Consider the following 230686-nt stretch of genomic DNA (forward strand, 5'->3'; position numbering starts at 1 on the left):
CTACCGTACGGAAACCGTTGCTGCCATCCAAATAGGCAGTGATTGCTGTGAGCTTGAACTGCTCAGTGTACTTGGCCATGAATCCCCCAAGGGTTGGATTGGTGTCCAACTTCTTGGGGGCAGTCCAGGGCGGGTGTCTATCTCAAGGCCTGCGCTCGAAGTTTTTCGCAGCGGCTGCCGCCAGGTCCGGTGGCAGGAAGTCCTTGTCCGGGTTGTAGTCCGGTTTCAGGTACTGCTTGAGGTCCTGCAGGTCCTGCGGGCTCAAGGTCCCAGCCGCCTGTTTCAGGCTCAGGTTGTCGAGGATGTAGTCATAGCGGCTGTTGTTGTAGTCGCGTACCGAGGTGTACAGCTGGCGCTGGGCGTCGAGCACGTCGACGATGTTGCGGGTGCCGACCTGGTAGCCGATTTCGGTGGCTTCCAGGGCGCTCTGGTTGGAGATGATCGACTGCTTGCGCGCCTGCACCTGCTCCACATCGGTGTTCACCGCGCGGTGCAGGTTACGGGTGTTCTCCACTACCTGGCGGCGTAGGCTTTCCCGTTGCTGTTCGCTCTGGCTGAGGCGCTGGTAGGCCTCGCGTACCTGCGAACTGGTAAGGCCACCGCTGTAGATCGGGATGTTCAACTGCAGGCCGACGCTGGTCTGCTCCACATCACCACTGTAGCGCTGGCCGAACGGCGACGGGTTGGTGAAGCCCAGGCTATCGTTGTCGCCTTTTTCGTACTTGGCCACCGCATCGAGGGTCGGCGCATGGCCGGCTTTGCGCTGGCGCAGGGTTTCTTCGGCGGCGGCAACCGCGTAGTTGGTGGCCAGCAGGTTGAGGTTCTGGCGCCCGGCGGTTTCCACCCAGGCCTTGGCGTCGTTGGGGGTCGGCACCTTCACCGGTAGCGTGTGGACCACACCCTGGATGGAGGTGTATTCGCGGTTGGTCAGGGTGACCAGGGCCTCGAAAGCATCCTGCACCTGGCGTTCGGCAATGATCCGGTTGGCCCGGGCGGTATCGTAGCTGGCCTGGGATTGCAGCACGTCGGTCTTGTCGGACAGGCCGACGTCGAACCGTTCGTTGGACTGGTCCAACTGGCGCTTGAAGGCGGCTTCTTCAGCTTTGGTCGCCGCCAGGTTGTCCTGGGCGCGCAGCACGGAGAAGTAGTCCTGCGCAGTTTGCAGGATCAGGTTCTGCTCGGTAGCCGACAGTTGCAGCGCCGCCTGCTCGTTGACCGCTTCGGCAGCCTGCAGCTGGAACCAGCGATCCGCGCGGAAGATCGGTTGCGCGAGGGTCGCGCTCCAGGTGTTGCCACTGCGGTTGGTGGTGGCTGATGGGTGGTCGATCTTGGTGCGGGCATTCATCATCTCGGCGCCGGCCGAGAGGTTTGGCAGCAGGCCGGCACGCGCCTGCGGTACCACTTCTTTCTGAGCGCCATAATCGGCACGGGCGGCAGCAAGATCGGCGTTGTTATCTACCGCTTCCTGGTAAACGCTGACCAGATCGGTCCTTACCGTCATGGGCATGTCTGCTGCCCAGACCACTCCGTTGGACGCACAAGACACGGCTATCGCCAGTGAAAGTTTGCGCAGCATAGAGGCAATCCTTGTACGAAATTTAATTACTGAACTGTTGAGTATCGAGCGACGGGCCAGTGTAGTGCCATGCGCATCCGCCAACAATCACAGGTTGCGCCTTTCATCTGCCCTGCGTTTTACCCGCTTGGCTTTGCCGACCACTCCAGTCTAGACTGCGCATGTTCTTGTCGGGGTGCCTTGAAGCAAAGGCTGAGATCGCAGAGGTGCGGATCCCGTTGAACCTGATCAGGTTAGCGCCTGCGTAGGGAACAAGATTGCTCGCCTTCCCGGGGAGCCTCTTGTGCCAGGTCCGGGAATGTCGCAGCTGCACGCAGCTTCAGGCACCCCCATCCGGCACTGCACCCGTCCAAGGGTGCGTCCACGTCTTTCAGGTTCACCCCGACATTCCCCTGCTAGGAAGCCGTCTGGAGAGCCTGTGATGACCAAACAAGAAAAAACGATCAACCTCAGCGAATCGGCACAAGTCGATCAGCAGTCCGTGCAACCGTTCCCGCGTTCGCGCAAGGTCTACGTCGAAGGCTCGCGCCCGGACATCCGCGTGCCCATGCGCGAAATCAGCCTGGACGACACGCCCACTGACTTCGGCGGCGAAAGCAATGCGCCAGTTCTGGTCTACGACACCTCCGGCCCGTACACCGACCCCAACGTCATCATCGACGTGCGCAAGGGCCTGGCCGATGTGCGTTCGGCCTGGATCGATGCACGCGGTGACACCGAGCGCCTCGAAGGCCTGAGCTCCGACTTCGGCCAGCAGCGCCTGAACGATGCGGAACTTGCCAAGCTGCGCTTCGCCCATGTGCGCAACCCGCGCCGGGCCAAGGCTGGCGCCAACGTTTCGCAGATGCATTACGCGCGCAAGGGCATCATCACCGCCGAGATGGAATACGTGGCCATCCGCGAGAACATGAAGCTGCAAGAGGCCCGCGCTGCCGGCCTGCTCAACGAGCAGCATGCCGGCCACAGCTTCGGTGCCAACATCCCGAAAGAAATCACCCCGGAATTCGTACGCCAGGAAATCGCTCGTGGCCGCGCGATCATTCCGGCCAACATCAACCACCCGGAGCTGGAGCCAATGATCATTGGCCGCAACTTCCTGGTGAAGATCAACGGCAACATCGGCAACAGTGCCCTGGGCTCCTCGATCGAGGAAGAAGTGGCCAAGCTGACCTGGGGTATCCGTTGGGGTTCGGACACTGTGATGGACCTGTCCACCGGCAGGCACATTCACGAAACCCGCGAGTGGATCATCCGCAACTCGCCGGTGCCGATCGGTACCGTGCCGATCTACCAGGCCCTGGAAAAGGTCAACGGCGTCGCCGAGGACCTGACCTGGGAGCTGTTCCGCGACACCCTGATCGAACAGGCCGAGCAGGGCGTGGACTACTTCACCATCCACGCCGGGGTGCTGCTGCGCTATGTGCCGCTGACTGCCAAGCGGGTCACCGGGATCGTAAGCCGCGGCGGCTCGATCATGGCCAAGTGGTGCCTGGCGCACCATAAAGAGAACTTCCTGTACACGCACTTCGATGAGATTTGCGAAATCATGAAGGCCTACGACGTCAGCTTCTCGCTAGGCGACGGCCTGCGCCCTGGCTCGATCGCCGACGCCAACGACGCCGCCCAGTTCGGTGAGCTGGAAACCCTCGGCGAGCTGACCAAGATCGCCTGGAAGCACGATGTGCAGTGCATGATCGAAGGCCCTGGCCACGTGCCGATGCAACTGATCAAGGAGAACATGGACAAGCAGCTGGAGTGCTGCGACGAGGCGCCGTTCTACACCCTCGGCCCGCTGACTACCGACATCGCCCCGGGTTACGACCACATCACCTCCGGCATTGGTGCGGCAATGATCGGCTGGTTCGGTTGCGCCATGCTCTGCTACGTCACGCCGAAAGAGCACCTGGGCCTGCCGAACAAGGATGACGTCAAGACCGGCATCATCACCTACAAGATCGCCGCCCATGCTGCCGACCTTGCCAAGGGTCATCCAGGCGCGCAGATTCGTGACAATGCCTTGTCCAAGGCGCGTTTCGAATTCCGCTGGGAAGACCAGTTCAACCTAGGCCTGGACCCGGACACCGCGCGAGCCTTCCACGACGAAACCCTGCCGAAGGAATCGGCCAAGGTCGCGCACTTCTGCTCGATGTGCGGGCCGAAGTTCTGCTCGATGAAGATCACCCAGGAAGTGCGTGAATACGCCGCCAAGATCGAGACCGTGGACGTGACGGTCGAGCAAGGCATGCGCGAGCAGGCCGAACGGTTCCGCCAGGAAGGCAGCCAGCTGTACCACAAAGTCTAAGACGCGGCACCTCACCCTGCGGGAGTGGGCTTGCCCGCGAAGCAAGCACCGCGGTGCATGGCACCGGCTTTGCCGGTGTTCGCGGGCGAGCCCGCTCCCACAGGGTGCTGCATGCAACTCAACATTCTTCCTGCGAACACAACAATGACATCACCCAGCCAGTTTTCCCCCGACCACCCGGTCCCCACCCACCAGCGCATCTTCGGCGCCCGCGACCTGTTCTCGCTGTGGTTCTCCCTTGGCATCGGCCTGATGGTCCTGCAGGTAGGCGCCATGCTCGCCCCTGGCCTTGGCCTGGCCGGCGCGGTCCTGGCCATTGCCCTTGGCACCGGTGTCGGTGTGCTGCTGCTCGGCGCTGCCGGGGTCATCGGCAGTGACACCGGCCTTTCAGCCATGGGCACCCTGAAGCTCAGCCTGGGTAGCCATGGCGCGCGCCTGCCAGCACTGCTCAACCTGTTGCAACTGGTGGGCTGGGGCGCATTCGAACTCATCGTCATGCGCGATGCTGCCAGCTTGCTGGGCGCGCGGGCGTTCGGCGAGGCCAGCGCCTGGAACAGCCCAATGCTGTGGACGCTGTGCTTCGGTGGCCTGGCCACCCTGCTGGCGGTCAGCGGCCCGTTGGCGTTCGTGCGCAAGGTGCTGCGTGCCTGGGGTATCTGGCTGCTGCTGGGCGCGTGCCTGTGGCTGACCTGGAACCTGTTCGCCAAGGCCGATCTGGCGGCGCTGTGGAACCGCGCTGGTGATGGTTCGATGTCGCTGGCGGTGGGCTTCGACATCGCCATCGCCATGCCGTTGTCATGGTTGCCGCTGATCGCCGACTACTCGCGTTTCGCCCGTAACGGCAAGCCTGTGTTCGGCGGTACCGTTGCCGGCTACTTCATCGGCAACACCTGGCTGATGAGCCTGGGCGTGGCCTATACCCTGGCCTTTGCCGCCAGCGGCGAGGTCAATGCGCTGCTGCTGGCCCTTGCAGGTGCCGGTATGGGCATACCGCTGCTGCTGATCCTGCTGGACGAGTCGGAAAAGGCCTTTGCCGATATTCACTCGGCTGCCGTTTCCACTGGCGTGCTGTTGCCCCTGAAGGTCGAGCACCTTGCCTTGGCCATCGGCGTGCTCTGCACCCTGATCGCCTTGCTGGCGCCACTGGCCCAGTACGAAAACTTCCTGCTGTTGATCGGGTCGGTGTTTGCACCGCTGTTCGGCGTGGTACTGATGGACCACTACGTGATCCGTCGTCGTCGCTTGCCGACACAAATCGGTGGCTTGCACTGGCAGGCGCTGCTGGCCTGGGTGGTGGGTGTGGCGGCCTATCACCTGATCGCCGCCAAGGCGCCGGAGCTGGGGGCTACCCTGCCAGCACTGCTGCTGGCAGGTGGGCTGCATGGCCTGCTGAGCTTCAGCCGCGGCCGGGAAACAGCTCAGGCTTGAGCACGCCGTTGAGGCGTGGGTAGGGGATCTTCAGTTCCACGTGGCCCATGGAGTAGGGCGCAATGGCGTAGACCTCGTACTTCACCACCAGCGCGCCGTACGTCAGGGCGATGTGCGGCGACCGCTTGAAGGGCCAGGTCTTGACGAACTCGGCGTCCTTGTCCATGCCCACGCTGATCAACCAGGCCCGGTGCGACTCCTCCACGGTCTTCCAGAAGGCTTCCTCCTGGCCTGGCACCAGCATGTCCTGCAGGGTCAGCACCTTGTCCAGTTTGCGTGAGTAGTTGATGAAGCCGCGCCCCGGCATGCCGTGGGCACCGCCGCTGTCGAGGTAGCTGGACAACTCGATGATCACCAGTCCGTCATGCTGCTCGCGTACCTTGGCTTGCAGGTAGCTGCTGTTGCGTTTGTCGGCACTGGCCAGGTACTGCTGCTCGTAAGCCTGCAGAGTGCTTGGCGCGGTGCCATGCTGATTGTCTTCAGTCAGCTGCAGCAGGCGTTTTTCGACGATGGCATCGAGCTTGGGCTGGGCCGGAAAGTGGACGGTGTCGATGTTCACCAGCGGGCAGTCGCTTGCGCTGCAGCCTGGCTTGACGTGCTCCCAGGCATCACGCTTGACCTCGAGCGGGGTCCGGTAATTGGGTGCGAACAGGCTCTGGCAGGCACCCAGAGCGAGTGCCAGCACGGCCACGGAAGTCAGTTTGACAAGTGTCATGGTGATCCTTGCAGAACAGGGAAAAGTCGGCCTTTGACCGTCTGCGCGGCCTTCAGTTCGCCACTAAGCTAACAGAGTGAAGGCGGCCTGTCCCGAGTGTGCGAACGGTTGCCGGAAAGGGGTGAAACGGGCAACCGTGCAGAGTAGGATGGCGCGATGCGGTAAATGAGGTGATGAGGATTTCCATGTCAGACACGTTGAATTCGGTGCCCAGGGCGGTCGAGATCGTCGAGCGGGCCAACTGCTTCAAGGGCTTCTACAAGCTCGACAAGGTGCACCTGCGCCATGAATTGTTCGCAGGCGGCATGAGCCGAGAGATCAGCCGTGAGCTGTTCGTGCGCCACGATGCGGTCTGTGTGCTGCCTTACGACCCATTGCGCGATGAGGTGGTGCTCATCGAGCAGTTCCGTGTCGGTGCCCTGGGCAAGGTCGACAACCCATGGCTGATCGAGATGGTTGCCGGGCTGATCGACCGCGAGGAAGAACTGGAAGACGTCGCGCATCGCGAAGCCCAGGAAGAAGCCGGGTTGGCGATAGGCGCCTTGTGGCCGATTACCCGTTACTTCCCTTCGCCCGGTGGCAGTGATGAGTATGTGCACCTTTACCTCGGCCGCTGCACCAGTGAAGGCGCGGGTGGCCTGCATGGCCTGGAAGAAGAGGCCGAGGACATCCGCGTGCGCGTGTGGTCGTTCGACGATGCAATGCAGGCAGTGCGCGATGGTCAAATCTGCAACGCGGCGACCATCATCAGCCTGCAGTGGCTGGCGCTGAACAAAGATGAAGTTCGAGGTATGTGGAAGTGAACCTGTTGCGTGAGCGTTATCGGGTCGATCTGGCCGGGCTGCAAGCAGCCTGCGAGGCCAACTATGCCCGGCTCATGCGCCTGCTGCCCGATATGCGCACTACCCAGAGTTCGCGGCGCATCGGCATGACCCAGGGCGACCAGATGCTCGGCGTGCTGGTGCTCGATGTGCTGCTGGCCTGCCCCTATACCACCACCTTGCGTGTGCGCCAGGAGCACAGCCTGCCCTGGCTGCCGGTGCCGCACCTTGAAGTGCAGGTGTATCACGATGCGCGTATGGCCGAAGTGATCAGCGCCGAGCACACCCGCCGCCTGCGCAGCATTTATCCGTACCCCAACGAGGCCATGCACCAGCCGGACGAGAAGGCGCAGCTCAATCTGTTCCTCGGCGAATGGCTCAGCCATTGCCTGGCCTGTGGCCACGAACTGGCAAGTGTGCGCTGAAATGTGACCTGGGTCGGTTTCGAGTGTTTGCTCGCAACCGTTCCAGCGCCATAATTCGTGCAGAATCCGTTCGAGGAGACGGCCCTTGCCGCACCCAGACCCTAGCCCTGCGCCCGTGCATGTGGTGCAACTGACCGACGCTCACCTGTTCGCCAGCCCGGCGGGCACCTTGCTGGGCCTCAATACCCGCGACAGCCTTCAGCACGTGGTGGCCCAGGTGGGTCGCGAGCAGCCGCGTATCGACTTGCTGCTATGTACCGGCGACCTTTCACAGGATGGCAGTGTCGCGTCGTACCAAGCTTTCCGCGCGCTGACCGGCGGCTTTGCCGCACCGACCCGCTGGTTGCCGGGCAACCATGATGAAGCCGAGGTCATGGCACAGGTTGCGCCAGAGCTGGTGCAATCGGTGACGGATATAGGAAGCTGGCGCGTGGTCACGCTGAACACGGCGGTGCAGGGCGCTACCCATGGGCTGCTCGAGCAGGACCAGTTGTCGATCCTTGATGACGCCTTGGCCTCGGCCGGCGAGCGCCATTGCCTGGTGTGCTGTCACCATCAGCCGGTGGATATCGGCTGTGCCTGGATCGCCCCGATCGGTCTGCGCAATGCCGATCAGCTGCTGCGGCGCCTGCAGGGTTATCCACAGGTGAAAGTGTTGCTTTGGGGGCACATTCACCAGGAGTGGGATGAGCAGCGCGATGGCTTGCGCCTGCTGGCCACGCCTTCGACCTGCATCCAGTTTGCGGTGGGTAGCGAGGACTTCAAGGTCAGCGAAGAACAGCCTGGCTATCGCTGGTTGCGCCTGCATGCCGATGGGCGGGTGGAGACGGGGGTAGAGCGGGCCGCTGATTTTGAAGTGAAGCTCGACTTCAACAGCGCGGGTTATTGAAGACCTGGCGCCACGCCGCGGCCCCGGCTCTTTGAAGAATGTGTTGCTAAATCCCTGCCGCGGCGCCAAAGCCCGGCGAACGCGCTACACTGCGCGTCCCTGCGCCCGCTCGATCGGGTGCGAAGCCACAGATTCCGGGGTCAGCATGTCGGGTTCCATCCTCTATATCCATGGCTTCAACAGCTCGGCGCTGTCCACCAAGGCACGCCAGCTGGCGGCCGTCATGCAGCAACTGGGCCTGTCGCAGCAGCTGCGCATCCCGGAGTTGCACCACCATCCACGGCAGGCGATTGCCCAGCTCGAAGCCGCCATCGCCGAGCTCGGTGCGCCGCTGCTGGTCGGCAGTTCGCTCGGCGGCTACTATGCCACCCATCTGGCCGAGCGCCATGGGCTGAAGGCCCTGCTGGTCAACCCCGCCGTCACCCCGCACAAGCGTTTCGATGGTTATCTGGGGACCCAGCGCAACCACTACACGGGCGAGACCTGGGAGCTGACGCTGGATCATGTGCAGGCGCTGGCCGAGCTGGAAGTGCCGGCGCCGACCGACCCTGGCCGCTACCAGGTGTGGCTGCAGACCGCCGACGAAACCCTGGACTACCGCCATGCCGAACATTATTACCGGGCGTGCGCCCTGCGCATCCAGGCCGGAGGCGATCACAGCTTCCAGGGCTTTGCCGAGCAGCTGCCAGGCCTGCTGGCGTTTGCCGGTATTGCCCGGCAGCAGTATGCGGCGCTCGATTTTTCTGTATTTTGATCTTTTGCATTCACCAGACTGACGACGAGAATCCATGGCCAATCCCAGCGCTAGCGCCTATAACGCAGACGCCATCGAAGTCCTCTCCGGCCTCGACCCGGTGCGTAAACGCCCGGGCATGTACACCGACACCAGCCGGCCCAACCACCTGGCCCAGGAAGTCATCGACAACAGTGTCGACGAAGCCCTGGCCGGCCATGCCCGCTCGGTGCAGGTCATCCTCCACGCCGATCATTCGCTGGAAGTCAGCGACGATGGCCGTGGCATGCCGGTGGACATCCACCCTGAAGAAGGGGTGTCGGGCGTCGAGCTGATCCTCACCAAGCTGCACGCCGGCGGCAAGTTCTCCAACAAGAACTACCAGTTCTCCGGCGGCCTGCATGGCGTGGGGATTTCGGTGGTCAACGCCTTGTCGACCCAGGTGCGCGTGCGCGTCAAGCGCGACGGCAACGAGTACCAGATGACCTTTGCCGATGGCTTCAAGGCCAGCGAGCTGGAGGTGGTTGGCACGGTCGGCAAGCGCAACACCGGCACCAGCGTGTATTTCAGCCCGGACCCGAAGTACTTCGATTCGGCGAAGTTCTCCATCAGCCGCCTCAAGCACGTGCTCAAGGCCAAGGCCGTACTGTGCCCGGGCCTGCTGGTCAGCTTCGAGGACAAAGCCAGCGGCGAGAAGGTCGAGTGGCACTATGAAGATGGCCTGCGTTCCTACCTGGTCGATTCGGTCAGCGAGTTCCAGCGCCTGCCCGACGAGCCGTTCTGCGGCAGCCTGGCGGGTAACAAGGAGGCCGTCGACTGGGCGCTGTTGTGGCTGCCCGAAGGCGGAGACAGCGTTCAGGAAAGCTACGTCAACCTGATCCCCACCGCCCAGGGTGGTACCCACGTCAATGGCCTGCGCCAGGGCCTGCTCGATGCCATGCGCGAGTTCTGCGAGTTCCGCAACCTGTTGCCGCGTGGCGTCAAGCTGGCGCCGGAAGACGTCTGGGAACGCATCACCTTCGTCCTCTCGATGAAGATGCAGGAACCGCAGTTCTCCGGCCAGACCAAGGAGCGCCTGTCGTCCCGAGAGGCCGCAGCGTTCGTTTCGGGCGTGGTCAAGGACGCCTTCAGCCTGTGGCTCAACGCCCACCCGGAGCTGGGCATGCAGCTGGCGGAACTGGCCATCAGCAACGCCGGCCGTCGCCTCAAGGCCAGCAAGAAGGTCGAGCGCAAGCGCATCACCCAGGGCCCGGCCTTGCCAGGCAAGCTGGCCGATTGCGCCGGGCAGGACCCGATGCGTGCCGAACTGTTCCTGGTCGAGGGTGACTCCGCCGGTGGTTCGGCCAAGCAGGCGCGTGACAAGGAATACCAGGCCATCCTGCCGCTGCGTGGCAAGATCCTCAACACCTGGGAAGTGGATGGCGGCGAAGTCCTGGCCAGCCAGGAAGTGCACAACATCGCCGTAGCCATCGGTGTCGACCCGGGCGCGACCGACCTGTCGCAGCTGCGCTACGGCAAGATCTGCATCCTCGCCGACGCCGACTCCGACGGCTTGCACATCGCCACCTTGCTCTGCGCACTGTTCGTCCAGCACTTCCGTCCGCTGGTCGAGGCTGGCCACGTCTACGTCGCCATGCCGCCGCTGTACCGCATCGACCTAGGCAAGGAAATCTACTACGCCCTCGACGAAGCCGAGCGTGACGGCATTCTCGACCGCCTGGTAGCCGAGAAGAAGCGCGGCAAGCCGCAGGTCACCCGATTCAAGGGGCTGGGTGAAATGAACCCGCCGCAGCTGCGGGAAACCACCATGGACCCGAACACCCGGCGCCTGGTCCAGCTGACCCTGGATGATGTGCAGGGCACTACCGAGATCATGGACATGCTGCTGGCCAAGAAGCGCGCCGGTGACCGCAAGAACTGGCTGGAGACCAAAGGCAACCTGGCTGAGGTTCTGGTTTGATTCGTCTGCTGGTCGCGGCCTGCCTGACGCTGGTTGCCCTGCCGAGCCTGGCGGGCAACTGGCCGGAACTGAAGCTGGCCTCCGAGCACCCGATCGAGGGTATGCGCGGCGGCAACCTGTCCGGCCTTGTCGAGTGTCGGGGCGGGCTGTGGGGTGTTTCCGATCGGGATGACGACCGTATTTACCGCTTTGACCAGCAGAGCGCCGTCTGGCGCGCGCAGCCGCTGATCTTCACACCACCGCCGGTACCCGAGAGCGGCCTGCCATGGGGGCTGAAGTCGCGTAACTGGGCGGCGTCCTATGTGCGCGGTGGCGAACTGGATTACGAAGGCATCACCTGTGACCAGGCGGGCAATCTCTTCCTGGTCAGCGAGGCCCACGCAGCGGTGCTGCAGTTGCCTGCCGAGGGCGAGCCGGAGTGGCTGAAGATCGACCCGGCGATGGTCCGCCAGGCCCGGGCCAGCGGCATGCTGCTCAACTTCAATGCCTTGTTCGAGGGCCTGGCGATCAACCCGCAAGGTGACCGCCTGTGGCTGGCGGCCGAGCGCGAGCGGCGCGGCCTGGTGGCCATCGAGCGCCAGCAGTCGGTATGGACGTGCGGGCGCAGCTGCGTGTTGCTGAGCGAAGCCGGGGTCGAGATGCAGCCGCCACAAATGCCCAACCCCCGGGCGCTGTCGCGCGATTTTGCCGACCTGGCCTGGTTCGAGGGCAAGTTGTTTACCCTCGAACGCAACGCTTACCGTGTGTGCCGGCGCGACGCTACGAGCGGCAAGGTCGAGCAGTGCTGGTCATTCGCCGCCGAGGCGCTGGTACCGGAGCGCCGCTATGATCAGCCGTATGGCCTGGCTGAAGCGCTGGTGATCGATGCCAAGGGTGCCTGGATCGGCCTGGACAACAACAACGGTGACCGTGCCGACGGCGAAAGCCGGCCGATCGTCTGGCGCTTCGAAGCGCCGCAGGGCGGCTGGAGCGCCAACCCATGACCGCACCACCGGGCAAGCGTGCCGGCAAGGTCCTGATGATCGTCGCCTGGGCGGCGGGGTTGTTCCTTGCCACGCGATTCTTCGGGCAATGGGAGGACCATGAGCGCAACCCGAACACCCAGGTACAGTCGTCCCATGGCGACGGTTTCATCGAGTTGCGGCTGCTGAGCAATGGCCAGGGCCACTTCGTGCTGGACGGCGCGATCAATGGCCAGGGGGTGCATTTCATGCTCGACACCGGCGCCACCGACGTGGCGATCCCGGAGTCACTGGCCAACGACCTGGACCTGCAGCGCGGCAGCCCGGTGATGCTGAGCACTGCCAACGGCCGGACCGAAGGCTACCGCACCCGGCTGTCTACCCTGCAGTTGGGTGATATCCGCCTGCAGAACGTGCGCGCCCTGGTGGTGCCGGGCCTGGACGGGCACACCGTGCTACTGGGCATGAGCGCCCTGAAACAACTTGAATTTACCCAGCGCGGCGGCACCATGCTGTTGCGCCAGAACCTGAAATGACGAGGCCCGCATGAGCGACTCACTGGAACTCAGCCTGGACGGCGTCGAACGCCGCTCGCTGGCTGACTTCACCGAACAGGCCTACCTCAACTATTCCATGTACGTGATCATGGACCGGGCCTTGCCGCACATCGGCGATGGCCTGAAGCCGGTGCAACGACGCATCGTCTATGCCATGAGCGAGTTGGGGCTCAACGCCGACGCCAAGCACAAGAAGTCTGCCCGTACCGTCGGCGACGTGCTCGGCAAGTTCCACCCCCACGGCGATTCGGCCTGCTACGAAGCCATGGTGCTGATGGCCCAGCCGTTCAGCTACCGCTACACCCTGGTCGATGGTCAAGGCAACTGGGGTGCGCCGGACGACCCGAAGTCGTTTGCCGCCATGCGTTACACCGAGGCACGCCTGTCGCGCTATTCGGAAGTGCTGCTCAGCGAAGTGGGCCAAGGCACCGTCGACTGGGTACCGAACTTCGACGGCACGCTGGAGGAGCCTGCGGTACTGCCGGCACGCCTGCCGAACATCCTGCTCAACGGTACCACCGGTATTGCCGTGGGCATGGCTACCGACGTGCCGCCACACAACCTGCGTGAAGTGGCCAGTGCCTGTGTGCGCCTGCTCGACGAGCCCAAGGCCACCATCGAGCAGCTGTGCGAACACATCCAGGGGCCGGACTACCCGACCGAAGCCGAGATCATTACGCCGCGTGCGGAAATCCAGAAGATCTATGAGAGCGGTCGTGGCTCGATCCGCATGCGCGCCGTGTACCGTGTCGAAGATGGCGACATCGTTGTCACCGCGCTGCCGCACCAGGTCTCCGGGGCCAAGGTGCTTGAGCAGATTGCCGCGCAGATGCAGGCCAAGAAGCTGCCGATGGTCGCTGACCTGCGTGACGAGTCGGACCACGAAAACCCGTGCCGTATCGTCATCATCCCGCGCTCCAACCGCGTCGATGCCGACGAACTGATGCAGCACCTGTTTGCCACCACCGACCTGGAAAGCAGCTACCGGGTCAACGTCAATATCATCGGCCTCGACGGTCGCCCGAAACTGAAGAACCTGCGGGCGCTGCTGCTGGAGTGGCTGGAATTCCGCACCAACACCGTTCGCCGCCGTCTGCAGCACCGCCTGGACAAGGTCGAGAAGCGCCTGCACCTGTTGGAAGGCTTGCTCACCGCGTTCCTCAACCTGGATGAAGTGATCCACATCATCCGCACTGAAGAGCACCCCAGGCAGGCCCTGATCGAGCGCTTCCAGCTGACCGAGATCCAGGCCGACTACATCCTCGAAACCCGCCTGCGTCAGCTGGCGCGCCTGGAAGAGATGAAGATTCGTGGCGAGCAGGACGAACTGCTCAAGGAGCAGGCCAAGCTGCTGGCCCTGCTGGGTAGCGACGCCAAGCTGCGCAAGCTGGTGCGCAGCGAACTGATCAAGGATGCCGAAACCTATGGCGACGACCGCCGCTCGCCCATCGTCGAGCGCGCTGAAGCCAAGGCCCTGTCGGAAAACGAACTGATGCCGACCGAGCCGGTCACCGTGGTGTTGTCGGAAAAGGGCTGGGTGCGCTGCGCCAAGGGCCACGACATCGACGCTACCGGCTTGTCCTACAAGGCCGGCGACGGCTTCAAGGCTGCTGCTGCGGGCCGTTCCAACCAGTTTGCCGTGCTGATCGACTCCACCGGGCGCAGTTATTCGCTGGCCGCGCATACCCTGCCATCGGCGCGAGGCCAGGGCGAACCGCTGACCGGCCGCCTGGCGCCCCCGCCCGGGGCAACGTTCGAATGCGTGCTGCTGCCAGACGATGAGGCGCTGTATGTGGTGGCCTCGGATGCCGGTTACGGCTTCGTGGTCAAGGGCGAGGACCTGCAGGCCAAGAACAAGGCTGGCAAAGGCTTGCTCAGCTTGCCCAACGGCGCCAAGGTCATGACCCCACGCCCGGTGGCCGACCGTGAACAGGACTGGCTGGCAGCGGTGACCACAGAAGGTCGCCTGTTGGTGTTCAAGGTTTCCGACCTGCCACAACTGGGCAAAGGCAAGGGGAACAAGATCATCGGTGTGCCCGGTGATCGGGTCGCCAGTCGTGAAGAATTTGTCACCGACCTGGCGGTGATTGGCGAGGGTTCGACCCTTGTATTGCAGGCCGGCAAGCGTACCCTGTCTCTTAAACCAGACGACCTGGAGCACTACAAGGGCGAACGTGGCCGACGCGGCAGCAAGCTGCCCCGGGGCTTCCAGCGGGTCGACAGCCTGCAGGTGGAAGCCCCGGCATAATCCGACGAAATGTCTGGAACGGCAATTTCAGCGCCGTTTCAGGCGGAAATGCTGGAGTCGGGCCGATATTTCGCGGATGATAGTGCCCCTGCGGTGCCGGCGTGGCCGTGTGCCCGATTGAATCTCTATCAGTATCACTGCGGTTTGCCTGGTGCGACCGCCTGGATGGGTTGAATGAAACTCCTGCGCCTTCCATTTGCGCTGTTGATGACGGGTTTGCTGGGACTGGGCGGGTGCAGCATGCATCAGCCAGTTGCCCTGTACCAACTCGACAGCGGTGATCCTGGCCAGCCTTCGCAGAGTGCGGGCATGGCCGTGGTACTCGGCCCGGTGTCGATAGCCGATTACCTGCAGCGTGAAACCTTCTTGCAGCGTCAGGCCGATGGTAGCCTGAGTTCGGCGACCGACGGTCGTTGGGCGGGTAGCCTGTCGGCGGACATCGATCAGTTGCTGGTACGTCAGCTGGCATGGCGTCTGGACAGCCAGCGCGTGGTACTGGCTCCGGCCAGCGCAGGCTTCACTCCGGACGTGCAGGTGCTGCTGTCGATCACTCGCCTGGACTCGGGCAAGAACCAGCCTGCGATTCTCGATGCGCAATGGCGCCTGCTCGATCGTCGTGGCCGTGTGCGTGACAACCGTATCGTTCACCTCGAGCAGCACCATGAGGGCAGCGAGTCGTCCCAGGTTCAAGCCCAGGGGCAGTTGCTGCAGAAGCTTGCCGAGCAGTTGAGCACGGCGGTCAAGCCGCTGGCCAATCAGCCTGCGGTTGTTGAAGAAGCACCGAAGAAGCAGGCGGCGCCGGTACAGGTCAAGAAAGAACCGGAGAAGTCGAAGATCCCGATGGCTTCGCCGATTCGCACCGATATGGAAGTCTATCGGTTCTGACCGAACCGCCAGATACAAGAAAGCCCGCATACTCGCGGGCTTTTTTGTGGGTATTCGAAATGGCTGGGGCTGCTTTGCAGCCCTTTCGCGACACAAGGCCGCTCCCGCAGGTTGCGCGCAGTTCTTGAGAATTGCGCTGACCTGTGGGAGCGGCCTTGTGTCGCGAAAGGGCCGCAAAGCGGCCCCCTGGATCTGAAGTCAGGCCCGGCGTTCGTGCATCCGCGCCAACTGGCGCTCCAGCATCGACGGGTAAGGCTCCATCAGGCGCTCCACACAGCATGCCCCTTCAGGGCTGGCAATCGGCCGGATGCGGGCGCGCTTGCGGATCAACTCGTCATCGCTGATCTGCCGCTCCACCAGCAGCAGGTTGCGGCTGTGCTGCGACAGCGCCAGCGCGTCCTGAGCCTTTTCGGCCATCAGCAGGTCGACCTGCTCCAGCCCTTGCAAGTCATCGCCCAGGGCCAGGCCCAGCTGCAATTGCAGGGTGATGCCGCTGTCGGCCACTTCGATCTGCAGGGCATGGCCCAGCGCGCGCAGCAACTCGCCACAACAGATGGCGTTGGTCAGGTAGTCCTCACCGCAATCGCGGCTGTGGAACAGGACCAGGGTACTGCCGTCGTTGAGTGTGTGGATGTCGCCTTCATACAGCGAGGCAGCCTGCTCCAGGCAGCCGCGATAGCGTTCCAGCAGCTCGGTCAGGCGTGTGCGCGGCAGGCGACGCAGTTGCTCTTGGGAACCCAGCTGAACGGCCAGTACGGCGGTGTTTTGCGGCTCATCGGATTCGACCATGGCAGGTTTGACAGCAGCTTGCTCCTCGTCGTCCAGCAGACCGGCGAAGGCCGCGTCGTCATCCTCATCCGCCTGGACCACGGCCTTGGCTCGCTGTGCGGGCTTGACCGGGGTCTCGTGGTGCAGGTCGTCGAACTCGTCTTCTTCCTCCTCCGGTTCCGGCTCGGGCGGAGGTGGTGGTGCCAGGCGTGCATGAAGCTGGCGAGCGATGTCGCCGATTTCGTCCTGGCGATCGATGGCCGGGGTGTAAGGGTGCGGGTCACGCAGCCACACCCGCAGTTGCAGCAGGGGCAGGGTGATGTGGCGGCCCTGGCGCAGGCTCAGGCTCAGCGCCAACGCCAGCAGGATGGCAGCGAGGATGCCCATGCTCTGCAGGCTGATCAGCATCGGCTGCTGGAACTGGCTCATGTCCAGGCTGATGCGCAACTGACCGGCGGTCACGTCCTGGAAGGTGATCTTGGTCTGGTACAGGCCTTCGGCTTCACCCAGCAGGCTGTTGCGCGGGCGCTGGCCAGCCTCGGCGAGGATACGGTTATCCACGCTGTAGATGGCCGCATGGGCCACCAGCGGGTTCTTCACCAGGTTGCCCAGCAACACATTGAGGCTGAGGATGTCATTGGACACCAGCAGCTCGGTTGCCGAGGTGGCGGTCTGGGTGGTCAGGCTCTGGCCGAGGGCGTCGGCCTGCTCGTGCATGGCCTGCTTGAACTGCAGGCCCATCACGCAGGCATAGATCACCAGCGCCAGCGCCACCAGGAAAATGTTGGTGGTGGCGATACGCAATGCCAGGGGCACGCGACGTTGGCGCAGGGCTCGGAAGATCATTATGAAGAAGTTGTCGGTTTTGACGGGCGTGGGCCGGTTCACAGAGCGCGGCTCTTAATGGCATAAAAGTGTTGGGCAGTATAGCGAGCAGTGTTTTGTCGGCAAAGTAGAGTTGGCGCCCGACGGTCATGGAAAATCGGTAGAATGCGCATTTTTCATCGAAGTCGGAGCCAGGTTGTGCGCGAAATCGTTCTGATCAACATCACCGGTGAGGACCGCCCGGGTCTTACCGCCGCCATCACCGGCGTCCTGCTCCAGGGCGGTGTGAACATCCTCGACATCGGCCTGGCGGTCATGCACGGCACGCTGTCGTTCGGAATTCTGGTCGATATCCCGGATAACGAAGTGGCTACCAGCCTGCTGCAGAGCGTGCAGTCCAAAGCCCACGAGCTGAACCTGCAAGCGCGTTACACGCCGATCTCCGAGGCCGACTACCAGCATTGGGCCGATGCCCAGGGCGAAGCACGTCATATCGTGACTCTGCTCAGCCGCAAGATCACCCCCGAGCAGTTGCAACGCGTCAGTGCAGTCATCAGCCAGTATGGCCTGACCATCGAGCGTATCGAGCGCCTGTCGGCGCGGGTTGCCTTGAACGCTTCGAGCGAGAAGAGCAAGGCGGCGCTGGAAATTTCCGTGCGTGGCGTGCCGAGCGACGCCCAGGCATTGCGGGCTGACTTCTTCGCGTTGTCCGAAGAAATGAACGTCGACATCGCGTTCCAGAAGGACGACCTGTTCCGCCGCAATCGCCGCCTGGCGGTATTCGACATGGACTCGACGCTGATCGAGGCGGAAGTCATCGACGAACTGGCCAAGGCCGCTGGTGTGGGCGAGCAGGTTGCTGCGATCACCGAACGGGCCATGCGCGGCGAGCTGGATTTCCGCGCCAGCTTCAAGGAGCGGATGGCGCTGCTCAAGGGCCTGGATGTCAGCGTACTCGACGAGATCGGTGCTTCCCTGCGCCTCACCGAAGGTGCCGAGAACCTGTTCGCCGAGCTCAAGCGCCTGGGCTACAAGACAGCAATCCTGTCCGGTGGCTTCTCGTACTTCGCCAAACAGGTGCAGGCGCGCCTGGGCATCGATTACGTGTTCGCCAACGAACTGGAAGTGGTCGATGGCAAGGTAACCGGCGTGGCGGTGGAGCCGATCGTCGATGCCCAGCGCAAGGCTGACCTGCTGCAACAACTGGCCAGTGAAGAAGGCCTGCAGCTGGAACAGACCATCGCGGTGGGTGATGGTGCCAACGACCTGCCGATGCTGTCGCTGGCCGGCCTGGGCGTAGCCTTCCGCGCCAAGCCACTGGTACGTCAGTCGGCCAAGCAGGCGATTTCCACCTTGGGGCTGGATGGCGTGCTGTACCTGCTGGGCCTGCGCGATCGCGACGGCCGCGGCTGATTCGCAGTAAAAAAAAGGCCCTGCATGTGCATGCAGGGCCTTTTTTTGTTTCTCAGGGTCAAGCCTGGGCAGGACTCGCCAGCAGCTCACCCATGCGCACTGCAGAGCCTGCGCCCAAGGTCTCGGCCCACTTCACCTGCTCAGGCCCGAACAGCACGATGGCGGTCGAACCCAGTTTGAAACGGCCCAGTTCGGCGCCTTTTTCCAGGTGGATCGGTGCACGGCTGCCTTCGTCGTAACGGAAGGTCTTGAGTTCGCGCTTCGGCGGGGTGACCAGGCCAGCCCACACGGTTTCGATCGAAGCGACGATCATGGCACCCACCAGCACCACCGCCATCGGGCCGCGCTCGGTATCGAACAGGCACACCACACGCTCGTTGCGGGCGAACAGCTCAGGAACGTTTTCGGCAGTGGTCTGGTTGACCGAGAACAGGCGGCCTGGCACGTAGACCATTTCGCGAAGGGTGCCGGCCAGCGGCATGTGCACGCGGTGGTAGTCCTTCGGCGACAGGTAGATGGTGGCGAACTCGCCGCCCATGAACGGCGCGGCCAGGGCCGGGTCACCGCCAAGCAACTCGAGCGCGCTGAAGCTGTGGCCCTTGGCCTGGAAGATACGCCCGTGTTCGATCGGGCCCAGTTGGCTGACCGCACCATCGGCCGGGCAGAGGATGGCGCCCGGGGTTTCGTCGAGCGGGCGTGCACCGGGTTTCAGGGCGCGAGTGAAGAAGGCGTTGAAGTGCTCGTAGGCGGTGAGGTCTTCGACCAGTGCTTCACTCATGTTCACCTGGTAACGCTTGGCGAACCAGGCGGTGAAGGCGTTCTTGAACCAGCGCGCACGGCACTCGGCGACGCAGCCAGCCAGGCGCGACAGCAGATGGTGCGGCAGCAGGTACTGGCTGAGGATGAACAGACGGGATTTCATTGGGTTGATGGTCCTTGAACTTCGACAGGCGTGTCCGGGTGGTTGCCCCATTCGCTCCACGAGCCGGCATAGGCCTTGATGCGTGGGTAGCCGAGGGACTTGGCCACCAGGTAGGTGAAACCGGAGCGGCGGTGGGTCTGGCAGTGGGTGATGACTTCCTTGTCCGGCGTGATGCCCAATTGTTGCAGGACTTCAGCGATGTCCTTGCGGATGCGCAGATGGTCGTTGAGGTCCATGCCGGCCGTCCACTCGAAATTGACGGCACCGGGAATGTGCCCGGCCTTGGCAGCCAGGACTTTTTCGCCGTTGAATTCCTGTGGGCCGCGGGCATCCCAGATCACAAGGTCTTTTTCGCCCAGGCGGCTTTGCAGGTACTCACGGGTGGCAGTCGGTTCGCTATGCAGTTGCAGATGCACGGGGGCATTGCCCGGCGTTGGCACGTCGGTGGAGAGCCTGTCCGCCGGCCAGGCCTGGATGCCGCCATTGAGATAGTGGTAGCGCGAATGGCCGATCACATCGAGCAGCCAGATGAAGCGCCCGGCCCAGCCGCCACCTTCGTCGTCGTATACCACGTAGACGGCATCGTCACGGTGGCCCAGTTCGCTGAACAGCTTTTCCAGATCGCCCAGGGCCGGCAGCAAGCCGGGCGCCGGCGGCTGGCCGAGCTGGGTGCGCTTGCCTTCGACGAAGCGGGCGCCAGGGATATGGCCGCTGACATAGCGGTTGGCGCTGCTCAGGTCGACCAGGATCAACTGGGGTGAACCCAGGCGCGGCAGCAGGTCTGCGGCTTCGATCACCAAAGGCAGGCCGGAAAAGTCAGTCATCCACGGTCTCCAGTGTGGAAAGAGGGGCGATTGTAGCGCAAGGCTCAGGCGCCGCGGTTGGCAAACACCGCCAAGGCATGCTCGATACATTGCGAAGTCTTGCCGAAGGCTTGCACGCTGACATCGGCCAGCGGCTTGCCGCCCTGGTCGGCCACGGCCAGCATCAGTACTTGGCCGCTGACTGCCAGTGATCGCAGCAGCAGGTGCTCACTGCGGAACAGTGCCTGCAACGGTGCCGGTAGCAGTGCCGATAACTTGGCGTGATTGTCGGGCGTCAGGCGCAACTGGCCGGCTTTGCTCATGAGCTTTTGCAACAGTTTGTTTTGCGCCAAGGGCAAGTCCATGGCGGCGGCCTCCTGGGGCAGGCCGGCGGTCTGCTGCACGCGCAGGTGGTCGCTGGCACGGTCCAGCGTCAGTAGCATGATGCGCTGCATGCCGCAGGCGAGCATGGCTTCGCGCGCCTGGGTAGCCAGGTGCACGGCGTTGGTGAACGGGCTGGGTTGCGCCAACAACGCCTGGCACAACTTGCGCCAGCGGCCGAGGTCGTCGCTGGAGGGTGGTGGTGGCGTGAGCATGTCCGGGTGCGGGCGACGCTGCTGCCAAGGCCAGATCAGCGCTTCGGCCGGATGGAACAGTGCATGCCTGGCGTGACGCCGGGCGCTGGCGGCGGCTTGTTGGTGCACCTGCTGCTGCACGTCTTCCAGTGAGGTTTGCAGGTAGAGCGCGGTCAGCAGTTGCCAGCGCAACAAATGAGGGTTGTCCCAGCCGACCTGGGCTGCCAGCGCCAGGTTGTTGGCCAGCAGTACGGTGTTGGCCGGTTCGTTGAACCAGCGGCGCAATCCGGGCGCCTCGTCCAGGCGATGCTGCTGGTTGAGCAGGTCGTCTTCGCGGGCGATGCTCAGTACCGAGGCCAACTGCTCGCGTTCTTCGAGCAGCAGGCGATAGCCTTGGGTCACCCATTTGGGCAGGCGCCAGTGTTCGGCCATTGCCTGGCACAGGGCGAAGATACGCACGCCGAACAGTTCCTGCTCCACGTCGGCTGCGGTTTCGCCCTTGTGGATGACCCGCAGCTCCCAGGCGTCAAGCAGCTTGGGGTAGGCCAGGGCCAGTGGCCACAGAGGGGCGAGGAACAGCAGGCTGCCCCAGTGGATTTCCTGCCACAGGCGCGCCAGGCGGCTGGCGAAAAGGCCGCTGGCCTGTTGTGCGGCATGCTGGCTGATCAACAGGAATTGGCGCAGCACCGGCGGGATGTCGTCTTCCGGTACGGCAGGCAGGCGCATCAGCAGTTCCCTGCTACGTGCCAGGCCCAGGCGGTTCAGGGCAATTTCCAGGCTTTCAGCCGGTTCGGCCTGGCTGGCGTTGGCGGGGTGGTTGGCCTCGCGCATCACCGACAGCACCAGGGCGGGACTGTCCTGCATCAGTTCGGCGATGTCGCGCAACGAGCGGCGACTGTCGTTGATCGCGGCCATTACCCGGTCGTAACTCTGCTTGGGTACCGGCACGCGAACACCATCGAGCAGCTTGACCCAGGCCTCTAGGGTACGCGGATTCTGAGTGGGCACCTTGGATTCCATTGGCATTTTGACATCAGTCCGAACTGGCTTTTCGCTTTGAGTGGCTATAGTCTGGCGCAGTTCTGCCGATAAGTAGAAGAAGAGTTTTAAAGCTCCCGTCCCTCTCCCTGACCACGACAGCAAGTGCTTTGATCCTATGGCTAAAATTATCGGCATCATCGTCGTATTCGCGAGCGTGCTCGGCGGATATGTACTCTCCCACGGCAAGATCGCGGCGCTGATCCAGCCGTTCGAAGTGCTGATCATTGGCGGTGCAGCCTTTGGCGCCTTCATGCAGGCCAACCCGGGTTACATGACCATGCATGTAATCAAGAAGTCGATGAAGATGTTCGGCTCTCGCTTCACCCATACGTTCTACCTGGAAGTGCTGGGCCTGGTGTACGAAATCCTCAACAAGAGCCGCCGCGAAGGCATGATGGCGATCGAGAGCGATATCGAAGACGCCGCCGCCAGCCCGATCTTTGCCAAGTACCCGGCAGTACTGGGCGATGAGCGCATGACCGCGTTCATCTGCGACTACCTGCGCATCATGTCCACCGGCAACATGGCGCCCCATGAGCTCGAAGGCCTGTTCGACATGGAGCTGCTGAGCATGAAGGAAGAGCTCGAGCACCCGTCTCACGCCGTCAGCGGCATCGCCGATGGCATGCCCGGCTTCGGTATCGTCGCGGCGGTATTGGGTATCGTGGTGACCATGGCATCGCTGGGTGATGGTGACCAGAAGTCGATCGGCCTGCACGTGGGTGCGGCGCTGGTCGGTACCTTCTTCGGTATTCTCGCCGCCTATGGTTTCTTCGGCCCGCTGGCCAAGTGCCTTGAGCACGATGCCAAGGAAGAGCTCAATCTCTATGAATCGATCAAGGCCTCGCTGGTGGCCTCGGCTTCCGGCATGCCGCCTTCGCTGGCCGTCGAGTTCGGGCGCAAGGTGCTGTATCCGAAGCATCGCCCAAGCTTCGCCGAGCTGGAACAAGCGGTTCGCGGTCGCTGAGTCATGGAGAACAATCAGCCGATAATCATCAAGCGCGTCAAGCGCTTCGGTGGCGGGCACCATGGCGGTGCCTGGAAGATCGCCTTTGCCGACTTTGCCACGGCGATGATGGCGTTCTTCCTGGTGCTGTGGCTGTTATCCACGGCTACGCCTGAACAAAAGATCGCCATTGCCGGCTACTTCAAGGACCCGATCGGTTTTTCCGAAAGTGGTACGCCTTACGTCATCGACCTGGGCGGCTCGCCGCAGATGGCGCCGGAAAAGACCATCAACCCGGAAATGAAGTCCGAACCTACGCCTGATACCAGCATCCAGCTGGATAAGGACCAGGTCGAGACCATGGCCGAACAGGTCGAGCGCGAGCGCCTCGAACTGCTGTTGCAGGAACTGCAGAACAAGGTTGAGGAAAACCCGCAGCTGCAGAAGTTCAAGGACCAGATCCTGTTCGAGATCACCCAGGACGGCCTGCGCATCCAGATCATGGACGCTGAGAACCGGCCGATGTTCGACATCGGCAGTGCGCGCCTGCAGCCGTATTTCGAGGACATCCTGCTGGCCATGGCCGACACCATCAAGGCGGTGCCGAACAAGATCAGTATCAGCGGGCACACCGATGCCAAGCCGTACTCCGGCACCGGCGATTTCGGTAACTGGGAGCTGTCGGCCAACCGCGCCAACGCCGCCCGTCGAGCCCTGGTTGCCGGTGGCTACCCGGACGGCCAGGTGGCGCGGGTGGTGGGGTATGCCTCGTCATCGCTGTTCGACCGCAAGAATCCGTTCAACCCGGTCAACCGCCGTATCGACATCATCGTCCTGACCAAGAAGGCGCAGCGCAGCATCGAGGGTGAGCAGGGCGCGCCCGAGGCGCCAGCGCAACCAGCTTCGCCTGCAGGTGCGGCGCCCGGGGCAGCAGCCCCGACAGCCCCGACGACAGGTGATGCTGCTGCCCAGGCGCCGATGCAACCGCGTGAGCTGCGCCAGAAGCTGAATATCTTCGAGGATGGAACCTTGAAGATGGATGAGCAAAAGGACCAGTAGCACTGGGGGCACACAGTGCCCTCAGGTTCCTCCTTGCAAATCAGAAGCTGTCTTCTGGCAGGCTGGCGATGATCGAGCGGTAGCTGTTCATCCGCTGCGGCTTGATACGGCCTTCTTCGAGTGCCTTGAGCAGTGCGCACCCGGGCTCGCGATCATGCTTGCAGTCGCGGAAGCGACAGGTACCGAACAGGTCGCGAAACTCGATGAAGCCATCTTCCACGTCGTCGCGGCTGACATGACCGAGGCCGAATTCGCGGATGCCCGGCGAGTCGATCAGGTCGCCGCCGTTAGGGAAGTGATACAGGCGTGCCGTGGTGGTGGTGTGCTGGCCCTGGCCAGACCATTCGGACAGCTCGCCCACGCGGGTGCCGGCATCCGGCAGCAGGCTATTGACCAGCGACGACTTGCCCACGCCCGACTGGCCGACGAACACACTGATATGCCCGTCGAGCATCTGCTGCAGGCGTTGCATGCCGTCGCCGTGGTGTGCGGAGACCTCAAGTAGCGGATAGCCCAGTTCGCGGTAGACCTCTAGCAGCGCATGCAGGCCAGGGCCGTTCTGGTCGTCGATCAGGTCGGCCTTGTTCAGCAGCAGCAGCGGGCGGATGCCGGCGTGCTCGGCGGCCACCAGGTAACGGTCGATCAGGTTCGGGTGTGGCTCCGGCGCCGGGGCGAAGACGATCACGATCAGGTCGACGTTGGCCGCGACCGGCTTGAGCTGGCCGTGGTTGTTCGGACGGCACAGTTCTGTGCTGCGCGGCATCTGGGCGACGATCACGCCGATGCCCTGGTTGCCGGCGCGCCAGACTACGCGGTCGCCAGTGACCAGTGCCGGCAGGTTGGCCCGCAGGTGGCAGCGAAATACCTGCCCGGCAGCTTCGCCGTCCTGGGCTTCTACCTCGACCTGCACACCGAAGTGAGCGATCACCAGGCCGAGTTGTTCCGGCCCCAGATCCCCGCCCTCCAGCTCTTGCAGCACGTGCTGCTCGCGTTTGGCGGCGCGAGCGGCGCGTTCGTTCTGGATTTTTTCGATACGCCAGTTCTGGCGACGATTGAGCTGGCGTTTGGCCATGGACCTTCCAAAGGTGGGGCAAGTTGAAAACGGCAGGCAGTTTAGCACGCCCGCTCGCAGACCATTCTGGTTACCTTTGCGCCGCGCATGCGCAGGCCGGCGTCGCTAGGCTAATATGACGGCCTATACGAGGAGCCCTTCATGCAGAACCCACAGAACCTGATCTGGATCGATCTGGAAATGACCGGCCTGGATCCGGACCACGACGTCATCATCGAGATGGCCACCATCGTCACCGACAGCGAGCTGAACACCCTGGCCGAAGGCCCGGTGATCGCCATCCACCACAGTGATGAAGTGCTGGCGCGCATGGACGAGTGGAACACCCGCACCCACGGTGCCTCGGGCCTGACCCAGCGCGTGCGTGACAGCAAGATCAGCATGGCCGAAGCCGAAGCGCAGACCATCGCCTTCCTCGAACAATGGGTGCCCAAAGGCAAGTCGCCAATCTGCGGCAACAGCATCTGCCAGGATCGCCGCTTCCTCTACCGGCACATGCGCGGCCTGGAAAACTACTTCCACTATCGCAACCTCGATGTTTCCACCCTGAAGGAGCTGGCCGCGCGCTGGGCGCCGGATGTGCGTGACAGTTTCAAGAAAGGCAGCACCCACCTGGCGCTGGACGATATCCGCGAGTCGATCGCCGAACTGCGTCACTACCGCGAGCATTTCATCAAGGTATGAGCCGAAAGGGCGCAGATATTGTGCTTGCGCCCTCTTTTGGTGCCTCGGGCAACTGGTTAGACTGCGCGCCTTTTCCGTACGGACCCGCGCCATGTTGTTGATGCTCTACCTGATCGCCATTACCGCCGAAGCCATGACCGGTGCCCTGTCCGCCGGCCGTCGCGGCATGGACTGGTTTGGCGTCGTGCTGATCGCCTGCGTGACTGCCCTGGGTGGCGGCTCGGTGCGCGACGTGCTGCTGGGGCATTACCCTCTGACCTGGGTGAAGCACCCGGAATACCTGGTGCTGACCAGCTTCGCCGCGCTGCTGACGATTTTCATCGCGCCGATGATGCGCCGTTTGCGTTCGCTGTTTCTGGTGCTGGATGCCCTGGGCCTGGTGGCCTTCACCCTGATTGGCTGCATGACCGCGCTGGAGATGGGGCAGGGCATGCTGGTGGCATCGATCAGCGGGGTGATCACCGGGGTGTTTGGCGGGATACTGCGGGACATCTTCTGCAACGACATCCCGTTGGTGTTCCGTCGCGAGCTGTACGCCAGTGTGTCGTTCGCGGCGGCATGGTTCTACCTGGGTTGCGTTTACTTCAAGCTACCGGCGGAGCAGGCGATGCTGCTGACCTTGTTCGGTGGCTTCCTGGTGCGTTTGCTGGCGATCCGTTTCCACTGGGAAATGCCCAAGTTTCACTACAACGACCAGCAATAATCCCTGTATCCAGGCGCTCCGCATTCTCTGTGGGAGCGGGCTTGCCCGCGAACACCGGCAGAGCCGGTGCCATGCACCGCGCCGTCTTCTTCGCGGGCAAGCCCGCTCCTACAGGGCGCCGTGCTGCGTCAGCGCCCATTCCACATGCTCGCGCACCAGTTCAGAATCATCCTCCCGCCGCGCCTTCAACGCCTCGATCACCGGAATCGTCGAAGGCGCATTACCCAGCCCCACCGCCAGGTTGCGCAAGAACCGCTCATACCCCGCCCGCCGCAACGGCCCGCCTTCGGTCTTGCGCAGGAAGGTGCGCTCGTCCCAGAGGAACATCTCGGCCAGCTCGGCATTCTCCAACCCATGCCTCGGCTGGAAGTCTTGCTCCTGGCTGTAATTGGCAAAGCGATTCCACGGGCAGACGATCTGGCAGTCATCGCAGCCAAACACGCGATTGCCCATCATCGAGCGCAGCTCTACCGGAATGGGCCCGCGCAACTCGATGGTCAGGTAGGAGATGCAGCGCCGCGCATCCAGCACGTAGGGCCCGACGAAAGCCTGGGTCGGGCAGACGTCCAGGCATGCCTGGCAGCGCCCGCAGTGTTCACTGGCATGCGCTTCGTCCACCGGCAGCGGCAGGTCGACGAACAGTTCGGCCAGGAAGAAGTAGCTGCCGGCCTTGCGGTTGAGCAGCAACGTGTTCTTGCCGATCCAGCCCAGCCCGGCCTGCTCGGCCAGTGCCTTCTCCAGCACCGGGGCGCTGTCGACGAAGGCGCGGTAGCCGAACGGGCCGATCGCTTCCTGGATGCGGTCTGCCAGAAACTGCACGCGCTTGCGCACCAGCTTGTGGTAGTCGCGGCCCAGGGCGTAGCGCGACACGTAGGCCTTTTCCGGCTGGGCCAGGCGTTGTGCCATTTGCGTGTCGCCCGGCAGGTAGTCCATGCGTAGCGAGACCACGCGTACCGTGCCTGGAATCAGCTGGTCAGGGTGTGCGCGCTTGCTGCCATGGGCGCCGAGGTACTCCATTTCACCCTGGTAGCCCGCGTCGAGCCAGCGTTGCAGGTGCTGTTCGTGTTCGCCAAGGTCGACCCCGGCGATACCAACGTGGGCAAAACCCAGCTCTTGGCCCCAGATCTTGATGGATTGGGCCAGTTGGGCGAGGTCAGGAGTACAGGCGGACATGGATAGGCAGGCAATACGGGCTCAGGTGCGTATAATTCTGCCAGACATTGGAGCCTTTGACCCCATGCCGCAGACCAAACACCCCAGCAACGCCCCGCAACTGCTCAGCAGCGTGACCGTCGCCCGCCTGCCGGCGCGTCATGCGCATGCCCATAAAGGCGACTTCGGCCATGTGCTGGTCGTCGGTGGCGACCTGGGCACCGGCGGTGCCGTGCTGCTCAGTGCCGAGGCCGCGCTGCGCTGTGGTGCCGGGCTGGTCAGTGTGGCGACACGCCCGGAGCACGTCGTGGCCGGGCTGGCGCGCATGCCGGAAAGCATGTGCCTGGGGGTCGAGTCGGCCAATCAGTTGATCGGTGTGCTGGAGCGTGCTTCGGTGCTGGTGGTGGGCCCCGGCCTGGGCCAGGCCGCCTGGGGCCGCAGCCTGCTGTCTGCGGTGGCCAATGCCGAGCGGCCGCAGGTGTGGGATGCCGACGCGCTGAACCTGCTGGCACGCACACCACTGGCGCTGCCCAGCGGCAGCATCCTTACCCCGCACCCGGGCGAGGCGGCGCGGCTGCTAGGCATATCCACCGAGGCAGTGCAGGCTGATCGCCCAGGTGCGGCGCGCAAGCTGGCGCGGCGCTATGCCAGTGTCTGCGTGCTCAAGGGCGCCGGCACCCTGGTGGCGGACCCGACCGGCCAGTTGGCGCTGTGCGAGCGGGGGCATCCGGCGATGGCCGGTGCCGGGCTGGGGGACGTGCTCACCGGCGTGCTGGCGGCGTTGCTGGCCCAAGGGCTGGACGCCTGGAGCGCGGCGGGCCTGGGCGTATGGCTGCACGCCTGTGCAGGGGAGCGCCTGGGCGTCAAAGGTAGAGGCCTGGCAGCCAGTGATCTGGCGCCGGTCATTCGTGAGTTGTTGGAGGAGCATTCTGCGTGTCTGGCTTAACCCTGTTGCTGGCCGATGAAGCGGCCACGGTCGCGTTCGGCGCAAAACTGGCCGAGGTGACCGGCGGTCGCGGCGTGATTTTTCTGGAAGGCGACCTGGGGGCGGGCAAGACCACCCTCTCGCGTGGCCTGATTCGTGGGCTGGGCCATACTGGTGCAGTGAAAAGTCCTACCTTCACCGTGGTAGAACCCTACGAAATCGGTGAGGTGCGCGCCTTCCATTTCGACCTGTATCGCCTGGTCGATCCGGAAGAGCTGGAGTTCATGGGGATTCGTGACTATTTCGAAGGTGACCCACTGTGCCTGTTCGAATGGCCACAAAAGGGTGCGGGCGTTTTGCCAAAGCCCGACCTGACCATTACCATAAGCCCCCAAGCGAGCGGCCGCTCGCTTGACCTTACGCCGCAGGGGGCTCGCGGCGAGGCCTGGTGCACCGCACTGGCCGAACACTATAAACAGTAAGTGGGGTAGGTATGCGCATACGCGCACTGGTCGCTGTCGTTGGATTGCTGCTGACAGCGGTGACCGTTGACGCTCTGGCCGTCACTCAAGTCAAGAGCGTGCGCCTGTGGCGCGCGCCGGACAACACGCGGTTGGTCTTCGATCTGTCCGGCCCCGTGCAGCATAGCGTCTTCACCCTCAGCGCACCCGACCGCCTGGTGATCGACATCAATGGCGCGACGTTGGCCGCGCCGCTGAACGTGTCGACCGCAAACACCCCGATCAGCAGCGTGCGCTCGGCCCAACGTACCCCTACCGACCTGCGTGTGGTGGTCGACCTGAAAAAGTCGGTCACGCCCAAGAGCTTTACCCTGGCGCCCAATGCCCAGTACGGCAACCGCCTGGTGGTCGACCTGTATGACCAGGAAGCCGACGCCATAGCCGCCACTGCACCGACCCCGCCGCCCACGCCGGTACAGACTCCGGCAACCACGCCTGCAGTACCGGTGAGCCCGGCTCAGCCGGCAATAAAGCTGCCGCCGGTGCCGAGTGGCAAGCGTGACATCGTGGTCGCCATCGATGCCGGTCACGGCGGCGAAGACCCGGGTGCATCCGGCTCGCGTGGCCAGCACGAAAAAGACATCGTGCTGCAGATCGCCAAGGAACTGCAGCGCCAGATCAACACCGAAAAGGGCTACCGCGCCGAGCTGACGCGCACCGGTGATTACTTCATCCCGCTGCGCAAACGTACCGAGATCGCCCGCAAGAAGGGTGCCGACCTGTTCATCTCGATCCACGCTGACGCCGCACCGTCGCGCGCCGCCTTTGGTGCCTCGGTGTTCGCCCTGTCCGACCGTGGTGCAACGTCCGAGACCGCACGCTGGCTGGCCGACACGGAAAACCGTTCCGACCTGATCGGGGGCGCTGGCAACGTCAGCCTCGACGACAAGGACCGTATGCTGGCGGGCGTACTGCTTGACCTGTCGATGACGGCCACGTTGAGTTCCAGCCTGAACGTCGGGCAAAAGGTGCTCGGCAACATGGGGCGTGTCACCTCGCTGCACAAGCAACGGGTGGAACAGGCAGGCTTCATGGTGTTGAAGTCGCCGGACATCCCATCGATCCTGGTTGAAACCGGGTTCATCTCGAACAACAACGAGGCGGCCAAGCTGGCCACCGCCAGCCATCAGCAGGCCTTGGCGCGCTCGATTCATACCGGCGTGCGCCAGTACTTCCAGCAGAACCCGCCGCCAGGCACCTATATCGCCTGGCTGCGTGATAGCGGCAAGATTGCCCAGGGGCCGCGTGAGCACACAGTCCGCCCCGGCGAAACCCTGGCGATGCTCGCCGTGCGCTATCAGGTCAGCGTGACCAGCCTGCGCAGCGCCAACAGCCTCAAGACCGATGAGCTGAAGGTCGGCCAGCACCTCGATATTCCCGCTACCACGCTGGCTGCGCAATGAGTGGTGGTTCGCGCATCCAGCTGCTCAGCCCGCGGCTGGCTAACCAGATTGCTGCGGGTGAGGTGGTCGAGCGGCCGGCATCGGTGGCCAAGGAACTGTTGGAAAACAGCCTGGACTCCGGTGCCCGGCGCATCGACGTGGAGGTCGAGCAGGGCGGTGTGAAACTGCTCCGGGTGCGTGACGATGGCAGTGGCATTTCCGCCGATGACCTGCCGCTGGCCCTGGCCCGTCACGCCACCAGCAAGATTCGTGAACTGGAAGACCTCGAAGGCGTATTGAGCCTGGGCTTCCGGGGTGAGGCGCTGGCATCGATCAGCTCGGTGGCGCGCCTGACCCTCACGTCGCGCACCGCCAGCGCAAGTGAGGCCTGGCAGGTCGAGACCGAAGGCCGCGACATGACCCCGCGCGTGCAACCCGCCGCACATCCGGTCGGCACTTCGGTGGAAGTACGCGACCTATTCTTCAATACCCCGGCCCGGCGCAAGTTCCTCAAGGCCGAAAAGACCGAATTCGATCACCTGCAGGAAGTCATCCGCCGCCTGGCCCTGGCCCGCTTCGATGTCGGCTTCCATCTGCGCCACAACGGCAAGAGCATCCTCAGCCTGCATGAGGCGCATGACGAAGCTGCCCGGGCAAGGCGGGTGGGCGCGATTTGCGGCCCGGGTTTCATGGAGCAGGCGCTGCCCATCGACGTCGAGCGCAATGGCCTGAGACTGTGGGGCTGGGTCGGCCTGCCGACCTTCTCGCGCAGCCAGGCCGACTTGCAGTATTTCTTCGTCAATGGCCGTGCGGTGCGCGACAAACTGGTCGCCCATGCCGTGCGCCAGGCCTATCGCGATGTACTGTTCAACGGCCGGCACCCGACGTTCGTGCTGTTCCTTGAGCTCGAGCCGAACGGCGTCGACGTCAACGTGCACCCGACCAAGCACGAGGTGCGCTTCCGTGAAGGCCGCTCGGTGCATGACTTCCTCTATGGCACGCTGCACCGTGCCCTGGCTGACGTGCGCCCTGAAGATCAGCTGGCCGCGCCTGCTGCCGTGCCTGAAGTGGTTCGCCCGACAGGGCTGCAAGTCGGCGAGTTCGGCCCGCAGGGTGAAATGCGCCTGGCCTCGCCAGTGCTCGAACAGCCGCAGCGTTCCATTTCCAATGGCGGCAGTGGCGCCGGTTACCAGTACCAGTACACCCCGCGCCCGGCGCAGCCGCTGCCGGTCGCCGAGTCCCAAGCGGTCTACCGCGAGTTCTACAAGCCACTGAACGATAATGCGCCAGCTGCTTCGACGCTGCCGGAAAGCCAAGGGGATATTCCGCCGCTGGGCTATGCCCTGGCGCAGCTCAAAGGCATCTACATCCTCGCCGAGAATGCCGTCGGCCTGGTGCTGGTGGACATGCACGCGGCCCACGAGCGCATCATGTACGAGCGCCTCAAGGTGGCGATGGCCAGCGAAGGCCTGAGCGGCCAGCCGCTGCTGGTTCCGGAAACCCTGGCATTGAGCCAGCGCGAGGCCGACTGTGCCGAGGAGCACAGCCAGTGGTTCCAGCGCCTTGGTTTCGAGCTGCAGCGCCTGGGGCCCGAGACGCTGGCGATCCGCCAGATTCCGGCACTGCTCAAGCAGGCCGAGGCCAATCGCCTGGTTCAGGATGTGCTCGCCGACCTGATGGAGTACGGCACCAGCGACCGCATCCAGGCGCACCTCAACGAACTGCTTGGCACCATGGCCTGCCACGGTGCCGTGCGCGCCAACCGGCGCCTGGCCATTCCCGAGATGAACGCCTTGCTGCGCGACATGGAAAACACCGAGCGCAGCGGCCAGTGCAACCACGGCCGTCCGACCTGGACCCAGATGGGCCTGGACGACCTGGACAAACTATTCCTGCGCGGTCGATGACATGAGCGGCAAACCCCCTGCGATATTCCTCATGGGCCCGACGGCGGCCGGCAAGACCGACCTCGCCATCGAGCTGACCAAGGTTCTGCCTTGCGAGCTGATCAGTGTCGACTCGGCGCTGGTCTACCGTGGCCTTGACATTGGTTCGGCCAAACCTTCCAAAGAGATTCTGGCGGCCTACCCGCACCGGCTCATTGATATCCGCGACCCGGCTGAAAGCTACTCGGCCGCGCAATTTCGCGCTGACGCCCTGGAGGCGATGGCCGATATCACCGCGCGCGGCAAGATTCCGCTGCTGGTCGGCGGCACCATGCTTTATTACAAGGCGCTGATCGAAGGCTTGGCGGACATGCCGGCGGCCGATGCCGCCGTGCGCGCAGAGCTCGAGGCCCAGGCCGAGGCGCTGGGCCTGGCCGAGTTGCACCGGCAATTGGCCGAGGTCGACCCCGAATCGGCGGCGCGCATTCACCCCAACGACCCACAGCGGCTGATCCGGGCGCTCGAGGTCTACCGGGTGAGTGGCGAGAGCATGACTGCCCATCGCCAGCGTCAATTCGCGGAAAGTCGCGCCGCAGACGCAGGCGCTGGCGGGCATTTGCCCTATACTGTCGCGAGTTTGGCGATTGCGCCTGCGGATCGTCACATTTTGCATAAGCGAATTGCGCTACGATTTTCGCAGATGCTGGAACAGGGCTTCGTCGATGAGGTCCGAACGTTGCGAGCCAGAAGTGACTTGCACGCCGGGCTGCCGTCTATACGGGCAGTGGGTTATAGACAGGTCTGGGACTACCTCGACGGCAAGCTGACTGAGAATGAGATGCGTGAACGCGGTATCATTGCCACTCGACAGCTGGCCAAGCGGCAGTTCACCTGGTTGCGTGGCTGGCCTGGCGTGCACTGGCTTGACAGCCTGGCCTGCGACAATCTGTCCCGCACCTTGAAATACCTTGGGGCGGTCTCCATATTGAGCTGAGTCCCTGCTGATTGCCGTCTATTCTTGCGAAGGGGCGGCCTGACTTATCAATTTTTCTGATTTTTCTATTTATCCTTACAGGAGTGCGGCATATGTCAAAAGGGCATTCGCTACAAGACCCTTACTTGAACCAACTGAGAAAAGAAAAGGTCCCGGTATCGATCTATCTGGTCAACGGGATCAAGCTGCAGGGCTCGATCGAATCCTTCGACCAGTTCGTGGTGCTGCTGAAGAACACCGTCAGCCAAATGGTCTACAAGCACGCCATCTCGACCGTGGTACCTGCCCGTCCGGTTCGCCTGCCAAGCCCGTCCGATTCCGAACACGGCGACAGCGAGCCAGGCAACGCCTGATAGGAGCCTGCATTGTTCTTTGAGCGCCACGGTGGTGGTGAGCGAGCGTTGCTCGTTCACTTGGAAGGTCAGAACCCTGAGGCGCGCGAAGACCCGCAGGAGTTTCAGGAACTGGCACTGTCGGCCGGAGCCGACATCGTCTCGTTGGCCACGGTAGCCAGGCATCAGCCTACGGCCAAATACCTGATTGGCAGCGGCAAGGTCGAGGAGTTGCGCGACCTGGTCAAAGCCGAACAGGTAGACCTGGTGATTTTCAATCACACCCTCACGCCCAGTCAGGAGCGCAACCTCGAGCGAGTCTTCGAGTGTCGCGTGCTTGACCGAACCGGGCTGATCCTCGATATCTTCGCCCAGCGGGCGCGTACCCATGAAGGCAAGCTGCAGGTCGAACTGGCCCAGCTCGACCACATGAGCACGCGGCTGGTGCGCGGCTGGACTCACCTTGAGCGGCAAAAGGGGGGGATTGGCTTGCGTGGCCCGGGTGAAACCCAGCTGGAAACCGACCGCCGTCTGTTGCGGGTACGTATCCGCCAGATCAAGGGGCGCCTGGAAAAGGTGCGCAGCCAGCGTGAGCAGGCCCGTCGTGGCCGCAAGCGCGCGGATATCCCGTCGGTGTCGCTGGTCGGCTATACCAACGCCGGCAAGTCCACGCTGTTCAATGCCCTGACTGAATCCGAGGTCTACGCGGCGGACCAGTTGTTCGCCACGCTTGACCCGACCCTGCGCCGGCTCGAATTGGCCGACCTGGGGCCGATCGTGCTGGCCGATACCGTGGGTTTCATTCGCCACCTGCCGCACAAGCTGGTCGAGGCATTTCGGGCTACGCTCGAAGAATCGAGCAACTCGGACCTGCTGCTGCATGTGATCGACGCCCATGAGCCAGAGCGCATGGAGCAGATCGAGCAAGTGCTGGCCGTGTTGGGCGAGATTGGTGCCGAAAGCTTGCCGATCCTTGAGGTCTATAACAAACTCGACCTGCTCGAAGATGTCGAGCCACAGATTCAGCGCGATGCCGATGGCAAGCCGCAGCGGGTCTGGGTGTCGGCACGAGATGGACGTGGCCTGGAGCTGGTCGGCCAGGCGATTGCCGAGTTGCTGGGGGATGATCTGTTTGTCGGTACCCTGTGTCTGGAGCAGCGTTTTGCCCGCTTGCGCGCGCAATTCTTTGCCCTGGGTGCCGTGCAGAGTGAAGAGCATGACGAAGAAGGGCGCAGCCTGCTGAGCGTTCGCCTGCCCAGGGTCGAGTTGAATCGCCTGGTCAGTCGCGAAGGCATGGAGCCGCAAGTGTTTGTCGAGCAACACACTTTGCAATAAATGCCCGGTGAGGTCACCGGGCAGCAGTGGCAGGCATTCTGTAGCATTGGACGGCGCGCCGTGGGCGCGTCTTTGCTTTATCAGATGGAGAGCGCTATGGCTTGGAACGAGCCGGGTGGCAACTCGAACAATCAGGATCCCTGGGGCGGCCGTCGCGGTGGCGGCGGTGGTGGCGACAAGAAGGGTCCGCCGGATCTGGACGAGGCCTTCCGCAAGCTGCAGGACAGCCTGAACGGCATGTTCGGCAGTGGCAAGAAACGTGGCGGCGGTGACCGCAATGTCGGCAAGGGGGGCGGCTACGGCCTGCTGGGCATCGGCCTGGCGGTGCTTGCTGCAATCTGGCTGTACAGCGCCGTGTACGTGGTCGATGAGCAGGAGCAGGCCGTGGTGCTGCGCTTCGGCAAGTACTATGAGACGGTCGGTCCCGGCCTGAACATCTACTTCCCGCCAATTGATCGCAAGTACATGGAAAACGTCACGCGCGAGCGTGCCTACACCAAGCAGGGGCAGATGCTCACCGAAGACGAGAACATCGTCGAGGTGCCGCTGACCGTCCAGTACAAGATCAGCAACCTGCAGGACTTCGTGCTCAACGTCGACCAGCCCGAGGTCAGCCTGCAGCATGCGACCGACAGCGCCCTGCGCCACGTGGTGGGTTCCACCTCGATGGACCAGGTGCTGACCGAGGGCCGTGAGCAGATGGCCGTGGATATCCGCGAGCGCCTGCAGCGTTTCCTCGACAACTACCGCACGGGTATCACCGTCACCCAGGTCAACGTACAGAGCGCGGCGGCCCCGCGTGAAGTGCAGGAAGCCTTCGACGACGTGATCCGTGCCCGCGAAGATGAGCAGCGTGCCCGTAACCAGGCCGAGTCCTACGCCAATGGCGTGGTGCCGGAAGCCCGCGGTCAGGCCCAGCGCATCATCGAGGACGCCAACGGTTACCGCGACGAAGTCATCGCCCGCGCCAAGGGTGAGGCTGACCGCTTCAGCAAACTGGTCAGCGAGTACCGCAAGGCACCTGAGGTGACCCGTCAGCGTCTGTATCTGGAGACCATGCAAGAGGTCTACAGCAATTCGAGCAAGGTCCTGGTCACGGCCAAGGATGGGCAGAACAACCTGCTCTACCTGCCGCTGGACAAGATGGTCGAAGGCAGCCGCAACACGGCCGCGCCAGGCGCCAGCGTCAGCCCGTCGGTCAACGATGCGGCCGCGCGTGCGGCGCAGGACCTGCAACAGCAACAGCCGCCACTGCGTACTAGGGAGAGCCGCTGATGAGCAACCGATCGCTGATCGCCCTGATTGCCGCCGTGGTTCTGGCCATTGTGGCCTGGAACAGCTTCTACATCGTGTCCCAGACCGAGCGTGCAGTGCTGCTGCGCTTCGGTAAGGTGGTCCAGGCGGATGTCCAGCCGGGCCTGCATGTGAAGATTCCGTACGTGAACCAGGTACGCAAGTTCGACGCACGCCTGATGACCCTCGACGCCCCGACCCAGCGGTTCCTGACCCTGGAGAAGAAAGCGGTGATGGTCGACGCCTATGCCAAGTGGCGCGTCAAGGATGCAGAGCGCTTCTACACCGCCACTTCCGGCATGAAGCAGATTGCCGACGAGCGTCTGTCGCGTCGTCTGGAAAGCGGCCTGCGTGACCAGTTCGGTAAACGTACCCTGCACGAGGTGGTTTCCGGTGAACGTGACGCGTTGATGGCTGACATCACCGCATCGCTGAACCGCATGGCCAGCAAGGAGTTGGGTATCGAGGTCATCGACGTGCGCGTCAAGGCCATCGACTTGCCGAAGGAAGTCAACCGCAGCGTGTTCGACCGCATGAGTACCGAGCGTGAGCGTGAGGCCCGCGAGCACCGCGCCAAAGGTAACGAGCTGGCCGAAGGTATTCGCGCCGATGCCGACCGTCAGCGCCGTGTACTGCTGGCCGAAGCCTACCGCGAGGCGGAAGAGACCCGCGGTGATGGCGACGCCCAGGCGGCCGCCATCTACGCCAAGGCCTACACCCAGGACGCCGATTTCTATGCGTTCTACCGTAGCCTGCAGGCGTACCGCGAGAGCTTCTCGAGCAAGAGCGACGTGCTGGTCCTGGATGCGAAGAACGAGTTCTTCCGCTTCCTGGACAAGAGCAAGCCGTGACGCTCAGGCCCTGATTTCCATGCAGCGGCACCCCGCCTGGCAGCTAAAACACCAGGCGGGGTGCATCCTGTATGAAAAGGGGTGTATGATGAGGCAGCCGGGAAATTTCCCGGCTTTTTTGCGTCTGCAAGGTTGATTGGCAAAGCGCCAGTTGACGGTTTGGTCAGGTCGCAAGGCAATTTGAGGGTATCGGGTACGGTGGCTGCGCTGGGATCAGTGCTGCCCGCTGCTGTGCGCGATACCGGCTTTACTGACGGCTCGCCAGCTGGCAAGCCGCCCGGACCAGAGGGGAAATGGCGTAATGGCAACGGTAGACCGCTGGCTGCTGCCAGATGGCATCGAGGAAGTACTGCCACCTGAGGCTGCGCGTATCGAGATCGCGCGCCGCCAGGTGTTGGACCTGTTCCAGAGTTGGGGCTACGAGCTGGTCGTCACCCCGCATATCGAGTACCTGGAGTCGCTGCTCACCGGCGCCGGCCAGGACCTGGATCAGCGCACCTTCAAGGTGGTCGACCCGCAGTCCGGTCGCCTGATGGGCTTCCGCGCCGACTTCACCCCGCAGGTCGCGCGCATCGACGCCCATACCCTGCGCCGCGAAGGCCCGAGCCGCCTGTGCTATGCCGGTAGCGTGCTGCACGCCCAGCCACGTGCCTTGTCCACCTCGCGCAGCCCGATTCAGCTGGGTGCAGAGCTGTACGGCGACGCCAGCCCGACCAGCGATGTCGAAGTGATCAGCCTGATGCTCGCCACGCTGCAGTTGACCGACGTTGCCGATGTGCACATGGACCTCGGCCACGTCGGGATCTACCGCGGCCTGGCCCGTGCCGCCGGCCTGTCGGGCGCGGTCGAACAGCAGTTGTTCGATGCCCTGCAGCGCAAATCGGTTGATGAAGTACAGGCGCTGACTGCCGATTTGCCGAAGGACTTGGGCAACATGCTGCGCGCCCTGGTCGAACTGTGCGGTGGTCGAGAAGTGCTGGCTGAAGCGCGAGTGCGCCTGGGTCGTGCCCCGGCCAGCGTATTGGCGGCGCTCGACGACCTGCTGGCGATCGCCGATCGCCTGGCGTCGCGCTTCCCGGAGCTGCCGCTGTACTTCGACCTCGGCGAGCTGCGCGGTTACCACTATCACACGGGCGTGGTGTTCGCCGTGTTCGTTCCGGGCGAAGGTCAGTCCATCGCCCAGGGCGGCCGCTATGACGACATCGGCGCCGACTTTGGCCGGGCACGCCCGGCCACCGGTTTCTCCACGGATTTGAAGACCCTGGTCACACTGGGGCGAGCGGAGGTCGTATTGTCAACTGGCGGCATCTGGATGCCGGACAGTGGCGACGCGGCCCTCTGGCAGCAGGTCTGCCAGTTGCGCAACGAGGGCCAGCGTGTGGTCCAGGCTCTGCCTGGCCAGCCGTTGAGTGCTGCTCTCGAGGCGGATTGTGATCGGCAATTGATTCAGCAAGACGGGCGCTGGCAGGTTCTGCCGCTGGCCCAGTGAGTTTCTGCGTCGGCAGTAGGCCGGCAACCAAGTTTGCGTGAATGAGGACCAATGTAATGGGTAAGAATGTCGTCGTCCTGGGCACCCAGTGGGGTGATGAGGGCAAAGGCAAGATCGTCGATCTGCTGACCGAACATGCTGCCGCCGTAGTGCGCTACCAAGGTGGCCACAACGCGGGCCACACCCTGGTGATCAACGGTGAGAAAACCGTTCTGCACCTGATTCCCTCGGGCATCCTGCGTGAAGGCGTACAGTGCCTGATCGGCAACGGCGTGGTCGTTGCTCCGGACGCCTTGATGCGTGAAATCACCAAGCTGGAAGAGAAGGGCGTACCGGTGCGCGAGCGCCTGCGCATCTCCCCGGCTGCGCCGCTCATCCTGTCGTACCACGTGGCCCTGGACCAGGCCCGTGAAAAAGCCCGTGGCGAAGCCAAGATCGGTACCACCGGCCGCGGCATCGGCCCAGCCTACGAAGACAAGGTCGCACGCCGCGGCCTGCGCGTTGGCGACCTGTTCCACCGCGAGCGTTTCGCTGCCAAGCTGGGTGAGCTGCTGGACTACCACAACTTCCAGCTGGTGAACTACTACAAAGAGCCGGCCATCGACTTCCAGCAGACCCTGGACGAGTGCATGGCCTACGCTGAACAGCTCAAGCCGATGATGCTCGACGTTACCGCCGAGCTGCATAACCTGCGTCGCGCTGGCAAGGACATCATGTTCGAAGGCGCCCAGGGTTCGCTGCTGGACATCGACCACGGTACCTACCCGTACGTCACCAGCTCCAACACCACCGCTGGCGGTATCTCCACCGGTTCTGGCGTGGGTCCGATGTACCTCGACTACATCCTGGGCATCACCAAGGCCTACACCACTCGCGTGGGTTCCGGTCCGTTCCCGACCGAACTGTTCGACGAGACCGGCGCCACCCTGGCCAAGCGCGGCCACGAGTTTGGTTCGACCACCGGCCGTGCCCGCCGTTGCGGCTGGTTCGATGCCGTCATCCTGCGTCGCGCCATCGACGTCAACAGCATCTCGGGCATCTGCCTGACCAAGCTGGACGTGCTGGACGGCCTGGAAACCATCAACATCTGCGTTGGCTACAAGAACGAGAACGGTGCCGTCATTGACGCCCCGTCCGATGCCGACAGCTACATCGGCCTGGAGCCGGTGTACGAAGAGATGCCAGGCTGGAGCGAATCGACCCTGGGCGTGAAAACCCTGGAAGAGCTGCCACAAGCTGCGCGTGACTACATCAAGCGCATTGAAGAGCTGGTAGGCGCGCCGATCGACATCATTTCGACCGGCCCGGACCGCAACGAGACCATCGTCCTGCGTCATCCGTTCGCCTGATCTGCCCTCCAGGCTGATCTGACGCCGCGGTCCTGAAAAGGATCGCGGCGTTTTTATTTGTGGGTTTACCCGCGAAGAGGCCAGTACAGGAAAACTCATTGCTAGACCTTGGCGTTTTTCCCTGCTGTATACGGCACAACCCTTGCTGTAAGAAGTTTCTGTAGATGCCATCAAAATAGTGGCGCCAGAAAACACGAGGGTTACACCGTGTCTGCCATCCTTTCACTGTTACGAAGCCGCCTCTTGCGGCCTGTGTTTGTTGCCCTTGGTATCGCCCTTTTGGTGCAAGTGCTGGTGGCCGTTGCGCTGACCCGCAGCACCGTGACGGCTTTGGAGGCCGACCTGGGGGAGCGTTTGGGCAAAGACAGCCGCCAGCTCGCCAGCGAGCTGGAGCAGGCCGGGCAAGATGTTCGCGGGGGCCTGGAGAGCCTCTCCAGCAGCACCCGTCAGCGCTTGAGCGCGGGCCTTTCCACGCGGCTGCAGGACGAACAGCAGCAGTTGCGGGCCACCCTGGAGAAAAACCTCAAGGATTCGGCCAACGACATGGCCGAGCTGCTGGCATCGGTCGCCCCGCGGGCGATCTGGGACAACGATGTGCCGATGCTCTCCGACTTCGCTCGCCGCGCCCAGCGCAACCCCAACGTGCTGTTCGTGATTTATGACGATGCCCAGGGCCAGCACCTTACCCGCTACTTGAACCGGCAGAATCCGATCAACCAGGCCTTGATCGAGAAGGGCCAGGGTGAGAGAGCGCTGGATAAGGTGCTCGATGCTGCGCGTCGCGATCCATCGGTGTATTTCGTCGAAGCGTCGATCAACCCCAATGGTGCCGAGATCGGCAAAGTGCTGATGGGGGTTTCCACGGCCGGTGTTGACCAGCAGCTCAAGGCTCTCGACCAGCGGTTCAGTGCCCTGATCGCCAGCGGTGAGCAACTGGTTGGCGATAGCCTGGGTGCGGCGGCCGCCGACAGTGGCAAGGCCCTGCGCGAGCGCCTGCAAACCGCGCAGGCCAGCGCCAGCGCGATGCAGGCCAACACCGCACAGACCGTGCGCGATGCGGCTGCCGAGCTGCGTTGGCGGATTGGCCTGGGCCTGGTGGTGGTCGGCCTGGGTGTGCTGCTGGTGGTCGCCGTGGTGCTGGGTCGCCGCGTGCTCAGCAAGCTGCGCCTGCTGATTGCAGCGCTCAACGATCTGGCTGCCGGCGAAGGCGACCTGACCAAGCGCGTGACCCTCGACAGCCGCGACGAGATCGGTGACATGGCGTCGGCGGTCAACCGCTTTGTCGACAAGCTGCAGCCTATCGTCCGCGAAGCCGGTGAGGTGGCCCAGCGTACCGGGGTCGAGATCGGCACCATGGCCCAGCGCAACGCCGGTGCCGATGCCGCAGCGGCGTTGCAGCGTGATGAAGTGGCCGCCAGCCTGCGCGACCTGTCGAGCATGGCTGACGAGGCCCAGGCCGAAAGCCACGCCATGCAGGCGGCGTTGCAGCAGGTCGTGGACATTCGCCAGGCAACCGACGAGAACAGCCGTTCCTCCACGCAACTGGCGAGCCTGATCGAGAACCTGGCCGGCCAGGTCGAAACGGGTTCGCAGGTGATCGAGCGTCTTGCCAAGCAGAGCGAGCAGATCGAAGTGGTGCTGACTGTCATCCATGGTATTGCCGAGCAGACCAACCTGCTGGCCCTTAATGCTGCAATCGAAGCTGCGCGCGCTGGTGAGACGGGTCGCGGCTTTGCCGTGGTGGCCGATGAGGTGCGAGCGCTGGCGAGCAAGACCCAAAGCTCTACCGGCGACATCCAGGCGCACATTGCTGCCCTGCAGAAAGGTGCCAAGGAGGCGGTAGCGACCATCAGCCAGGCCGGGCTCAAGGCCAGCGAAGGGCTGTTGGTGTTGCGGGACAACGAGCGTCGCCAGCAGTCGGTGCAGGCCGCCGTGGAGCAGGTGCACGCGGCGATCGGCCTGGCGACCCGCGCTGCTGAGCAGCAGGCCAGCGGCGCGCAGGCAGTGCGCGGGCGAGTGGAGAACATCCATGCCCAGGCCGAGCGCTCGGCCGAGGTGGTGATGCAGACCACGGCCAGCAGCAAGGTGCTGGATGACTTGGCGGCCCAATTGCGCGCCAGCCTGGGTCAGTTCAGGGCTTGAAACCTGCGCGGTCCCTTGTAGGAGCGGCCTTGTGTCGCGAAAGGGCTGCGCAGCAGGCCTGGGATTTCTGCTTCAACGCTGAAATTGCCGGGGCCGCTTTGCGGCCCTTTCGCGACACAAGGCCGCTCCTACAGCGAGTCATGTTGCTATGCTGTCGGCGACACATGACAAAGGGAGTTGCTCATGTCCGCTCAATTGGTCGCCGCCCAGGCCGACCTGGATTTCCTGCACAGTGACCGCGTACAGCTCACTGCCCCGATGACGGCCCTGCAAGCCTACTGCGCCATGACCTCGAATGTCCCAGGCTGGCTGGCCAGGGCCTTCCGCATTCGCGACTTCATCTCCCGTCGTTTCAATGTCGCCGATATCCACGGCTTCTCTACCCGCGATCCAGCGCATGTGCCAGCTGTCGGCGAACATCTGGACTTCTTCACCGTCGAGGCCATCAGCGACGAGCAATTGGTGCTGACTTCGCGTGATACGCACTTGGCGGTGATGGTCTGCATGGATGTCGAAGGGCAGCGCTTGAAAGTGACCACGTCGTGCGGTGTTTCAACGCCTTTGGCCGGCTGTACATGCTGCCGGTAGGCCTGGCCCATGGGTCTATCGTGAAGCGCATGCTGCGCAATATCGAAAGCCGTGGCCCAGGCCGCCAGGCGGCCTGAGCCGTGGGCTCATGCCTTGTTCAGGTACATCCGCGTAGTCAGCAGATAGACAGGCAAACCCGACACCACAATCAGCAGCGCCGCATAAGGCGCCGCCGCTGCGAACTCGACGTTGGCGGTATGCGCCCAGACCTCGGTGGCCAGGGTGGTCATGCCTGTCGGACTGAGCAGCAGGGTAGCGGTCAGCTCCTTCATGGCATCGAGGAACACCAGCGCGAAAGCCGCCGCCATCGCAGGGAAGATGATCGGCAAGGTTACCCGGCAAAACGCGGCGAAGCTGCTCGCACCCAGCGTGCGTGCGGCTTCTTCTAGCGTTGGCGATGCCTTGTTCAGTGCAGTACGCACCGGTGACTGCGCCAGGGGCAGGAACAGCAGCGCATAGGCCAGCAGCAACAGCGCGGTGGTCTGGTACAGGGCCGGCACGTAGTGCAGCGAGAACACCACCAGGGTCAGGGCGATCACCAGGCCGGGCAGGGCGTGCAGCAGGTACGGCAAGCGTTCGGCCCAGATCGCCAGGCGGCCTTTGTAGCGCACCACCAGGAAGCTGACTGGCAGGGCCAGCAGCACACAGAAGCCTGCGCCACCCAGCGAGACCGACAGCGAAGTCAGCAGCGCTTTACTGATCGCCGCCACCGGGAAGGCGGCCGACGAACCCACGCTCAGCCAGTAACCCAGCATGGCCAGCGGGATGCCGCTGCCGAGAATCGCCAAGGCCAGGCAAAACAGCTGCGCCAACGGCGTCCAGCCACGCAGGCGCACCGGTTGCCCACGGCGGGCCACGCCCTGGCCGATACGCACATGACGGGCCTTGCCGCGCACGCGCAGTTCCAGCCACAGCATCAGCAGGCACAGTGCGAGCAGCACGGCCGACAGCATGGCGGCGTTGGCGTTGCTGAATTCCAGCTCGAATTGCTGGTAGATCGCCGTGGTGAAGGTCTGCAGGCCAAGGATCGACAGCGCGCCGAACTCGACCAGCATGTGCAACGCAATCAGCAGTGCGCCGCCGAGCATCGACGGCCACAGCAGCGGCAGGGTGATCTTGCGGAACACGCCCCAGCGGCTGTAGCCCAGGGTGCGTGCCGACTCTTCAAGCGACGTATCGAGGTTGCGCAGGGTTGCCGCCACCGGCAGGAACACCAGCGGGTACTTGGACAGTGCCATGACCAGGATCGCACCGCCCAAGCCTTCGAAGTCCGAGCTCAGCGATACCCAGGTGAAGCTGCTGACGAACGACGGCACCGCGAACGGCAGGCACAGCACCACGCCCCACAGCCGGCGGCCGGGCAGGTTGCTGCGCTCCAGTAGCCAGGCCAGGGCCAGGCCAACCACCAGGCACGCCAGCGTCACCCCGGCCATCAGCATCAAGGTGTTGCGCATCAGCCCCCAGACGAAAGGGCGCCAGAGCAGGTGCAGGGCTTCGCGCCAGCCGGCCTCCCAGGCTTTCATAGCGACGTACAGCAGCGGCAGCAAGCTCATCGCCACCAGGAACAGCACAGGCAGCAGCACCCAGATCGAGGGGCGCTTGCGGCGCGGCACGTAACGTACCGGCACCGGCTCGGACAGGGCGGCAGTCATCAGAGCAGACCGACCTCGCGTTCAAGCTCGATCGCTTCTTCGGCATTGCCCAGGTCGGCTGGCGAGATTTTCGGCGGGCGCAGGTCCTCGAACGGCTTCAGGCCACGGTCGGACACCATGCCCTTGTGCAACGGGTACTCGGCGGTGGTCTGGGTGATCACGCGCTGGCCTTCTTCACTGGCCATCCAGTTGAGCAAGGCCTGGGCTTCCTTCGGATGCTTGCTGGCCTTGACCGCGGCCGCGCCGGAGATGGTCACCAGGTTGCCGGCGTCGCCGTCGGCCAGGTAGTACAGCTTGGAGTCGAGCTTGCCGCGTTCGCGCTCCAAGGCATACCAGTAGTAGTTGTTGACCAGTACGGCGGCGACTTCGCCTTTTTCCACGGCCTTGAGGGCGACCATGTTGTTGGTGTAGGTCTTGCCGAAGGCTTTCAGGCCAGTCAGCCATTCTTCGGTGGCTTCACGCCCGTGCATCTTCAGGATGGCTACAGCTTGCTCCTGAAATGCGCCACTGGTTGGCACGTAGCCGACGCGGCCTTCCCACTCAGGGCCGGCGAAGTCCATCACGGTGGTCGGCAGGTCTTTTTCGTCGACTTTCTTCGGGTTGTACACCACCACGCGGGTGCGGGCGGTCACGCCCATCCAGGTGCCGTTGGCGCCAACGTATTCCTTGGGCAGCATGTTCAGCGTGGCGTCGTCGATCTTCGCCAGCAGGCCCAGTTCGCCCAGGTTGTTCAGTGGCGGAGATTCTTCGGTATAGATGATGTCGGCCGGCGAGCGGTCGCCTTCTTCGATGATCTGGCTGGCCAGCTGGTTGCTGCTGCCCTTGCGGATATTGATATGGATACCGGTCTTGGCCTCGTAGGCCTTGGCGATGGCTTCGCCGATTTCCTTGTGCTGGCCGTTGTACATGGTCAGCGTGACCGGTTCATCTGCCAGGGCGGCCGGAGCGCCGATCACCAGGCTCAGAACTGCGGCAGCCAGTGTACGCATCAGCGGTTGCGGGCGGATCGTCATGCGGGTACTTCCTCGCTTACGGCTTCATATTCGGAAACAATGGTAAACGAAATCGTTTCTCAAGTGGCCGGGTGACAAGAAATTCATCGGCAGACGAAAGTACAACCCATGAAGGTGTGCCTGCAGTGCTGGCCTCTTCGCGGGCAAGCCCGCTCCCGCAGGGTTGTGGTGGGCATTGGGGGAGGGGATATAAAAATCGCAGGCAAGAAAAAACCCACTAGCAAGCTAGTGGGTTTTTATATGGTGCCCAGGAGAAGACTCGAACTTCCACGACCGTTAAGTCACTGATACCTGAAACCAGCGCGTCTACCAATTCCGCCACCTGGGCAAAGCTTTACATCATCTGGAGAAGGCGACTATCGTTCGCTTTCACACAGTAGTAACAGATCCTTGGTCATCTGTTACCAGAAAATTTTTGGTGCCCAGGAGAAGACTCGAACTTCCACGACCTTGCGGTCACTGATACCTGAAACCAGCGCGTCTACCAATTCCGCCACCTGGGCACACATTCGAGATTAAAAGATGCTTTACAGCGCCGTTCATCTCTACTACAACTTCGGGCTTGTCCGTCGTTGTGGTGCGCACTATACGGACGGTCCTGGGGGCTGTAAACCCCCCAAGCGAAAAAAATTTCAAAAAATTCAACTTGTTGATTCCGAAGGCCTATTGCTCCCCTCTACAGACTGCAGCGGGGGCTGTCCAAGGCTGACATTTCCGGTTTCAATACACACATGCCAGAATTCCTATCTATATACCCCAAGGTGAACCCCTTCTGATGGCCGATTGGCAATCCCTCGATCCCGAGGCCGCTCGCGAAGCGGAAAAATACGACAACCCCATTCCCAGCCGTGAGCTGATCCTGCAGCGCCTCGCCGACCGTGGCGAACCGGCCGCGCGCGAGGAGCTGGCGGCAGAGTTCGGTCTTTATGAAGAAGACCAGATCGAAGCCCTGCGCCGCCGCCTGCGTGCCATGGAACGTGACGGCCAGCTTATCTATACCCGGCGCGGCACTTATGCCCCGGTAGACAAGCTGGACCTGATCTGTGGCCGTGTCTCCGGTCACCGTGACGGCTTTGGCTTCCTTATCCCCGATGACGGCAGCGAAGACCTGTTCCTCAGCCCGTCGCAGATGCGCCTGGTGTTCGACGGCGACCGTGGCCTGGCCCGCGTCTCGGGCGTCGACCGCCGTGGTCGTCGCGAAGGCGTGCTGGTCGAGGTCATCTCCCGGGCGCATGAAAGCGTGGTCGGCCGCTACTTCGAAGAAGGCGGGATTGGCTACGTGACCCCGGACAATCCGAAGATCCAGCAGGAAGTGCTGGTGACGGCCGGGCGTAACGGTGGCGCCAAGATTGGCCAGTTCGTCGAGATCAAGATCACCCACTGGCCTACGCCGCGCTTCCAGCCACAGGGTGATGTGGTCGAGGTGATCGGCAACTACATGGCCCCGGGCATGGAAATCGACGTTGCCCTGCGCAGCTATGACATTCCCCATGTCTGGCCCAACGATGTGGTCAAGGAAGCGCGCAAGTTCCGCTCCGAAGTCGAAGAGAAAGACAAGGAAAAGCGCATCGACCTGCGCCACCTGCCGTTCGTCACCATCGACGGCGAGGATGCCCGCGACTTCGATGACGCCGTCTATTGCGAACCGTTGGGCAAGCTGCGCATGTTCTCTGGCGGCTGGCGCCTGTACGTGGCGATCGCCGACGTCTCCAGCTACGTGCGCCTGGGCTCGGCCCTGGACAACGAAGCCCAGCAGCGTGGCAACTCGGTGTATTTCCCAGAGCGCGTGGTGCCGATGCTCCCCGAGGAGCTGTCCAATGGCCTGTGCTCGCTGAACCCGCATGTCGACCGCCTGGCCATGGTCTGCGAAATGACCATGAACAAAGCCGGCCAGATGGTCGACTACCAGTTCTACGAGGGGGTGATCCATTCCCATGCCCGCCTGACCTACAACAAGGTCAGCAGCATGCTCGAGCATGCCCGTACCCGTGAGGGCAAGGCGCTGCGCGAGGAATACAAGGAAGTCGTGCCGCACCTCAAGAACCTGTACAACCTGTACAAGGTGCTGCTGGACGCCCGTCACGCCCGGGGTGCCATCGATTTCGAGACCCAGGAAACCCGCATCATCTTCGGTGACGAGCGCAAGATCGCGGAAATCCGCCCGACCGTGCGCAACGATGCCCACAAGCTGATCGAAGAGTGCATGCTGGCGGCCAACGTCGCCACCGCAGCGTTCCTGCAGAAGCATGAAGTGCCTGCCCTTTACCGTGTGCACGACGGCCCACCGCCCGAGCGTCTGGAAAAACTGCGTGCTTTCCTCGGCGAGCTGGGCCTGACCCTGCACAAGGGCAAGGACCCGTCGCCGAAGGACTACCAGGCCCTGCTGGCAAGCATCGCCGGGCGCCCGGACTTCCACCTGATCCAGACCGTGATGCTGCGCTCGCTGAGCCAGGCGGTGTACAGCACCGACAACAACGGCCACTTCGGCTTGAACTACGAGGCGTACACCCACTTCACCTCGCCGATCCGCCGTTACCCCGACCTGCTGGTGCACCGCGCCATCCGCAGCATCATCCGCTCCAAGGTCGATACCCCGCACGTCAAGCGCGCAGGCGCCATGAGTATTCCCAAGGCGCGTATCTACCCGTATGACGTGAATGCGCTCGACCAGCTCGGTGAGCAGTGCTCGATGACCGAACGCCGTGCCGATGAAGCCACCCGTGACGTGGTCAACTGGCTCAAGTGCGAGTTCATGAAGGATCGCGTGGGCGAGACCTTCCCAGGTGTGATCACGGCAGTCACCGGCTTTGGCCTGTTCGTCGAGCTGACCGACATCTATGTGGAAGGCCTGGTGCACGTCAGTGCGCTGCCGGGCGACTACTACCACTTCGACCCGGTGCACCACCGCCTGTCGGGCGAGCGCACCGGGCGTAGCTTCCGCCTGGGCGACACCATCGAGGTCAAGGTCATGCGCGTCGACCTCGACGAGCGCAAGATCGACTTCGAAGTTTCCGAGCAGCAGCTCAGTGCGCCGATCGGTCGCAAGGGGCGTGGTGCTGCTGCGCCAGTCGCCGGGAAGTCCGAGCCAGTGGCCGAGGCCAAGGCCACGCCAAAACCGCGCAGCCGCAAGAGCGAAACTGCCGAAGCGTACTTCCCCAAAGACGCCGTGCAGCGTAACGCCGAAGTGCGCAAGAGCCGTGAAATGAAGAAGGCGCTGATGAGCGAGGCGCGCAGCGGCGGCCACGCCAGCAGCAAGTCGGAAAAGGGCGGCAAGCCGTCTGGCAAGCCGACCAAGCACCGTAAAGGCCCGTCGAAGTCCGGCGCGCCACGCAAGAGCAAGAACAAGTCATGAGTCAGCTGGAAAAGATCTACGGCGTGCACGCCGTGCAGGCATTGCTGCAACACCATCCGAAGCGGGTCAAGCAGATCTGGCTGTCGGAAGGGCGTAGCGAGCCACGCATACAGGCGTTGCTGGAACTGGCCGCGCAGAACCGCGTGCCGGTCGGCCAGGCCGAGCGCCGTGAGCTGGATGCCTGGGTCGAGGGCGTGCACCAGGGCGTGGTCGCCGAGGTCAGCCCGAGCCAGGTGTGGGGTGAGTTGATGCTTGAGGAACTGCTCGAGCGCAGCGAAACGCCGCCGCTGATCCTGGTACTCGATGGCGTGACCGACCCGCACAACCTTGGCGCTTGCCTGCGCACCGCCGATGCGGCCGGTGCCACGGCGGTGATCGTGCCCAAGGACAAGTCGGCAACCCTGACCCCGGTCGTGCGCAAGGTGGCCTGCGGCGCGGCCGAAGTGATTCCACTGGTGGCCGTGACCAACCTGGCGCGCACCCTGGAGAAGCTGCAGCAGCGTGGCCTGTGGGTGGTTGGCACGGCTGGCGAAGCTGAGCAGGAGATCTACCAGCAGGACCTGACCGGCCCACTGGTAATGATCATGGGTGCGGAAGGCAAGGGCATGCGCCGTCTGACCCGCGAGCATTGCGATTTTCTGGTGAAATTGCCGATGAGCGGTAGCGTCAGCAGCCTGAACGTGTCGGTGGCGACGGGCGTGTGCCTGTTCGAGGCTGTACGCCAGCGTCAGGCCAAGCGCTGATCGTCAGCCTGTACTGGCCTCTTCGCGGCGGTTCGACGCCTCGATAAACCCGCTCCCACAGATGTTGTGCGATCCCTGTAGGAGCGGGCTTGCTCCGCGAAAGGGCCAGTGGCCTGTGAATATATTTCCGGCTGTTCAAATATTCACCAATCACCTTGCTTGTGCGCCACGCCTTCTCTACAATTGCGCCCCTTGCCGAGCTGGCAGGCGCATATGTGCCTCCCCTCCGTGCAAGACATACAGTGTCATTCACTCCTTGTCTGACCAGATTCGCTGGCAGACTACTAACCCGTAAGGAGCATTCATGCGTCATTACGAAATCATCTTCCTGGTTCACCCGGACCAGAGCGAGCAAGTCGGCGGCATGGTTGAGCGTTACACCAAGCTGATCGAAGAAGATGGCGGCAAGATCCACCGCCTGGAAGACTGGGGCCGTCGTCAACTGGCCTACGCAATCAACAATGTTCACAAGGCTCACTACGTGATGCTGAACGTTGAGTGCACCGGCAAGGCCCTGGCCGAGCTGGAAGACAACTTCCGCTACAACGATGCCGTTATCCGTAACCTCGTCATCCGTCGCGACGAAGCCGTAACCGGCCAGTCCGAGATGCTGAAGGCTGAAGAAAACCGCAGCGAGCGCCGTGAGCGTCGTGAGCGTCCTGAGCATGCTGAATCCGCCGACGGCGACGACAGCAATGACAGCGACTCCAGCGATAACGCTGACGAGTAATCCACGGACCTTTAGAGGAGCCTATTAAATGGCACGTTTCTTCCGTCGTCGTAAATTCTGCCGCTTCACTGCTGAAGACGTGAAAGAGATCGACTTCAAAGATCTCAACACCCTGAAAGCTTACGTATCCGAAACCGGCAAGATCGTTCCAAGCCGTATCACCGGTACCAAAGCTCGTTATCAGCGTCAGCTGGCTACCGCTATCAAGCGCGCCCGCTTCCTGGCCCTGCTGCCCTACACCGACAGCCACGGCCGCTGAGACCGGGTCGTCGACAAGCAGTAAGGGATTAGCATGCGAGCGTTAGCAAGTTTCATCATGCGCGGTCGTGTGCAGGCCACCCTGGTGGTGGTCATCAGCGCGGTACTGCCGCTGCTGTTCTGGTTGAGTGCCGCTGCCGGTAGCCTTGTGCTGCTGCGGCGTGGGTTCAAGGATGCTTCAACGGTCATCGCCGGCGGCCTGCTGGCCGGGCTGGCCGTGTGGTTGATGGGCGATCCGATCACCTTCCTGGTGATCGCCGGTGCCCTGGGCCTGGCCGCGCTGTTGCGCGCCGAACATCCCTGGAGCCGTGTGCTGGTCGCCAGTGCCGTGTTTGCCGTGGTTTTCAGCCTCGTGCTCGACATGGCATTGGCACAGACCTTCGATGTGCTGGCCAAGGCGTTTGCCGAAGCCATGCCGAAAATCGAAGGGGAGCCGGTGCTCTCCGGTGAGCTGATCCGCCCTGTGCTGGTCGCTTCCACAGCAGTGACGGTGCAATTGTTCAGCGTGTTGGCCCTGGTGCTGGCGCGTTATTGGCAAGCAGCGTTGTACAACCCTGGAGGCTTCGGTCGCGAATTTCGCGAACTGAGGTTGCCGAAGCAGACCATGGCGGTCTTGGTGGCAGTGATGGTGGTGGCTCCGTTTATCGGGTCGCAATTCATCATCCTGGCATCGGCGTCGAGCCTGGTACTGGTGCTGGCTGGCATCGCCTTGATGCACGGCCTCGTGGCACAGGGGCGACTGGCCGGTTTCTGGCTGGTGGGCATGTACGTGACGTTGCCGCTGATCATGCAGCTGATCTACCCGTTGCTGATGGTCCTGGCCATTGTCGACAGCCTGATTGATTTTCGCGGTCGCAAGTCCCCTCCGGGGAAAGACTCCGCGAACGGTGAAGGTTAAAAGTTAAGAGGTTTTACCAAATGGAACTGATCCTGCTGGAAAAAGTCGCTAACCTGGGCAACCTGGGCGACAAAGTTAAAGTTAAGGCTGGTTACGGCCGTAACTTCCTGCTGCCATTCGGCAAGGCCACCGTTGCCAACGCCGCCAACCTGGCTGCGTTCGAAGAGCGTCGCGCCGAGCTGGAAAAAGCAGCTGCTGAGCGTAAAGCTTCGGCTGAAAGCCGTGCTGCCCAACTGGCCGAGCTGGAAGTGACCATCACTGCCACCGCTGGCGACGAAGGCAAGCTGTTCGGTTCGATCGGCACCCACGACATCGCTGACGCCCTCACCGCCTCCGGCGTTGAAGTAGCTAAAGCTGAAGTTCGTCTGCCGAACGGCACCATCCGTCAGGTTGGCGAATACGACGTAGCCGTGCACCTGCACAGCGACGTTGAAGCCACCGTACGCGTGGTCGTCGTAGCTGCCTAAGCTGCACTGACTGGTGGTCCCTCACGGGATAGCCGGTTAACATCGGGCACGGTCCTGTTCACTCAGGCCGTGCCCTTTGTCTTTTTCATCCTCCAGAATTTTTTCGTGGCCATGAACGAGATCACCAACTCCGAACAGCTCGACCTGCAAACCGCTGCCCTGAAGGTGCCGCCGCATTCCATCGAGGCCGAACAGGCCGTGCTCGGTGGCCTCATGCTGGACAACAACGCCTGGGAGCGGGTATTGGACCAGGTCTCGGATGGCGATTTCTATCGGCATGACCACCGCCTGATCTTCCGTGCCGTGCACAAGCTGGCCGATGCCAACCAGCCATTCGACGTGGTGACCCTGCACGAGCAGCTGGACAAGGAAGGCCTTTCGTCACAGGTTGGCGGCCTGGCATACCTGGCCGAACTGGCCAAGAACACCCCATCGGTGGCCAACATCAAGGCCTACGCCGCGATCATTCGTGAGCGGGCGACCCTGCGCCAGCTGATCAGCATCAGTACCGACATCGCTGACAACGCCTTCAACCCGCAAGGGCGCAATGCCGAGGAAATCCTCGACGATGCCGAGCGGCAGATCTTCCAGATCGCCGAGGCGCGGCCTAAAACCGGTGGCCCGGTGGGTGTCAACGAACTGCTGACCATGGCCATCGACCGCATCGACACGCTGTTCAACTCCGACAGCGACATCACGGGCGTGTCCACCGGCTTCACCGACCTCGACGAGAAGACCAGCGGCCTGCAGCCGGCCGACCTGATCATCGTCGCCGGTCGACCGTCGATGGGTAAGACCACCTTCGCCATGAACCTGGTGGAAAACGCCGTACTGCGTACCGACAAGGCGGTGCTGGTGTTCTCTCTCGAGATGCCAGGTGAATCGCTGATCATGCGTATGCTCTCGTCCCTGGGCCGCATCGACCAGACCAAGGTGCGTTCAGGCCAGCTGGATGACGACGACTGGCCGCGCCTGACCTCGGCGGTCAACCTGCTCAACGATCGCAAGCTGTTCATCGACGATACCGCGGGTATCAGCCCCTCGGAAATGCGTGCGCGTACCCGCCGCCTGGCCCGTGAGCACGGCGAGATCGCCATGATCATGGTCGACTACCTGCAGCTGATGCAGATCCCTGGCTCGGCCGGTGACAACCGGACCAACGAGATTTCCGAGATATCCCGTTCCCTCAAGGCCCTGGCCAAGGAATTCAACTGCCCTGTCATTGCCCTGTCGCAGCTCAACCGCTCCCTGGAACAGCGGCCGAACAAACGCCCGGTGAACTCCGACTTGCGTGAATCTGGTGCAATCGAGCAGGACGCCGACGTCATCATGTTCGTGTACCGCGACGAGGTGTACCACCCCGAAACCGAGCACAAGGGCGTGGCGGAAATCATCATCGGTAAACAGCGTAACGGCCCCATCGGCTTCGTGCGTCTGGCGTTCATCGGCAAGTACACCCGCTTCGAAAACCTTGCGCCGGGTATGTATAACTTCGACGACGACGAATAAGCCTCAGCTTCATGAATCCGACAACCACCGTCGGATTTGGTCAAAATTTGTGCTATATTCCGCGCCCGCGATTTCCCTGCACACCAGAACCGGTCACTGACATGCAAGCAGCCAAACCACTCTACGACTATCCCAAGTACTGGGCCGAATGCTTCGGGCCAGCACCTTTCCTGCCGATGAGCAGGGAGGAGATGGATCTGCTCGGCTGGGATTCCTGCGACATCATCATCGTGACCGGTGACGCCTATGTCGACCACCCGTCGTTCGGCATGGCCATCATCGGCCGCCTGCTGGAGGCCCAGGGCTTCCGCGTGGGCATCATCGCCCAGCCGAACTGGCAGTCGAAAGACGACTTCATGAAGCTCGGCGAGCCGAACCTGTTCTTCGGCGTGGCCGCCGGCAACATGGACTCGATGATCAACCGCTACACCGCGGACAAGAAAATCCGTTCCGACGACGCCTATACCCCCGGTGGCCTGGCCGGCAGCCGTCCGGACCGCGCCAGCCTGGTGTACAGCCAGCGCTGCAAGGAAGCCTACAAGCACGTGCCGATCGTGCTCGGCGGCATCGAGGCTTCGCTGCGCCGCATCGCCCACTACGACTATTGGCAGGACAAGGTCCGCCATTCGATCCTGATCGACGCCAGCGCCGACATCCTGCTGTTCGGCAACGCCGAACGTGCGGTGGTCGAAGTGGCCCAGCGCCTGTCCAATGGCGAGAAGATCGAGACCATCACCGACGTACGCGGTACCGCCTTCGTGCGCCGTGACACGCCGCAAGGCTGGTACGAGATCGACTCGACCCGTATCGATCGCCCCGGCCGCGTCGACAAGATCATCAACCCGTACGTGAACACCCAGGACACCCAGGCCTGCGCCATCGAGCAGGCCAAGGGCGAACAGGAAGACCCGAACGAAGCCAAGGTGGTGCAGATCCTCGACAGCCCGAGCGTTACCCGGGAAAAGTCGGTGATCCGCCTGCCGTCGTTCGAGAAGGTGCGGAACGACCCGGTGCTCTATGCGCACGCCAACCGTGTGCTGCACCTGGAAACCAACCCGGGCAATGCCCGCGCCCTGGTGCAAAAGCACGGTGAGGTGGATGTGTGGTTCAACCCGCCACCCATTCCGATGAGCACCGAGGAAATGGACTACGTATTCGGCATGCCTTATGCCCGTGTGCCGCACCCGGCCTACGGCAAGGAGCGCATCCCGGCCTACGAGATGATCCGTTTCTCGGTGAACATCATGCGAGGCTGCTTCGGTGGCTGCACCTTCTGCTCGATCACCGAGCACGAAGGCCGCATCATCCAGAACCGTTCCCACGAGTCGATCCTCAACGAGATCGAGGAGATGCGTGACAAGGTCCCGGGCTTCACCGGGGTGGTCTCCGACCTTGGCGGCCCGACCGCCAACATGTACCGCATCGCTTGCAAGAGCCACGACATCGAGAAGCACTGCCGCAAGCCGTCCTGCGTGTTCCCGGGCATCTGCGAGAACCTCAACACCGACCACAGCTCGTTGATCGAGCTGTACCGCAAGGCCCGCGCCTTGCCGGGTGTGAAGAAGATCCTGATCGCCTCGGGCCTGCGCTACGACCTGGCGGTGGAATCGCCGGAGTACGTCAAGGAGCTGGTTACCCACCACGTTGGCGGCTACCTGAAGATCGCTCCGGAGCATACCGAGCGTGGCCCGCTGGACAAGATGATGAAGCCGGGCATCGGCACCTACGACCGCTTCAAGCGCATGTTCGAGAAGTTCTCCAAAGAGGCGGGCAAGGAACAGTACCTGATCCCGTACTTCATCGCCGCGCACCCAGGCACCACCGACGAAGACATGATGAACCTGGCCCTGTGGCTCAAGGGCAACGGCTTCCGCGCCGACCAGGTGCAAGCGTTCTACCCGTCGCCGATGGCGTCGGCCACGGCCATGTACCATTCGGGCAAGAACCCGCTGCGCAAGGTCACGTACAAGAGCGAAGGGGTGGAGATCGTCAAGAGCGACGAGCAGCGCCGCCTGCACAAGGCGTTCCTGCGCTATCACGATCCGAAGGGCTGGCCGATGCTGCGTGAAGCGTTGCAGCGCATGGGCCGTGCCGACCTGATCGGGCCGGGCAAGCATCAGCTGATCCCGCTGCACCAGCCGCAGACCGACACGTATCAGAGCGCGCGCCGCAAGAACTCGACCCCGGCCGGTAGCCACAAGGTGGGCAAGGATCAGAAGATCCTCACCCAGCACACCGGCCTGCCACCGCGGGGCAGCGATGGCAGCAAGCCGTGGGACAAGCGCGAGAAAGCCAAGGCCGAGGCGTTTGCCCGCAACCAGCAGGCGGCCAAAGAGCGCAAGGAAGCCGCCAAGGGTGGTGGCGGCAAGGGCAAGAAGCCGCGTCAGCCCGTCATTCCGCGCTAACAGCCCCCTATTGGGACCGCTTTGCGGTCCTTTCGCGACACAAGGCCGCTCCCACATTGATCTGCGTACGCAGTGCTTTGTGGGAGCGGCCTTGTGTCGCGAAAGGGCTGCAAAGCAGCCCCGATATCTCGGATCAGTCAGGCTTTTTGTCGACCCACTTCGGCAAAACCGGCGACTCGAACCGTTCCATCCCGTCCAGCAGCTCATCCGCCTGCTGCTCAAGCAACAACATGGCCCGGTGCTGCGGCCGCACGAAGCCTTCTTCGACAATGTGGTCGAGGAACCCGCCCAGCTTCTCGTAGAAGCCATTCACATCGAGCAGCCCCAGCGGCTTGGCGTGATAACCCAGTTGCCCCCAGGTCCACACCTCGAACAGCTCCTCCAGTGTACCCAGGCCGCCCGGCAGGGCGATGAAGGCGTCGCTCAGCTCGGCCATGCGTGCCTTGCGCGCATGCATGCCGTCGACCACTTCCAGCCGGCTCAGGCCTTTATGGCCGATCTCGGCGTTCATCAGGCTTTCGGGAATGATCCCGATCACTTCGCCACCCGCAGCCATGGCCGCGTCGGCGACGGTGCCCATCAGGCCGACCGCGCCACCACCGTAGACCAGGGTCAGGCCGCGGCGGGCAATGGCTTGGCCCAGCGCGATGGCCGCCTCACGGTAGGCGGGGTTGGCGCCGATACTGGCGCCACAGAACACACAAACGGAACGTACAGACATCGTGTTTCTCCAGTCATATCGCTGACAGGGTAAAGCGAATAGTCTGACGTCTCCAATGCTGGTTTCACTCCGGACGGGAGAACTCGCAAGTGGCACCCGTGGCCCCGTGGGCATAGGCGGCGAGTAGGCTGTTCATGAAATTTGTGAAGGTCATTGCGATTGCTCCTAAATGAGAGGTTGTTCCATCGTCCATTAAAAGGGCATGATGTGCTCTTAGATTGGTTGTATACAATCGATCGAACAATTCTACTGGCTGGCCACTTGACACCCCCTTGACCCATGTCAGCAGGGGGCTGAACGGTTTCAGGCAGTCTCGCAATTGATAAAACCCTGCCAAGGAGATTCATGATGTTTGCGAAAGCTGTAGCGGTATCCCTGCTGACCCTCGCCAGCGCTTCTGTCTTCGCAGCCGAGTGCTCGGTAACTGTCGACTCGACCGACCAGATGTCCTTCAACACCAAGGAGATCGTCGTCGACAAGAGCTGCAAGGCATTCACCGTCAACCTGACTCACTCCGGCAACCTGCCGAAGAACGTCATGGGCCACAACGTGGTCATCAGCAAGGAAGCTGACATGCAGCCGATCGCCACCGACGGCCTGGCCGCTGGGATCGAAAAGAATTACCTGAAGGACGGTGATGAGCGCGTCATCGCCCACACCAAGATCATTGGTGCAGGCGAAAAGGACTCGCTGACTTTTGATGTGGCCAAGCTGGTTGCTGGCACAGATTACGGCTTCTTCTGCTCGTTCCCAGGCCACATCTCGATGATGAAGGGCAAGGTCGTCGTCAAGTAAACAAAGCCTGACGCCAAACCCTGTGGGAGCGGGTTTATCGGGGCGCCGAACCGCCCCGAATGCTTTGGTGAATCCACCCTTGCATTCGCAGGTAAACCCGCTGCCACAGGTTCTTCTACAGCCTGATCAAGGAGCGAATGGCAGTTCGCGCTTGTGCTGGGTCTTGCGGTAGGTGGCGACGATTATGTCGAACGCTGCCTGATCCACCGGCTGCCCATGGAGGAAGGCATCGATCTGCTGGTAGGTCACGCCATGGGACGCTTCGTCCGGCTTGCCCGGCTCCAGATCTTCCAGGTCGGCAGTCGGCACCTTCTCCACCAGCGACTCCGGCGCGCCGAAGCTGCGTGCGATCGCCCGCACCTGGTTCTTCACCAACCCGCTCAGCGGCGCCAGGTCGCAAGCGCCGTCACCGAACTTGGTAAAGAAGCCCAACAAGTTCTACCCCCCTTGAAAGTGCACAACACACGTCTCAGAAAGGCTTGTATATAAGGTGAGAGGTTGTGCAAAAATCACGAGTGCACAACTCCAAAAAAAGTGTAAATTTTTTCGAGGCAGTTGTGCAACGGTTTCAAAACTGGTTGGAAGGTTAGGGCATAATGGTGAGATTTACAGCAAGATGCCGCTCCCGGCTCCGAGTAAATGGCCACCATAGAGCTTCCCTTCCGAAGCCCAGATCCCCACCTGGTCGCCACCCCTCCCGTCCGGACAAGCGCTGCATCTTGCAATCCCGCTCAAGGCGTAGGAGGAACCATGCAGAGTTTGAGAGTGGTAATGGCTCAGTTGAATATCCGGGTAGGGGATATTCAAGGTAACGTCGAAAAGGTCATCGAAGCGGCGAGGAAGGCCCGTGATGAGCTCAATGCCCAAATCATCGTTTTCCCCGAACTAACTCTCTGCGGCTATCCGCCGGAAGATTTGCTGCTGCGAACTAGCATGCAGCATCGAATTGAAAAAGCTCTAGCGAAAATTAAAAGCGCTGCTCAAGGTATTGCGATCGTGGTCGGCTTTCCGTGGGTAGAGGAAGGCTCCGGCCACGAAGAACTTCAAAGTCATCGCTACAACAGCTGCGGGATTTTCGCAGATGGGCAAGAGGTAGCGCGCTATTACAAACAGCAGCTTCCAAACTATCGTGTGTTCGACGAGAAGCGTTACTTTGTACCTGGACACGAGCCCTGCGTCGTTGATTTATTCGGGGTGAAGATAGCGCTTGGTATCTGCGAGGACATTTGGTTCCCTGAGCCACTGCGTCTAGCATGTAATGCTGGCGCACAACTTATGCTGACGCTGAACGCCTCGCCGTTCCATCGAGGTAAACAAGCTGAGCGTGAAGAGCTCTTGGCTCAGAGAGCAAATGAGTGCTTGATTCCAATGGTTTACGTCAACCAAGTCGGCGGCCAGGATGAGCTCGTCTTCGACGGTAATAGCTTTGTTGTCGACGGTAATGGCCAAGTTATCCAGCGTGCTCCGGCATTCGTAGAAGGTCTACACTCGGTTGACTTTAAGAACGACGGCAAAAAAGTTACACCGATTTCAGGTGAAAAGTCAGAGCTGCTGAGCGTCGAAGCTAGCGTTTACCAAGCGCTTGTAACTGGCGTGAGGGACTACGTACAGCGCAACGGCTTTAAGGGAGTAGTACTTGGCCTGTCAGGTGGTATTGATTCGGCATTGAGTTTGGCTGTAGCTGTTGATGCGTTGGGTGCAGAGAATGTTGAAGCGGTAATGATGCCGTATCACTATACTGCACAAATAAGTCAGGACGATGCCCAAGAAGAAGCGGATTTGCTGGGGGTTAAATACAGCGTCATGCCTATTCAGCCGATGGTTGAGGCTTTCCTCAATACTTTGGCATCTGAGTTTGCTGGATTGGCGAAAGATACCACGGAAGAGAATCTACAGGCTCGTTGTCGTGGTGTGATTCTCATGGCCATCTCCAATAAGAAACGATACTTGGTGCTGACCACTGGTAACAAGAGTGAGATGGCTGTTGGGTATGCGACGCTCTATGGTGACATGGCCGGTGGGTTCGATGTATTGAAAGATGTCCCTAAGACGCTTGTATTCAAGCTGAGTGAATACAGGAATACGCTTGGGTATGTCATCCCGCAACGTGTGATTGACCGTCCACCGTCAGCAGAGCTTGCACCTGATCAAAAGGACGAAGATTCACTTCCGCCGTATCCTGTTCTGGATGAGATCTTGCGGTTGTATGTTGAACATGACTATTCCGCAGATGCCATCATTGATGAAGGCTTCGACAGAGAGATTGTGTACAGGGTTATTAGGCTTGTTGACTTGAATGAGTATAAGCGACGCCAAGCTGCGGTTGGCCCTCGAGTAACTGAGAGGGGGTTCGGGAGAGACCGTCGTTATCCAATTACTTCTAAGTGGAGTATAGGTGAGTAATTACTGGCTGCACTGAAGCAAGAGGTCAGAAAGGGCTCGGTAAGATCGCAAGAATGTGAGTCATTAAGAAAGGTAAGCCAGCCCCATCCGCGATGGGGCCTGGCGGAGAGACATCCAGTTCCCTCAATACCTCCGAACCAGCCTCCAGAAGGCAGCGATGACCTCACAGGGTCGAAGCGACATTAAGCATTCTCATCCAGCCTACCCATCCCGCTCGCCACGAGCCCTACGCGGTTTTAGATAGCCACACCTAGGCCTCTAGCCAAACGATCGCAGCCCAGGTGGTTACCTGCCCTCGGTGCTAAGAGGGGGGGGGGAGCATTTCTACGCGGTTATGGTGCGAGGGTCGTTCTCGGCTTTGCCTGCACATCTTCCGAAAGAGGCGCGTCCGAACCCGCGAAAATGAGGGCGCCTTCGTTTCTGACCGGAACTGCAAGCTCGTTCGACTCATTCCGCCGAGGCTCTTCACGCGTTCTAGAGTAGCGCGGCCGATCCTCGACGTCTTGAGCATCGTAGACCCCCCCCTAAAAAGCACCTGTTACAAGAGATCGCTTCTGACCTTGGCAAGAAGCGCTTCGATATCGCTTTCTTCGTCAGCTAGCAAAAAAACCTCGGTTAGTAGACTGAGCGGATGGACGCCCATTCGCTCTGACAACTCAACAACCTTGTCTAGGGTAGGGCTTCTAAGGCCGCGCTCCAAGGCGCTGAGATAAGTACGACCGCTGACATCGCTAAAGGCTTCTTGCGTGAGGCCGCGACTGTTGCGGGTCTTCCGTAATGCTTGGGCGAAGGCCTGCCTGAGCTCCATTTGCGCTTAATCCACAAAAGGTATGATCAAGCCTCTTTGAATCCTATAGTGCTACACCCTATAGTGTTCATTTTCTGGGAGCGACGCGTTATGCCTAAGCTACGAGTGAGCATGGAAACCTTTGCTGAAACGCTTCTCACAAAAGGCCAGTCGACATTCCTTCTGGCTTGTGTTTTGGATCTTCGGACGCCGGATGATGTAATTGACGTTGTGATTTGTGAAACCGGTCAGGAGGCTCTTGATCTTCTCAATAGCTTGGACAGACCGAATGCTCACCAGGCCATAGTAGGAGTCCAGTTGGCCTTACCCCCGAGAATGAACAAAGCGGCCAAATGGGTGGTGCACCCCGTGCTGGACTTTACGAGAGTTACGATGGACACTGGCAAGGATCATATAGATACCTATGCATATCGCATCGCATCTGGGAAATATTTCGCAGACAACCAAGAGGTTAAAGTAGAAAAAATAATGAGTGTGCGGAGTATCTATCAAGCATCTAACGCAGGATCTCAAAGTGACGCGGAGCTCAGTGCTTTTCAAGCATGGATTGCAAAGATTTTGGATGAATTAATTAATGAGTCAAGTATTCCTTCTTGAGGGAGATGATGATGACGAGCAAAATATAGCTTTAATTTTCAAGAAAATAGTGCTGCAGCGCTATCCATGCACCAGTCGCGGGGTGTTGCGGAGGCTTCAGTAGTGGAGGTTTTGATGTCCAATTATTGCGCTGCGTCAGTCACTTATATCATCGCATTTGAAGTGTCTTCGGTCTCCGTTGCACCTAGGAACATAGGGAAGTATGCCACCGAATTCTCACCAACTGCTGATTTGGGCCCCAAATATCCTGGGAGGAAACGGGAAGGGCGTGGAAAGCCTTTAGCCTCGCTCGCATAGAGTCTAGGTATTGGGATAACCCCTCTCCCCCCAAAAGAGCATGTGTTAGAGCAGTTGGAGTCGTTGGTAGACCACAGTTTGCTTAAACAATATTTCTCAGGAGTGCTCAAGCATCTCCATTAGTTTTGGAATAAGAGCCTTTTCTACAATGCTAGGCTGAAAGAATGGTACTAGGTAGGTTAGCATTAGCTTTTGCTTGTGTCAGGACAACGCGAATCTGTCTCTATCTGTCAATGTCATCGACGAATACGATCAAAGGATTTTCGATTTCCCACAAGCGGGTTTCTAACACTTCGCGGATTTGGTCCTGTGTTTAACTCTGAAGCTTGCAAGCCAGGTCGAAATACAAGTCCATGCAACGGTCATAAAAGCTTTCGAGAAAACGTCCACCTGCTACAGTCACCATTCCTACTGCGAGTGACATTTCGCAAGCCACCAGGGCCGAGTCCCGAAGCATTCAGGGACCCGTTGTATGTATTGAAAATATTCACTTGGGCAACGGCCGAGCTACAGCGCTTGTCGAAGCTCTAGCAATCGCTTGTAGGTTTCGTACAAGGAGATCATGCCTCCATGCGCCATGACCTCAAGAGGAGAGCGCCCATCAAAAAACTCATTCCCGTTTTTAAGTCGAGGAAAGCTCTGGACGTTGGCCTGATTACTAAAGACGCTTCTCAGTGTGGCGTGTATGCCAAGCACAAAACCGATCCGCTGCTCTTGGTCTCGATCCAGTCGTCGCAAGCCATCCCCATCCTTCATAACCCGTCGATACGTAGAGAGGGAGATCCGGAGGATGCGGCATGCCTGCTGAGGTGTCGCGTCCCAAGCCCTGATAATTCTCAGCGCGACCTTCAAGCCAACCGCTGATTGCTGCTGAGAAAACCGCATGTTCATCACTGTTTTACCTGGAATGTCATAGCAGTTTATCGTCGTTCAGCCTACAGAGCTTATCCGTTGTCAGTTGATTGTATACCAATCCACTCTTCAACTACGACGCTTGCTCAGTCACTTGCAGGAGCGGACCGATTAACTCAAACGACCTTGAACTGTTCCATCAGTCCCTGCTGATGGCTGGCCAAGCGGTTCAGCGACTGACTGACCTGTGCCGATTCCGCCGCTTGGCCTGAAAGTGATTCTGTAACGTCGCGGATCGCCGCCACATTGTGGTTGATCTCCTCAGCCACCGCGCTCTGTTCCTCGGCGGCACTGGCAATCTGAAGGTTCATGTCAGTGATGATCGACACAGAGTCGCCGATCCGGCGCAAGACGGTCACCGCCTGCTCGACCTGCTCGACGCTGCCCTGGGCCTGCTGGTAACTGCTGTTTATGGACTCGACGACATCGCGGGTGCCGGCCTGCAGTCCCTCGATGACCTGACGGATTTCCTCCACCGAGTCCTGAGTCCGCTTGGCAAGGTTGCGCACCTCGTCGGCCACTACCGCGAAGCCACGCCCGGCTTCTCCGGCCCGGGCCGCCTCAATGGCGGCATTTAGTGCAAGTAGGTTAGTCTGTTCCGCAATACTACGGATCACTTCCAGCACCAGACCAATCTGGTCGCTATTGCCCGCCAGACCCTCGACTTGGCTCATGACGCTACTCATGTCGCGGGCGAGAGCTTCGATGGCAGTGGTGGTACGGCCGATCGCGCTCAGGCCTTCACGGGTAGCCTGGTCAGCGCCGCGGGCAGCATCCGCGGCCAGCGCCGCGCTGCGCGCGACATCCTGGGCAGTGGCGCTCATCTCGTTAGATGCTGTGGCTACCTGGTCCACTTCGCGGTACTGCTGCTGCATGCCAGCGCTGGTCTGGCTTGCAATGGCGGCGGACTGGTCGGCAGTGTTGCGAGCGTCATGCACCGAACGCTTAACGTCAGCGATCACCGGTTGCAGTTTGTCGAGGAAGCGATTGAACCAGCCGGCCAGCTCGCCGAGTTCATCTTTGCGCGCATAGTCTAAGCGTCGGGTCAGGTCGCCCTCGCCGCTGGCGATATCCTGGAGCATATACGCCACACCGAGGATCGGCCGGGTAACCCCCCGCGCTGTTAACCACACAAGCAACAAGCCGACGATAGCTGCGGCCAACCCGAACACCAGTTCCAGCCAAGTCCCGTGTGCGTTGCGTTGGTCTAGGTCTTTTTGCAGAGCCAACGCCGGCGCAAGCAAGGTGCCCATCGGCACGTCCAGCAGCACGGCCCACGGCCGCGCACCCGGTATCGGTTGCAGCAGCGACAGTACCTGTAAGTGGCCGCCGGTCTGTTGCTCGTGCGGTTGGCCTTGGCGTTGCAGGTCCAGTAGTCCTTTCGCTTCCTCCGGATAGGCCTTGGCCAGTGTCAGGCCGAGAAGGCTGGAATCACTGCTGTGGCCCGCCAAGAGGCCTGCTGGGCTGATGATGCTGATGGCGCCCTTGCCTTGATAAAGACCCATGCTGCCGTCGGAGGCCAGTTGCTGCAAGTTGCTTAGACTTATGTCCATGCCAACTACCGCTAACATTCTGCCGTTTTCGAGAACTGGGAATGTCAGGGTCGTTATGAGAGTCTTCTGACCCGACGTGTCATCAAAATATGGTTCTAGCAAGCAGGGTTGCAGAGACTGCCTAGAACAGTTGAACCAAGTATTGGAGGGGCTGCCGTCAAGCATGGGCGTGACATCGCGGATCATGTCCTCGGTCACTGCAAGGCTACTGAGTTGCCCGCCGCGCTGCGCCCAGTAGGTGGCGAAGCGGCCGTTTTCATTACTGCCAACACCGCTACGGCCTGCAAAAATGGCATCATCGCCCGCCAGCGCATCAGGCTCGAACACCAGGTAGAGGCTGAGCAATTGCGGATTGGCCTGAAGTACCGCCTTCACTTGTTGGTTAAGCTCGTCACGAAGCACCTTACTTTCGATTCGCAGCTTTTGCGCTTGAAGACGTTGTAGAAGTACATAACGGGAGAAGTTTAGACCGTTTTGGTAAGACGCCATCAAATAACTTTGTATCGTCAGGGCCTGGATTTTACCCTCTCCCTTCAGGCGCTCCCGTGCTGAGGCTTCAAGCATTTGCGCGTTGTTAGCTTTGACCAGCGTGGTCCCTGCGTGCATGCGGTACAGCGAGATACTTATAAGTGTGGCGACAATGGCCAGTAGACACAGTCCGGCCAGCAAGGTGATCTTCCATTGAATGGAAATTCGGTTAACACTCATGGGACTAGATCCTGTTGAACCAAACTGATGTTGAGCCGTTACGAGCGAGACCGGGTGTTAGCACAACACAAAGATCTCAAAGTCAGTGCAGTTTATGCTAATCAGTGCAAAACTATTTCGCTGCCCGAGCTGATTATTAAGGATCGTGCGAGAAGTCAATCAGTCTGAAAATATAACTAAGCGCTAGCACTCGTATCAATTAATTGTCTTAGCGGGGCGCTACAATTTTGAAGACGGCATCAGAGCGCATCTAAGCTTTTATCAAATGATTGCTAGAGTGAATGTAATGCCCAGGGTCACTAAAGACAGATCACTCTTTAAGTTGATTTTGCGAGACAATTAATTGCTAGGAAGAATCTCTGGCTAAGAGTGTTTCACTATTTAAGTGGGACTGGGCAAGGTAAGCTGTGCGCAGCATACCTTGCCCTATTAAGTTACGCGCGCTTGCGCTCGGCCGGGGATTTCACATTGAGTAGGCGAGCGTACAGGTCTTTACAATTATCTAGTTCTGGCACCAACTCGATCTCGCTACCAAAGTTCCCTTGTTTCGCGATATTCAGGATATAACGGAGTGCAGAGTAGTCTTCGAGCGCGAACCCTACAGAGTCAAACAGCGTCACTTCCTCTTCATGCTCACGGCCCGACGCCTGGCCATTCACTACTTGCCAGAACTCAATCACTGGCGAGTCGGCAGGCATCTGCTGAATTTCACCTTCAATACGACTCTGTGGTTCGTACTCGACTACTACGCGACTACGCTCGACAATGTCCCGGTGCAGTTCAGTCTTGCCTGGGCAATCTCCACCTACTGCATTCAGGTGTACACCAGGTTCGATCATTTCAGGAGTTAGGATCGTGGCGTATGCTTTATCGGCAGTGACTGTGGTGATGATATCCGCACCTCGCACAGCTTCGGCAGCAGAAGGAGAGATCACCACTTTCAGTGCTGGGTAGCTTTTCAAGTTTTTCGCCAGTTTTTTGCTAGCGTTAGCGTCTATGTCAAATAGACGCACCTCGTCAATCCCCACCATTGTATGGAATGCAATCGCCTGGAACTCGCTTTGCGAGCCATTACCGATCAATGCCATAACACGGGATCTAGGGCGGGCCATATAACGGGCGACCAAGGCAGAGGTCGCTGCGGTCCGAATCGCCGTAATAAGGGTCATTTCGCTCAGCAGGACTGGCTTACCAGTATCTACATCGCCTAATGCACCGAATGCCATTACGGTCAGCATGTTGTTGAAGGTGTTTTTTGGATGCCCGTTCACATATTTGAAGGCATACAGCGAAGCATCCGAGACAGGCATCAACTCAATAACGCCGTTCTCAGAGTGGTTAGCTAGACGGGCACACTTATCGAAGTCGCTCCAGCGGGCATAGTCTTCGCGGATGCACTCAGCCATTTCGGCAAGACACACAGCGAGGCCCTTGCTGGCCACCAGTTGGCTTAGGTCATTTACATCAAGATAACGAGTCATCGTTCATTTCTCCGGCTTTAAGTTTAGTAGGTATCTATGGATGAGAGCTATGGGCCCTCATCCATTTAAAACATCAATACCAGTGAAAAGCTGGCGGACATTAGCCACCTATAATCTTCAAATGTCTTTCGAGAGGACCAAGTTGTCACCTCGGCGATTCAAGAAATACAAGTACGCGAGACCTATCACGACCCAAGCACAGCCCAACTCTTGAGCCTCAAGTCCCATATTCATCATAATGGCTGCGGTAATCGCGAAGCCGAGAAGAGGAAATACCAAATGAGCCAGGAATTTTCCTGATTTCTGTCGGCGCCAGTGGTAGTTAATCACAGTCAAATGCAGGATTAAAAATCCGCTGAGGGCTCCGAAGTTGACAAGCGATGTAAGGGTGTCGACCGCGTCGATAAACAGATAGCAAATCAGCGCAGAGAGAACGGCTACCAAATAGATGCTCAGATGAGGTGTACTATATTTCGGATGAACCTTGGCAAGAAACTGAGGCAATTTGCGATCGCGCGCCATACCGAACAGCAGGCGTGATACGGCCGCCTGAGAAGTGATCGATACAGCTACGCCCCAAGCCAGCGCAGTGGCTATTGCGGTTAGTGAAGCGAGCCAATCTCCACTAGCAACGGCTGCGATTTCATAGAACGCTGTGTCTGCGGAGGTAAAGCCCATGCCAGCAGCGAGGTCGGTAGCCAACCATGTTTGTGCTACAAAGATCCCTCCCATAATGAGGAGACTGATCAGTGCAGCTCGACCTATGCTCTTTCCTGCATCACCTTTAGTTTCTTCAGCCAAGGTGGAAATAGCGTCAAAACCTAAAAATGACAGGACGGCAATTGATACAGCCTGCATCAGCAGCGAGAAGTTGAAATTTGTTGCATTGTAAAGAGGCGAAAGCGTCAACTGCCCATTGCCCGCCCCACTGTGCAATGCTTTCCATGCACACGCGAGAAAAATCCCCAGGACAATCAATTGCGCGACGAGGAACAAGATATTCATACGCGCTGTAAAAGTTATCCCGCGAAGGTTTACCAGTGTGGCGCTAACCATGAACATCAGGATGAAGGCAAACTTCGGAATCTCAGGATAGAGATGATTCAGCGCCATGGCTGCATAGATGTACAGCAGTGGTGGAATCAGTAAGTAATCCAGCAGAAGCAGCCAGCCAGCGAGGAATCCGACATTAGGATGCAGCCCTCTGAGTGCGTACGAATAAACCGATCCTGCTATGGGGAAAGCACGGGCCATGCTGCCGTAGCTCAAGGCGGTGAACAACATGGCCACCATTCCAATGATGTAAGCCAACGGCACCATTCCAGGAGCTTCTTGGTTGACGTACCCATACACGCCAAACGGCGCAATAGGAATCATGAAAATCATGCCGTAAATTACAAGGTCGGCTAGCGACAGGCTTCGTTTCAGCTCCTGTTTATAACCAAAATCTTCTAATGCCATGACAGCGTACTCCGTAAGCAAGGAAGGGCGATGTCCGGCCGCTGGACATGGGTCAACAGCGGCGCGAACTTCTTTAAACCGGCAGATTTAATAAAGCGCCCAAACGGTGTTTTTGTAGTTGTATTACCGAGCTACCCAGCAAAAGGCTTTATAACAGTGGCGCTAGCACCTCCGACCAAGCCCTCACGGCGTCCGGTGTCCGCAATAGGTCGTTTCTGACTTCAATTAGCACAGCGTCAATGCCGCGATTATCCCCATGAACGGGAACAGTCATGTCTTCAAGAGCGTTAATTTCATATGGCTGATTGGCCGCACTTTTCACACCCCGAGACGCCAGACCTTCCAGCATCCGCCCAGCATAGTCATGAGCGTGCGCATACAGCACGCCTACCTCAAGACTCCGCGGCTTGCCAAAATATAGAGGAGTAAAACTGTGCACGCCGATAACACGCACCGGCTGTCCCTTAGCGAGCCGCGCATTGATTAACTCACTCAATCGCTGGTGAAAAGGGGTGAATAAAGTTTCTCTCCGATACTTCAGTGTAATTTCATCGAGATCTTGATTGCCTGGGATTTCGTAAATTTCGCTACGCTCAGGAATACTGTCTGGGGCCTCAAGCGGGCGGTTCAGGTCTATTAGCAGGCGCGAATAGTTTGCCGCTATCAGTGTGGCACCGAGATTTTCTGAGAGCTCTTTAGCAAGCGCCAAAGCACCAATGTCCCAAGCAATATGTTCCCGAGCTGCTTCTTCACTCAACCCCAAGCTGCCGAGCTGTTCCGGAATGTAAGCACTAGCATGCTCGCACACCAAAATTACTGGGTGCTTTGAGTCCCCCCGCTCAACCGTGTAAGCAGGCTGCTGGTAAAAGCCCAGCTCCCGACTTTCATTAAACTCAGTAAAGGAGCGCATAGTGGTCACACAATTCATTGGGGGCGAGCTTTTCTGTTGCGGCCAGCTCTTGTGCTTTCATTGTAAAGTACGCACGTGTCAGAACTTCTGGCAGCGCTTCGACGATATCTGCATGGTCTTTCAAGCAAGCCAGCGCCTCACCCAAATTTCCTGGTAAAGCAACAATGTTGCGCGCCCGGCGCTGCTCGTCACTGAGAGTGTCTGGCTCTTCGTCCGTTGTCGCGCTCAGAGACAATTTCTGCTCGATACCAAGGCGTCCAGCAATAAGCACGGTAGCCATGCTTAGATGTGGCGACGCGGTGGCATCAAGTGGCCGGAACTCCAAGTTGTACTGTTTGGCGGGAGACTTACCACCAAGCGTGATGGTCGGACAGATACGCAGAGATGCTTCACGGTTACGCTGGCCCAGGCATGCGTAGGAAGCGCTCCAGTGATGAGGCTTCAATCGCAGGTAGGAAATCGGTGTTGGTGCACTGAAAGCACACAACGCCGGCAGGTATTTCAGCACACCTGCAGCCCATTGCTGTCCGAGCTCTGACAGCCCATTCTCTTGATTGGGATCGTACATCATTGCTTCGCCGTCTTGATCCTGAAGGCTGATGTGCAGATGTACCCCGTTACTAACGGCCTGTTCCTCGACCTTCGGCGAGAAGCTGATGTCCAAGGCCATCTGCCGAGCAATTTCTCGTGTTATTTCTCGTACGTTCACTGCTCGGTCAGCTGCGGCCACACCCTGAGTCGGCCGGCAGGTGATTTCGTACTGAGCCTTGCCGTATTCAGGCAGGAACATTTCCGGTTCCACACCTCCAGCCCTCAAAGCACTGAGCAGCCAGCCACCGAAGCTCGCTGCGGCGTGCTGTGCACCCAAAGAAAAGGCATGATGTGCCGATCCTGACTGAGGAATACCGAGATTGAATTCATGCTCGAAAGCGGCAGTGATAGTCAGTCCCAGCTCATCTTGATAACGCTGTACTTCGTTTCGCAGCAACGTGCGCGGACAGGCTGCCCATGGGCGCCCATCTGTCTCGCAAATGTCAGCGTGGACAAAGTCTAGAGCGGGTGCACCGGCATCGGGACCATTAGGAACGCGAACCCGTGATGCCATATCAGGAATCAGACGTAGGTCACCGTATGCCCCCCAAGGATTATCTTCGGCTACAGTTGACTGGGGGGTGATAGCACTGTTTGCTGGTACCCAACCAACACCCGCTACCCGATAGCTTTCGAGCTCGTCCGTAGGGAATGACCGACCTCGGGTGATTCCTACCAAATCTGTGGTGACAACAGTAGTCATCGGCGTGGCTGCGATCAGTGCGTTATTCAAGCTGGAACGGTTCATACCGACATCTCCTGCAGGCGCTTGATGACGGTTTCTGTATCCGTAATCCAGCAATATCCCTTGATAGCTTCCAAGCAGGCCTGATGGCGGGTCGAGCTATAAGTAGCACAGGCATCTTCTACCAACGTCACCAAAAACCCGCGATCAGCGGCGTCGCGCACGGCCATGTCCACACACTGGTCGGTAACGATGCCGGCAATGATCAAATGCCGGGTTTCCAGGTTGCGTAGGACATAGTCGATGTTGGTGGAGTTGAATACGCCAGAAGATGTCTTGGGCAGGACCACTTCATTTTCTGTGGCAGCCAACTCATCAATAATTCCTGATTCGTAGGACCCCTTCGGCAAATGCATGTCCGACAGTTTGTGGTCCAGCGAACGATCACGCCCATCCGCGGTAAGACTTTCGATGATGGTGTGAAGCACGTTTTGTTGGGCATCACGCATCGCCTTGAGAAGGCGTTGCTGGTTAGGTATGACTTGAGCCTGAGTTCGAGTCAGGAAATACTCAGCGTCCGCATTCTGCAAATGGGGGTCGAACTGCGGATCTAACCACGCACGCTGCATGTCGACCAACAAAAGTGCGGTGTGACCATGCACATAGGGCAAGTCGCGAGGTGATTGGTGGGGCAACGTCAACATTATTGTTTTTCCTCGAGCAGGTGAGCGGCGAAACTTGCCCGCAGCGTGTCTATGCCTTCCAGACGACCTTCAAGGTCTTTGCTGCGCAGCGTGAGAACGGCTATCAGCGCCTCCACTTGAGCTAGAGCGGGAACCAGAGTGTCAAACGCGGAGAAGGATTCAACCGGGGCGCTAATGACAAGGTCAGCTAACTCACGTAGAGGCGAAGCATAAATATCGGTGAATAGCACCAAGCGTGCTCCGCGAGATTTGGCGGCAGTGGCAGCGCGTAATGCTTGAGTTTGATATCGGCGGTAGTCGAACAACAGAACTACGTCCTGACGCTCAATGTCGTACAACCTGTCTGGTAATTGAGCATTATCTTCAAGGGTGTAGCAGCTTGGACGAAGCAGTCGTAAGTGGCTCACAAGGTATTGCGCCAAAAAGCTGCTCAGCCTCCCTCCGTAGCAATACAACGAATGACGGGGCTCAAGAATAAGCTCGACTAATACCCGGACATCCTCGGGCTGGGTGAGGGCCTGAGCCTCACTTAGGGTCCGGCAGCTCTCACTCAGATAGCTATTCCAAGTATCGTCCTGGGAAGAGTGAGATTTCGGCTGTAGCAAGGTGACAGGTGAGCGCAGACGGTGATCCATCTCGCTCAGCAGCACATCTTGGAGCTCAGCGTATCCGCTGAAACCGAGCTTCTTAACCAAGCGAACGATTGTCGGATCGCTAACGCCAGCATGCTCAGCCAGTCTGGCCATCGGCCCCAGCCCACTGCGTGGATAGTTATCCAGTAGGGCTCGAATAACCTTCCGCTCTGATGGAGTCGGACTCAGGTCGGCGGAGGTTAGGCGTTCTCGTAGATTAGTCATGTGCGCACATTTTTATGGGATGTATGTTTTGCTTCACATTCTATGCCCAAATTATATCTGTAGGTTTCACTACAGTCTACAGTTTTTGCTCATGCCTGAAATTTCTATTTCACACCTTGATGGTGACTTTTGGCGATATGCTGGTAGCCGGTCTGGAGGTTAGCCACGCTCGAAACGCCTCTAGAATGGGGCTAACAGAGAGCGTCACTGTGATTGGAGCCAAGGGCCGCCCAGCATCGAGGTTTTCGATGCGGATGGGCGGCTTCTGCTCGCCACTCGGGGCGGACTCAACAGGTATGCGATGAGTCCCCATATCGGGATTTTGGGCATTGCCCTTGGAGGGAAGGTAGTCAGACGCGCTCGCCACATCAGTGGCTTATGAGGAAATTGTAGGAAAACTCAAGGTCCTCACAGAGCGAGTGCGCGCTCCCGGATCTCGCTGTTAAGGATCCGGTCGTTTTCGCTGTAGTCGACCGGGCAGTCGATCACATGCACGCCTGGGGTCTTGATGCAGTGCTCCAGCAACGGCAGCAAACCTTCAGCGCTTTCCACACGGTGGCCATTGGCACCGTAGGCCTCGGCATACTTCACGAAGTCCGGGTTGCCGTAGTCCAGGCCGAAATCGGTGAAGCCCATGTTCGCCTGCTTCCAGCGGATCATGCCGTAGCCGTCATCGCGCAGAATCACCACGGTCACGTGCATGCCCAGGCGTACGGCAGTTTCCAGCTCCTGGCTGTTCATCATGAAGCCACCGTCGCCGCACACCGAAATCACCGGGCGGTCCGGGTACACCAGGTGCGCCGCCATGGCCGAAGGCAAGCCGGCGCCCATGGTCGCCAGGGCGTTGTCCAGCAGCACGGTGTTAGGCTTGTGGGCCTTGTAGTTGCGGGCGAACCAGATCTTGTAGATGCCGTTGTCCAAGGCCACGATGCCTTCGGACGGCAGCACGCGACGGATGTCGGCCACCAGGCGCTGCGGGTAGACCGGGAAGCGGTCGTCGTCGGCGCCTTCGGCAGTCTGCGCTTCGTTGGCCTCGCGAATGGCCATCAGGCGCGTGAAGTCCCAGTGGCTGGTATCGGTCAGGGCCTCGCCAATCTGCCACACGGCGTTGGCGATATCGCCGATCACTTCCACCTGCGGGAAGTACACCGCATCCACTTCAGCCGAACGGAAGTTGATGTGAATAACCTCGGTGCCGCCGCGCACCATGAAGAACGGCGGCTTCTCGATTACGTCGTGCCCGATGTTGACGATCAGGTCGGCGGCTTCGACGGCGCGGTGCACGAAATCACCCGACGACAACGCGGCGTTGCCCAAAAAGCGTGGGTGACGCTCGTCCACCACACCTTTGCCCATCTGCGTGGTGATGAACGGGATACCGGTCTTGTCGATCAACTGCTTCAAGACCTTGGCGGTCATCTTGCGGTTGGCGCCGGCGCCGATCACCAGGATCGGGTTGCGGGCGTTCTGCAGCTTCTGCACGGCTGCCTCGATGGCCTTGTGCTCAGCCAGCGGGCGACGGTGCAGGCTGGGGGGTATCGGCAGGCTGTCGGTCTGCTCGGCGGCGATGTCTTCCGGCAACTCCAGGTGCACGGCACCGGGCTTTTCTTCTTCTGCCAGGCGGAAGGCTTCACGCATGCGCGCCGGGATGTTGTCAGCCGAGGCGAACTGGTGGGTGTACTTGGTGATGGGGTCCATCATGCCGCACACGTCGATGATCTGGAAACGGCCCTGCTTGGACTTCTTGATCGGCTTCTGGCCGGTGATCATCATCATCGGCATGCCGCCCAGGTAGGCGTAGGCGCTGGCGGTAACCAGGTTGGTGGCGCCAGGGCCGAGGGTCGACAGGCTGACGCCGGTCTTGCCGGTCAGACGGCCATAGGTGGCGGCCATAAAGCCTGCAGACTGCTCGTGACGGGTCAGTACCAGCTTGATCTTCGACTTGCGCAGGGATTCGAGCAGGTCGAGGTTTTCCTCACCAGGAATGCCGAACACATACTCGACACCTTCGTTTTCCAGGCATTGCACAACGACATCGGCGGCCTTGGCCATGTTGCTCTACCTCAAGTGGATTTGATTGAAATTGCCATCGCGGGGCAAATCGCAGTGTCAAAAAAAGCGACGGGCTCCAGCACACTGGAGCGCCAAGTCGCTGAGGAAAAAACACAAGAAACCGCCGAGTTTTCTTTCCCCGGCGGAGACTACTCAACCGATTGTCATAAGGTTGGCGTTACCACCCGCAGCAGCGGTATTGACGCTAAGGGCATGCTCGATAAGCAGGCGTTCCAGTGGCACGTCAGTCTCACCGGCGCTCAAGCCATGCACACCAATAATCGCGCCTTTGCGCGAAGCGGCATGTCGGCTTATTTCTGCCAGTTGATCACAATCGCCGTGATGCAGAATGGCGTCGAACTGGCACCCTACGGCCGTCCAATCCGCAACGGTGGCCACTCGCCGAGTGACGGCCTTTGGCAGAGCGGCAATCAACGCAAACTGGTGCTCCTGTACGACCGCCAGACTACCCACAACCAAAGCTGCACCAATTTCCACCAGCAGGTCCTGCTTGTTCTGAGCTAAGCAGAGCACCCGTTCGCGAGGAAGCAATGTATAGGTGTTACGTTCGCCGGTCGGGCCTACTAAGGTATGGCAGCGGAAGCTCGGTGAACGGGTGACAAAATCGTCCAGCACACCAGCCAACGCCGGGTCATGTTCTTTGGCCCAGTGCATCAGAGCGGCCAACCCTTCAGCCGTTGCGGCAGGCACTGCGACTGCCTCGGAGTTTCCTTTGGCCAACTGCTCAATCACTGCGTTTTCCGGTCGACTGGACAGTAGGCGATACATGTACAGCGGGCCACCAGCTTTTGGACCGGTACCGGACAAACCTTCGCCCCCGAACGGCTGCACACCGACAACGGCTCCGACGATGTTGCGGTTGACATAGAGATTGCCAACATTCGCAGAGTCGACCACTTGAGCGATGGTCTCGTCGATACGGGTGTGCACACCTAATGTCAGTCCATAACCTGAAGCATTGATTTGCTCCAAAAGATTAGGCAGCTCGCTGCGCTTATAGCGCACGAGGTGAAGTACCGGACCGAAGATCTCCTTTACTAACTCGCCAAAGCTTTCCAGCTCGATAAGTGTCGGCACCACAAACGTGCCTTTGCGAACGTCTTCGCTCTGAAAGCGTGCGGCTTGAAAGACGCCGCGCCCTTTCTGACGCATGGCCTGAATATGCCGATCGATCACGTCCTTTGCCTCTTGGTCGATGACCGGACCGATATCGACTTCAAGATGCTCCGGGGAGCCTAACCGGTACTCTGCCATGGCACCTTTAAGCATTTGCACTACTCGGTCAGCTACATCGTCCTGCACACACAGTACGCGAAGTGCAGAGCAGCGCTGGCCGGCGCTGTCGAAGGCGGAACTGATAACGTCCACTACCACCTGCTCAACAAGTGCCGACGAGTCGACAATCATTGCGTTCATACCGCCGGTCTCTGCGATCAAGGGTACGTTACGGCCCCGAGAGTCCAGGCGACCTGCAATGTTACGCTGCAGGATGCCAGCGACCTCGGTGGAACCGGTGAACATGACACCACGTACTCGACCGTCACCAACTAAGGTTGCCCCAACGGTTTCGCCGCGGCCCGGCAATAGCTGCAACACACCTTCTGGGATGCCAGCTTTAAGAAGAATACGTACGCCTTCAGCAGCGATGAGCGGAGTCTGCTCTGCCGGCTTCGCCAACACCGTATTGCCTGCAGCCAGTGCTGCCGCAATCTGCCCCGTAAAAATCGCCAAAGGGAAGTTCCATGGGCTAATGCACACCACAGCCCCTAGTGGGCGATGGCTATCGTTTGCAAAGCTGCGCGCCTGATCTGCGTAGTAGCGCAGGAAGTCCACTGCTTCTCGAACTTCAGCGATCGAATTGTTGAATGTCTTGCCTGCTTCACGAGCCAGCAGCCCCATCAGCGGCTGCATATCGCCCTCCATTATGTCGGCTGCACGATCTAAAATCGCGGCGCGCTCCTCCGGTGGAGTCGATTGCCAAATCTGTGCACTAGACTCAGCGATGTCCAAAGCCATGTGCACATCTGACAGACTGGCCTCACTAACCTGGCCTACCACATCACGATGGTCAGCTGGATTGAGAATAGGCGTTGGTTCCAGGCACTGAGGCGCATAGTTCCCGATTACCGGTCTGGCTTCATAGGCTTGATGCGAGCTCGCCAGCAAAGTCGAAGACAGCGATGCAAGACGCTGCTCATTGGATAGATCGAGGCCGGCAGAGTTAAGCCGGGCATCGCCGTACAGGTCACGGGGCAATGGGATGCGCGGGTGCGGCTTTCCGACTTCGCCTTCTTGAGCAGCAAACTTTTCCACCTGATGTACCGGATCTTCGACCAAATCCTTCAAGGCAATGCTGTGGTCGGCAATGCGGTTCACAAAAGAAGTGTTGGCACCATTCTCCAGCAGGCGACGCACCAGGTAGGCCAAAAGAGTCTCATGGCTACCGACTGGCGCATAGATTCGGCAGGGCCGGTTGAATTTGCCGTCAGCCAGGTTACCGACGACTTGTTCATACAGAGGCTCGCCCATGCCATGCAAGCACTGGAACTCGTATTGTCCGGTGTAATAATTTTGACCGGCAAGCTGATAGATGGCTGACAACGAATGGGCGTTATGAGTAGCGAACTGTGGGTAGATGTGCTGTGGCGCCGCCAGCAACTTTCGGGCACAGGCGACGTATGACAAGTCGGTGTAAGGCTTACGGGTATAAACGGGGTAGCCTTCAAGTCCATTGACCTGCGCAACCTTGATCTCACTATCCCAGTAGGCACCTTTTACCAGACGAATCATAAGACGGTGGCGGCTACGTTTGGCCAGATCGATAACGTAGTCGATCACGTACGGACAGCGCTTCTGGTAGGCCTGAATTACGAAGCCAATGCCGTTCCAGCCAGCTAGCGACGGGTCGAAGCACAGTCGCTCGAGCAAGTCCAAGGAAATTTCCAAGCGGTCAGCTTCTTCGGCATCGATGTTGATCCCGATGTCGTACTGCTTCGCCAATCGAGTCAAGCCCAGCAGGGTAGGAAACAGCTCGCTCATTACTCGATCGTACTGGGCACGGCTGTAGCGTGGATGAAGCGCCGATAGCTTGATGGAAATCCCTGGGCCTTCGTAGATACCGCGACCTTGCGAGGCTTTGCCGATGGCATGAATGGCTTGCTCATAAGAAGCCAGATAACGACGGGCGTCTTCATCGGTCAGAGCAGCTTCACCCAGCATGTCGTAGGAATAGCGGAAACCCTGATTCTGCATTTTGGTGGCATTGGCCAACGCTTGGCCGATCGTTTCACCGGTAACAAACTGCTCGCCCATCAAGCGCATCGCCATATCTACGGCTTTGCGAATCAGCGGCTCACCGCTTCTACCGACGATCCGATTAAGGGTTGAAGTCATACCCGATTCATTGTGGGTACTTACTAGTTTGCCGGTGATCAGCAGCCCCCAGGATGCGGCATTAACGAACATTGATGGGCTATTACCCAGGTGTTGCCCCCAGTTGCCATTGCTGATTTTGTCCCGGATCAATGCATCCCGAGTGGCTTTATCCGGGATGCGCAGCAAGGCTTCGGCCAGACACATCAGCGCAACACCTTCTTGGGAGGAAAGTGAGAACTCCTGTAGTAAGCCCTGCACTAACCCCTGGCGACCGCTGGCATTCTTCTGGTTTCGCAGTTTTTGGGCGATACCCAATGCCATCTTGTTGGCCGCCTCGGCTTGGTCTTCACCCAGACGGGCCATTTCGAGCAGCATCGGTACCGCTTCATTCTCTGGCCGGCGGTAAGCCGATGTGATGGCCGCGCGCATCACCGTCTGCGGCAAGATACTCTCTGCAAACTCCAAGAAGACGTGTTCGCCCCCCTCCGGAATCGCATCAAGGATCTGTTGCTCGTTGACAGCTTCATCGAAAAGGTTAACCAGATGGCCCACAGCCGAGCCCTGCTCGGTACGCTCGACGAAACCGACCACCAGTTGCTTGATTACCCAGTGGGGCGTGCGCTCGATCGATTGTGCGGCGGTTTTCAGGCGATCACGAAGTTCGGCAGTCAGTTTGACGCCGACAGTTGTTGTTGTGCTCATGTCTTGATTTCCTGGGTTCGGCGAACAGTGAAATTGCGGTGCGATGCGCTTCGAGTTAGCGCTGGCAGTAGGCGAGTGCTGTTTACAACGGGTTCTCGTTTACCCAGTTTTGACGGCGAATTTCGCTAACGATGGCGTCCAATGTCTCGACCATGCGGCTAAAGATTTTCGACCTCAGTCGGGTCACCTTCCGGAGCAGTGCTTGCATGTAACCGATCAGCTTATTTACACCTACGATTGGCATTGCCTTCACCGAGAGTAGTGATCTTGTGGGTAGCTTGCCTGGTTCATTTCGGTTCTAAAACGGACCAGATCAAGAAGAAATTCTTCAGAATGCACATCCTGAAAAGGGAAAATTCTACTTATTGGTAATTTCGCAGACCAATATTCGGTCATTCTAGGCCCGCTTGTTCCAGGTTGCAATGACTGGTGCAACCTCTGCGGGTCATTTCGGCCCAGTCCGCAGCGCTAAAATTCAAATAAATTGTTAAAAATCAATGATTTAATCGGGTTGCACTTGCCTAATCTGGTCAGCTTCATTACCAGTTAGCTGACTAGTGGTAAAATTTTCTCCTTGAATCCACGAGCACCCGTGAAGAGAGCCACCCAATGCAAGCAGACTTTCGCCCTAAGCAGATCTATGAACAGGTCGCAGATCGGATCCGGGCAGGCATTCTCGATGGACGATACGCTCAAGGCTCGCGCCTACCCTCCGAGCGCGATTTGGCGCAACTGCTTGGCGTAAGCCGGCCAGCGGTGAGGGAAGCTATCGGCGCTCTTCAGGATGAAGGTCTTGTAGTCACTCGACAGGGCTCAGGTACCTATGTCGCCGATACTCTGGAGTGTCGCAGCAACGTTCCACCGCTCCCCCCGCGGGATCAGATGGCCGATCTAGAGCTAAGCCTTATAAGCGCTCTCGAAGTGCGTATGCTGATTGAGCCAGCGATTGCCCGGTTGGCTGCGCGCCGTGCTCAACGCGATCCGATCGCAGAGCAGTATCTCGATGAGATGAGCGACGTGAAAGACATCACCGACCCGCTGTACCAAGCGAGCTGGAACAAATCCGCCCGGCTATTCCATCGCCAGCTCGCGCAGATGACTGGTAATCCACTGATTACGAAAATTGCCGAAGAGATCAATGGCGTCATGGCTCAAGCGCAATGGACGAGGCCAAATCCAGGCAAAATTTCGGGCCTTGAGCGCACTCGGCTGTATCTGGCTGAACGCCAACTAATCTATGAAGCGATCGTGACTGGCGATGAGGACGCAGCAGCGTTCTACGTCGAGGGGCATTTGAAACGGATAGAGCGAGACATGTCTCACGTAGAGTGAGCATGTCTACTACATATCGTGCATCTAACACGATCACATTGATTACATTGATGCCCACGGGTTTCAGAGCTTTCGATTGCTGATCAAGCACACCGGCTCGTTGCACGCAGAGTGCCTCACGTAAATTTCACAAAGGGCGGGTTTGGCTATCCTACATCTCTACGGTTCATCCGGCCCGCTCCTCCATCGCGGGCTTTTTTGCCCTCCAATTATGGGTGAGTGGCAGATTTAGCACTCACTCACCCGAGATCAGGCTCACCGGCCTGGGTTAGCTGTTTCCTGTAGTCGTGGCTAGCACATCCTGAAGCGGTTCACAATTGCGCAGGCGCGCCAGGATGTCGGGTTCACTGAGTTCGGACTGCAGCGCTTTGTCGATCACTGTCGCAAGTTCTTCTGGCGGTAGGATCAGTACGCCATTGTCATCACCCAGCACGTAATCCCCTGGATGAACTTCAACACCAGTGCAGGTCACGGGCACATCTATCTGGCTAGCCTGGCCGCCGATGAGTTTGGTCGTGAGCTGGGTAGTACCGCGAGCGAACACCGGCAACTGGCAGCTTCGCAGTTCGTTGATATCGGTGACCAAGCCATCGACGATGATGCCAGCGGCACCCGAGCAACGAGCTGCAAACTGCGTGACTGCACCCACGCACGCGTGGGCATGGTCCCCCATGGTGTCAATCACCAGGGCATCGCCTGGCCGAAGGGCGATAAGGGCGCGGTTGACGGCAATGGCATCGGGTTCGGCCAGGCGAAGCGTCACGGCGCGCCCAACAATGCGACCGCCCGGCACCATTGCGCGGACTTCATGGCTGACGAACCCGCGCTCGAGGAAGTGGCCAAGCGTGGCGAAGCTCACTTCTCGTAGTTTTGCGATCAGGTCGTCGTTCATTGCCCGCGCTCCATGTCGACCAGCTCGGCCACACAGTCGATTTCCAAGCTCACGCCCCACAGCTGCACGCAGACGGTTGTACGTGCGGGTGGTGCATGGCCAAGGATTTCCTTGTACACCTCGTTGAAGGGCACCAGTTGATCTGGGGCTGTCAGGTAGGCGTTCACCTTGACGATGTTGGAAAGGCTGGAGCCCGCCGCTTCGAGGATCGCGGCAAGGTTGGCGAAGGTCTGCCTGACCTGATCTTTGAAATTGTCGGGCTGTTCTTCCAGGCTGCCTAGCGATGGGATTTGGCCAGCGGTGAACACCAAGTGGCCGCTGACCACGGCTTGGGAGTAGGGGCCCACTGGGCTGATGGTTCCAGGGGCGCTGTGGATGCGGTTCATTGAGAGCTCCTTGAAGCGAAGATGTGCCGCCGGCTCGCCGACAGCACATGGTCAGGGATCAGAAAAGCGCCAGGGTGTAGCTGACGATGAGTCGGTTCTGCTCTTGGTTGGGGTCGATTTCGGAGTGCAGCAATCCATGGCGCCAGGCCAGGCCGAGGCCTTTTAGCGCACCGTCCTGGATGACATAGTCCAGGCCCACATCCCGTTCCCACTCGGACGCGTCATTGCCGCTGGTGGTGCGGATGTCTTCACCCTTCAGGTACATCAGGAAGAATTTCAGGCCAGGTACGCCGGCAGCGGCGAAGTCATAGCTGTACTGGGCAAACGCGGTACGCTCGCCCGCTCGGTTGAAGCTCGCGAGCATCCGGTCGGTGTAGAGGTAGACACTGGCACCACCTGCGCCCTTGCCGCTGAGGGAGCCCTGGTTCGGTTGGACGAAGTTGCTTCCATCCGACACCTCCTGATAGCCGGCCATGAGCGCGTGGCCCTGGACGGAATAGGTCAGCGCTGCGCTCCAGGTGTGGTTATCGATCTTGCCGTCACCGTCCTCGGTGTAGCCGCCCACTCGGTATCCACTTGCGCGACCCGCAGCGGAGTCGTTGGCTCCATCGGAGAAGGTGCGGAAGTAGCGCAGGTCAGTGCGCAGCGATTGGCCTTCGGAGAGTGGGAGCGTGTGGGTGAGACCGACGAAGTGCTGGGTGTAATAGTCCTCGAGGTTGGCAACGTAGTATTGCGCCGTGAGTTGTTTGCCGATCCGGTAGTCGCCACCCGCGAAGAGGAACTGGTCGCTCTCACGGGTGCCGCCGGCTACGGCCAATCCAGTACGGTCACTGGAGGCACGGCCCGTAGCACGGTTGAGGCGCCCGCCGGTAAGGGTCAGGCCATCTAGGTCGGTTGAGGTGATCTGGGCCCCCTCGAACGTTTGGGGCAGCAGGCGACCATCGTTGTAGGTCAGCACCGGCAGCTTGGGCATCAGCGTGCCGTATCGCAGTTCGGTGTTGGCGACTTTCAGCTTGGGTGTCAGGCCCAGGCGGCTCCACTGTTGGGCCGCGCCACTGCCGTCGTCGGGGATCATGCTGCTGCCCCGGTGGCGACCATCGCCGCTATCAAGCGTCACGCCCATCAATCCCAGGGCATCCACGCCGACCCCAATTGGCCCTTCGGTGTAGCCGGATTTGAAGTCGAGGACGAAGGCCTGGGCCCATTCTTCGGTTTTGCTCTGGCCGAGACTGCCGGCCTGATCGCGGAAGTCGTTGTTGAAGTAAAAATTGCGCAGGCCAAGGTTCGCATGGCTGTCGCCCACCAGATCGGCTTGAGCGAAAGGGGACAAGGCGAAAACGCCTGCACTCATCAGGTATTTTTTCATCTGGAATCTCTTCAAACGGAAGTAGGAAACACTCGCCTGGTTGGCGAGAGAAACTCGGGGGTACAGCACGGAATTACTGCCGTGCTTGGTCGATATCCCGTTTGAAGGTCTCAGTGAGTAGCAGCAGCGCGATCAGAGAAACAACGGCTGAGCCGATCATGTACCAGGCAATCGATGAGCCTTTGCCAGTCCACGACAGCAATGCGGTGGTAACCAGAGGGGTTGCGGCGCTTCCGAGCAGGCCGGAAAGCATGTAGCTGATCGACAGGCCCGAGTAACGAACTCGAGTGCCGAACAACTCCGCGAGGAATGTGGCAATGGGGCCGTAGTTGGCCGCGAATGCCGTCATCATCAGCATGTAACCGGCGAACGCCAGGCCGAGAACTTTGGAATCCATCAGCCAGAACATCGGGAAGGCCACGAGTGCCTCGGCGATGATCCCGCCGATGATGATCGGCTTGCGTCCAACCTTGTCGGAGAGGGCGCCGAAGAACGGCAGCATAGCGATACAGGCAGCGCAGGAAACCAGCACTACCGTGAGCATTTCTCCACGTGTGAAGCCCAAGGTCTGGGTGCCGTAGGTCAGGCCGAAGGCCACGATGAGGTTGTAGGAGGTGCCAGTGGACATAGTTGCCACACCACCCAGGACTACCTGCTTCCAGTATTTGCGGAACACCTCGAACAGCGGCACTTTGACTTGGCTGCCTTTGTTCTCCACCGCTTTGAACGACGGTGTCTCATGGATGTTGAGGCGAATGTACAAGCCCAATCCGATCAGCAGAACGCTGAGCAGGAACGGCACACGCCAGCCCCAATCCAGCAGCTGCTCGTTGGTCAGCGTGGTGGCGAACATCAGGAACACGAGGTTGGCCAGCATCGTCCCCGCCGGTACGCCGATCTGAACCCACGAGCCGTAGAGTCCGCGTTGATGCTTTGGCGCATGTTCCACCGCCATCAGCACGGCGCCGCCCCATTCTCCGCCCAGAGCCAGGCCCTGGATGATGCGCAGTGTAAGCAACATGATCGGCGCCCAGATGCCCACCGATTCATAGCTCGGCAACAGGCCGATGGCGAAGGTGGCCGCACCCATGGTCAGCAGCGAGATGAGCAGCATCGACTTTCGGCCCAGGCGATCACCGAAGTGACCGAACAGCGCGGCGCCGATCATCCGGGCGCCGTAGGCTGAAGCAAAGGTGCCGAAAGCGAGGAGGGTGCCTACCAGGGGATCAAAGCCTGGGAAGAAGATCTTGTTGAATACCAGGGCCGAGGCCGTGGCGAAGAGGAACAGGTCATACCACTCAACGGTGGTGCCGATCACACTGGCGACCGCGACTTTTTTCATGTCGGCGGTGCGTTGTGGTTGCGCGCTGGCAACCTCGGTGTACGCAGGGCTGGTCATTGCCATTTTCTCCCGAAAGATGGGTTCTGGTTGTTATTGGCAGCTGAAGGCGGAGCGGCTACTTCTTGTTTTTGGGCAAAGCGTTCCCGTGGGCCCAGCTTTCTTGAATTGGCTGGGCGTCTGGGTGGATCTGGTTAAGTCAGCGTCTGTCGGCGCGGGTCAGCACGGCGTTGAGCAGTACGTCGCAGCCCATGGTCACGTCGTTGGGCAAGGCGTCTTCGGCTTCGTTATGGCTCAGGCCGCCGACGCAGGGGATGAACACCATGGTGGTTGGGCAGTGACGGGCCAGGTGGATGGCGTCATGGCCGGCGCCGCTGACGATTGGCTGGTACGGGTAGCCCAGGCCTTCGATGGCTTTGCGTACTGCATCGATGCAGGCCGGGTCGAAAGGCGTGGCCGGGCTCAGCCAGTGACGGTTGATCTGGACTTCCAAGCCACGCTTGGTGGCGATTTGGTCGATGAGTGCACGGGCGCTGGCTTCCATGTCAGCGATGGCGGCATCTTCGTGGTTGCGAAGATCGAGGGTAAACGCCACGTGGCCAGGGATGGTGTTGCGGGAAGAGCGAGCGATCTGCAATTGGCCAACGGTAACAAGGCCTTTGGGCGCAAAGTCGCGTGACAGTTGTTCCAGTGCGGTGATCATTTCCCCTACGCCGAATAAGGAGTCGCGGCGCAGAGGCATTGGCGTGGTGCCTGCGTGAGCGGCCTGGCCACTGATCTCGATGTCCAGCCAGCAGATCGCTTGCCCACCCGTGACCAACCCTACGGGCAGGCCGGCGTCCTCCAGGATTGGGCCTTGCTCGATGTGTGCTTCGAAGTACGCGTCGAACTCACGGCCCAGAGGTAGCTCACCTGCGTAGCCGGTTTGCTCCAACGCTTCGGCAACGCTGACGCCTTCAGCATCGCGGCTGGACAGCGCTTGCTCGAGGGGCAGCTCGCCCGTGAACACCGCCGATCCGAGCATGGCAGGAGTGAAACGAGCGCCTTCTTCGTTCGTCCAGACCGCGATTTCCAATGGGCGCTCGAGCTGCAGGCCTTTGTCCTGAAGGCTACGTATCACTTCCAGGCCGGCAAGTACGCCGTAGATGCCATCGAAGCGACCGCCCTTCGGTTGGGTGTCCAAATGGCTGCCCATGACCACAGGGGGCAGGGCGTCATTGCGGCTTGGCAGGCGGGCGAATAGGTTGCCGATGGCATCAACATGGATGCTCATTCCGGCCTCGCGGCACCAGCTTGCGAACAGCTCGCGTCCGTCTCGGTCTTCTTTCGACAGTGCCAAGCGGCAGTTGCCGCCTTTGGCGGTTGGGCCGACCTTGGCCATGTCCATGAGGCTGTCCCACAGCCGTGTGCCATTGCATGTATGCATGATGTGAATCCTCAAACAGGCGGTGGGATCAGTATCCGAGCGCGGGGTCTACTTGGTTCAGGAGTGGTTCAGCACAGGCCAGACGCCGAGCGTTCTCGGCAACTTGCTGGGCAATACAGTCGTGGGAAGCGCATGAGGCCATGTGGGGTGTGACGACGATTCCCGGCGTGTTCCAGAGGCGGCTGTCCAAAGGCAGCGGCTCTTTCTCGAACACATCGAGAAGCGCACCGCGCAGTCGGCCACTGTTGACGGCGTTGATCAGGTCATCTACCTGCAGGTGCTGCCCTCGTCCGCAGTTGATCACTGCCGCGTTTGGCGCCAAGGCTTCAAAGGTCTTCTGGCAGAGGATGCGGCGAGTGGCATCGGTCAATGGCAGCAGGTTGATCAACAGGTCGAGACCATCCAGGAACTGGTCGAACTCCGCTGGGCCCGAGAATGTGCGCACGCCGCTCAGCTGTCTGGCACTCCTCGACCAACCTCGGACAGCATACCCAGCCTCGGCCAACTCGCCGGCAATAGCCCCTCCAAGGGAGCCGAGCCCCATGACGCCGATGCGGTATTCACCAGCGAGGCGTTGAGGATGACGTTGCCATACCTGTTGCTGCTGTTGGGCAAGTGCTCGGTCGAAGTCCCGGTGGTAGTGGATGACCGCCCAGCGAACATACTCCGCCATGCCTTGGCGGTGAGCTGGGTCTACGACTCTGCACACTGGCAAGGCTGGCTGGCTCGGGTCGTTGGCCAGGTGATCAACACCTGCAGCCACCGAGTGGATCAGCTTCAGGTTGGGTAATGCGCTGAGGCTACCTACGGGAGGGAACCAGCATGCGGCTACCTGTGCCTCCTGGGCTGCGGGATCGTTGGCCAGCACTACGCGTAGCTGGGGAGCACTGCGAGCGAAGGCAGACTGCAGTTGGCCCAGAAGTGCCTGGTCGGTTGAAAGCAGTACCAGCGGTTTCATGAGCAGTACGACTCGCGTTGGTGTTCGATCAAGGTCAGGGCGGCGTTCCAGCTCAGGCTGATGATTTGCGCTGACTCGTCGCGTTGGAACTGCGCGGCGGTGTGGCGGCAGACTTCTTCGCTGGGGTAGATGAGTTTGCTGCCGCCGGCCAATGCCTGTACTTGCGCCTGGCAGGCGCGCTCTAGGAAGTGAATCTCGTGGAAGGCCTCGGCAACACTGGAGCCGCCGGCCAGCAGGCCGTGGTTTCGCAGGATCATTGCCTTGTGCGTGCCGAGGTCGGCGATGAGGCGCTCGCGTTCATCCAGAGACAGGGCAATGCCTTCGTACTGGTGGTAGGCCAGCTTGCCGTAGAATTTCAGCGCGTGCTGGCTGATCGGGAGCAACCCGTGCTCCTGAGCCGAGACGGCGATGCCGGCTGCGGTGTGGGTGTGGATCACGCAGTGCATGTCCGGTCGTGCCATGTGGATCGCCGAGTGGATCACGAAGCCAGCCGCGTTCACCCGGCGCTCGCCATTGGCCTGGTCGACCACATTGCCATGTTGGTCGATGCGTACCAGATCACTGGCGCGCATCCGGTCGAAGATCACGCCGTATTGGTTGATCAGGAAGTGATGCTCAGGCCCAGGAATACGCAGGGTGATGTGGGTGTCGATCAAATCGGTCATGCGGAAGTGCGCAACCATCCGGTACAGCGCGGCCAGTTCGCAGCGTGCCTGCCATTCGACATCGCTAATGTTGTGCGGCTTGCTCATGAAAACTCCTGATTTAACGAGCGATGGCGGGGGTGGGTTGCTGCTGCTCGCCACGCAGGCGAGAGAGGCCACAGACGCCGATCAAAGAAAGCGTGGAGAGCGCGGTGAAGAACACGGCGAGTGGCAGCCACTGGCCGGCGAAGCGGTCGGCCAGCAACGTGCCGATGATCGGCGTGCTGCCCCCGGCGATAGCGCAAATCAACTGGTAGGCCAGAGAGATCCCGGAGTAGCGCAGGTGAGCAGGGAAGGCCTGGGTCATGTAGCCGGCGATCACTGCATACAGTGCCGAGAGCGTGACCACTGCCATGGCGATGCCGGCTGTCATCAACACCAGGTTTTGGGTGCCGACCAGCATGAACATGGGGTAGGGCACAGCCATGCACAGCAGGGCTACCAGCTTGAGGAAGCGGCCTTCGCCAATGCGTTCAGCCAGCAGCGCGGCCAGTGGCTGAGTCAGGAACTGCAGGATGGTCACCAGGAACAGGCAGTCGAGGATGGTTGCTCGAGGGATACCCTGGTAGGTGGTGACGTAGGTGATCATGAAGGTGTTCGTGAAGAAGAAGCCGGCAGAGCCGATGGTCACCGCGAGAGCGGCAAACAGGATCTGCCTCCAGCAGTCACGTACCACTTCCAGCACCGGGTATTTGACGACCTCTTGCTTGGCCTTGGCGGCTTGGAATTCAGGGCTTTCCTCGACGCCGAAGCGGATAGCCAGACCCACCAGCATCAGGACGCCACTGGCCAGGAACGGCAGACGCCAACCCCAGCTCAGGAACTCTTCGGGCTCCAAGGAAGACACCAGGCGGAATGCGATCAGCGCGAGCAGCAGGCCAGCCGGGCTGCCGAGCTGAGCGAACGAGGCGTAGAACACTTTGCGTTTGGCCGGCGCATGCTCGCTGGCCATCAGGACGGCACCACCCCACTCACCACCGACAGAGATCCCCTGGACAATTCGAAGGGCAATCAGTCCGATGGGGGCCCAGATGCCAGCAAAGGCGTAGCTGGGCAGCAGGCCAATGCCTGTGGTGGCCAGGCCCATCAGCACCATGGTGACCAGCAGCATTTTCTTGCGGCCCAGACGGTCGCCCAGATGGCCGAAGACCATGCCTGCCATCGGTCGGGCAATGAAGCCTACGGCGAAGGTGCCGAATGCCGCCAAGGTGCTGAGCAAAGGGTTGCTGCTCGGGAAGAACACCTGACCCAGTACCAGTGCAGCCGCCGTGGCGTAGATGTAGAAGTCGTAGAACTCGATGGTGGTGCCGACAAATGCGGCAGCCGCCGCACGACGCGGCTGGTTTGACGTATGCATGCAAGGCCCTTCTTAGAGTTATAGGCAGGTGGGCAGGTTTGGCTGTACCGGTTGCGCTCTGTTCGGCGCTTTCGGGATTTATCGCCTTGGGGCTATGATTAGTCAATTTGCTAATTCTTATCCGTCGTATTAGCAGCTCTACTAATGGGCCCGTAAATGAATCCGCCAACTTCAAGATCTGATGCTTTGGTCAACAAATGGGAAGGGCGTCGATTTCTGAACGACCGCCTGGACTGGAACCTGCTGCGTACCTACCTTGCGATTGGCCAGGAGGGCAGCATCAGTAGGGCTGCAGCAAGGTTGCATGTGACCCAGTCAGCGGTTAGCCAGGCGCTTAGGCGTTTTGAAGAGCAGCTTGGCTGTGCCCTCATTCTTCGAGGTGGCCCGCGCTTCGACCTGACGGCTGCCGGGGAGGAAGTGCTGCGTATCGCCATCGATATCTATGGCGACGTGTCACGTATCAGTGCGGCTGTTGAGAAAGGGAGCGATGAGGTCGTGGGGAAGGTGCGGATCCTGAGCGTCAGTCGCGTGCAGTCGCGGGTCTATGACGATTTTCTGGGTGACTTCCACGAGGCTCACCCGCGAGTCGAGCTGGAGATTGATGTCATGCGCAGTGCCGACATCATCAGTTCTCTGCTGCAGAAGACCGCCACGGCAGGTGTTGGTCTGTGTCGTATACCTCAGCCCAAGCTGGAGCAGCGCCTGCTTCTCAATCAGCGCTATGCGTTCTTCTGTGGTGTGCGACATCGGCTGTTCGGGCGCACCGATGTCAGCCTCGAGTCCCTGCGTGGGGAGAACTTTGTGAGCTTCGTGAGCGACCAGTTGGGCGGCAACCTTTCGCCGCTTGCGATGTTCCGCGATCAGCATGGTTTCACCGGGCGCATCGTTGCTTCCTCGCCGAGCGTCGAGGAAGTCCAGAGGCTGGTGTGTGCCGGCTACGGAGTGGGTTGCATGCCTGAGCACCTTCTCCATGAGGATCTGGAGAAAGGCTTGCTCTGGCGGCTGCCGCCCTACGAAGGGATTGTCGATGTGGACTTGCACCTGCTCTGGAACAGGGAGCAGAGGATGACCATGGCGGAGACGGTGTTCTTGGAGAGCTTTCAGCACTGTCTCGCTCAGGCCTCGCTCGTTTGAGGGGCCCAAGTGACACGACCGCAGCACTGGCTGCGGTCGTTACCTTTCGCTAGTCGGCGTTCAGCAGTCGCTGCCGGGTCAGCACGCTGTTCAGCCGATCATCGTCCTTGAGCTCGACCTCGTTCAGCATGTCAGCAACGCTGGCACCCGCCTCAACTCGCTCCAGCCAGTACATCACGGCCTTCTTCATGAACCAGTGAGGCGTTCGGTCAAGCGAGCCTGCTGCTTCCCTGATGCGCTCTTTGGTCAGAGCGTCAAGTTTGATGCCTGTGGTCGAGCTCACGGGCATCCCCTCATAACGCCGATACGGCTACATGGCCGGATGCCTTCGCGCTGCGCTGATAGGCCAGCAGCAAGCCGATGTACCAGACAGGCATCACATACAGGGCGGTGCGGGTATCTGCTTCAAGTGCAAGCAGACACAGGACGAACATCAGGAACACCAGTGACGTCACCGCAGTGAGCTTGCCGCCGGGGAGCTTGAAGGTTGATCGCTGATGGGCTTCAGGGCTGCTGCGGCGGTAGGCGAGGTACGACAGCAAGATCAATGACCAGGTCACGATCACCATGACCGCCGAGATGGTAGAGACTAGGGTGAAGACCGCCATGACGTCTGGGATCACAAACAGCAACGTCAGCGCGATGGTCATGCACAGGCCGGAGAACATCAGTGCCCGGATGGGAGTGCCTGAATCTGACAGACGTCCGAAGGTCTGAGGAGCCTGCTTGTTGTGCGATAGGCCGTAGAGCATGCGAGAGCCAGAGTACACGCCGCTGTTGGCCGAGGAGGCCGCAGACGTCATCACCACGAAGTTGATCATCCCGGCAGCCGCTGGCAAGCCGCCCAGCAGGAACAGCTCGACGAAGGGGCTTCGGTTCGCAGGCACGTGGGCCCAGGAGATCACGCTGATGATGCAGGCGAGCGCAGCGATGTAGAACAGTAAGATCCGTAGCGGGATGGTGTTAATGGCCTTGGGGAGCGTTTTCTCGGGGTTGTGGGCCTCAGCTGCAGCGGTGCCGATGAGTTCGGTGCCTACGAACGAGAAGATGGCGATCTGGAAGCCGGCCAGGAAGCCCAACACGCCGTGCGGCATCATCACGCCCGGCTCGACCAGGTGGCTGAACGACGCAGTCACACCACCAGGGGAGGTGTAGGAGGTGGCCACCATGTAAAGGCCGGTGAGCACGAGGGCTACGATGGCGATGATCTTGATCAGACCGAACCAGAACTCCACCTCGCCGAAGGCTTTGACGGCGAGCATGTTGAGCGCTACGAGCAGGAACATCGCGCCGAATGCCGGAATCCAGGTAGGAAGATCTGGATACCAGTATTGAAGAAATCCGGCGACTACTACTACGTCACCCACTGCGGTGACCACCCAGCTAAGCCAATAAGACCAGGCGAGAATGAACCCGGCGCGTGGGCCCAGGTGATGATGGACGAGCTCTGCGAACGAGCCCATTTCAAGGTTGGCGAGGAGCATCTCGCCCATTGCTCGCATGATGCAGAAGACGAAGAATCCAATAATTGCGTAGACTAAGATGATTGATGATCCGGAAAGGGCGATCATCTTCCCGGAACCCATGAATAGACCTGTGCCAATGGCGCCGCTGATGGCAATTAGCTGGATGTGTCTGTTTTCCAATCGTCGCTTAAGTGTTCGACGGTCGCCATGTATCGCGTCTTGCGAATTGCACGATTGATGCATAATTGACCTCTTATTCTTTTTTTATAGAAACCTAATACACCATACCTTACGGAAGGTGATTATATGCGCGTGGGCACCTCATGAAGTGGAGGTGCTCGTGATTACGCTGACGAAAACAGTAATCCCGAAGGAATAACCTGACTAAATTGTCAGATAATTAGATCTCAGTAGCGGTGTAAGGTTATTGTTGTTTTGTTGCCGGCTTTCGCCCTAATGGCTGGGAAGTGCCCATTCTGCCAGCCACTGTTGTCAACAGGAACGCTACAAAACGTCAGCCCTAGAGGGCTCATTCAGCATTCTGCGTAGCTCGCTGAGCATTCTGCTCAGCTGCACAGCTTTGGTGCTAAAGCCTACTATCTCCCTACATTTTGAACGTCGACAGCAGGATGCTGGTTTCAGTGTTTTCGATGTGGGGGATGGATCGGATGGTGTTCAGCGCCTTGTCAAAGGCTTCGAGTGTTTCGGCGCGGAGCTCTGCCATGAGGTCCCAGCGGCCATTGGTTGTATGAATGGCAACCACGTTGGGATGCCCGCGCAGCGCGTGTTTGACCTCTGCAGCGTGATGTCCACTGATACCGATACTGGTGATTGCCCTTACTCCCCGCTCGATGGCGTCTGATTGTAGGCGGATCGTGTAGCCCATGATGATGCCGCTGTCTTCCAGCTTGGTGAGGCGGTTTTGAACGGTAGCCCGAGCGACCTTGAGCTTTTTGGCTAGTGTCATGATGGGGAGTCGAGCGTTGTCTCGGAGGAGGGCGATGAGTTCTCGATCAATGCTGTCCATAATTCTGCGCTGGCCATACTGCTAGGTTGGGTAAGCAAATTGTCCAGAAATCTGATAAATCTGGCAACCTGTATGCTTCAATTTGTACCAATATTTCATCATAATTTTGGGGTTGGCAAAAATATATCTGGCGCTCGCTGTGCACTGACTGGGAGCGGGCGCACTTATAAGGTGCAAAACAATGACGCATTTCATCGATGTTCCAACTATGTCTGATCTGGTTCATGACATTGGAGTAGTCCAGTTCCTGGGAGAGCTTTCTGAGGTCATCCGAGAGGACTTCAAGCGTTGGCCGGAATTCGATAAATCCGCCCGTGTCGCGAGTCATTCAGATGTTGGGGTGATTGAGTTAATGCCAGTGGCTGACAACAGTAAGTACGCGTTCAAGTATGTGAACGGCCATCCATCCAATACTTTCAAAGATCTGCATACAGTCATGGCATTCGGGGTTTTGGCCGATGTCGACACTGGCTATCCCGTCCTGCTGTCCGAGCTGACAATCGCGACGGCTCTGCGTACTGCCGCGACCTCGTTGATGGCGGCGAAAGCACTCGCCCGTCCGAACTCTCGCAAGATGGCATTGATCGGGAATGGCGCCCAGAGTGAGTTCCAGGCCCTGGCTTTCCATAAGCATCTCGGCATCCAGGAGATCGCGGCCTTCGACACCGATCCTCTTGCCACCGCGAAACTGATCCGAAACCTGCAGGAATATTCAGAGCTCAAAATCACGCGTGCCCAGAGTGTTGCCGATGCAGTAGGGGGTGCGGACATCGTCACCACCGTGACTGCCGACAAGGCCTACGCAACCATTATCACACCGGAGATGCTTGAGCCGGGCATGCACCTGAACGCTGTTGGTGGTGACTGCCCCGGTAAGACCGAGCTTCACGCTGATGTGTTGCGCAAGGCCAGGGTTTTCGTGGAATACGAGCCTCAAACCCGTATCGAAGGCGACATCCAGCAGCTTGAAGCAGACTCGCCTGTCGTTGACCTCTGGCGAGTGCTGACGGGCGAACAGGAAGGGCGCCAAAGCGCTGAGCAAGTTACGGTGTTTGACTCCGTGGGCTTTGCTCTTGAGGACTACTCGGTACTGCGCTACGTGCTGCAGCAAGCTGAGAAACGTGGTGCGGGGACGAAGATCGATCTGGTGCCATGGGTTGAGGATGATCCCAAGGATCTGTTCAGCCATACCCGTGGTCGGGCTGCCAAGAAACGCATCCGACGCGTAGCATAACTCCAAGATCAGGCACACATCGGAATTTCGAGATGGCATTTCCTACGCGATCGATTCAGGCACCTGCGGCAGTGGTGATGGTCAGGCCACATACTTTCACCCCCAACCCGGAAACGGCAGCAGATAACTCATTCCAGAGCACCAATTCTGAGATCGCTGCTCAAGCGCTCTCCGAGATTGCCCGGGGCGAGGTCACGCAGGCCGCGGGCCGGCTTGAAGCTGAGGGTGTGCGGGTTCACCTGTTTGATGACTTTGGTGAGAACAACACCCCCGACTCCGTCTTCCCCAATAATTGGTTCTCGACCCACCCAGGCGGGCATGTGGCGATTTACTCGATGTATTCTCCAAATCGTCGAAGGGAAAGACGAGTGGATGTCATTGAGATGCTCAAGCGGGAGTACCGGGTTCAAGATGTGATCGACTACTCGGGGCTTGAGCAGGATGAACTGTTCCTTGAGGGAACCGGGGCAATGGTCTTCGATCACATGTCCAGAGTCGCTTACACAGCACGTTCAAATCGGGCTAATCCGATTGCCTTGGAGCGTTTCAGTACCCACTTCAACTTCGAGCCGATGTTGTTTGATACAGCAGACGAAAAGGGGGCGCCGATCTACCACACTAACGTGCTGATGTGCGTGGCGACCGAGTTCGCTCTGGTGGGCTTCGGTACGTTCACAAACAAGGCTCGCGCTGAGGAAGTGCGCATGCGATTGATGGAGTCGGGACGTGATGTCATTGATCTGACTAACCAGCAAATCAATGAGTTTGCCGGCAATGCCATTGAGCTCTCCGGGCGGGACGGGCGCATCTTGGCTCTTTCGCGCAGGGCTTATAACAGCCTCACCGCAGAGCAACGCGGTCGTATTGAGCGCTCGGCCAGGCTCGTACCGCTCGATGTTCCCACTGTCGAGATGGCTGGAGGCTCCGTGCGTTGCATGATTGCGGGCATCCACCTCTCTCCAAGAAAGTAGGGCCCTCCGCTTAATCCTCATCCCCACCCTCTCCAGGTGGGGGTGAGGAGCCTAGGTTCTGTCTGAAAAGAGGTGTCGCAAACATCGCATGACGCAAGCCAGCGAGACCATCGCCGCGTAACTTTTCGCGAGCTTGTCGAAGCGTGTCACGATACGTCGGTTTTCTTTCAGCCAGCCAAACATCCGCGCTTGGGTTTGCGCTACATCCAACGTAGCGGTATGACCGGTTGCACCCGGTACCGATCACAGTACCGCCGCAGAGCATCAGCGTCGTAGCCCTTGTCGGCCAGGAGCCAGCGGCAGCGCTTGCGAGGCCGACCGCGCAGGCTCGTTGGAATGATGACGTCATCTAGCAGCGGCTTGGCGTAGCTGATGTCACTGGCTTGACCGCCGGACAGAAGAAACCGAACCGGCACGCCGTGGGCTTCGAAAAGCGTGTGAATTTTAGTCGTGAGGCCGCCGCGACTGCGGCCTAAAGGGTGATAGGCAGGTTCATCAGGCCCCCTTTTTTACCTGCACCTGATGAGGCGCGGGTTGCTCGAATTGCGGTTGAGTCGATCATCCAGGTCTGCAAGTCGATGAGGCCTTGATCGTTGAGCTTGAGGTGTAATCGCTTGAGCATCTGATCGAAGATTCCCCGGATCCGCCAATCCCGAAAGCGGTGGTAGACCGTTCGCCAAGGTCCGAAGCGCTCCGGCATGTCCCGCCACGCAGCACCTGAGCACAAAAGCCACAGCACGCCGTCGAGCATCAGGCGATCACTGGATCGCGGCCTGCCTCTGTTATGAGTCGGGGTAAAGAGATCAGCGATCACATCCCATGCCTCATCTGAAAGTTCGTAGCGCTTCGCCATCACAGAATTCCTTTCCGTAGATGGCTGAAAACTCCACAAAATTTCAGCTTCCGAGCGGCGAAAGTTCAGTTTCTCGGAATTTCAGATAGAAACTAAGGTTTTTCGGTTGCTTCTAAATCCAGCCGCGTATCACCGTTGCTGGGCATTGACTTCCGTTGTGCCAGATAGGCCGCAAGTAGAGAGGGCTTGTGCCTGAGCCTGTTTGGCTTATCTTAGGTAGTCCGCAGGAGTCCGTCACAGGCGAAGTGCCAGCGCGAATGTGAGCAGCAATGGGTACAAAATCAGCTCGACGGCGTTCCAATCACTTCCTTGCGCATTGGTTTTGAGCTGCTTCAAGCCAGCGCATCGTTTGGATAATTCTGCAAAGTCCGAGTCTATTTTATCGTGCTCCGATCGTGTTCCAGTAAGTGGTGTAACTCATCATGGTTCTGGCCACTGAGTTTGCCGTTTAGTTGATCACGGCCGACAGCTTGGCCTGTGGATTATCGCTGACGGATTCAAAGGCCTCCAACTGCATATATCGCCGTTGCAGGCACCAGTCGTCGTTCTGCTCCAGCAGCATCGCCCCTACCAGCCTTGTGATCGCAGGATCGTTGGGGAAGATGCCCACGACGTCGGTGCGGCGCTTGATCTCTGCGTTGAGCCGCTCCAGTGGATTGGTGCTATGCAGTTGCTGTCGATGCGCTTTGGGAAACGCCATGTGCGCCAGCACTTCGTCCTCGCAGCCGTCCATGAGTGTCGCGATCTTGGGGTACTTTTCGCGCAGTTGGTCTGCAACCAGGCGCCACTGTTGATGGCATTCAGCGCGGCTATCCTGAGCGAAAACCGTGCGCAGAAGCGCTGCCACCATGGTGCGCTGGCCTTTGCCGACATGGGCCATGGCGTTGCGCATGAAATGCACGCGACAGCGCTGCCAGGTCGCGTTGAAGACCTTGGAAACCGCAGCCTTCAGACCTTCGTGGGCATCGGAGATGACCAATTTCACGCCACGCAGGCCGCGCCGCATCAGGCTTCGCAGGAAGTCCGTCCAGAACGGCTCGGCCTCTGACGGGCCGACCCGCATGCCCAGGACTTCGCGGCCACCATCAGTGTTCACGGCCACGGCGATTATTACGGCGACCGAGACGATGCGTCCGGCCTCCCGCACCTTGACGGACGTAGCGTCGATCCACAGGTAAGGCCAGTCGCCCTCCAGAGGGCGATCAAGGAAGGCGTGGACGCGTTCATCGATCTCGCCGGCCAGCCGTGACACCTGGCTCTTCGAGATGCCGGTCATGCCCATGGCTTTGACCAGCTCGTCCACCGAACGCGTTGAAACGCCTTGGATATACGCTTCCTGGATCACCGCCGCCATGGCCTTCTCGGCAGTACGACGAGGCTCAAGAAAGCCGGGGAAATAGCTGCCCTGACGCAGTTTCGGGATCTTGAGATCGACATCGCCAGCGCGGGTTTGCCAGAGGCGATCCCGGTAGCCGTTGCGGCTGTTGATCCGGTCAGGGCTTTTAACGTCGAAGCCGGCGCCGCACAGGCTTTCGACATCGAATTCCATCATGCGCTGGGCAACGAACTGGATCATTTGCTTGAGCAGATCAGCGTCTGCCCCTTTCTCAACCAACTCGGTCAGTGCGATAGTGGGCTTGGTCATCGTGGTTTCCCTGGTGAGTGTTAGGTCTTCGCAAACTCAACGTTAGCCAAGAACCACGATGACCACTCTCTTTCGCCCACAGGGCGCCCTCGGTTGGTTCAGTTACACCACTTCTCGGGACACGATCTGGCGGGTACCTGGCCAGGTGAACTTACCTTGATGCAGTCGGCGTGCTGCCAGCCAAATACCGAGCCCGTCGTGCACCAGGACTTTCATGCGCGTGGCGCGGCGGTGGGCGAACAGATAAGCACAGTGCGGCTGCGCCGCACCGAACACCGAAATCACGCGGGCCATGGCAGTGTCGGTGCCGGCGCGCATGTCCATCGGTTCAGTGGCGAGCCAGATGGTGTCGATGCGAATCACCGCAGCAACTCTCGAAGAAAGCTGGCGCAGGCGGCTGCGCTGTCCACTGGCCAATTCATTTTGATGGGCGTGCGTGAGTGTTGGATTTCAAGGCAAATGCTGGAGGGCTGGGCATGCGATCCGGCGCTGAGCATTTGAGGGTGCAGCGGGATGAACGCTGGCTGGACAGCCGTGGTTTTCAAATTGTGCAGCCGAATCCATTTATGGACGAGGTTGGCATTAAGGCTGTAACCCAAGGCGACGTTGGCGATGGAGGCACCGGGCTCGGAACACGCCTGGATGACTTGGGCTTTGAAAGATTTGCTGTAGATGCGGTGCTGACGGTGCATGGGAAATCCACTTGAAGGGCCAGAAATGGTGTCCACTTAAATTAGGTGGACACCATGGCCTTCGGCGGTGGCGTCAGGAAGGTGTGTTGGCCGGACGGATACTTCATTGTGTGGCCTGCGAGAATTGCATCCGTTCGCCAGCTGCCCCCTAGGTTGAATATGTAAGCCCAGATATTTATCAGCTATACACCTTCTCGGCAGTACTGCACGGCGTTTGACATATCGAAAAAATCCGTTGCGGCCGAGCCGCAATTCGCATCGGCCGCAACGACATCAGCTAGACATTGATACCACGCGCTTCACACTGGGGCTTTTTGCCCCGGCGGGTTTGCCGGGTACAGCTCGAAATGAGAGCTAGCAAGGGATCCTGACTGGAGCCCGCAGAATTCTGATTCTCTATGCCATTCAGCACACTCTGCGTTGGAATTGGCCGAAGCGCTCGCGTCGCTGGCTCATACAGATACACATCTAAGCCATCGTCGATGGCACGTGAGATCTGACGGGACCAGTAAAATCTTCCACCACCAGTTATACCAGCCTCGTCCAAGAGGATGTCATAGTGCTTCACGAGGTAGCTGAAAAGCACTCCCTGCGATATATCTAGAAGCGCTTGAGTATGGCGTATGTCTGCCGATCGCCAGATCTGATGGCGCACAACCGTTCGGTCACCGATGCACGGGAAATCTACCGACGTGACTTTGGCATAATAGGCGATCGATTTTGAGCTATCGTCGACCAACGCAATCTCAAAGTCGTTGCCGGCAACAGCTTTCAGCCGATCGTCAACTCGGATCAAACGGTAACCAGGCACAGTACTACCGAACTGCTCACAGATCTCATGCGTACATCCCGCTGCCATCAGAGCCGCATACATGGCGGCATTGTCTGCCGTGCGCGTGAGTGGCTCGAGGTGGGAAGCGCACTGTTCAGTGGGAAAAATCATGATGGTATCCAGATCGTAGCCGTATTCCAGTCACGTCCAAAGCTAGCGGACGCCCCAATGCTCTACGAGCGTTTGCGACAAACAGTCGTCCGGATTGTAGACCATTGAAGCATCGCTCCTTGGAAACTGCGAACAAGTTTGCGCGAGCGAACCATGAGCAACATCTCGATCGCACCAGACACCTTTTTCCAGCCGTCAATCGGACCAAAATCAGGGCTTCGCCATGATTCAGATCCGCTAAGGAAACTCCGAGCAAGTTTCTCATCAGCCGGAAGTGGGCGGTTGAGGGATGCCGAAAAGCCCGATTTTCAGCCGCTGATTATTGGATAACCAAGTCAAAGCCTTGGTTTTCTGCCCTCACGGGCGCACCTCTCCCGCAGCAGGCAATAATTGCCGGCGCACCATCCACAAATTCGACAGGGCAAACAGCGTGGTCAGTTGCGCCGTGTTCTTGGCCAAGCCACGGAAGCGGGTTTTCACATAGCCGAACTGACGCTTGATCACACGAAATGGATGTTCGACTTTCGCTCGCGTCTGCGCTTTGACGTTCTCGATCTTGCGTCTGGCTTTGTAGAGCACGCTGCGTTTGCTCAAGTGCTTGTAGGTACTGCGGCGGGCTGCGACCTGCCAGACCACCACCGCCCTTCATGCTCCGGTCGCTTCTCTACGCCGGTATAGCCCGCATCGGCACAGATAACATTTTCGTCGCCATGCAGCAGGTGAGCGACCTCCGTTACATCAGCCACATTCGCAGCTGTGCCGTGGACGTGGTGCACCAGGCCCGATTCAGCATCGGCACCGATATGCGCCTTCATGCCAAAGAAGTACTGGTTGCCTTTCTTCGTCTGGTGCATCTCGGGATCGCGCTTGCCGTCCCTGTTCTTGGTCGAACTGGGCGCGTGAATGATGGTGGCATCGACAATGGTGCCCTGGCGCAACGACAGGCCCTTGTCTCGCAGGTAATGGTTGATGGTTTCCAGAATGCCCGCCGCCAGTTCGTGCTTCTCCAGCAGGTGTCGGAAATTCATGATGGTCGTGTCTTCGGGGATCGGAGCGCTGAGCGTCAGCCGCGCAAACTGGCGCATCGAAGTGATCTCGTACAGCGCCTCTTCCATGGCTGGGTCGCTCAACGAGAACCAGTTCTGCAGCAGGTGAATGCGCAGCATGGTTTCCAGTGGATACGGCTTGCGACCACCGCCGGCCTTTGGGTAGTGCGGCTCAATTAAAGCCACCAAACCGCTCCACGGAACCACCTGCTCCATCTCGGCCAGGAAACGCTCGCGGCGGGTTTACTTGCGCTCACCGGCGTACTCGAAATCGGAAAAGCTCATCTGACTCATGGAATGGCGGGCTTGTAGAGGGCAGTTGGACGGAAGGCTATTTCAGCACAGGTCAGACGGCCTGTGCTGACTTGATCGGAGAATCCTTAAAGGCGTACTTCACCCACATCGCTCAAAGGCTGTCGGATTATCCACAGCTTCCAAACCACTTGGTCAGTTCAGTGCAGGCCGAGTAGCCTGCGCTGGCTTGGTCGAAGCTTCTGTATGGAATAAAGCCTAAACCGCTTTAATAGTTGTAGGCCTCATTGATTCGCTTCCACGAATCACGGATGTGATACCGAACAGACTCGATGATCTTTTCCTCATCTCGCGCTCGAAACGCATCAATGATTGGCCAGTGATCAATTGCAGCCTCTACCAGGTTGTCAAACTTGTGCTCAACCAGGCTGATCGATATTTGGATTTCAGCATAAATATTAGAGAACGCCCGAATCGTTTGGGTATTTCTCGAAAGCTCACAGATGCGCTGATGAAACGCGATATCTCTCTCGACTAGTTCCATTTCATGGCCGGCGCGAGCGGCCGCTTCCATTTGGCGGACAATCAGCGTAAGGCTTTCTACATCTTCATCCGTGAGAAGAGAGAAAGCCTGACGAATTGCGAATTCCTCGAGGGCAATACGAAACGTGAATATATCTTGGATATCGGAGGCTGAGAAAGAGCGAACAAACGTGCCACGCCGGGGACTGGAAATCAACAGTCCACGCTCTTCAAGTTTTCGAATCGCCTCCCTCACTGGATTGCGGCTAATTTTCAGGGTCCGAGCCAGCTCAGCTTCATTGACCCGCTGTCCGCCCTTGAGCTCACCCGTGACCAGCAGTTTATAAAGGTATTCCGTAACCTGTTCCGACAAGGGCTTGCTCTCTAACACAGGAACGCTCAATGTCGATTTAGTGAGATCTTGTGTCGAAACGACGCTGGTTAAAACTTGGCTCATGAATATAACCCGGCTTGGAAATTCAAGCGCAACCAAGATTCAGGTAAACTCTTATATTTGATTGCGCACTGTCGGCTGTGGACAGAATTCTGCGCCCTTCCGAAATGGGTGTCAATGAGCTAAGGGTAGGCCGCTGCGGACAACGGCCTGCCGAGTCATTTACACTGATTCACCTGCATCAGCTGGCACCTCAGGCTTAACCTTGACTTTGGACGCCCACCGCATTGCGGCATACGCCACCACAGCTGTTGCTGGTGCTGAAAATGTTGCCAACAGTCCGGGGCTACTCATCAACGCGACTCCAATAAGCGAGGCAACAGTCCAGGCGCCAATTCCACCTATGTTGATGGATTTCGTTGGGGTTGGGGGCGCTGAGAATTTGGCCTCGCTGGCTTCAATAATTTTGCATAGGGCTACTCCCACCCAGGCAACAACAATAATGCCCTGATAGGCTAGCGCTTCCATAAGATACTTGAACACATCAGCTAGCATAAGCAGGTACACGAAGCAACCGACAACTGCCGCCCATACAGCCCAACTCAGTCGCAGGCCGAATATCTGACCTATATTTCGAAGATTGGTCGTAGCCACAAAGTAGTTCGCGGTATTGATCCTTGTTTGAGTGGCCCAGACAAATAGAAGCCCCCAGATGCCGAGGAGATTGAGAATGGCGAGAACAACGGAGGTCTCGGAAATTTTCTCGATGCTAGGAACCGAGCTAACCAAATAAATGCCACAGGCTCCGTTTACCACAATTGTGACAAAATAGAATGGGTAGCCAAAATTGAATTTGCTGTGGAAGCGGGTGTCGGAAGGCTTTCCGAACTTCGCATATTCATAGGCAAATAGCATCAGTACCCATACACCCATATAGTACACGAAGCAGTTCCACCATCCGTACGGCGAAGGATTTTCGGGGCCAAAGGTCATCCAGTCGGTTTTATAGCCGTATTCGTAAACCGAAATAAATACTGCTGCGGCTAGTCCGATTAAATAGATTGGCAGAAGAAATCCGTTCAGCTTATCAAGCCACACCTGGATTTTGCCAAGAACCAAGGGGACACTATAGATCACCACTAGGAGTGCAGCCACAGAGTAGCTAATGCTCGAGAAAAAATGGCTGAGAGCGAACGCGATTACAGAGCCTTCAAATACTGCGTAGTAAATTGCTGTTGCGCCCAAAATCATAGCGGCCAAAACGGAGCCTTTGGATCCGAAAAGCTCTACAGAGAACGAGGTGACCGAATGGCCAGTCATTATCGCATGCTTGGTCATGACGCAAGTAATGACGCTGTATACCACCACGGACAACAACATGCCGACAATGGCATTGAATGTTCCAAAATCTAGAGCCAGTGCCCCTCCGACAATAATGTAGAACATAGCACTGCACACCGCCCACCATGCCATGGACAGCGAAACTTTATTAACTCGTTCATCAAGTGGTATGACGGCGACAGAATGCTCCGCGCCGCCGCTTTTAGTAGGGGCCGCCATTTTTATATCTCCGAACTTAACTGAAGTGTCTGGAAACTATCTTATTCGAGGCAGTTGTCTTTAATGGTTCCGGAAAAACCAGAGCGCGCTGCTATTTTTATTATCGGTGAGAGTACGGTTTGCGCGAAAATACACGCTCAATCATTGGTGCAAAGAAATCAAGGCTCAGAGTGTCATATTCTGGATCAAAAGATAGGCAGTCCCAGTCGCGGCAGAATTTATCACACTCATCGAACCACGGATGACCTCGGAACTTCTCGCGAGCATCCTTATTCCAGCCCAGGTTCTCCCAATAGTAGAAGCCTTGGAAGACATCATGATTCAGGACGATCCAGTGAGTTTTCTCCGAAACATAGGGTTTGATCAAAGCGCCTGCCATTTCAGCATGGTTGTAGAGTGCTAAGCTATCACCAATGTCGTGTACCAACGCTGCTACGACCATCTCTTCATCTGCTCCATCCCGAAAGGCCCGCGTAGCGGACTGAAGGGAGTGCTGCAGACGATCAATCTGATAGGGCTGCTCACCATGAGCGAGCATTTTTAGGCTGTCGATTACCAGCGAGGGCATGCTCCTGTGCTCTTCAGTTTCGAAAGACTCAATGAGTTTCCACTCGCTGGGCGTCATCTGATCAATACGTTTGAAGCTAACCTTTTTCATCCTGTCTCCTAAGAGTTGCATGGGGGCATTTCTGCCCCCTAAAACAACTACTGTTTAGCGGCCCGCTTTTCACGTTCAGCAGCCCAGGTAACGCACCAGTCGGAGCAAAGCTCTTTGTGGTCAATCTTGACTTTTTTGTCGGCGTCCTGCGGATAGATCAACACCCCACAATTGGCGCACTTCACATATCGTTCAATGTAGAGGCCGTTTTCAGAGAACTTCATGATTATTTCTCCAGATATCCGTAGTTAGCCTTAGCCGACTCAAGCGAGATGTATCCATTTTGCAGGTCGCGCTCAACAGACTCTCGACTACGTTTCGCAGGGTTGCCGAAGCCGCCGCCACCAGGCGTTTTTAGCTTGATTCGGTCGCCTTCAAGAATCGAAACGTTCGAGTACCGGCTGCTTGAAACTTTGCCATAGGCCTCGCACATGGTTTCCCAGATGTCAGTGCCCTTCTTCTTAACCAAAGTGGCACCACATTGGCCATCCAGGCCACCATTGAGGCCCCAGGGCTTCGTCTCATGGCGGTCGGTCATCTGAGAGACGGTGATCAACGCGTTCAGGCACACCATCTCCTTGGAGTAGCCCAGGCCGCCGCGGAATTCCCCGGCACCACCGGAGTCGGTGTCGAAGGCCAACTTCTCGACGCGCCATGGGAAACGAGTCTCAAAGACCTCGACAGGCGTTGTGCGGCAGTTACCGTTAATCGAGTCAACGGCATCGTTACCGTCCGCGAAGGCACGTCCCCCCCAGCCCACAGTCTCAAGGTCATAGCAAGCGAAGTATTCGCCGCTGACCGCATCAACCCCACCGAAGACGAAATTACAGTGAGTGGCACCTTCTGCGGCCATTACCCGATTGGGTACCGCCGATGCCATCGCCCCCAAAATAGCGCCCGTAATGCGAGGATGGGTTTCTGTGTTGCCACCCACCGACGGCGCTGGGAAGTCCACGTTCATGATGGTGCCGGGGGGCGACAACACCTTGATCGGACGGAAGCACCCGCTGTTACGAGGAATTGAAGGATCCGTCATGTGTAACACTGCGTTGTAAGCGGCCGAGGTCGAGACGCCCAAGGTTGCGTTGATAGGGCCTCTTGCCTGTGGAGCAGAGCCGGCGTAGTCGATGATGATCTGGCTTCCACGCACATGAACTTCCACAGCGATACGGTAAGTTGTATCAGGCGTAACACCGTCACTTTCGACTACATCTTCGAAGGCATAGACACCGTCAGGGATCGCTTCGATCTCTGCCTTCATGCGCCGCTCAGCGTAATCGAGCAGATCGCCGACAATCTGCTGGACTTCTACGGTCCCGTACTTCTTCAGAACTTCGATCATCTGCCGCTCACCCAAATCAACCGCAGCGATCAAAGCTCGGAGGTCGCCGTAGTTAGTGCGAGGGGTACGAACGTTGGCGAGGATCATGCGCCAGATATCGTTGTTATCTACACCGGCTTTCTTGATCTTTACCGGAGGAATACGGACGCCTTCTTGGAAGATTTCAGTAGCTTCGCCTGCAAAGCCACCAGGCGCCATGCCGCCAACCTCTGCAATGTGGCCGATAGCAATCGCCCATCCCTGCAGCTTGCCCTCAAAGAAGATCGGCTTGAAGAAGGTATGCTCTGGAGTGTGTAAACCGCCACGGTAGGGGTCGTTGTGAAGAATGATGTCGCCTTCTTGGAGGTCTTCCACATCGATCTCCTTCAGGCACGACTGCACAAGTAGTGGGATGCCGCCGATCATTGCAGGGCAGAAATCCGCTACGGCAATCAGATTGCCTTTGATGTCTGCAAGCCCACAAGTGAAGTCCAGAGCTTCGTTGAAAATCGTAGAGTATGAAGTTTTCTGCAGGGTGATACCCATTTCCCGGCAGATGGACACCATTGTCGAGTCGAGAACACTCATTGCCACCATGTCCATCATTCACCCCCCACAACTTTTGCCGAAACAAGCATGTAGCCGTATTCATTCACCACGATCTGCTGATCGGGGCGCAGGATAGTTACAGATGCGCTTTCTTCGATCACGGCAGGTCCATAAATAGTATGACCACACAGTAGATTGGTACGATCATAAATAGGCGTGTCGATCCATCCTTGCTCGTACCGAACCTTACGGCTGGATATCCATGCAGCAGGAGTGGTAGCTGCAGGGAGCTTTGGAATATTTGGCTTTTCAGCCGAGGCAACAGCAACCACCTTCACGGTAACAAGTTCAATCGTCTCACCAGGAATGGCGAAACCGAAGCGAGCCTTGTGGATTTCGTGGAAGCTTGCCCAAAGCTGCGATGCAGACTCATCCGTGATCGTCTCCATAGCCACTTGGAGTTCCAGCCCATGGTTTTGGCCAAGATAGCGAGCCTCGATGGAGCGCTGAACTTGGATGTTCTGTTCGTAGCCTTGATCAACCAACTCTTTGACCGCAGCTTCAACCAAACCTATCATCGTTTGATCAACAGAAGCAGCGTCGAAGCGGGTCGATACTTGCTGGATAGTTCTGTGCTTATCTACGCGGGCGTTGGTCATGATGAAACCGAACGCCGAGAACTGGCCAGGATAATTCGGGACAAGTCCTTGAGGGATACCGCTGATATTCAGCAGATCACAGACATGCACGGGGCCAGCCCCACCCGAAGACAGAAGAGTGAAATCGCGAGGATCCAAGCCACGCTGAAGCAGTACGGTTCGCAGAGCACCCAACATGTTGTTGTTGGCAATTTGCAGCATGGCCATTGCCGCTTCATCCACTGCCATCTGCAGTTTGTCTGCAATTCGCGCTACAGCTTGATGCGCTGCCTTCGCATCCAGCTTCATTCGGCCACCTAAGAAATAGTCAGGGTTTATCCGACCCAAAACCACGTTGGCGTCAGTGACGGTGGCTTCCAACCCGCCGCGCCCATAGCAGGCAGGCCCAGGCACGGAAGTCGCGGATTGAGGGCCCATACGTAGCAAGCCCCCTTTATCAATCCAGGCGAGGGAGCCGCCGCCGGCACCGATGGTGTGTACGTCGATCATCGGCACTTGAATTGGGATACCCCACTCGATTTCGAAATCGGTGGTGATATTCTCTTGGCCATTCACGACGGTGGCGCAGTCAGTAGACGTGCCTCCCATGTCAAAAATGACGAGATTTTTGATGCCGGTCAATTCGGCCACTGTGCGGGTAGCAACCACGGCACCAGTGGGGCCGGAGAGAGCCATTTGTACTGGAGTTGCGGCAGCACCCCAGATGCTGGATTCACCGCCGTTCGACTTAATGACTCCAACCTTGTCGCCTACACCCAGATCATCAAGGCACGACTTGATGCGTGCGAAACTTTCCTGGACAATTGGCTTGAGGAAAGCGTCGGCAATGGTTGTAGAGGCACGATCATATTCTTTCCATTTAGGAAGAACATTGAAAGACGACGAAACCGGAATGGTTGGAAGTTCTTCTGCCAAGATTTCAGCAATTCGATCTTCGTGCTTCGGGTTCACATAAGAGAAAAGTGTGCAGACAGCAATTGCTTCGATGGTACCATCTTCACGAATCTGCTTAGCGATCTCACGAACACCGCTTTCATCAAGAGCGATAATTTCTTCGCCGAGTGCGCTTACCCGCTCTACCACTTCGAAGCAATCAGCTCGACTTACGAAAGGCTTAGTTTTGATCCAGCTGATATCGTAATGGCTACGACGATCACCGCGCTGAATGAAAGGCACATCTTTGAATCCGCAGGTAGTTACATAGGCAACCTTTGCACCTTTGCGCGTTAAAAGGGCATTGGTCGCAATTGTAGTACCCAAACGGACTTTGTTGACGGTCTCCATCGACTCAATTTTCGATAGACCTTCCAATACACCCTCAATGGGGTTCTCTGGGGTCGTCAAATTTTTCCAGTTTTCGATTTGGCCGGTCGTAGCGTCATAAGACACGAAATCAGTGAACGTGCCACCGATGTCAATGCCTACAATGTTGTCCTCACGCATAAGGCGCTCCACTTTTTTATGACAAATTGTTGGGGGCAGTTTTACATCATGCTTGGAACAGCCGTGAGTTATCGATTCGCCTTGGCATACTGTCGATACAGCTGATTCTTGTAGTTATACCTTCTTCCTAGTCCTGCTCCTGATCGCATTCCATCTTCGATCAGCGCGTTGTCTTCCGTCGAATTGGGCCTGAAAGGTCCTGAGGACTGTAGACTGTGGACAGTTTGCTATCGTTGCGTTTTGCTGTCAACTCTCCATGCAGATGATCCCGAAGCCCAGATCAGCGGTAGCCGATGCAGAGTGAAGGCCTTTACCCCCGCCCTATTCATCACCTTTGCTTTCACTGAAAGGGATTTCTCACGGAAACCGAACCGCTCGCTTGGATAGCTTGAGCCACTTGCTGATCTCCGAAGGCCTGGGGGTTGGGAAAGCAGTGGCGGCTTGGCCTGGTCTGGAATCCCTAAGAGCCAAGACATTGGCAAGACGGGATGCCAGGATTTCATTCTCTAGGAGCAGTACTCAGCTTTTTGGTCAGCGACTAATCGCAGTGCCGCGTCCCAGGCCAGGAGATGCAGATTGTCCCTAATCTCATCGGCTGACTGGATGGCGGTTAGTCGGCAGACATCTTCAGACGGAAACCGAAGCTTGACTCCACCCGCAAGCGCTTGGATTTGAGCTTGGCAAGCTCTTTCCAAGAAGTAGATTTGGTTCCAGGCTTCTGCCATCGAGCTGCCCAGAGTAAGCAGCCCATGGTTCCTCAGGATCATGGCCTTGTTCGATCCGAGATCTTTGACAAGACGCGGGCATTCCTCAGGATTTAGGGCAATGCCTTCGTAGTCGTGGTAGCTCAAGCACCCGTAGAACTTCAGTGCATGCTGCGTAAGCGGGAGGAGGCCATCCTCCTGAGCCGAGACGGCTATACCAGCAGCGGTATGGGTATGGATGACACAGGCAGCATCAGGTCGGGCGCTATGAATGGCTGAATGGATGTTGAAGCCCGCTTTATTGACTGGGTAGGTGCCATCACGCTGATCGATCACGTCGCCATGGAGGTCGACCTTGACCAGGTCGGTGGCCTTGATTTCATGGAAGAGCACACCGTACCGATTGATCAGAAAGGCTTCACCACTGTCGGGCAATCTGACAGAAATGTGGGTATCGATGAGATCCGTCATCTTGAAGTGAGCAAGCAGACGATACAACGCAGCAAGCTCGCACCTCAGAGCCCACTCTGATGGGCTAAACACAGCATTAGGAAACGATGGCATCGGATATCTCCTATAGAGGTGGTTTAGAGTTGGTATTGCCAGCGGCAGGGGGGGGCTGTCGCTTGAGATGTGTGAAAATAGCCCACTGAAGACTGTGGACAGATTGAGCTTTGCTGAGGGAACTGTCAATTAAGGGCGTCATGTCAGCCGAGAAATGTGCTTGTGGCTCAAGCCATCTGTTCACGCGACCGTTAGATGGGATACGTGCTGAAGGAGCCTTCTATACATGTGTGGTTGGCAGATCTGGCCCATCACATTCATTGCTCCACAGCGAACGTGGCCGACGTGGGTGAGTTCCTCGGATGCTTACGCTGGTAGCTCCAAAGCTCTAGAGAGATTCGAGGGTTCTTCGACTGGTTGAAGCTGGACCAGCGCTTTCATCCGGTTAGCCCGGCGAATGGCGAAGACGTAAGCACAGTGGGGGTTAGCCGCAACCGAACACCTCCATCACCCGGGCCAATGCTGTTTCCGTACCGGCGCGCATATCCGTCGGTTTGGTGGCCCGCCAGGATGCGGATCTTTGAACGAGGGAGTATTTAATTGCGTGCTGCCTTCAGCACTGAATATCAATTTTTGACGTGATGGAGCGTCTACCTTCACGTCAATCACACTGAATTTCGTTCGGATTTCCAGAGCTGCAGAAACGGAGCCGGGTGCCTTGAATGCTCGGAGCGCGCTCGATTAAGTGTCCGACGTGGCCTCTCTAGGCTAGTCATGCCTCTCCCAATACCTGCGGCCATCGACAGTCATACTGGCTCGACGCGACCAAGGCAGCCGATCGTCTTCCCTGGGTAGTGAATTCGCCAAGTGGTGAGAAATGTGCTGGACGTGTAGTGTTTGCTTCTAATAGGATTGATTCATTGGACTCTGTAGTAAAAACAACAGCGCTTTTTGAAGGCGATCCAATGACGAATTTACGTGACAAAATTAGCGAAGCATTTCTCAAGCCAAGCCCTTCAGAACGCAAGGTAATCCGTGTGTTGCTCGACCGATATCCCCATAGTGGGCTGGGCTCGATGACACGCTTGGCGGAGCAAGCCGGAGTCAGCGATCCGACAATCATTCGTTTGGTGAAGAAGCTTGGATTTGCCGGCTACCCTGATTTTCAGGAGGTCTTGCCCAGTGAAATGGATCAAAGGCTTCGATCGCCTAGGACTCTGCTTCAACCCCGGGCTCCCCACAGCCAAGACGATGCGTGGACTCTGTATCTGCAGGACAGCGAACGCACTCCCCATGAAGCTCTAGATTTGACTCAGCCTAAAGACGTACGAGTCTTTATTAACTGGATTCTCGACAGTCGCCACCAGATTTCCTGCTTTGGCAGTCGACTCAGGAGTTTCCTGGCGGGATATCTGGTCAGTCATTTGCGCCTGTTGCGCGCCTGGTGTCATACGCTCGAAGACAACGCTCAGTTTCCAGATCGGATGTGCGCCATTCAGCGCCAGGATTTGGTACTGCTTTTTGACTATCGCCGATATCAAACCTAGGCACTTGTACCCGGTGTCTACCAGAGTTGCTTAAAAAGGTTGCCGGACTACTCCTAAATCCCCAATTTTTTTTCAGCACATGTGTCCTAGATAAACAAACTAGGAAATTCAAAAAATGCAGGTATCTAGACGCTCCATTCAGGCACCTTCTTCTGTAGTAATGATTCGGCCCCGTTTATTCATGCCGAATCCAGAGACAGCTGTCGATAATAAGTTCCAAAGTAAAGCAAGCCACCTGGCGGACAGTGCGATCGCACAAGCGGCTTACAATGAAGTGACCCAAGCCGTCGTACGGCTTGAGACCGAAGGCGTACGTGTTTATCTGTTCGAAGATCTCGGCAATAATGACACGCCTGACTCTGTTTTTCCCAATAACTGGTTTTCTACCCACACCGGCGGACACATCGCGATCTATCCAATGTATTCGCCCAATCGCCGGTGGGAGCGTAGAAACGATGTCATCGAGATGCTCAAAAAGGAATATCGCGTCCAGGGCGTCATAGACTACTCAGGACTTGAGGCCGATGGTTTGTTTCTGGAGGGAACGGGGACCATGGTGTTCGACCATTTGTCGCGTATAGCCTTTACTGCGCGTTCGAATCGTGCCGACCCGATTGCATACCGCGCGTCTGGTGCCTCTGCAGGTGCCAACCGTCGAACTGGCAGGGGGATCTGTGCGCTGTATGATCGCAGGGATCCACCTTTCGCCGCGCATATAACTAACTTGCACTTACTAATCAAATGGCCGCCTGATGATACCGCCGAAAAGTAAATGGCTTAATTCTTGGTTTGTGTGAAACTGCCTGGTTAATGGCGGAGAGAATTAGCGAGATAGTTTATCCCGCGCTGGTTTTCGATCAGCTAAATTAACTTCGTGTGAGAGTGCGGCTAGTCGCAGAATTGCATAAGAATAGCTACGCTGGAGGGTGTAATGGATAATCGTTCAGATTCGCAGGGTACAAAGTCTGGGAGTTCGATTTCTGGCCTATATGAGCGAGATTTATGCTCGATTTCCAAGCTAGCCCATCTCCGGTTTTTCCCTCTCGCGGTAACCGGAGGCAAAGGCGCAACACTACGTGGAGACGATGGGCGCACTCTAATCGATTTTTCTGCCTCTTGGGGAGCTGCTTCTCTAGGTCATTCCCATGCAGCCATCTGTTCGGCAGTAAACAGCGCGCTCTCCGATCAGGCGGGTGCTAGTTATCTTTCCAGTGCTAATCTGCCCACTGTCGAGTTGGCAGAGATGTTGCTCGCCCGCACACCTGCTCGAGCAGCAGGACGGGTATGGTTCGGCCATTCGGGGTCAGATGCCAACGAGACAGCAAACCGGGTCATCAGTGCTGCCACTGGCCGGCCTGGCATTTTGGCATTCGAGGGGGCTTATCACGGTGGTACGAGCGGATCAATGGCCTTCTCGGGGCACCCTTTTCAGCGAGCCACTAGGTCAGAACACCTGACTTTAATACCGTACCCGGCCAGTCGTTCGCAAGCGTGCGAGGCCCTAGCCTGTATTGATGAGGCGATTTCTGCGAGACCGGGATATTACGGCGCATTTTTCATTGAGCCTATCCAAGCCGACGGTGGATTACTGGTTCCGCCTGCTGGATTTTTTGAGGCTGTGCAGCAGCGATGCCGTGATAACGCAGTTTTGCTTGTTTCCGATGAGGTGAAAGTTGGCGTTGGCAGAATAGGAGTATTCCACGCATTTGAGAATTTCAATATTGAACCAGACGTCGTGATCATGGGGAAGGGCTTAGGAGGTGGATTGCCAATCTCGGCCGTGATAGGGCCAGAATGGCTGATGAACTTCAGTACCGGCTTTTCTCTCCAGACACTTCATGGCAACCCTGTTTGCGCCGCAGCTGCAATTTCAGTTCTTCAGACAATTGATGGGGAAAAATTGCTGCGCAATGCCAACGACGTTGGTGCTTACATCCATGACCGCTTAAATGTCCTAGCAACACAACAACCTGCGATTCACGAGGTGCGTGGTATTGGGCTGGCGTTAGGTATTGAACTCAGAGACGATATTCTTCCGGGAGTAAGTGGAAAGGATCTTGCTGCTCGCGTTGTTTTTCGGGCGTTCCAATTAGGTCTCGTCGTATATTATGTGGGCATCCATAGTAACGTAATTGAACTAACGCCAGCACTCAATATAACAAAAAGTATAGCGGCGCAAGGGTTGGCGATCCTTGAGAAAGCATTGTCTGATGTTGTTGAGGGCGAGGTAGAGCTTAATGGTTGTCAGGATTTTTCTGGCTGGTAATTACTGCTCTGCATTGAGTTTCCAGCTTGGTTAAAGTCCCAAAACCTCCGATTAGATTTCGGAGGTCATGTCATGAGTTAGGCGTATCAGTCTGTTGTAAACCACTTTTTTGACCTGTAAACCATTGTGGTTTACAGATCAAAAAAGTGGTTTACAAGGTGGCGGGCACGACTGCTTCGCTCTGCTAGGCATCCATCATCAGTACTGCAGCAGCGTATTCACGCTAACTGCCAGAAGGTGTTCGTGCCTGGGGGATCCGCAGGACACGGACTAAGCAGATTCGCGATTAAACTGTTGCTCTCTGCCTCGCCAGTTCGCGTGCCTGTGCCTGGAGCTGCAGAGCTGCTTGGATTTCAGTATAGAGCTGAGCGTGTTCGTTATCTCGGTCAGCAACAGTTACCACCAGCGAGTAAGGCTCTTTGTCCAGTACGTCTGGATGGTTCCATTCCCTATCCTGTCGGATCACGACGACAAACCATTTTTCATTGGGATTGCGTTGTTTGAACGTCCATTTGGATGACTGGACTGTTCCACGGCTTCGCTGCTGGGCTGAGACTTCGCGATTTGTCGATGCGTCATCGTTCCGTGTATCTGCTTCGCCTTGCGTGTCTTTATTGAAAAATGACTGCACCTCATCGAGCGAGCTGCCTTTCACCAAACGATAGCTAATTTGGGTGGCTAGATAGTCCAGTCGTGTTGTTTTAACCACTGGCGAGTATGCCAGGGTCACGGTGAGCTCCCTTACCGCTCTGGTCGACCGCAGGTACGATGCTGGAAGGGGCAACTCAAAGAATTGGCAGGAGTCTTTCTCGATTGCCTCCTCACACATCAACACTACGCATTGGTCAGACGATCGGAACAGATCTGCTTCGTTGACTTGGCCATATCCACCCACGTCACGGGAGATTTCCCGATTGTATGTGGCTTTGTTGGCCTTGTATCCCGCTCGCATCTCGTCAGAAAAGGTGCTGTGCACTTGCTGGGCAAGTGACGCATGGTTGACAAGCATGGCACGTAGGAGATTGGCCGAGGCGTTCGGGTACTCGTTCAGGAGCCGGCCAGCGAGATGAGTGATATAGGGTGCCGAAAAACTGGTGCCACTGATTTCTTTGAATAGCGTACGACCTTGCCACTCATGGTTCATGGTCAGAACCCCCAGCCCGCGCATGTCAATTCGCCACTGATTGTTTGGCGTATTCATAGGGCACGCTAGATTGCCACCAGGAGCGACCAGTTCCGGCTTAAAAGCCCCTTTCACCGAAGGCCCATGGCGGGTGAATGGTGACGGCTGATTTTCACAGGCGGGTGCCAGCTGATGTATCTCAGGGTAACGCTGGCTATCGTACGTAGCGTCATGTCGAGCAATGCTGCCCACAGTCAGAACATTCATTGCTGGGGCGGGATCGATAATGACACTCCGCTCGTGAAGCAAATACTCTGGGTATTCCTCACGCCAGCTGTTGACGGGCACTGCAGGATCATCCGAGCCCGCAAAGTTTCCGGTCGACACGATGAAAAGGACATTATGTCTGCGGGCGAGCACATCGAGGATGTAAGCAAGACCTCGAACATGGGTACCATCGTATGGGGCGTTGCTATTGCCGAGTGAGAGGTTGAAAATCCTGCAGCCCAAACCGACAAAGTGATCCACAGCTTCAGTGAGCGTCGCTTCGACTGTATGCTCGTCGTACACCGCATTGTGAGTTTGCTGGCATTTGCGCATGACCTTGCCGTTGTACAGCCAGAACTGCGGCCTCCAGAAATTGCCTTCATTACAGGCCTCTACATCACCATACAATGCGATACCTGCCACAGCGGTGCCGTGCCCTGCCTCGTCGAACGGATCCTGACCGTCGACAAACGACTCGCTCTCGCCGATAGCCATTCTGAGTAGGGGATGGTTCGTGTTAATACCACTGTCGAGAATGCATATCCGCGCCGCGTCTTGAGGCGGCTGAGGGATATCCAGCGGCAGGTCGGCGATGTCTCGATTTAACTGGGGATAGGAAATACCGGTCTGAGGAATCAGATCGACAAAGCGCACGTCGCTGTGGTCCAGTAGGGCGTCGGCTTGAGCCTTGCTCACTTCCACGCGGTACATGACCAAGCTGTCGTAATTGAGCTTGTGGATGGTGGTGATGTCAGCCTCAGCAAGCCATTTCTCAAACGAGACGCGTAGACGCAGACGTGTAGGATGATTCGCTACATGGTGAGGCCAAAGTTCGACATCCAGCTTGAAGGTGTTCGTGTCGGGCAGTCCAATGTGCCTTAACGCCCAACTTTTTCGATCCTCGGCAGACCAGGCATCAATGCCCTCGATAGCCTCCAATACCTGTTTATAGGTGACGTTTTCGCCAAGCACACCCAGCTTGTTCAGGTGTTCCTGAAAGACGGCCAAGCCCGCCTCATCGGCAAACACGACGCATATCTGCTTACCTTCTTGGCTGATGAATTCCAGGCCATGCTTCTCGAGCTTGTCGAAGCTCATGGCGCCGTCGTACTGGAGCTTGAGAACAAAGGGAGAGTTTTCTGAAGACCGCTGCTGTAGACGCGCAGCTCCCGCTGCGGTAGCAAAGTAACCATTTAGCTTCTGACCATGCCCTCGAAGATCACCACGGGTAGTGAACTTGGGGGGTTGTTTTGAGCGTCTCGTGTTGTCAAGGTTCTCGCGCTCAAAGCTCAGGTGCTTATAGGTAGCCAATTCATCATCCTTGATAGCAGCGGGTTAGTGTTTTCGGAGGCCCTCTCGTACCAGTGCGCTACGCAACTCTTTCACGGTGAGGAACTCTTGATTCCTAAGTATCATACGCTTAACCGCGCGCCTTACAACACGCTCAACATCCGCACCGCTTTTGCCTTCAAACTCTGCAAGCAACTCACCATCATCAACATCGAACTGGCGTCGAATTCCCCGTAATTTGAGTTGTAACAATGCACTTAGCTGTTTGTGATCGGGTAATGGAAACTCGATGGCGTCATCAAACCGGCGCCAAATTGCTGAGTCTAGGATATTTTCATGATTCGTCGCAGCCAAGATAAGGCTTTGCCCATCATAGGCATCCATCATCTGTAGAACGGCGTTCACTACACGTCGAAGCTCGCCGTGCTCGGAGCTATCTGCACGCTCTTTACCAATCGCATCAAATTCGTCAAATAAAACGACCAGCTGGTGTTTGGCAATGAACTCAAAGACTTTACGCAGGTTAGCGGCAGTCTCTCCTAGGAAGGAGGACACAAGCGCATCAAGCCGAACAATTGCCAAAGATCGGTCGAGCTCGAACGCTATGACTTCGGCGGCCAGCGTCTTACCGCATCCAGGTGGGCCGAAGAAAATGACCTTGCCTGAGGGCTTCATGCCATAGCTTCTCAAAACGTCTGCGCGGCGATGCTCCTCAAGCATTTCGTCGATCATTGCTGTACTGCTGTCTGGCAGGATGATCTCTTCAAGGGAGCGCTTCGGCGGTCTTATGTCGAGAAGCGGTAGCCCACGCTCTTTATCGACCGGAATATCGGTCAAGACTTGGGGCTTTCGCGTGGACTGCACGTGCATATCCCCGCCGTAGAGGATCTGCTCAAGATCATTTGCTAATAAATGATGTTGTTTTTGGCGCTCTTCTTCAATTATAGCTTCAGACGCTCGTCGAAATGCTGCAGGGTCTCCGAGAGCACCTGCCTTGAAAAGCTGCCTAAGTATCTTACCATTAGCCATTTAAAAATGCCCTGCATCAAGGTCGTTTCTCAGAGCCATCAACTCACGAAACCAATTCTTGCCCTAAGCAGTGCAACTAATAGGCTGAATCACTGAGAGCTAACATGTAAAGGACTCCTTTCCAGTTTGTGTTTGTGTCGAGCTTAGTTAAAAACTCTTACACTTACATAGCCAAGAGTATCGCCTGTGGTGGCTATTTGTCCAGTATTTCCCGTAGCGCGAAGCGGCTTGTGAGGGGGCAGACGACGAGCGGCGGAGGTTTAGCGCGAAAGGTTGGAAGGCATAGCCGGTAAGCTTGGTTACTGACGAACCGCCACCTCTAGCTGCAAAAGAGTGGGCGAGTCAAATGATTGCATTACCCTTTTACTACGTCTTATGAAGTTTCTACCTGGACCTGCAATGAATTCGTTGAGCGCGGCGCTAACAGATCAGTGTCTTCGATTGTTAATTCGGTGTTTTTGCGCAGCGCTGATTTTTAAAGTCACTGCGTTATCGGCCTGCGGCATTGTTATGGACATTGGTTGATTTGTTAGGGGGGGTTAAATGCACTAGATCGCGCTATACGCTGGTGAAAGTAGACGCGCCCTCAGTATCCACTTTCGTGGACGAGGAATGAGGTGCATGTTGCCCTGACGAGCGCGTCGGCGTTACTGAAAATAGCGGACGTGAGGTCATTGGGGGGGCCGCACCTGCCTCAATGCTTGGTTGCTTGTCGCCCCTAAACGGGGTTCTCTCGTTGGCGATTTTCGCGGTGCTAACGCCGACCATTTCGTATTCGAAATCGTCGCTGACGCGCAGCACGCCACCGATCGGCCGATCCCCGGCTGTACAGCGGTTTAGCGCAGACGATGTTCTGTCCGGCGCTCCTGTTAGCCCCGTGAGGCCTGAATTGCTCCGTTAAAGTAGTATTCATTACAGAAACCGTAAAGTTGATTTGTTTGTAATTTAAATTACAGGAACTTAGCATCCAGTCTGCCTTGAGCGCGCAGGCTTGAGGCCCCCGGTCACTAAAATAAGAAACTCACCAGGAGGCTACATGAATGTCACCTCTGTAGGGCTTAGCTCAATCTCGGATCCGGGGGATGCCCCCTCAGGCCCTTCAATCGCTAAGGCTCGAAGCACTCGGCTTAAAGGGTTATGGGCGAGCAGCGTTGGGAATGCAATGGAGTGATTCGACTGGAAGTGTTACGCCATTTTCTCGTCGTTTCTCGCTCAGAACATGTTCGACAAATCCCAAGGTCTATCGGCGCTTCTAGCCACGTTGGCTATCTTCGCAGTGGGCTTTGTCGCTCGACCGATAGGTGGGGTTTTCTTCGGCAGGATCGCCGATGTCAAAGGCCGTCGATTCGCTATGATTGCTACCACTTCATTTATGGCTATAGGCAGCTTGGTGATTGGCCTGGCTCCCACATATGAACAGGTGGGAGTGATCAGCTCCGCTATCTTGGTCGTAGCTCGAATTGGGCAGGGCTTAGCGCATGGCGGAGAGAGCGCAGCCTCTTACGTCTAAATAAGCGAAATTGCTCCCGATCATTCCCGCGGCTTTTGGTCGAGCGCAGTATATGTGGCGGTTTCAATCGGCACCCTCAGTGCTACAGCACTCGGCACGTTGCTCACGAGCACCCTTACTGCCGAGCAGATGCTGGACTGGGGTTGGCGGGTTCCGTTCCTCGTAGGCTCGCTGCTAGGACTCTATGCCTGCTTTATGCGACGTGGGATGGTCGAAAGCGAGATCTTTGAAAAAGAGCAGGGGAGCGACACCGGCGCCCAGACTGAAAATTCGACATCGAATTTTTATAAAGGCTTGAGGTTGGTGATTTTGACAGGCGGTTCGACCATCACGTACTACACGTGGTGTGTATTTGCCTCGACCTATGCGATCACTGTCAAAGGCATATCTGCCAGCGACGCCTATGTGGCAAGTCTTTGTGCTCAGCTGGTGGGCCTCGTAGCATTACCTGTTTTCGGAGCGCTCTCCGATCGAGTTGGCCGCCGGCCCATGTGTCTAGCCTTCGCCAGTGGCATGTTCTTGCTCGCCTTCCCGCTTAACTGGCTGGTTTCTTCCAGCGCATGGACATTGTTCTGGGCGCAGTCTGTTGCGTTGATTTTTTGGGCGATGCTCACCTCGATCTACCCTGCATTAATGGCTGAGCAACTCCCTACCCGATCGCGGGCCATGGGCATCGGTTTAATTAGCTCACTCTCCGTGGCCTTGTTCGGAGGAACTGCTCCTTACTTAAATACACTGCTGACCAATATGGATAGGCAGTATTTATTCACCCTCTCCCTAATGGTTCTTTGCCTAGGCTCATTTATCGCGGCCTGGCAGATGCCCGAGACGCGTAATATTTCACTTGCCAAAGTTTAGTGTCCACCCGTTGCGTGTGCGGAGGCTGCATGTCTGCGTCTAATGAATTGTGTTTTAAAAGCGCTACTGAGTTGGCTTCAGAAATTCGGGCGGGGCATATTAGTTCGAGAGATGTCGCGCAGGCGCATTTGAGTCAGATCGAAGATTTCAACGGTCGTGTGAAGGCGATTGTAACGTTGGATGTGGAAGGAACTCTGAAGCGTGCACTTGATGCCGATGAAGCACAGGTCAAAGGACACAAATTAGGTATTTTGCATGGACTACCTATTGCTCATAAAGATACTTTCCTCACGGCCGGAATGCGCACTACATTTGGATCCCCGTTGTTCAAAGACTTTGTTCCAACCGAAAATAATGCTGTTGTCGAAAAGTCCCAATAGGCGGGCGCTATTTCAGTGGGGAAGACGAATGTACCTGAATTTGCGGCAGGCTCGCAGACATTTAATCAGGTATTTGGCCCAACGCGCAATCCCTACAACCTTGATCTCACCTGTGGTGGCAGTAGTGGTGGGGCTGCGGCGGCATTAGCCTGTGGTTTCGTCCCACTTGCCGATGGGAGCGACATGGGCGGATCTCTAAGAAACCCTGCAAGCTTCTGCAATATTGTTGGGCTGAGGCCATCGATTGGTGTTGTCCCGCAGTACCCAGTCGTGAATGGCTTCGATGTCCTATGTGCATCAGGGCCCATGGCCCGAAGTGTTGAGGATGTCGGTTTACTGCTCAATGCGATCTGTGGTGAGGATCCGCGCGACCCTTGTTCATTCAGACAAGACTCAGCGAGCTTCTCCGGTCGGCTAGAGCATGATTTCTCTGGTGCTCGCATAGCTTGGTCACCCAATTTGGGCTGCCTACCCGTTGCACCTGAAGTCATTCAGGTAATTCAAAAACAGTTGGATGTGTTTTCCAGTTTTGGCTGTGAAGTCGAGGAGGCAACGCCGGACTTGACCGGTGCGCATGAAGCATTTCATACCTTGCGGGGAATGATTTTCGAAACGACCTACGGCCACCTATACCCGGATCACAAAGACGCGCTCAAGGATACGGTGAGGTGGAACCTGGAGCTTGGTAGAAATCTGACTGCACTGAAAATTGCACAAGCGCAGAGATTGCAAAGTCAATGCTTTGCGAAGCTTTCCCAGTTTTTGACCCAGTATGATTTTCTGGTAACCCCAGTGAGCCAGGTTCTGCCATTCCCCGTCGAACAGGAGTACGTCACCGAAATTAATGCTGTTCCCATGGGAAGCTACATCGATTGGATGAGCGCTTCCTACTACATATCTGTCACTGGCCATCCTGCTATCTCCGTGCCGTGTGGATTCTCGCAGACAGGTCTACCTGTTGGGGTTCAGATTGTCGGGCGCTACAGGCGAGATCTGGATCTGCTACGCATTGCCTACATGTTCGAACAGTCCACACGCTTTGCCACCGTGCGCCCTGTATTTTGCGATCATTCTTATGATCATAAGGGGCGCTAAGCTGGCATAGCCTATTGGCTAGTGATGACCCTGCGCTCTGGAGCTCAGCCATTGTGATTAATATTCAGGCTTTAGCATTATCCGGTGTTGCAGGGTTAGATTTAGGCGATTATTTTTCCCTAGGTATCTTGCCGAGGAAAATGGTTTAGGGAATGAGCGGCAATCGTGTCCTGCAAGCGGACTGCAAGTCTGCCACATAGCGACATCTCTCTGGAGCAAGGTGATACAGCTCCATAAGCTCAAAGGTTAGTGAAATAAACTAACAAGCCCCGAAGCCATGCACAGGTTCGTATTCAAATAGCTGTTTTCAGGGAAAGCTGATTCCTACATTACCGATGATGCAATGCGCCAGGCTTACTCGGCTGAAATTTGTAGCGAGACGGGAGGCTAGGATCACACTATTCGGGGTTCAAGCTGAGCTTTAGCTGTGAAATCTCTTCCTCCTGCAGTGCGAGCGCATCCTGAAGCTTGATGATTTCGGATGCCTGTTCGTTGATTTTGGTTAGCCGCTCTAAAGCTATGTTCATATAAAAATTCCGACTTGATTCGGTTTCCTTGACTTTCTTAGTTAACGATGCCACTGAGCTTCGCGCATCCTGTAGTTGGGTGAACCAGTAGACGACTTCTAGCCGACTCAGCTCAAGCAGCTCCTCGGGTGACTTCTGAACAGCCTTTGAGGAAGCTTCTTCTGCTTTCTGAAGGGCTCGCTTGGCCCTGATCTCTTTAAGCTTCACCAATGGCCATTTGCGGTTGTATATGGTGTTTCGATGGACACCAGATAGCTTGGCCAATGAGGAAGCTGAGGCAGGAAGGGAGGAGTCTTTCTCTAGTCTGTGCAGGGTTTCGTTCAACTGCTGCGTAATGGCAGCAGCCAGTTCAGCGTTCTTATCGTCGTAGTGTGCCGAGCTCATACCGTTAACTCTTCTCCGAGACCCAATAGAACTGCTTCCGCTTCCGCAATGGCTGCTTTCATCTGCATGATCGATTTCGCAAAGCCAGCATGAATCATCTGCCCGTTGGCTCCAGCCTGCGACTCCAACTGGCGAAGAGCGATCGTGTTCTGTACATAGACCTCTCGCCATTTAGGTGCGTTGGCTCTGGTGACCACCGCGTTCTTGCAGCGATACGGGTTGCAACGAAGTGAGCCAATACAGGGAAGAGATGAGTCGAATTCTTCCGTGGCATCCCCATAACAGTAACCCTGACCCACGTTGATGATCGCGAAGCCAACCTCAACCATCCGATCAAAGATCTCGTCCTTGGAGTAACCGCCTTCAAGGTAGCCCTGAAAGTAATTCCTCAGCCGTTGACGGTGAGCCTCAGCATTGTCACCTACAAAGCCGCCGTCTGGGTTACACGCGTTCATGACAAACTCTTTTTCAGCGTCATGTCGTATAGCGTTAATCGCTTCTCGACCGGCATCGGACGTGAGTGCAGACCCGATGTTGCCGTAATCAATGGTAACAGCGCTCAGGCGGTTCTGCCCGATGCTACTGACCAAGTTGCCGAAATGCTTGAGCTGATATGAAATAAATGGCAATCCTACAGCGGCACGGAACATCTGGTGGGCCAGGGAATGCCGAAGCGTGTACGGAGAGACATCCAGCTCGCCGACCTTTTTGGGCTCAAGTGTTTCTGCTAAGAATGCTTGTAGCAGGTAATTGAATTTCACTATTGGTTTGGCTTTATCTTGCTGTCCTGGGCTTACAGTGTTCATGTTAGTCAGGAGCCAAGGGTTTAGTTTGAATCTGTTTAATAGCTGTAGCACTCTAACAGCATCTAGGACGACCGGGATTGCAGCCCATGTATCTCCAAAAATTTTGGTGGTGGCCTGTCTATTTTTTATAACGGTACTTAGTATTAGGTGGTGTCCAAAGTCATCGGTCGTCAGGCACCCTTCAGCCAGGATGCCTGAAAGCTCAGATGGTCTCATGCCAGTGTACTGGCCAATTATGTAATAGGCACTATTGTTGATGTGAGTAAGGTAACGATAGAAGTTTTTATCAATTTTTGCGTTCGTCAGCTTCCGTAACCCTTCCTGATCTCTGAATAATCCCTGCTGCTGCGGTGACCAAAACTCCTCATTAGGTTCGTAGAGAAGTGGAACGATATCTTTTCCAGGATAGTTTTTTGAAGAGAGTCGAATTGCTACATAGATATCATAATTTCTGCGGGTTAGTTTGACCTGTGATGCTCGGTCATAATTGCTCAGTTTGGCGCGATCCAGTCCATCTTTGTCATGGACTGGTTCTGCTAATGCTTTGAGGAAATCGACCACCGCGAAGGTCGCCTGGCGTGAGCATTTTTCGAAAATATCATTATCAAAATATTTTTGCCTTTCACGATGTTTAGGGCTTGCGACCCTATTTTTGATCCACTCCAGAGATGACATTTCAACGTGTGGTAATGGCTTCTCGAAAAGATTTTCTGCCAAAAAATGAGAGCGAAGAAACTTGAAACCCTGGTGGATTGATTTGGTGTACGCTCGATCAAATTTTTTTGCCTGGTCGACATAGTCGCTTTCGCAAAAATCAGCGAGACTATAATATGATAACTCGAAAAATTCGCCACCCAGATCACGACGCTTGTGCTCGCAAAGCTTATCTACGAAAGGGATAACCGTTTTGAAGATGTCGATAACTGTATGTGGCTTGGGAGCGGACTTGTTTTTTCTTCCTGCGCGAACGGCGCCAGGCATCTGGAGGATGCACATGAAAGCGATACGGAGCTCAAACAAAATGGTCGAGTTGAGGTTTGTATAGATTCCGAAATCAATTCTGGATTTAGCACCTTCTATGTTTCTCGCGATCAAATGTGCTTCATCATTGAAGTCCCATATCATATCCTTCATGACGCTAATTTTGCTTACGGGAAGATTCATAAGGGCGTTGAAGATTGTGAGCGCATTAGCGATTTTTCCTAAATCTCGCAAATTGGCGCACGCAAGATCTGCCTCAGGATCATGCTGCGCGCTAAGCAGGTGTGCGAACTCTTCTCTTAATGGTTTGATTTGGTAGATCAGGGTCTCAAACATTGCCATTAGAGTGTCATTCCTTCTACCAAGGTGCTCGTTAGGATATTTTCAGACAGTCGCTCAGCTAGTTCTAACTGCTCTGCATCGAAACCCTGTGGAGAAGGAGTGAGAATGCTGCCCAAAGTTAAAAGATTTTCCCGGATGATGTGACCGTACGGTGTCTGTGCGACGTTGCTAGTTTCTAGCATCGCACGATAATCGCGTTGCATAGCGAAAAGGTCAGGCAAATTGGAGGCCGTGATGATGCAGTTGCGGCACGACAGGCACTTATTCAAAAGCGAGCAAGGGTTGCCCTCTTTGTAGTCAGAGAGCTCTTTGATCTCAGGGGGCGGATCGTATGCGTCACGGCACTCTACTAACCCTGTTCTGATGAAGACCGCGGTGGAGTGAGAATCGTTATGGGTGTCGATGGTGCGATTGGATGCGTCCGCAATGCTCGGCTCCGCGAGTACATATTCTTTGTGAATTTTCTGCAAACCTTCATCAACCACCTTTCGCGCGATTTTGCTGAACTCAAGCTTGTCCAGATATCCCAAAGTAGTCGTGATGTGCTTGTGTCCGAGGATCACCTGGATTTCACGGATAGATGCACCTTGGTCGACCAGTTCAGCTACGAGGCTTGGCCTGAGCCGAGACGCGGATATCGCTAAATCATTACCTTTTTCATCCTTCAATCCGTGATCTTTAGCGAATCTATTCATGATGGCATTGATGACAGCGGAGCGCTCGAGAGATTTGATCTCTCGGAAATTTTTAGAGTCTCCGGACTCGTAAAGGAAAAGCCTATTCTTTATTGAAGGGGCCGCGTTTTTTCGAATGTTACGAGTCAAGAAAATTACATCCCTGAAAATCTTTTCAACCTCAATGCTCTGGGCAACACTTAACCAATTATAATCCGCCTTCATTAGGTCCAGATGTAACAGTTTTTCACCGTCGGAGCGTTCTTTCCAGTAACGCAAATATGGACGTTTGGTGATCGCGTGACTTTTGATGAAGTCATCAATATCGAGAGCTTTAAGCGGGTCGGCATTAAGGCCGGTAATTTGTGCTAGACGAATTACATAGGGGGCAAGCAAGCGTGAGGTGTGCGCATAAATTATGCCCCAGCTTTCGTAGATTTGAACAATGCTCTGAGGCGCGTAGCGGAAAATCTGACAAAACCCTTTTTCATAAACATTGCTCATGTCGGCGAACGCTGCGCTTATCCTCTGGCAGTTGAGCTTCTTTTCGAAAATCCAGCGAGCATTGTCAAGCGTCGCTTTTCCTCGTCGGAGATTGCCTTGCTCATCAATAGGATCACATCCGCCGTTGAAATTTATGTAATCAGTAGCCAGCTCATTTGTTATTTTTATCTCCCGCTCGCATGCTTCCTTAATTTCTTGCCGAGCTTTGGCGGGATAAGGGCAGTACTCCCCAGAGTCGCGTTTTGCATAAAAGCCCTCTGCATAGATGAAAGCTGCAAAGCCAATTCCTTTTATATTTAGGGCCCGCCTCATCATCTGTCGCGTATTCGCCATGATTGAGTTGGCTGTATGCGAACTGATTGCTCCGCTGGAACGTTCCTCCATTAGGAAATTGCGAAATCTCGGTAAATAGTTTGGCCCTATACAATCAAAGGCATGTTCGATCCCTGAATAGCCAACACTCTTCAAATGCTTGCTTACATACCTGAAGCTTTCTACAAAGTTCCGTTGGCTTTCCTCGCTTTTCCTCCTCAGAGATGTAGCTGCGAACATATGAAAGATTTGTACGAACGGCCTGGCAGGATCTGTTGGAACTAGATCATCGATATGGGAAAGAGGAACGGCTTGCAGATCCTTCAGCTGCTTCTCCCAGCTATCACCTCGAGGTGATAGCTCTCTCTTTTTTTTGATCTCCAGTTGGCGTTCTGCGGTTGTCTTGTAGTTAGAGTTGATAACCCCGCGCTTTTCCAGGTCGGTAATTATTTCATTGAACGTTTTCTCGACCAATGGAAGATTTGAACGAGCCCATTTAAGGTTTTCCATTCCAGGAATATGCTTGAGGTATCTATGTGCTGAAATAGTGTTGGCGATAATGGGGATGGATTGTTTTTCATTGTCGCTGAGGCTTTCGTACCATGCCAGTAGTTTGCGTCGCCATTCATTCGAAGAAGAGTTGTGGCCTGTGATGATGATTTTTTCTTTAATCATTGCATCGATAACCGAATTAAGGATTTCGGTTCGTGAACTGCAAACACTGTAATCACACTTAAACTTTGCTTGTAAATACTTGCAAGCTATAGCTGGCTCGCCCTTTTTTTGGAGCGGAACGCTCAGCAGATTATTCCTGCTGGACTTGACCTCAATAGCCCAAGCCTCAAACTCCTTTGTGATATCGCGCTCCAAACGCTTGCGCTTGGCTAGCCCTATCTCGTCGTGACGCACGCTTTTGGGAGTTTTGTATGTCATTTACTATCTCCCATTCGGATGCGCTTAGTAGTTCGATTTCGCAGAAGTTCCATCTCGCTGGATTTCGTTCTCATCACTGAATTAGGCTCGGCTAGCATTAGGTAAATGTCAAAAGGGATAAGCGTGTAACCTTCAGATGTTTCCGGGCTCTTATGCCCCCAAGACTTCATAAGCGTAGCCAGGCGATCCATATAGTCCTTACCCAAATCAGGGCTGTGAAGAATGGCGTATGCGCCACCATGCCTCAGCTTATGAGGCGAAATTAGACGCCTGATCTTTCCTTTCTTAATGGCGCGTTTACAGACTCGCTCAAAGAGCTTCTCGACATTTTTTTTGGTGTAGGGCTGACCCAATGCATTGAAGAACGCAGGGGTTTCTTCCGGAGACGCATAGTTCTTTGCAAACCTCCGATAAAGCGGGGTCTTGTGGTAGTCCTCAATCCGCTCCAGCGTCGTCCTGCTCACCAACGTGGTTCGAGGGTTGATCTGGTTCTTGAATCCCTTGCTCCCTAGGATATGTAGCGGGCAATACGGAGCCTTTAGAGGAGGCATGTCGCCTGTGGTGATGAACAAAAGCCGCTGGAAGTTGAGCGCATCCCGCACAGCCTGCAATGTGATTCGAGGAACCTCCGACTTTCGGACTCCCGTGTCGTAGATGGCTTGGATCAGGCAGCGCTCACGTTCACACTCTGCATGCAGAATCAGCTGCTCCAGCTCATCCATGTTGCAGGGCTGAACAATGCCTAAGGCGTTGGCCTTACCGCTCCAGATCAGACCATCCGAATACGGGTTGTCCTCCCTAAACGCTGCGCGCTCGTCGAAGCGCTTGCACAGGTACGTATTAAAGAGATGATGGTGCGCTGCATCCCTGCCTTGCACTGTCTTCGGCGCAAGTCCTGCTTTATTAAGGCCGGCTAGGTACTGCTCGAGCCTACCGACCGTAACGCTAAGCAGCGCTTCATCTCGATCACTTCCTTCAAACTCAACCTGGGTTCTTAGGTAATCCAAGAGGTAAGAGATGCGGCTTGCGTAGCAGGTGGTCGTGGCATCAGCCAGCAGGGTCTTGCGGTAATTGCGGCACAGGTAGTCAGAGGTCAGAGGCTGAACCTGCTCGTCATTCCCTATCAACACGCACCCCGTGACCACCACTTGAGTATTCCGGGCTTCGGGCTGAGCAAGGAACTGTTCCCGGTACGGTCCTCGGGCGAGGACTGAGTCACTAAGGTCTAAGGGCTTCGCTTTGACAGTGATCACCTTCATCTTCGCACCTTAGCCATCCAGACAAATTTGTTGGTGTACTAATCATGTGAATTATGGGTGGGGAAATGTGGCGGGGGAAAGGGGGGGGGGTAGGCGATACGAAGGGGGGTGTGCACTTTAGTGAAGGGGGGTAGAAATCACCGCCTCGGCGGCGTGGTCGGTGCCAATCACCAGGCCGGCGCGAGCGCCGGCGATGGTGTACTGGGCGACCATCCGGGTCCGTGCCTTGACGTTGCCGACCACGAAGTCCACCAGGGCTGGCGAGCCGTTCTTCAACTCCGCCACTTCCGCTGCCAATGCGCGCACGGCTGGGGCGATATCCACCGTGTGCACCTCATCGGCCTTGATCACCTCGAGGCAGGCCTGAGCGTCGTGCTCGTCATGCTGCACCTGATACGGCAGGCGCACGGCGATGAAGGTGTAGGCCTGGTCGCCGGTTTCGGCACGCAGCTCGTTGATGGCGCGCTGGGCGAGCAGGGCGGCAGTCAGCGAATCGACGCCGCCGCTGATGCCCAGCACCAGGGTCTTGAGCCGGGCATTGGCCAGGCAGTCCTTGATGAACGCCACGCGCCGGGCGACTTCGGCCTCGAGCGCAGCGGCGTCGGCGAACGGCGGCTGTACTTTCAGCGCCTGGGCAATTTCCTGCTGAACCGCTTGCATGGGTTACTCCTTGCTGGGGACTTTGAATACGTGACGCATGTAGGTGACAAAGTTTTCGTCACGGCACTGGGTCTTGGCGGCCTCGTCCGAAATCTTCGCCACCGGCGAGCCGTTGCAGTCGGTCATTTTAAGCACGATGTTCATGGGCGCCACACCTGGGATGTCGCACGTAAGGTTGGTGCCGATACCGAAGCTGACATTGATGCGACCGCGCAGGGCACGGAAGATTTCCAGTGAGCGGGTCAGGTTGAGCCCATCGGAGAACACCAGGGTCTTGGTCATCGGGTCGATACCCAGCTTCTGGTAATGGGCGATGGCCTTTTCCGCCCAGGCCACCGGCTCGCCCGAGTCATGGCGCAGGCCGTCGAACAGCTTGGCGAAGTACAAGTCGAAATCGTTGAGGAAGGCATCCATGGTGATGCAGTCGGTCAGGGCGATGCCGAGCAGGCCGCGGTACTCGCGGACCCAGCAGTCCAGGGCGGCGATCTGGCTGTCGATCAGCCGTGGGCCGAGCTGCTGGTGGGCCATGATCCACTCGTGGGCCATGGTGCCCAGTGGCTTGATATCCAGTTTCCAGGCCAGGTCGACATTGCTGGTGCCGACGAAGCGGCCCGGGAAGTCGTCGCGCAGCACACGCACCACGTCCTCCTGCACACGGCTGGAAAAGCGCCGGCGGGTACCGAAGTCGGCCACCTGCAGCTCGGCCAGCTCGTCGTCGCTGGCGTGGGCGCGCAGCCAGTCGAACTTGCGGTACAGCTGATCACGGGCTTCGGCCAGGCGCATGCGCGGGTGCAGGTGGCGGTTGCGCACCTCGCTGATGATGGCCAGCAGCGGCACTTCGAACAGGATCACGTGCAGCCAGGGGCCTTTCAGGCGCAGGTACAGCTGCCCGTTGTCGATGCCAAGGCGCACATAGCGCAGGTTGAAGCGGAACAGGCGCAGAAAGCGCAGGAAGTCGGGCTTGAGGAAGCTGATGCGTTCGAGGAAGGCCGGCTGGCCATCATCCAGCGTCAGGTCGCTGAGACGTTCCAGCTGGTGGCGAATCTCGCCAAGGTAGGGGCGCAGGTCCTCGCCGTTGCGGCAGCGGAATTCCCATTCGACGTCGGCGTCTGGGTAGTTGTGTAGCACGCCCTGCATCATGGTGAGCTTGTAGAAGTCGGTGTCGAGCAGGTTGTGCACGATGCGCTCGGCGAATGCGCTCTCGCTCATCAAAGGGGCTCCGGAAACGGCGAATGGTGGACATTGTGCCAGTCTTTTCGATGCGGTTGTGTCTGGGCCGGCCTCTGTGGGAGCGGGCGAGCCCGCGAAAGCGGCTTAAGGGCCAAAACAAGTGGCTTTTTCCGTGCACCAGCTAGCCTTGAAACAGTGCTGTCTGTAGCAGTCGCGCACCACCGGTGTGCACTTCGGTGACGTCCACTGTTACAGGGCGGTTGCACGTAAACACCTGCCAGGGTTGCAATGATGGCACTCGACGGTTGCTCCTTGTCTGTACGTGTGGTGGCGCCTGCCGCGTGGCAGACGGTTGCACGCTCAATAAAGAAAAGGCCGTCGGTCGCCAGGGGGCGACCGTTGCAGTGTGTTTTCCCGGAAGACAAAACCGATGGCACGGCCCTTGCTCTGAGCACAGGGCTGAGAAGTTGTAGTGCCACACTAAAAAAACTCTAGGAGCACCACCTCATGTCGCAGACGTTTTACAAGAAAGGTTTCCTGGCTCTTGCCGTAGCTACGGCACTGGGTGTTTCTTCGTATGTTCAGGCCGACGTCAAGATCGGCGTCGCGGGCCCCATGACCGGGGCCAACGCAGCGTTTGGCGAGCAGTACATGAAAGGTGCGCAGGCAGCGGCCGACAAGATCAACGCCGCTGGCGGCGTGAATGGCGAGAAGATCGTCCTGGTGAAAGGCGATGATGCCTGCGAGCCGAAGCAGGCCGTGGCCGTGGCCAACCGCCTGGTCGATCAGGACAAGGTGATCGGCGTGGTCGGTCACTTCTGTTCTTCCAACACCATCCCGGCCTCTGAGGTATATGACGAAGCCGGCGTGATCGCCATCACCCCGGGCTCCACCAACCCGCTGGTCACCGAGCGCGGCCTTTCCGCCATGTTCCGCATGTGCGGCCGTGACGACCAGCAGGGTATCGTCGCCGGTGACTACATCGTCGACGTGCTCAAGGGCAAGAAGGTCGCGGTGCTGCACGACAAGGACACCTACGGTCAGGGCCTGGCCGATGCGACCAAGGCACAGCTGGAGAAGCGCGGCGTCAAGCCGGTGCTGTATGAAGGCCTGACCCGCGGCGAAAAAGACTTCAGCGCCGTGGTCACCAAGATCCGTGCTGCCGGTGCCGACGTGGTCTACTTCGGTGGCCTGCATCCGGAAGCGGGCCCGCTGGTGCGCCAGCTGCGCGAGCAGGGCCTGAAGGACGTCAAGTTCATGTCCGATGACGGCATCGTCACCGACGAACTGGTGTCCACCGCCGGCGGCGCGCAGTACGTCGATGGCGTCTACATGACCTTCGGCGCCGACCCGCGCCTGCTGCCAGACAGCAAGGCAGTGGTGGAAGAGTTCCGCAAGGCCGGGACCGAGCCTGAAGGCTACACACTGTATGCTTACGCCTCGCTGCAGGCACTCGCTGCTGCATTTAACGGTGCAGGAAAAAACGAGGGCCAGGCTGCCGCCGCGTGGCTCAAGCAAAACCCAGTGAAGACCGTCATGGGCGAAAAGAAGTGGGACCAAAAGGGTGACCTGACCGTCTCCGACTACGTGGTCTACCAGTGGGACAAGGACGGCAAGTACCACCAGCTGGAAAAACAAAAATAATAACGGCACCTGGCCCGGACGCCCGTCCGGGCCATTGCCCCTGCGGTACCTGTCCTTATTCGGAGACGTGCACGGTTCTGCGCTGCTGGAGCCGCTTCATCCGTGGCTTGTGGTAGTCAGCGTTCGTGCAGTCTCGCTCAGGTGAGATTGCGTTATGGATGGTATTTTCCTGCAGCAACTGGTCAACGGCCTGACCCTCGGGTCGGTCTATGGCCTGATCGCCATCGGCTACACAATGGTCTATGGCATCATCGGCATGATCAACTTCGCGCACGGCGAGGTGTACATGATCTCCGCTTACCTCGCGGCGATCAGCCTGGCATTGCTGGCCTACTTCGGTATCGAGTCGTTCCCCCTGCTGATGCTGGGTACCCTGCTGTTCACCATCGTCGTCACCGGTGTGTATGGCTTCACCATCGAGCGCATCGCCTACAAACCCTTGCGCAACTCCACCCGCCTGGCACCGCTGATCAGTGCCATCGGTATCTCGCTGATCCTGCAGAACTATGCACAGATCAGCCAGGGCGCCCGCCAGCAAGGCGTGCCGACCCTGCTCGAAGGTGCCATGCGCATCGAGGTCGGCACCGGCTTCGTGCAACTGACCTACACCAAGATCTTCATCCTGGTGGCGGCGTTCGTCGGTATGGGCCTGCTGACCTATGTGATCAAGTACACCAAGCTCGGCCGCATGTGCCGCGCTACCCAGCAAGACCGCAAGATGGCCTCGATCCTCGGCATCAACACCGACCGGGTCATCTCCTACGTGTTCGTCATCGGTGCAGTGATGGCCGCCCTGGCCGGCGTGCTGATCACCCTGAACTACGGCACCTTCGACTTCTACGCCGGCTTCATCATCGGTATCAAGGCGTTCACCGCTGCGGTACTGGGCGGCATCGGTTCGCTGCCTGGCGCCATGCTCGGCGGCATCATCCTGGGTATTTCCGAGTCGCTGTTCTCCGGCCTGATCAACTCCGACTACAAGGACGTGTTCAGCTTCTCGCTGCTGGTGATGATCCTTATCTTCCGCCCACAAGGCCTGCTGGGTCGCCCGCTAGTGGCTAAGGTGTGAACATGTCGATTGCCAAGATTGCTTCTGCCTCGGAAACCAACGGTTTCGATATCAAACGCAGCTTGCTGGAGACCATCGTCGCTGGCCTGCTGGCGCTCATCGTCTTCGGTCCGATCGTCGGCGTGGTGCTCGACGGTTACACCTTCAACGCCGAACCACGCCGGGTGGCGTGGCTGGTCGGCGGGGTGATGCTCGGGCGCTTCCTGCTCAGCCTCTTCGTGCAGACCGCCGCCGGCCGGCGCATGCTCGAAGGCTTCGACAGCGGCGGCTCGGGCGTGCACGTCAACGCCCCGGACTACAAGTCCCGGTTGCGCTACATCATCCCGGCGCTGGTGGTGATCGCCATCATCTTCCCGGTATTCGCCAACAAGTACCTGCTGACCGTGGTCATCCTCGGCCTGATCTACGTGCTGCTGGGCCTGGGCCTGAACATCGTGGTCGGCCTCGCCGGCTTGCTCGACCTGGGCTATGTGGCGTTCTATGCCATCGGTGCCTACGGCCTGGCGCTGGGTTACCAGTACCTCGGCCTGGGCTTCTGGAGCGTGCTGCCGCTGGCGGCCATCGCCGCAGCGCTGGCTGGGTGCATCCTCGGCTTCCCGGTGTTGCGAATGCACGGTGACTACCTGGCGATCGTGACCCTTGGCTTTGGCGAGATCATCCGCCTGGTGCTGAACAACTGGTTGTCGTTCACCGGCGGCCCGAACGGCATGCCGGCGCCGTCGCCGACCTTCTTCGGCCTGGAGTTCGGCCGCAGGGCCAAGGACGGCGGGGTGCCGATCCACGAGTTCCTCGGCATCGACTACAACGCCAACCTCAAGTTCGTGTTCATCTACGCCGTGCTGTTCCTGGTCGTGCTGGCGGTGCTGTACATCAAGCACCGGCTGACCCGCATGCCGGTCGGGCGCGCCTGGGAAGCGCTGCGCGAAGACGAGATCGCCTGCCGCTCGATGGGCCTGAACCACGTACTGGTCAAGCTCTCGGCCTTCACCCTCGGTGCTTCCACCGCAGGCTTGGCCGGGGTGTTCTTTGCCACCTACCAGGGCTTCGTCAACCCGTCGTCGTTCACCTTCTTCGAGTCCGCACTGATCCTCGCCATCGTCGTGCTTGGCGGCATGGGCTCGACCGTCGGCGTGGTGATCGCAGCGTTCGTGCTGACCGTGGCGCCGGAGTTGCTGCGCAGCTTCTCCGAATACCGGGTACTGCTGTTCGGTGTGTTGATGGTGCTGATGATGATCTGGCGACCGCGTGGGCTGATCCGCATCAGCCGTACCGGTGTGACCCCGCGTAAAGGAGTGGCGCCATGAGCGACGAAATCATTCTCTCGGTCGACAACCTGATGATGCAGTTCGGCGGCATCAAGGCGCTCAGCGACGTCAGCCTGAAGGTCAAGCGCAACCAGATCTTCGCCCTGATCGGCCCCAACGGCGCCGGCAAGACCACCGTGTTCAACTGCCTGACCGGTTTCTACAAGGCCAGCGGCGGGCGTATCGAGCTGAACGTGCGCGGCAGCCGTACCAACGTCATCCAGCTGCTTGGCGAGCGCTTCCAGGCGGCCGACTTCGTGTCGCCGGCGCGCTTTGCCAACCGCCTGTACTACAAGATGTTCGGCGGTACTCACCTGGTCAACCGCGCAGGCCTGGCGCGCACCTTCCAGAACATCCGCCTGTTCAAGGAAATGTCGGTGGTGGAGAACCTGCTGGTAGCCCAGCACATGTGGGTCAACCGCAACCTGGTGGCCGGGGTGCTCAACACCAAGGCCTATCGCAAGGCCGAAAGCGACGCCCTCGACCACGCATTCTACTGGCTGGAAGTGGTCGACCTGGTCGACTGCGCCAACCGTCTGGCTGGCGAGTTGTCGTACGGCCAGCAGCGTCGCCTGGAAATTGCCCGGGCCATGTGCACGCGGCCGAAGATCATCTGCCTGGACGAACCGGCAGCAGGCCTGAACCCGCAGGAAACCGAAGCCCTCAGCCGCATGATCCGTGTGCTGCGGGACGAGCATGACATCACTGTGGTGTTGATCGAGCACGACATGGGCATGGTCATGAGCATTTCCGACCATATCGTCGTGCTGGACCACGGCAACGTGATTGCCGAAGGCGCGCCGCAGGATATCCGCCACAACCCGACGGTGATCGCCGCCTACCTGGGTGCAGACGAAGAGGAACTGGTATGAGTTCACCCATTCTCGAGCTGAAGGACCTGGACGTGTTCTACGGGCCGATCCAGGCGCTGAAAAAGGTCTCGATGCACATCAACGAAGGCGAGACGGTCAGCCTGATCGGTGCCAACGGCGCCGGCAAGTCGACCCTGCTGATGTCGATCTTCGGCCAGCCGCGGGCGGCGGCGGGGCATATCGTCTACCGCGGCACCGACATCACCCGCAAGTCGTCGCACTACATCGCCTCCAACGGCATTGCCCAGTCACCGGAGGGGCGCCGGGTGTTTCCCGACATGACCGTCGAGGAGAACCTGATGATGGGCACCATCCCCATCGGCGACAAACATGCCGACGAAGACATGCAGCGCATGTACGACTTGTTCCCGCGGCTGAAGGAGCGGCGTAACCAGCGGGCCATGACCATGTCCGGTGGCGAACAGCAGATGCTGGCCATTGCCCGGGCGCTGATGAGCCGGCCGAAGCTGCTGTTGCTGGACGAACCATCGCTGGGGCTGGCGCCGATCGTGGTCAAGCAGATCTTCGCGACCCTGCGCGAACTGGCCAAGAGCGGGATGACGATCTTCCTTGTGGAACAGAACGCCAACCATGCACTGAAGCTGTCGGACCGGGCTTACGTGATGGTCAACGGGCAGATCCGCATGAGCGGGACGGGGCAGGAGCTGCTGGTCAACGAGGAGGTCCGCAACGCGTATCTTGGCGGGCATTGAGTGATGGCCGGGGCTGCACTGCAGCCCCTTTGTTCAATGTGGACAACTTGTCGCATATCTTTCTCGAGCCACGCTACGATCCCCGCGCAAGCCTTTGTTTCCACAGGGCAGATGTTGTCCACGATTCATGTGGAGCCGCCTGTGGAAAACATGGTGGCATCTCGCGCTATCCCTTTATTCACAAGGCCTGCAAGGATCTGGTCATAATTTGATCAGTTACCCTCGGTGCCTGTTCCCAGCGGCATTTTCCACACCGACGCACTCCTGTAGATTGTGCTTGATTTCCTGTGGATAACTCTGTGAAGAAGCATTGGACAGACCGCTGTAGGCGGCATGCTTGAAAGCGTTGCGCCATCACCGAAAGATATCCACCGACCCCGTCAAGCTGAAAGGGTTCCGCGCAGGCGACAAGTTGCCCCCAATCCATGGGGAAAGCCTTGTGGATAACGTGCGTATAGCTGGCGTCGAGCCCTCTGCCACAAGGGTTTGCCACATATGAACAAAAAATGAACAGCGGCCTGAACGGCTTGCTGCCAGCGTCTGGCGCGGGCATGCTGCAAAGCTGCCGATGACAACCTACCGTGAGGAACAGAGCATGACGTCCACCGTATTCATCACTGGCGCCACTTCCGGCTTTGGCGAGGCCACCGCCCGCCGTTTCGCCGAGGCCGGCTGGAAGCTGGTGCTCACCGGTCGTCGCAAGGAACGCCTGGATGCCCTGTGCGCCGAGCTGTCGGCCAAGACCGAAGTGCACGGCCTGGCCGTCGATGTGCGTGATCGCAAGGCCATGGAGCAGGCCATCGCCAGCCTGCCGGCCGGTTTCGACAAGCTGCGCGGCCTGGTCAACAACGCCGGCCTGGCGCTGGGTGTGGACGCTGCGCAGAACTGCAGCCTGGACGACTGGGAAACCATGGTCGACACCAACATCAAGGGCCTGATGTACACCACCCATATGCTGCTGCCACGCCTGATCGCCCATGGTCGCGGCGCGTCGATCCTCAACGTCGGTTCCGTGGCGGGCAACTACCCCTACCCGGGCAGTAACGTGTATGGCGGCACCAAGGCCTTCGTCGGCCAGTTCTCGCTGAGCCTGCGCTGCGACCTGCGCGGCACGGGTGTGAGGGTGAGCAACATCGAGCCGGGCCTGTGCGAGAGCGAGTTCTCGCTGGTGCGCAACAATGGTGACCAGGCCAAGTACGACGCCACCTACGCGGGCGCCGAGCCAATCCAGCCGCAGGACATCGCCGAGACCATCTTCTGGATCCTCAATCAGCCGGCGCACATCAACATCAACAGCCTCGAACTGATGCCGGTGCGCCAGGACTTCGCCGGGCTGTCGATCGACCGCTCCACCAGGGACTGATCCGAGGACCCTGCCACAGGAGAGGTGTCAGGCCAGGCGCTGCAAGCCTTCCAGGCAGGTAGCAAGGTGATAAGGCGTAGTCGAAGGCATGTCATGCCGGCTCACCGCCCCTTCACCATCCCGGCACTCATACCAGCCACCGGCATGCAGAAACTGCTGTTCCATCGCCTTCAACTGGACCAGCAGTTTCGCCTCATTGCCCGCGCGCAACACCAGCGCCCGCAGGTATTCCGCCTGTGCCCAGACCCGCTGGGTCGCATCGAGCACGTTGCCTTCCACGTCGAGCATGGCCAGCACGGCCGCATTGTTGACCCCGCACCGCTCGGCATAGCCGAAGGCCCGCTCGATGGAGGCATGCAGCGCAGTCCCGCGCAGCAGCGGCGAGGTTTCCAGCAGGTAGAACCATTCGAACTGATGCCCCGGCTCGAACCAGTTATCCACAGCGCCTCGCGGCTTTTCCAGCATCAGCCCGTGTTGCGGCTCGATGAAGTGTTCCTGCAGGGCTGTGCACAGTTGCAGCAGCGACTGCTGCACGTGCTCGTCCTCGCGTACCGCCAGCACTTGCAGGAAGGCCTCGGCCAGGTGCATCTGCGGGTTCTGCAGCGGGCCGCTGCCGAGGTCGGCCCAGTCTTCGCCAAGGCTGGCTTCGTACAGGCCATCATCGCGGGCGAATTGCTCGTCGACCACTTCCAGGGCGGCATTGAGGGTGGCTTCCACCAGCCCTTCGCCGACCTTGCCCCAGTAGTGCGCGCAGGCGAACACGATAAAGGCGTGGGTGTACAGGTCCTTGCGCCGGTCCAGCGGCTTGCCCTCGGCGTCGATGCTGTAGAACCAGCCGCCATGCTCGGCATCGTGGAAGTGCTTCTGCAACGAACGGAACAGCGCCGCCGCCCGCTCGGCCGCCCCCGGTTGCTCGATACGGCTGCTGAACAGGTACAGCTGACGGGCACAGGCCATGGCCCGGTAGCGCTGCACCAGCAACGGACGGTGCTGGGCGTCGAGGGCCTCGTAGGGCAGGGCCATGTCGGCGTTCCAGCCCGGGCCTTGCCACAGCGGCACGATGCGTTCGGCGAAGTGCTGGTTGAAGCGGGCCAGTTCGGGCAGGGTGGGGCGGGGGTTGGGCATGTTGGCGCTCGTCGCTTTCGGGCAGGGCGCCATGGTAGCAGAACTGGGGTTGTGGGTTGGCTGTGCCGGCCTCTTCGCGGGCTTGCCCGCGAAAGGGCCAGACCAGGAGAGCGATCAGCTCGGGTTGCCCAGGCCTTGCCAGTGGCGCGCGCCGACGAAGATGAAGCGCAGTTGCTGGGTGATTTTTTCCTGGGCGCTCAGCGCCTGTGGATAACCCGGCTCCGGGCTGTCGATCAGCTCCGGCAGGGTGGCGAACACAGTCTTCACCACTAGGTCGGCCATCACCGCCAGCGCGGCGGTATCCAGATGTTGCCAGCGCTTCATCCGCGCAAGGTCCGTGGCCAGGTCGTCGCTGATGTCCTGGCGCAGGCGGGCGATGGCCTGGCGCACGGCTTGCGATCCGCCGTATTGCTCGCGGGCGAGGAACAGGAACTGGGCGCGGTGGGCGGCGACCACATCGAGGAAGATGCGCACGGAAGCATCGGTGATGCCGCCGAGCTCGAATTCGTTTTGCCGCACCAGGCGGATGGTCTGGCGGAATGTGGCGTCGACTTCGGCGACCAGCGCCAGGCCCAGGGCGTCCATGTCGGAAAAGTGCCGATAGAAACCGGTAGGCACGATGCCTGCCGCCTTGGCCACTTCGCGCAGGCTCACGCTGCCAAAGCCACGGCCGCTCTCCATGAGCTGGCAGGCGGCGTCCAGCAGGGCCTGGCGGGTCTGTAGCTTCTGTTCGGCGCGCGGCAGCATGGGGCGGGCTTCTGTGACGGTGAGGCTGGGCACTCTAGATAAAAAAACGAAGCCCGGTCAATGGACCGGGCTGGGAGGGGAGCAAGCGGTGTGACAGAGATTGTTGTTTTCGGCCATGGCGATCAGCTCACATGGCTGAGTTCAACCAGACGGTCCGAGCCACCTTCGGCTACACGACCAGAGCGTTCGATCAGGCGATCAGAGCCACCTTCGGCTACACGACCAGAGCGTTCGATCAGGCGGTCAGAGCCACCTTCGGCTACACGACCAGAGCGTTCGATCAAGCGGTCGGAGCCACCTTCGGCTACACGACCAGAGCGTTCGATCAGACGGTCCGAGCCACCTTCGGCTACACGACCGGAGCGTTCGATCAGGCGATCAGAGCCACCTTCGGCGACGCTTTTAAGCGGTTGGGCGATTTCAGCAGCGCTGGAACGCGATTCGGCGGTCAGGTGCTGGTCGGCAGCTGGCAGAGCGAAGGCGTTGGCCGCAAGGATCGACAGGGTCAGGGTCAGCAGGGTGCGTTTCATGATTCGGTGCTCCTCTCGGGGGCTGGAAAGTGGGTACGAAGCCAATGCTACGCCCGGTGACGCCAGAGAGAAGTTCATACGGGTAATGGTAACAATCGACGCTATTGATAGCTTAGGCGCAAGGCTCTATCTCAGGTGTTTGAAGATGTGTTGCGGCTATTTGCCGCTAATGTGTCAAGGCGCCTGAATGCCTCGGATGAGCGCAACAGCCGAGCAAGAAACCCGACAAAACTCGCTATGATGGCCGTCTGCGATAAAACCCAGCGGGTTTTCATCAGTCCCAGATACTGAGTGCCACCGTTACGCCTGCTTTGTGCCATGCCGTCAGGAGAATCACGCAATGACGCGTCCCGCCAGAATTTTCGTCTGGACCATAGCCACCTTGTTCACCCTGCTGGCGATCCTGGTGGTGATCATCGCCACCTTCGACTGGAATCGCGTCAAGCCGCTACTCAACGAGAAGGTATCCGAGGCCTTGCACCGGCCGTTCGCGATCAATGGCAACCTCGCCGTGCACTGGCGCACCGAGCCGGAAGAAGGCGGCTGGCGCGCCTGGGTGCCGTGGCCGCATTTCATTGCCGAAGACCTGACCCTGGGCAACCCTGACTGGCTCAAACAGCCGCAGATGGTCGGCCTGGAGCGCGTGGAGTTCCGCCTGGCGCCGTTGCCACTGGTATTCCAGCGCATCAGCATCCCGCGCATCGACCTGACCAAACCCACCGCCAGCCTTACGCGACTGGCGGATGGTCGCGCCAACTGGACGTTCGACTTCGGGCCCAAGGCCGAAAACGAGGAACCGTCCAGCTGGCAGCTGGACATCGGTGCCATCGGCTTTGACCAAGGCAATGTCAGCTTCGATGACCAGACGTTGAAAACCAGCATGAAGGTGCAGATCGACCCGCTGGGCAAACCGATCCCGTTCAGTGAAATCGTCGGCAAGGCCAGCGCCGAAAAGGCCGGCGGTGCGCAGGATTATGCTTTCGGGCTCAAGGCTCAAGGCCGCTACAAGGGCCAGCCGGTGTCCGGTACCGGCAAGATCGGCGGCCTGCTGGCGCTGCAAGACGCCAGCCAGCCATTCCCGCTGCAGGCCGATGTACACATTGCCGATACCCATGTCGTGCTGGCCGGTACCCTGACCGACCCGCGCAACCTCGGCGCGCTGGACCTGCGCCTGCGCCTGTCCGGTGCCAGCCTGGGCAACCTCTACCCGTTGACCGGCGTGACGCTGCCCGACACCCCGGCCTATTCAACCGACGGCCGGCTCGGCGCCAACCTGCATGCCGCCGAAGGCGCGACCTTCAATTACCAGGGTTTCAACGGCAAGATCGGCGACAGCGACATCCATGGCGACCTGGCGTTCGTCGCCAGCCAGCCACGTCCCAAGCTCTCCGGCAACCTGGTGTCCAACCAGTTGCTGTTCAAGGACCTGGCGCCGCTGATCGGTGCCGACTCCAACACCGAGCAGAAGGCCCGCGGCGGTGCCAGCAAACAGCCGGCCGACAAGGTGCTGCCGGTTGAAGAGTTTCGCACCGAGCGCTGGCGAGCCATGGACGCCGACGTCACCTTTGCCGGCAAGCGCATCGTGCACAGCGAAAAGCTGCCATTCAACGACCTGTCCGCCCACGTGATACTCGACGATGGCCTGCTGCGCCTGGAGCCGCTGCGCTTTGGCGTAGCCGGTGGCAGCCTGGCTTCGAACATTCGCCTGGACGGCCGCAACGTGCCGCTGCAGGGGCGTGCCCAGCTGACAGCCCGTGGCTTCAAGCTCAAAGAGCTGTTCCCCACCTTTGCGCCGATGCAGACCAGCTTCGGCGAGTTGAACGGCGATGCCGACATCAGCGGGCGTGGCAACTCGGTGGCGGCATTGTTGGGCACGGCCAATGGCAACCTGCGCATGTTGATCAACGATGGTGCCATCAGCCGCAGCCTGATGGAGATCGCCGGGCTGAATGTCGGCAATTACGTGGTAGGCAAACTGTTTGGTGACGAGGACGTGAAGATCAACTGCGCGGCGGCCGATGTCGGGATCAAGGACGGGCTGGCGAGCACGCGGTTGTTCATCTTCGACACCGAGAACGCGATCATCTACATCAACGGCACGGCCAACTTTGCCAGTGAGCAGCTCGACTTGAAGGTCACCCCGGAGTCCAAGGGGCTGCGGCTGTTCTCGTTGCGTTCGCCGCTGTATGTGCGCGGGCCGTTTGCCAAACCGAGTGCCGGGGTGCAGGCAGTGCCGCTGGCGCTGCGTGGGGCGGGGATGGTGGCGTTGGGCGTGGTTGCCGGGCCGGCGGCCGGGTTGCTGGCGCTGGTGGCGCCCAGCAGCGGTGATGCGCCCAACCAGTGCACGCCGTTGCTGCAGCAGATGAAAGCCGGCAAGGCGCCGGCTGCGGTGAAAAAGCAGAAATAGCAGGGGGCTGCTTTGCAGCCCTTTCGCGATACAAGGCCGCTCCTACACAGGATTACGCGATTCCCTGTAGGAGCGGCCTTGTGTCGCGAAAGGGGCGCAAAGCGCCCCCAGCAATTACAGCCCCTGAAGCAGATCGGACATGTCGTCCGCGTGCTCTTCTTCCTGGGCCAGGATGTCCTCGAAGATCCGCCGTGTAGTCGGGTCTTTATCGCCAATGTACTGAATGATCTCGCGATAACTGTCGATCGCAATCCGCTCCGCCACCAGGTCTTCCAGCACCATCTCCTTCAGCGAACTACCTGCCACATACTGGGCGTGGGAGTTCTTGCTGAGGTTGTCCGGGTTGAAGTCCGGCTCGCCGCCCAGCTGCACGATGCGTTCGGCCAGTTTGTCGGCATGTTCGGCTTCCTGGTTCGCATGCTCCAGGAACTCGCTGGCCGCCACGCTGGCCTTGATCCCGCTGGCCATGAAGTAATGGCGCTTGTAGCGCAGCACGCAGACCAGCTCGGTGGCCAGCGACTCGTTGAGCAGGCGCAGGATTTCCTGGCGGTCGGCATGGTAGCCCTCGGTCACCGCCCCTTGCTCGACATGCTGACGGGCACGTTCGCGCAGGGTTTGCACATCGGTCAGTTCAACGTTGCTCATGGTTGTCTCCAAACATATCAGGTCGGGTGGTCACGGTTGGCGGGACGCTCAAGCGCCATGGGCGGCTTTGCTGTCCTCTTCTCGTTGCTTGCAAGTCTTGAAGCCCTTGGCATCGACATGGCCGGTGGCGTCGAAGCGCACGTAGTACGGCTGCTGGTGGCCGTCGCGGTTGAGGATGTAGTCGTTGCAGGTCCCGCCGTGCGGCAGGTCGATCACGTTCGACGGGCTGCCGCCAATGGCGATGACCTTCTGCATGGTCGTGCCGTTTTCCACCTGCTTGACCAGCGGTTCGTCGCGGAAGGTGACGTAGTCCACCGGGTTTTCCGGGCGGTTGCTGCAGCCGGCCAGCGCCGCGCTTGCCAGAAGGATTGCCAGGGTCTGCTTGTACATGGTCCCGCTCCTTGCAAAGGGTCTGTTTGGCTTGGAACCCTGCGAAGCGCCAGGAGTTCGATTGCGGTGGTCATCGAAGCGGCGCTAGTGTTGGCTGGTCGTCCACGCAAAGGAGTTCAAGCCATGCAGCAGGCGTTGGCCACGCGATACCCGTTGGTGCTGGTGCCGGGCATGCTCGGATTTGTCCGGGTGCTGCTCTATCCGTACTGGTTCGGCATCGTGCCGGCATTGCGCAAGGGCGGCGCCCAGGTGTTTCCGGTGCAAGTCTCGCCGGTGCATTCCAATGAAGTGCGCGGCGAGCAGTTACTGGCGATCATCGAAGACATCTGCCAGCGCACCGGCGCTGCCAAGGTCAACCTCATCGGCCACAGCCAGGGGGCGCTCAACGCACGCTATGCGGCGGCCAAACGGCCGGGTCGGGTCGCTTCGGTCACTTCGGTGGCGGGGCCCAACCATGGCTCGGAACTGGCCGATCACCTTGAGCGCTCGGCGCCTGGGGATTCACCCCAAGGGCGCATGCTCAAGGCCGTCCTGCATGGCCTGGCGGTGTTGCTGGTATGGCTGGAAACCGGCTGGCGGCGCGACCCGCTGCCGGTCGACGTGCATGCTTCGCATCAGGCCCTGACCAGTGCCGGCGTGGCGCTGTTCAACCAGGCTTATCCACAGGGGCTGCCGGAAACCTGGGGTGGGGAAGGCGCGTATGAAGTGAATGGCGTGCGCTACTACTCCTGGTCTGGCACCTTGCAACCGGGGCTGACCGACCAGGGGCGCAACCGCTTCGACGGCAGCAGCTATTTCTGCCGGCTGTTTGCGCGCAGTTTCGTCAGGGAAAAGGGCCATTGCGACGGCATGATCGGACGCTTCAGCTCGCACCTGGGGCAGGTGATCGGCGATGACTTTCCGCTCGATCACCTGGACATCGTCAACCAGTCGCTAGGCGCGGTGGGCAAGGGGGTCGAGCCGCTGCGGCTGTTCACCGAACATGCGGCGCGGCTCAAGGCAGCCGGGCTTTAGCCGCGTACTGGCGCGGCCCGGATGGCCCCCGGCCAAGGTCATCATGAAGGCCCATCCATGCCCAGGCAAAATGTCAGAAACCTTGTCTACACTCAGGCACATGTCCGTGCATCGGGCGCGGAGACAAGGAGACCACTCCATGAAGATGCTGCACGTGCCACTGCTGGCGCTGGCTGTGCTGTTCAGTGCGCAAGGATTTGCCGCCAACACGGCGCAACAGGAAAAGATGAAAACCTGCAACGCCGACGCCACGGCCAAGGCACTCAAGGGCGATGAGCGCAAAGCGTTCATGAGCACCTGCCTGAAGAAGGACGTGCCGCAGTCGCAGCAGGAAAAGATGAAAACCTGCAACGCCGACGCCAGCACCAAGGCGCTCAAGGGTGACGAACGCAAGGCGTTCATGAGCGACTGCCTGAAGAAGAAGTGACCTGCGCCTATGCCTGTGTGCTGAAGGCTGGCAGACTGCGGGCATTCCCGCCGTCTGCCGTCGAGGCTGTATGACTTTCACCCCCCGCCAGATCACCTTGGCCAGCCTGATCATCGTCATGGCCGGCCTGTTGCTAGCTCTGCCCCTGAAGTTGCTGCCAAGCCTGCTGGCCGGCCTGTTGGTGTTCGAGCTGGTGAACATGCTCACCCCGCGCCTGCAACCGCTGATCGCCGGGCAGCGTGCGCGCTGGCTGGCGGTGGCGCTGCTGGGGGTGCTGGTGGTCAGCGTCCTGACCCTGCTGATTGCCGGTGCCTTCAGCTTCCTGCTGCACGAGGCTGAGAACCCCGGGGCCTCGCTGGACAAGTTCATGACTTTGGTCGAGCGCGCCCGCAGCCAGCTGCCACCGTTCATCGAAGCCTACCTGCCGGCCAGTGCGGCGGAGTTCAAGGTGGCCATCGGTGACTGGATCAAGAGCCACCTGAGCGACCTGCAGCTGGTGGGCAAGGGCATGGCGCACATGTTCGTGACGCTGCTGATCGGCATGATCCTCGGCGCCATCATCGCCCTGCAGCGCATCCCCGACATTTCCCGGCGCAAGCCATTGGCTGCGGCCCTGTTCGAGCGGCTGAACCTGCTGGTGCAGGCATTTCGCAACATCGTCTTCGCGCAGATCAAGATCTCGATGCTCAACACTGCGTTCACCGGGATCTTCCTCGCCGTGGTGATGCCATTGTTCGGGGTGCACCTGCCGCTGACCAAGACACTGATCGTACTGACTTTCCTGCTCGGGCTACTGCCAGTCATTGGCAACCTGATGTCCAACACCCTGATCACCATTGTCGGCATGTCGTTGTCGATCTGGGTGGCGGCGGCGGCGCTGGGCTATCTGATCGTGATCCACAAGGTCGAGTATTTCCTCAACGCCAAGATCGTCGGTGGGCAGATCAGCGCCAAGGCCTGGGAGCTGTTACTGGCGATGCTGGTGTTCGAGGCGGCGTTCGGCTTGCCGGGGGTGGTGGCGGGGCCAGTCTATTACGCCTACCTGAAGAGTGAGCTGAAGCGGGCCGAGCTGGTCTGACAGATCGCTGGGGCCGCTTTGCGGCCCTTTCGCGACACAAGGCCGCTCCTACAAGGGAACGCGGTCATCTGTAGGAGCGGCCTTGTGTCGCGAAAGGGCTGCAAAGCCGCCCCAAAATTGCTCAGGCAGCGCCGTAGCGCTTGCGGGCTTCGATCGCCAGACCGCTACCGATGCTGCCAAAGATGTTGCCTTCCACGTGCCGCGCATTGGGCAGCATCGCCGACACGCTGTTGCGCAGGGCCGGAATCCCGCTCGAACCACCAGTGAAGAACACCGTATCGACCTGGCCCGCACTCACGCCAGCCTTGACCAGCAACTCGGTCACACTGCCGCGCACCCGCTCCAGTAGCCCTTCGATGGCTTCCTCGAACAGCACGCGGGTCAGGTCCATACCGAGCTCGCGCTCGATACGGCTGAGGTCGATGCGGCGGCTGTCCTGCTCGGTCAGCTCGATCTTGCTGGCTTCCACTTCCATCGCCAGCCAGTGCCCGGCGCGCTCCTCGATCAGCTTGAACAGGCGATCGATGCCCAGGGTGTCCTCGATGTCGTAGCGCATGCTGCCCAGTGCCAGCTGCGACTTCTGTGAATACAGGGCGTTGATGGTGTGCCAGGTCGCCAGGTTCAGGTGGTAGCTGGTCGGCATCAGCGCGCCGCTCTTCATCCGGCTGCCGTAGCCGAACAGCGGCATCACGCCCTGCAGGCTCAGCTGCTTGTCGAAGTCGGTACCGCCAATGTGCACACCGCCAGTGGCGAGGATGTCGCTCTGGCGCTCGGCCACCCGATGGCGCTCGGGTGACAGGCGGATCAGGGTAAAGTCCGAAGTACCACCGCCGATATCAACGATGAGCACCAGTTCTTCAGCGCTGATGCCTGACTCGTAGTCGAACGCTGCGGCAATCGGCTCATACTGGAACGACACGTCCTTGAAGCCGATCTTGCGCGCCACCTCGGCAAGGGTGTCCTCGGCCTCCTGGTCGGCGGCCGGGTCTTCATCGACGAAGAACACCGGGCGACCCAGCACCACCTGCTCGAATTCGCGACCGGCGGCAGCCTCGGCACGCTTTTTCAGCTCGCCGATGAACATGCCGAGCAGGTCCTTGAACGGCAGGGCGCTGCCCAGCACGCTGGTGTCGTGCTTGATCAGCTTGGAGCCCAGCAAGCTCTTGAGCGAGCGCATGAGGCGGCCTTCGTAGCCTTCCAGGTACTCCTGCAGCGCCAGGCGACCGTACACCGGGCGACGCTCCTCGATGTTGAAGAACACCACAGAGGGCAGGGTGATCTTGCCGTCTTCCAGGGCGATCAGCGACGAAGCGCCCTCGCGGTGCCAGCCGACCGTGGAGTTGGAGGTGCCGAAGTCGATGCCCAGGGCGCGGGCCGGCGATACGTCAGACATGGGAAAAGGCTTCCGGAGGCAAAACGGCCGCGCAGTGTATGCGAGTTGGCTACAGAATCAAGACCGATCGTCTGCCTTGAGGCAACTCCAAGCGCACTTGAAAGGCTATGCTTGAGCCCTATCTTCAGATGCAATACGAAAATTCACATTGGTGATCCATAGATGGACTTCAAAGACTATTACAAGATACTCGGCGTAGAGCCCACGGCGGACGAGAAGGCGATCAAGGCCGCTTACCGCAAGCTGGCGCGCAAGTATCACCCTGACGTCAGCAAGGAACGCGACGCCGAGGACAAGTTCAAGGAGGCCAACGAGGCCTACGAGGTGCTGGGTGACGCGCAGAAGCGCGCCGAGTTCGACGAAATCCGCAAGTACGGCGGCCAGCATGGCCGGCCGTTCCAGGCGCCGCCAGGCTGGCAGAGCCGTGGTGGCGCAGGTGGCGCTGGCGGTGGCTTCGAAGGCGGTGACTTCTCCGACTTCTTCAGCTCGATCTTCGGTGCTCGCGGCGGTAACCCGTTCGGTGGCGGCGGCCGGCAACAACAACGCAGTGCCGGCAGGCGGGGGCAGGACGTGGAACTTGAACTGGCGATCTTCCTGGAAGAAACCCTCAGCAAGGAATCCAAGCAGATCAGTTTCCAGGTGCCGCAGACCAATGCGGCCGGCCAGCGCACCGGGTTCACCACCAAGACCCTGAACGTGAAGATCCCTGCCGGGGTCACCGACGGCGAGCGCATCCGCCTCAAGGGCCAGGGCGCCCCGGGCGTTGGCGGTGGTGCCAACGGCGACCTGTTCCTGACCGTGCGCATGGCGCCGCATCCGCTGTTCGATGTCGAAGGCCATGACTTGATCATCACCGTGCCACTGGCGCCGTGGGAGGCTGCCCTGGGCACCAAAGTGGCGGTGCCGACCCTGACCGGCAAGATCAACCTGACCATCCGCCCCGACAGCCAGAGCGGCCAGCGCCTGCGCGTGCCGGGCATGGGCCTGGCGAACAAGCACGGCGAGCGCGGCAACCTTTACGCGCAGCTGAAAGTGGTGATGCCGCCGGCATCCGACGCTGCCACCCGTGAACTGTGGACCCAGCTTTCCGAGAAAGCGGCGTTCGACCCGAGGACACAATGGAGTAAGTGATCATGAGCAGCACCCTGATCGTTCAACTGGACATGCGTACCCTGTGTCAGGAAGCCGATATCACGGCTGACTGCGTGATCGAGATCGTCGAGCACGGCATTGTCGAACCTTCCGGGCGAACGCCGGAGGACTGGTTGTTCGACGATCAGGCGCCGCTATTGGCCAAGCGCGCGGCGAAGCTGCATCAGGAGCTGGAACTGGAGTGGGAAGGGGTGGCGCTGGCGCTGGAGCTGCTGCAAGAGGTGCAGCAGCTGCGCAGTGAGAACAGCATGCTGAGGCAGCGGCTGGGCAGGTTCACCCAGATGTGAGGTTGCCTGTGCCGGCCTCTTCGCGGGTAAACCCGCTCCCACAGGTACTGCGCAGATCTCAAATCTTGTGCGATCCCTGTGGGAGCGGGCGAGCCCGCGAAGAGGCCAGCACAGCCAACATCAATCTCAGGTGGGTTCTGCCCCCGGGTTCAGCACCAGCTGCATGAAGGTCAAATCCAGCCAGCGGCCAAATTTCACCCCCACCTGCGGCATCTGCCCGGTCACCACGAAGCCCAGCCGCTCATGCAGCCGTACCGAGGCGGCATTGCCACTTTCGATGGCCGCGACCATCACATGCTTGCCACACCCACGCGCGCGCTCGATCAGCGCCGCCATCAGCACCGGGCCCAGCCCCTTGCCGCGCTGGTCACCGCGAACATACACCGAGTGTTCCACGGTCAGGCGAAAACCTTCGAACGGCCGCCAGTCGCCAAAGGACGTATAACCCAGCACACCGGTGTCATCCACCGCCACCAGGATCGGATAGCCCTGCTGCGCCCGTGCTTCGAACCAGGCCTGACGGTTGCCCAGGTCCACCGGGTTCTCGTTCCAGATCGCCGTGGTGTTACGCACGGCGTCGTTGTAGATGTCGAGGATGCCCGGCACGTCGGTGGCCAGGGCATCGCGGATTTCGTAACTCATGACAGCGTCTCGCAGGGTCGTTGGATGCAGATTAAATGGTTACCAGCCCCCGCACACCTTCGGCTTGCATGTTTTCACCGCGGCCACGCTGGATGATCTCGCCCCGGGCCATGACCAGATACTGGTCGGCCAGTTCTTCGGCGAAGTCGTAGAACTGCTCGACCAGCAGGATCGCCATGTCGCCGCGCTCGGCCAGACGGCGGATCACCGCGCCGATTTCCTTGATCACCGAGGGCTGAATGCCTTCGGTCGGTTCGTCGAGAATGAGCAACCGCGGGCGGCTGGCCAGGGCCCGGCCAATGGCCAGTTGTTGCTGCTGGCCACCGGACAGGTCGCCGCCGCGGCGTTGCTTCATCTGCTCCAGCACCGGGAACAGTTCATAGATGAACGCGGGGACTTCGCGTGCCTCGCGGGCCGGGAAGCGCGACAGGCCCATCAGCAGGTTTTCTTCGACAGTCAGGCGCGGGAAGATCTCACGGCCCTGAGGCACGTAGGCGATTCCGGCGTGCACCCGCTGCTGGGGCTTGAGCGTGGTGATCGGCTTGCCTTCCCATTCGACGCTGCCTTCACGGGCCGGTACCAGCCCCATCAGGCAGCGCAGCAGGGTGGTCTTGCCCACGCCATTACGGCCCAACAGGCAGGTGACTTCGCCGACCTTGGCTTCGAAGGACAGGCCGCGCAGGATGTGGCTGCCGCCGTAGTACTGGTGCAGGGTGTCGATTTTCAGCATATGTAGTTCCTGACATATCTGCTTTGCCTGTGCGGGCCTCTTCGCGGGCAAGCCCGCTCCCACAGGTACTGCGCAATCCCCTGTGGGAGGGTTTACCCGCGAAGAGGCCGGTACAGGTTTCCTTGTCTAGCGGCCCAGATACACCTCGACCACCCGCTCATCCGCTTGCACCTGTTCCAGCGACCCTTCCGCCAGCACGCTGCCCTGGTGCAGCACGGTGACATGGTCGGCGATGCTGCCGACAAAGCCCATGTCATGCTCCACCACCATCAACGAATGCTTGCCGGCCAGGCCCTTGAACAGTTCGGCGGTGAACTCGGTCTCGGCATCGGTCATGCCCGCCACCGGTTCATCCAGCAGCAGCAGTTGTGGTTCCTGCACCAGCAGCATGCCGATCTCGAGGAACTGCTTCTGCCCGTGCGACAGCAGGCCCGCCTGGCGCTGTGCCAAGGGCAGCAGGCGCAAGGTGGTCAGCACGTCCTCGATGCGCTGGCGCTGATCGCCGCTCAGGCGCGCGGCCAGGCTGGCCCATACGGACTTGTCGGTCTTCAGGGCCAGCTCCAGGTTCTCGAACACAGTCAGTGCTTCGAACACCGTGGGCTTCTGGAACTTGCGACCGATGCCGGCCTGGGCGATCTGGTATTCGCTCATGCGGGTCAGGTCGAGGGTGTCGCCGAAGAAGGCGCTGCCGGTGTCAGGGCGGGTCTTGCCGGTGATCACGTCCATCATCGTGGTCTTGCCGGCGCCGTTGGGGCCGATGATGCAGCGCAGTTCACCGACGCCGATGTACAGGTTAAGTGCGTTGAGGGCCTTGAAGCCGTCGAAGCTGACGCTGATGTCCTCCAGGCTCAGTACCGTGCCGTGGCGAGTGTCGAGGCCGGCCTTGCGGCTCTGGCCCAGGCCGATCGCCTCGCGGCCGCTGCCGAGGGTGTCGAATACGGGTTCGAGCATGAATTCCGGATGCACCGGGGGCACGCCTCTCATGGCTGGCTCCTTTTCTTCAACAGGCCGACCACGCCCTTGGGCAGGTACAGGGTCACGATGATGAACAGCGCGCCGAGGAAGAACAGCCAGAACTCCGGGAAGGCCACGGTGAACCAGCTCTTCATGCCATTGACCAGGCCGGCGCCGAGCAGTGGGCCGATCAGTGTGCCGCGCCCGCCCAAGGCGACCCATACGGCCGCTTCGATGGAGTTGGTCGGCGACATTTCACTGGGGTTGATGATGCCCACCTGCGGCACGTACAGCGCACCGGCCAGGCCGCACAGCACGGCGCTGAGCACCCACACCAGCAGCTTGAAGCCACGCGGGTCGTAGCCGCAGAACATCAGGCGGTTCTCGGCATCGCGCACGGCGGTGAGCAGGCGGCCGAACTTGCTCTGGGTCAGGCGCCAGCACAGGTACAGGCTGGCCAGCAGCAGGCCGACGGTGAGCAGGAACAGCACTGCACGGGTGCCTTGCGCGGCGATGTCGAAGCCGAGGATGGTGCGGAAACTGGTGAAACCATTGTTGCCGCCGAAGCCTGTTTCGTTACGGAAGAACAGCAGCATGCCGGCGAAGGTCAGCGCCTGGGTCATGATCGAGAAGTACACGCCCTTGATCCGCGAGCGGAAGGCAAACCAGCCGAACACCAGTGCCAGCAACCCAGGTGCCAGCACCACCAGGCACAGGGCCCAGGCGAAGTGCTGGGTGCCGGCCCAGTACCACGGCAGTTCGGTCCAGGACAGGAAGGTCATAAACCCCGGCAGGCCGTCGCCGGCCGCCTGGCGCATCAGGTACATGCCCATGGCGTAGCCGCCGAGGGCGAAGAACAGGCCGTGGCCCAGCGACAGCAACCCGGCATAGCCCCAGACCAGGTCCAGGGCCAGGGCGACGATGGCGTAGCAGAGGATCTTGCCGACCAGGGTCAGGGTGTAGGCCGAAACTTGCAGCGAGTGATCAGCCGGCAGCAGCGACAGCAGCGGCAGGGCCACCAGCAGCAGGACGACGACCGCGCCGATGGCCAGCGACAGCCGTGGCCCGGCCTTTTGCGTAGCGGTGACAAGCAGTGGCTGGTTCATCAGTCGATTACCCGTCCCTTGAGGGCGAACAGGCCTTGCGGGCGCTTCTGGATGAACAGAATGATCAACGCAAGGATGAGGATCTTGCCGAGCACCGCACCAATCTGCGGCTCAAGCAGCTTGTTGGCGATGCCGAGGCCGAACGCTGCCCACAGGCTGCCGGCCAGCTGGCCGACGCCGCCGAGCACCACCACCAGGAACGAGTCGATGATGTAGCTCTGGCCCAGGTCCGGGCCGACGTTGCCGACCTGGCTCAAGGCCACGCCACCCAGGCCGGCGATGCCGGAACCAAGGCCGAAGGCGAGCATGTCGACACGCCCGGTGGAGACGCCGCAGCAGGCAGCCATGTTGCGGTTCTGGGTCACGGCGCGCACGTTCAGGCCCAGGCGTGTGCGGTTGAGCAGCAGCCAGGTGAGCAGAACCACGGCGAGAGCGAAGCCGATGATCACCAGGCGGTTGTACGGCAGCACCAGGTTAGGCAGCAGCTGGATGCCGCCGGACAGCCAGACCGGGTTGCTGACTTCGACGTTCTGCGCGCCGAACAGCAGGCGGATGGCCTGGATCAGGATCAGGCTGATGCCCCAGGTGGCCAGCAGGGTTTCCAGCGGGCGGCCGTAGAGGTGGCGGATCACCGTGCGCTCCAGAGCCATGCCGACCCCGGCGCTGACCGCGAAGGCCACCGGCAGGGCGATCAGTGGATAGAACTCGATGGCACCGGGGGCATAACGCTGCAGCAGCACCTGGACCATGTAGGTGCTGTAGGCGCCGAGCATGAGCATCTCGCCGTGGGCCATGTTGATCACCCCGAGCAGGCCGAAGGTGATCGCCAGGCCCAGCGCGGCCAGCAGCAGGATCGAGCCCAGCGACAGGCCGCTGAAGGCCTGGCCAAGCAGTTCGCCGACCAGCAGCTTGCGCTTGACCTGGGCCAGGCTGGTTTCGGCTGCGGTGCGCACGCCCGGGTCGCTTTCTGCGCCGGGTTGCAGCAGGGCTTCGAGGCGGGTGCGGGCCAGCGGGTCACCGGTTTCGCCGAGCAGGCGCACCGCAGCCAGGCGCACGGCCGGCTCGCTGGCGCCCAGTTGCAGGTTGGCCAGGGCCAGGCCGAGGGCGGCGTGCACGGCGGCGTCTGGCTCGCTGGCGAAGCGCCGGTCGAGGAAGGCCATCTGTGCCGGTTGCGCGCTCTTTTGCAATTGTTGCGCGGCGGCCAGGCGGGTGGCGCTGTTGTCGCTGAGCAACTGGTGGCTGGCCAGGGCGTTGTCGATCAGGCCGCGCAGGCGGTTGTTCAGGCGCACCTTGCGCGTGTCATCGGCGGCGATGCGGCCCTGGCGCAGGTTGTCCAGCAGCGGCAGGCGTGCGGCGTCGGGTTGCGCCGCCCAGCTTTCGAGCAGGCGGGCTTGCTCGGCGGGTTTGGCGGTGAGGAAGAATTCGCCCTCGCTGGCCTGGGTTGCCAGAGGGATCAGCAGGAACAGGGTGAGCAGCAGTCTGAGCATGCGGGTAATCCTGAAAAACGGCGGTGGATTCTTCGCGGGCATGCCCGCTCCCACAGGTACTGTGCAGGTCTTGAACACTGCATAACCCCTGTGGGAGCGGGCGAGCCCGCGAATGGGCTGCAGAGCAGCCCCATGCACTCAGTTACCTTTCACTGCATAGTCCGGCCGTTTGTCATTGCCCGGAATGAACGGGCTCCAAGGCTGTGCCCGCAGCGGCTGCTCGGTCTCCCAGACCACGCTGAACTGCCCGTCATCCTGGATCTCGCCGATCATCACCGGCTTGTGCAGGTGGTGGTTGGTCTTGTCCATGGTCAGGGTAAAGCCCGACGGCGCCTTGAAGGTCTGCCCCGCCAGTGCCTCGCGCACCTTGTCGACATCGGTAGACTTGGCCTTCTCGGCGGCCTGTGCCCACATATGGATGCCCACGTAGGTGGCTTCCATCGGGTCGTTGGTCACGGCCTTGTCTGCCCCCGGCAGGCCCTTGGCCTTGGCGTAGGCCTTCCAGTCGGCGACGAACTTCTGGTTGACCGGGTTATCCACCGATTCGAAGTAGTTCCACGCCGCCAGGTGGCCTACCAGCGGCTTGGTGTCGATGCCGCGCAGTTCCTCTTCACCCACCGAGAATGCCACCACCGGCACCTCGGTGGCTTTCAGGCCCTGATTGGCCAGTTCCTTGTAGAACGGCACGTTGGAGTCGCCGTTGACGGTAGAGATAACCGCCGTCTTGCCGCCGGCGGAGAACTTCTTGATGTTGGCGACGATGGTCTGGTAATCGGCGTGACCAAATGGGGTGTAGACCTCTTCGATGTCCTTGTCGGCCACACCCTTGCTGTGCAGGTAGGCGCGCAAGATCTTGTTGGTAGTGCGCGGGTAGACATAGTCGGTGCCCAGCAGGAAGAAGCGCTTGGCGCTGCCGCCATCCTCGCTCATCAGGTATTCCACGGCCGGAATGGCCTGCTGGTTGGGCGCGGCGCCGGTGTAGAACACGTTCGGCGACATCTCTTCGCCCTCGTACTGCACCGGGTAGAACAGCAGGCCGTTGAGCTCCTCGAACACCGGCAGCACCGATTTGCGCGACACCGAGGTCCAGCAGCCGAACACCACCGCGACCTTGTCCTGGGTCAGCAGTTGGCGGCTCTTTTCAGCGAACAGCGGCCAATTGGAAGCCGGATCTACCACCACCGGTTCGAGCAGCTTGCCGTTCACACCGCCCTTGGCGTTGATCTCGTCGATGGTCATCAGCGCCATGTCCTTGAGCGAGGTCTCGGAAATCGCCATGGTCCCGGACAGCGAATGCAGGATGCCGACCTTGATGGTTTCGGCGGCCTGGATGCTCCAGCTCAGGCCCATGGCGGCAATGGATGCGCTGAGGGTAAAGGCCTTGATCAGACTGCGACGCTTCATGTGCTCTCTCCGCTGAGTGTTTTTATGGTGTTGGCCAAGCGGGGAGGGGCGTTGCAAGGGGTGTGCCTAGTGGCGAAAGCGGCGGGATAGAGGGGGTGTGCGAGGTGTTGGGGCGTTTGTCCGGGCCAGGTTGGTGCCAGGGGGGTTGCTTTGCACAGGATTGGGGCTGCGGAAGCAGCCCCCGAGGCCATCAGCCGTTACGCATCGCCTTGTTGTGCTGTGGCAACCCCTTTCCTGATCTTGTCTATCTCCTTGATGAAATCGCCATCGCCCGCCTTGGCCGTATAAACCATGTTGAACCGTATGTCCTCGATGATCGAAAGGTCCTTGAGCAGGCCCTCATCGCCCAATAGCTCCAGCGTCCACTGCGAGATAGCGCCGGTACCTTCGAACGGCAGGTAACGGCCATCGTGGAACATCAATTCATACACCCAGGTACCGGCATCGTAGCCAAGCCCGTCTTCGGCCACGGTTGACGACAACGCGATCTGCTGGTTTTCGCGGGGGTTACGCAGGACCAGTCTGGGATTATCTTTCGCGCTCTTCACCACGACGTCGTCCTCCGTGCCTGGATAGAAGGAGCGAGCTGCATCCTTGTGAGGCTCAAGCAGCGTGGTACTGGCTGTTTGCTTGAGGATTGCACACAGCTCTTGCGGCTGTTTGTCTGCCTTGAGTACGAGCGTGACGGACACATATTTCAGTTGGCGGAGGTACTGACCCGGGTAACTTTTGTCGAAATCATCTGCCTTGAATTCGAACGTGTGGGTCAGCGGGGTGGTGCGTTTAGCATTCTTCTTGAAAATATCGGCCCACTTTTCTTCGGCCTTGGTTGCATCACTGTCCAGCTGGTTCTTGAGGCTGAAGGTCTTCTTGATAGTCAACCGCCGCTCGTTTCTGGCCAGGTATTCATTTTCCATCTGCTGCAGGTTCAGCAGCAGCGATTCGCCCGCCAGCATGCCTTTGTAGTTGTCGCGCCAGGCGCTGGTATCGATGAAGCTGTCACGCCGGTAGTCGCCGATTTCATAGCGCCAAGCGGCCTCTACCCCCATGCACAGTGAGCGTACAGCGTCGTAGGCCGCCCCGTAGATATACTCCTGGCGTGCGACCAGCCAGTTATAGACGGGGATGATAGTGAACCCGGTGGTCATGGAGACGTAGGCTTCCTGTTCATTGATTCGCGCCTGCTCGCACTGGGCGAGAGCGATGGTGCTGGCGTTCAGTTCGATATTGGTTTCCTTAATTTGCTGATCGAGGATTTTCAGGTCCCATTCAACCTGGCTTTTGTTGAACACCCACTCGGCGGAGCGGCGGTTATAGGCTGCTTGAGTCACCAGTTCTTCGGCGATGACGTTGCTGATGTCGGCCGCCGCCTCGAAACCTTGGCCAACAAAAACGTTTATGGCTTCAGGTTTGTTTCCACCTACTGCCAACCCATAAATAGTGGGGACCGCGGTACCCATTGCGCCCGCGATTGCAAAATTATAGATAGCTGCAGCCTTGCTGGTTTTTGAAATCCAGGAGAAGGCGGTGGCTGCTTCTTCTTCGGGAGAGCGGCCGACATCGATGAGGTCGCTGAAATAGTCTTTCTGTGCCAGCGCTTTGTCGCGGCTGATCTGCAGTACCTTTTTTTTGGCCTGAACGCTACTAATCCCCTCTTTCTGCAGGCGAATTGCGAAATCAGCCATCTTGATATCCTGCGCTTTCAATTGCACCGACAGGCTGGTGTTGAACTCTTCCTCCATCAAACTCATGTAGTGCCGGCCGAAGTCCGACAACTGCTGGGCGGCTGCCTTGGCGAGAGGCAGTAGTTGACGGAAGCGGTAGTGCGGGATATCAACCTGGCCACTGCGGTAAGGAATAGGCAGATTGCTCACGCCGCCTCGCCCATTGTCGAAAGCGTCCAAGCTTTCGCTGCCCCAGTCCAGCGGCGGGAGCTTTTTGCCATCAAGGGTAAGCCCATTGCGCAGGTTGTACAGCCGGCTTTGCAGGGTTTGGTGCAGGTCAAGCACCCGGCCATTGATTGGTCGGCGGAAGCTGCCCTCGTTGACCGAGGCCAAGGTCACAGCGTTCCAGCGCGAGGCATTGCTGCCTTGTGGCAGCGGGCCGAGCAACTGTTGCGCCTGCTGGTAGCAAAGCCAGGCCTGGTTCAGTGAACTGAGGGTGAGTTGACGGTAGAAATGGTCGCCCTGTAACTGCCAGTTTTCCAGCAGCGACAAGTAGATCGCCTGCTGGTAGTGACGCGAAAGGGTGAACACCCGGCTGATGGGATCGACACCCTTGCGCAGGGAAGAACTCAAGGTGCCCACCTGGGAAAGCGGGCGGGTGCCCCAGGGGGCGGGGCGGCCATGCGCGTCGTCTTTGCTCCGGTAAGGGTTGAACAGGTAACGCAGGTACCAGTCTTCGGCTTCTTCGAACTGTTGTTGTTCGGTCAGGCGCATGGCCACCAGAGCCGGTACATGCAAGAACAGTTCTCGGAAGTAAAGAGCGTTAGCGCCATGGAAGTCCATGTCGACAGGCGCGTCCGAGTCTGATTCAAGGCTCGGTTCTTGCAGTTTCTGCGTGTCCCAGGCAAGTACCTGCTCGACCCCCTGGCTGGCGCGTGCGACGAGGTTCTTGCCGAACAGTGTATTGAGGCGGATCTTATGTGTTGGGAATTCAGGCTTAAGCTCTTTAACCTGGCTCAGGTCGAGATACTGTGCCTGGTTTGCATTGGATGCAAGGGAAACAGTCCAAGTCTCGTCAGCGGCGGTGTCTGACGATATCTCGTATACTACTTCCCCCAGGTCGAGGTCTTCGTTCTCTTTATTCTTAATGGTTCTCCAAGCAAGGTGCAGGTAAATTTTTATCTTGATTTCCTTGTATTTTTTTGTGTCGGCTTCGAGTTCGACTGCGTGCCCGGTTTCTTTTGAGATGCCATACCTTCCAAACCCGTTATGTGCATAAATTATTCTTTCGTCGTTGTCTGCAAAAACAAGTGCAGAAACTGCGCCGTTAGAAATCCACCTGTCGGATGTTCCTTCGGGTATGTGTGGGTGTATGTTGATACGAATTTTATCTTTGGTGGGAGAAGAAAAATCAACGTCAATGGAAGCGTCTTTGATGCTGGATTTTTTTAGTTTTAAGCTCCTTGGGTTGCCGTTGTAATGATGCTGGATGTCGTGCGCGTTTTTGTAAGTTTTCAGAAGCGAAACATAGAGTGTGAAAGCGTCTTTATCATCTATTACCTTGTTCGCTAACAACAGGAGGTCTCGCGCTTCAAGGTAGTAGTCGGTATTCCGCTTGTGTTGCGTATCTTTTCCTTCTTCCAGTTTCTTTTCGCTATCATGCAATAGCGCAGTCAGCAATAACTCGTTATCACTGGTTTCCTGAACCACCACGATCAAGCCGGGCATGAAGCTCACATCTTTCGCGCGTGTTTCATCCCATTTTCCGTCTTTATAGCCATCCAGGCAGAACAGCTCATTACTGGTACTCCAGGTCGCGTCGCTTTGTTGGAATATGAAATTCACCGACAGCTTGCGCTTGTTATGCAAGGTCTTGTTCTGGTTTTTGTCATCCGGCAGGTCAGTGCTGCCACGCTCTGCCCAGAACACATACCGACGACCCGCAATGACCACCGGGCGTACGGTGTCGTGAAGCTTGCCGTCGTACTTGCTTTGGGCAATTTCACCTGTGGCCGCCAGGTCAATTTTCTCCCACTCGCTCCAGGCCAGCGGGCTTAGCCGGTTCTGATCGTCACGCAGGCCGATGTCCAGCGTTCGCCAGTAATACTCGTAGGGTGTGGTGTTGGTCTTGGCGATAAGGTGATAGGTGTCCTGCTTGGGGTTATGTCCGTCCAGGTAGCCGCTGACCACTTGCAGGTTGCTGACCCGTTCGAACTTGGCCAGGTAGCTGCAGATGGCGGTGTGCAGCAGCGAGGTGTCCATCTTGCCCTGGTTGAGGGCCACCTCCAGTTCCTGAAACGCCACGCTCTTGTTGGTGCGGTTGGCGTAGTAGATGAGGTTGGCGGGGTGGTTGTAGCGGTCGATCAGGCGTTTCCACGTACCGTACTGCCCCAGCCCATTCTGCCATTCGGCCTGATCCTCGCCGGAAGGCCCGGCGTCGCCATACCCCGGCTCAAGCCGCGCAAACAGCCGTGAAAGGTAGTGCTGCAGGCTGCCGATGGCCTGGTTCAGCAACGTGGTGGTGACCTCGCTGGCGACCTGGATATCGGTCAGGCAGTAACTCGACAGGTCATCGAAGGAGGCCACTTTGGGTTTCGCATCAGGCTCGGGCGGTGCCCAGTGTGCGATCAGGTAGCCGGCCAGTGCGTCGCGCCAGTGTTCGCGCATCTGCTTGTCTACTACTTCGCGCAGCGCGTCATCGACGCTGGCCATCAGCAACTGGCTGGCACCCTCGAACTCCCGGTACGGCGAGGTCTCGCTGAGTTCGCTGAGGCTCAGCAGTGAGCTGCAGGCCAGGCCGGTCTTTTCGCTGAGCCGTTTCAGCCGCAGGATATAGTCGATGTCGCTGATGGTGCTGGGCACACAGGACGTGCCGACCAGACGATTGACCGTTCCAGGCCGGTCAGCGAGTGCTTCCATGGCGATCGGGAAGTAGCCAAACTCGGCGTCTGTTTTTTTTTCTTCCGACCTCGCTACCCATGCATCAGGCTTATATCCTTTTTGGTACTGGTCCGGTGTGAGTAGCAGCGGCCCCGGGTTTTGCTTGAGAAATTCAATCAGTTTGTCCACAAAACCTTGGAACGGAGCAAAGTATTGGGTCTTGCCCGTTCGGCGCACAATAAATGCCTCGAAGTGGAGCTTGATTCCTCGTACGTTGTAGTAGTCACGTTCTGCGTCGGTAAGTGTTTCCAGGAAGTCGTCAAAGGTCGGCCTTGTGTCCTCTACCGCCTGTTCCGTCATGATGTTCGGGCAGGCCTCTTCCACTTCGCGCTCATCCCACCCTATCAAGGTGCCCAATGCCTTGACGGCTTGGGTAACTTTTTCTGGAACGGTGGAGAAACGGTGCCTGGTCAGATAACCGATGACGTCACGCTCATCGGCGCCATTGGCTCTGCCCACCTCGACCCAATCCCGGAAGCGACTGAGTTGATAGCACAGGTCGAGGGTAATGGCCTCGTCCGGGGTCTTTTCCAGGTCGAACCATTCCGGCTTGTCACACAGTGCCCTTAGCACGCCGGGGCTCACACGCAGCAGGCCAACAAGCGCGCAGCGGCGCTCGGCTTTGGACCACACCAGGCTTGATTCCCATCGGTCAGCGGCCTTGGTCTTGCTGTTCTGATCGAGGACCGTCATTGCTGCCTTCAGCACCTGCGACGCTGTCGTACCGGGCCAGCCCAATAGTGCCGTCACGTGCTGCAGGCTGAGGCCGGGCTGAGGCAGCAGGTTGCCAAAAACGAACATCAGCAAGCTTGCTGCCGCCTCTTGCTGATCGCTTTCAGTCGCCTTGGGAAGCAGAGCTTCCCTGATAAGTTCGCCATGCTTCTGAAGGGAACTTTGCAGCGAGCTGCCCACCGCTAGCTCCGTTGTGGGGACTGGCGCCAACGTCACCAGCAGAGCACTGGGCAGGATCTGCTGTTGACGCAGCCACTGGTCAAGGTTGCCAAGCGCGACCAGGGTGTCGAGCACATCGCTGGCACCCGGGACGTCACTGATCAGCGGCGTGCCTGCCAGCTGTGCAAGCACATCGGTGCCGGTCGTTGCCAGCAGCCCAACCAAGGCGCTTGCTTCGCGGGCGGAGCGCTTGAACAGGCGATGCAAGCGGCTGAGGCGATACAGCGCAGAAATCAACGACAGCGACACTTTGTACACCTTCAGCCCTTGCGCCTGCTTGACCTGCGCGAGGTACACCAAGGTTGCCTGCTCATCCACGCCCAAGGCCTTGGCCAGTGCCGGCACGACCTTGAACTGGCCGTCCTTGCCATCGGCCGGGTCGAATACGCGATCGTCGAGGATCAGTGGGTTGGGTGTGTCGAGCTGGCCGGCACCTGGGCCATCGAGTATCCGGTCGAGCATCGGTGCTTGCTCGCCAACCGCAAACGGGTTGATTTCACACACCAGAGCGGCGAACTGTTCGGCGCTTATGCCGTAGGCCTCGTTCAGGTAGCGGAAAACCCCCATGGCACGGATAGTGGATGGCGACAGGTGCCAGTTGTCGAACTGACCTTCGGCACGCAGGATCGACGTCAACAGCAGGTCGACGTCCTTGAATGGCAGCGCCAGCGCCCGTTGCAGGTGGATCATCTGGTACATACGCGACAGGCAGTTGTAATCGATTGAGTCAAACCGCGGTTTGATACCTGCCCCGGCCAAGCCATCCTTGATCGTGAGTGGCGTTTTTCGGCGCGCATTGATGTATGCCGCGCCGTAATGGAATTTGTCCAGCACAGGCTTGCCGGTGGGGCGGTAGGCATCGGAGCTGCGCACCAGGCTGTAGCTGGCCGCAGCATTGTCATCGATCCCGGCCACGGCCAGCATTTCCAGTATCTGCTCGAAGCTCAGCCCGGTTCGGCGGCCGAATGTTTCGACATCGTGCAACGAAGCAATGGCCTTTTTGGCGTCGATATCGGCCATCCCGTACCACTGACGCCATTCGTTGCCGATCTCGCGCAAGGGCTTTTCTTCCAGTAGCAACGCTTGCAGGGCGGGGCTGAAGCCGCTGGCGTTACGCATGGCCTGGCGCAGCTCATCGCTGCGCAGCCCTTCATAGCAGAAGTTGGGGTAGCTGTATTGCGTCTGCTGTAGCAATTCGAATAAAGGAGTTCGCTTGTACGAGAGTACCGCCTTGACTTGCTCGTGGGCATAGTTGAACGGCAGGTGGGCATGCTGGCCTGCGCTGGCCAGTACCTCGGGCAAGTAAGCCTTTGCCCCGGCACGTTCCTGAGCATGGTACGCGAGGGCGCGAATGGCCAGGGTCAGTGCGCTGACGGGGTGCTCCAGTTTGCCGGGATCGAGCAGTAGTGCGCCGATGTCCGGGCGCCGTTGCGCCAGTGTCAGGCGGCGGGTGTCCGTGCTGGCCGCCTCCATTTCCAGGGCCTTTTGATAGAGGGCGTGCAGATAGGCGATGGGCCCGGTGTTCGATTCGGGCGCATCGGGGCTGCACGGGTTGGCCAACTGTTCGGGGAAGAGCTTGGCGTAGGTGTGGGCGGTAGCGGCTTGCTCGGTCATGCGGGCGTGCTCCCTGGCGGGTGAGGATGGTCATTGCCATACATCGCGATCTGGGAGTATTTGAGGGCTAAGGCGGGGAGGTCACAACTGGCAAAAATATCAGGTCGAGACAGGACGAATGCCGCAACGCAGGTGCGGCAAGCGATGCGGCACTACAGTAGTTTCTGCGGTTCGGGATTGGCGTCCGGTTGTCAGAACCGGACACATCGCACTTGCGATAGTTGTGTCCTGCATGGTTGCACCCGTTAGGGGCGCAGCCGCGGGAGCCTGGCTTGCCGGCGATGGGCTGCAAAGCAGCCCCCGAGGCCATCAGCCGTTACGCACAGCCGAACGAGGATGACGGCGGCTACGCACGCCCTGATAGGTCACTGCCAGCAGCAAGAACCAGACAGGCGTGACGACCAGCGCAGAACGCGTATCCGCCTCCAGGCTCAACAACACCAGGATGAAGGCAAAGAACGCCAGGCACACGTAGCACATGAAGCGCCCGCCCGGCATCTTGTACTTCGAGGCCTGGTGCAGTGCCGCACGGTTTTTGCGGTACTTCAGGTACGACAGCAGAATCAGCGTCCAGACGAACATGAACAGCACCGCCGAGACCGTGGTCACCAGGGTGAACGCCTCGACCACGTTCGGCACCAAGTAGATCAGCACCGCACCCAGTAGCAGGCAGGTGCAGGAGAAGTACAGGCCGTTGGCCGGCACCGAGCGGCTCGACAGTTTCTCGAACGCCTTGGGCGCATCGCCCTCCTGGGACAGGCCGTAGAGCATGCGGCTGGTGGAGAACACGCCGCTGTTGGCCGACGAGGCGGCCGAGGTCAGCACCACGAAGTTGATGATGCTCGCCGCCGCCGGCAGGCCGGCCAGCACGAACAGCTCCACGAACGGGCTCTTGCCCGGTACCACGTCGCGCCATGGCGTCACCGCCATGATCGCGATCAGTGCCAGCACGTAGAACACGATGATCCGCACCGGGATCGAGTTGATCGCCCGTGGCAGGGTGCGCTCGGGGTTCTTCGCCTCAGCTGCAGTGGTGCCCACCAGCTCGATGCCGACGAAGGCGAACACGGCGATCTGGAAACCGGCGAAGAAGCCCATCAGGCCATTGGGGAACATGCCGCCGTCGTTCCACAGGTTGGCCAGTTGCGCGGTGCGCCCGCTCGGCGAAGTGAAGCCGGTGATGACCATGTACAGCCCGGTAGCGATCAGGCCGAGGATGGCGACGATCTTGACCAGGGCGAACCAGAACTCCAGCTCGCCGAACATCTTCACGGTCACCAGGTTCAGCGACAACAGCAGCCCGACGCAGGTCAGCGCCGGTATCCACTGCGGCAGGTCGGGGAACCAGAACTGCGTGTACGCGGCGATGGCGACCACGTCGGCGATGCCGGTGACCACCCAGCAGAACCAGTAGGTCCAGCCGGTGAAGTAGCCGGCCCAGGGGCCGAGCAGGTCGGCGGAGAAGTCGATGAACGACTTGTAGTTGAGGTTCGACAGCAGCAGTTCGCCCATGGCGCGCATGACGAAGAACAGCATGAAGCCGATGATCATGTAGACGAAAATGATCGACGGGCCCGCCAGGCTGATGGTCTTGCCCGAACCCATGAACAGGCCGGTGCCGATGGCGCCGCCGATGGCGATCAGCTGGATGTGGCGGTTGGTCAGGTTGCGCTGCAGATGTTGTTCATCTGGCGTGTTGGGAGAAGTTTGCGTCATCAAGCTGCATTCCCTTGGAAGGTCGGTCTTCTTGTCGGAGGTAGCCGGTTAGGCTAACACGCTCGTGCCAGATCGGGGCGCGACAGATCGACTCGACTTTTGGGTAGCAGCTGTTCTCCTGTGCCCGCGAAGAGGCCGGTGCAGGTTGAAGCGCGATCAGGCGTTGGCCAGCACCCGGCGGCGCCTCACCACCAGGCTATCGACCACCCACATCACCACCATCGACACCCCCACCAGCGGGAACATCACGCCCAGCACCAGCATTACCCCCACCGCCGCCTTCCAGCGCGGCAGGTCATGGCGCAGCGGCGGCACGCCCAGCCCTCCCTCGGGCCGGCGTTTCCACCACATCACCAGGCCGCTCACCGAACCCAGCAGGATCATCAGGCACACCAGCAAAATGATGATCTGGTTCAACGGTCCGAACATCTTGCCCTCGTGCAGCATCACGCCCAGCTCGGTAGCACGAGCCACCGGGCTGTAATCCTGCCAGCGCACATCGGCCAGCACCTTGCCGGTGTACTGGTCGACATGCAGCGTCGCATCGTTGCGCGGGTCGTCGGCGAACACGGCGATGGTGTACACGCCTTCGGCGGTGGTAGGCGCGGTGATGCTGTAGCCCGGTTCGACCTGGCGCGAAGTGGCGATGTCTTCGACCTGCTGCAGGCTCACCTGAGGCGCAGCCGGTGCACTGTCCATCATGTGATGCCCGGCATGTTCGGCATGCGCGCCGGACTGCGGCATCGGCGTGTTCTCCATCGCCCACGGCACGGTCTGACGGTGTGCGCTGTTCAGTTCGCGCGCTTGCTGGTCCGACTTGGGCACGTCATTCCACATGGCTGCCGGGAAGCGGTTCCACAGATCGGCGTACTGCTTGCCCCACATGCCGGTCCAGGTCATGCCGCTGACCAGCATCAGCAACAGCAGGGCCGAACCCCAGAAGCCGGTCACCGCGTGCAGGTCGCGCCAGAACAACCGACCTTTCGCCGCGAACCGTGGCCACAGCACGCCGGCACCGTTACGCCCGCGTGGCCACCAGAGGTACAGGCCAGACACCACCAGCACGATGCCCCAGCCGGCGGCCAACTCAACCAGGCGGTCACCGACCGTACCGACCATCAGCTCGCCGTGCAGGGCGCGGGCGATGGCCTGCAGGTTCTGCTTGCCGTCCTGCTGGCCAAGGATCTTGCCGCTGTACGGGTCGACGAACACGTTCAGCTCGCGGCCACCGTCATGCACCACGAACTGCGCGCTGCGCTCGGCATTGATCGGCGGCAGGTACTGGCCGACATGGCCTTTCGGGTAGGCCTGGCGCACTTCGGCCAGCAGCGTGTCGGCGCCCTGTCGATGATGGCCGGCTTCGACCACCATCAAGTCACGGTACAGCAGCGGGTCGAGCTGCGGCTTGAACAGGTAGATGATCCCGGTGATCGCCAGCAGGATCATGAACGGGGCGACGAACAGCCCCGCATAAAAGTGCCAACGCCAGGCCAGGTTGTAGAAGTTGATGCGTGTTCCTCTCATGGGAACCTCCCGTTTGACCAGCTGATGAGCGCGACCGAAGCCGCGCCCGTTGTTGTTGTCAGAAGCTGAAATCGACCTTGGTCCAGAAGGTCCTGCCTGGCTCGTTGACCGGCTGTGGATCATTGGCCGGGTAGCCGAACCCGGCATTCCCGGCCAGGTTCAGGTGCTCGGCGTAGGCCTTGTCGAACAGGTTGTCGACCCCTGCGCTGAGCTTGAGGTTGTGGTTCACCTTGTAGGCGCCGTTGAGCGAGAACACGCCGAAGCCGGCGCTCTTGTCGTAGTCCTTGCCGACCACGTTGCCCTGGTTCTCGGCGATGCGGTTCTGCTCCGCCACCAGGCGCCACAGGGCACCGGCGCTCCAGCTGTCGCGGCTGTAGGTCAGGCCCAGGCGGCTTTCTAGCGGCGGCATCTGTGGCAGTGCCTTGCCGTCGCTGCTGTTCTTGCCCCAGGCGTAAGCCAGGGTGGCATCGGCCTTCCAGCGCTCGGTGAGCTTGTAGGCCGCGCCCAGTTCGCCGCCCATGATGCGGGCATCGATGTTCTGAGCCTGGGAGGTGCTCATGCCCATCATCCCGGTGCGGTAGTCGAACAGGATGTAGTCGCGGATCTGCCCGACGTAGCCCGAGGCCCAGGCCTCCAGGCGCTCGTCGCGGTACTGGATGCCGAAGTCGAGCTGGGTGGTCTTCTCTGGCTTGATGCCGTCGAACGCGTTGGCCGCACCGGGTGGCGCCAGCTTGGGCGAGAACAGCTCCCAGTAGTCCGGGAAGCGCTCGGCGTGGCCGAGGCCGATGTAGGTGGTGGCGGGGACCGCCGCCAGGTCATGCTCGTAACGTATGAAGCCGCTGGGCAGCGTGTCGGCGCGGGTGTCGCCTTGAGTGGCGCTGCCCTGGCGGAAGTCCCGGGCCGAGGCGCGGTCCAGGCGGGCACCGGTGATCAGCCGGTCTTCGCCGGTGGCGTACCAGGTGAGCTCGCCGAAAGCACCATAGTTGTGGAAGTCGGCGTCCTTGGTCCAAGGCTGGCCCTTGTGCGCATCGACGCCCATGCCGCCGCGCTGGCGGTGTTCGTTGGTCTGCGCGTCGATGCCGCCAATCAGTTGCACATCCGCCCAGCGCCAGGTGGCCTTTAGGCGAGCGCCCAGCGTGCGGCGGTCGACGTTGCTGACCATGGGCATGCCCATCATGCCGGTGCCTGATGGCGTGCGCAGGCTGTAGTTGTCCATCACGTGGTCGGCGTAGTTGTAGTAGACCTGTGCCTCGACCTTGTCGAGCACCTCGCCGAGGTTGGACTTCTCGAAGCGCAGGCCCAGGCTCTCGCGCTTGAACTGCGAGCCGTCCATGCCACGGCCGGCATAGCGTGCCTCGCCGTCACCCTTGCCGGCGGTGAGTTCGAGCAGCGTGTCCTGATCGGGGGTCCAGCCCAGGGCCACGTCGCCGTTCCATTTCTCCCAGCGCGAAGGCACGGTGTCGCCGTTGCCATCCTGGTAGTCGTCCGAGTGTGACTGGTTGCCGACGAAGCGCGCATAGCCCTGGCTGTTGCCGGCCGCAGCATCGAGCACCTTGTCGAAGCGGCCATTGGAGCCGGCCAGCAGGCTGGCGTTGACCCGGCTGCCGAGGGTGCCGAACTGCTCCGGCTCGCGTTCGAAGAGGATGGTGCCCGCCGAGCCGCCTGGCCCCCAGATCACGCTTTGCGGGCCTTTGATCACGGTCAGGCGGTCGTAGGTTTCCGGGGCGATGTAGGAGGTCGGGGCGTCCATACGGTTGGGGCAGGCGCCGAGCATCACGCCGCCGTTGGTAAGGATGTTCAGGCGCGAGCCAAACATGCCACGCAGCACCGGGTCGCCATTGGTGCCGCCGGCGCGTATGGCGGAAAAGCCAGGGATGGTCTTCAGGTAGTCGGCACCATCACTGGCCGGCACGGGTTGGCGCGGGTCCTTGGGGTTGGTGACCACGGTCAGTGGCGAGCTCGGTGCCAGCGCGGTGATCACCGTCGGGCTCAGCTCGGTGTCGGGGCTTTCATGGCCAGGAGCGGCAGCCAGCGCCACAGGGGCGAGCAGCGAGCCGCACAGCGCGGCGAATGTCCCTCGCAGGGAAGAAGCTAAAACAGGGGTGCAGCCGGACATAATGATTCCAGTCGATCAGTCATGAGTGTGCGCGAAGCCTCCTGGCTCCGGGCGATAACGGGAGTTCAGACGCTGATCGAAAGAGGCGGCGCGCGGCTGCGCGCACCGGGGAACACGGCCTGCCGGGCATGGCCCTGGCGCGTAGAGGTGGGCAGGGTTGTGGGGGGAACGGCACTGGCGACGCTGAGCGGGCTGAGGGTTTGCGGCAAGGCCGGGCAGTTGAACAGCAGACTGCAGTAGCCGCACTTTTCCCACATCACATGCAACTGGCCATCGTTATCGTGGCCGTGATGGGTATCGCTGCCCGCCGGCATGGACATCGACATGTCCATCGGCATGCTCATGCCAGCATGGTGGTCCATCGGCATCGACTGGGAAATCAGCGGGCCGATAAAGATCATCCACATGGCGAACAGGCTCAGCCAGCCGCCACCGGCGCGCCTGCGTTCAGGGCGGGTGGTACGGCTGAGGCTGTTGCGCGGCAGGCTCATGCTGGCGAGCGCCGGTCAGCGGGGGTCAGTGCGCGTGTTCGTGGGCCTGGGGCTGGTCTGCCGGTGCCTGTTTCTGTACGGCCACGTCGACGGTGACGTCACCTGCTTTCTCGAAGTGCAGGGTCAGCGGGAAGCGCTTGCCGTCGGTGAGCAGGCTGCGGTCCTTGGGCTGCATCAGCATCACGTGGTAAGCGCTGGGGGCGAACACCAGGTCTTTGCCGGCGGGCACCGCCACACTTTGCACCTGCTGCATCTTCATCGCGCCGCTGGCGCTCATGGCGTGCTCATGCAACTGCGCGTCATCGCTGATCGGGCTGTCGACACTGAGCAGGCGGTCATCGGCCTTGCCGTTGTTGTGCACGACGAAGTAGGCGGCGACGTTGGGGGCGTTGGGCGGTAGTTGCAGCGACCACGGGTGAGCGATATGCAGGTCGCCCACGGTGTATTCATGGGCATTGGCGTAGGCGCCGGGCAGCAACAGGGCAGCCAGGACAAGAGCTTGCTTGAGCATGGTGAGTCTCCGATCTGTTCAGGTTCAGGCAGACAGCGTGATGAACTCAGGCCAGCGGAGAGGCACGGGGATTGAGCGCGGGCCATAGCTGGCGCGGCGTGGGTTGGTAACTGGCGGGTGGCGGCTCGCGCCCGGCCAACAGCGTCGGCGGGTTGTGCAGTTGCGGCGGATAACCTGGCAGGGCCAGCAGTGGGGCAGCGCCCGAACAGCACCAGCAGTGCTGCATGTTGGAGTGCTGATCGCTTTGGCTACCGAGGTCGATCTTGGCCAGGGCCTGGACATCGACCTTGGCCTTGCCAGCCACGCTGGAACAGAAAGCCCCCCACAGCAGCTGCTCGGCCGGGCCCTTGGGCGCGGCGGAAGACAGCGGCATGGCCAGCAGGTTGAACAGCACTGCTAGGCAGGCTATCCAGGCAATGTGCCGACGTGGGGGCATGGAGAGATCCGGTCAGGAATCGTGGGCGGTATTGTAAGGCGGAGTATAGGTAAAAATGATGGGGTGCGGTGAAGTGACGCAGACCGGCTGGTTCGGGGCTGCAAAACAGCCCCGGCATATTCAAGCCTTGTTGCGGCCCAGCAGGCCCCGCACGGTTTCCTGCAAGTCCGCTGGCAGCACCACGACCTTGGCATTGCTGCTGTTGGCCAGGTTCTCCATGGCCCCTACATAACGCTCGCCAAGCAGGTACATGGCCGGTACGGTCTCGTTACCCACCGCTTCTTTGACCAGCGAGATTGCCCGCGCCGAGGCCTCGGCCAGGTTGATCTGCGCTTCGGCGTCCAGCTTGGCCGATTGCAGGCGCGCTTCGGCCTCGAGGATCGCCGCCTGCTTGGCACCTTCGGCGCGGGTCACGTCGGCTTTACGCTCACGTTCGGCGGCCGCCTGGCGCTCCATGGCCAGCTGCATGTTCTCCGACGGCTTGATGTCCTGGATCTCGACCGATCGTACGGTCACGCCCCAGTCTTCGGTCTGCTCGGACATCGCCTCACGCAGGCGCGCCTTGATCTGTTCGCGGCTCGACAGCGCCTCGTCCAGGTCCATGGCGCCGACGATGGCGCGCAGCGAGGTCATGGTCAGGCTGGTGACGGCGAACGAGAAATTCTGCACGCCATAGGAGGCCTTCTGTGGGTCGACCACCTTGGCGAAGCACAGGGCGTTGGCGACGATCACCGCGTTGTCCTTGGTGATGATTTCCTGCTCCTGCACGTCGAGGATGATGTCCTTGGTCGGCAGGCGATAGGCGACCACGTCCATGTACGGGATGACGATGTTCAAGCCTGGCTTGAGGGTGTTGTGGTAGCGGCCCAGGCGCTCGACGATCCATTCCTCGCCCTGGGGCACGATGCGCACCCCCTTGAACACGGTGATCAGGACGAACAGGGCGAGGGCGCCGACGACGATGAGACTGGTCATGATGAAAACTTCCTTTTAAATGCCAATTCAGGCCCGGACGACCCGGGCGGTGTTGCCTTCGATGGCGACGAGGCGCACACGCTCGCCTGCCGGGATGTCGCCGTCGGCGACGCAAGTCCATTCCTCGTTGCCGAGCAGCGGCTTCTGGAAGCGGACGCGGCCTTTCTGGAATTGCGAGACGCTGCTGGTCAGCAACCCGACTTCACCGATCACGCTGTCGGCGGTCCAGCGCACGTCCGGCTGCTTGCGCTTGAACAGCTTGAACCAGAGGAACGTGGTCACCGAGGAGAACAGCACCCACAGCAGCACCTGCATGTCCAGCTGCAGGGCGGGGGCGGCCAGGGCGATGAGCGAAACCAGCACGGCACCGATGCCGAACCAGATGATGAAGAACGTGGGCAGGACCAGCTCGAGCAGGATCAGGCCGATACCGAAGACCAGCCAGATCCACCATTGCATTTCCATATGAACGACGCCTTCCGGAGGGGAGGCACAAAGTCTAAGGCGCACAGTGGGCGAAAGGCCACTTGGAAATTTCTGAGCGTTTCCTTGCCGATGAGCAGGTGATGAGTAGGAAATTTCCGCGTTAGGCCTGACCTGCAGGATTGACCAGCCAGTCTTCAACTCTCAAACCTGGGACTCGTTGAAATTCACGCAGGTTGTTGGTTACGAGCACCAGCCCCCGAGCCCGGGCATGGCCAGCTATCAGTTGGTCGAATGGGCCGATCGGTGTACCAGCCCTCGCCAGTTCTGCACGTAGTTGGCCACTGTGTTCGGCAGCCTGGCTATCGTAATCGAGTACTTCCAGGCGGGCAGCGAAGCCTTCCACTATCGAAAGATTACGCTCGGGGTGTGCTGACTTCTCTGCGCCGTACACCAGCTCCATCAACGTAACGGTACTGATTGCCAGCTGACCGTGGTGGCGGTTGAAGGCTTCACGAACCAATTGTGGCTTGTTCTTGATAGTGAAGATGCAGATGTTCGTGTCGAGCATGTACCTGAGCATTAAAACCCTTCGCGTTCCTGGTCGGCAGGTTGATCACGGCTGGCCATGAAGTCTGTACTTGCGTCGTTGCCGTCAAACCAGCTGTCCCATGCCTCCCCAGCTGGGCTGATGATGCGGGTTCGCCCCACGGCAACGATGTCTACGCGGGTCACTTCATCGGGAAGGGCAACGGATTTCGGCAAACGGATGGCCTGGCTGCGGTTACTTTTGAAGACTGCACCTTGCTCCATGATGGGCCTCCTTGGAAGCAGCAAACTGTGACTGGAGTTTAAGTGAGAGGACGTATATGTCAACGGGATATACGTTTTGACTTCATTACAGGCAGTCCTTGATCTTGGCCAGCAATAGACCTGCCTGGGTGAATTCCCGATCCACGGCAGGCAATGTCGGACGCTTCAGGACCACCACCGGCACCCCGCGTTCCCGTGCCACGTCGAGCTTTGGTTCGGTCGCCACGCTGCCGCTGTTCTTGCTGACCAGTACATCGATGCGACAACGTTCGAACAGTGCCCGCTCGTCCTCGATGTGAAACGGCCCACGCGCGCCGATCACCTCGCAGCGCTCATTGCCCGCACAGGCTTCCAGCGCGCGCAAGGTCCAGAACTGCTCTGGGGGAATCTCGGCAAGGTGCTGCAGTGGCTCGCGGCCAAGCGTGAACAATGGTCGTCTGAACGGCTTGAGCGCCTCGATCAGCGCCGCCCAGTCTTCCACTTCACGCCAGTCGTCCCCCGGCTGTGCCTGCCAGGCCGGGCGGCGCAAGGCCCAGCAGGGAATGCCGGCCGCCCGTGCAGCGCTGACAGCGTTGCGGCTGATCTGCGCCGCATAGGGGTGAGTGGCGTCGATCAGCAGGGTGATGCCGGCTTCACGCAGGTAAGCGGCCAGGCCGTCAGCGCCGCCATAGCCACCGACCCGCACCTGGCAAGCGAGGTCCTGCGGCACGCGGCCGATGCCGGCCAGGCTGTAGACATGCTCGGGGCCGAGATGACGGGCGATGGCCAAGGCTTCGGTGACGCCACCGAGCAGCAGGATTCGGCGGTTCATTGCACACCTGCCTTGCCAACGATGCCGCCCTGGCGGTCGATGGCAAACACTTCGACGTGCACCTGAGCCGGCACCACGCTGCGGGCGAAAGCCAGGGCATGGGCGCACACCGTGTCGCCCAGGGCGATGCCGGCGGCATGTGCCAGGGCCAGCGCCTGCTGGCTGGTGTTGGCGGCGATGATGGCCGCCTGCAGCTGCGCATCGGCACCGATTTCAGCGGCCCAGCCTGCCAGCTGCGGCAGGTCGATGCTGGAGTGGCGGCTGTGCAGGTCCATGTGGCCGGCAGCCAGCTTGCTGATCTTGCCGAAACCGCCGCACAGGGTCAGGCGTGGCACCGGCACCTTGCGTACGTGCTTGAGCACGGCGCCGACGAAGTCGCCCATCTCGATCAGGGCGATTTCGGGCAGGTTGTAGACGCGGCGCATGGTGTCTTCGCTGGCGTTGCCGGTGCAGGCGGCGATGTGGGTGTAGCCATTGGTGTGGGCCACGTCGATACCTTGGTGGATCGAGGCGATATAGGCCGAGCAGGAAAAGGGCCGGACGATGCCGCTGGTGCCGAGGATCGACAGCCCACCGAGGATGCCCAGGCGCGGGTTCATGGTCTTCAGCGCCAGCGCTTCCCCGCCTTGCACATTGACCGTGACCTCGAAGCCGCCCGGGTAGCCGCAATCGTCGGCCAGCTGCTGCAAGTGCTCGCTGATCATCCGCCGCGGTACTGGATTGATCGCCGGCTCACCGACTGCCAGTACCAGGCCGGGGCGGGTGACGGTACCAACGCCCTGGCCTGCGACGAAGCGTATGCCGGGCTGCGCCTGCAAGCGGATCTGGCTGTAGAGCAGGGCGCCGTGGGTGACGTCTGGGTCGTCGCCGGCATCCTTGAGTGTGCCCGCCTCGGCACGCTCGCCGACCAGGCGGCAGAACTCCAGGCGCATCTGCACCACCTTGCCCTTGGGCAGGGTGATGCTCACCGCATCGTCGCACTGGCCGGTCAGCAGCAACTTGGCAGCGGCGAGGCTGGTGGCGGTGGCGCAGCTACCGGTGGTCAGGCCACTGCGCAGGGGCGCGGGTTGCTCGCGGGTTTCTTCACGCATCGAGGGGTTTCACCACGTCGAGCAAGGTGATCGGCAACGCCTGGCGCCAGGTGTCGAAGGCACCCAGCGGCTGGGCCTGGGCAACATGGATACGGGTCAGCTCGCCACCGCGCTGTTCACGGAAGTGCGCCAGGGCCAGCTCGCTTTGCAGGGTCACTGCATTGGCCACCAGCCGCCCACCGGGGCGCAAGCGGTCCCAGCACAGCGGCAACACGCCTTCGCGGGTCACGCCGCCACCAATGAAAATCGCGTCCGGGCGTTCCAGTTCGGCCAACGCGTCGGGTGCCTTGCCGCGAACCAGCTGAAGGCCTGGCACGCCGAGGACATCGCGGTTGTATTCGATGAAGCCTTGGCGACTTTCGTCGGCTTCGATGGCGAGGGTGCGGCAGGCCGGGTGAGCACGCATCCATTCGATGCCGATCGAGCCACAGCCGGCACCGACATCCCACAGCAACTCACCGGGCTGCGGCGCCAGGCGCGCCAGGGTGATCGCACGCACATCGCGCTTGGTCAGCTGGCCGTCATGGCGGAAGGCGCTGTCTGGCAGCCCGGGGACACGCGACAGGCGCACGGCATCCGGGCTGGCCAGGCACTCGATGGCGACCAGGTTGAGGGTGGCGACTTGGCTGTGCGGCCAGTCATCGGCGGTGCCGCAGAGGTGCTGCTCGGCCGCACCACCGAGGTGCTCCAGCACGTGCACGCGGCTGGGCCCGAAGCCGCGCTCGCGCAGCAGTGCAGTGATGGCCGCAGGGCTGTCGCCGTCGTTGCTCAGCACCAGCAGGCGCTGGCCGCTGTACAGGTGGGCATTGAGCGCCGCCAAGGGGCGTGCGACCACTGATACCACCTGCACGTCCTGCAGTGGCCAGCCCAGGCGGGCGGCGGCCAGGGCACAGGAGGAGGGCATCGACAGCACCTGCATTTCTTCGGCTGCTACCTGTCGCGCCAGGCTGGCGCCGACGCCAAAGAACATCGGGTCGCCGCTGGCCAGTACGCAGGTCGGCTCACCGCGCAGTGCCAGTACCGGGGCGAGGGAGAATGGCGTTGGCCAGTCTTGCCGCTCGGCACTGATGCAACGCGGCAGCAGGGCCAGCTGGCGCGGGCTGCCGATGATCCGCGTGGCGCCCAGCAGGGCGCGCCGGGCCTGTTTGCCCAGGCCGCTGAAGCCGTCTTCGCCGATGCCTACTACTGTCAGCCAGGGGGTCATTGATACCTCTTTGGGGTCTGGGGCTGCTGTGCAGCCCATCGCGACACAAGGCCGCTCCTACAGGGGCGGTGATGCCTGTAGGAGCGGCCTTGTGTCGCGATGGGGCGCACAGCGCCCCCAAAATTTCAGCTCAAACGCTGTTGAAGCTCGACCACCGGCTTTTCATGCCGCCGGACAAAGCAGGCATAATACCGCGCCTTCTACACTCAAGCGCACTTTCAGCGATTGCCGGACGCCCCTTTGACGCCAGCCAACACGCCCGTAGCATCACCCCGTCCCTCGGCCTGCCCGGGGTTGTGGCGCATCGTCAGCGCCCGTGACGGTGGCATTTGCCGTATCAAGCTGCCCGGCGGCCTGCTGCTGGCCGACCAGGCCGATGCGGTGGCGGCGGCAGCCGAGCGTTTTGCGGGCGGGGTGATCGAAGCCACCAACCGCGGCAACCTGCAGATCCGCGGCATCGGCAGCGATCATGCCGGGCTGGTCGACAGCCTGCTGGCCGCCGGCCTTGGTCCGCGTGATGCAGCCAGCGATGACGTGCGCAACCTGATGCTCAGCCCCTTGGCTGGCCATGATCCGTCGATGCTGCTGGATGTACGCCCCTTGGCCGGGCAGATCCTCGACCTGCTGCAAGGCACGCCGCGCTTCCATCAGCTGTCGGCCAAGTTCGCCGTGCAGCTCGATGGGGGTGAAGGCGTGGCGATGCTCGATCACCCTCACGACCTGTGGCTTTCGGCACTGCGCCTGGAGCAGCGCGACTGGCTGGCATTTGGCTTGGCCAGTTGCCCGGCCGATGGTCCGGTATTGGGCGCGGTGCCACTGGAGCAGGGGCTGGAGCTGGTGCGCGCAGTGCTCGATCGCTTCCTCGATCTGGCCAGCCCTGAGCAGTCGCGCATGCGCCAGCTGCTGCAAGGTTGCCGGGTCGATGCCTTCATCGACGGTCTCGGCTTGCAAGTACGTCGCGATGCGGCCGTGATCGAGTGGCGGCGCAAAGGCGCCCAATGCCCATGGCTGGGTGCCGTGGCACAACAGCAGGGCATGGCCTTGGGCGTCGCCCCGCCGTTGGGCCGCCTGTCACCGGCCATGTTGCGTGGCGCTGCCCGGGTGGCCCGCCAATGGGGTGACGGCAGCCTGCGCCTGAGCCCGTGGCAAAGCCTGATGCTGACCAACATCGCCGCTGTCGACCTCGAACAGGCTCGCGTCCAGCTGGCGGCACTGGGCCTGCTCTGCCAGGCCGACGAGCCCCTGGCGCGGATGGTCGCCTGCACCGGCAGCAGTGGCTGCGCCAAGGCCCAGGCCGAGACCAAGGCCGATGCCGTCGAGCTGGCGGCGCTGTTGGGCAGTGGCGTGCCCGGCAGCGTGCATTTGTCCGGCTGCCCCCGTTCCTGTGCCGTGGCCCATGTCGCCCCGGCCACCTTGCTGGCCCGTTCACCGGGCCGCTATGACCTCTATTTGCGTGACGCGCACCTGCCGGGCCTGGGTGCCCTGCGCGCCACCGACCTTACCTTGAATGAAGCAGGCGCCATGCTCGCCCTGCCGACGGAGCACCTTGATGATTGACTACATCCGCGATGGTCAGGAGATCTATCGCAATTCCTTCCGGATCATCCGCGAGGAAGCCCGGCTCGAGCGGATTCCCGCAGACCTGGAAAAACTCGCCGTGCGCGTGATCCATGCCTGCGGCATGGTCGAGGCCATCGATGGCCTGCAGTTCTCCGAAGGTGCCGGCCGCGCAGGCCGTGAAGCCCTGGCCAATGGTGCGCCGATCCTCTGCGACGCACACATGGTCGCCGAAGGCATCACCCGCGCACGCCTGCCCGCCAACAACCCGGTGATCTGCACCTTGCGCGACCCCAGCGTGCCAGGCCTGGCCAAGGAGGTCGGCAACACCCGCTCCGCCGTTGCCCTGGAGCTGTGGCGCCCGCATCTGGAGGGCAGCGTGGTGGTGATCGGCAATGCCCCGACTGCGCTGTTCTACCTGCTGGAGATGATCGATGCCGGGGCGCCCAAACCCGCCCTGATCCTCGGCTTCCCGGTCGGCTTCGTCGGTGCCGCCGAGTCCAAGGCGATGCTCGCCGCCGACAGCCGCGGCGTGCCATTCGTGATCATGCAAGGCCGCCTGGGCGGCAGCGCAATGGCCGCTGCCGCAGTCAACGCCCTGGCCACGGAGGTGGAGTGATGGCGCCGCGCGGACGACTGCTGGGCCTGGGCGTTGGCCCCGGCGACCCTGAACTGATCACCGTCAAGGCCCTGCGCCTGCTGCGCGAGGCGCCGGTGGTGGCGTACTTCGTGGCCAAGGGCAAGCGCGGCAACGCCTTCGGCATCATCGAGGCCCACCTGCAAGCCGAGCAGACCCTGCTGCCGCTGGTGTACCCGGTCACGACCGAGGCACTGCCGGCGCCGCTGTCCTACGAACAGGTGATCAGCGATTTCTACGATGAAGCGGCCGTGCAGGTGGCCGAGCACCTGGATGCCGGCCGTGACGTGGCGGTGATCTGCGAAGGTGACCCGTTCTTCTACGGCTCCTACATGTACCTGCACGACCGGCTTGCCCAGCAGCATGAGGCCGAAGTGGTCCCGGGGGTCTGTTCGATGCTCGGGGGTGCCTCGGTGCTTGGCGCGCCGCTGGTGTACCGCAACCAGAGCCTGTCGGTACTGTCAGGCGTGCTGCCCGCCGAAGAGCTCAAGCGTCGCCTGGCAGACGCCGATGCGGCGGTGATCATGAAGCTGGGCCGCAACTTCCCGAAGGTGCGCCAGGTACTTGCCGAACTCGGCCTGGACGGGCGTGCGCTGTACGTCGAGCGGGCGACCATGGCCAACCAGAAGATCGTGCCGCTGGATGAGGTGGACCCACAGTCTTCGCCGTACTTCTCGCTGATCATCGTACCGGGGGAAAAATGGCAGGGCTGAACAGGCAACAGGCAGCGGCCATCGTCATCCTGGGGGCAGGCAGCCTGGCCACGGCGCAGCGCATCCAGCAGCGTTATCCACAGGCGACCGTCTACGGCCTGCGCGGTCGGGTCGAGGGCGCCGATCAGTACTACGACAGCTTTGGCGATACCCTGCGCATGCTCTACCAGCAGGCCACCCCGATCATCGCGCTGTGTGCTGCCGGCATCGTCATCCGCAGCCTGGCCAGCCTGCTCGATGAGAAAGGTGCGGAGCCGCCAGTGCTGGCCGTGGCCGAGGACGGTAGCGCGGTGGTGCCGTTGTTGGGTGGCCTGAGCGGGGTCAACCTCATGGCTCGCGAACTCGGCGAGGCGCTGGGGGTGGCTGCAGCGATCACCACCAGTGGTGAACTGCGCTTCGGCACCTGCCTGCTCAACCCGCCCGAGGGCTATGCCCTGGCGGACCTCGAGCAGGGCAAGCGCTTTGTCTCGGACCTGCTGGCCGGCGAAAGCGTGCGTATCGAGGGTGATGCCCCCTGGCTTGCGCAGGCGCAACTGCCGGCCAGTGAAACCGCCCGGCGCACCATCCATGTCGGCAGTGACGCGCGCGTGGCCAGCCGTGACGAGTTGCTGATCCACCCACGCTCGGTGGTGGTGGCGCTCGCCGCAGGCGCGCCCGGCCTGGCCGAACAGGTACGTGGCGCCTTGCGTGAGGCCGGCATTGCCGAGCCCTCGCTGGCGTGTCTGCTGGTCGCCGAGCAGGCGATGGCCGAGCCGTTGCTGCACGAGGCCGCCGCAGAACTGGGCGTCGTGCTGCGCTTCGCGGCCATGAACGGCACCTTGGCCAGCATGGCGGCCGAGGCTTTGCCCGAGGCGCGCCTGATCGAGCAGCCGGGCCTGGTCATCGCTGCGGCGCCGTTGCCGGTCGACCCGGCACGGTTGGCTCGCAAGCGCGGTCGCCTGGCAGTGATCGGCCTTGGCCCAGGGGCGGCCGAGCTGATGGTGCCGGCGGTGAAAGCCGAGCTTGCGCGTGCCGAGGACATCCTTGGCTACGAGACCTACGTGCGCATGGCGGGGCCGTTCCGTGACGATCAGGTGCAGCACTGCACCGACAACCGGGAAGAGATGCAGCGTGCCCGGCATGCCTTCGAGCTGGCGGCCCAGGGCCGTTCGGTGGTGGTGGTGTCGTCGGGCGACCCTGGTGTGTTCGCCATGGCCGCAGCGGTGCTCGAAGCCCTGCATGAGTCCTGCGACCCTGCCTGGCACCGTGTCGACCTGCAGATCCTGCCAGGGGTATCGGCTTCGCTGGCAACCGCCGCGCAAGCTGGCGCGCCCTTGGGGCATGACTTCTGCGTGATGTCGCTGTCTGACAACCTCAAACCCTGGTCGATCATCGAAAAGCGCCTGGACCTGGCGGCCCAGGCGGATCTGGTGCTGGCCTTCTACAATCCGATTTCCAGGTCCAGGCCGCATCAGCTAGGCACGGCACTGGAGATCGTGCGCCGGCACCGGGATGCACAGACGCCGGTGGTGCTGGGGCGCGATATCGGCCGGCCGGGGCAGACGCTCAGGGTGGTGAGCCTGGCCGAGCTGACGCCGGAGATGGTCGACATGCGTACCATGGTGCTGGTCGGTTCCTCCACGACCTGCGCCTTCGACCGTGCCAGTGGCGGTCAATGGGTCTACACCCCGCGTTGGTACCCCGCCGCGCCCTGAACCTGAGGGCTAACCGACCAGGTAGCCCTTGATCCCGGTAAAGATGATCTGCGCCGCCAGGGCGCAGACGAATAGCCCCATCAGGCGGCTGACGATCTGCAGGCCCTGGTCACCGAGCAGTTTTTCGATGCCGTGCGAGAGGTACAACACCAGGCCGACGGTGAAGCTGGCCAGAGCGATGCTGACAATGGCCAGCAGCTTGTCGTCCCAGTGCGGTTGGCCCACGCCCATCACCAGCAGGGCCCCGATGGTGCCGGGGCCCACGGTGAGCGGGATGGTGAGTGGCACGATGGTCACGTCCTGTTGCACGTTGTCGGCCTGCACAGCCGGTTTGCCCTGGGCCATGCCCAACGCCGAGATGAACAGTACGCTGCCCGCACCGATGCGGAAGGCGTCGGCGGTGATACCGAAAATCCCGAAGATCACCCTGCCGAACAGGTACAGCAGCACGCTGGCCACCAGCGCGGCAAAGGCGACCTTCCAGGCCAGCTGTTTGCGCTCTTTGCTGGAGTGACCACGGGTCAGGCTGATGAAGCACGACAGCACGAAGAACGGGCTATAGAGCACCAGCATCTTCAGGTAGACACTGAACAAGTCATGCAGCATGGGATGATCCTTGGGGGATAAGGGTGGCGTGCAGGAGTCTGGTTACGAGCTGTGCGCCGGATCAGCTTTGGCTTCGCGCTGATTGGCCCAGTACTGGATCAACTCGCGCAACTGTGACAGCTCAACCGGCTTGGCCATGTGGCCGTCCATGCCGGCCAGCCGTGCGCGCTCCTTGTGCTCAGCCAGTATATGCGCGGTCAGCGCCACCACCGGGGTGCGCTGACGCTGGTTGGTGGTTTCCCAGGCACGCAACTGCTGGGTCGCGGAGAAACCGTCCAGTACCGGCATTTCGCAGTCCATCAACACCAGGTCGTAACGCTGCGCCTTCATCGCCTGCAAGGCCTCTTCGCCGTTGCTGGCGGTATCGGGCTCCAGGTTGAGCTTGCCGAGCATGCCGCGGATGACCTTGGTCGAGATACTGTTGTCTTCGGCCACCAGTACCCGGAAGTCGCTCGGCAACTCAAGCGCGCCCTGCGCGCCGGGCATCGCAGCCGGCACGGCCTGATCGCGGCCACGCTGGGCCAGTTCTTCGGCCAGGGTGGTCTTGAGCGTATAACCGGCAACCGGCTTGGCAAGGATGCGCTTGATCCCGGCATTACGTGCGATGACCTTGCTGGGCGCGTTGCTGATACCGGTGAGCATGACCACCAGGATGTCGTGGTTCAGGCTCGGGTCTTCCTTGATCTTGGCCGCCAGCTGCATGCCAGTCATGCCCGGCATGTTCTGGTCCAGCAACACCGCATCGAAATAGTCGCGCAGGTGCGCCTTGGTCCGCAGCAGGGCCAGCGCCTCCTTGCCCGATGGCACCGCGCTGACATTCATGCCCCAGGCGCTGCACTGCTGCACCAGGACTTTGCGGCAGGTGTCGTTGTCGTCGACCACCAGGACCCGGGCGTCGCGTAACGGGCCGTCCAGGTCTGCCGGGGGCTGCTCCAGGCGTGATGGATCGAGCGGCAAGGTCAGCCAAAGGGTATTGCCCATGCTGGTGCTGCTCTTGATGCCGAACTCGCCTTGCATCAGGCCGATCAGCTGCTTGGCGATGACCAGCCCGAGGTGGCCGCCAAGCTTGTTGCTGGAAAGGAAGTGGTGGCTGTGCAGCTCGGCCTGCAGCAAGGCCTCGCGCTCGGCCGCAGGCAGCGGCTCGCCACTGTCCTGCACGGCAATGCGCAGGCGTGGGATTTCACCGCGCTGATCCAGCGCGACTACCAGCAGGATTTCGCCCTGGGAGGTGTTCTTCAGGGCATTTTCCAGCAGGCTCGACAAGGCTTGGCGCAGACGTGTCGGGTCGCCGCTGATGACCCGCGGCACCTGCGGCTGGGTGAAACTGATCAGCTCGATGTTCTGCTGCTCGGCCTTGGCGCGGAAAATGTTCAGGCAGTCTTCGATCAGGGCATTGAGGTCGAACTGCACGTCATCCAGCTCGATCTGTCGCGATTCGAGCTTGGAAATGTCGAGAATCTCGTTGATCAGCGTCAGCAGCTCGTTGCCGGCGCTGTGAATGGTCTGTACATAGTCGCGTTGCTTGACCGACAGTGGCGTGCCGAGCAGCAGTTCGGTCATGCCCAGTACACCGTTCATGGGGGTACGGATTTCGTGGCTGATCTTGGCCAGGAACTCCGCCTTGGCGTTGATCTCGGCATCGCTGGCCGCCAGCGCACGGCTGGCGCGGAAGCGTTCTTCGCTGATGCGCCGCAGGCGCTCACTGACGGCCAGGTTGAGCAGCAAGCCACTGACCACGGTCATGCCCAGGAGGATGCACAGCAGCCAAGGCGTCGAAGTGCGGGTCAGGCCCAGCAGGGCGGGCAGCAGCACCAGGCCGCCAAGGTTGAATACCAGCATGGCGACGCTGAACAGCCGTGCCGGTGCATAGCCCTTGTACCAGTGGTAGCTGCTGGCCGTCAGCATGGTCACGCTGCCGACGGCCAGCAGGGCATACGTCATCAGGTTCAGCGGCAGGGTATCGACAAACAGCAGGACCAGCCCGCTGACCGCTGCGACCAGCATTTCGCCCTGCAGCAGGCGGTTGAGCCGCGGTGAGTTGCAGGGAGAGAAGAAATGCTGGGTGAAATACAGCCCCGACAGCCCGGCCAGAACCAGGGTCAGGTAGGCCGCCGGGGTTTGCGCGCTGTGCCACAGGTGCCACCACGGGCCGCTGAGGTTGAGCAGGATCAGGCCGCTGAGCAGCATCAGCCCGTGGTACAGGGCGAGATACAGGGTAGTGCTGGAGCGGGTGTAGATGAAGCGGATCAGGTTATGCAGGATGAGCATCACCAGGCCGCCGAACAGCATGCCGAACAGCAGGGGTTGGCCATGGTCGGAGGCGGCTACCGCTGCGGGTTCCAGGCTTATCGCCGGGCGCAGCTGGTGCTCCGAGACCAGGCGCAGGTAAATGTCCAGCGCGTGCTGGCTGTTGGGCAAGGGCAATACATGGTCGCTGCCGCGCAGGGTCGGGCTGCCGTTACCGGCCTGGCGGCCGTGGTGCAGTTGGCGCAGCAGCCTGTCGCCATCGAGGGCGTAGAGGTCGAGGCGCGACAAGTCAGGAGCGAAGATGCGCAGCAGTTGCTCCTGGTCACCCGGTTCCAGGCGATAGTGCAACCACAGGGCTTGTTCAGCCGGTGCGGCATCGAGTTCGCCAAGGGTGGTAGGGCTGAACTGGCTGCGATAGCGATCGGAACGCACGTCGCTCAATTGCAGGTTGGCCTGTTCATCGAGCAGAACGGACCAGCCTCCGCCCTGTTCGGCCGAAGCCGGCAACAGGCAGAGCAGGGTCAGCAAGCTGACGATCAGAGCTGTGGCAATCCGAAGCCGACGCACTACGAGATCCCTTCCTAGCCGATGTGCCAGATACTAACTATGCGCGGCGCGCCAAGCCGAAGGCAAGGCCCCCATGGGGCCCTGTCGACGAGCCGGATGCCGCATGCACAAGGCGCTGCGGCACTCCGGTACCACTTACTGCTGGTGTTCACCGCGCTCGCGAGCGATGGCCCGGTAGCCGATGTCGGTGCGGTAGAAGCTGCCGTTCCAGCTCACTTCCTTGGCCAGGCGGTAGGCCTGCTGCTGGGCATCGGCGACGCTGGCACCCATGGCGGTAGCGCAGAGCACACGGCCGCCGTTGGTGACGACCTGACCGTCCTTCAGCGAGGTACCGGCATGGAACACCTTGCCTTCGATCTTGGCTGCAGCCTCCAGGCCGTTGATCACGTCGCCTTTGGCGTAGTCACCCGGGTAACCGCCGGCAGCCAGCACCACGCCCAGGCTCGGGCGCGGGTCCCACTGTGCTTCGACCTTGTCCAGTGCCTTGGCGAAGGCGGCTTCGACCAGCAGCACCAGGCTCGACTCCAGGCGCAGCATGACTGGCTGGGTCTCAGGGTCGCCGAAGCGGCAATTGAACTCGATGACCTTGGGGTTGCCCGCCTTGTCGATCATCAGGCCGGCATACAGGAAGCCGGTATAGACGTTGCCCTCTTCGGCCATGCCACGCACGGTCGGCCAGATCACCTGGTCCATCACGCGCTGGTGCACGTCCGGGGTAACCACCGGGGCAGGGGAGTAGGCGCCCATGCCGCCGGTGTTCGGCCCGGTATCCTGATCGCCGACGCGCTTGTGGTCCTGGCTGGTGGCCATGGGCAGCACGTTGTGGCCGTCGACCATGACGATGAAGCTGGCTTCCTCGCCGTCGAGGAACTCTTCGATGACTACGCGCGAACCGGCCTCGCCGAAGGCGTTGCCAGCCAGCATGTCACGCACGGCGGCTTCGGCTTCTGCCAGGGTCATGGCGACGATCACGCCTTTGCCCGCGGCCAGGCCGTCGGCCTTGATCACGATCGGGGCACCCTTTTCCTGCAGGTAGGCCAGGGCTGGCTCGATCTCGGTGAAATTCTGGTAGTCGGCGGTCGGGATCTTGTGGCGGGCCAGGAAGTCCTTGGTGAAGGCCTTGGAGCCTTCCAGCTGGGCCGCGCCCTTGGTCGGACCAAAGCAGTCCAGGCCACGGCTGCGGAACAGGTCGACCACGCCGATCACCAGCGGCGCTTCCGGGCCGACGATGGTCAGGTCGACGTTCTTCTCGGCGAAGTCGGCCAGTTGCTCCAGCGCGCACACATCAATGGCGACGTTCTCGCATTTTGGCTCGATGGCGGTGCCGGCGTTGCCCGGGGCAACAAAGACCTTCTCGACGCGTGGGTCTTGGGCGACTTTCCAGGCCAGGGCGTGCTCACGGCCGCCGCTGCCGATGATCAAAACTTTCATGTCAAAACCTCTGTTTGGCGGAGAACCTCGTCCGCCTGTAGGAGCGGCCTTGTGTCGCGAAAGGACCGCAGAGCGGTCCCGGGATTTTTGCTGTATTGCAAAGGTCCGGGGGCTGCTGCGCAGCCCTTTCGCGACACAAGGCCGCTCCTACAGGGGACCGAGGTTCGGCCGGCCATCTTGATTAGTGGCGGAAGTGGCGCATACCGGTGAACACCATGGCGATGCCGGCTTCATCAGCGGCAGCAATCACCTCGGCGTCACGCATCGAACCACCCGGCTGGATCACGGCGCTGATACCCACTTTAGCCGCATTGTCGATGCCATCACGGAACGGGAAGAACGCGTCGGACGCCATGACCGCACCCTGCACCTGCAGGCCGGCATGCTCGGCCTTGATGGCGGCGATGCGCGCGGAGTTGACGCGGCTCATCTGGCCGGCGCCGACACCGATGGTCTGGCGCTGCTTGGCGTAGACGATGGCGTTGGACTTGACGAACTTGGCCACTTTCCAGGCGAACACCAGGTCGTGGATCTCTTGCTCGGTCGGTGCACGCTTGGTGACGATCTTCAGGTCATCGGCGGTGATCATGCCGATATCGCGGCTCTGCACCAGCAGGCCACCGTTGACGCGCTTGAAGTCCCAACCGGCAGCGCGCTCGGCTGGCCACTCGCCGCATTCCAGCAGACGCACGTTCTGCTTGGCCGCTACCACGTCGCGGGCAGCCTGGGAGATTTTCGGCGCGATGATCACTTCGACGAACTGACGGTCGACGATGGCCTGGGCGGTTTCGCCGTCCAGCTCGCGGTTGAAGGCGATGATGCCGCCGAATGCCGACTCGGTGTCGGTGGCGTAGGCCAGGTCGTAGGCCTTGCGGATGCCGCCTTCGTCTTCAGGCACAACGGCCACGCCGCACGGGTTGGCGTGCTTGACGATGACGCAGGCTGGCTTGACGAAGCTCTTAACGCACTCCAGCGCGGCGTCGGTGTCGGCCACGTTGTTAAACGACAGTTCCTTGCCTTGCAGTTGCACGGCGGTAGAAATGCTGGCTTCGCCTTTCTTCGCTTCAACGTAGAACGCCGCGCTCTGGTGCGGGTTCTCGCCGTAGCGCATTTCCTGGGCCTTGACGAACTGGCTGTTGAAGGTGCGCGGGAATTCGCTGCGTGCTTCAGTGCTCAGGGTGTCTTTGGCCTGGTCGATGGTGCCCATGTAGTTGGCGATCATGCCGTCGTAGGCAGCAGTGTGCTCGAACGCCTTGAGCATCAGGTCGAAGCGCTGGGCGTAGGTCAGGCCGCCGGCCTTGAGGCCTTCCAGCACGCCGGCGTAGTCGCTGGCGTTGACCACGATGGCGACATCCTTGTGATTCTTGGCAGCCGAACGGACCATGGTCGGGCCGCCGATGTCGATGTTCTCGATGGCGGTCGGCAAGTCACAGCCTGGCTTGGAAATGGTGGCTTCGAACGGGTACAGGTTGACTGCAACCAGGTCGATCGGCTTGATGCCGTGCTCGTTCATGATGGCGTCGTCGATGCCGCGACGGCCAAGGATGCCACCGTGGATCTTCGGGTGCAGGGTCTTGACCCGGCCATCCATCATCTCGGCGAAGCCAGTGTAGTCGGCCACTTCCACCGCGTTCACGCCGTTGTCCTTGAGCAGCTTGTAGGTGCCGCCGGTGGACAGGATCTCGACACCGAGCTGTTGCAGCTCACGGGCGAATTCGAGGATACCGGTCTTGTCGGAGACGCTGATCAGGGCGCGGCGGACTGGCAGGCGGGTAGTCTGGTCGGTCATTTCGGGTTCCAATAACGCGGTGGAGTCAGCAAAAAAGGCGTCTCTTCGCAGAGGCCGCCTTTTCTGATCGGGATTCTGGCTTACAACAAGTCGTACTGCTTGAGCTTCTTGCGCAGGGTGCCACGGTTGAGGCCGAGCATCTCGCTGGCCTTGGTCTGGTTGCCCTTCACGTAGTTCATCACGCTTTCGAGCAGGGGCGCCTCGACTTCGGAGAGCACCAGGTTGTACACGTCGGTGACGGTCGCGCCTTCCAGGTGTGCGAAGTAGTTGTGCAGCGCCTTCTCGACGCTGTCGCGAAGGGTCTGGCCCTCTTCGCTCGGCGTGTTGAGGTGCTGTTTGAGGTTGGCGTTGTCGCTCACGGGCGTTGTTCCACTCACTAATGTCTCGGTCATCATCGTCATGCGGCCACCCCTTGTCCGTCCTCTGTCTCAAGGCTCTGTCGACGTTCACTGAAAAACGCGCGAACGTTGGCGCACTGCGCTTGTGTGTCTTCCAAAGCGTTGAACCGGGCGCGAAACTCCCTGCCGCCGGGTCGTGTTGCCAGGTACCAGCCCACGTGCTTGCGGGCGATACGTACGCCCATCACATCGCCATAGAAGGCATGCAGCGCGGCCAGGTGCTCTAGCAGGATGCGTTCCACTTCGTCCAACTGCGGGGCCGGCAAATGCTGGCCAGTCCCCAAAAAATGTTCGATCTCGCGAAAGATCCATGGCCGCCCTTGGGCAGCCCGGCCAATCAGCAGGCCGTCGACCCCGGTGGCATCCAGCACCGCCCGGGCCTTTTCTGGCGAAGTGATATCGCCATTGGCAAAAACCGGGATCGATACCGCCTGCTTGATAGCAGCAATGGTGTCGTATTCGGCTTCGCCGGTGTACAGGTCAGCGCGTGTGCGGCCATGCACCGCCAGCGCCTGGATGCCAGCCTGTTCGGCGATCTTCGCCACGTTCAGGCCGTTCTTGTTCGCCCGGTCCCACCCGGTGCGGATTTTCAGGGTCACGGGTACGTCCACCGCGCCGACCACGGCGTGGAGGATTTCGGCGACCAGGTCTTCATCTCTCAATAAAGCAGAGCCTGCCGCTTTGTTGCAGACTTTTTTTGCCGGACAGCCCATGTTGATATCGATGATCTGCGCACCTGCCTCGACATTGGCCCGGGCCGCCGCGGCCATCATCTGCGCATCACCACCGGCGATCTGTACCGAGCGTGGCTCGGGATCACCCTCATGGATGCGGCGCAGGCTGGACTTGCGGCTGTTCCACAGGCTCATGTCGCTGCTGACCATCTCCGACACCACCATGCCGGCGCCCAAGCGCTTGCAAAGTGTCCGGAAAGGCTGGTCCGTGACCCCGGCCATGGGTGCGAGGATCAGGTTGTTGCGTAGTGTGTATGGGCCGATGCGTACCGCCGACATAGGTGTTCCCTGTTGTGGGGCCGAATCATGGGAGTCCGAAAAAGGGTTGGCATGATACCCGCTCTCGGTGACCGGATAAAGAAGGATTTGGATAAATTCTGTACAGCTGTCGGCTTATGTCATTTGCTTTGGTCAGCGCGCCCCCATGTGGACGCGGGCTTATTCCGGGGAGCGGAAACTGAGGCTGTAGTTCACGGCCTTGGGGCCCGGGTCGAGAATATCCAGGGCAATGTGGATCGGCGTCTGGCTCGGCATTTCGCCGCGCCCGGCCAGTTCTCCTGACAGGTATTCGCTGGGTTTGAACCGACGGCTGGCGATCAGCTGGCCGTTGAGGTCGGCGAAGCGCAGCTCCAGCAGCGGGAACGGCTGGGAGAACGGTGCGCGGTTGTAGATGATCGCATCGACGATCAGGGCGCCCTTGAAGTCCGGGTGGCTGCGCACCACCAGGTTGCTGCTCTTGATCCGGCTGATATCGACGCGGGTCGGCACCTGGCAGCCGAGCATCGGGCACAGTTGCTGGAAGATCGGGCGGTACTGGTCCTGGCGGGCCAGTTCGTCGAAGTGGAACCACACGTACTGGAATGCCAGCAGGCCAGCGGCCAGCAGGGTCAGGAAGCTCCACAGCAGGCGCTTGCCCCAGTTGGGCCGGGGTTTTTCCCACCCCAGTTGCAGCGGGTCGTCGACAACATCGACCAGCGGTTCCTTGCGTGACGGGCGTTCTGGCTTGGCGGCGAAGCCGGGCTCCAGACGTTCACCGGGCAACGGCTCGAGGGGGTCGTCGTCACGGGCCGACAGGTGTAGGTCGGCGTCGTCGTCATCACGGGCGCTGAGGCCTTTTGCGTGAATGATATCGTCATGTTCTTCGAAGCGCTCAACCGGTTCAGGTTCAGCTACGCGCTGCGTTGACGGTTCCTCGTCGAGGTCGAGGTCCAGGTCGCCGCCAAGAGTCGGCTCGTGGCGATGACCGGGTTCAGGCTCCAGCGGCTGTTCATCCAGCAGCACAGGGGTCGAAGCATGGGCTTCATGAGGCTCATAGGGTTCGTCGGTGGCAGTGCCGAACAGTTCGTCGCCATGCTCGTCGGCAGCCGGCTCGTCGCGGCGGGCTTGCAAGGCATTGGCCTTGATATCGGCACGCGGCTCGGTCGGCTCGCCACGGCGTTCAAGGCGCGCCAGCTCCTGGTCAAGGTCGAGTTCATCCAGAGCCTGGGCGGTCATGGCCCAGTCTTCTTTAGTTACCGGCGGCGGCTCGCTGACCGCCGGTTCAGGCGCAGCGACCGGCTCGACCACCGCTGGCGGTGGAACGACGGGCGCACGGCTGGCCGCGGCACGGTTCTGCTCCAACAGCTGCTTGGCCGCATTGAACACCTGCAGGCAGTGACCGCAGCGCACGACGCCGCGAGCCACGCTCAACTGGTGATGGGTGACGCGAAAGCTGGTCTGGCAATGCGGGCACTGGGTGACGAAACTGTCGGTCATGCGGCGATCCGGGAGCTGTGCAGAGAACTATTCTAGGCCCGCTTAGCGGCGCCGACCACTGATGCGCACCCAGCCGTCGCGCACGACGATCGGGTCCAGATCGAAGTCGGCAGCGTAGGCGGCAGCCACTTCCTCACCCTGTTCGGCGAGGATGCCCGACAGGGCCAGCAGGCCACCTGGGCGGACCAGGCCGGACAGCTGCGGTGCCAGCGACACCAGCGGGCCGGCGAGAATGTTGGCGACCAGCACGTCGGCCTGCATCGCCGGCATCTGCTCGGGCAGGTACAGCGCGAACTTTTCGTCGGCGATGCCGTTGCGCTGGGCATTGTCACGCGAGGCTTCGATGGCCTGCACGTCGATGTCGGTACCGACCGCCTCGCGCGCGCCCAGCAGCAGCGCCGCAATGGCGAGGATGCCCGAGCCGCAGCCGAAGTCCAGTACCTGAGCGCCTTGCAGCTGCTGGCCGTCGAGCCATTCCAGGCACAGCGCGGTGGTCGGGTGGGTGCCGGTGCCAAAGGCCAGGCCGGGGTCGAGCAGCAGGTTGACCGCGTCCTGGTCCGGGGCCTCGTGCCAGCTCGGCACGATCCACAGGCGCTGGCCGAAGCGCATTGGCTGGAAGCCGTCCATCCAGCTGCGTTCCCAGTCCTGGTCCTCGATCACCTCGGCCTGGTGCTCGGGCAGCTCGGCGCCGGTCAGCAAGCGCAGGTGGGCGAATACCGCTTCTGGCTCGGCGTCGGCTTCGAACAGGGCCAGCAGGTGGGTGTGCGACCACAGCGGGGTGGTGTTGAGGTCGGGTTCGAAGATCGGCTGGTCTTCGGCGTCCATGAACGTGACCGATACGGCGCCGACTTCGAGCAGGGCGTCTTCGTAGGTTTCGGCTTGTTCCGGGCTGATGGCCAGGCGTACTTGCAGCCAAGGCATGGCGGGCACCTTTGGTAAATCGACAGGGGCAGCCCGAGGCTGCGACAAGCCTGGCAGTTTACGCGAGTGCGGGGGGTTTGTAGAGGTATGGCAGGGGACCGCGTCGCCTTCTTCGCGGGCAAGGCCGCTCCCACAGGTTATCCAGGGTTTTCAAGGTCTGTGGAGATCCTGTGGGAGCGGGCTTGCCCGCGAAGAGGCCGGGACAGTCAGTCGAGAGGGTCAGTGTTTGCGCAGGAACTCCAGCAGCCGCTGGTTCACCTGTTCCGCCGCCTCCATCTGCACCATGTGCCCGACCCCGGGCACCACAAGCACCTCGGCCTCGACTCCGTCGGCATGCGCCGCCGGAATGATCGCGTCCTCGGCCCCCCAGATCACCAGCGCCGGATGCTGCCCCAGGACCCCGCGCAGGTCATGCCGCTGGCGGTCACCGTCAGCCAGCGCCGCCCCCAGCTGGCGCAAGGCGTCATCCACACCTTCCAGGCGCTTGAACTTGAGCATGTCCTCCAGCATCTGCCGGGTCACCAGCCCCGGGTCTGCGAATAGCTGCACCATCTGCGGCTTCAGCGCATTACGGTTGGCGGCGGCGACGAAGCCTTGCAGGTACTGGCCATTGATCGCCTCACCCAGCCCGGCACTGGCCACCAGGCTGAGGCTCGCCACCCGCTGCGGCGCCAGGCGCGCGATATTCAGACTAACCGCGCCGCCCATGGAGTGCCCAGCCAGGTGGGCCTTGGCGATATCCAGATGATCGAGCAGGGCCAGCACCGTTTCGCTCAACTCATCCAGATCACCTTTTGCCAGGGCCTTGGCCGATTCACCATGCCCCGGCAGGTCCAGGGCGATGACTCGACGCTCGGCCGCCAATGCCGGGTGGTTGAACAGCCAGTTGTTAAGGTCGCCGCCAAAACCATGCACCAGCACCAGCGGCGTGCCACCTTCACCCAGTTCGAACCAGCGCAGCAGGCGCCCGGCCACTTCGGCCTTTTGCGGTGCCGGCCCCTGGGCCTGGTCAGCACCCCCTTCGGCGACGAACTCGGCCTGGAAGCGTTGCACCACGGCATCGATCTCTGACTCCTCGGCTTCACCCTCCACTACCACGGCCAGCAGCGCACCGACCGGCAGGGTTTCGTCGGGCCGGGCCACCTGGCGGCGCAACACGCCGCTGAACGGCGCCTCGACGCTGCTGCTGATCTTGTCGGTCTCGACGTCCAGCACTTCGTCGCCCTTGCTGATTTGGTCGCCCTCCTGCTTGAGCCAGGCGTCGACCCGGCCTTCGGTCATCGACAGGCCCCACTTGGGCATGGTCAGGGTATGAATCTGGCTCATGCGGCGCTCCTTGCAGCTTCGATGACCTTGCGCACGGCCGCTTCGACCTTCGCTGCGTCAGGGATGTACAGGTCTTCCAGGGCATCGGAGAACGGCACCGGGGTGTGCGGCGCGGTGACCATCTCGATCGGGCCCTTGAGCGCGGCGAAGGCCTTTTGCGCGACCAGTGCGCTGATATCGGTGGCCATCGAGCAGCGCGGGTTGGCTTCGTCGATCACCACCAGGCGGCCGGTCTTCTCCACGCTTTCGAGAATGCTGTCCTCATCCAGCGGGCTGGTGGTGCGCAGGTCCAGCACTTCGCAGTCGATGCCCTGGCGGGCGAGGTTGTTGGCCGCTTCCATGGCCACATGGACCATGCGCCCGTAGGTCACCAGGGTCACGTCGTCGCCGTCGCGCAGGAAGTTGGCCTCGCCGAATGGCACGCTGTACACCTCTTCCGGCACTTCGCCCTGCATGCTGTAGAGCAGCTTGTGCTCGCAAAAGATCACCGGGTCGTTGTCGCGGATTGCCTGGATCAGCAGGCCCTTGGCGTCATACGGCGAGGACGGGCAGACCACCTTCAGGCCGGGGATGTGGGTCCATAGCGAGGTAAGCATCTGCGAGTGCTGGGCCGCAGCGCGCAGGCCGGCGCCGTACATGGTGCGCATCACCAGCGGCGTGACCGCCTTGCCGCCGAACATGTAGCGGAACTTGGCGGCCTGGTTGAGGATCTGGTCCAGGCAGCAGCCGGCAAAGTCGACGAACATCAGCTCGCACACCGGGCGCAGGCCTTGAGTGGCGGCACCGACGGCGGCACCGACGTAGCCGATTTCCGACAGCGGCGCATCGAGCACGCGCCCCGGGAACTGGTGGTACAGGCCTTTGGTGACGCCGAGCACGCCACCCCAGGCGTCATCCTCGCCCGGGGCACCCGCGCCGCCGGCAACGTCTTCGCCAATGATGAACACGCTGCTGTCGCGGCGCATTTCCTGGGCCAGTGCCTCGTTGATGGCCTGCTGATAGCTGATTTTTCTAGCCATGGTGGTTCTCCTGTTGTTCTTGTTGTCCGGGCTCAGGGGTAGCTGACGTAGACGTCGCTGAGCAGGTCGGCGGGCTGCGGCTTGGGATCGGCTTTGGCACGGCGCACGGCGTCTTCGATCAGGTCGTCGACACGGGCGTCGATGGCGTCCAGTTGCGCTGCCTGCAGCAGGCCGGCACGGGTGGTCTTGTTGCGGAACTGCAGCAGGCAGTCGCGGGATTCGCGCAGGTTCTTCACCTCGTCAGGGGCGCGGTAGGTCTGTGCGTCGCCTTCGAAGTGCCCGTAGTAGCGGCTCAGCTTGACCTCGATCAGCGACGGGCCTTGCCCGGAACGGGCGCGCTCGATGGCGGCGCCGGCGGCCTCGTGCACGGCAAAGAAGTCGAAGCCGTCGATGGTCACGCCTGGCATGCCGAAACCGGCGGCGCGGTCGGCGATGTGGTCGCAGGCCACCGACCAGGTCGAGGCGGTGGCTTCGGCATAGCCGTTGTTCTCGGCGACGAAGATGCACGGCAGGTTCATGATCGAGGCCAGGTTCATCGCCTCGAACACTGCGCCCTCGTTGGAAGCGCCGTCGCCGAAGAAGGCCACGGCCACGTTGTCATTGCCCTTGATCTTGGCCGCCAGGGCGGCGCCGGCCACCAGCGGCGCGCCGGCACCGACGATGCCGTTGGCACCGAGCATGCCTTTTTCCAGGTCGGCGATGTGCATCGAACCGCCCTTGCCGCCGCACACGCCGGTCTTCTTGCCGTAGATCTCGGCCATCATGCCGTACACATCGACGCCCTTGGCGATGCAGTGACCGTGGCCGCGGTGGGTCGAGGCGATGCAGTCGCTGTCGCGCAGGTGCGCCATGACCCCGGCGGCGGAAGCTTCTTCACCGGCATACAGGTGTACGAAACCGGGAATCTCGCCTGTGGCGAACTCCACGTGCAGGCGTTCTTCGAAGGCGCGGATGGTGCGCATCACTTCATAGGCATGCAGCAATTGCTCTGAACTGAGGTGAGTGGACATCTTGTTGTTCTCCAGGGTTGTCTCAACACGGGGTTGCAGGGTGCAGCCGATGGCCGCGCGGGACGGCCAGCAGGTGATGACGGGCGGCATGTGCCAGCACGGCCTCGACGTCGACGGTCAACGGGCCTTGCAGGTCGAGGGTGATGGTCGGTGTGTCGTGTTCGGCGAACTCGATTTCGCGCTCGCCATCCAGGGCCAGGGTGCCGGCGCTGAGGCTCAGGCGATGGGCCACGCCCGGGCTGAGCGTGCCGCTGGCGGTGATGCCGCAGCCTTGCAGCAGGCCGGGGGCCAGTGGAGCGAGCAGGGCTTGTTCGGCACCGGGGTTCAGCCGTACCCAGGCGCCGTAGGGTTCATGGCGAGCCACCGGTTGCCACAGGCCGCAAAGCGCCGACAGGCCGATCGCGTGGGGCTCGGCAAAGCAGGCGAAGACTTCGCTGAGGTCTTCGCTGCGGCTCAGCGCGCGGGCACCGATGAATCGTTGTGGCGACACCGCCACTTCGACCAGTGCCCATTCACACAGCCGTTGCTGCGGCACTTTCACCAGCAACCGCTTGTTGCGACGCAGGCCGATGCTGGCCGGAACCAGGCCACTCGCGAGCAAACCGCCAGCAAGGCCGGCGCTGGTGGCTTCGCGCAGTTCCGGGAAGGCGTTGTTGGTGCCCGTGGACAGGGTGAGCAGCGGGGTGTCTCCAGCCTCGGACGCCACCGCCTTGTGCGTGCCGTCGCCGCCCAGCACGGCAATCATTGCCACGCCGCGCTCGACCATGTGCCGGGTGGCCAGGCGGGTATCGCTGACGGTCTGGGTCAATGGCAGGTCGAGCAGTGCCAGGCGCGGCCAGTGCTGGTCCTGCGCCACGGGGCCAAGGCTGGCCTTGAGCACGGCGGCGGCGATACCGGTCATGTCGGTGGGTAGTAGCACCTCGGCCACCCCGGTGGTGCCGAAGGCGGCGAGCAGGCGCTGGATGACCGAGGCCTTGTCGGTGCTGGAGTAGAGCCCGGCGTTGCTGGTCAGGCGGCGCAGGTCGCGGCCGGAAGCAGGGTTGGCAATGATCCCGATGGTCGGGGCGGGATGCGGCATGGCACACCTCGTGTTCTTGTTTGCCTAGGCTTGAGCAAGCTGGATGCCAGCTTTCCACACAGGCCCCGGAAGGCCCGTGGCAGAAGGGCTAGAGGGCTACAGGGCGAGGCTGCCGAGGCCCTTGCCTGAGACGCTGCGTGCCAGCATTGCCGGGTGTTTGCCGGGCGCCTGAGACGCGGCGTCTCACGCCCGCCGGTAATCACACAGCGCTTGTTTGCACAGTCCGTCAGGCGCTTAATGGCCGCACAACGACAAGAACAAACAGGAACCGGAGGCCTCATGCTTGCCGCGAACTCCCGAGCCCATGTCGATTGCGTCAGCCGGGTGCTGAAGAACGCCGATCGCCTGCCCCAGGCGCCGGTGCCGCCGCTGATCCTCGATTCCTGGCGCCGTTCCATGGAGCTGTACCGTCTTGACCCGGGGTCCCAGCAAGGGCCGCGTATCCTTTCTCAAACCCTGCTCAACGAGTGCCGCGAACGCGCCGAACTGTTCCTGCGCATTGCCAGCGATGCGGTGGCGCGCCTGCATGCGCGGGTGTGCGGCGCCGACTATTGCGTGCTGCTGACCGATGCGTTGGGGCGCACCATCGATTACCGGGTCGAATCGGCCATCCGCAACGATTGCCGCAAGGCCGGCCTGTACTTGGGCACCTGCTGGTCCGAGGGCGAGGAGGGCACCTGTGGCGTGGCGGCGGTGCTGACCAGCAAGGCGCCGGTCACGGTGCACAAGCGCGATCACTTTCGCGCCGCTTTCATCGGCCTGACCTGCACGGCGGCGCCGGTATTCGACCCACAGGGCGAACTGCTCGGCGTGGTGGATGTGTCGGCCCTGCAATCACCGGACGACCGCCGCAGCCAGCACTTGATCCTGCAACTGGTGGAGCAGACCGCGCGCGAGATCGAAAACGCCTTTTTCATGCACGGCGCCCAGGGCCACTGGGTGATGCGCGCCCATGGTACGCCGGGTTATGTGGAGAGCCAGCCCGACTATTTGCTGGCCTGGGATGCCGATGGCCGCCTGCAGGCGATCAACAGCTTGGCCCGTGAGCGCTTGCTGGCACGGCACGGGCGTTTGCCTGAACACATCGGTGAGCTGTTCGACATGGCCCAGCTGCGCCGCGCCAACGAGGGCTCTGCCCAGCGCCTGCCGGGTTGGGGCGGGTTGTACGGGCGGGTCAGCGCGCCCCAGCGGCGGGGCCGGGCGCAACCCTTGCAGCAAGCGCAGGATGCGCGCATCGAACAGCACTTGCGGTTGGCCACAAGGGTCAAGGACTGCAACCTGGCCGTGCTGGTGCAGGGCGAGACCGGTTCCGGCAAGGAAGTCTTCGCGCGTCAGCTGCACCAGCAGAGCCAGCGTCGTGAAGGGCCGTTCGTCACGCTGAACTGTGCAGCTATCCCCGAGAGCCTGATCGAGAGCGAGCTGTTCGGCTATGTCGCCGGGGCGTTTACCGGTGCGTCGAGCAAAGGCATGCAGGGGCTGTTGCAGCAGGCTGATGGCGGCACCTTGTTCCTGGACGAAATCGGCGACATGCCACTGCACCTGCAGACCCGACTGCTGCGCGTGCTGGCCGAAGGCGAAGTGGCGCCGCTGGGCGCTGCACGGCGGGAGCGGGTGGATATCCAGGTGATCTGTGCGACCCACCGCGACCTGGCCACCATGGTGAGTGAAGGGCGTTTTCGTGAGGATCTGTATTTCCGCTTGGCCAATGCCCGCTTCGAGTTGCCGCCGCTGCGCGAGCGGGAGGATCGGTTGGGGCTGATTCATCAGTTGCTGGCAGAAGAGGCCGAGGCTTGCGGCGTTGAAGTGGTGCTGGACGACGATGCGTTGCAGGCGCTGCTGGTGTACCGCTGGCCGGGGAATCTGCGTCAGCTGCGGCAGGTGTTGCGCTATGCCTGCGCGGTCAGCGAGGGCGGGCAGGTCTGCCTGGAAAATCTGCCGCAGGAGGTGCGGGGCGATGCCGTGCCTGTGGCTGATGCCGGGGTATCGAACCCGGCTCGGCAGTTGCTGCTCGATGCCTTGATACGGCATCGCTGGATACCGGCGGAGGCGGCGCGGGCCTTGGGGATATCGCGGGCCACCTTGTATCGACGGGTGCATGAGCACCGGATCGAGATGCCGCGGATGAAGGGGTAGCGACCGTGCAAGCCTTCTGAGGGGTAATAAAAAACCCCGGCACGGGGCCGGGGTTCTTGATGCATCACGCTAACGCGATCACTCCTGGTTGGCCAGTTTGTGCTCGAGGTAGTGGATGTTCACGCCGCCTTTGCAGAAACCTTCATCACGCACCAGGTCGCGGTGCAGCGGGATGTTGGTCTTGATGCCGTCGACGACGATCTCGTCAAGGGCATTGCGCATGCGCGCCATGGCTTCGTCACGGTCCTTGCCGTAGGTGATCAGCTTGCCGATCAGCGAGTCGTAGTTCGGCGGAACCGAATAGCCGCTGTACAGGTGCGAATCGACGCGTACGCCGTTGCCGCCCGGAGCGTGGAAGTGTTTGACCTTGCCTGGGCTCGGAATGAACTTCTTCGGGTCTTCGGCGTTGATCCGGCACTCCAGCGAGTGGCCACGGATGACCACGTCTTCCTGGCGGTACGACAGCTTGTTGCCAGCGGCGATGCTCAGCATCTCCTTGACGATGTCGATACCGGTGACCATTTCCGACACCGGGTGCTCAACCTGCACGCGGGTGTTCATCTCGATGAAGTAGAAACGGCCGTTCTCGTACAGGAATTCGAAGGTACCGGCACCGCGGTAGCCGATCTCGATGCACGCATCGACGCAACGCTTGAAGACTTCCTGGCGAGCTTTCTCGTCGATACCTGGGGCCGGGGCTTCTTCCAGTACCTTCTGGTGGCGGCGCTGCAGCGAGCAGTCACGGTCGCCCAGGTGGATGGCGTTGCCCTGGCCGTCGGACAGAACCTGAACTTCCACGTGACGTGGGTTGGTCAGGAACTTCTCCAGGTAGACCATCGGGTTGCCGAAGGCGGCACCGGCTTCGGTACGGGTGAGTTTGGCCGAGGAAATCAGGTCCTCTTCCTTGTGCACCACGCGCATGCCGCGACCACCACCGCCACCGGCGGCCTTGATGATCACCGGGTAGCCGACGTCACGAGCGATCGCCAGGGCGACCTCTTCGTCTTCCGGCAGCGGGCCATCGGAGCCCGGTACGGTTGGCACGCCCGACTTGATCATCGCGTCCTTGGCCGAAACCTTGTCGCCCATCAGGCGAATGGTGTCGGCTTTCGGGCCGATGAAGGCGAAACCGGATTTTTCCACCTGCTCGGCGAAATCGGCGTTTTCCGCGAGGAAGCCGTAACCCGGGTGGATCGCGGTGGCGCCGGTGACTTCGGCGGCAGCGATGATCGCCGGGATGTGCAGGTAGGAATCCTTGGACGATGCAGGGCCGATGCAGACCGACTCGTCTGCCAGGCCCAGGTGCATCAGTTCACGGTCGGCCGTGGAGTGCACGGCGACGGTCTTGATGCCCAGCTCTTTGCAGGCACGCAGGATGCGCAGGGCAATTTCCCCACGGTTGGCGATCAGGACTTTTTCGAGCTTCCCAGACATCGTTGGCTCTCCGCGATTCAAACGATGGTGAACAGCGGCTGGTCGAACTCAACCGGCTGGCCGTCTTCCACCAGGATGGCGTCGATGACACCGCCAACATCGGCTTCGATGTGGTTCATCATCTTCATGGCTTCGACGATGCACAGGGTGTCGCCTTTCTTCACGCTCTGGCCCACTTCAGCGAAGTTCGGCGAGGTCGGCGAAGGCTTGCGGTAGAAGGTACCGACCATCGGCGAACGGATCACGGTGCCTTTCAGGGCGGGAGCGGCAGCAGCGGCTTCGGCGGCAGGTGCAGCAGCGGCAACCGGAGCAGCGGCAGGCGCGGCGGCTACTGGAGCAGGTGCGTAGAACTGCTGGGCAGCCGGGGTCTTGCTGTGGCGGCTGATACGGACCGACTCTTCGCCTTCCTTGATCTCCAGCTCGTCGATGCCAGACTCTTCCAGCAGCTCGATCAGTTTCTTGACTTTACGGATATCCATTAATCATCAACTCCCAAAGGTTCGGTCAGGGGGCGAAATTTAAAAACGTATCTGAACGTTTCTCTTCAACCCCGGCCCACTGAGGCCAGGGTTTTCGTTATCAGGGCTGTGCGTTGGCAGCCAGTTGTTCCATCGCGGATTCCAGGGCCAGGCGATAACCGCTGGCGCCCAGGCCGCAGATCACTCCTACGGCAACATCGGAGAAGTAGGAGTGATGACGGAACGGTTCGCGTTTGTGCACGTTGGACAGGTGCACTTCGATGAATGGGATGCTCACCGCGAGCAATGCGTCACGTAATGCGACGCTTGTGTGGGTGAAAGCAGCCGGATTGATCAGGATGAAGTCCACACCCTCGTTGCGTGCGGCGTGAATACGCTCGATGAGTTCGTATTCGGCATTGCTCTGCAGATACTGCAAATGGTGGCCAGCGGCACGGGCACGCTGTTCCAGGTCCTGGTTGATCTGGGCCAGGGTCACGGCACCGTAGTGGCCTGGTTCGCGAGTCCCGAGCAGGTTCAGGTTGGGGCCGTGAAGCACCAGTAGGGTTGCCATCTGCAGTTTCCTTGGATTTGTAGGGCAATTCGACACAGCGCGGCGAGTGTGCCGCAAAGCGACAGCAAGTGTCCAGTTCCCGGCAATAGCCAGCACGTTGCCCGAGGTTCGCGCGAAGTATGTGACCAGATAATTAAATCTGGTCACTCATTTGGAGAAAATGCCCGGCACGCGGAAAGTTATAGACCGAGTTTGCCGCGAATGCGCGTCAGAATCTGCGCGAATTCCCCGGCGTTTATCTCGCCAACGACCCGATCGCTGGTCATTTCGCTGCCGTTCGCCGCAAAGAACAGCAGCGCCGGCGGGCCGAACAGTTGATAGCGGTCAAGCAGCGTGCGCTGCTCTGCGCTGCTTTCGGTGATGTCGAAGCGCAGCAGTTTGAAGGCGCTCAATTGCCCTTGGACCTGCGGCGCATTGAGCACTTCGTGTTCGATCACCTTGCAACTGATGCACCAGTCGGCGTACCAGTCCAGCAGCACCGGTTGGCCAGCAGCCTTGGCCTCGGCCAGGGCTGCGTCCAGGGCGGCCGGGGAGGTGACGGTTTGCCAGGCATCGGCCTTGGGCACTGCACCGCTGACCGTGGTGGCGGCGGGGGACGGCAATGGGCGCAGCGGGTCGCCCTGGCCGCTCAGCGCACCGTACCAGCAGGCCAACGCATACACCAGCAACGCCAGGCCCACCAGTTGTGCCAGGCGCTGGCGTGGTGGCTTGACCACGAATTCCAGGGCACCGAGGAACAGCGCCACCCCAGCCGCCAGGAAGCCTACCAGCGACAAGGTCGCCGGCCCCGGCAGCACGCGGCTGAGCAAACCGATGGCCAGGCCCAGCAGCAAGACGCCGATAGCGTTCTTCACGGTATTCAGCCAAGGGCCGCTCTTCGGCAACCAGGCTGCTCCCCCCGTGGCAATCACCAGCAAGGGTGCGCCCATGCCCAGGCCCAGGGCGAACAGTTTGAGCGCACCGCCCAGGGCATCGCCGCTGGCGCTGATGTACAACAAGGCACCGGCCAGCGGCGCCGACACGCAGGGTGAGACCAGCAGGCTGGAGAGCACACCGAGCACGGCCGCACCCAGCAGCGAGCCGCCTGGTGTGTGGTTGGCGACGTTGTTGAGGCGGTTGCTCAGGGCTTGGGGCAACTTGAGTTCGAACAGGCCGAACATGGCCAGGGCGAACACCACAAAGAACAATGCGAAAGGCACCAGTACCCAGGCCGACTGCAGGCGTGCCTGCAGGTTCAGGCCGGCGCCGAACAGGCCCATCAGCGCGCCGAGCACGGCGAAGCTGGCGGCCATCGGCAGCACATAGGCCAGCGACAGCGCAAGGCCGCGCAGGCCACCGACCTGGCCCCGCAGGACCACGCCAGAAAGGATCGGCAGCATCGGCAGCACGCAAGGGGTGAAGGTCAGGCCGACCCCGGCGAGAAAGAACAGCAGCAGTGACTTCCAGCTCCAGCCCTGTTCGCTGCCTCCCGGCAGCGCCGCGCCAGCAGCAGGGCCGTCGCCATCAATGTCCAGCCGCGCGGTTTCCGGCGGGTAACACAGGCCCTTGTCGGCGCAGCCCTGGTAACCCACCAGCAAAGTGAAGGCGCGGGTGTCGGTGCGTGGGATCTCGATGTCGAGCACGCCGTGGTAGACCTCGACGTCGCCGAAGAACTCGTCATGCTTGGCTTCGCCCTTGGGAATGTTCGGCGCGCCCAGGGCGATGTCCGCCGGTTCCGTGCGGAAGTTGAAGCGATGGCGGTACAGGTAGTAACCGTCGGTGGCGACGAAACGCAGCTTGACGGTCTGCGTGTCAGCCTGCACCAGGCTGAGCTTGAAGGCTTCGTGCACCGGCAGGAAGTCGGCATTGTTGGACAGCGAAGCGGCGCCGAGGGTGGCGCTGGGGCGGTTGTCGAGCAGGCCCGAGGCGAAAGCAGGGCTGGCCAGCAGCAGGAACAGCAGGAAAAACAGGCGGCGCATGGCGGACTCGCGAGGTGGAACGTGCCCGCATGATAACGGAGTTGGCGGTGATTGGCAGGGCGCAGCCGACCAAGGCCTCATGCAGCCTCGAAGCATGCACCGTACCTGTAGGAGCGGCCTTGTGTCGCGAAAGGGGTGCGAAGCGCCCCCAGGATTTGTGCTGCACAACTGATAATGCCGGGGCCGCGTTGCGGCCCTTTCGCGACACAAGGCCGCTCCTACAGCGATCGCGTGTGCCTGCTAGACCCGGAAGGCACGCACTGCCTTGCTCAGCTCCCCGCCCAGGCTCAGCAGCTGTTCACCTTGTTCGCGTCCCTCGCCAATGCGCTGCAGGTTGTCTTCACCCAGCTCGTGAATCCGCTCGCTGTGATCGCGAATCTCACTCACCGCACCGCTCTGCTGCGCCGTGACATCGGCGATACGCACCGCCGTATCGGCAATCGTGCGGATCGCGCTGACAATTTCGTCCAGCGCGCCATCGGCGGCCTGGGCCTGGTTGGCGGTGGCCTCGGCATGTTCCAGCTGGGTGCGCATCCCGGCCACCGACTCTCGCGCCGCCTGCTGCAGGCGGTCGATCAGCGCCTGGATTTCGCCGGTAGCCCCGGTGGTGCGCTGCGCCAGTGAGCGCACCTCGTCGGCCACCACTGCGAAGCCACGGCCCATCTCGCCTGCACGGGCGGCCTCGATGGCGGCATTCAATGCCAGCAGGTTGGTCTGCTCGGCGATGGAGCGAATCACCGTCAACACCCCGCCGATGGTGGCCGATTCCTCGGCCAGCTGCTCGATCATCCGCGCGTTGCCCTGCACCTCGTCGACCAGCGCCCGCAGCCCCGAGAGGCTCTGGCCGATCACCGCCTGGCCCTGTTCCACCGCACGCCCGGCATCGCGGCTGGCATCGGCGGCGGAGCTGGCGTCGCCGGCCACTTGCTGGATGGTCGCTTCCAGCTCGCCCAGCGCATCGCGAATCTGCCCGGTGTCGCCGGCCTGGCGCTCGGCGCCGTCGTGCAAAGCGGCACTCATGCCGGCCAGGGCGTGGCTGCTGCCAGCGACCTGCTCGGCGTTGTGGCGAATGGTGCCGACCAGCTCCACCAGGTAGTGGCGCAGGCGATTGAGCGATTCCGCTATATCGTGCAGCTCGCGGTTGGTCTTGCCCAGCACCACAGGCTCGGCAAAGTTGCCTTCGGCCCAGCGCGACAGGGCTGGCGCCAGGCTGGTCAGGGTGCGGGCCAGGCGCCGTTGCAAGGTGTCGATGAGCAAGGCGATGAGCAGGATCAGACCAATCATCAGCGCCTGCATGCTGCGCACTTCGCTGGCGATCTTCGCGTGCTGGCCGCGCACTTCCGGCTCCAGGCCGGCGATGGCCTGTTGCACGGCTTCCAGCCGCTGGTTGGTGCTGGCGGCCAGCGCGGTGCGGCGCTCGATCTGTTCGCGCGTGCGTTGCAGCTCGGCGGGGTAGCGGTTGAGCAGGCTTTGCAACTCGCGCTTGAGGCTGACCGCCATGTCTTCCTGTTGCGCATTGGCCTGGGACTCCAGGCCCATCATGGCAGCGAAGTCGTCGGCGCTGGATTCGGCGGCTCGGGTCACGCCCAGCAGCGGCAGGCCGTCGATGATTTGCGCCTGGTTACGGATCAGTTGCAGTTCGCGCTCGACCTCGTCGGCCAGTTCGGCGCGGCCGCTGCTGACCAGTTTGTCCCGGGCCAGCGACAGTCGGCCCAGATGCAAGCTGGCGTCGAGCAATGGCACAAGGTAGCGGTTGGCTTCGCTGCTGCCGCTGTCGCGGGCATAGGCGGTCAGCTGTTCGAAGTTGGCACCCAGTTCGCGCTCGGCCTGCAGCAGCAGCGCCTGCGGGTCGCCGGCCAGCTTGCCGGCGGCTAGCAGTTCGTTGGCGGTGAAGGCCTGCAAGGTGCCCAGGCTCGGGCGCAGCTTGCTGGCAAGTGCTGGCGGCCAGTCGGTCAATGAGGCTTCGAGCTGCTTGTTGGCCTCGACGGCCGCGGCGTGGCGCAAGGCATCGCCACTGCCCAGGTAAGCCTGGATATTGCGCGCAGCCTGGTTCTGAAACTGCTGCGACAGGCCCAGGTAGCGCTCCATCAACTGATAGGGCCGCTCCAGGGCGCGTTGCGACCACCACAGGGTCGCACCCAGGGCGATGCAGACGGTCACCAGCAACAGGGTGTTGAAATTGGTCAGCCACTTCAGGCGCATAGCCGCGAACTTCCTGCGGGGGAGTCGAGAGATAGGTGCCTGAATTTATGGCGAATTTGTTACCAGGTGATGACGATGATGGCCTTGAGCTATTGCTTGCGAGGGTTACGGTTCGACCCGGACCACGCAGTTACGCCCGGCATGCTTGGCTCGGTACAACGCCTCGTCCGCCGTGCTGGCCATGCTCAGTGCATCCAGCTCATCCTCCAGTTGCACCACCCCGGCACTGAAGGTGCATCGCAGATCTTCCGGCTGCGCCGGGTACAGGATCTCGGCAAAGCGCCGGCGAATATCGTCCAGCACCTTGTACGCGGCTTCCAGCGAGGTGTTGGGCATGACGATGGCGAACTCCTCGCCACCATAGCGGCCGATGAAGTCGGTCTTGCGCAGGCGTTGCTTGAGGAACAGCGCCAGGCTCTTGATCACCCGGTCGCCCATGGGGTGGCCGTGGCGGTCGTTGATTTTCTTGAAATGGTCGATGTCGAGCATGGCGAAGCTCAGCGGTTGCCGCTCGCGGCGGGCGCGGTAGCTGCAGTCTTCGAGCAATTGCAGGATGTGCGTGTGGTTGTACAGCCCGGTCAGGCTGTCGCGGACCATGCGTGCCTTGAGGTGGCGGGCGCGGGCGGCGCGGTTGCGCACGGTGGTGATCAAATGCCGCGAGCGCACTGGCTTGGTCAGGAAGTCGTCGCCGCCCTCGCTCATCGCGTCGAGCTGCTTGTCCAGGTCGTCCTCGGCGGACAGGTAGATGATCGGCACGCTCACGTAACGGTCATTGTGCCGGATCACCTTGGCCAGTTCAGGGCCCGAGCACGTCGGCATGTAGAGATCGAGGATGATCAGGTCCGGCTGGAAATCGGCGAGCTCGACCATGGCGCGGATCGGGTCGTTCAGGCTGCGGGTCAGCATCCCGGCGCTGGCCAGTACCCGTTCGGTATGCAGGGCCTGGGCGCGGGAGTCGTCGACTATCAGCACGCGCAAGGGGTCTTGCTGTGCGTGGCTGGTCATGGCTTCGAGCTTTTCCAGCAGGCTGGAGGCTTCCAGGGTACCGGTCAGGAACGCCTGGCCGCCGGCGCGCACTGCGGCCAGGCGGGTCGGCGTATCGGCCTCGTGCAGGCTGAAGAACAGCAACGGTATGGGTTGCGCCTGGCCCCGTTGCGCCAGCGCGGCCAATGGCAAGCCAGCACCGGGGCCTGCGAAGTCGACATCCATTACGATGGCGGCTGGAGGCTGTTCGGCCAGCGATGCCAGAAACGCACTGGCGCAAGGCTGCGGCTGCGCGCTCAGGCCGAAGAATTCCAGCTGCTGGGCGAGGCGCTCGGCACGCTCGTGGTCGTGCAGCAGCAGGTAGACCGGTTTGCGTGCAGCGGGCAGCACCAGCTGGTCGGGCTGGTCGTCATGGCGCAGGCGCGTGCGCGACAGGCGCTGCAACAGCTGTTCGAGCTCCTGCGATAGGCGCTCCTGGCTCGGCTCCGCGGCTTGGGTCATGTCCTGGCTACTTGTTAGGGGGCTATGCAGGTTCGATGATGGCTCTATGCTAGCACCACTTTTTCCCCCCGTACCTGCGCCGCATCAACAAAGGCTGGCGGACGAATATTCAGTTACTGACTCATTGGTCGCTTATGCGTACGGCAGTGTCTGCTTTATAGTGCTGCGACGCGGGCTTGCCGTGGCACCCTGGCGCTGGCCTGTGGTCCAAGCCCTGAACCGTCGTGACTGATTAAGGACAAAGCCATGCTGGACTGGAAAAACCGCGAGGCCAAAGCCGAGCCCCGCGAGCGTGTGGATGGCCGCGGCGCCGCAGCCCGTAGCTACCTTGGCGGGCTGTGGAGCCGAGCCCTGGGAACCCTCATCGGGTTGTACCTGCTGGTCTGCATCGGCCTGGGCTGGTACTGGAGCCAGGAGCCGAAGCTGTTCCCGGTACAGCAGAATGCCCAGGCCGCTGCTGAGCGCAGCGGCCAGCAGATGGTGGTCGGCTACACCACCATCGAAACCCTCAAGACCGTGGCCGGCACCTTGCTGAACAAGCCGGGCGGGTACATTTCCAACGACCGCTTCCCGCCGGGCCTGTGGATGGACAACATGCCGAGCTGGGAGTACGGCGTGCTGGTGCAGGTGCGTGACCTGTCCCGTGCCCTGCGCAAGGATTTTGCCCGTTCGCAGTCGCAGTCCACCGAAGATGCCGACCTGGCCAAGGCCGAGCCGCGCTTCAACTTCGATAACAAGAGCTGGATCCTGCCTTCGAGCGAGTCGGAATTCGAAGAGGGCATCAAGTCGCTGACCCGTTACCAGACCCGTCTGGCCGCTGGCGACAAGGGCGCGATCTTCTATACCCGTGCCGACAACCTGAACAACTGGCTGGGTGACGTGGCCACCCGGCTGGGTTCGCTGTCGCAGCGCCTGTCGGCCAGCGTTGGACGGGTCAAGCTCAACACCACCCTGAAGACCGAGTCGGTCGTTGCCGGCCAGGCGCCACAGGTGGATGAAGAACTGGTGGAAACCCCATGGCTGCAGATCGACAACGTCTTCTACGAAGCCCGTGGCCAGGCCTGGGCGCTGTCGCACCTGCTGCGAGCCATCGAAGTCGACTTCGCCGACGTGCTGGCGAAGAAGAACGCCACCGTCAGCGTGCGCCAGATCATCCGTGAGCTGGAAGCCTCGCAGGAGCCGCTGTGGAGCCCGATGGTGCTCAATGGCAGCGGCTTCGGCATGTGGGCCAACCACTCGCTGGTCATGGCCAACTACATTTCCCGGGCCAACGCTGCGGTCATCGACCTGCGTCAGTTGCTGTCGCAGGGTTGAGCATGGCCATCAGCGCCAACGAGGCCGCCCACCGGGCGGCTTCCGACCGTGAACTGGTCACCTGGGTCGACGAAGCCGACCAGGTGCTTGGCGCGCTGCCCAGGGCCGAGCTGCGCGAGCGTGGCCTGATCGGCCGCTGCACGTTCATCCTGTTGTTCAACAGTGCCGGTGAGCTGTGTGTGCACCGGCGTGCCCTGAGCAAGGCGCTGTACCCGGGGTATTGGGACGTGGCGGCCGGTGGCATGGTGACGGCAGGGGAGGCGTATGACGACTCGGCTGCCCGTGAGCTGGCCGAGGAGCTGGGTATCGAAGGCGTCGAGCTGCGTTTCCATGAGCGGTTCTATTTCGATATGCCGGACAACCACCTGTGGTGCGCGGTGTATTCGGCGGTGTCGGATGCGCCACTGCGGTTGCAGTCGGAAGAGGTGATCGAGGCGAAATTCATCAGCCTTGAGCAGGCCGAGCAGGAAAGCCTGAAAAAGCCGTATTGCCCGGACTCGCTGGCCGCATTGCAGCGCTACAAGGCCAGCCTGGGATAGTTGTTTTGGCTGTCCCGGCCCTTTCGCGGGCACGCCCGCTCCCACAGGTACAGCGCCGGTCTCAAGTACGGCACAGCCCTTGTGGGAGCGGGCGTGCCCGCGAATAGTCGCAAAACATTCGCAAAATGGCGCATTCCAGTACTTAGCAAGGGCTTGATTTATCGTTACACTGCGCGCCCTTTTCGGGCTGCCGCAATTCCTGCAGCAGTAGCGCCGCCCCTGCCAGAGTGGGGCTTCGCGGTCGGCCTCAACCTTAAGGCACGACCAGTTTTTGTCCTCAGCACAGAGGAACAAAAGTGGCCAAGAAAGCTTCTTCCTTCGCCGCCCTTGGCGGTCTCGTTTACTCCACCGATGCCGGTCGGCACTGCCCCGATTGTGGCCAGCCGGTGGACGCCTGCATCTGCAAGCAGCACGTCATCCCTGAAGGTGACGGCATCGCCCGTGTGCGTCGTGAAAGCAAGGGGCGTGGCGGCAAGACCGTGACGACCGTGACCGGCGTGCCGCTGCCGCTCGACCAGCTCAAGGAGCTGGCCACCACCCTCAAGCGTCGCTGCGGTACAGGCGGTGCGCTGAAGGATGGGGTCATCGAGATCCAGGGCGACCATGTCGAGCTGCTGATCGCTGAGCTGATCAAGCAGGGCTTCAAGGCGAAAAAGTCCGGCGGCTGATACGCCCAGGCGATTTTTTGCCCAACGCTTTCTAAACTCGTTCCCGTGATCCGGGTCTACCCAGGGCACGGACGAATCGTCATTTTCGGCTTTTACACTGCGCCCGCCTCCTTGCGGGGCAGTGTCTTCGACTTATCTATAGGGGACTTCAATGTCCGTACGACGCACACGCAAAGACGATGGTAGCCAATGGACCGTGGCCGACAGCCGCAGTGTTTATGGCATCCGCCATTGGGGCGCTGGTTATTTCGCCATCAATGAAGCCGGGCGCGTCGAAGTGCGCCCCAACGGCCCCAGCAGCGCGCCGATCGACTTGTTCGAGCAGGTCGACGAGCTGCGTCAGAGCGGCCTGTCGCTGCCACTGCTGGTGCGCTTCCCCGACATCCTGCAGGACCGCGTGCGCCAGCTGACCGGTGCCTTCGATGCCAACATCGCGCGCCTGGAATACCAGAGCCAGTACACTGCGCTGTACCCGATCAAGGTCAACCAGCAGGAAGCGGTGGTGGAAAACATCATCGCCACGCAGAACGTCTCGATCGGCCTGGAAGCCGGTTCCAAGCCTGAGCTGCTGGCCGTGCTGGCGCTAGCGCCGAAGGGCGGCACCATCGTCTGCAACGGCTACAAGGACCGCGAGTTCATCCGCTTGGCGCTGATGGGCCAGAAGCTCGGCCACAACGTGTTCATCGTCATCGAGAAAGAGTCGGAAGTGGCCCTGGTGATCGACGAGGCTGCCGATCTCAAGGTCAAGCCGCAGGTCGGCCTGCGCGTGCGCCTGTCGTCGCTGGCGTCGAGCAAGTGGGCCGACACCGGGGGCGAGAAATCCAAGTTCGGTTTGTCCGCCGCCCAGCTGATCTCGGTGGTGCAGCGCTTCCGCGATGCGGGCCTGGACCAGGGCATCCGCCTGCTGCACTTCCACATGGGTTCGCAGATCGCCAACCTGGCCGACTACCAGCACGGCTTCAAGGAAGCCATCCGCTACTATGGCGAATTGCGTGCACTGGGCCTGCCGGTCGACCATATCGACGTCGGCGGTGGCCTGGGCGTGGATTACGACGGTACCCACTCGCGTAACGCCAGCTCGATCAACTACGACATGGACGACTACGCCGGCGTGGTGGTGGGCATGCTCAAGGAGTTCTGCGACGCGCAGGGCCTGCCGCACCCGCACATCTTCTCCGAGAGCGGTCGCTCGCTGACCGCGCACCACGCGATGCTGGTGATCCAGGTGACTGACGTCGAGAAGCACAACGACGACGTGCCGACCATCGACAACAAGGAAGCCCTGCCAGAGACCGTGCAATGGCTGGTCGACCTGCTTGGCCCGACCGATATCGAAATGGTCACCGAAACCTACTGGCGCGCCACCCACTACATGGGCGATGTGGCGGCGCAGTATGCCGACGGCAAGATCAGCCTGGCCGAGAAGGCCCTGGCCGAGCAATGCTACTTCGCCGTGTGCCGGCGCCTGCACAACTCGCTTAAGGCCCGCCAGCGCTCGCACCGCCAGGTGCTGGACGAGCTGAACGACAAGCTGGCCGACAAGTACATCTGCAATTTCTCGGTGTTCCAGAGCCTGCCGGACACCTGGGCCATCGGCCAGGTACTGCCGATCATCCCGCTGCACCGCCTGGACGAAGAGCCGATGCGTCGTGCGGTACTGCAGGACCTGACCTGCGACTCCGACGGCAAGATCAACCAGTACGTAGACGAGCAGAGCATCGAGACCAGCATGCCGGTGCACGCAGTCAAGGAAGGCGAGGATTACTTGCTGGGTGTGTTCCTGGTCGGCGCCTACCAGGAAATCCTGGGCGACATGCATAACCTGTTCGGTGACACCGACTCGGTGAACATCTACCAGAATGCCGATGGCAGCGTGTACCACGCCGGTATCGAGACCCATGACACCATCGAAGACATGCTGCGCTACGTGCACCTGTCGCCGGAGGAGTTGATGACTCACTACCGCGACAAGGTGGCCAGCGCCAAGATCAGCGCACGTGAGCGGACCCAGTTCCTCGATGCGCTGCGCCTGGGCCTGACTCGCTCGTCCTACCTGTCGTCGTGATCGCCAAGGCCGCTCCTGCAACCGCTGTACGGCTTTTTTGTGGGAGCGGCCTTGCGTCGCGAAATGAGGGCGAAGCCCTCACCGAGTTCACACGCGGTAATGAACCTCTCTGAAGGCTCAGCTCCACCGCGTCTACCTTTGAATGCAATGTTCAAAGGAGAGTGACATGGAAAGTCCTAGCTCCAATCTGTTGCGGCGAGGCCGCTGGTCAGCATCCCAACACCTTTATTTGATTACCACCAACACGCGAGATCGTATCCCGCTGTTCAGTGATTTTCGCTTGGCCAGAACAGTGATCCGGCAATTACGCAAATGTGATGAGGATAAAGCCTGCAGATCTCTTGCATGGGTGCTGATGCCAGACCACCTGCACTGGTTGATCGAACTGGCTGACGTCGATCTCAGTGATCTGATGTGTGCATTCAAATCGCGAAGCAGCTGTGCGCTCTATCGAGCAGGTGCTGACCGTCGTCACATCTGGCAACCCAGTTTTCACGATCGGGCCTTGCGTCGCGAAGAGGATGTGAAGGTGGTGGCTCGCTACATCATTGCTAACCCGATTCGTGCCGGGCTGGTCAAGCGTGCAGGTGAGTACCCACATTGGGATTGTGTGTGGCTGTGAGTCAGCAGGTGAGGGCTTCGCCCTCATTTCGCGACACAAGGCCGCTCCCACATTGATCGGACTACGCCGGACCTTGTGGGAGCGGCCTTGTGTCGCGATAGGGGCCGCAACGCGGCCCCGACTTCATTGAATCCAGCGCCCTCTTGCCTGCAATCGCCAGCCAACCCACCCCAACGTTGCCGCCCGCAACGCCATGAACCCGAGAAAGGCCAACCACAACCCGTGGTTGCCAAACCCGCTCATGACTAAACCCAGGGGCAGCGCAATCAGCACCGACAGCACCATCGTGTTGCGCATCTCCCGTGCCCGGGTCGCGCCGATGAACAGCCCGTCGAGCAGGTAGCTCCACACCGCAATCAACGGCAGCAGCGCCAGATATGGCAGGTACGGGTAGGCCGCCGCCCGCACGCTATCGATATTGGTCTGCAAGTCGATGAACAGATGCCCGCCCAGCAGGAACAAGCCGGCAAACCCCAGGCTGGTGATCAACGACCACCCACAAGCCACCACCAGCGAGCGGCGTAAGGTATCCCGGTCCCGCGCACCAATGGCGTGCCCGCACAGTGCCTCTACGGCATGCGCCAGGCCATCGAGGGCGTAGGCGGTGAGCAGCAGCCCGTTGAGCAGCAGGGCGTTGGCCGCCACCGTGGCTTCGCCCAGTCGTGCGCCCTGCACGGTGATCAGCAGGAACACCAGCTGCAACGCCAGGCTGCGCAGGAAGATGTCGCGGTTCACCGCCAGCAATGGCCGCCACGCCTGCCAGCGCTTGAGCGCAGCCCAGGCGATCTGCCCGGGGTAGGCACGAAGGGCTGGCCGGGTCAGGGCCAGGCCGAGCAACGCAGCGCACCATTCGGCGACCACCGAGGCCCGTGCCGAACCCAGCACGCCCCAGTTCAGGCCTAGTACGAACCACAGGTTGAGGGCGATGTTCAGCAGGTTGGTGGTCAGCAGTATCGCCAGTGGCGCTCGAGCGTTCTGTGTGCCAAGGAACCAGCCGACCAGCGCATAACTGGCCAGCGCTGCCGGCAGGCCGAGCAACCGGGTATGGAAAAAGTCTTCGGTGGCTTGCTGCAACGCCTCGCTCGGTTGCATAGCGTGCAGGGCCAGCTGGCTGAAGGGCAGGGCAAGGAGGCCGATCAGTAGCGCGAAGGCCACGGCCAGCAGCAGCCCCTGCACCAGTACCTGGCGCAGCGCCGTGCCGTCGGCACGCCCGGCGGCCTGTGCAGCGAAGCCAGTGGAGCCCATGCGCAGGAAACCCATCAGGCCAACCATGAAAGTGAACAGCGTGGCGCCCACCGCCACCGCTCCGAGCTGGTGGGCGTGGGGCAGGTGGCCGATCACGGTGCTGTCGACCAGCGCCACCAGCGGCACCGAGATGTTGGAGAGGATCATGGGCGCTGCCAGGGCCCAGACCTTGCGGTGGGTGGGGCGGTGCTGCCAGTCGGTGGACAGTTGCGACATTGCGATTCCTGAGGCTGCGGGGGCCGCTTTGCGCCCCTTCGCGGGCAAGCCCGCTCCCCCAAGACTATCGCTGTACCCGTGGGAGCGGGCTTGCCCGCGAAGGGGCGCAAAGCGGCCCCAGTATTCGACTGGGCGCATTGTAACGGCCAGGCAACCAATCCGCGCGAACAGGGTCTCACTTGCCGCATCGGTGAAAGTCCCACGTCCACTGTTGCGCTATAGTTGCTGCCCTTACGTACACGCTGCCAAAGAGTTACCACTCCATGCTCAACAAAGGATTGTTGCTGGCCTGCGCGCTGGCCCTGCTCAGTGCCTGTGATTCCTCGACGCCGGGCAAGCCCGCGTCCCCCGACAAACCGGCCGCAAGCGCTGCGGTCGAGGCCCCCGTGGCCAAGCGTGAAGACCCTGCCGTCCTCGCCAAACGCTACGAGGGGCGCGAGCTCAGCGTGCTGGACGTCTCTGAAGTGCAACTCGATGGCGCCAGTACCCTGTCGATCAGCTTCTCGGCCCCGCTGGACGCCAAGCAGGACTTCGCCGCCAAGGTGCACCTGGTCGATACGGTCAAAGGCAAGGTCGATGGTGCCTGGGAACTCTCCGACAACCAGATGGAATTGCGCCTGCGCCACCTCGAGCCGCAGCGCAAGCTGGTGCTGACCGTCGACAAGGGCCTGCTGGCCGTCAACGGCAACAAGCTCGACAGTGAATCCGTGAGCCGCCTGGAAACCCGCGACATGCAAGCCACTGTCGGCTTCGCCAGCCGCGGTTCGTTGCTACCCACGCGCCTGGCCGAAGGGCTGCCGGTGATCGCGCTGAACGTGCCGAAGGTCGATGTCGAGTTCTTCCGGGTCAAGCCAGAGATGCTCTCGACCTTCCTCGCCAACTGGGGCCGCAACAGCAGCCTGTACTACTACCAGTCCAAGGAAACCCTGGACATGGCTGAGCTGGTCTACAGCGGCCGCTTCGACCTGAACCCGGCGCGCAACACCCGCGAGACCGTGCTGCTGCCGATTGCAGGCATCAAGCCGCTGCAGGAGCCCGGTGTGTACCTGGCAGTGATGCGCGCCTCGGGTACCTATGACTACTCACAGCCGGCGACGCTGTTCACCCTCAGCGACATCGGCGTATCCGCCCACCGCTACCGTGACCGCCTGGATGTGTTCGCCCAGGCCCTGGAAGGCGGCAAGGCGCTCAAGGACGTCAACCTCGAACTGCATGACGACAAGGGCAAGCTGCTGGCCCAGGCCAAGACCGATGGCGCCGGCCATGCCCAACTGCCGATCACGGCCAAGGCCGATACGCTGATCGCTACCCAAGGCGTGCACACCACCCTGCTGCGGCTGAACACCGCGGCCCTGGACCTGGCCGAGTTCGACATCACCGGCCCCCAGGCCAACCCGCTGCAATTCTTCATCTTCGGCCCGCGCGACCTCTACCGCCCGGGTGAAACGGTGCTGCTCAACGGCTTGCTGCGCGACCAGGATGGCAAGCCGGTGAAGGCCCAGCCGGTCAGCGTCGAGGTGCGCCGCCCGGATGAGCAGGTCAGCCGCAAGTTCGTCTGGGAAGCTGACGCCAGTGGTCTGTATCAATATCAGTTGCAGCTGGCCACGGAGGCGCCGACTGGCCGTTGGCAACTGCTGCTCGATCTGGGTGGCGGGCGCAAGCAGGTTTACGAATTCCTGGTCGAGGACTTCCTCCCCGAGCGCCTGGCGCTTGAGCTCAAAGGCAGCGATACGCCGTTATCGCCCGACCAGGATGCGCGCATCCTGGTCAATGGCCGCTACCTCTACGGTGCGCCTGCCGCCGGCAATCGCCTGAGTGGCCAAGCCTATGTGCGCCCGCTGCGCGAAGCGGTGCCGGCGCTGCCGGGCTACCAGTTCGGCTCCGTGACCGAAACCGAATTGGCCCAGGACCTGGAACTCGACGAAGTCACCCTCGACCAGGCCGGCAAGGCCGTGGTCGATATCGAGAGCCATTGGGCCGAAGCACGCTCGCCGTTGCAGCTGACCGTACAGGCCAGCCTGCAGGAGTCCGGCGGCCGGCCGATCACCCGCCGCCTCGAACAGCCGATCTGGCCTGCCGAGCGCTTGCCCGGCCTGCGCGGCCTGTTTGACGGCGAGGAAACCGACAGCGACGGGCCGGTCGAATTCGAGGTGCTCGTGGCCGACCGTAAAGGCAACAAGCTCGCCGCCAATGACCTGAAGGTGCGCCTGATCCGTGAGCGTCGCGATTACTACTGGAACTACTCGCAGAGCGATGGCTGGAGCTACGACTACAACGAGAAATTCCTCACCCAGAGTGAGGAGACGGTCAACGTCAAGGCCGGCTCCACTGCCAAATTGAGCTTCCAGGTGGAATGGGGCCCGTACCGGGTCGAGGTCGAAGACCCTGAGACCGGGCTGGTTTCCAGCGAACGCTTCTGGGCCGGATACAGCGCTCAGGACAACGCCGAAGGCGGCGCAGTGCGACCAGACCAGGTGAAGCTGGCGCTGGACAAACCGGCTTACGCCGACGGCGCAACCGCCAAGGTCACCGTGACCCCACCTGCGGCCGGCAGCGGCTACCTGATGATCGAGTCCAGCGATGGCCCGCTGTGGTGGCAGGAAATCGAGGTGCCCGCCGATGGCAAGACTTTCGATGTGCAGCTGGACAAGCAGTGGGCGCGCCACGACCTGTACATCAGCGCGCTGGTGATCCGCCCGGGTGAACGCAAGGCAAATGCCACGCCCAAGCGCGCCGTCGGCGTGCTGCACCTGCCACTGGCGCGGGCCGAGCGCAAGCTGGCGGTCAGCCTGCAGGCGCCTGAAAAGATGCGGCCCAAGCAGCCGCTGACGGTGAAGATCAAGGCCGCCAATGCCGACGGCAGCGTGCCGAAGCAGGTGCACGTGTTGCTGTCGGCCGTCGACGTGGGCATCCTCAACATCACCGATTTCAAGACCCCCGACCCGTTCGCCAGCCTGTTCGGTCGCAAGGCCTACGGTGCCGACCAGCTGGATATCTACGGCCAGCTGATCGAGGCCGGCCAGGGCCGCCTGGCCAGCCTGGCCTTCGGCGGTGACGCGGCGATGGCCAAGGGTGGCAAGCGCCCTAACACCACGGTGACCATCGTTGCCCAGCAAAGCCTGCCGGTGACCCTGAACGACCAGGGGGAAGGCGAGGCGAGCGTCGATATTCCGGACTTCAATGGCGAGTTGCGGCTGATGGCCCAGGCCTGGACCGACGAGCACTTCGGCATGGCCGAAGGCAAGACGGTGGTGGCCGCGCCGCTGATCGCCGAGCTGTCGGCGCCGCGCTTCCTGGCGGGTGGTGACCGCACCAGCCTGGCGCTGGACCTGGCCAACCTGTCGGGGCGTGCCCAGCAACTGAGTGTCGAGATCCTCGCCGAGGGCCAGCTGAGCCTGACGGCCAGCGCCCAGCAGACTGTCGCCCTGGCCGAAGGCCAGCGCAGCACGCTGCTCATCCCGGTGCAGGCCCAAGGTGGCCTGGGGCAGGGCAAGGTGCGGGTGCGGGTCAATGGCCTGCAACTGCCAGGTGAACCGGCAAACACCTTCGAACGCGAATGGACGCTGGGCGTGCGCCCGGCCTACCCGGCGCTGCTCAAGCATTACCGTGTGGCCCTCAAGGACCAGCCATGGACCCTGCCGGAAAGCGACCTGGCCGCCTTCGAGCCAGCCGGCCTTGAAGCCAGCCTGGCGCTGTCGAGCCGCCCGCCCCTGAACCTCGCCGAACAGATCCGCGCCCTCGAAGCCTATCCTTACGGCTGCCTGGAACAGACCACCAGCGGCCTTTACCCGTCGCTGTACGCTGATGCCGAAAGCCTGAAACGCCTGGGCATCAAGGGCGAGCCGGCCGAGGTGCGCAAGCGCAAGATCGAGATGGGCATCGAGCATCTGCTGGGCATGCAGCGCTACAACGGCAGCTTTGGCCTGTGGAGCTCGGACAGTGAAGAAGAGTACTGGCTGACCGCCTATGTCACCGACTTCCTGCTGCGAGCCCGCGACCAAGGCTACGGCGTGCCGGCCGAGGCCTTGAAGAAGGCCAGCGAACGCCTGTTGCGCTACCTGCAGGAGCGCAATCTCATCGAAGTCGACTACAGCGAAAATGCCGAGCACACCCGCTTTGCCGTACAAGCCTATGCTGCGCTGGTGCTGTCGCGCAGCCAGCAAGCACCGCTGGGTGCCCTGCGCAGCCTGTTCGAGCGCCGCGCCGATGCCCGCTCCGGCCTGCCGCTGGTGCAACTGGCGGTAGCGTTGGATGCCATGGGCGACAAGCCGCGTGCCGAGCAGGCGCTGCAGGCGGGCCTGGGCATCAGCCGCAGCAAGGGCTGGATGGCGGACTATGGCAGCAGCCTGCGCGACCAGGCGCTGATCCTGGCGCTGCTGCAGGAAAGCAAGCTGGCCAGCAACCAGGTCGACCAGCGCCTGTTCGCCCTGTCGGACGAGTTGGCGGCCAACCGTTGGCTGTCGACCCAGGAACGCAATGCCTTGTACCTGGCCGGCCGAGGGCTGCTTGGCAAGCCGGAAGCGCCGTGGAAGGCGCGCCTGGACAGTGCCGGTGAGGTGCGTGAGTTCAATGATGTCGAGGCCGGCATGAAGCTCGAGGGGCCGTTGCTGGCCTCGCCTCTGACTGTGCAGAACGAGGGCAGCGAAACGCTCTACCAGCAACTGACCCTGTCGGGCTATCCACGCCAGGCGCCTGCTGCCGGTGGCAACGGCATGGAGATTCGCCGCGACTACCTGGGCATGAATGGCCAGCCGCTGGACCTGCATAACCTGCGCAGTGGCGACCTGGTGCTGGTGCACCTGGCGCTCAAGACCAGCGATCGCGTGCCGGATGCCTTGGTGGTTGACCTGCTGCCTGCTGGCCTGGAGCTGGAGAACCAGAACCTGGCCCAGAGCGCTGCCAGCCTGGACAACGCCAGCAGCGCGGTGAAGCAGTGGCGCGAGTCGATGCAGAACGCCAGCGTGGTGCACCAGGAGTACCGTGATGACCGCTACGTGGCGGCCCTCAAGCTCGACGGCTATGGCACCACGCACCTGTTGTACCTGGCGCGTGCGGTGACCCCGGGCACCTACCGGGTGCCGCCGCCACAAGTGGAGTCGATGTACCGGCCGAATCTGCAGGCGGTGGGGGATGGGCAAGGAGAGATGACGGTGAAAGCACGTTAAGGCTTCGCGGACCTTGTAGGAGCGGCCTTGCGTCGCGAAAGGGGTGCGAAGCGCCCCCTGGATCTCAGCCAGGCAGCTGAAATTGCCGGGGCTGCTATGCAGCCCATTCGCGACACAAGGCCGCTCCTACAATCAGTGAATGACCCAACTCATCACCCACAACCCCAACACCAGCCAGATGATCCCGAGGATGATCGAGGCACGCATGAAGGCGCGGATCGCCGAGTACAGCAGCATCAGGCCGATGATCAGGGCGAGGATGCTGAGCAGCGAGGTGTCCATGCCCAATGTGCGTGCCAGGCCATCGATGAAATTGCCCCCGGCGTTGGCCAGCAGGTTGAACAGGCCGCTCAAGGCGTCGACGATGAAGCGGATCAACGACCCCAGTGCCTGGCCAAGCCACTCGAAAAAACCTTCTACATGCATAGTTGCTTCCTGATGAACGAATCGGCACGTTTGCCGTTCCCAAGCCTTTGGCCATTACCTGGCCAGGTGGGTTCCCGATGGCAAGCTTAGCGCGGCCGCGTACCCGAGCGGGAAGGCTCGTGCGTGCTGCCGCGGTCAGCATCCTGGTGTTGCTCGGCCTGTTGTGGCTGGCCGACCGCATCTGGCCGCTACCGTTGCCGGGCAACGACCTGGCAAGGGTGGTGCTGGCTGAAGACGGCACACCATTGTGGCGTTTTGCCGATGCCGATGGGGTATGGCGCTATCCGGTCAGCCCGGAGGATATTTCGCCCCTTTACCTGCAGGCCCTGTTGACCTACGAAGACCGCTGGTTCTACCAGCACCCGGGGGTCAACCCGCTGGCGCTTGCGCGGGCGGTCTGGCTCAACCTGCGCGGTGGGCGGGTAGTGTCCGGCGGCAGCACGTTGTCGATGCAGGTTGCCCGTCTGCTCGACCCGCATGATCGCACCTTGGCCGGCAAGCTGCGGCAGCTGTGGCGCACTGCACAACTGGAGTGGCACCTGTCCAAGCGCGAAATCCTGCAGATCTACCTGAACCGTGCGCCGTTCGGCGGTACCTTGCAGGGCGTGGCAGCGGCCAGCTGGGCTTACCTGGGCAAGTCGCCACAGCAGCTGACACCCGCCGAAGCTGCCCTGCTGGCCGTGTTGCCGCAGGCACCGAGCCGCTTGCGCCCGGACCGCCACCCGGCGCGTGCCCAACGCGCCCGCGACAAGGTGTTGCAGCGCCTGGACGAGTACCAGGTGTGGCCGGCGCAACAGATCAAGGAGGCGGTTGAGGAACCATTGCTGCTGGCCCCGCGTCAGGAACCCGCGCTGGCTCCGTTGCTGGCGCGGCGGCTGTACACCGCTGACAGCCCGACGTTGATTCGTACTACCCTCGACGCCTCCTTGCAACGACGCCTGGAAGACCTGTTGCTGGGTTGGCGGGCGCGCTTGCCGGAGCGCACCTCGGCGGCGATTCTGGTGGTCGAGGCCCAGACCATGGCGGTACGCGCTTACCTGGGCTCGATCGACCTGAACGACGAGCGCCGTTTTGGCCATGTCGACATGGTCCGCTCATTACGCTCGCCCGGCTCGACGCTCAAGCCGTTTCTTTACGGTCTGGCCATGGATGATGGCCTGATCCACTCCGAATCGCTGTTGCAGGATGTGCCGCGGCGCTACGGCGACTATCGCCCCGGCAATTTCTCGATGGGCTTCAGCGGCCCGGTCTCCGCCAGTTCAGCGCTGGCGCTGTCGCTCAACTTGCCAGCGGTGCAATTGCTCGAAGCCTATGGCCCCAAGCGCTTTGCCGCGCAGTTACGCATGGCCGGCGTGCCGTTGGCGCTGCCGCCATTGGCCGAGCCCAACCTGGCATTGATTCTGGGCGGTGCCGGCAGCCGTCTGGAGGACCTGGTAGGCGGTTATGCGGCACTGGCCCGGGGTGGCAACAGTGCGCAGGTACGCCTGCAACCGCAGGATCCCTTGCTGGAGCGCCAGTTGATGTCGCCAGGCGCGGCCTGGATCATCCGGCGCATCCTCAGTGGCCAGGCGCGGCCCGACCGTGACCCGCATGCCGAACTGGTACAGCGGCCGCAATTGGCCTGGAAGACCGGCACCAGCTATGGCTTCCGCGATGCCTGGTCGATCGGCGTCGGGCCGCGCTACCTGATCGGTGTCTGGATCGGTCGCCCCGATGGCACGCCCGTGCCCGGGCAGTTCGGCCTGGCCTCGGCGGCCCCGCTGATGCTGCAAGTGCATGACCTGCTGAGCAACCGCGACAGCCAGCGAGGCATCCGGCTGCCAGTGGAACGCGTGCCGGACAGTGTTGGTGTGGCTGCCATCTGCTGGCCGCTGGGCCAGCCCATGAACCGGCAGGACCCGAACTGCCGGCGCCAGCGCTTTGCCTGGACCCTCGATGGCACCACGCCTCCCACCTTGCAGGCCGCCGACCAGCCGCTTGGCCTGGGGCTGCGCGAAAGCATCTGGGTCAATACCCAGGGCCTGCGCGTGGACGGCAGTTGCCCCGGGGCCAAGGCGCTCGACATCGCTTTGTGGCCAGCGCCCCTTGAACCTTGGTTGCCACGCGTCGAGCGGCGTGCAGCGCGGCTGCCGGCGGTGGACCCGAGCTGCCCGCCACAGGTACCGGCCAGCGCGCCGCCGCTGTCGATCGTCGGCGTGCGCCCCGGCGACCACCTGCGGCGCCCAGTCACCAGCAGCGAACCCTTGCAGTTGCATGTGTCTGCCCTCGGCGGTGGCGGGCGGCGCTGGTGGTTCCTCAACGGCCAGCCGCTGGGTGAAAGCGAAGGGCAGGGCAGCATGCTGGTGCGGTTCGACCAGGCCGGGCAGTTCGAGATCAGTGCCTTGGACGAAAGTGGAGAAACCGCGCGGGTGGCGTTCCAGGTCAACGAGTAGGGTTCGACGTTTACAAGGGCAGCACCTACGCTTGCACGTGACGGGTGAGGCCGGCGACGCCCCGGTACCCAAGGGATTGTGGAGCGACCTATGCGTCTTCTGCTGATGCCCCTGCTGCTGTCGCCCTGGGCCAGTCTGCTGCTTGCCGAGCCATTGCCGGTGTTTCTCGACGGCCATGAATACGAGCGCCGCCTGCCCAGCGCGAACCTGCCGATCGATGCCTACCGCCCCCGTGCTGCGGACCTGCACCTGGCGCCGCCCATGATCGCCACCGGGACGCCGCCACGGGCGACGCGTTTCGTGCTGCACAAGATGCGCTTCGAGGGCGGGACAGTCTACCCGTTGAGCGAATTGCGCGAGCATTACCAACCCTTGATTGGCCGTGAAGTGAGTGTTGGCGAGCTGCAGCAGTTCACCGAGCGCCTGACCCAGCGCTACCAGCGCGACGGCTACCTGCTATCGCAGGCCTACCTGCCGGATCAGGATTTTGCCGATGGTCGCGTGCAGGTCGTGCTGGTCGAGGGGTATGTCCACGACGTTCGACGGCAAGGCGATGTCGGGCCCGCTGGCGCCTACCTCGAGGCGCTGCTGGAGCACTTGCGGGCGGAACGCCCTCTGACCCGGGCGACGCTCGACCGCTTCATCGGCCTGGCCCAGCGCATACCCGGTGTGACCTTGCAGGCTGACCTGGGTCGGGCGGAGCACAGTGATGGGGCCGCGCAGCTTACCGTGCGGGCCTGGCGCAAGACCTTCGATATGGCAGTGGCGTTCAGCGATGGCAGCCGCGATGGCCCGCAGGGGTTGTTCAAGGTGTCCAGCAATGCCCAGACGCGTTTTGCCGAGCAGTTGACGGCCAGCGTGTTGCTGCCACCGGGTGATGACCACAGCCATTACCAGCGCCTGGATTACAGCCAGCACCTGGATGCACAAGGCAGCCAGCTGCTGCTTTCAGCCGCTCGCTACCGCAGCGAGCCGGGCACACCTGTGCGTGCGGTGCATGGTTCGCAATTCTTCCGGCGGATAGAAAGCGAGCGTTATGCAATCGGGCTTGGCCAACCGGTGATCGTCACGGCCGATGAATGGCTGGCGATGACAGGGCATGTGTATGCGGTCAGTGAGCATGACGAAGCGCTCAACGGTGGCCGGGCACGCATCGACACCTCTGTACGTGCGCTGTCGTTCGAAGGCGACTGGCGCAAGGTCGAGGCCGGGCGGTTTCGCTGGGTCAGCGCCGGGGTGTATCAGGGGCTGGATTACCTGGGCGCTCGCACCGATGCGGATTACGACCTGGACTTCCTGCGCTTTCGCGTGGCCGGGTTGCAGAGCGACCCGCTGTCGCAACGCTGGCAGGGCGTGCTGTCAGGCGCCTTGTACTGGACCGATGACCGGCTGCCCGACAGCGAGCATGCGGTCTTCGGCGGGCAGCATTTCGGTCATGGCTATCCGCAGGATCAGGCGGCGGGTGACAAGGGCTGGGGTGTCGCCTACGAGCTGAACTACAGCATTAAGCGTGGCGCTGGCTGGGTGCGGCTGATGCAGCCGTATGTGCTGCTGGATGCTGCGCAGGCCTGGTACAACGGCGGACCACTCGAAGATGCCAGGATGCGTTCCGTGGCGTTGGGTGTGCGGCTGGGGGAGGGGCGGTACGGCAATGTGGCGCTGGAGGTGGCCAAGCCACTGGCCGATGTGGCCTTGGACAGCATGAGCAGAAGCCCACGCTGGACGGTGAGCTTCAACTACCGGTTGGAGTGAATCCAGGCGATACCGGCCTCATGGAACGCCTGGGAGGCTCTCAGTGCGTGGTAAACCGCTGGTGCACAGGAGACGAACTTGGCGTTAACGCCAACGCCAGTTGGGTGCGGTTGTGCATGTGGGTCAAACGCAACACTTGCGACACATACAGCTTCACAGTGTTCTCGGTGATCCCCAGTTCGCAGGCAATCTGGTAGTTGGTCTTGCCCTTGCTTACCAGCCGGGCGACCTCCAGTTGCCGCGGAGACAGCTTCTCGAACGCTGCCGGCAGATCGCCTTCGGACTCTTCCACGACATCGGTGGCGCGACGGTGAACGCCCTGGCCTCGGGCTTTTTCCAGGTCCTGATACAGCTCGTCTATGGAACCGGCCAGGTCCTGCAGGCGCTGGTTGAGGTTGCCCAGGTCCTGGAGATTGGATCTGCGCTCCAGTAGCACTTGTTCCTGGCGGCGCACGCCCTCGAGCAGTTCGTCGAAGTTCATGGGCTTCTGGTAGTAATCGGCGAAACCTTCACGCAGGGCGCGGATCACGTCCTGCTTGTCGGCGCGCCCGGTAAGCATGATGGCTTCGAACATGCGCTGGCGCCCGGCAATGTCCTTCAGTGCCTGCATGAGCTCGATGCCATCGCGTTTGGGCATGTGCAGGTCGCACAACACCAGGCCAATCGTGTCGTCGGCGATGAACCGTTCGATGGCTTCGTCGGTGGAGTGGGCCGCAACGCAAGGGTGGCCCTCGGACAGAAGGAATTCACACAATTGTTCGACGATCAGCGGCTGGTCATCCCCTACCAGAACTTTCACATCACTCAATGACTTGGTCACGATCAACTCCCTGTTCGTAAATGACCCTGGCTCCCGAGCCAGACGCACTGGCAGCTTAAAAAATAGACGCTCCCTGCGATTCTGTACAAGTCTTGTACAAGTGATCGGACCGTTTGAATGCTCATTGGATCCATACGGCAGTCAATAAAAAGCCTGCCAGCACGTAGGGCACGAATGCTTGTTTGTCGCCCATTTGTTCAGTGAGTGTGGCCAGGCGCTTCTTCACCTTGGGGTTGAGCAGCGTCCAAAGGCGCCTGCGGGTCAGCAACCAGAGCACCACGCTGACCCCGGCTCCGATGAAGGTGCCGAGCACGTATTGCGGGCTGGTAGCAAGCGCCAGCGCCCCCATCAGCTTGACGTCGTCGGCGCCGAAGCGGCCCAGCATGTAGCCTGGCAGCGTCAGCAGCATGACAATGGCCAGGGCCCAGCCGGCGTCGCTGGCATCGGCGCCGATCCATGAGTGGCCCGTGGCAAACAGCCAGACCAGTGCGCCAGCGGCGAAACCCAGGGTCAGCATATTGGCGATCTGGCGTTCGCGGATATCTTGTTCGGTGCACAAGGCAAGCCACATCAAAAGAACAATGCTTTGCATCGGCAGGCCGCCTTTCCCATTCGTTGAACACTGCTACCCGATCAGTCAGGTTTCCTAATCAGGGTAGACGCGATCTGACGAACGGGCATGGTCGACCGGCAAAAAGGTCGTTGCAGGTGCGGTCCGGTGTCGCGAAAAGGGCCGCGAAGCGGCCCCCTGCGATTGGCTTACTTGACCCGGCCCGGAGGGTAGTTGCCGAGCACCTGGGCAACGGTCTTCTGAATGGCGCTGTTACGCTCGTCGGGGCTAGGCGGATAGTTGTTCATGATCTGTTCGGCACTGCCGCGCCAGACCAGCTTGCCGTCACGGCCATCGAACATGTCGATCTGGATGGTAGCCACCTTGTAATCGACACTGCGGGTTTCGTTGTACATCGGCCCGCCCCAATAGCCGTTCCAGTAGCCGCCCCAAGCCCCGCCATAGTTGGTGGTGATCTGCTGCTGGCGTTGTTCGACGATCAGGTAGGCACGGACGGTGACGTCAGGCCGGGCATTACCCTGGGCTGGGCGCAGACCACGCTGGTCAAGCTGGTCGGTGACCGCGGCACGGATGCGTTGTTCGGTCAGGTCGCTCTTGATGCGTGGATCATCCGGGCGATACTGCAGGCCCGGTTCCTGCCATGCCCAGCTGCGGTAGGCAGCGAAATCGCGGCTGGCATCGAAATCCTGCTGAACGTTGTTGCTGGAGCAGGCGGCCAGCAGCAGCGCGAATGACAGTAGAACGAGGCGGCGCAACATGGTGGTTCTCCGTTAGGCATTAACTGGGAGGATAGCCGCTGAGCGCCTTGTGAACCGATTCGCGCAGGGCGGTCTCGCGATCGCGCGGCGAGCCTTTGTCGCTGCCGCTTTCAGCGCTGGCGCTCCACACCGGCTGGCCGTTGCGGGCATCGAACAGGTCGATGCGCACCACCATCACCTCCACTTCGTAGGTGCGTACGACCGGCACGCTGCCGTAGGCGCCGTAACCATTGCGGTAGCCGCCGAAACCGACACTGCCGTAGGGGTACGGGCCGTAATACGGGTCGTAGTAGTCATAGTCGCGCACCTGGCGCAGGCGCCGTTCCAGGCGCATGTCGGCGCTCACCAGCAGGTCGCCGGTGGCGCCGCGAGCAGGACGCAGGCCATGTTGGTCGAGGGCACCACTGACGGCGTCGGCGATTTGTGCCGGGTCGGCGTCGGCATTGCCGCTTGGCAGCTGGCCGTCGCGCCAGCTCCAGCTGCGGTAGTGGCCATAGTCACGCGTTGGCGCCGGGTAGGCACTGGCGTCGAAGGAGTTGGCCGCTTGCGCAGGGGCTGGCGGCAGCGGACGGCTGCTGGCCACGTAGGGGTTGCTGGCCTGACAGGCGGCCAGGGCGAGCGGCAGCAGGGCCAGGCACATCTGACGGTACGGCATGTATCCCTCCCGGAGGGCGCAATCAGCGGGGGCGGCACACCCAGTGCAGGTAGCGGCCAAGCCCGGCAAAACTTGGGTGACGGCGGTGGGCCAGTTCCATTTCCAGCAGGTCGAGCAACTCGGCCTTGTCCTGGAATTCCTTGGGCATGTAGTCATGGAAGACGCGCACGCCGCTCTCGCTTTCAACGTGCCACACCCCCTCAAGTTGCGCCTTCAGTTCCCGTGGATCAAGCGGTTTTTGCGGGGTCAGGCTTTGCTTTTCACCTTCCAGGCGGTTGCTGCGCAACTTGCGGAAATGGCCCTTGAGCAAGTTGCGGTAGACCAGCGCATCGCGGTTGTAGAACGCAAGCGACAGCCAGCCCTCCGGGCTGGTCAGCTGGTGCAGCACCGGCAGGATGCTCTGCGGTTCGGCCAGCCATTCCAGCACAGCGTGGCAGAGCACCAGGTCATAAGGCTCGGTGAGCTGGCCAAGCAGCTCTTGCCAGGGCGCCTGGATGAAGGTTGCCGATTGGCCCGCTTCTGCGAAGCGTGCCCGGGCGCCCTCCAACATCGGCGCGGCGGGTTCGGCCAGCGTTACATCGTGCCCGCGCTGGGCCAGCCACAAGGCCATGTGACCGAGGCCTGCGCCGATGTCGAGCACCCGCAACGGTCGGTCGGGCAGCGCGTCGGCCAGGTCGGCCTGGAGCACGGCTAGGCGAATGGCACCTTTGGCACCGCCATAGATCTTTTCGGCAAAGCGTGTGGCCAGTTGGTCGAAGTGACGGTCATTCATCGTGCGAAACGCCTCTCGCTGTCGGCCAGCTTGGCGCGCACCACCTGCTCCATGTCCAGGCCCAGCTCGCTGCACAGCAGCAACAGGTAGAGCACCACGTCGCCGACTTCCTGGCCGGCGTGGGCCAGCTGCTCGGCGGGCAGCTGGCGCGATTGGTCCTCGCTCAGCCACTGGAAGATTTCCACCAGCTCGGCCATTTCCACGCTGGCCGCCATGGCAAGGTTTTTCGGGCTGTGGAAGCTGCGCCAGTCATTGTTGTCGCGGATCCGATGCAGGCGTTCGGTGAGTTCTTGCAGGTTCATCTGGGTCTCCTAATGCCGCATAGCTTCTGCCCAGGCCCGATGCAAAGCAAGTGCAATCAGGGCGCTAGAGCACGGCCCAGCGCCCGACCATGTGCAGCACCCCACCCTGTCCGTCCAGCCTCAATTCACCCGCCGGCCCCGCTTCGCTGGCGCTCAGGACAACCTCCGATGGCAAGCGCACCGGTTTGCGGAAGTCCACCGCGAAGCGATAACCACTGTTGGGCATATGCGTGCGCAGGGCTGCCAACGCCGTGGCATTGCTCCACATGCCATGGGCGATGGCCTTGGGGAAGCCGAACAGGCGAGCGCTGACGGCACTCAGGTGAATCGGGTTGTAGTCACCACAGACCTTGGCGTAGCGCCGGCCGATATCACTGTCGGCATACCAGCGGGTGACCTCCGGCAGCGCCGCGGGCTCGGTTACCTGGCTTTCGCCGAACGGCCCCTCCATCTTCAGGCCACGCACCAGCATACGGCTGGTTTCGCGCCACAGCAGGCCCAAGCCATCCTCGGCTTCGGTGACCAGGTCAAAGGTGCCGCCCTTGGCATGGGCTTGCAGATTGTCGGCGTACACCGCAAAGCGCAGCCCGTCGATGCCACCCAGCGGGCGGAGCACGTCGATGCGGTTGTGCAGGTGCACCAGCCCGAGCAACGGAAAAGGGAAGTCGTGGGCGGTCAGCAGTTGCAGCTGAAGGGTGAACGCCATTATGTGTGGGTAGGTGCCAGGCAAGCGGCCATCGTCGGTGAAATGGCAGAGCCGACGATAGGCCGCCAGGTTGCCGGGCTGCACTCGGATAAAGCTGCGCAGACCGCCGGCGGGCAGGGTAGCGCCGCTGATCTTGCGTTTGCTGGCGGCGCGCAGGTAGAGGCTGGCGCGTGAGTCCGGGCTGTGCAGGTCTTGCCATTGGCGGCTCATGTTCAGGCCCCCATCAAGGCCTGGCCGCAGACGCGCAGCACTTGGCCGTTGACCGCGCCAGAGCCTGGCTGGCTAAGCCAGGCGATGGCTTCGGCGACGTCCTGCGGGCGCCCGCCCTGGCCCAGTGAACTCAGGCGCCGCCCGGCCTCGCGCAGGCCAATGGGCATGGCGGCGGTCATGTGGGTTTCGATGAACCCAGGCGCCACCGCATTGATGCTGCCGCCGCGCTCGGCAAGCTTCGCTGCCCAGGCCTCGGCGAAGCCGATCAGGCCGGCCTTGCTCGCGGCATAGTTGGCCTGGCCGCGGTTGCCGGCGATACCGCTGACCGACGCCAGCAGGGTAATACGTGCGTTGTCGCCCAGCGCACCCCCGTCATACAAGGCTTGGGTCAGTACCTGCGGGGCCTTGAGGTTGACTGCCAGTACCGCGTCCCAGTACTCCGGGGTCATGTTGGCCAGGGTCTTGTCGCGGGTAATGCCGGCGTTGTGCACGACGATATCGATGCCCTCGGGCAGGGCTTCGAGCAGTTTCGCGGCGGCATCGCTGGCGCAAATGTCCAGGCCCAAGGCCTTGCCACCCAGGCGTGCGGCGAGGGCGTCGAGCTCCTGCTGGGCCTGGGGCACGTCGAGCAGCATCACCTCGGCGCCATCACGCGCGAGGGTTTCGGCGATGGCGGCGCCGATGCCGCGTGCAGCGCCCGTGACCAGCGCGCGATGGCCACCGAGCGGGCGGGTCCAGTCTTCGACCTGGGTTGCGCAGGCCTGCAGGCGCAGGACCTGGCCGGAAACAAAGGCGCTCTTGGGTGACAGGAAGAAGCGCAAGGCCCCCTCGAGCTGAGCTTCAGCGCCCGTCGCCACATACAGCAACTGCGCCGTAGCGCCGTTGCGCAGCTCTTTGGCCAGCGAACGGCAGAAGCCTTCCAGGGCGCGCTGGGCGACGCTGGCCATCGGGTCGTCAAGGGATTCAGGCGCACGTCCAAGGATTACCACGTGGGCACACGGGGCGAGGCTGCGCAGCAGGGGCTGGAAGAATTCGCGCAATTGTTTCAACTGGTCGCTGTCGGACAGATGGCTGGCGTCGAACACCACGGCCTTGAGCTTCGGCCCCAGGCCGGCGACCCAAGCGGGGGCCTGCAAGCCGTCGCCATTGAAGCTGAACAGCGTTTCGGTCAGGCGCGGGGCAATGGCCTCGACCTGATTCGCCAGTGGCCCGCCACCCAGCACCAGCGCGCCCTCCACCGGACGCAGGCGGCCCGCCTGCCAGCGCTCCAGCGGCGCTGGGCGCGGCAGGCCAAGGGCATCGACGAGGCGGCGCCCGAGCTGGGAGTTGGCAAAGCCGAGATAGCGATCGCTCATGTGCGGGTCTCCAGAAGGCAAGCTTGCAAGTGTGGACCAAGTTTGTGGCAAGGTCGTTCGAATGCGGCAAAAACACCTAGGCTGTACGGATCAAATTGTTGCAGGAGGAGCAAACGCATGCGTTCAACTCGCCGGGTCGCGATCCTGGGCGGCAACCGTATCCCTTTCGCCCGCTCCAACGGCGCCTACGCCACCGCCAGCAACCAGGCGATGCTGACCGCAGCCCTGGAGGGCCTGATCGAGCGTTATCGCCTGCACGGGCTGCGCCTGGGCGAAGTGGTGGCCGGTGCGGTACTCAAGCACTCGCGGGACATGAGCCTGACCCGGGAGTGCGTACTCGGTTCGCGCCTGTCGCCGCAGACGCCGGCCTACGATATCCAGCAGGCCTGTGGCACCGGCCTGGAAGCGGCGCTGCTGGTGGCCAACAAGATTGCCCTCGGGCAGATCGACAGCGGTATCGCCGGTGGCGTGGACACCACGTCAGATGCCCCGATCGGCGTCAATGAGGGGCTGCGGCGCATCCTCCTGCAAGCCAATCGCGGCAAGACCTTGGCTGAGCGGCTCAAGCCGTTCCTGCAATTGCGCCCGGGCCACCTGAAACCTGAACTGCCGCGCAATGGCGAACCGCGTACCGGGCTGTCGATGGGCGAGCATTGCGAACGCATGGCGCAAACCTGGGGGATCGATCGCGCCGACCAGGACGCGCTGACCCTGCACAGCCACCAGCGATTGGCGGCCTCGTACAGTGAGGGCTGGCAGAATGACCTGGTGACGCCCTTCCTGGGCCTCTCGCGTGACAACAACCTGCGCGCTGACCTGACCCTGGAGCAGCTGACCAAGCTCAAGCCGTCGTTCGACCGCAGTGGGCTGGGCACGTTGACGCCGGGCAACTCCACGCCGCTGACCGATGGCGCCTCGGTGGTGCTGCTTGGCAGCGAGCAATGGGCTCAACAACAGGGCCTGCCAGTTCTGGCCTACCTGGTCGATGGCGAAACCGCTGCGGTGGACTTCGTCACTGGCCGCGAAGGGCTGTTGATGGCGCCGGTGTACGCAGTGCCGCGCCTGCTGGCACGCAATGGCCTGACCTTGCAGGACTTCGACTACTACGAAATCCACGAAGCCTTTGCGGCCCAGGTGCTGTGCACCCTCAAGGCGTGGGAGGATGCCGAGTACTGCCGGGAGCAGCTGGGGCTTGAGGCAGCGCTTGGCGCCATCGATCGCAGCAAGCTCAACGTCAAAGGCAGCTCGTTGGCGGCAGGCCACCCGTTCGCGGCGACCGGTGGGCGTATTTTGGCCAACCTGGCGAAATTACTGGCAAAGGCGGGGAAGGGACGTGGCTTGATATCCATCTGCGCTGCGGGCGGGCAAGGAGTGACGGTGATCGTCGAGCGTTGACCGAAGGGCGGTGCTGATCTCTGTTAGGCTTGTCTGCTCAGAACTACAAGAATTCGCTATGCAGACGATCGGACATCCCCGTGCCATTCCTGCCCTGGACCAGTTGCCCAGGCCCTTGTATGCCCGCGCCGAAAGTCTCGGCGCCGGCTCCTGGACGACTCGCCATAGCCACGACTGGGTGCAGTTCTCCTACGCCATCAGTGGCGTATTGGGGGTGTATACCGACGATGGCAGCTACTTCGCCCCACCGCAGTGGGGCGTGTGGATACCGGCCGATGCCGAACATGAAGTGGTGACCTCCGGGCAGGCTGAAATGCGCAGCCTTTACATCCGCCGTGATGCCTGCCCCTGGGCGCCGGCGCACTGCCGGGTCCTGGAAGTGACAGCGCTGGCGCGGGAATTGATCAAGCAGTTTTGCCTGTTCCCGGCTGAATATGCCGAGGGTGACAGTGCCGAAGGCCGCCTGGTCGCCGTGTTGCTCGATCAGTTGCGCACCTTGCCCGAGGTGGGGTTCTCGCTGCCGTTGCCGCGGCACCCCGCCTTACTGGCGCTGTGCAACGGGCTGATCGCCGCGCCGGACCAGATGCAGACCTTGCAGCAGTGGGCGGTGCAGTTGGGATGTTCGGAAAAGACTTTGATGCGGCTGTTCCAGCGCGAGACCGGGTTGAGTTTTCGCAACTGGCGCCAGCGGATGCGGCTACTGTCGTCGCTGGCGTTGCTGGAGGCAGGGGAGAGTGTGACCGAGGCGGCGCTGGGTTGTGGCTATGATTCGACCTCGGCGTACATTGCGGCCTTCAAGCAGTTGTTCGGGGCGACACCTGGGGAATTGAAGCTTTGATATTGCCTGCACTGGCCCTTTCGCGGGTTCACCCGCGAAAGGGCCGGTACTCGAGAAATCAGGTGCGGAAGCGACGCACCAGCGAGTCCAGTTCATTGGACAGCCCGGCCAGGCTCTCGGAGTCCTGACGCGCCGCCTGGGCCAGTTCCGCCACCAGCTGCGCATCGCCATGAATCTGGCTGATATGGCGGTTGATGTCCTCGGCCACCTGGTGCTGTTCTTCCGCCGCCGTGGCGATCTGCGTGTTCATGTCGCGAATGATGTCCACCGACTCGCGGATCTGCCCGAAACTGTCACGGGCCAGGCCAATGCGGCTGACCGACTGCTGCGACACTTCCAGGCTGGCATGCATCTGCTCGGCCACTTCCGCAGTGCGGCTGGCCAGGTTACCCAGCAAACCATCGATTTCCGCCGTGGAGTCGGCCGTGCGCTTGGCCAGTGCCCGAACCTCGTCGGCCACCACGGCAAAGCCCCGGCCCTGCTCGCCGGCGCGGGCCGCTTCGATGGCTGCGTTGAGCGCCAGCAGGTTGGTCTGCTCGGCAATCGAGCGAATGGTGCCGAGGATCGACTGGATGGCGTTGCTGTCGCGCTCCAGTTGCTGGATCGACTGGGCCGACTGCTCGATCTCCTGGCTCAGGCGGTCGACGCTGCTGACGGCCGCGTCGATCTGTTGCTGGCCTTCGCGGGCCTGCTGCTGGCCGCTGTCGGCCGATTGCGCGGCCTGGCTGCAGGAGCGGGCGACTTCATTGGCGGTGGCGACCATTTCGTGGAACGCGGTGGAGACCATGTCCACCGCTTCTCGCTGGCGCCCGGCAGCCTCGGCCATGTCGCTGGAAACCCGGGTGGAGCTGCTGGAGGTGCTGAGGATCTTGCTGGCGGCCGAGCCGATATGCTGGATGAGGCTGCGGATGGCGCCCAGGAACTGGTTGAACCAGTTGGCCAGTTGCGCGGTTTCGTCGCGCCCGCGCACGTCGAGGTTGCGGGTCAGGTCGCCTTCGCCCTGGGCAATGTCTTCAAGGCCGCTGGTGACGCTGTTGATCGGGCGCACGATGAGTTTGGCAAAGGCTGCGCCGACCACGGCGAACAGGGCCGCCAACACCAGTGCGATCACGCCGATCAGCCAGGTCAGGCGAGTGGTGGTCTGCATCACTTCGCTTTGCTGGATGAGGCCGATGAAGGTCCAGCCCAGCTTCTCGTCAGGGTAGACGTTGGCCATGTAGCGCTCGCCATTGATCTGGACCTCGACCAAGCCCTTGTCGGCCTTGGCCAGTTCGGCGTAGCCATCACCGAAGCTCGCCAGCTGCTTGAAGTTGTGGCTGGCATCGCGTGGGTCGACCATCACGTTGCCGTTGTTTTCCACCAGCATCAGGTAGCCGCTTTCGCCCAGCTTGATCTGCTTGACGATCTCGGTCAGGCCTTTGAGCGACACATCGATGTTGACCACGCCCCCGGCGTTGCCGAGCTGGTTGGCCACGGTGCGCACGGTGCTGATCAGCACGGCATCGTCGGCAGCCCAGTAATAGGCGCCGGTGCGTACGGTCTTACCGGGGTTGGCCATGGCCAACTGGTACCACGGGCGTGGGCGCGGGTCATAGTTGACGAACTTCTGCCCGGCGGGCCAGCCAACGTAGCCACCATCACTCACGCCGTAGGAAATGTAGGCATAGCCTGGGTGGGACTCTGCCAGGCGGGTGAAAAATTCCAGCAGCTGCTTGTCCTGATCGCCCAATTCGTAGGACGGATTGGCGCTCATGAACTTGTTCAGGTTGTTGCCCGTGGCCGCCACCATCGGTTGCGAGGCCAGGTAGTCGACGTTCTGGTCGATGCCCTGGAAGAAGATGTTCATCGCGTTGCTGACCTGGCGGATTTCCCGGCTGCTGCTGTCGAGGAAACCGTCACGCGCTTCGCCGCGCAGGTTGATGACCACCAAGGTGGCTACGAGGACGATGGGCAAGCCCGCGATGATCGCGAAGGCCCATGTCAGTTTCTGTTTGATGTTCATCGACGCTCCCGGGGTTTGTTTTTTTTGCACGCGAGGCAGGTAGCCACTGCATCGGCAGGGTCCGGGGAATTTTTAGTGAAAGTGCCCGTATTTATTGGGCGAAGTCGCATTTGGCGACTATTCGGTCGGCTTTGGGCTAATATGGCATACCAAAGGTGTGCGGCGTGCCGATCTCAGCGCGCTGCATGCTTTCATTGGCAGCATCCTGCGCCATTGGCCAGGTCCTTCAGAATCGGGCAGTCCGGGCGGTCATCCCCATGGCAGTGGGCAACCAGATCGCCCAAGGTGTCACGCAGGCTCACCAGCTCTTCGATGCGCCGGTTCAGCTCATCGATGTGCTGCATGGCCAGCGCCTTGACGTCGGCGCTGGCACGGCCGCGGTCCTGCCACAAGGTCAGCAGCTTGCCTACTTCTTCCAGGGAAAACCCGAGGTCACGGGAGCGCTTGATGAATGCCAGGCTGTGCAAGTCTTCGGCCTGGTACAAGCGGTAGCCGCTGTCGCTGCGGGTGGCCGGCTTGAGCAGGCCGATGGATTCGTAATAGCGGATCATCTTGGTGCTGAGCCCGCTGCGGCGGGCTGCCTGGCCAATGTTCATCGGGCCTCCTGCGAGGTGCTGGTGGGTTTCCAGGTCTTCAACCACAGGGCATTGCTGACCACGCTGACGCTGGATAGCGCCATGGCGGCGCCGGCCAGTACCGGGTTGAGATAGCCAAGCGCGGCCAGGGGAATGCCGATCAGGTTGTAGATGAAGGCCCAGAACAGATTCTGACGGATTTTTGCATAGGTCTTGCGGCTGATCTCCAGCGCGGCGGGCACCAGCCGTGGGTCACCGCGCATCAGGGTGATACCGGCAGCCTGCATGGCCACGTCAGTGCCACCGCCCATGGCGATGCCGATATCGGCAGCGGCCAGGGCCGGGGCATCGTTGATGCCGTCGCCGACCATCGCCACCACACCGTTTTTTTTCAGGGCGGCCACGGTGGCGGCCTTGTCGGCCGGCAGCACTTCGGCATGCACGTCGTCGATGCCAAGGGCATCGGCCACCACCTTGGCGCTGCCGCGGTTGTCGCCGGTCAGCAGGTGGCTGCTGATGTGGCGGGCGTGCAGGGCAGCGATGGCCTGCTCGGCACCCGGTTTGAGGCTATCGCCAAAGGCGAACAGGCCGAGCACGCGAGGTGCTGCACCCCGCTCGATGAGCCACGACAGGGTGCGGCCTTCGGCCTCCCAGGCTTGAGCCTTGGCGGCCAGCTCGCCGGGTTGCAGGTTGCTTTCGTCAAGCAGGCGACGGTTGCCCAACGCCAGTTCGCGGCCTTCCACGCGGCCAGCGATGCCGCGGCCGGTGAGTGACTGGCTGTCAGTCACGGCGGGGACCTCCAGGCCTTGCTCGGCGCAGGCATCCAGCACGGCCTTGGCCAGCGGGTGCTCGCTACCGCGCTGCAGGGCGCCGGCGAGGCGATGCAGGTCGGCGCCGTCAGCGACCAGCGCCTGGCTGTGGACTACGCGCGGGCTGCCGGAAGTGAGGGTGCCGGTCTTGTCGAACACCACGCGATTGACCGCATGGGCACGCTCCAAGGCTTCGGCGTCCTTGATCAGGATGCCATGGCGGGCGGCGACACCGGTGCCGGCCATGATCGCTGCCGGTGTGGCCAGGCCCAGGGCGCACGGGCAGGCGATCACCAGTACGGCGACCGCATTGATCAGCGCGGTCTCCAGCGGTGCACCGGCCAGCCACCAGCCAGTCAAGGTAAGCAGTGCCAGCACCAGCACGGCAGGCACGAACACTTGGCTGACCCGGTCGACCAGCTTCTGGATCGGCGCCTTGGCGGCCTGTGCGTCTTCGACCAGGCGGATGATCCGGGCCAGCACGGTTTCCGTGCCCAGCGCCTGGGTCCGCACCAGCAACCGGCCTTCGCCGTTGATGGCACCGCCGGTGACGCTGTCGCCAGGTTGCTTGGGGACCGGCAGGCTCTCACCGCTGATCAATGCTTCGTCGGCGTGGCTGCTGCCTTCCTCCACCGCACCGTCGACCGGGAAGCGTTCGCCAGGTTTAACCAGAACCAGGTCGCCGAGGCGCAGTTGGGCGATTGCCACGTCTTCTTCGCGGCCGTCGATGACGCGCACGGCCCGCTCCGGGCGCAGGGCTTCGAGGGCGCGAATGGCACTGGCCGTCTGGCGCTTGGCCCGGCTTTCGAGGTACTTGCCCAGCAGCACCAGGGCGATGACTACCGCCGAAGCTTCGAAGTAAAGGTGCGGGGCCATTCCGGCCGGGGCCTTGGCCCATTGGTACAGGCTCAGGCCATAACCCGCGCTGGTGCCCAGGGCGACCAGCAGGTCCATGTTGCCTGCTCCAGCACGCACGGCTTTGTAGGCGGCTTTGTAGAAGCGTGCACCGAGAATGAACTGCACCGGGGTGGCCAGCGCGAACTGCGCCCAGGCGGGCAGCATCCAGTGCAGGCCGAAGGGCTGCACCAGCATCGGCAGCACCAATGGCAGGGCCAGCAACAGCGCGGCAGCGACAGCCAGGCGTTCATTGCGCAGGCGTCGTTGGGCATCCTGCTGATCATCCTTGGCCGCTTGCGGCAGGCTGGCGCTGTAACCGGCTTTTTCGACAGCGGCAATCAGCAGCGCGTCATCGAGCGCCTGCAGCACTTCAAGGTGGGCACGCTCGCTGGCCAGGTTGACGCTGACCTGTTCAACCTCCGGCAATTTGCCGAGGGCGCGCTCCACGCGGCCGACGCAGCTGGCACAGGTCATGCCGCCGATCTGCAGCTCCACGGTCCGGGTCGGCACGCCATAGCCGGCGCCGCGCACGGCTTCAACCAAGGCTGGCAGGCTACCTGCCGGGGCCTGGACCCTGGCCTGTTCAGTGGCGAGGTTGACGCTGACCTGATCGGCGCCGCTGACCTTTCGCAGGGCGCGCTCGACACGGCCCGCACAGCTGGCGCAGGTCATGCCGGAAATCGGCAGGTTGAAAGTGTTGGATGCGGGCATGGCTCTCCTCCTTGGCAGGGCTAGAGCGTCAGCATCAACCTTGCCACGCGGGGAAGGTCAATAGCCCAGGCCGGCTCGCTTCAGTTCAAGACCCTGTGGGCCCATGGCGATGCGGTACTTGCTGATCTGGCCTGCTTGCAGGTTGAGCCGCGTGCTGCGTTGGTCCTCGATACCCGGGGCACACCCCGGCATCTGCCCGGGCAACAGGCGCAGGCGAACATCAATCGGGCCGGGCGGCAGGTTGAAGGACGTTGACTGCTCCTGGAAGACCCGCCCGGAGAGCTGATCGTTGAGATACACGCCGATTTCGCAGCTGGTGGCCACTTCCAGGCGTTCCCGGGAAATGATCAGCACGCTGTAGTCCGAGTTGCCCTCGGCGCTGGCCGGCGGCACCGCCATCAGTGCGGCCAACAGCCCGACAACGCCCACTGCTGTCCTGAACATGAAGAATCTCCTGCTTGCACAATCATCAAAGGCGCAGCTTGGCCGAGGTCCGCGCGGATTTCCAGCCCGGCCGTTTCACGCAGAACTTGACCTTGCCCCGATGGCAAGCTTGAAACTGGGTAAAACCCTGAAGGAGGTAGTCACCATGCAAGTGTTCAATGTTCAAGGCATGACCTGTGGCCATTGCGTGAAAGCCGTGACTCGTGCAGTACAGGAAAAGGATGCGCAGGCTACCGTGGAAGTCGATCTGCCTGGCCAGCAAGTGCGGGTGCAAAGCTCGCTGGGCGCGGAGCAGGTATTGGCGGCTATTCGAGAGGAAGGCTACCAAGCTGAAGTGGCCTGAACCGAGGTGCCGCACTGCGGCCCTGTTTTGTTGCAAATGTTTTCATGCTGAGGGTGGCCACTGCAGGTAGACTTGGCAGCTTGCTTAGCCTGCTATGGATTCCTGATGAACCTGCGAATGGTGCT

At 60.8% G+C, this 230686-nt stretch carries 183 protein-coding genes, 2 tRNA genes, 12 pseudogenes and 1 riboswitch (1 of these 198 cut by a window edge); of the genes and pseudogenes, 80 read left to right on the forward strand and 117 right to left on the reverse strand.

Annotated elements, in window-relative coordinates:
• Positions 1 to 142: 142 nt before the first annotated feature.
• Positions 143 to 1576 (reverse strand): TolC family outer membrane protein, encoded by a 1434-nt coding sequence (locus CQW31_RS09145; RefSeq protein WP_054887892.1) that lies wholly within the window; start codon positions 1574 to 1576, stop codon positions 143 to 145.
• 161 nt (positions 1577 to 1737) lie between these two features.
• Positions 1738 to 1844: riboswitch (TPP riboswitch) on the forward strand.
• Positions 1845 to 1997: 153 nt separating this feature from the next.
• Between CQW31_RS09145 and thiC the strand changes: the two genes are divergently transcribed.
• Together thiC and cytX are read left to right on the forward strand one after the other, a co-directional pair.
• Complete coding sequence (thiC, locus tag CQW31_RS09150) at positions 1998 to 3878, forward strand: phosphomethylpyrimidine synthase ThiC (protein ID WP_099814341.1); 1881 nt, start codon at positions 1998 to 2000, stop codon at positions 3876 to 3878.
• Between the two features lie 144 nt (positions 3879 to 4022).
• Positions 4023 to 5306, forward strand: coding sequence for a putative hydroxymethylpyrimidine transporter CytX (gene cytX, locus CQW31_RS09160; RefSeq protein ID WP_054887890.1), 1284 nt, complete (start codon positions 4023 to 4025; stop codon positions 5304 to 5306).
• Here cytX and CQW31_RS09165 read toward each other — a convergent pair.
• Positions 5275 to 6021 (reverse strand): RsiV family protein, encoded by a 747-nt coding sequence (locus tag CQW31_RS09165; RefSeq protein WP_099814343.1) that lies wholly within the window; start codon positions 6019 to 6021, stop codon positions 5275 to 5277. The two genes, cytX and CQW31_RS09165, sit on opposite strands and share 32 nt — an antisense overlap.
• Positions 6022 to 6206: 185 nt before the next feature.
• Between CQW31_RS09165 and CQW31_RS09170 the strand changes: the two genes are divergently transcribed.
• The 9 genes from CQW31_RS09170 to CQW31_RS09210 all read left to right on the forward strand — a co-directional run bounded on the left by CQW31_RS09170 (position 6207) and on the right by CQW31_RS09210 (position 15501).
• Positions 6207 to 6824 (forward strand): NUDIX domain-containing protein, encoded by a 618-nt coding sequence (locus CQW31_RS09170; protein ID WP_054887888.1) that lies wholly within the window; start codon positions 6207 to 6209, stop codon positions 6822 to 6824.
• Positions 6815 to 7267 carry a DUF1249 domain-containing protein gene (locus tag CQW31_RS09175; protein ID WP_054887887.1) on the forward strand — a complete coding sequence of 151 codons (453 nt, stop codon included), beginning with the start codon at positions 6815 to 6817 and terminating at the stop codon, positions 7265 to 7267. The genes CQW31_RS09170 and CQW31_RS09175 overlap by 10 nt, the downstream gene beginning before the upstream one ends.
• Positions 7268 to 7352: 85 nt before the next feature.
• Positions 7353 to 8156, forward strand: coding sequence for a 3',5'-cyclic-AMP phosphodiesterase (cpdA, locus tag CQW31_RS09180; RefSeq protein WP_054887886.1), 804 nt, complete (start codon positions 7353 to 7355; stop codon positions 8154 to 8156).
• Positions 8157 to 8301: 145 nt separating this feature from the next.
• Positions 8302 to 8910, forward strand: a complete 609-nt coding sequence (locus CQW31_RS09185) for a YqiA/YcfP family alpha/beta fold hydrolase (protein WP_054887885.1) — start codon at positions 8302 to 8304, stop codon at positions 8908 to 8910.
• 34 nt (positions 8911 to 8944) lie between these two features.
• Positions 8945 to 10849 carry a DNA topoisomerase IV subunit B gene (parE, locus tag CQW31_RS09190; protein ID WP_054887884.1) on the forward strand — a complete coding sequence of 635 codons (1905 nt, stop codon included), beginning with the start codon at positions 8945 to 8947 and terminating at the stop codon, positions 10847 to 10849.
• Positions 10846 to 11832 carry an esterase-like activity of phytase family protein gene (locus CQW31_RS09195; RefSeq protein WP_054887883.1) on the forward strand — a complete coding sequence of 329 codons (987 nt, stop codon included), beginning with the start codon at positions 10846 to 10848 and terminating at the stop codon, positions 11830 to 11832. The genes parE and CQW31_RS09195 overlap by 4 nt, the downstream gene beginning before the upstream one ends.
• Positions 11829 to 12347: a TIGR02281 family clan AA aspartic protease gene (locus tag CQW31_RS09200; protein WP_099814344.1), complete on the forward strand. Its 519-nt coding sequence runs from the start codon at positions 11829 to 11831 to the stop codon at positions 12345 to 12347. Before CQW31_RS09195 ends, CQW31_RS09200 begins: the two co-directional genes overlap by 4 nt.
• A 10-nt stretch (positions 12348 to 12357) precedes the next feature.
• A complete protein-coding gene (gene parC, locus CQW31_RS09205; RefSeq protein WP_099814345.1) occupies positions 12358 to 14616 on the forward strand; it encodes a DNA topoisomerase IV subunit A in 2259 nt (752 codons plus the stop codon).
• A 174-nt stretch (positions 14617 to 14790) separates the two neighbouring features.
• The gene (locus CQW31_RS09210; RefSeq protein WP_054887880.1) at positions 14791 to 15501 is read left to right on the forward strand and encodes a membrane integrity-associated transporter subunit PqiC; all 711 of its coding nucleotides are present in this window, start codon (positions 14791 to 14793) and stop codon (positions 15499 to 15501) included.
• Positions 15502 to 15699: 198 nt separating this feature from the next.
• On the opposite strand, the gene CQW31_RS09215 is transcribed toward CQW31_RS09210, so the two are convergent.
• The gene (locus CQW31_RS09215) at positions 15700 to 17157 is read right to left on the reverse strand and encodes an AhpA/YtjB family protein (protein ID WP_054887879.1); all 1458 of its coding nucleotides are present in this window, start codon (positions 17155 to 17157) and stop codon (positions 15700 to 15702) included.
• A gap of 135 nt (positions 17158 to 17292) precedes the next feature.
• Here CQW31_RS09215 and serB point away from each other — a divergent pair, with 135 nt between their 5' ends.
• Entirely contained in the window at positions 17293 to 18507 is a 1215-nt protein-coding gene (gene serB / locus CQW31_RS09220) for a phosphoserine phosphatase SerB (protein WP_099814346.1), read from the forward strand.
• Between the two features lie 58 nt (positions 18508 to 18565).
• Here serB and asd read toward each other — a convergent pair whose 3' ends face one another.
• The 3 genes from asd to CQW31_RS09235 are packed head-to-tail and all read right to left on the reverse strand — an operon-like array spanning position 18566 to position 21833.
• Positions 18566 to 19429, reverse strand: coding sequence for an archaetidylserine decarboxylase (gene asd, locus CQW31_RS09225; RefSeq protein WP_054887877.1), 864 nt, complete (start codon positions 19427 to 19429; stop codon positions 18566 to 18568).
• A complete protein-coding gene (locus tag CQW31_RS09230) occupies positions 19426 to 20253 on the reverse strand; it encodes a rhodanese-like domain-containing protein (RefSeq protein ID WP_099814347.1) in 828 nt (275 codons plus the stop codon). The genes asd and CQW31_RS09230 overlap by 4 nt, the downstream gene beginning before the upstream one ends.
• Positions 20254 to 20297: 44 nt before the next feature.
• Entirely contained in the window at positions 20298 to 21833 is a 1536-nt protein-coding gene (locus tag CQW31_RS09235; RefSeq protein ID WP_054887875.1) for an HDOD domain-containing protein, read from the reverse strand.
• Between the two features lie 130 nt (positions 21834 to 21963).
• Between CQW31_RS09235 and motA the strand changes: the two genes are divergently transcribed.
• Together motA and motB are read left to right on the forward strand one after the other, a co-directional pair.
• The gene (gene motA, locus CQW31_RS09240; RefSeq protein WP_054887874.1) at positions 21964 to 22815 is read left to right on the forward strand and encodes a flagellar motor stator protein MotA; all 852 of its coding nucleotides are present in this window, start codon (positions 21964 to 21966) and stop codon (positions 22813 to 22815) included.
• Positions 22816 to 22818: 3 nt separating this feature from the next.
• Entirely contained in the window at positions 22819 to 23853 is a 1035-nt protein-coding gene (gene motB / locus CQW31_RS09245; protein WP_054887873.1) for a flagellar motor protein MotB, read from the forward strand.
• A gap of 40 nt (positions 23854 to 23893) precedes the next feature.
• Here the strand turns inward: motB and rsgA are convergent, their stop codons facing one another.
• Entirely contained in the window at positions 23894 to 24925 is a 1032-nt protein-coding gene (rsgA, locus tag CQW31_RS09250; RefSeq protein ID WP_054887872.1) for a small ribosomal subunit biogenesis GTPase RsgA, read from the reverse strand.
• Positions 24926 to 25066: 141 nt separating this feature from the next.
• On the opposite strand from rsgA, the gene orn reads away from it, so the two are divergent.
• The gene (gene orn, locus CQW31_RS09255; RefSeq protein ID WP_054887871.1) at positions 25067 to 25609 is read left to right on the forward strand and encodes an oligoribonuclease; all 543 of its coding nucleotides are present in this window, start codon (positions 25067 to 25069) and stop codon (positions 25607 to 25609) included.
• Between the two features lie 91 nt (positions 25610 to 25700).
• Entirely contained in the window at positions 25701 to 26312 is a 612-nt protein-coding gene (locus CQW31_RS09260) for a trimeric intracellular cation channel family protein (protein WP_054887870.1), read from the forward strand.
• Positions 26313 to 26420: 108 nt separating this feature from the next.
• On the opposite strand, the gene queG is transcribed toward CQW31_RS09260, so the two are convergent.
• The gene (queG, locus tag CQW31_RS09270) at positions 26421 to 27485 is read right to left on the reverse strand and encodes a tRNA epoxyqueuosine(34) reductase QueG (RefSeq protein ID WP_099814348.1); all 1065 of its coding nucleotides are present in this window, start codon (positions 27483 to 27485) and stop codon (positions 26421 to 26423) included.
• A 64-nt stretch (positions 27486 to 27549) separates the two neighbouring features.
• Here queG and CQW31_RS09275 point away from each other — a divergent pair, with 64 nt between their 5' ends.
• The 14 genes and pseudogenes from CQW31_RS09275 (at position 27550) to CQW31_RS09335 (ending at position 42628) form a co-directional block, all read left to right on the forward strand.
• Positions 27550 to 28410 carry an NAD(P)H-hydrate dehydratase gene (locus CQW31_RS09275; RefSeq protein WP_054887868.1) on the forward strand — a complete coding sequence of 287 codons (861 nt, stop codon included), beginning with the start codon at positions 27550 to 27552 and terminating at the stop codon, positions 28408 to 28410.
• Positions 28398 to 28871, forward strand: coding sequence for a tRNA (adenosine(37)-N6)-threonylcarbamoyltransferase complex ATPase subunit type 1 TsaE (tsaE, locus tag CQW31_RS09280; RefSeq protein ID WP_054887867.1), 474 nt, complete (start codon positions 28398 to 28400; stop codon positions 28869 to 28871). The genes CQW31_RS09275 and tsaE overlap by 13 nt, the downstream gene beginning before the upstream one ends.
• An 11-nt stretch (positions 28872 to 28882) precedes the next feature.
• Positions 28883 to 30313: an N-acetylmuramoyl-L-alanine amidase gene (locus CQW31_RS09285; protein WP_054887866.1), complete on the forward strand. Its 1431-nt coding sequence runs from the start codon at positions 28883 to 28885 to the stop codon at positions 30311 to 30313.
• Positions 30310 to 32199, forward strand: a complete 1890-nt coding sequence (gene mutL, locus CQW31_RS09290) for a DNA mismatch repair endonuclease MutL (RefSeq protein WP_099814349.1) — start codon at positions 30310 to 30312, stop codon at positions 32197 to 32199. The genes CQW31_RS09285 and mutL overlap by 4 nt, the downstream gene beginning before the upstream one ends.
• A 1-nt stretch (position 32200) precedes the next feature.
• Positions 32201 to 33172 carry a tRNA (adenosine(37)-N6)-dimethylallyltransferase MiaA gene (gene miaA / locus CQW31_RS09295; protein WP_054887864.1) on the forward strand — a complete coding sequence of 324 codons (972 nt, stop codon included), beginning with the start codon at positions 32201 to 32203 and terminating at the stop codon, positions 33170 to 33172.
• Between the two features lie 92 nt (positions 33173 to 33264).
• On the forward strand, positions 33265 to 33525 hold the full coding sequence (hfq, locus tag CQW31_RS09300; RefSeq protein WP_027920748.1) for an RNA chaperone Hfq: 261 nt from the start codon (positions 33265 to 33267) through the stop codon (positions 33523 to 33525).
• Between the two features lie 12 nt (positions 33526 to 33537).
• Complete coding sequence (gene hflX, locus CQW31_RS09305; protein WP_054887863.1) at positions 33538 to 34839, forward strand: ribosome rescue GTPase HflX; 1302 nt, start codon at positions 33538 to 33540, stop codon at positions 34837 to 34839.
• 96 nt (positions 34840 to 34935) lie between these two features.
• A complete protein-coding gene (gene hflK / locus CQW31_RS09310) occupies positions 34936 to 36114 on the forward strand; it encodes an FtsH protease activity modulator HflK (protein ID WP_054887862.1) in 1179 nt (392 codons plus the stop codon).
• Entirely contained in the window at positions 36114 to 36983 is an 870-nt protein-coding gene (gene hflC, locus CQW31_RS09315) for a protease modulator HflC (protein ID WP_054887861.1), read from the forward strand. Before hflK ends, hflC begins: the two co-directional genes overlap by 1 nt.
• 301 nt (positions 36984 to 37284) lie before the next feature.
• Positions 37285 to 38472, forward strand: a complete 1188-nt coding sequence (locus tag CQW31_RS09320; RefSeq protein ID WP_099814350.1) for an ATP phosphoribosyltransferase regulatory subunit — start codon at positions 37285 to 37287, stop codon at positions 38470 to 38472.
• 56 nt (positions 38473 to 38528) lie between these two features.
• Complete coding sequence (locus CQW31_RS09325; RefSeq protein WP_003249542.1) at positions 38529 to 39821, forward strand: adenylosuccinate synthase; 1293 nt, start codon at positions 38529 to 38531, stop codon at positions 39819 to 39821.
• A 1023-nt stretch (positions 39822 to 40844) separates the two neighbouring features.
• Positions 40845 to 41057, forward strand: a pseudogene (locus CQW31_RS32090) (methyl-accepting chemotaxis protein); the annotation flags it as partial.
• A gap of 201 nt (positions 41058 to 41258) precedes the next feature.
• Positions 41259 to 41963, forward strand: coding sequence for a methyl-accepting chemotaxis protein (locus tag CQW31_RS32095; RefSeq protein WP_371858374.1), 705 nt, complete (start codon positions 41259 to 41261; stop codon positions 41961 to 41963).
• A gap of 183 nt (positions 41964 to 42146) precedes the next feature.
• Positions 42147 to 42628: pseudogene (locus tag CQW31_RS09335) on the forward strand (DUF2867 domain-containing protein).
• 9 nt (positions 42629 to 42637) lie between these two features.
• On the opposite strand, the gene CQW31_RS09340 reads toward CQW31_RS09335, so the two are convergent.
• The 4 genes from CQW31_RS09340 to CQW31_RS09355 form a co-directional block, all read right to left on the reverse strand.
• Positions 42638 to 44203, reverse strand: coding sequence for an iron ABC transporter permease (locus CQW31_RS09340; RefSeq protein ID WP_054887857.1), 1566 nt, complete (start codon positions 44201 to 44203; stop codon positions 42638 to 42640).
• On the reverse strand, positions 44203 to 45216 hold the full coding sequence (locus CQW31_RS09345) for an extracellular solute-binding protein (protein WP_099814351.1): 1014 nt from the start codon (positions 45214 to 45216) through the stop codon (positions 44203 to 44205). Before CQW31_RS09345 ends, CQW31_RS09340 begins: the two co-directional genes overlap by 1 nt.
• 241 nt (positions 45217 to 45457) lie before the next feature.
• Positions 45458 to 45544: transfer RNA gene (locus CQW31_RS09350), tRNA-Leu, on the reverse strand.
• A gap of 88 nt (positions 45545 to 45632) precedes the next feature.
• Positions 45633 to 45719 (reverse strand) — tRNA-Leu (locus tag CQW31_RS09355).
• A 272-nt stretch (positions 45720 to 45991) separates the two neighbouring features.
• Between CQW31_RS09355 and rnr the strand changes: the two genes are divergently transcribed.
• From rnr to CQW31_RS09395, 8 genes are all read left to right on the forward strand, one after another.
• Entirely contained in the window at positions 45992 to 48568 is a 2577-nt protein-coding gene (gene rnr, locus CQW31_RS09360; protein ID WP_099814352.1) for a ribonuclease R, read from the forward strand.
• On the forward strand, positions 48565 to 49311 hold the full coding sequence (rlmB, locus tag CQW31_RS09365; protein ID WP_054887854.1) for a 23S rRNA (guanosine(2251)-2'-O)-methyltransferase RlmB: 747 nt from the start codon (positions 48565 to 48567) through the stop codon (positions 49309 to 49311). The genes rnr and rlmB overlap by 4 nt, the downstream gene beginning before the upstream one ends.
• A gap of 304 nt (positions 49312 to 49615) precedes the next feature.
• Positions 49616 to 50041 (forward strand): 30S ribosomal protein S6, encoded by a 426-nt coding sequence (gene rpsF, locus CQW31_RS09370; protein WP_013974420.1) that lies wholly within the window; start codon positions 49616 to 49618, stop codon positions 50039 to 50041.
• Positions 50042 to 50069: 28 nt separating this feature from the next.
• The gene (rpsR, locus tag CQW31_RS09375) at positions 50070 to 50300 is read left to right on the forward strand and encodes a 30S ribosomal protein S18 (protein ID WP_003249563.1); all 231 of its coding nucleotides are present in this window, start codon (positions 50070 to 50072) and stop codon (positions 50298 to 50300) included.
• A 33-nt stretch (positions 50301 to 50333) separates the two neighbouring features.
• Positions 50334 to 51197, forward strand: a complete 864-nt coding sequence (locus CQW31_RS09380) for a hypothetical protein (protein WP_054887853.1) — start codon at positions 50334 to 50336, stop codon at positions 51195 to 51197.
• Positions 51198 to 51217: 20 nt separating this feature from the next.
• Positions 51218 to 51664 carry a 50S ribosomal protein L9 gene (rplI, locus tag CQW31_RS09385; RefSeq protein WP_054887852.1) on the forward strand — a complete coding sequence of 149 codons (447 nt, stop codon included), beginning with the start codon at positions 51218 to 51220 and terminating at the stop codon, positions 51662 to 51664.
• A 111-nt stretch (positions 51665 to 51775) separates the two neighbouring features.
• Positions 51776 to 53173 (forward strand): replicative DNA helicase, encoded by a 1398-nt coding sequence (gene dnaB / locus CQW31_RS09390; protein ID WP_054887913.1) that lies wholly within the window; start codon positions 51776 to 51778, stop codon positions 53171 to 53173.
• A gap of 101 nt (positions 53174 to 53274) precedes the next feature.
• Positions 53275 to 55578, forward strand: a complete 2304-nt coding sequence (locus CQW31_RS09395; protein ID WP_099814353.1) for a YgiQ family radical SAM protein — start codon at positions 53275 to 53277, stop codon at positions 55576 to 55578.
• Between the two features lie 133 nt (positions 55579 to 55711).
• Here CQW31_RS09395 and CQW31_RS09400 read toward each other — a convergent pair whose 3' ends face one another.
• The gene (locus CQW31_RS09400; RefSeq protein WP_054887850.1) at positions 55712 to 56299 is read right to left on the reverse strand and encodes a TIGR00730 family Rossman fold protein; all 588 of its coding nucleotides are present in this window, start codon (positions 56297 to 56299) and stop codon (positions 55712 to 55714) included.
• A 348-nt stretch (positions 56300 to 56647) separates the two neighbouring features.
• Here CQW31_RS09400 and azu point away from each other — a divergent pair, with 348 nt between their 5' ends.
• Entirely contained in the window at positions 56648 to 57094 is a 447-nt protein-coding gene (gene azu / locus CQW31_RS09405; protein WP_054887849.1) for an azurin, read from the forward strand.
• Between the two features lie 126 nt (positions 57095 to 57220).
• Here azu and nadE (CQW31_RS09410) read toward each other — a convergent pair.
• Positions 57221 to 57529, reverse strand: a pseudogene (nadE, locus tag CQW31_RS09410) (NAD(+) synthase); the annotation flags it as partial.
• A gap of 315 nt (positions 57530 to 57844) precedes the next feature.
• Here nadE (CQW31_RS09410) and CQW31_RS09415 point away from each other — a divergent pair.
• Positions 57845 to 59497 (forward strand): NAD+ synthase, encoded by a 1653-nt coding sequence (locus CQW31_RS09415; protein WP_016712304.1) that lies wholly within the window; start codon positions 57845 to 57847, stop codon positions 59495 to 59497.
• A 538-nt stretch (positions 59498 to 60035) separates the two neighbouring features.
• Here CQW31_RS09415 and CQW31_RS09420 read toward each other — a convergent pair.
• Entirely contained in the window at positions 60036 to 60305 is a 270-nt protein-coding gene (locus CQW31_RS09420; RefSeq protein WP_016712303.1) for a helix-turn-helix domain-containing protein, read from the reverse strand.
• A gap of 111 nt (positions 60306 to 60416) precedes the next feature.
• On the opposite strand from CQW31_RS09420, the gene CQW31_RS09425 reads away from it, so the two are divergent.
• Positions 60417 to 60902: a hypothetical protein gene (locus CQW31_RS09425; RefSeq protein ID WP_016712302.1), complete on the forward strand. Its 486-nt coding sequence runs from the start codon at positions 60417 to 60419 to the stop codon at positions 60900 to 60902.
• 804 nt (positions 60903 to 61706) lie between these two features.
• Here CQW31_RS09425 and CQW31_RS09430 read toward each other — a convergent pair.
• The 11 genes and pseudogenes from CQW31_RS09430 to putA all read right to left on the reverse strand — a co-directional run bounded on the left by CQW31_RS09430 (position 61707) and on the right by putA (position 77211).
• Entirely contained in the window at positions 61707 to 62090 is a 384-nt protein-coding gene (locus CQW31_RS09430) for an antitoxin Xre-like helix-turn-helix domain-containing protein (protein WP_016712301.1), read from the reverse strand.
• A 137-nt stretch (positions 62091 to 62227) separates the two neighbouring features.
• Complete coding sequence (locus CQW31_RS32100) at positions 62228 to 62986, reverse strand: methyl-accepting chemotaxis protein (protein ID WP_371858375.1); 759 nt, start codon at positions 62984 to 62986, stop codon at positions 62228 to 62230.
• 102 nt (positions 62987 to 63088) lie between these two features.
• Positions 63089 to 64372: pseudogene (locus CQW31_RS32105) on the reverse strand (HAMP domain-containing protein); the annotation flags it as partial.
• Positions 64373 to 64806: 434 nt separating this feature from the next.
• Positions 64807 to 65853 (reverse strand): ornithine cyclodeaminase, encoded by a 1047-nt coding sequence (locus CQW31_RS09440; protein ID WP_016712300.1) that lies wholly within the window; start codon positions 65851 to 65853, stop codon positions 64807 to 64809.
• A gap of 117 nt (positions 65854 to 65970) precedes the next feature.
• A complete protein-coding gene (locus CQW31_RS09445; RefSeq protein WP_016712299.1) occupies positions 65971 to 67314 on the reverse strand; it encodes an APC family permease in 1344 nt (447 codons plus the stop codon).
• Between the two features lie 148 nt (positions 67315 to 67462).
• Positions 67463 to 68224 carry an N-formylglutamate amidohydrolase gene (locus CQW31_RS09450; protein WP_016712298.1) on the reverse strand — a complete coding sequence of 254 codons (762 nt, stop codon included), beginning with the start codon at positions 68222 to 68224 and terminating at the stop codon, positions 67463 to 67465.
• Entirely contained in the window at positions 68208 to 69563 is a 1356-nt protein-coding gene (locus CQW31_RS09455; RefSeq protein WP_033723992.1) for a glutamine synthetase family protein, read from the reverse strand. Before CQW31_RS09455 ends, CQW31_RS09450 begins: the two co-directional genes overlap by 17 nt.
• Positions 69560 to 70204 (reverse strand): isochorismatase family cysteine hydrolase, encoded by a 645-nt coding sequence (locus tag CQW31_RS09460; RefSeq protein ID WP_016712296.1) that lies wholly within the window; start codon positions 70202 to 70204, stop codon positions 69560 to 69562. Before CQW31_RS09460 ends, CQW31_RS09455 begins: the two co-directional genes overlap by 4 nt.
• The gene (locus CQW31_RS09465; protein ID WP_029380238.1) at positions 70204 to 71061 is read right to left on the reverse strand and encodes a MurR/RpiR family transcriptional regulator; all 858 of its coding nucleotides are present in this window, start codon (positions 71059 to 71061) and stop codon (positions 70204 to 70206) included. The genes CQW31_RS09460 and CQW31_RS09465 overlap by 1 nt, the downstream gene beginning before the upstream one ends.
• Positions 71062 to 71469: 408 nt before the next feature.
• Entirely contained in the window at positions 71470 to 73113 is a 1644-nt protein-coding gene (locus tag CQW31_RS09470) for an acetolactate synthase large subunit (protein WP_099814355.1), read from the reverse strand.
• 153 nt (positions 73114 to 73266) lie between these two features.
• A complete protein-coding gene (putA, locus tag CQW31_RS09475) occupies positions 73267 to 77211 on the reverse strand; it encodes a trifunctional transcriptional regulator/proline dehydrogenase/L-glutamate gamma-semialdehyde dehydrogenase (RefSeq protein WP_016712293.1) in 3945 nt (1314 codons plus the stop codon).
• Positions 77212 to 77820: 609 nt separating this feature from the next.
• On the opposite strand from putA, the gene CQW31_RS09480 reads away from it, so the two are divergent.
• On the forward strand, positions 77821 to 78543 hold the full coding sequence (locus CQW31_RS09480) for a FadR/GntR family transcriptional regulator (protein ID WP_016712291.1): 723 nt from the start codon (positions 77821 to 77823) through the stop codon (positions 78541 to 78543).
• A gap of 268 nt (positions 78544 to 78811) precedes the next feature.
• On the opposite strand, the gene CQW31_RS09485 is transcribed toward CQW31_RS09480, so the two are convergent.
• The 8 genes from CQW31_RS09485 to CQW31_RS09520 form a co-directional block, all read right to left on the reverse strand.
• Complete coding sequence (locus CQW31_RS09485; RefSeq protein ID WP_016712290.1) at positions 78812 to 79435, reverse strand: RraA family protein; 624 nt, start codon at positions 79433 to 79435, stop codon at positions 78812 to 78814.
• Complete coding sequence (locus tag CQW31_RS09490; protein WP_016712289.1) at positions 79432 to 79821, reverse strand: RidA family protein; 390 nt, start codon at positions 79819 to 79821, stop codon at positions 79432 to 79434. The genes CQW31_RS09485 and CQW31_RS09490 overlap by 4 nt, the downstream gene beginning before the upstream one ends.
• A gap of 58 nt (positions 79822 to 79879) precedes the next feature.
• On the reverse strand, positions 79880 to 81187 hold the full coding sequence (locus tag CQW31_RS09495; RefSeq protein ID WP_016712288.1) for an OprD family porin: 1308 nt from the start codon (positions 81185 to 81187) through the stop codon (positions 79880 to 79882).
• A 73-nt stretch (positions 81188 to 81260) separates the two neighbouring features.
• On the reverse strand, positions 81261 to 82586 hold the full coding sequence (locus tag CQW31_RS09500) for an MFS transporter (RefSeq protein ID WP_016712287.1): 1326 nt from the start codon (positions 82584 to 82586) through the stop codon (positions 81261 to 81263).
• A 139-nt stretch (positions 82587 to 82725) separates the two neighbouring features.
• Positions 82726 to 83952: a Zn-dependent hydrolase gene (locus CQW31_RS09505; RefSeq protein WP_016712286.1), complete on the reverse strand. Its 1227-nt coding sequence runs from the start codon at positions 83950 to 83952 to the stop codon at positions 82726 to 82728.
• 28 nt (positions 83953 to 83980) lie between these two features.
• Entirely contained in the window at positions 83981 to 84910 is a 930-nt protein-coding gene (locus CQW31_RS09510; RefSeq protein WP_029380237.1) for a glyoxylate/hydroxypyruvate reductase A, read from the reverse strand.
• The gene (locus tag CQW31_RS09515; RefSeq protein ID WP_016712283.1) at positions 84907 to 85662 is read right to left on the reverse strand and encodes a class II aldolase/adducin family protein; all 756 of its coding nucleotides are present in this window, start codon (positions 85660 to 85662) and stop codon (positions 84907 to 84909) included. The genes CQW31_RS09510 and CQW31_RS09515 overlap by 4 nt, the downstream gene beginning before the upstream one ends.
• A 13-nt stretch (positions 85663 to 85675) precedes the next feature.
• Positions 85676 to 86971 carry an MFS transporter gene (locus tag CQW31_RS09520; protein WP_016712282.1) on the reverse strand — a complete coding sequence of 432 codons (1296 nt, stop codon included), beginning with the start codon at positions 86969 to 86971 and terminating at the stop codon, positions 85676 to 85678.
• 156 nt (positions 86972 to 87127) lie between these two features.
• On the opposite strand from CQW31_RS09520, the gene CQW31_RS09525 reads away from it, so the two are divergent.
• Complete coding sequence (locus tag CQW31_RS09525; RefSeq protein ID WP_050545241.1) at positions 87128 to 88105, forward strand: LysR family transcriptional regulator; 978 nt, start codon at positions 87128 to 87130, stop codon at positions 88103 to 88105.
• Positions 88106 to 88154: 49 nt separating this feature from the next.
• Here the strand turns inward: CQW31_RS09525 and CQW31_RS09530 are convergent, their stop codons facing one another.
• The 3 genes from CQW31_RS09530 to CQW31_RS09540 all read right to left on the reverse strand — a co-directional run bounded on the left by CQW31_RS09530 (position 88155) and on the right by CQW31_RS09540 (position 90598).
• Positions 88155 to 88394: a hypothetical protein gene (locus tag CQW31_RS09530; protein WP_016712280.1), complete on the reverse strand. Its 240-nt coding sequence runs from the start codon at positions 88392 to 88394 to the stop codon at positions 88155 to 88157.
• 4 nt (positions 88395 to 88398) lie between these two features.
• A complete protein-coding gene (locus tag CQW31_RS09535) occupies positions 88399 to 89814 on the reverse strand; it encodes an amino acid permease (RefSeq protein ID WP_016712279.1) in 1416 nt (471 codons plus the stop codon).
• A gap of 361 nt (positions 89815 to 90175) precedes the next feature.
• Positions 90176 to 90598, reverse strand: coding sequence for an Lrp/AsnC family transcriptional regulator (locus CQW31_RS09540; RefSeq protein WP_016712278.1), 423 nt, complete (start codon positions 90596 to 90598; stop codon positions 90176 to 90178).
• A gap of 181 nt (positions 90599 to 90779) precedes the next feature.
• Here CQW31_RS09540 and CQW31_RS09545 point away from each other — a divergent pair, with 181 nt between their 5' ends.
• A complete protein-coding gene (locus tag CQW31_RS09545; RefSeq protein WP_016712277.1) occupies positions 90780 to 91832 on the forward strand; it encodes an ornithine cyclodeaminase in 1053 nt (350 codons plus the stop codon).
• A gap of 32 nt (positions 91833 to 91864) precedes the next feature.
• Positions 91865 to 92803: a citrulline utilization hydrolase CtlX gene (gene ctlX, locus CQW31_RS09550; protein ID WP_016712276.1), complete on the forward strand. Its 939-nt coding sequence runs from the start codon at positions 91865 to 91867 to the stop codon at positions 92801 to 92803.
• Between the two features lie 51 nt (positions 92804 to 92854).
• Here ctlX and CQW31_RS09555 read toward each other — a convergent pair.
• From CQW31_RS09555 to CQW31_RS09610, 13 genes and pseudogenes are all read right to left on the reverse strand, one after another.
• A pseudogene (locus CQW31_RS09555) lies at positions 92855 to 93656 on the reverse strand (IS5 family transposase).
• Positions 93657 to 94104: 448 nt separating this feature from the next.
• Positions 94105 to 95301 carry an IS256 family transposase gene (locus CQW31_RS09560; RefSeq protein ID WP_099814356.1) on the reverse strand — a complete coding sequence of 399 codons (1197 nt, stop codon included), beginning with the start codon at positions 95299 to 95301 and terminating at the stop codon, positions 94105 to 94107.
• 102 nt (positions 95302 to 95403) lie between these two features.
• Positions 95404 to 95664, reverse strand: coding sequence for an IS66 family insertion sequence element accessory protein TnpB (gene tnpB / locus CQW31_RS09565; protein WP_016712272.1), 261 nt, complete (start codon positions 95662 to 95664; stop codon positions 95404 to 95406).
• A complete protein-coding gene (locus CQW31_RS09570; RefSeq protein ID WP_016712271.1) occupies positions 95661 to 95993 on the reverse strand; it encodes a transposase in 333 nt (110 codons plus the stop codon). Before CQW31_RS09570 ends, tnpB begins: the two co-directional genes overlap by 4 nt.
• Before the next feature lie 277 nt (positions 95994 to 96270).
• Positions 96271 to 96936, reverse strand: a complete 666-nt coding sequence (locus CQW31_RS09575) for a hypothetical protein (RefSeq protein WP_016712270.1) — start codon at positions 96934 to 96936, stop codon at positions 96271 to 96273.
• A gap of 357 nt (positions 96937 to 97293) precedes the next feature.
• A pseudogene (locus CQW31_RS09580) lies at positions 97294 to 98207 on the reverse strand (IS5 family transposase).
• 295 nt (positions 98208 to 98502) lie between these two features.
• Positions 98503 to 99213: a GntR family transcriptional regulator gene (locus tag CQW31_RS09585; protein WP_080578085.1), complete on the reverse strand. Its 711-nt coding sequence runs from the start codon at positions 99211 to 99213 to the stop codon at positions 98503 to 98505.
• Positions 99214 to 99372: 159 nt separating this feature from the next.
• On the reverse strand, positions 99373 to 100710 hold the full coding sequence (locus CQW31_RS09590; protein ID WP_029380233.1) for a cytosine permease: 1338 nt from the start codon (positions 100708 to 100710) through the stop codon (positions 99373 to 99375).
• A gap of 100 nt (positions 100711 to 100810) precedes the next feature.
• Complete coding sequence (locus tag CQW31_RS09595) at positions 100811 to 101368, reverse strand: HD domain-containing protein (protein WP_016712264.1); 558 nt, start codon at positions 101366 to 101368, stop codon at positions 100811 to 100813.
• Positions 101369 to 101415: 47 nt separating this feature from the next.
• Positions 101416 to 101592 carry a hypothetical protein gene (locus CQW31_RS31150; RefSeq protein ID WP_016712263.1) on the reverse strand — a complete coding sequence of 59 codons (177 nt, stop codon included), beginning with the start codon at positions 101590 to 101592 and terminating at the stop codon, positions 101416 to 101418.
• A gap of 2 nt (positions 101593 to 101594) precedes the next feature.
• On the reverse strand, positions 101595 to 103277 hold the full coding sequence (locus CQW31_RS09600; protein WP_202799576.1) for a hydantoinase B/oxoprolinase family protein: 1683 nt from the start codon (positions 103275 to 103277) through the stop codon (positions 101595 to 101597).
• Positions 103278 to 103291: 14 nt separating this feature from the next.
• The gene (locus CQW31_RS09605; protein WP_016712261.1) at positions 103292 to 105340 is read right to left on the reverse strand and encodes a hydantoinase/oxoprolinase family protein; all 2049 of its coding nucleotides are present in this window, start codon (positions 105338 to 105340) and stop codon (positions 103292 to 103294) included.
• 506 nt (positions 105341 to 105846) lie between these two features.
• Entirely contained in the window at positions 105847 to 106608 is a 762-nt protein-coding gene (locus CQW31_RS09610; RefSeq protein WP_016712260.1) for a class II aldolase/adducin family protein, read from the reverse strand.
• A gap of 905 nt (positions 106609 to 107513) precedes the next feature.
• On the opposite strand from CQW31_RS09610, the pseudogene CQW31_RS09615 reads away from it, so the two are divergent.
• From CQW31_RS09615 to CQW31_RS09625, 4 genes and pseudogenes are all read left to right on the forward strand, one after another.
• Positions 107514 to 108092 (forward strand): annotated as a pseudogene (locus CQW31_RS09615) (MurR/RpiR family transcriptional regulator); the annotation flags it as partial.
• Between the two features lie 184 nt (positions 108093 to 108276).
• Positions 108277 to 108648 (forward strand): annotated as a pseudogene (locus CQW31_RS09620) (arginine deiminase-related protein); the annotation flags it as partial.
• A gap of 91 nt (positions 108649 to 108739) precedes the next feature.
• The gene (locus CQW31_RS32110; protein ID WP_371858376.1) at positions 108740 to 108814 is read left to right on the forward strand and encodes a hypothetical protein; all 75 of its coding nucleotides are present in this window, start codon (positions 108740 to 108742) and stop codon (positions 108812 to 108814) included.
• 212 nt (positions 108815 to 109026) lie between these two features.
• Positions 109027 to 110361, forward strand: coding sequence for an aspartate aminotransferase family protein (locus CQW31_RS09625; protein WP_202799575.1), 1335 nt, complete (start codon positions 109027 to 109029; stop codon positions 110359 to 110361).
• A 286-nt stretch (positions 110362 to 110647) separates the two neighbouring features.
• Here CQW31_RS09625 and CQW31_RS09630 read toward each other — a convergent pair whose 3' ends face one another.
• Positions 110648 to 113062, reverse strand: a complete 2415-nt coding sequence (locus CQW31_RS09630; RefSeq protein WP_099814357.1) for a S8 family peptidase — start codon at positions 113060 to 113062, stop codon at positions 110648 to 110650.
• 24 nt (positions 113063 to 113086) lie between these two features.
• Entirely contained in the window at positions 113087 to 114070 is a 984-nt protein-coding gene (locus CQW31_RS09635) for an AAA family ATPase (RefSeq protein WP_016712254.1), read from the reverse strand.
• A 1192-nt stretch (positions 114071 to 115262) separates the two neighbouring features.
• Between CQW31_RS09635 and CQW31_RS09645 the strand changes: the two are divergent.
• Both CQW31_RS09645 and CQW31_RS09650 read left to right on the forward strand, forming a co-directional pair.
• Positions 115263 to 116438, forward strand: a pseudogene (locus CQW31_RS09645) (MFS transporter).
• Positions 116439 to 116467: 29 nt separating this feature from the next.
• Positions 116468 to 117913: pseudogene (locus CQW31_RS09650) on the forward strand (amidase).
• 398 nt (positions 117914 to 118311) lie between these two features.
• Here the strand turns inward: CQW31_RS09650 and CQW31_RS09655 are convergent.
• The 6 genes and pseudogenes from CQW31_RS09655 to pncB form a co-directional block, all read right to left on the reverse strand.
• Positions 118312 to 118824 (reverse strand): hypothetical protein, encoded by a 513-nt coding sequence (locus tag CQW31_RS09655; protein ID WP_016712253.1) that lies wholly within the window; start codon positions 118822 to 118824, stop codon positions 118312 to 118314.
• A complete protein-coding gene (locus CQW31_RS09660; protein ID WP_016712252.1) occupies positions 118821 to 120953 on the reverse strand; it encodes a site-specific integrase in 2133 nt (710 codons plus the stop codon). Before CQW31_RS09660 ends, CQW31_RS09655 begins: the two co-directional genes overlap by 4 nt.
• On the reverse strand, positions 120953 to 123376 hold the full coding sequence (locus CQW31_RS09665; RefSeq protein ID WP_099814358.1) for a tyrosine-type recombinase/integrase: 2424 nt from the start codon (positions 123374 to 123376) through the stop codon (positions 120953 to 120955). The genes CQW31_RS09660 and CQW31_RS09665 overlap by 1 nt, the downstream gene beginning before the upstream one ends.
• Positions 123373 to 124635 carry a tyrosine-type recombinase/integrase gene (locus CQW31_RS09670; RefSeq protein WP_016712250.1) on the reverse strand — a complete coding sequence of 421 codons (1263 nt, stop codon included), beginning with the start codon at positions 124633 to 124635 and terminating at the stop codon, positions 123373 to 123375. Before CQW31_RS09670 ends, CQW31_RS09665 begins: the two co-directional genes overlap by 4 nt.
• A gap of 135 nt (positions 124636 to 124770) precedes the next feature.
• A pseudogene (gene nadE / locus CQW31_RS09675) lies at positions 124771 to 125295 on the reverse strand (NAD(+) synthase); the annotation flags it as partial.
• 3 nt (positions 125296 to 125298) lie between these two features.
• On the reverse strand, positions 125299 to 126504 hold the full coding sequence (pncB, locus tag CQW31_RS09680) for a nicotinate phosphoribosyltransferase (protein WP_099814359.1): 1206 nt from the start codon (positions 126502 to 126504) through the stop codon (positions 125299 to 125301).
• 468 nt (positions 126505 to 126972) lie between these two features.
• On the opposite strand from pncB, the gene CQW31_RS09690 reads away from it, so the two are divergent.
• From CQW31_RS09690 to CQW31_RS09715, 6 genes are all read left to right on the forward strand, one after another.
• Positions 126973 to 128109 carry a branched-chain amino acid ABC transporter substrate-binding protein gene (locus CQW31_RS09690; protein WP_054887846.1) on the forward strand — a complete coding sequence of 379 codons (1137 nt, stop codon included), beginning with the start codon at positions 126973 to 126975 and terminating at the stop codon, positions 128107 to 128109.
• A gap of 154 nt (positions 128110 to 128263) precedes the next feature.
• Positions 128264 to 129178, forward strand: a complete 915-nt coding sequence (locus tag CQW31_RS09695) for a branched-chain amino acid ABC transporter permease (protein WP_054887845.1) — start codon at positions 128264 to 128266, stop codon at positions 129176 to 129178.
• A 2-nt stretch (positions 129179 to 129180) separates the two neighbouring features.
• On the forward strand, positions 129181 to 130482 hold the full coding sequence (livM, locus tag CQW31_RS09700; protein ID WP_054887844.1) for a high-affinity branched-chain amino acid ABC transporter permease LivM: 1302 nt from the start codon (positions 129181 to 129183) through the stop codon (positions 130480 to 130482).
• Complete coding sequence (locus CQW31_RS09705) at positions 130479 to 131354, forward strand: ABC transporter ATP-binding protein (RefSeq protein ID WP_054887843.1); 876 nt, start codon at positions 130479 to 130481, stop codon at positions 131352 to 131354. The genes livM and CQW31_RS09705 overlap by 4 nt, the downstream gene beginning before the upstream one ends.
• The gene (locus tag CQW31_RS09710; RefSeq protein WP_099814361.1) at positions 131351 to 132067 is read left to right on the forward strand and encodes an ABC transporter ATP-binding protein; all 717 of its coding nucleotides are present in this window, start codon (positions 131351 to 131353) and stop codon (positions 132065 to 132067) included. The genes CQW31_RS09705 and CQW31_RS09710 overlap by 4 nt, the downstream gene beginning before the upstream one ends.
• Before the next feature lie 595 nt (positions 132068 to 132662).
• On the forward strand, positions 132663 to 133430 hold the full coding sequence (locus tag CQW31_RS09715; RefSeq protein ID WP_054887841.1) for an SDR family oxidoreductase: 768 nt from the start codon (positions 132663 to 132665) through the stop codon (positions 133428 to 133430).
• Positions 133431 to 133457: 27 nt separating this feature from the next.
• On the opposite strand, the gene CQW31_RS09720 is transcribed toward CQW31_RS09715, so the two are convergent.
• The 3 genes from CQW31_RS09720 to CQW31_RS09730 all read right to left on the reverse strand — a co-directional run bounded on the left by CQW31_RS09720 (position 133458) and on the right by CQW31_RS09730 (position 135832).
• Positions 133458 to 134555: an AGE family epimerase/isomerase gene (locus CQW31_RS09720; RefSeq protein ID WP_099814362.1), complete on the reverse strand. Its 1098-nt coding sequence runs from the start codon at positions 134553 to 134555 to the stop codon at positions 133458 to 133460.
• Between the two features lie 114 nt (positions 134556 to 134669).
• On the reverse strand, positions 134670 to 135302 hold the full coding sequence (locus CQW31_RS09725) for a TetR family transcriptional regulator (protein WP_099814363.1): 633 nt from the start codon (positions 135300 to 135302) through the stop codon (positions 134670 to 134672).
• Between the two features lie 122 nt (positions 135303 to 135424).
• Entirely contained in the window at positions 135425 to 135832 is a 408-nt protein-coding gene (locus tag CQW31_RS09730) for a hypothetical protein (protein ID WP_054887838.1), read from the reverse strand.
• A gap of 340 nt (positions 135833 to 136172) precedes the next feature.
• On the opposite strand from CQW31_RS09730, the gene CQW31_RS09735 reads away from it, so the two are divergent.
• Positions 136173 to 138239, forward strand: coding sequence for an AsmA family protein (locus tag CQW31_RS09735; protein ID WP_099814364.1), 2067 nt, complete (start codon positions 136173 to 136175; stop codon positions 138237 to 138239).
• A gap of 114 nt (positions 138240 to 138353) precedes the next feature.
• On the opposite strand, the gene CQW31_RS09740 is transcribed toward CQW31_RS09735, so the two are convergent.
• Both CQW31_RS09740 and osmE read right to left on the reverse strand, forming a co-directional pair.
• Entirely contained in the window at positions 138354 to 138884 is a 531-nt protein-coding gene (locus CQW31_RS09740) for a bacterioferritin (protein ID WP_054887836.1), read from the reverse strand.
• Positions 138885 to 138932: 48 nt separating this feature from the next.
• Complete coding sequence (osmE, locus tag CQW31_RS09745; RefSeq protein ID WP_099814365.1) at positions 138933 to 139274, reverse strand: osmotically-inducible lipoprotein OsmE; 342 nt, start codon at positions 139272 to 139274, stop codon at positions 138933 to 138935.
• A gap of 123 nt (positions 139275 to 139397) precedes the next feature.
• Here osmE and CQW31_RS09750 point away from each other — a divergent pair, with 123 nt between their 5' ends.
• From CQW31_RS09750 to CQW31_RS09760, 3 genes are all read left to right on the forward strand, one after another.
• Positions 139398 to 140288 (forward strand): triacylglycerol lipase, encoded by an 891-nt coding sequence (locus CQW31_RS09750; RefSeq protein ID WP_099814366.1) that lies wholly within the window; start codon positions 139398 to 139400, stop codon positions 140286 to 140288.
• Between the two features lie 139 nt (positions 140289 to 140427).
• Complete coding sequence (locus CQW31_RS09755) at positions 140428 to 140715, forward strand: PsiF family protein (protein ID WP_054887834.1); 288 nt, start codon at positions 140428 to 140430, stop codon at positions 140713 to 140715.
• Between the two features lie 70 nt (positions 140716 to 140785).
• The gene (locus tag CQW31_RS09760; protein ID WP_054887833.1) at positions 140786 to 141793 is read left to right on the forward strand and encodes an AI-2E family transporter; all 1008 of its coding nucleotides are present in this window, start codon (positions 140786 to 140788) and stop codon (positions 141791 to 141793) included.
• Positions 141794 to 141914: 121 nt separating this feature from the next.
• Here CQW31_RS09760 and CQW31_RS09765 read toward each other — a convergent pair whose 3' ends face one another.
• Positions 141915 to 143186, reverse strand: a complete 1272-nt coding sequence (locus tag CQW31_RS09765) for an Hsp70 family protein (RefSeq protein ID WP_099814367.1) — start codon at positions 143184 to 143186, stop codon at positions 141915 to 141917.
• A 162-nt stretch (positions 143187 to 143348) separates the two neighbouring features.
• Here CQW31_RS09765 and cbpA point away from each other — a divergent pair, with 162 nt between their 5' ends.
• Positions 143349 to 144317, forward strand: coding sequence for a curved DNA-binding protein (gene cbpA / locus CQW31_RS09770; protein WP_099814368.1), 969 nt, complete (start codon positions 143349 to 143351; stop codon positions 144315 to 144317).
• Between the two features lie 2 nt (positions 144318 to 144319).
• A complete protein-coding gene (locus tag CQW31_RS09775) occupies positions 144320 to 144625 on the forward strand; it encodes a chaperone modulator CbpM (RefSeq protein WP_054887830.1) in 306 nt (101 codons plus the stop codon).
• 126 nt (positions 144626 to 144751) lie between these two features.
• Here the strand turns inward: CQW31_RS09775 and CQW31_RS09785 are convergent, their stop codons facing one another.
• The 20 genes from CQW31_RS09785 to cbiE all read right to left on the reverse strand — a co-directional run bounded on the left by CQW31_RS09785 (position 144752) and on the right by cbiE (position 170228).
• Positions 144752 to 145267, reverse strand: coding sequence for a GNAT family N-acetyltransferase (locus CQW31_RS09785; protein WP_099814369.1), 516 nt, complete (start codon positions 145265 to 145267; stop codon positions 144752 to 144754).
• Between the two features lie 31 nt (positions 145268 to 145298).
• Positions 145299 to 145997, reverse strand: a complete 699-nt coding sequence (gene urtE / locus CQW31_RS09790) for an urea ABC transporter ATP-binding subunit UrtE (protein WP_054887828.1) — start codon at positions 145995 to 145997, stop codon at positions 145299 to 145301.
• A 126-nt stretch (positions 145998 to 146123) separates the two neighbouring features.
• Complete coding sequence (gene urtD, locus CQW31_RS09795; protein ID WP_178075560.1) at positions 146124 to 146981, reverse strand: urea ABC transporter ATP-binding protein UrtD; 858 nt, start codon at positions 146979 to 146981, stop codon at positions 146124 to 146126.
• Entirely contained in the window at positions 146978 to 148057 is a 1080-nt protein-coding gene (gene urtC / locus CQW31_RS09800; protein WP_054887827.1) for an urea ABC transporter permease subunit UrtC, read from the reverse strand. Before urtC ends, urtD begins: the two co-directional genes overlap by 4 nt.
• Positions 148057 to 149586: an urea ABC transporter permease subunit UrtB gene (urtB, locus tag CQW31_RS09805; protein WP_371858372.1), complete on the reverse strand. Its 1530-nt coding sequence runs from the start codon at positions 149584 to 149586 to the stop codon at positions 148057 to 148059. Before urtB ends, urtC begins: the two co-directional genes overlap by 1 nt.
• 96 nt (positions 149587 to 149682) lie before the next feature.
• Positions 149683 to 150948, reverse strand: coding sequence for an urea ABC transporter substrate-binding protein (gene urtA, locus CQW31_RS09810; protein WP_099814371.1), 1266 nt, complete (start codon positions 150946 to 150948; stop codon positions 149683 to 149685).
• 197 nt (positions 150949 to 151145) lie between these two features.
• Positions 151146 to 158117 carry a neuraminidase-like domain-containing protein gene (locus tag CQW31_RS09815; RefSeq protein ID WP_099814372.1) on the reverse strand — a complete coding sequence of 2324 codons (6972 nt, stop codon included), beginning with the start codon at positions 158115 to 158117 and terminating at the stop codon, positions 151146 to 151148.
• 309 nt (positions 158118 to 158426) lie between these two features.
• The gene (cycA, locus tag CQW31_RS09820; protein WP_099814373.1) at positions 158427 to 159833 is read right to left on the reverse strand and encodes a D-serine/D-alanine/glycine transporter; all 1407 of its coding nucleotides are present in this window, start codon (positions 159831 to 159833) and stop codon (positions 158427 to 158429) included.
• Between the two features lie 156 nt (positions 159834 to 159989).
• Positions 159990 to 161357, reverse strand: a complete 1368-nt coding sequence (locus tag CQW31_RS09825; RefSeq protein WP_054887821.1) for a PepSY domain-containing protein — start codon at positions 161355 to 161357, stop codon at positions 159990 to 159992.
• 58 nt (positions 161358 to 161415) lie between these two features.
• Positions 161416 to 163473 (reverse strand): TonB-dependent copper receptor, encoded by a 2058-nt coding sequence (locus CQW31_RS09830; protein ID WP_099814374.1) that lies wholly within the window; start codon positions 163471 to 163473, stop codon positions 161416 to 161418.
• 65 nt (positions 163474 to 163538) lie between these two features.
• On the reverse strand, positions 163539 to 163964 hold the full coding sequence (locus CQW31_RS09835; protein WP_099814375.1) for a DUF2946 domain-containing protein: 426 nt from the start codon (positions 163962 to 163964) through the stop codon (positions 163539 to 163541).
• 25 nt (positions 163965 to 163989) lie between these two features.
• Positions 163990 to 164475, reverse strand: a complete 486-nt coding sequence (locus tag CQW31_RS09840; RefSeq protein WP_054887818.1) for a copper chaperone PCu(A)C — start codon at positions 164473 to 164475, stop codon at positions 163990 to 163992.
• 46 nt (positions 164476 to 164521) lie between these two features.
• Positions 164522 to 164911: a DUF2946 domain-containing protein gene (locus tag CQW31_RS09845; RefSeq protein WP_099814376.1), complete on the reverse strand. Its 390-nt coding sequence runs from the start codon at positions 164909 to 164911 to the stop codon at positions 164522 to 164524.
• 120 nt (positions 164912 to 165031) lie between these two features.
• The gene (locus CQW31_RS09850; RefSeq protein ID WP_099814377.1) at positions 165032 to 165886 is read right to left on the reverse strand and encodes an SPFH domain-containing protein; all 855 of its coding nucleotides are present in this window, start codon (positions 165884 to 165886) and stop codon (positions 165032 to 165034) included.
• A gap of 27 nt (positions 165887 to 165913) precedes the next feature.
• Entirely contained in the window at positions 165914 to 166351 is a 438-nt protein-coding gene (locus CQW31_RS09855) for an NfeD family protein (protein WP_054887815.1), read from the reverse strand.
• A 121-nt stretch (positions 166352 to 166472) separates the two neighbouring features.
• Positions 166473 to 166892: a tRNA(fMet)-specific endonuclease VapC gene (gene vapC, locus CQW31_RS09860; RefSeq protein WP_054887814.1), complete on the reverse strand. Its 420-nt coding sequence runs from the start codon at positions 166890 to 166892 to the stop codon at positions 166473 to 166475.
• Entirely contained in the window at positions 166892 to 167122 is a 231-nt protein-coding gene (gene vapB / locus CQW31_RS09865; protein WP_054887813.1) for a type II toxin-antitoxin system VapB family antitoxin, read from the reverse strand. Before vapB ends, vapC begins: the two co-directional genes overlap by 1 nt.
• Positions 167123 to 167207: 85 nt before the next feature.
• Positions 167208 to 167933 (reverse strand): cobalt-precorrin-6A reductase, encoded by a 726-nt coding sequence (locus tag CQW31_RS09870; protein ID WP_099814378.1) that lies wholly within the window; start codon positions 167931 to 167933, stop codon positions 167208 to 167210.
• Positions 167930 to 169024: a cobalt-precorrin-5B (C(1))-methyltransferase gene (locus tag CQW31_RS09875; RefSeq protein ID WP_099814379.1), complete on the reverse strand. Its 1095-nt coding sequence runs from the start codon at positions 169022 to 169024 to the stop codon at positions 167930 to 167932. Before CQW31_RS09875 ends, CQW31_RS09870 begins: the two co-directional genes overlap by 4 nt.
• Complete coding sequence (gene cbiE, locus CQW31_RS09880) at positions 169017 to 170228, reverse strand: precorrin-6y C5,15-methyltransferase (decarboxylating) subunit CbiE (RefSeq protein WP_099814380.1); 1212 nt, start codon at positions 170226 to 170228, stop codon at positions 169017 to 169019. Before cbiE ends, CQW31_RS09875 begins: the two co-directional genes overlap by 8 nt.
• Positions 170229 to 170453: 225 nt before the next feature.
• Between cbiE and cobG the strand changes: the two genes are divergently transcribed.
• The 4 genes from cobG to cobJ are packed head-to-tail and all read left to right on the forward strand — an operon-like array spanning position 170454 to position 174829.
• Positions 170454 to 171785, forward strand: a complete 1332-nt coding sequence (gene cobG, locus CQW31_RS09885; protein WP_054886832.1) for a precorrin-3B synthase — start codon at positions 170454 to 170456, stop codon at positions 171783 to 171785.
• On the forward strand, positions 171778 to 172404 hold the full coding sequence (locus CQW31_RS09890; RefSeq protein ID WP_054886833.1) for a precorrin-8X methylmutase: 627 nt from the start codon (positions 171778 to 171780) through the stop codon (positions 172402 to 172404). The genes cobG and CQW31_RS09890 overlap by 8 nt, the downstream gene beginning before the upstream one ends.
• Entirely contained in the window at positions 172404 to 173135 is a 732-nt protein-coding gene (locus CQW31_RS09895; RefSeq protein ID WP_054886834.1) for a precorrin-2 C(20)-methyltransferase, read from the forward strand. Before CQW31_RS09890 ends, CQW31_RS09895 begins: the two co-directional genes overlap by 1 nt.
• Positions 173123 to 174829: a precorrin-3B C(17)-methyltransferase gene (gene cobJ / locus CQW31_RS09900; RefSeq protein ID WP_099814381.1), complete on the forward strand. Its 1707-nt coding sequence runs from the start codon at positions 173123 to 173125 to the stop codon at positions 174827 to 174829. Before CQW31_RS09895 ends, cobJ begins: the two co-directional genes overlap by 13 nt.
• A 9-nt stretch (positions 174830 to 174838) precedes the next feature.
• Here cobJ and CQW31_RS09905 read toward each other — a convergent pair whose 3' ends face one another.
• The 12 genes from CQW31_RS09905 to CQW31_RS09960 form a co-directional block, all read right to left on the reverse strand.
• Positions 174839 to 175432 (reverse strand): MarC family protein, encoded by a 594-nt coding sequence (locus CQW31_RS09905; RefSeq protein WP_176509668.1) that lies wholly within the window; start codon positions 175430 to 175432, stop codon positions 174839 to 174841.
• 45 nt (positions 175433 to 175477) lie between these two features.
• Positions 175478 to 178249: a hybrid sensor histidine kinase/response regulator gene (locus CQW31_RS09910; RefSeq protein WP_054886837.1), complete on the reverse strand. Its 2772-nt coding sequence runs from the start codon at positions 178247 to 178249 to the stop codon at positions 175478 to 175480.
• A 135-nt stretch (positions 178250 to 178384) separates the two neighbouring features.
• Positions 178385 to 179680: a phosphoribosylamine--glycine ligase gene (gene purD / locus CQW31_RS09915; RefSeq protein WP_054886838.1), complete on the reverse strand. Its 1296-nt coding sequence runs from the start codon at positions 179678 to 179680 to the stop codon at positions 178385 to 178387.
• Positions 179681 to 179861: 181 nt separating this feature from the next.
• Positions 179862 to 181469 carry a bifunctional phosphoribosylaminoimidazolecarboxamide formyltransferase/IMP cyclohydrolase gene (purH, locus tag CQW31_RS09920; protein ID WP_054886839.1) on the reverse strand — a complete coding sequence of 536 codons (1608 nt, stop codon included), beginning with the start codon at positions 181467 to 181469 and terminating at the stop codon, positions 179862 to 179864.
• An 80-nt stretch (positions 181470 to 181549) separates the two neighbouring features.
• The gene (gene fis / locus CQW31_RS09925; protein WP_008093076.1) at positions 181550 to 181870 is read right to left on the reverse strand and encodes a DNA-binding transcriptional regulator Fis; all 321 of its coding nucleotides are present in this window, start codon (positions 181868 to 181870) and stop codon (positions 181550 to 181552) included.
• Positions 181867 to 182880 (reverse strand): tRNA dihydrouridine synthase DusB, encoded by a 1014-nt coding sequence (gene dusB / locus CQW31_RS09930; protein WP_099814382.1) that lies wholly within the window; start codon positions 182878 to 182880, stop codon positions 181867 to 181869. The genes fis and dusB overlap by 4 nt, the downstream gene beginning before the upstream one ends.
• Before the next feature lie 159 nt (positions 182881 to 183039).
• Positions 183040 to 184356 carry a DUF3426 domain-containing protein gene (locus tag CQW31_RS09935; protein ID WP_099814383.1) on the reverse strand — a complete coding sequence of 439 codons (1317 nt, stop codon included), beginning with the start codon at positions 184354 to 184356 and terminating at the stop codon, positions 183040 to 183042.
• A gap of 42 nt (positions 184357 to 184398) precedes the next feature.
• Positions 184399 to 185277 (reverse strand): 50S ribosomal protein L11 methyltransferase, encoded by an 879-nt coding sequence (prmA, locus tag CQW31_RS09940; protein WP_099814384.1) that lies wholly within the window; start codon positions 185275 to 185277, stop codon positions 184399 to 184401.
• Between the two features lie 219 nt (positions 185278 to 185496).
• Positions 185497 to 186603 (reverse strand): acetoin dehydrogenase dihydrolipoyllysine-residue acetyltransferase subunit, encoded by a 1107-nt coding sequence (locus CQW31_RS09945; RefSeq protein WP_099814385.1) that lies wholly within the window; start codon positions 186601 to 186603, stop codon positions 185497 to 185499.
• Positions 186600 to 187622 (reverse strand): alpha-ketoacid dehydrogenase subunit beta, encoded by a 1023-nt coding sequence (locus CQW31_RS09950; RefSeq protein ID WP_054886844.1) that lies wholly within the window; start codon positions 187620 to 187622, stop codon positions 186600 to 186602. The genes CQW31_RS09945 and CQW31_RS09950 overlap by 4 nt, the downstream gene beginning before the upstream one ends.
• Before the next feature lie 32 nt (positions 187623 to 187654).
• Entirely contained in the window at positions 187655 to 188632 is a 978-nt protein-coding gene (locus CQW31_RS09955; protein WP_099814407.1) for a thiamine pyrophosphate-dependent dehydrogenase E1 component subunit alpha, read from the reverse strand.
• Between the two features lie 22 nt (positions 188633 to 188654).
• Entirely contained in the window at positions 188655 to 189710 is a 1056-nt protein-coding gene (locus tag CQW31_RS09960; RefSeq protein WP_099814386.1) for an ATP-NAD kinase family protein, read from the reverse strand.
• Between the two features lie 279 nt (positions 189711 to 189989).
• On the opposite strand from CQW31_RS09960, the gene CQW31_RS09965 reads away from it, so the two are divergent.
• Positions 189990 to 191843 carry a sigma-54-dependent Fis family transcriptional regulator gene (locus CQW31_RS09965; RefSeq protein ID WP_099814387.1) on the forward strand — a complete coding sequence of 618 codons (1854 nt, stop codon included), beginning with the start codon at positions 189990 to 189992 and terminating at the stop codon, positions 191841 to 191843.
• A 78-nt stretch (positions 191844 to 191921) separates the two neighbouring features.
• Here CQW31_RS09965 and accC read toward each other — a convergent pair whose 3' ends face one another.
• The 6 genes from accC to CQW31_RS09995 all read right to left on the reverse strand — a co-directional run bounded on the left by accC (position 191922) and on the right by CQW31_RS09995 (position 199954).
• A complete protein-coding gene (gene accC / locus CQW31_RS09970) occupies positions 191922 to 193277 on the reverse strand; it encodes an acetyl-CoA carboxylase biotin carboxylase subunit (protein WP_099814388.1) in 1356 nt (451 codons plus the stop codon).
• Positions 193278 to 193294: 17 nt separating this feature from the next.
• A complete protein-coding gene (gene accB / locus CQW31_RS09975; RefSeq protein WP_054886848.1) occupies positions 193295 to 193756 on the reverse strand; it encodes an acetyl-CoA carboxylase biotin carboxyl carrier protein in 462 nt (153 codons plus the stop codon).
• Between the two features lie 100 nt (positions 193757 to 193856).
• Positions 193857 to 194309, reverse strand: coding sequence for a type II 3-dehydroquinate dehydratase (gene aroQ / locus CQW31_RS09980; RefSeq protein ID WP_099814389.1), 453 nt, complete (start codon positions 194307 to 194309; stop codon positions 193857 to 193859).
• Positions 194310 to 194488: 179 nt separating this feature from the next.
• Positions 194489 to 196267, reverse strand: coding sequence for a protein-disulfide reductase DsbD (locus tag CQW31_RS09985; protein ID WP_099814390.1), 1779 nt, complete (start codon positions 196265 to 196267; stop codon positions 194489 to 194491).
• Between the two features lie 240 nt (positions 196268 to 196507).
• Positions 196508 to 198469 carry a methyl-accepting chemotaxis protein gene (locus tag CQW31_RS09990; protein ID WP_099814391.1) on the reverse strand — a complete coding sequence of 654 codons (1962 nt, stop codon included), beginning with the start codon at positions 198467 to 198469 and terminating at the stop codon, positions 196508 to 196510.
• A gap of 105 nt (positions 198470 to 198574) precedes the next feature.
• On the reverse strand, positions 198575 to 199954 hold the full coding sequence (locus tag CQW31_RS09995) for a diguanylate cyclase (protein WP_054886851.1): 1380 nt from the start codon (positions 199952 to 199954) through the stop codon (positions 198575 to 198577).
• A gap of 246 nt (positions 199955 to 200200) precedes the next feature.
• Here CQW31_RS09995 and CQW31_RS10000 point away from each other — a divergent pair, with 246 nt between their 5' ends.
• The 5 genes from CQW31_RS10000 (at position 200201) to CQW31_RS10025 (ending at position 205162) form a co-directional block, all read left to right on the forward strand.
• On the forward strand, positions 200201 to 201268 hold the full coding sequence (locus CQW31_RS10000) for a DUF2333 family protein (protein WP_054886852.1): 1068 nt from the start codon (positions 200201 to 200203) through the stop codon (positions 201266 to 201268).
• 2 nt (positions 201269 to 201270) lie between these two features.
• Positions 201271 to 201807, forward strand: coding sequence for an NUDIX hydrolase (locus CQW31_RS10005; protein ID WP_054886853.1), 537 nt, complete (start codon positions 201271 to 201273; stop codon positions 201805 to 201807).
• Between the two features lie 296 nt (positions 201808 to 202103).
• Positions 202104 to 202475, forward strand: coding sequence for a translation initiation factor Sui1 (locus CQW31_RS10015; RefSeq protein WP_054886854.1), 372 nt, complete (start codon positions 202104 to 202106; stop codon positions 202473 to 202475).
• 151 nt (positions 202476 to 202626) lie between these two features.
• On the forward strand, positions 202627 to 204540 hold the full coding sequence (gene speA, locus CQW31_RS10020) for an arginine decarboxylase (RefSeq protein ID WP_054886855.1): 1914 nt from the start codon (positions 202627 to 202629) through the stop codon (positions 204538 to 204540).
• Positions 204541 to 204706: 166 nt separating this feature from the next.
• On the forward strand, positions 204707 to 205162 hold the full coding sequence (locus CQW31_RS10025) for a transposase (RefSeq protein WP_099814392.1): 456 nt from the start codon (positions 204707 to 204709) through the stop codon (positions 205160 to 205162).
• A 123-nt stretch (positions 205163 to 205285) separates the two neighbouring features.
• On the opposite strand, the gene CQW31_RS10030 is transcribed toward CQW31_RS10025, so the two are convergent.
• Entirely contained in the window at positions 205286 to 206623 is a 1338-nt protein-coding gene (locus CQW31_RS10030) for an MATE family efflux transporter (protein WP_054886775.1), read from the reverse strand.
• A gap of 263 nt (positions 206624 to 206886) precedes the next feature.
• Between CQW31_RS10030 and CQW31_RS10035 the strand changes: the two genes are divergently transcribed.
• Positions 206887 to 211788, forward strand: coding sequence for an alpha-2-macroglobulin (locus CQW31_RS10035; RefSeq protein WP_099814393.1), 4902 nt, complete (start codon positions 206887 to 206889; stop codon positions 211786 to 211788).
• 132 nt (positions 211789 to 211920) lie between these two features.
• Here CQW31_RS10035 and CQW31_RS10040 read toward each other — a convergent pair whose 3' ends face one another.
• Positions 211921 to 212214, reverse strand: coding sequence for a hypothetical protein (locus CQW31_RS10040; protein ID WP_012270337.1), 294 nt, complete (start codon positions 212212 to 212214; stop codon positions 211921 to 211923).
• A 77-nt stretch (positions 212215 to 212291) separates the two neighbouring features.
• Between CQW31_RS10040 and pbpC the strand changes: the two genes are divergently transcribed.
• Entirely contained in the window at positions 212292 to 214646 is a 2355-nt protein-coding gene (gene pbpC / locus CQW31_RS10045) for a peptidoglycan glycosyltransferase PbpC (RefSeq protein WP_099814394.1), read from the forward strand.
• A gap of 90 nt (positions 214647 to 214736) precedes the next feature.
• Positions 214737 to 216398, forward strand: coding sequence for a ShlB/FhaC/HecB family hemolysin secretion/activation protein (locus CQW31_RS10050; RefSeq protein ID WP_099814395.1), 1662 nt, complete (start codon positions 214737 to 214739; stop codon positions 216396 to 216398).
• Between the two features lie 40 nt (positions 216399 to 216438).
• Here the strand turns inward: CQW31_RS10050 and CQW31_RS10055 are convergent, their stop codons facing one another.
• From CQW31_RS10055 to CQW31_RS10090, 8 genes are all read right to left on the reverse strand, one after another.
• On the reverse strand, positions 216439 to 217224 hold the full coding sequence (locus CQW31_RS10055; RefSeq protein WP_371858373.1) for a response regulator transcription factor: 786 nt from the start codon (positions 217222 to 217224) through the stop codon (positions 216439 to 216441).
• A 115-nt stretch (positions 217225 to 217339) separates the two neighbouring features.
• Complete coding sequence (locus CQW31_RS10060; protein WP_054886780.1) at positions 217340 to 217810, reverse strand: A24 family peptidase; 471 nt, start codon at positions 217808 to 217810, stop codon at positions 217340 to 217342.
• 167 nt (positions 217811 to 217977) lie between these two features.
• The gene (locus CQW31_RS10065) at positions 217978 to 218547 is read right to left on the reverse strand and encodes a DUF4136 domain-containing protein (protein WP_099814397.1); all 570 of its coding nucleotides are present in this window, start codon (positions 218545 to 218547) and stop codon (positions 217978 to 217980) included.
• A gap of 19 nt (positions 218548 to 218566) precedes the next feature.
• Positions 218567 to 219202 carry a DUF4136 domain-containing protein gene (locus CQW31_RS10070; protein ID WP_054886782.1) on the reverse strand — a complete coding sequence of 212 codons (636 nt, stop codon included), beginning with the start codon at positions 219200 to 219202 and terminating at the stop codon, positions 218567 to 218569.
• 22 nt (positions 219203 to 219224) lie between these two features.
• A complete protein-coding gene (locus CQW31_RS10075; RefSeq protein ID WP_054886783.1) occupies positions 219225 to 219974 on the reverse strand; it encodes a methyltransferase domain-containing protein in 750 nt (249 codons plus the stop codon).
• Entirely contained in the window at positions 219971 to 220276 is a 306-nt protein-coding gene (locus CQW31_RS10080) for a MazG-like family protein (protein WP_054886784.1), read from the reverse strand. Before CQW31_RS10080 ends, CQW31_RS10075 begins: the two co-directional genes overlap by 4 nt.
• Positions 220277 to 220340: 64 nt before the next feature.
• Positions 220341 to 221192, reverse strand: a complete 852-nt coding sequence (locus CQW31_RS10085) for a MaoC/PaaZ C-terminal domain-containing protein (RefSeq protein WP_099814398.1) — start codon at positions 221190 to 221192, stop codon at positions 220341 to 220343.
• A 2-nt stretch (positions 221193 to 221194) separates the two neighbouring features.
• Positions 221195 to 222547, reverse strand: coding sequence for a 3-oxoacyl-ACP reductase (locus tag CQW31_RS10090; protein WP_099814399.1), 1353 nt, complete (start codon positions 222545 to 222547; stop codon positions 221195 to 221197).
• A 117-nt stretch (positions 222548 to 222664) separates the two neighbouring features.
• On the opposite strand from CQW31_RS10090, the gene CQW31_RS10095 reads away from it, so the two are divergent.
• Both CQW31_RS10095 and CQW31_RS10100 read left to right on the forward strand, forming a co-directional pair.
• Positions 222665 to 223942, forward strand: a complete 1278-nt coding sequence (locus CQW31_RS10095; protein ID WP_054886787.1) for an acetyl-CoA C-acetyltransferase — start codon at positions 222665 to 222667, stop codon at positions 223940 to 223942.
• A 58-nt stretch (positions 223943 to 224000) separates the two neighbouring features.
• A complete protein-coding gene (locus tag CQW31_RS10100; protein WP_099814400.1) occupies positions 224001 to 224780 on the forward strand; it encodes a helix-turn-helix transcriptional regulator in 780 nt (259 codons plus the stop codon).
• A gap of 58 nt (positions 224781 to 224838) precedes the next feature.
• On the opposite strand, the gene CQW31_RS32115 is transcribed toward CQW31_RS10100, so the two are convergent.
• From CQW31_RS32115 to CQW31_RS10120, 5 genes and pseudogenes are all read right to left on the reverse strand, one after another.
• On the reverse strand, positions 224839 to 225606 hold the full coding sequence (locus CQW31_RS32115) for a methyl-accepting chemotaxis protein (RefSeq protein WP_371263267.1): 768 nt from the start codon (positions 225604 to 225606) through the stop codon (positions 224839 to 224841).
• A gap of 90 nt (positions 225607 to 225696) precedes the next feature.
• Positions 225697 to 226782: pseudogene (locus tag CQW31_RS32120) on the reverse strand (sensor histidine kinase); the annotation flags it as partial.
• Between the two features lie 191 nt (positions 226783 to 226973).
• The gene (cueR, locus tag CQW31_RS10110) at positions 226974 to 227378 is read right to left on the reverse strand and encodes a Cu(I)-responsive transcriptional regulator (protein WP_054886790.1); all 405 of its coding nucleotides are present in this window, start codon (positions 227376 to 227378) and stop codon (positions 226974 to 226976) included.
• On the reverse strand, positions 227375 to 229774 hold the full coding sequence (locus tag CQW31_RS10115; RefSeq protein WP_099814402.1) for a heavy metal translocating P-type ATPase: 2400 nt from the start codon (positions 229772 to 229774) through the stop codon (positions 227375 to 227377). Before CQW31_RS10115 ends, cueR begins: the two co-directional genes overlap by 4 nt.
• Before the next feature lie 57 nt (positions 229775 to 229831).
• Entirely contained in the window at positions 229832 to 230218 is a 387-nt protein-coding gene (locus tag CQW31_RS10120; RefSeq protein ID WP_054886792.1) for a hypothetical protein, read from the reverse strand.
• 145 nt (positions 230219 to 230363) lie between these two features.
• Here CQW31_RS10120 and CQW31_RS10125 point away from each other — a divergent pair, with 145 nt between their 5' ends.
• Both CQW31_RS10125 and CQW31_RS10130 read left to right on the forward strand, forming a co-directional pair.
• On the forward strand, positions 230364 to 230561 hold the full coding sequence (locus CQW31_RS10125; protein ID WP_054886793.1) for a heavy-metal-associated domain-containing protein: 198 nt from the start codon (positions 230364 to 230366) through the stop codon (positions 230559 to 230561).
• Between the two features lie 105 nt (positions 230562 to 230666).
• On the forward strand, positions 230667 to 230686 hold the 5' end (the start) of the coding sequence (locus CQW31_RS10130; RefSeq protein WP_054886794.1) for a multidrug effflux MFS transporter. 1162 nt of this gene lie beyond the right edge of the window; 20 of the gene's 1182 nt are visible here — the first part of the coding sequence; its start codon is at positions 230667 to 230669; the stop codon falls past the right edge of the window.

The sequence above is a fragment of the Pseudomonas sp. 382 genome (genome assembly GCF_002759075.1).
GTDB lineage: Bacteria > Pseudomonadota > Gammaproteobacteria > Pseudomonadales > Pseudomonadaceae > Aquipseudomonas > Aquipseudomonas vlassakiae.

What these genes read in the sequence shown, in the direction of transcription:
- CQW31_RS09755 (WP_054887834.1), top strand. Translation starts at nt 140,428, where the DNA reads ATGAAGATGCTGCACGTGCCACTGCTGGCGCTGGCTGTGCTGTTCAGT.
- CQW31_RS09785 (WP_099814369.1), bottom strand. Translation starts at nt 145,267, where the DNA reads ATGAGTTACGAAATCCGCGATGCCCTGGCCACCGACGTGCCGGGCATC.
- CQW31_RS10095 (WP_054886787.1), top strand. Translation starts at nt 222,665, where the DNA reads ATGCGTTCAACTCGCCGGGTCGCGATCCTGGGCGGCAACCGTATCCCT.
- CQW31_RS09740 (WP_054887836.1), bottom strand. Translation starts at nt 138,884, where the DNA reads ATGAGCAACGTTGAACTGACCGATGTGCAAACCCTGCGCGAACGTGCC.
- purH (WP_054886839.1), bottom strand. Translation starts at nt 181,469, where the DNA reads ATGACCGACCAGACTACCCGCCTGCCAGTCCGCCGCGCCCTGATCAGC.
- pbpC (WP_099814394.1), top strand. Translation starts at nt 212,292, where the DNA reads ATGGCAAGCTTAGCGCGGCCGCGTACCCGAGCGGGAAGGCTCGTGCGT.
- CQW31_RS09495 (WP_016712288.1), bottom strand. Translation starts at nt 81,187, where the DNA reads ATGAAAAAATACCTGATGAGTGCAGGCGTTTTCGCCTTGTCCCCTTTC.
- CQW31_RS09730 (WP_054887838.1), bottom strand. Translation starts at nt 135,832, where the DNA reads ATGAAACGCACCCTGCTGACCCTGACCCTGTCGATCCTTGCGGCCAAC.
- CQW31_RS09325 (WP_003249542.1), top strand. Translation starts at nt 38,529, where the DNA reads ATGGGTAAGAATGTCGTCGTCCTGGGCACCCAGTGGGGTGATGAGGGC.
- CQW31_RS09995 (WP_054886851.1), bottom strand. Translation starts at nt 199,954, where the DNA reads ATGACCCAAGCCGCGGAGCCGAGCCAGGAGCGCCTATCGCAGGAGCTC.
- cbiE (WP_099814380.1), bottom strand. Translation starts at nt 170,228, where the DNA reads ATGACCCCCTGGCTGACAGTAGTAGGCATCGGCGAAGACGGCTTCAGC.
- CQW31_RS09750 (WP_099814366.1), top strand. Translation starts at nt 139,398, where the DNA reads ATGCAGCAGGCGTTGGCCACGCGATACCCGTTGGTGCTGGTGCCGGGC.
- CQW31_RS10035 (WP_099814393.1), top strand. Translation starts at nt 206,887, where the DNA reads ATGCTCAACAAAGGATTGTTGCTGGCCTGCGCGCTGGCCCTGCTCAGT.
- CQW31_RS09715 (WP_054887841.1), top strand. Translation starts at nt 132,663, where the DNA reads ATGACGTCCACCGTATTCATCACTGGCGCCACTTCCGGCTTTGGCGAG.
- accC (WP_099814388.1), bottom strand. Translation starts at nt 193,277, where the DNA reads ATGTCTGGGAAGCTCGAAAAAGTCCTGATCGCCAACCGTGGGGAAATT.
- CQW31_RS09655 (WP_016712253.1), bottom strand. Translation starts at nt 118,824, where the DNA reads ATGAGCTCGGCACACTACGACGATAAGAACGCTGAACTGGCTGCTGCC.
- CQW31_RS10050 (WP_099814395.1), top strand. Translation starts at nt 214,737, where the DNA reads ATGCGTCTTCTGCTGATGCCCCTGCTGCTGTCGCCCTGGGCCAGTCTG.
- asd (WP_054887877.1), bottom strand. Translation starts at nt 19,429, where the DNA reads ATGAAATCCCGTCTGTTCATCCTCAGCCAGTACCTGCTGCCGCACCAT.
- CQW31_RS09590 (WP_029380233.1), bottom strand. Translation starts at nt 100,710, where the DNA reads ATGGCGGCCCCTACTAAAAGCGGCGGCGCGGAGCATTCTGTCGCCGTC.
- CQW31_RS09855 (WP_054887815.1), bottom strand. Translation starts at nt 166,351, where the DNA reads ATGGAAATGCAATGGTGGATCTGGCTGGTCTTCGGTATCGGCCTGATC.
- CQW31_RS32100 (WP_371858375.1), bottom strand. Translation starts at nt 62,986, where the DNA reads ATGCAGCAGCAGTACCGCGAAGTGGACCAGGTAGCCACAGCATCTAAC.
- pncB (WP_099814359.1), bottom strand. Translation starts at nt 126,504, where the DNA reads ATGAGCGAGAGCGCATTCGCCGAGCGCATCGTGCACAACCTGCTCGAC.
- CQW31_RS09830 (WP_099814374.1), bottom strand. Translation starts at nt 163,473, where the DNA reads ATGTCCGGCTGCACCCCTGTTTTAGCTTCTTCCCTGCGAGGGACATTC.
- cbpA (WP_099814368.1), top strand. Translation starts at nt 143,349, where the DNA reads ATGGACTTCAAAGACTATTACAAGATACTCGGCGTAGAGCCCACGGCG.
- CQW31_RS09710 (WP_099814361.1), top strand. Translation starts at nt 131,351, where the DNA reads ATGAGTTCACCCATTCTCGAGCTGAAGGACCTGGACGTGTTCTACGGG.
- rnr (WP_099814352.1), top strand. Translation starts at nt 45,992, where the DNA reads ATGGCCGATTGGCAATCCCTCGATCCCGAGGCCGCTCGCGAAGCGGAA.
- rpsF (WP_013974420.1), top strand. Translation starts at nt 49,616, where the DNA reads ATGCGTCATTACGAAATCATCTTCCTGGTTCACCCGGACCAGAGCGAG.
- CQW31_RS09990 (WP_099814391.1), bottom strand. Translation starts at nt 198,469, where the DNA reads ATGCGCCTGAAGTGGCTGACCAATTTCAACACCCTGTTGCTGGTGACC.
- CQW31_RS09540 (WP_016712278.1), bottom strand. Translation starts at nt 90,598, where the DNA reads ATGGACAGCATTGATCGAGAACTCATCGCCCTCCTCCGAGACAACGCT.
- rpsR (WP_003249563.1), top strand. Translation starts at nt 50,070, where the DNA reads ATGGCACGTTTCTTCCGTCGTCGTAAATTCTGCCGCTTCACTGCTGAA.
- CQW31_RS09320 (WP_099814350.1), top strand. Translation starts at nt 37,285, where the DNA reads ATGGCAACGGTAGACCGCTGGCTGCTGCCAGATGGCATCGAGGAAGTA.
- miaA (WP_054887864.1), top strand. Translation starts at nt 32,201, where the DNA reads ATGAGCGGCAAACCCCCTGCGATATTCCTCATGGGCCCGACGGCGGCC.
- CQW31_RS09840 (WP_054887818.1), bottom strand. Translation starts at nt 164,475, where the DNA reads ATGCTCAAGCAAGCTCTTGTCCTGGCTGCCCTGTTGCTGCCCGGCGCC.
- CQW31_RS09510 (WP_029380237.1), bottom strand. Translation starts at nt 84,910, where the DNA reads ATGAAACCGCTGGTACTGCTTTCAACCGACCAGGCACTTCTGGGCCAA.
- CQW31_RS09230 (WP_099814347.1), bottom strand. Translation starts at nt 20,253, where the DNA reads ATGACTGACTTTTCCGGCCTGCCTTTGGTGATCGAAGCCGCAGACCTG.
- hflC (WP_054887861.1), top strand. Translation starts at nt 36,114, where the DNA reads ATGAGCAACCGATCGCTGATCGCCCTGATTGCCGCCGTGGTTCTGGCC.
- CQW31_RS09145 (WP_054887892.1), bottom strand. Translation starts at nt 1,576, where the DNA reads ATGCTGCGCAAACTTTCACTGGCGATAGCCGTGTCTTGTGCGTCCAAC.
- CQW31_RS09850 (WP_099814377.1), bottom strand. Translation starts at nt 165,886, where the DNA reads ATGACCAGTCTCATCGTCGTCGGCGCCCTCGCCCTGTTCGTCCTGATC.
- osmE (WP_099814365.1), bottom strand. Translation starts at nt 139,274, where the DNA reads ATGTACAAGCAGACCCTGGCAATCCTTCTGGCAAGCGCGGCGCTGGCC.
- CQW31_RS09760 (WP_054887833.1), top strand. Translation starts at nt 140,786, where the DNA reads ATGACTTTCACCCCCCGCCAGATCACCTTGGCCAGCCTGATCATCGTC.
- CQW31_RS09775 (WP_054887830.1), top strand. Translation starts at nt 144,320, where the DNA reads ATGAGCAGCACCCTGATCGTTCAACTGGACATGCGTACCCTGTGTCAG.
- CQW31_RS09520 (WP_016712282.1), bottom strand. Translation starts at nt 86,971, where the DNA reads ATGCATACGTCAAACCAGCCGCGTCGTGCGGCGGCTGCCGCATTTGTC.
- cueR (WP_054886790.1), bottom strand. Translation starts at nt 227,378, where the DNA reads ATGAACATTGGCCAGGCAGCCCGCCGCAGCGGGCTCAGCACCAAGATG.
- azu (WP_054887849.1), top strand. Translation starts at nt 56,648, where the DNA reads ATGTTTGCGAAAGCTGTAGCGGTATCCCTGCTGACCCTCGCCAGCGCT.
- CQW31_RS09425 (WP_016712302.1), top strand. Translation starts at nt 60,417, where the DNA reads ATGGAAACCTTTGCTGAAACGCTTCTCACAAAAGGCCAGTCGACATTC.
- CQW31_RS09505 (WP_016712286.1), bottom strand. Translation starts at nt 83,952, where the DNA reads ATGCATACATGCAATGGCACACGGCTGTGGGACAGCCTCATGGACATG.
- CQW31_RS09945 (WP_099814385.1), bottom strand. Translation starts at nt 186,603, where the DNA reads ATGAGCCAGATTCATACCCTGACCATGCCCAAGTGGGGCCTGTCGATG.
- CQW31_RS10030 (WP_054886775.1), bottom strand. Translation starts at nt 206,623, where the DNA reads ATGTCGCAACTGTCCACCGACTGGCAGCACCGCCCCACCCACCGCAAG.
- CQW31_RS09500 (WP_016712287.1), bottom strand. Translation starts at nt 82,586, where the DNA reads ATGACCAGCCCTGCGTACACCGAGGTTGCCAGCGCGCAACCACAACGC.
- CQW31_RS09470 (WP_099814355.1), bottom strand. Translation starts at nt 73,113, where the DNA reads ATGGCCAAGGCCGCCGATGTCGTTGTGCAATGCCTGGAAAACGAAGGT.
- CQW31_RS09455 (WP_033723992.1), bottom strand. Translation starts at nt 69,563, where the DNA reads ATGAACCGTTCCAGCTTGAATAACGCACTGATCGCAGCCACGCCGATG.
- hfq (WP_027920748.1), top strand. Translation starts at nt 33,265, where the DNA reads ATGTCAAAAGGGCATTCGCTACAAGACCCTTACTTGAACCAACTGAGA.
- CQW31_RS09560 (WP_099814356.1), bottom strand. Translation starts at nt 95,301, where the DNA reads ATGACCAAGCCCACTATCGCACTGACCGAGTTGGTTGAGAAAGGGGCA.
- CQW31_RS09165 (WP_099814343.1), bottom strand. Translation starts at nt 6,021, where the DNA reads ATGACACTTGTCAAACTGACTTCCGTGGCCGTGCTGGCACTCGCTCTG.
- prmA (WP_099814384.1), bottom strand. Translation starts at nt 185,277, where the DNA reads ATGCCTTGGCTGCAAGTACGCCTGGCCATCAGCCCGGAACAAGCCGAA.
- CQW31_RS09955 (WP_099814407.1), bottom strand. Translation starts at nt 188,632, where the DNA reads ATGTCCACTCACCTCAGTTCAGAGCAATTGCTGCATGCCTATGAAGTG.
- CQW31_RS09935 (WP_099814383.1), bottom strand. Translation starts at nt 184,356, where the DNA reads ATGACCGACAGTTTCGTCACCCAGTGCCCGCATTGCCAGACCAGCTTT.
- CQW31_RS09415 (WP_016712304.1), top strand. Translation starts at nt 57,845, where the DNA reads ATGCAGAGTTTGAGAGTGGTAATGGCTCAGTTGAATATCCGGGTAGGG.
- CQW31_RS09530 (WP_016712280.1), bottom strand. Translation starts at nt 88,394, where the DNA reads ATGCCCGTGAGCTCGACCACAGGCATCAAACTTGACGCTCTGACCAAA.
- purD (WP_054886838.1), bottom strand. Translation starts at nt 179,680, where the DNA reads ATGAAAGTTTTGATCATCGGCAGCGGCGGCCGTGAGCACGCCCTGGCC.
- thiC (WP_099814341.1), top strand. Translation starts at nt 1,998, where the DNA reads ATGACCAAACAAGAAAAAACGATCAACCTCAGCGAATCGGCACAAGTC.
- CQW31_RS09725 (WP_099814363.1), bottom strand. Translation starts at nt 135,302, where the DNA reads ATGCTGCCGCGCGCCGAACAGAAGCTACAGACCCGCCAGGCCCTGCTG.
- cycA (WP_099814373.1), bottom strand. Translation starts at nt 159,833, where the DNA reads ATGACGCAAACTTCTCCCAACACGCCAGATGAACAACATCTGCAGCGC.
- CQW31_RS09585 (WP_080578085.1), bottom strand. Translation starts at nt 99,213, where the DNA reads ATGAGCCAAGTTTTAACCAGCGTCGTTTCGACACAAGATCTCACTAAA.
- livM (WP_054887844.1), top strand. Translation starts at nt 129,181, where the DNA reads ATGTCGATTGCCAAGATTGCTTCTGCCTCGGAAACCAACGGTTTCGAT.
- accB (WP_054886848.1), bottom strand. Translation starts at nt 193,756, where the DNA reads ATGGATATCCGTAAAGTCAAGAAACTGATCGAGCTGCTGGAAGAGTCT.
- CQW31_RS09815 (WP_099814372.1), bottom strand. Translation starts at nt 158,117, where the DNA reads ATGACCGAGCAAGCCGCTACCGCCCACACCTACGCCAAGCTCTTCCCC.
- CQW31_RS10085 (WP_099814398.1), bottom strand. Translation starts at nt 221,192, where the DNA reads ATGAGCCGCCAATGGCAAGACCTGCACAGCCCGGACTCACGCGCCAGC.
- CQW31_RS09890 (WP_054886833.1), top strand. Translation starts at nt 171,778, where the DNA reads ATGATTGACTACATCCGCGATGGTCAGGAGATCTATCGCAATTCCTTC.
- cobJ (WP_099814381.1), top strand. Translation starts at nt 173,123, where the DNA reads ATGGCAGGGCTGAACAGGCAACAGGCAGCGGCCATCGTCATCCTGGGG.
- CQW31_RS09870 (WP_099814378.1), bottom strand. Translation starts at nt 167,933, where the DNA reads ATGAACCGCCGAATCCTGCTGCTCGGTGGCGTCACCGAAGCCTTGGCC.
- CQW31_RS09600 (WP_202799576.1), bottom strand. Translation starts at nt 103,277, where the DNA reads ATGAGTGTTCTCGACTCGACAATGGTGTCCATCTGCCGGGAAATGGGT.
- mutL (WP_099814349.1), top strand. Translation starts at nt 30,310, where the DNA reads ATGAGTGGTGGTTCGCGCATCCAGCTGCTCAGCCCGCGGCTGGCTAAC.
- CQW31_RS09950 (WP_054886844.1), bottom strand. Translation starts at nt 187,622, where the DNA reads ATGGCTAGAAAAATCAGCTATCAGCAGGCCATCAACGAGGCACTGGCC.
- CQW31_RS31150 (WP_016712263.1), bottom strand. Translation starts at nt 101,592, where the DNA reads ATGAAGTTCTCTGAAAACGGCCTCTACATTGAACGATATGTGAAGTGC.
- CQW31_RS09440 (WP_016712300.1), bottom strand. Translation starts at nt 65,853, where the DNA reads ATGACTCGTTATCTTGATGTAAATGACCTAAGCCAACTGGTGGCCAGC.
- CQW31_RS09965 (WP_099814387.1), top strand. Translation starts at nt 189,990, where the DNA reads ATGCTTGCCGCGAACTCCCGAGCCCATGTCGATTGCGTCAGCCGGGTG.
- CQW31_RS09480 (WP_016712291.1), top strand. Translation starts at nt 77,821, where the DNA reads ATGCAAGCAGACTTTCGCCCTAAGCAGATCTATGAACAGGTCGCAGAT.
- CQW31_RS09345 (WP_099814351.1), bottom strand. Translation starts at nt 45,216, where the DNA reads ATGACGATCCGCCCGCAACCGCTGATGCGTACACTGGCTGCCGCAGTT.
- parE (WP_054887884.1), top strand. Translation starts at nt 8,945, where the DNA reads ATGGCCAATCCCAGCGCTAGCGCCTATAACGCAGACGCCATCGAAGTC.
- CQW31_RS09705 (WP_054887843.1), top strand. Translation starts at nt 130,479, where the DNA reads ATGAGCGACGAAATCATTCTCTCGGTCGACAACCTGATGATGCAGTTC.
- CQW31_RS09595 (WP_016712264.1), bottom strand. Translation starts at nt 101,368, where the DNA reads ATGAAAAAGGTTAGCTTCAAACGTATTGATCAGATGACGCCCAGCGAG.
- CQW31_RS09825 (WP_054887821.1), bottom strand. Translation starts at nt 161,357, where the DNA reads ATGAGAGGAACACGCATCAACTTCTACAACCTGGCCTGGCGTTGGCAC.
- CQW31_RS09445 (WP_016712299.1), bottom strand. Translation starts at nt 67,314, where the DNA reads ATGGCATTAGAAGATTTTGGTTATAAACAGGAGCTGAAACGAAGCCTG.
- urtE (WP_054887828.1), bottom strand. Translation starts at nt 145,997, where the DNA reads ATGCTGAAAATCGACACCCTGCACCAGTACTACGGCGGCAGCCACATC.
- CQW31_RS10120 (WP_054886792.1), bottom strand. Translation starts at nt 230,218, where the DNA reads ATGTTCAGGACAGCAGTGGGCGTTGTCGGGCTGTTGGCCGCACTGATG.
- vapC (WP_054887814.1), bottom strand. Translation starts at nt 166,892, where the DNA reads ATGCTCAGGTACATGCTCGACACGAACATCTGCATCTTCACTATCAAG.
- parC (WP_099814345.1), top strand. Translation starts at nt 12,358, where the DNA reads ATGAGCGACTCACTGGAACTCAGCCTGGACGGCGTCGAACGCCGCTCG.
- CQW31_RS10090 (WP_099814399.1), bottom strand. Translation starts at nt 222,547, where the DNA reads ATGAGCGATCGCTATCTCGGCTTTGCCAACTCCCAGCTCGGGCGCCGC.
- CQW31_RS09260 (WP_054887870.1), top strand. Translation starts at nt 25,701, where the DNA reads ATGTTGTTGATGCTCTACCTGATCGCCATTACCGCCGAAGCCATGACC.
- CQW31_RS09985 (WP_099814390.1), bottom strand. Translation starts at nt 196,267, where the DNA reads ATGCGCCGCCTGTTTTTCCTGCTGTTCCTGCTGCTGGCCAGCCCTGCT.
- motB (WP_054887873.1), top strand. Translation starts at nt 22,819, where the DNA reads ATGGAGAACAATCAGCCGATAATCATCAAGCGCGTCAAGCGCTTCGGT.
- CQW31_RS09170 (WP_054887888.1), top strand. Translation starts at nt 6,207, where the DNA reads ATGTCAGACACGTTGAATTCGGTGCCCAGGGCGGTCGAGATCGTCGAG.
- CQW31_RS09720 (WP_099814362.1), bottom strand. Translation starts at nt 134,555, where the DNA reads ATGCCCAACCCCCGCCCCACCCTGCCCGAACTGGCCCGCTTCAACCAG.
- CQW31_RS10060 (WP_054886780.1), bottom strand. Translation starts at nt 217,810, where the DNA reads ATGCAAAGCATTGTTCTTTTGATGTGGCTTGCCTTGTGCACCGAACAA.
- CQW31_RS32095 (WP_371858374.1), top strand. Translation starts at nt 41,259, where the DNA reads ATGGCTGACGAGGCCCAGGCCGAAAGCCACGCCATGCAGGCGGCGTTG.
- CQW31_RS09535 (WP_016712279.1), bottom strand. Translation starts at nt 89,814, where the DNA reads ATGCATCAATCGTGCAATTCGCAAGACGCGATACATGGCGACCGTCGA.
- CQW31_RS09490 (WP_016712289.1), bottom strand. Translation starts at nt 79,821, where the DNA reads ATGAACCGCATCCACAGCGCCCCTGGAACCATCAGCCCAGTGGGCCCC.
- CQW31_RS09635 (WP_016712254.1), bottom strand. Translation starts at nt 114,070, where the DNA reads ATGGCTAATGGTAAGATACTTAGGCAGCTTTTCAAGGCAGGTGCTCTC.
- queG (WP_099814348.1), bottom strand. Translation starts at nt 27,485, where the DNA reads ATGTCCGCCTGTACTCCTGACCTCGCCCAACTGGCCCAATCCATCAAG.
- CQW31_RS09845 (WP_099814376.1), bottom strand. Translation starts at nt 164,911, where the DNA reads ATGCCCCCACGTCGGCACATTGCCTGGATAGCCTGCCTAGCAGTGCTG.
- CQW31_RS10070 (WP_054886782.1), bottom strand. Translation starts at nt 219,202, where the DNA reads ATGCCGTACCGTCAGATGTGCCTGGCCCTGCTGCCGCTCGCCCTGGCC.
- ctlX (WP_016712276.1), top strand. Translation starts at nt 91,865, where the DNA reads ATGGCATTTCCTACGCGATCGATTCAGGCACCTGCGGCAGTGGTGATG.
- rsgA (WP_054887872.1), bottom strand. Translation starts at nt 24,925, where the DNA reads ATGGCCAAACGCCAGCTCAATCGTCGCCAGAACTGGCGTATCGAAAAA.
- CQW31_RS09465 (WP_029380238.1), bottom strand. Translation starts at nt 71,061, where the DNA reads ATGACTAATCTACGAGAACGCCTAACCTCCGCCGACCTGAGTCCGACT.
- CQW31_RS09460 (WP_016712296.1), bottom strand. Translation starts at nt 70,204, where the DNA reads ATGTTGACGTTGCCCCACCAATCACCTCGCGACTTGCCCTATGTGCAT.
- rplI (WP_054887852.1), top strand. Translation starts at nt 51,218, where the DNA reads ATGGAACTGATCCTGCTGGAAAAAGTCGCTAACCTGGGCAACCTGGGC.
- CQW31_RS10115 (WP_099814402.1), bottom strand. Translation starts at nt 229,774, where the DNA reads ATGCCCGCATCCAACACTTTCAACCTGCCGATTTCCGGCATGACCTGC.
- CQW31_RS09525 (WP_050545241.1), top strand. Translation starts at nt 87,128, where the DNA reads ATGAATCCGCCAACTTCAAGATCTGATGCTTTGGTCAACAAATGGGAA.
- CQW31_RS10075 (WP_054886783.1), bottom strand. Translation starts at nt 219,974, where the DNA reads ATGAATGACCGTCACTTCGACCAACTGGCCACACGCTTTGCCGAAAAG.
- hflK (WP_054887862.1), top strand. Translation starts at nt 34,936, where the DNA reads ATGGCTTGGAACGAGCCGGGTGGCAACTCGAACAATCAGGATCCCTGG.
- CQW31_RS09200 (WP_099814344.1), top strand. Translation starts at nt 11,829, where the DNA reads ATGACCGCACCACCGGGCAAGCGTGCCGGCAAGGTCCTGATGATCGTC.
- aroQ (WP_099814389.1), bottom strand. Translation starts at nt 194,309, where the DNA reads ATGGCAACCCTACTGGTGCTTCACGGCCCCAACCTGAACCTGCTCGGG.
- CQW31_RS09420 (WP_016712303.1), bottom strand. Translation starts at nt 60,305, where the DNA reads ATGGAGCTCAGGCAGGCCTTCGCCCAAGCATTACGGAAGACCCGCAAC.
- CQW31_RS09485 (WP_016712290.1), bottom strand. Translation starts at nt 79,435, where the DNA reads ATGAACGACGACCTGATCGCAAAACTACGAGAAGTGAGCTTCGCCACG.
- dusB (WP_099814382.1), bottom strand. Translation starts at nt 182,880, where the DNA reads ATGTCGGCGGTACGCATCGGCCCATACACACTACGCAACAACCTGATC.
- CQW31_RS10005 (WP_054886853.1), top strand. Translation starts at nt 201,271, where the DNA reads ATGGCCATCAGCGCCAACGAGGCCGCCCACCGGGCGGCTTCCGACCGT.
- rlmB (WP_054887854.1), top strand. Translation starts at nt 48,565, where the DNA reads ATGAGTCAGCTGGAAAAGATCTACGGCGTGCACGCCGTGCAGGCATTG.
- CQW31_RS09875 (WP_099814379.1), bottom strand. Translation starts at nt 169,024, where the DNA reads ATGCGTGAAGAAACCCGCGAGCAACCCGCGCCCCTGCGCAGTGGCCTG.
- CQW31_RS09380 (WP_054887853.1), top strand. Translation starts at nt 50,334, where the DNA reads ATGCGAGCGTTAGCAAGTTTCATCATGCGCGGTCGTGTGCAGGCCACC.
- CQW31_RS09185 (WP_054887885.1), top strand. Translation starts at nt 8,302, where the DNA reads ATGTCGGGTTCCATCCTCTATATCCATGGCTTCAACAGCTCGGCGCTG.
- CQW31_RS09570 (WP_016712271.1), bottom strand. Translation starts at nt 95,993, where the DNA reads ATGCACCGTCAGCACCGCATCTACAGCAAATCTTTCAAAGCCCAAGTC.
- CQW31_RS09285 (WP_054887866.1), top strand. Translation starts at nt 28,883, where the DNA reads ATGCGCATACGCGCACTGGTCGCTGTCGTTGGATTGCTGCTGACAGCG.
- CQW31_RS09450 (WP_016712298.1), bottom strand. Translation starts at nt 68,224, where the DNA reads ATGCGCTCCTTTACTGAGTTTAATGAAAGTCGGGAGCTGGGCTTTTAC.
- CQW31_RS09835 (WP_099814375.1), bottom strand. Translation starts at nt 163,964, where the DNA reads ATGAGCCTGCCGCGCAACAGCCTCAGCCGTACCACCCGCCCTGAACGC.
- CQW31_RS10125 (WP_054886793.1), top strand. Translation starts at nt 230,364, where the DNA reads ATGCAAGTGTTCAATGTTCAAGGCATGACCTGTGGCCATTGCGTGAAA.
- CQW31_RS09430 (WP_016712301.1), bottom strand. Translation starts at nt 62,090, where the DNA reads ATGAACATGCGGTTTTCTCAGCAGCAATCAGCGGTTGGCTTGAAGGTC.
- CQW31_RS10100 (WP_099814400.1), top strand. Translation starts at nt 224,001, where the DNA reads ATGCAGACGATCGGACATCCCCGTGCCATTCCTGCCCTGGACCAGTTG.
- CQW31_RS09670 (WP_016712250.1), bottom strand. Translation starts at nt 124,635, where the DNA reads ATGAAGGTGATCACTGTCAAAGCGAAGCCCTTAGACCTTAGTGACTCA.
- vapB (WP_054887813.1), bottom strand. Translation starts at nt 167,122, where the DNA reads ATGGAGCAAGGTGCAGTCTTCAAAAGTAACCGCAGCCAGGCCATCCGT.
- CQW31_RS09400 (WP_054887850.1), bottom strand. Translation starts at nt 56,299, where the DNA reads ATGTCTGTACGTTCCGTTTGTGTGTTCTGTGGCGCCAGTATCGGCGCC.
- CQW31_RS09575 (WP_016712270.1), bottom strand. Translation starts at nt 96,936, where the DNA reads ATGATTTTTCCCACTGAACAGTGCGCTTCCCACCTCGAGCCACTCACG.
- CQW31_RS09735 (WP_099814364.1), top strand. Translation starts at nt 136,173, where the DNA reads ATGACGCGTCCCGCCAGAATTTTCGTCTGGACCATAGCCACCTTGTTC.
- CQW31_RS09690 (WP_054887846.1), top strand. Translation starts at nt 126,973, where the DNA reads ATGTCGCAGACGTTTTACAAGAAAGGTTTCCTGGCTCTTGCCGTAGCT.
- urtB (WP_371858372.1), bottom strand. Translation starts at nt 149,586, where the DNA reads ATGCCCGCGAAGAATCCACCGCCGTTTTTCAGGATTACCCGCATGCTC.
- CQW31_RS10080 (WP_054886784.1), bottom strand. Translation starts at nt 220,276, where the DNA reads ATGAACCTGCAAGAACTCACCGAACGCCTGCATCGGATCCGCGACAAC.
- CQW31_RS09515 (WP_016712283.1), bottom strand. Translation starts at nt 85,662, where the DNA reads ATGAGCAAGCCGCACAACATTAGCGATGTCGAATGGCAGGCACGCTGC.
- CQW31_RS09695 (WP_054887845.1), top strand. Translation starts at nt 128,264, where the DNA reads ATGGATGGTATTTTCCTGCAGCAACTGGTCAACGGCCTGACCCTCGGG.
- CQW31_RS09605 (WP_016712261.1), bottom strand. Translation starts at nt 105,340, where the DNA reads ATGCGTGAGGACAACATTGTAGGCATTGACATCGGTGGCACGTTCACT.
- CQW31_RS09765 (WP_099814367.1), bottom strand. Translation starts at nt 143,186, where the DNA reads ATGTCTGACGTATCGCCGGCCCGCGCCCTGGGCATCGACTTCGGCACC.
- CQW31_RS09275 (WP_054887868.1), top strand. Translation starts at nt 27,550, where the DNA reads ATGCCGCAGACCAAACACCCCAGCAACGCCCCGCAACTGCTCAGCAGC.
- CQW31_RS32115 (WP_371263267.1), bottom strand. Translation starts at nt 225,606, where the DNA reads ATGGCCGAGGCTGCCGGGCGCCAGCGAGAAGCGGTGGACATGGTCTCC.
- urtD (WP_178075560.1), bottom strand. Translation starts at nt 146,981, where the DNA reads ATGAGAGGCGTGCCCCCGGTGCATCCGGAATTCATGCTCGAACCCGTA.
- CQW31_RS09545 (WP_016712277.1), top strand. Translation starts at nt 90,780, where the DNA reads ATGACGCATTTCATCGATGTTCCAACTATGTCTGATCTGGTTCATGAC.
- dnaB (WP_054887913.1), top strand. Translation starts at nt 51,776, where the DNA reads ATGAACGAGATCACCAACTCCGAACAGCTCGACCTGCAAACCGCTGCC.
- CQW31_RS09665 (WP_099814358.1), bottom strand. Translation starts at nt 123,376, where the DNA reads ATGACATACAAAACTCCCAAAAGCGTGCGTCACGACGAGATAGGGCTA.
- speA (WP_054886855.1), top strand. Translation starts at nt 202,627, where the DNA reads ATGTCCGTACGACGCACACGCAAAGACGATGGTAGCCAATGGACCGTG.
- CQW31_RS10000 (WP_054886852.1), top strand. Translation starts at nt 200,201, where the DNA reads ATGCTGGACTGGAAAAACCGCGAGGCCAAAGCCGAGCCCCGCGAGCGT.
- CQW31_RS10040 (WP_012270337.1), bottom strand. Translation starts at nt 212,214, where the DNA reads ATGCATGTAGAAGGTTTTTTCGAGTGGCTTGGCCAGGCACTGGGGTCG.
- CQW31_RS09210 (WP_054887880.1), top strand. Translation starts at nt 14,791, where the DNA reads ATGAAACTCCTGCGCCTTCCATTTGCGCTGTTGATGACGGGTTTGCTG.
- CQW31_RS10065 (WP_099814397.1), bottom strand. Translation starts at nt 218,547, where the DNA reads ATGTTGCGCCGCCTCGTTCTACTGTCATTCGCGCTGCTGCTGGCCGCC.
- CQW31_RS10025 (WP_099814392.1), top strand. Translation starts at nt 204,707, where the DNA reads ATGGAAAGTCCTAGCTCCAATCTGTTGCGGCGAGGCCGCTGGTCAGCA.
- fis (WP_008093076.1), bottom strand. Translation starts at nt 181,870, where the DNA reads ATGACGATGATGACCGAGACATTAGTGAGTGGAACAACGCCCGTGAGC.
- CQW31_RS09895 (WP_054886834.1), top strand. Translation starts at nt 172,404, where the DNA reads ATGGCGCCGCGCGGACGACTGCTGGGCCTGGGCGTTGGCCCCGGCGAC.
- urtA (WP_099814371.1), bottom strand. Translation starts at nt 150,948, where the DNA reads ATGAAGCGTCGCAGTCTGATCAAGGCCTTTACCCTCAGCGCATCCATT.
- CQW31_RS09235 (WP_054887875.1), bottom strand. Translation starts at nt 21,833, where the DNA reads ATGCCAATGGAATCCAAGGTGCCCACTCAGAATCCGCGTACCCTAGAG.
- motA (WP_054887874.1), top strand. Translation starts at nt 21,964, where the DNA reads ATGGCTAAAATTATCGGCATCATCGTCGTATTCGCGAGCGTGCTCGGC.
- CQW31_RS09660 (WP_016712252.1), bottom strand. Translation starts at nt 120,953, where the DNA reads ATGGCAATGTTTGAGACCCTGATCTACCAAATCAAACCATTAAGAGAA.
- CQW31_RS09340 (WP_054887857.1), bottom strand. Translation starts at nt 44,203, where the DNA reads ATGACTGCCGCCCTGTCCGAGCCGGTGCCGGTACGTTACGTGCCGCGC.
- urtC (WP_054887827.1), bottom strand. Translation starts at nt 148,057, where the DNA reads ATGAACCAGCCACTGCTTGTCACCGCTACGCAAAAGGCCGGGCCACGG.
- cytX (WP_054887890.1), top strand. Translation starts at nt 4,023, where the DNA reads ATGACATCACCCAGCCAGTTTTCCCCCGACCACCCGGTCCCCACCCAC.
- CQW31_RS09960 (WP_099814386.1), bottom strand. Translation starts at nt 189,710, where the DNA reads ATGCCGCATCCCGCCCCGACCATCGGGATCATTGCCAACCCTGCTTCC.
- CQW31_RS09395 (WP_099814353.1), top strand. Translation starts at nt 53,275, where the DNA reads ATGCAAGCAGCCAAACCACTCTACGACTATCCCAAGTACTGGGCCGAA.
- putA (WP_016712293.1), bottom strand. Translation starts at nt 77,211, where the DNA reads ATGAGCACAACAACAACTGTCGGCGTCAAACTGACTGCCGAACTTCGT.
- CQW31_RS09610 (WP_016712260.1), bottom strand. Translation starts at nt 106,608, where the DNA reads ATGCCATCGTTTCCTAATGCTGTGTTTAGCCCATCAGAGTGGGCTCTG.
- CQW31_RS09625 (WP_202799575.1), top strand. Translation starts at nt 109,027, where the DNA reads ATGGATAATCGTTCAGATTCGCAGGGTACAAAGTCTGGGAGTTCGATT.
- orn (WP_054887871.1), top strand. Translation starts at nt 25,067, where the DNA reads ATGCAGAACCCACAGAACCTGATCTGGATCGATCTGGAAATGACCGGC.